At 66.2% G+C, this 224,172-nt stretch carries 214 protein-coding genes, 1 tRNA gene and 4 pseudogenes (2 of these 219 cut by a window edge); 93 read left to right on the top strand and 126 right to left on the bottom strand.

From position 1 onward, the window contains the following. Positions 1-420 carry the 5' portion of a YhjD/YihY/BrkB family envelope integrity protein gene (locus NDI86_RS01705; protein WP_310898663.1) on the bottom strand. 351 nt of this gene lie to the left of the window's left edge, so the window shows 420 of its 771 coding nt (coding positions 1-420); the start codon lies at positions 418-420; its stop codon lies beyond the left edge, outside the window. 114 nt (positions 421-534) lie between these two features. Here NDI86_RS01705 and NDI86_RS01700 point away from each other — a divergent pair, with 114 nt between their 5' ends. Next, positions 535-723 (top strand): hypothetical protein, encoded by a 189-nt coding sequence (locus NDI86_RS01700; RefSeq protein ID WP_310898662.1) that lies wholly within the window; start codon positions 535-537, stop codon positions 721-723. Here NDI86_RS01700 and ygfZ read toward each other — a convergent pair. The 4 genes and pseudogenes from ygfZ to NDI86_RS01680 all read right to left on the bottom strand — a co-directional run. Beyond that, positions 714-1,799, bottom strand: a complete 1,086-nt coding sequence (gene ygfZ / locus NDI86_RS01695) for a CAF17-like 4Fe-4S cluster assembly/insertion protein YgfZ (protein ID WP_310898661.1) — start codon at positions 1,797-1,799, stop codon at positions 714-716. The two genes, NDI86_RS01700 and ygfZ, sit on opposite strands and share 10 nt — an antisense overlap. Before the next feature lie 52 nt (positions 1,800-1,851). Then, complete coding sequence (locus tag NDI86_RS01690; RefSeq protein ID WP_310898660.1) at positions 1,852-3,093, bottom strand: PGF-CTERM sorting domain-containing protein; 1,242 nt, start codon at positions 3,091-3,093, stop codon at positions 1,852-1,854. A gap of 54 nt (positions 3,094-3,147) precedes the next feature. Continuing rightward, entirely contained in the window at positions 3,148-4,083 is a 936-nt protein-coding gene (locus NDI86_RS01685; protein ID WP_310898659.1) for a carbohydrate kinase family protein, read from the bottom strand. Positions 4,084-4,335: 252 nt separating this feature from the next. After that, positions 4,336-4,737, bottom strand: a pseudogene (locus NDI86_RS01680) (DNA mismatch repair endonuclease MutL); the annotation flags it as partial. 81 nt (positions 4,738-4,818) lie between these two features. Here NDI86_RS01680 and NDI86_RS01675 point away from each other — a divergent pair. The 4 genes from NDI86_RS01675 to NDI86_RS01660 all read left to right on the top strand — a co-directional run bounded on the left by NDI86_RS01675 (position 4,819) and on the right by NDI86_RS01660 (position 7,204). After that, positions 4,819-5,055 carry a transcriptional regulator gene (locus NDI86_RS01675; protein ID WP_310898658.1) on the top strand — a complete coding sequence of 79 codons (237 nt, stop codon included), beginning with the start codon at positions 4,819-4,821 and terminating at the stop codon, positions 5,053-5,055. 82 nt (positions 5,056-5,137) lie between these two features. Continuing rightward, a complete protein-coding gene (locus NDI86_RS01670; RefSeq protein WP_310898657.1) occupies positions 5,138-5,506 on the top strand; it encodes a hypothetical protein in 369 nt (122 codons plus the stop codon). After that, positions 5,506-6,093: a hypothetical protein gene (locus tag NDI86_RS01665; RefSeq protein WP_310898656.1), complete on the top strand. Its 588-nt coding sequence runs from the start codon at positions 5,506-5,508 to the stop codon at positions 6,091-6,093. Before NDI86_RS01670 ends, NDI86_RS01665 begins: the two co-directional genes overlap by 1 nt. Then, positions 6,086-7,204: a tyrosine-type recombinase/integrase gene (locus NDI86_RS01660; RefSeq protein ID WP_310898655.1), complete on the top strand. Its 1,119-nt coding sequence runs from the start codon at positions 6,086-6,088 to the stop codon at positions 7,202-7,204. The genes NDI86_RS01665 and NDI86_RS01660 overlap by 8 nt, the downstream gene beginning before the upstream one ends. A 14-nt stretch (positions 7,205-7,218) precedes the next feature. Here the strand turns inward: NDI86_RS01660 and mutL are convergent, their stop codons facing one another. Further along, positions 7,219-9,276: a DNA mismatch repair endonuclease MutL gene (mutL, locus tag NDI86_RS01655; RefSeq protein ID WP_310898654.1), complete on the bottom strand. Its 2,058-nt coding sequence runs from the start codon at positions 9,274-9,276 to the stop codon at positions 7,219-7,221. 107 nt (positions 9,277-9,383) lie between these two features. Between mutL and NDI86_RS01650 the strand changes: the two genes are divergently transcribed. After that, positions 9,384-9,521, top strand: a complete 138-nt coding sequence (locus tag NDI86_RS01650; protein WP_310898653.1) for a hypothetical protein — start codon at positions 9,384-9,386, stop codon at positions 9,519-9,521. Positions 9,522-9,699: 178 nt separating this feature from the next. Beyond that, positions 9,700-10,344: a rod-determining factor RdfA gene (gene rdfA / locus NDI86_RS01645; protein WP_310898652.1), complete on the top strand. Its 645-nt coding sequence runs from the start codon at positions 9,700-9,702 to the stop codon at positions 10,342-10,344. Here the strand turns inward: rdfA (NDI86_RS01645) and NDI86_RS01640 are convergent. Together NDI86_RS01640 and NDI86_RS01635 are read right to left on the bottom strand one after the other, a co-directional pair. After that, complete coding sequence (locus tag NDI86_RS01640) at positions 10,341-12,311, bottom strand: archaea-specific SMC-related protein (RefSeq protein WP_310898651.1); 1,971 nt, start codon at positions 12,309-12,311, stop codon at positions 10,341-10,343. The genes rdfA (NDI86_RS01645) and NDI86_RS01640 overlap by 4 nt on opposite strands. A 413-nt stretch (positions 12,312-12,724) precedes the next feature. Then, the gene (locus NDI86_RS01635) at positions 12,725-14,641 is read right to left on the bottom strand and encodes a vWA domain-containing protein (RefSeq protein WP_310898650.1); all 1,917 of its coding nucleotides are present in this window, start codon (positions 14,639-14,641) and stop codon (positions 12,725-12,727) included. A 200-nt stretch (positions 14,642-14,841) separates the two neighbouring features. Here NDI86_RS01635 and NDI86_RS01630 point away from each other — a divergent pair, with 200 nt between their 5' ends. The 3 genes from NDI86_RS01630 to NDI86_RS01620 are packed head-to-tail and all read left to right on the top strand — an operon-like array spanning position 14,842 to position 17,166. Continuing rightward, complete coding sequence (locus NDI86_RS01630) at positions 14,842-15,117, top strand: DUF8044 family membrane protein (RefSeq protein ID WP_310898649.1); 276 nt, start codon at positions 14,842-14,844, stop codon at positions 15,115-15,117. Further along, the gene (locus tag NDI86_RS01625; RefSeq protein ID WP_310898648.1) at positions 15,117-16,175 is read left to right on the top strand and encodes a DUF4350 domain-containing protein; all 1,059 of its coding nucleotides are present in this window, start codon (positions 15,117-15,119) and stop codon (positions 16,173-16,175) included. Before NDI86_RS01630 ends, NDI86_RS01625 begins: the two co-directional genes overlap by 1 nt. After that, the gene (locus NDI86_RS01620) at positions 16,168-17,166 is read left to right on the top strand and encodes an AAA family ATPase (protein ID WP_310898647.1); all 999 of its coding nucleotides are present in this window, start codon (positions 16,168-16,170) and stop codon (positions 17,164-17,166) included. Before NDI86_RS01625 ends, NDI86_RS01620 begins: the two co-directional genes overlap by 8 nt. 6 nt (positions 17,167-17,172) lie before the next feature. Here the strand turns inward: NDI86_RS01620 and NDI86_RS01615 are convergent, their stop codons facing one another. The 4 genes from NDI86_RS01615 to NDI86_RS01600 form a co-directional block, all read right to left on the bottom strand. Continuing rightward, positions 17,173-17,340 carry a hypothetical protein gene (locus tag NDI86_RS01615; RefSeq protein ID WP_310898646.1) on the bottom strand — a complete coding sequence of 56 codons (168 nt, stop codon included), beginning with the start codon at positions 17,338-17,340 and terminating at the stop codon, positions 17,173-17,175. Positions 17,341-17,446: 106 nt separating this feature from the next. Further along, the gene (locus NDI86_RS01610) at positions 17,447-18,319 is read right to left on the bottom strand and encodes a DUF7982 domain-containing protein (protein ID WP_310898645.1); all 873 of its coding nucleotides are present in this window, start codon (positions 18,317-18,319) and stop codon (positions 17,447-17,449) included. A 52-nt stretch (positions 18,320-18,371) separates the two neighbouring features. Then, positions 18,372-18,899: a DUF8163 family membrane protein gene (locus tag NDI86_RS01605; protein WP_310898644.1), complete on the bottom strand. Its 528-nt coding sequence runs from the start codon at positions 18,897-18,899 to the stop codon at positions 18,372-18,374. Beyond that, positions 18,896-20,323, bottom strand: coding sequence for a DUF58 domain-containing protein (locus NDI86_RS01600; RefSeq protein WP_310898643.1), 1,428 nt, complete (start codon positions 20,321-20,323; stop codon positions 18,896-18,898). Before NDI86_RS01600 ends, NDI86_RS01605 begins: the two co-directional genes overlap by 4 nt. 657 nt (positions 20,324-20,980) lie before the next feature. Between NDI86_RS01600 and NDI86_RS01595 the strand changes: the two genes are divergently transcribed. From NDI86_RS01595 to NDI86_RS01540, 12 genes are all read left to right on the top strand, one after another. Next, the gene (locus NDI86_RS01595; RefSeq protein WP_310898642.1) at positions 20,981-21,724 is read left to right on the top strand and encodes an ABC transporter ATP-binding protein; all 744 of its coding nucleotides are present in this window, start codon (positions 20,981-20,983) and stop codon (positions 21,722-21,724) included. Then, the gene (locus NDI86_RS01590; protein WP_310898640.1) at positions 21,724-22,941 is read left to right on the top strand and encodes an FtsX-like permease family protein; all 1,218 of its coding nucleotides are present in this window, start codon (positions 21,724-21,726) and stop codon (positions 22,939-22,941) included. Before NDI86_RS01595 ends, NDI86_RS01590 begins: the two co-directional genes overlap by 1 nt. Beyond that, positions 22,941-24,170, top strand: coding sequence for an ABC transporter permease (locus NDI86_RS01585; protein WP_310898638.1), 1,230 nt, complete (start codon positions 22,941-22,943; stop codon positions 24,168-24,170). The genes NDI86_RS01590 and NDI86_RS01585 overlap by 1 nt, the downstream gene beginning before the upstream one ends. Positions 24,171-24,431: 261 nt before the next feature. Next, positions 24,432-25,421 (top strand): glycosyltransferase family 2 protein, encoded by a 990-nt coding sequence (locus NDI86_RS01580; RefSeq protein ID WP_310898637.1) that lies wholly within the window; start codon positions 24,432-24,434, stop codon positions 25,419-25,421. Between the two features lie 160 nt (positions 25,422-25,581). After that, positions 25,582-26,595 carry a glycosyltransferase family 2 protein gene (locus tag NDI86_RS01575; protein WP_310898636.1) on the top strand — a complete coding sequence of 338 codons (1,014 nt, stop codon included), beginning with the start codon at positions 25,582-25,584 and terminating at the stop codon, positions 26,593-26,595. Positions 26,596-26,603: 8 nt separating this feature from the next. Then, positions 26,604-27,035 (top strand): PssD/Cps14F family polysaccharide biosynthesis glycosyltransferase, encoded by a 432-nt coding sequence (gene pssD / locus NDI86_RS01570; protein ID WP_310898635.1) that lies wholly within the window; start codon positions 26,604-26,606, stop codon positions 27,033-27,035. Beyond that, entirely contained in the window at positions 27,032-27,505 is a 474-nt protein-coding gene (locus NDI86_RS01565; protein WP_310898633.1) for a glycosyltransferase, read from the top strand. Before pssD ends, NDI86_RS01565 begins: the two co-directional genes overlap by 4 nt. A gap of 3 nt (positions 27,506-27,508) precedes the next feature. Further along, positions 27,509-28,618 (top strand): glycosyltransferase family 4 protein, encoded by a 1,110-nt coding sequence (locus NDI86_RS01560; RefSeq protein ID WP_310898632.1) that lies wholly within the window; start codon positions 27,509-27,511, stop codon positions 28,616-28,618. After that, positions 28,615-29,781: a glycosyltransferase family 4 protein gene (locus NDI86_RS01555; protein WP_310898631.1), complete on the top strand. Its 1,167-nt coding sequence runs from the start codon at positions 28,615-28,617 to the stop codon at positions 29,779-29,781. The genes NDI86_RS01560 and NDI86_RS01555 overlap by 4 nt, the downstream gene beginning before the upstream one ends. Next, positions 29,778-30,431 carry a nucleoside/nucleotide kinase family protein gene (locus NDI86_RS01550; protein WP_310898630.1) on the top strand — a complete coding sequence of 218 codons (654 nt, stop codon included), beginning with the start codon at positions 29,778-29,780 and terminating at the stop codon, positions 30,429-30,431. Before NDI86_RS01555 ends, NDI86_RS01550 begins: the two co-directional genes overlap by 4 nt. Positions 30,432-30,440: 9 nt before the next feature. Next, positions 30,441-31,895 (top strand): flippase, encoded by a 1,455-nt coding sequence (locus tag NDI86_RS01545; RefSeq protein ID WP_310898628.1) that lies wholly within the window; start codon positions 30,441-30,443, stop codon positions 31,893-31,895. Positions 31,896-31,962: 67 nt separating this feature from the next. Then, a complete protein-coding gene (locus NDI86_RS01540; RefSeq protein WP_310898627.1) occupies positions 31,963-33,438 on the top strand; it encodes a sulfatase in 1,476 nt (491 codons plus the stop codon). Between the two features lie 77 nt (positions 33,439-33,515). On the opposite strand, the gene NDI86_RS01535 is transcribed toward NDI86_RS01540, so the two are convergent. Continuing rightward, entirely contained in the window at positions 33,516-34,142 is a 627-nt protein-coding gene (locus tag NDI86_RS01535; RefSeq protein WP_310898626.1) for a nucleotidyltransferase domain-containing protein, read from the bottom strand. Positions 34,143-34,346: 204 nt separating this feature from the next. Between NDI86_RS01535 and NDI86_RS01530 the strand changes: the two genes are divergently transcribed. The 4 genes from NDI86_RS01530 to NDI86_RS01515 all read left to right on the top strand — a co-directional run bounded on the left by NDI86_RS01530 (position 34,347) and on the right by NDI86_RS01515 (position 38,119). Further along, positions 34,347-36,239: an ArnT family glycosyltransferase gene (locus NDI86_RS01530; protein WP_310898625.1), complete on the top strand. Its 1,893-nt coding sequence runs from the start codon at positions 34,347-34,349 to the stop codon at positions 36,237-36,239. A 156-nt stretch (positions 36,240-36,395) separates the two neighbouring features. Then, entirely contained in the window at positions 36,396-36,860 is a 465-nt protein-coding gene (locus NDI86_RS01525; RefSeq protein ID WP_310898624.1) for a dTDP-4-dehydrorhamnose 3,5-epimerase family protein, read from the top strand. A gap of 3 nt (positions 36,861-36,863) precedes the next feature. Then, positions 36,864-37,937, top strand: coding sequence for a glucose-1-phosphate thymidylyltransferase (locus tag NDI86_RS01520; protein WP_310898623.1), 1,074 nt, complete (start codon positions 36,864-36,866; stop codon positions 37,935-37,937). Positions 37,938-37,939: 2 nt separating this feature from the next. Beyond that, a complete protein-coding gene (locus NDI86_RS01515) occupies positions 37,940-38,119 on the top strand; it encodes a hypothetical protein (protein ID WP_310898622.1) in 180 nt (59 codons plus the stop codon). Here NDI86_RS01515 and NDI86_RS01510 read toward each other — a convergent pair. Further along, positions 38,110-39,006 carry an SDR family oxidoreductase gene (locus NDI86_RS01510; protein ID WP_310898621.1) on the bottom strand — a complete coding sequence of 299 codons (897 nt, stop codon included), beginning with the start codon at positions 39,004-39,006 and terminating at the stop codon, positions 38,110-38,112. The genes NDI86_RS01515 and NDI86_RS01510 overlap by 10 nt on opposite strands. Positions 39,007-39,058: 52 nt before the next feature. On the opposite strand from NDI86_RS01510, the gene rfbB reads away from it, so the two are divergent. The 4 genes and pseudogenes from rfbB to NDI86_RS01490 all read left to right on the top strand — a co-directional run bounded on the left by rfbB (position 39,059) and on the right by NDI86_RS01490 (position 41,227). Further along, positions 39,059-39,985 carry a dTDP-glucose 4,6-dehydratase gene (gene rfbB, locus NDI86_RS01505; RefSeq protein ID WP_310898620.1) on the top strand — a complete coding sequence of 309 codons (927 nt, stop codon included), beginning with the start codon at positions 39,059-39,061 and terminating at the stop codon, positions 39,983-39,985. A gap of 346 nt (positions 39,986-40,331) precedes the next feature. After that, positions 40,332-40,544: a hypothetical protein gene (locus NDI86_RS01500; RefSeq protein ID WP_310898619.1), complete on the top strand. Its 213-nt coding sequence runs from the start codon at positions 40,332-40,334 to the stop codon at positions 40,542-40,544. 80 nt (positions 40,545-40,624) lie between these two features. After that, positions 40,625-40,861, top strand: a pseudogene (locus tag NDI86_RS01495) (hypothetical protein); the annotation flags it as partial. A gap of 54 nt (positions 40,862-40,915) precedes the next feature. Beyond that, on the top strand, positions 40,916-41,227 hold the full coding sequence (locus tag NDI86_RS01490; RefSeq protein WP_310899635.1) for an outer membrane protein assembly factor BamB family protein: 312 nt from the start codon (positions 40,916-40,918) through the stop codon (positions 41,225-41,227). Between the two features lie 45 nt (positions 41,228-41,272). On the opposite strand, the pseudogene NDI86_RS01485 reads toward NDI86_RS01490, so the two are convergent. The 3 genes and pseudogenes from NDI86_RS01485 to NDI86_RS01480 form a co-directional block, all read right to left on the bottom strand. Further along, positions 41,273-41,719: pseudogene (locus NDI86_RS01485) on the bottom strand (halocyanin domain-containing protein); the annotation flags it as partial. Then, a pseudogene (locus NDI86_RS22205) lies at positions 41,699-42,463 on the bottom strand (DUF7537 family lipoprotein); the annotation flags it as partial. The pseudogenes NDI86_RS01485 and NDI86_RS22205, both read right to left, overlap by 21 nt. Before the next feature lie 106 nt (positions 42,464-42,569). After that, entirely contained in the window at positions 42,570-43,040 is a 471-nt protein-coding gene (locus tag NDI86_RS01480) for a metal-dependent hydrolase (protein ID WP_417936235.1), read from the bottom strand. 201 nt (positions 43,041-43,241) lie between these two features. Here NDI86_RS01480 and NDI86_RS01475 point away from each other — a divergent pair, with 201 nt between their 5' ends. Further along, positions 43,242-43,451, top strand: coding sequence for a hypothetical protein (locus NDI86_RS01475; RefSeq protein WP_310898617.1), 210 nt, complete (start codon positions 43,242-43,244; stop codon positions 43,449-43,451). Positions 43,452-43,527: 76 nt separating this feature from the next. On the opposite strand, the gene NDI86_RS01470 is transcribed toward NDI86_RS01475, so the two are convergent. The 3 genes from NDI86_RS01470 to NDI86_RS01460 form a co-directional block, all read right to left on the bottom strand. After that, complete coding sequence (locus tag NDI86_RS01470) at positions 43,528-44,622, bottom strand: DUF1616 domain-containing protein (RefSeq protein ID WP_310898616.1); 1,095 nt, start codon at positions 44,620-44,622, stop codon at positions 43,528-43,530. 67 nt (positions 44,623-44,689) lie between these two features. Further along, positions 44,690-45,730, bottom strand: a complete 1,041-nt coding sequence (locus NDI86_RS01465) for a winged helix-turn-helix domain-containing protein (RefSeq protein ID WP_310898615.1) — start codon at positions 45,728-45,730, stop codon at positions 44,690-44,692. 121 nt (positions 45,731-45,851) lie between these two features. Then, the gene (locus NDI86_RS01460; protein ID WP_310898614.1) at positions 45,852-47,888 is read right to left on the bottom strand and encodes a hypothetical protein; all 2,037 of its coding nucleotides are present in this window, start codon (positions 47,886-47,888) and stop codon (positions 45,852-45,854) included. A 322-nt stretch (positions 47,889-48,210) separates the two neighbouring features. Between NDI86_RS01460 and NDI86_RS01455 the strand changes: the two genes are divergently transcribed. Together NDI86_RS01455 and NDI86_RS01450 are read left to right on the top strand one after the other, a co-directional pair. Continuing rightward, entirely contained in the window at positions 48,211-50,559 is a 2,349-nt protein-coding gene (locus NDI86_RS01455; protein ID WP_310898613.1) for a PGF-pre-PGF domain-containing protein, read from the top strand. A gap of 103 nt (positions 50,560-50,662) precedes the next feature. Then, positions 50,663-51,754 carry a PGF-CTERM sorting domain-containing protein gene (locus NDI86_RS01450; RefSeq protein ID WP_310898612.1) on the top strand — a complete coding sequence of 364 codons (1,092 nt, stop codon included), beginning with the start codon at positions 50,663-50,665 and terminating at the stop codon, positions 51,752-51,754. Between the two features lie 530 nt (positions 51,755-52,284). Here NDI86_RS01450 and NDI86_RS01445 read toward each other — a convergent pair. Both NDI86_RS01445 and NDI86_RS01440 read right to left on the bottom strand, forming a co-directional pair. Next, a complete protein-coding gene (locus NDI86_RS01445) occupies positions 52,285-53,247 on the bottom strand; it encodes an alkaline phosphatase family protein (protein ID WP_310898611.1) in 963 nt (320 codons plus the stop codon). Positions 53,248-53,419: 172 nt separating this feature from the next. Continuing rightward, entirely contained in the window at positions 53,420-54,550 is a 1,131-nt protein-coding gene (locus NDI86_RS01440; protein ID WP_310898610.1) for a hypothetical protein, read from the bottom strand. A gap of 494 nt (positions 54,551-55,044) precedes the next feature. On the opposite strand from NDI86_RS01440, the gene NDI86_RS01435 reads away from it, so the two are divergent. From NDI86_RS01435 to NDI86_RS01420, 4 genes are all read left to right on the top strand, one after another. Continuing rightward, a complete protein-coding gene (locus NDI86_RS01435; RefSeq protein ID WP_310898609.1) occupies positions 55,045-56,508 on the top strand; it encodes an oligosaccharide flippase family protein in 1,464 nt (487 codons plus the stop codon). Between the two features lie 248 nt (positions 56,509-56,756). Continuing rightward, positions 56,757-57,263: a hypothetical protein gene (locus NDI86_RS01430; protein WP_310898608.1), complete on the top strand. Its 507-nt coding sequence runs from the start codon at positions 56,757-56,759 to the stop codon at positions 57,261-57,263. 142 nt (positions 57,264-57,405) lie between these two features. After that, positions 57,406-58,002 (top strand): class I SAM-dependent methyltransferase, encoded by a 597-nt coding sequence (locus NDI86_RS01425; RefSeq protein WP_310898607.1) that lies wholly within the window; start codon positions 57,406-57,408, stop codon positions 58,000-58,002. 60 nt (positions 58,003-58,062) lie between these two features. Then, positions 58,063-58,470, top strand: coding sequence for a DUF7992 family protein (locus tag NDI86_RS01420; protein ID WP_310898606.1), 408 nt, complete (start codon positions 58,063-58,065; stop codon positions 58,468-58,470). A gap of 44 nt (positions 58,471-58,514) precedes the next feature. On the opposite strand, the gene NDI86_RS01415 is transcribed toward NDI86_RS01420, so the two are convergent. From NDI86_RS01415 to glpA, 11 genes are all read right to left on the bottom strand, one after another. Then, positions 58,515-59,570, bottom strand: coding sequence for a TrmB family transcriptional regulator sugar-binding domain-containing protein (locus NDI86_RS01415; RefSeq protein ID WP_310898605.1), 1,056 nt, complete (start codon positions 59,568-59,570; stop codon positions 58,515-58,517). A gap of 84 nt (positions 59,571-59,654) precedes the next feature. Further along, positions 59,655-60,803 carry an ABC transporter ATP-binding protein gene (locus NDI86_RS01410; RefSeq protein ID WP_310898604.1) on the bottom strand — a complete coding sequence of 383 codons (1,149 nt, stop codon included), beginning with the start codon at positions 60,801-60,803 and terminating at the stop codon, positions 59,655-59,657. A 16-nt stretch (positions 60,804-60,819) separates the two neighbouring features. Further along, positions 60,820-61,746, bottom strand: coding sequence for a carbohydrate ABC transporter permease (locus NDI86_RS01405; protein ID WP_310898603.1), 927 nt, complete (start codon positions 61,744-61,746; stop codon positions 60,820-60,822). Then, positions 61,743-62,852 (bottom strand): carbohydrate ABC transporter permease, encoded by a 1,110-nt coding sequence (locus tag NDI86_RS01400; protein WP_310898602.1) that lies wholly within the window; start codon positions 62,850-62,852, stop codon positions 61,743-61,745. Before NDI86_RS01400 ends, NDI86_RS01405 begins: the two co-directional genes overlap by 4 nt. An 18-nt stretch (positions 62,853-62,870) precedes the next feature. After that, entirely contained in the window at positions 62,871-64,139 is a 1,269-nt protein-coding gene (locus NDI86_RS01395; RefSeq protein WP_310898601.1) for an ABC transporter substrate-binding protein, read from the bottom strand. A 557-nt stretch (positions 64,140-64,696) separates the two neighbouring features. Then, on the bottom strand, positions 64,697-65,977 hold the full coding sequence (locus tag NDI86_RS01390; RefSeq protein ID WP_310898600.1) for an ABC transporter substrate-binding protein: 1,281 nt from the start codon (positions 65,975-65,977) through the stop codon (positions 64,697-64,699). A gap of 943 nt (positions 65,978-66,920) precedes the next feature. Continuing rightward, positions 66,921-67,634 carry a ThuA domain-containing protein gene (locus NDI86_RS01385; RefSeq protein ID WP_310898599.1) on the bottom strand — a complete coding sequence of 238 codons (714 nt, stop codon included), beginning with the start codon at positions 67,632-67,634 and terminating at the stop codon, positions 66,921-66,923. 107 nt (positions 67,635-67,741) lie between these two features. Further along, positions 67,742-68,161, bottom strand: coding sequence for a GlcG/HbpS family heme-binding protein (locus NDI86_RS01380; protein WP_310898598.1), 420 nt, complete (start codon positions 68,159-68,161; stop codon positions 67,742-67,744). Positions 68,162-68,207: 46 nt separating this feature from the next. Beyond that, positions 68,208-69,554, bottom strand: coding sequence for an anaerobic glycerol-3-phosphate dehydrogenase subunit C (locus NDI86_RS01375; protein ID WP_310898597.1), 1,347 nt, complete (start codon positions 69,552-69,554; stop codon positions 68,208-68,210). After that, entirely contained in the window at positions 69,551-70,927 is a 1,377-nt protein-coding gene (gene glpB / locus NDI86_RS01370) for a glycerol-3-phosphate dehydrogenase subunit GlpB (protein WP_310898596.1), read from the bottom strand. Before glpB ends, NDI86_RS01375 begins: the two co-directional genes overlap by 4 nt. Beyond that, positions 70,917-72,635 (bottom strand): anaerobic glycerol-3-phosphate dehydrogenase subunit GlpA, encoded by a 1,719-nt coding sequence (gene glpA / locus NDI86_RS01365; protein WP_310898595.1) that lies wholly within the window; start codon positions 72,633-72,635, stop codon positions 70,917-70,919. The genes glpB and glpA overlap by 11 nt, the downstream gene beginning before the upstream one ends. A 169-nt stretch (positions 72,636-72,804) precedes the next feature. On the opposite strand from glpA, the gene glpK reads away from it, so the two are divergent. Then, a complete protein-coding gene (gene glpK, locus NDI86_RS01360) occupies positions 72,805-74,289 on the top strand; it encodes a glycerol kinase GlpK (protein WP_310898594.1) in 1,485 nt (494 codons plus the stop codon). A 38-nt stretch (positions 74,290-74,327) separates the two neighbouring features. On the opposite strand, the gene NDI86_RS01355 is transcribed toward glpK, so the two are convergent. Further along, the gene (locus NDI86_RS01355; protein ID WP_310898593.1) at positions 74,328-75,128 is read right to left on the bottom strand and encodes an inositol monophosphatase family protein; all 801 of its coding nucleotides are present in this window, start codon (positions 75,126-75,128) and stop codon (positions 74,328-74,330) included. Then, positions 75,128-76,468: a class II aldolase/adducin family protein gene (locus NDI86_RS01350; protein WP_310898592.1), complete on the bottom strand. Its 1,341-nt coding sequence runs from the start codon at positions 76,466-76,468 to the stop codon at positions 75,128-75,130. The genes NDI86_RS01355 and NDI86_RS01350 overlap by 1 nt, the downstream gene beginning before the upstream one ends. 147 nt (positions 76,469-76,615) lie before the next feature. On the opposite strand from NDI86_RS01350, the gene NDI86_RS01345 reads away from it, so the two are divergent. Genes NDI86_RS01345 through NDI86_RS01335 form a run of 3 tightly spaced genes read left to right on the top strand, consistent with a single transcriptional unit; the run spans position 76,616 to position 80,164 of the window. Then, a complete protein-coding gene (locus tag NDI86_RS01345; protein WP_310898591.1) occupies positions 76,616-78,148 on the top strand; it encodes an FGGY-family carbohydrate kinase in 1,533 nt (510 codons plus the stop codon). 46 nt (positions 78,149-78,194) lie between these two features. Continuing rightward, the gene (gene dgoD, locus NDI86_RS01340; protein WP_310898590.1) at positions 78,195-79,346 is read left to right on the top strand and encodes a galactonate dehydratase; all 1,152 of its coding nucleotides are present in this window, start codon (positions 78,195-78,197) and stop codon (positions 79,344-79,346) included. Positions 79,347-79,405: 59 nt separating this feature from the next. Further along, positions 79,406-80,164 carry an IclR family transcriptional regulator gene (locus NDI86_RS01335; RefSeq protein ID WP_310898589.1) on the top strand — a complete coding sequence of 253 codons (759 nt, stop codon included), beginning with the start codon at positions 79,406-79,408 and terminating at the stop codon, positions 80,162-80,164. Positions 80,165-80,510: 346 nt separating this feature from the next. Here NDI86_RS01335 and NDI86_RS01330 read toward each other — a convergent pair whose 3' ends face one another. Continuing rightward, positions 80,511-82,361, bottom strand: a complete 1,851-nt coding sequence (locus NDI86_RS01330) for an archaea-specific SMC-related protein (protein ID WP_310898588.1) — start codon at positions 82,359-82,361, stop codon at positions 80,511-80,513. A gap of 52 nt (positions 82,362-82,413) precedes the next feature. Continuing rightward, positions 82,414-83,067: a rod-determining factor RdfA gene (rdfA, locus tag NDI86_RS01325; protein ID WP_310898587.1), complete on the bottom strand. Its 654-nt coding sequence runs from the start codon at positions 83,065-83,067 to the stop codon at positions 82,414-82,416. A 645-nt stretch (positions 83,068-83,712) separates the two neighbouring features. Here rdfA (NDI86_RS01325) and rdfA (NDI86_RS01320) point away from each other — a divergent pair. Further along, complete coding sequence (gene rdfA / locus NDI86_RS01320) at positions 83,713-84,309, top strand: rod-determining factor RdfA (RefSeq protein WP_310898586.1); 597 nt, start codon at positions 83,713-83,715, stop codon at positions 84,307-84,309. A gap of 1 nt (position 84,310) precedes the next feature. Here rdfA (NDI86_RS01320) and NDI86_RS01315 read toward each other — a convergent pair whose 3' ends face one another. Then, entirely contained in the window at positions 84,311-86,227 is a 1,917-nt protein-coding gene (locus NDI86_RS01315; protein ID WP_310898585.1) for an archaea-specific SMC-related protein, read from the bottom strand. Positions 86,228-86,617: 390 nt separating this feature from the next. On the opposite strand from NDI86_RS01315, the gene NDI86_RS01310 reads away from it, so the two are divergent. After that, the gene (locus NDI86_RS01310; protein WP_310898584.1) at positions 86,618-86,770 is read left to right on the top strand and encodes a hypothetical protein; all 153 of its coding nucleotides are present in this window, start codon (positions 86,618-86,620) and stop codon (positions 86,768-86,770) included. Between the two features lie 157 nt (positions 86,771-86,927). On the opposite strand, the gene NDI86_RS01305 is transcribed toward NDI86_RS01310, so the two are convergent. From NDI86_RS01305 to ppsA, 7 genes are all read right to left on the bottom strand, one after another. Continuing rightward, the gene (locus tag NDI86_RS01305; RefSeq protein WP_310898583.1) at positions 86,928-88,862 is read right to left on the bottom strand and encodes a molybdopterin oxidoreductase family protein; all 1,935 of its coding nucleotides are present in this window, start codon (positions 88,860-88,862) and stop codon (positions 86,928-86,930) included. An 11-nt stretch (positions 88,863-88,873) separates the two neighbouring features. Continuing rightward, a complete protein-coding gene (locus tag NDI86_RS01300; RefSeq protein ID WP_310898582.1) occupies positions 88,874-89,611 on the bottom strand; it encodes a helical membrane plugin domain-containing protein in 738 nt (245 codons plus the stop codon). Between the two features lies 1 nt (position 89,612). Further along, positions 89,613-91,847, bottom strand: a complete 2,235-nt coding sequence (gene fdhF / locus NDI86_RS01295) for a formate dehydrogenase subunit alpha (RefSeq protein WP_417936243.1) — start codon at positions 91,845-91,847, stop codon at positions 89,613-89,615. A 29-nt stretch (positions 91,848-91,876) separates the two neighbouring features. Beyond that, positions 91,877-92,869, bottom strand: coding sequence for a 2Fe-2S iron-sulfur cluster-binding protein (locus tag NDI86_RS22080; protein WP_417936234.1), 993 nt, complete (start codon positions 92,867-92,869; stop codon positions 91,877-91,879). A gap of 1 nt (position 92,870) precedes the next feature. After that, positions 92,871-94,361, bottom strand: a complete 1,491-nt coding sequence (locus NDI86_RS01290; protein WP_310898581.1) for an NADH-ubiquinone oxidoreductase-F iron-sulfur binding region domain-containing protein — start codon at positions 94,359-94,361, stop codon at positions 92,871-92,873. 240 nt (positions 94,362-94,601) lie between these two features. Continuing rightward, positions 94,602-94,976: a CBS domain-containing protein gene (locus NDI86_RS01285; RefSeq protein WP_310898580.1), complete on the bottom strand. Its 375-nt coding sequence runs from the start codon at positions 94,974-94,976 to the stop codon at positions 94,602-94,604. A gap of 100 nt (positions 94,977-95,076) precedes the next feature. Further along, positions 95,077-97,344 (bottom strand): phosphoenolpyruvate synthase, encoded by a 2,268-nt coding sequence (ppsA, locus tag NDI86_RS01280; RefSeq protein ID WP_310898579.1) that lies wholly within the window; start codon positions 97,342-97,344, stop codon positions 95,077-95,079. A gap of 148 nt (positions 97,345-97,492) precedes the next feature. On the opposite strand from ppsA, the gene NDI86_RS01275 reads away from it, so the two are divergent. From NDI86_RS01275 to NDI86_RS01265, 3 genes are all read left to right on the top strand, one after another. After that, a complete protein-coding gene (locus NDI86_RS01275) occupies positions 97,493-97,630 on the top strand; it encodes a hypothetical protein (protein ID WP_310898578.1) in 138 nt (45 codons plus the stop codon). Then, entirely contained in the window at positions 97,624-98,637 is a 1,014-nt protein-coding gene (locus NDI86_RS01270; RefSeq protein WP_310898577.1) for a type II glyceraldehyde-3-phosphate dehydrogenase, read from the top strand. Before NDI86_RS01275 ends, NDI86_RS01270 begins: the two co-directional genes overlap by 7 nt. A gap of 323 nt (positions 98,638-98,960) precedes the next feature. Beyond that, the gene (locus tag NDI86_RS01265) at positions 98,961-99,113 is read left to right on the top strand and encodes a hypothetical protein (RefSeq protein WP_310898576.1); all 153 of its coding nucleotides are present in this window, start codon (positions 98,961-98,963) and stop codon (positions 99,111-99,113) included. 5 nt (positions 99,114-99,118) lie between these two features. Here NDI86_RS01265 and epsC read toward each other — a convergent pair whose 3' ends face one another. Then, positions 99,119-99,982, bottom strand: coding sequence for a serine O-acetyltransferase EpsC (gene epsC / locus NDI86_RS01260; RefSeq protein WP_310898575.1), 864 nt, complete (start codon positions 99,980-99,982; stop codon positions 99,119-99,121). A gap of 111 nt (positions 99,983-100,093) precedes the next feature. Here epsC and NDI86_RS01255 point away from each other — a divergent pair, with 111 nt between their 5' ends. Continuing rightward, positions 100,094-100,306 (top strand): hypothetical protein, encoded by a 213-nt coding sequence (locus tag NDI86_RS01255; RefSeq protein WP_310898574.1) that lies wholly within the window; start codon positions 100,094-100,096, stop codon positions 100,304-100,306. Here the strand turns inward: NDI86_RS01255 and NDI86_RS01250 are convergent. Continuing rightward, entirely contained in the window at positions 100,299-101,192 is an 894-nt protein-coding gene (locus NDI86_RS01250) for a bifunctional methylenetetrahydrofolate dehydrogenase/methenyltetrahydrofolate cyclohydrolase (protein ID WP_310898573.1), read from the bottom strand. The two genes, NDI86_RS01255 and NDI86_RS01250, sit on opposite strands and share 8 nt — an antisense overlap. A 307-nt stretch (positions 101,193-101,499) precedes the next feature. Between NDI86_RS01250 and NDI86_RS01245 the strand changes: the two genes are divergently transcribed. Both NDI86_RS01245 and NDI86_RS01240 read left to right on the top strand, forming a co-directional pair. Next, positions 101,500-102,999 (top strand): anthranilate synthase component I family protein, encoded by a 1,500-nt coding sequence (locus tag NDI86_RS01245; RefSeq protein WP_310898572.1) that lies wholly within the window; start codon positions 101,500-101,502, stop codon positions 102,997-102,999. After that, complete coding sequence (locus NDI86_RS01240; RefSeq protein WP_310898571.1) at positions 102,996-103,592, top strand: anthranilate synthase component II; 597 nt, start codon at positions 102,996-102,998, stop codon at positions 103,590-103,592. The genes NDI86_RS01245 and NDI86_RS01240 overlap by 4 nt, the downstream gene beginning before the upstream one ends. A gap of 285 nt (positions 103,593-103,877) precedes the next feature. On the opposite strand, the gene NDI86_RS01235 is transcribed toward NDI86_RS01240, so the two are convergent. Continuing rightward, positions 103,878-105,734 (bottom strand): BCCT family transporter, encoded by a 1,857-nt coding sequence (locus tag NDI86_RS01235; protein WP_310898570.1) that lies wholly within the window; start codon positions 105,732-105,734, stop codon positions 103,878-103,880. Positions 105,735-105,778: 44 nt separating this feature from the next. Continuing rightward, positions 105,779-107,014, bottom strand: coding sequence for an NAD-binding protein (locus tag NDI86_RS01230; RefSeq protein WP_310898569.1), 1,236 nt, complete (start codon positions 107,012-107,014; stop codon positions 105,779-105,781). A 171-nt stretch (positions 107,015-107,185) separates the two neighbouring features. Here NDI86_RS01230 and NDI86_RS01225 point away from each other — a divergent pair, with 171 nt between their 5' ends. Together NDI86_RS01225 and NDI86_RS01220 are read left to right on the top strand one after the other, a co-directional pair. After that, a complete protein-coding gene (locus tag NDI86_RS01225; protein WP_310898568.1) occupies positions 107,186-107,599 on the top strand; it encodes an EamA family transporter in 414 nt (137 codons plus the stop codon). Between the two features lie 95 nt (positions 107,600-107,694). Continuing rightward, a complete protein-coding gene (locus NDI86_RS01220; protein ID WP_310898567.1) occupies positions 107,695-108,075 on the top strand; it encodes a Rid family detoxifying hydrolase in 381 nt (126 codons plus the stop codon). A 206-nt stretch (positions 108,076-108,281) separates the two neighbouring features. On the opposite strand, the gene NDI86_RS01215 is transcribed toward NDI86_RS01220, so the two are convergent. Together NDI86_RS01215 and NDI86_RS01210 are read right to left on the bottom strand one after the other, a co-directional pair. Further along, on the bottom strand, positions 108,282-110,009 hold the full coding sequence (locus NDI86_RS01215) for a formate--tetrahydrofolate ligase (RefSeq protein ID WP_310898566.1): 1,728 nt from the start codon (positions 110,007-110,009) through the stop codon (positions 108,282-108,284). Between the two features lie 133 nt (positions 110,010-110,142). Then, on the bottom strand, positions 110,143-111,339 hold the full coding sequence (locus NDI86_RS01210; RefSeq protein WP_310898565.1) for an alanyl-tRNA editing protein: 1,197 nt from the start codon (positions 111,337-111,339) through the stop codon (positions 110,143-110,145). 87 nt (positions 111,340-111,426) lie between these two features. On the opposite strand from NDI86_RS01210, the gene folP reads away from it, so the two are divergent. After that, the gene (folP, locus tag NDI86_RS01205; protein WP_310898564.1) at positions 111,427-113,808 is read left to right on the top strand and encodes a dihydropteroate synthase; all 2,382 of its coding nucleotides are present in this window, start codon (positions 111,427-111,429) and stop codon (positions 113,806-113,808) included. A 44-nt stretch (positions 113,809-113,852) separates the two neighbouring features. Further along, on the top strand, positions 113,853-114,068 hold the full coding sequence (locus NDI86_RS01200) for a hypothetical protein (RefSeq protein ID WP_310898563.1): 216 nt from the start codon (positions 113,853-113,855) through the stop codon (positions 114,066-114,068). Here the strand turns inward: NDI86_RS01200 and NDI86_RS01195 are convergent. The 3 genes from NDI86_RS01195 to NDI86_RS01185 all read right to left on the bottom strand — a co-directional run bounded on the left by NDI86_RS01195 (position 114,062) and on the right by NDI86_RS01185 (position 115,396). Next, the gene (locus NDI86_RS01195; RefSeq protein WP_310898562.1) at positions 114,062-114,634 is read right to left on the bottom strand and encodes a cyclodeaminase/cyclohydrolase family protein; all 573 of its coding nucleotides are present in this window, start codon (positions 114,632-114,634) and stop codon (positions 114,062-114,064) included. The two genes, NDI86_RS01200 and NDI86_RS01195, sit on opposite strands and share 7 nt — an antisense overlap. 121 nt (positions 114,635-114,755) lie before the next feature. After that, a complete protein-coding gene (locus tag NDI86_RS01190; protein WP_310898561.1) occupies positions 114,756-114,968 on the bottom strand; it encodes a hypothetical protein in 213 nt (70 codons plus the stop codon). Positions 114,969-114,973: 5 nt separating this feature from the next. After that, complete coding sequence (locus NDI86_RS01185) at positions 114,974-115,396, bottom strand: TFIIB-type zinc ribbon-containing protein (RefSeq protein ID WP_310898560.1); 423 nt, start codon at positions 115,394-115,396, stop codon at positions 114,974-114,976. A gap of 105 nt (positions 115,397-115,501) precedes the next feature. Here NDI86_RS01185 and NDI86_RS01180 point away from each other — a divergent pair, with 105 nt between their 5' ends. Beyond that, positions 115,502-116,095, top strand: a complete 594-nt coding sequence (locus tag NDI86_RS01180; protein ID WP_310898559.1) for a hypothetical protein — start codon at positions 115,502-115,504, stop codon at positions 116,093-116,095. 51 nt (positions 116,096-116,146) lie between these two features. Here NDI86_RS01180 and NDI86_RS01175 read toward each other — a convergent pair whose 3' ends face one another. The 5 genes from NDI86_RS01175 to NDI86_RS01155 form a co-directional block, all read right to left on the bottom strand. Then, complete coding sequence (locus NDI86_RS01175) at positions 116,147-117,916, bottom strand: BCCT family transporter (protein WP_310898558.1); 1,770 nt, start codon at positions 117,914-117,916, stop codon at positions 116,147-116,149. Positions 117,917-118,263: 347 nt separating this feature from the next. Then, on the bottom strand, positions 118,264-118,707 hold the full coding sequence (locus NDI86_RS01170) for a universal stress protein (protein ID WP_310898557.1): 444 nt from the start codon (positions 118,705-118,707) through the stop codon (positions 118,264-118,266). A gap of 74 nt (positions 118,708-118,781) precedes the next feature. Continuing rightward, complete coding sequence (ilvA, locus tag NDI86_RS01165) at positions 118,782-120,026, bottom strand: threonine ammonia-lyase (protein ID WP_310898556.1); 1,245 nt, start codon at positions 120,024-120,026, stop codon at positions 118,782-118,784. Positions 120,027-120,077: 51 nt separating this feature from the next. Continuing rightward, positions 120,078-122,630, bottom strand: a complete 2,553-nt coding sequence (locus NDI86_RS01160; RefSeq protein ID WP_310898555.1) for a GcvT family protein — start codon at positions 122,628-122,630, stop codon at positions 120,078-120,080. 186 nt (positions 122,631-122,816) lie between these two features. Then, positions 122,817-125,432: a GcvT family protein gene (locus NDI86_RS01155; protein ID WP_310898554.1), complete on the bottom strand. Its 2,616-nt coding sequence runs from the start codon at positions 125,430-125,432 to the stop codon at positions 122,817-122,819. Between the two features lie 222 nt (positions 125,433-125,654). Between NDI86_RS01155 and NDI86_RS01150 the strand changes: the two genes are divergently transcribed. Next, positions 125,655-127,031: an MFS transporter gene (locus NDI86_RS01150; protein WP_310898553.1), complete on the top strand. Its 1,377-nt coding sequence runs from the start codon at positions 125,655-125,657 to the stop codon at positions 127,029-127,031. Between the two features lies 1 nt (position 127,032). Here NDI86_RS01150 and NDI86_RS01145 read toward each other — a convergent pair whose 3' ends face one another. Continuing rightward, positions 127,033-127,764 carry a creatininase family protein gene (locus tag NDI86_RS01145; protein ID WP_310898552.1) on the bottom strand — a complete coding sequence of 244 codons (732 nt, stop codon included), beginning with the start codon at positions 127,762-127,764 and terminating at the stop codon, positions 127,033-127,035. Positions 127,765-127,836: 72 nt separating this feature from the next. Between NDI86_RS01145 and NDI86_RS01140 the strand changes: the two genes are divergently transcribed. From NDI86_RS01140 to NDI86_RS01130, 3 genes are all read left to right on the top strand, one after another. After that, entirely contained in the window at positions 127,837-128,784 is a 948-nt protein-coding gene (locus NDI86_RS01140; RefSeq protein WP_310898551.1) for a succinylglutamate desuccinylase/aspartoacylase family protein, read from the top strand. A 93-nt stretch (positions 128,785-128,877) separates the two neighbouring features. Continuing rightward, entirely contained in the window at positions 128,878-129,915 is a 1,038-nt protein-coding gene (locus tag NDI86_RS01135) for a DUF8073 domain-containing protein (protein WP_310898550.1), read from the top strand. Between the two features lie 145 nt (positions 129,916-130,060). Next, positions 130,061-130,921, top strand: a complete 861-nt coding sequence (locus NDI86_RS01130) for a methylenetetrahydrofolate reductase (protein ID WP_310898549.1) — start codon at positions 130,061-130,063, stop codon at positions 130,919-130,921. 150 nt (positions 130,922-131,071) lie between these two features. On the opposite strand, the gene NDI86_RS01125 is transcribed toward NDI86_RS01130, so the two are convergent. Next, a complete protein-coding gene (locus NDI86_RS01125) occupies positions 131,072-132,454 on the bottom strand; it encodes a response regulator (protein ID WP_310898548.1) in 1,383 nt (460 codons plus the stop codon). Positions 132,455-132,811: 357 nt separating this feature from the next. Between NDI86_RS01125 and glyA the strand changes: the two genes are divergently transcribed. Further along, positions 132,812-134,059, top strand: coding sequence for a serine hydroxymethyltransferase (gene glyA / locus NDI86_RS01120; protein ID WP_310898547.1), 1,248 nt, complete (start codon positions 132,812-132,814; stop codon positions 134,057-134,059). A 179-nt stretch (positions 134,060-134,238) separates the two neighbouring features. Here the strand turns inward: glyA and NDI86_RS01115 are convergent, their stop codons facing one another. Beyond that, complete coding sequence (locus NDI86_RS01115) at positions 134,239-135,621, bottom strand: aminomethyltransferase family protein (RefSeq protein WP_310898546.1); 1,383 nt, start codon at positions 135,619-135,621, stop codon at positions 134,239-134,241. 117 nt (positions 135,622-135,738) lie between these two features. Beyond that, a complete protein-coding gene (locus tag NDI86_RS01110; protein ID WP_310898545.1) occupies positions 135,739-136,227 on the bottom strand; it encodes a dihydrofolate reductase in 489 nt (162 codons plus the stop codon). A gap of 301 nt (positions 136,228-136,528) precedes the next feature. Between NDI86_RS01110 and NDI86_RS01105 the strand changes: the two genes are divergently transcribed. Next, positions 136,529-136,783: a hypothetical protein gene (locus NDI86_RS01105; protein ID WP_310898544.1), complete on the top strand. Its 255-nt coding sequence runs from the start codon at positions 136,529-136,531 to the stop codon at positions 136,781-136,783. A 49-nt stretch (positions 136,784-136,832) separates the two neighbouring features. Here NDI86_RS01105 and NDI86_RS01100 read toward each other — a convergent pair whose 3' ends face one another. After that, the gene (locus NDI86_RS01100) at positions 136,833-137,489 is read right to left on the bottom strand and encodes a helix-turn-helix domain-containing protein (RefSeq protein ID WP_310898543.1); all 657 of its coding nucleotides are present in this window, start codon (positions 137,487-137,489) and stop codon (positions 136,833-136,835) included. Positions 137,490-138,168: 679 nt separating this feature from the next. Here NDI86_RS01100 and NDI86_RS01095 point away from each other — a divergent pair. Then, the gene (locus NDI86_RS01095; RefSeq protein WP_310898542.1) at positions 138,169-138,663 is read left to right on the top strand and encodes a hypothetical protein; all 495 of its coding nucleotides are present in this window, start codon (positions 138,169-138,171) and stop codon (positions 138,661-138,663) included. Between the two features lie 63 nt (positions 138,664-138,726). Here the strand turns inward: NDI86_RS01095 and NDI86_RS01090 are convergent, their stop codons facing one another. Further along, positions 138,727-144,228 carry a beta strand repeat-containing protein gene (locus NDI86_RS01090; protein WP_310898541.1) on the bottom strand — a complete coding sequence of 1,834 codons (5,502 nt, stop codon included), beginning with the start codon at positions 144,226-144,228 and terminating at the stop codon, positions 138,727-138,729. A 569-nt stretch (positions 144,229-144,797) separates the two neighbouring features. On the opposite strand from NDI86_RS01090, the gene NDI86_RS01085 reads away from it, so the two are divergent. Further along, positions 144,798-146,891, top strand: coding sequence for a response regulator (locus tag NDI86_RS01085; protein ID WP_310898540.1), 2,094 nt, complete (start codon positions 144,798-144,800; stop codon positions 146,889-146,891). Between the two features lie 6 nt (positions 146,892-146,897). On the opposite strand, the gene NDI86_RS01080 is transcribed toward NDI86_RS01085, so the two are convergent. Continuing rightward, positions 146,898-147,938 carry a sensor histidine kinase gene (locus tag NDI86_RS01080; RefSeq protein WP_310898539.1) on the bottom strand — a complete coding sequence of 347 codons (1,041 nt, stop codon included), beginning with the start codon at positions 147,936-147,938 and terminating at the stop codon, positions 146,898-146,900. 142 nt (positions 147,939-148,080) lie between these two features. Here NDI86_RS01080 and NDI86_RS01075 point away from each other — a divergent pair, with 142 nt between their 5' ends. Continuing rightward, the gene (locus NDI86_RS01075; protein ID WP_310898538.1) at positions 148,081-148,809 is read left to right on the top strand and encodes an AzlC family ABC transporter permease; all 729 of its coding nucleotides are present in this window, start codon (positions 148,081-148,083) and stop codon (positions 148,807-148,809) included. Continuing rightward, positions 148,802-149,107, top strand: a complete 306-nt coding sequence (locus NDI86_RS01070) for an AzlD family protein (protein WP_310898537.1) — start codon at positions 148,802-148,804, stop codon at positions 149,105-149,107. The genes NDI86_RS01075 and NDI86_RS01070 overlap by 8 nt, the downstream gene beginning before the upstream one ends. A gap of 26 nt (positions 149,108-149,133) precedes the next feature. Here NDI86_RS01070 and NDI86_RS01065 read toward each other — a convergent pair whose 3' ends face one another. Together NDI86_RS01065 and NDI86_RS01060 are read right to left on the bottom strand one after the other, a co-directional pair. Beyond that, positions 149,134-150,030, bottom strand: coding sequence for an ROK family protein (locus tag NDI86_RS01065; protein ID WP_310898536.1), 897 nt, complete (start codon positions 150,028-150,030; stop codon positions 149,134-149,136). A gap of 1,059 nt (positions 150,031-151,089) precedes the next feature. Further along, positions 151,090-151,848 carry an IclR family transcriptional regulator gene (locus NDI86_RS01060; RefSeq protein WP_310898535.1) on the bottom strand — a complete coding sequence of 253 codons (759 nt, stop codon included), beginning with the start codon at positions 151,846-151,848 and terminating at the stop codon, positions 151,090-151,092. Positions 151,849-152,061: 213 nt separating this feature from the next. Between NDI86_RS01060 and dgoD (NDI86_RS01055) the strand changes: the two genes are divergently transcribed. Then, the gene (gene dgoD / locus NDI86_RS01055; RefSeq protein WP_310898534.1) at positions 152,062-153,252 is read left to right on the top strand and encodes a galactonate dehydratase; all 1,191 of its coding nucleotides are present in this window, start codon (positions 152,062-152,064) and stop codon (positions 153,250-153,252) included. A 10-nt stretch (positions 153,253-153,262) separates the two neighbouring features. Here dgoD (NDI86_RS01055) and NDI86_RS01050 read toward each other — a convergent pair whose 3' ends face one another. Together NDI86_RS01050 and NDI86_RS01045 are read right to left on the bottom strand one after the other, a co-directional pair. Further along, entirely contained in the window at positions 153,263-154,357 is a 1,095-nt protein-coding gene (locus NDI86_RS01050) for a M24 family metallopeptidase (RefSeq protein WP_310898533.1), read from the bottom strand. Between the two features lie 308 nt (positions 154,358-154,665). After that, positions 154,666-155,793, bottom strand: coding sequence for an ABC transporter ATP-binding protein (locus NDI86_RS01045; protein ID WP_310898532.1), 1,128 nt, complete (start codon positions 155,791-155,793; stop codon positions 154,666-154,668). A 170-nt stretch (positions 155,794-155,963) separates the two neighbouring features. On the opposite strand from NDI86_RS01045, the gene NDI86_RS01040 reads away from it, so the two are divergent. From NDI86_RS01040 to NDI86_RS01005, 8 genes are all read left to right on the top strand, one after another. Further along, a complete protein-coding gene (locus tag NDI86_RS01040; RefSeq protein ID WP_417936233.1) occupies positions 155,964-157,250 on the top strand; it encodes an ABC transporter substrate-binding protein in 1,287 nt (428 codons plus the stop codon). Between the two features lie 72 nt (positions 157,251-157,322). Continuing rightward, positions 157,323-158,189, top strand: a complete 867-nt coding sequence (locus NDI86_RS01035; RefSeq protein ID WP_417936242.1) for a carbohydrate ABC transporter permease — start codon at positions 157,323-157,325, stop codon at positions 158,187-158,189. After that, complete coding sequence (locus NDI86_RS01030; protein ID WP_310898529.1) at positions 158,186-159,028, top strand: carbohydrate ABC transporter permease; 843 nt, start codon at positions 158,186-158,188, stop codon at positions 159,026-159,028. Before NDI86_RS01035 ends, NDI86_RS01030 begins: the two co-directional genes overlap by 4 nt. Continuing rightward, a complete protein-coding gene (locus NDI86_RS01025; protein ID WP_310898528.1) occupies positions 159,028-159,681 on the top strand; it encodes a hypothetical protein in 654 nt (217 codons plus the stop codon). The genes NDI86_RS01030 and NDI86_RS01025 overlap by 1 nt, the downstream gene beginning before the upstream one ends. Before the next feature lie 156 nt (positions 159,682-159,837). Then, positions 159,838-162,615: a glycoside hydrolase family 2 protein gene (locus NDI86_RS01020; protein ID WP_310898527.1), complete on the top strand. Its 2,778-nt coding sequence runs from the start codon at positions 159,838-159,840 to the stop codon at positions 162,613-162,615. Between the two features lie 19 nt (positions 162,616-162,634). After that, entirely contained in the window at positions 162,635-163,789 is a 1,155-nt protein-coding gene (dgoD, locus tag NDI86_RS01015; protein WP_310898526.1) for a galactonate dehydratase, read from the top strand. Between the two features lie 62 nt (positions 163,790-163,851). Beyond that, positions 163,852-164,910 carry a cellulase family glycosylhydrolase gene (locus NDI86_RS01010; protein WP_310898525.1) on the top strand — a complete coding sequence of 353 codons (1,059 nt, stop codon included), beginning with the start codon at positions 163,852-163,854 and terminating at the stop codon, positions 164,908-164,910. Further along, complete coding sequence (locus NDI86_RS01005; RefSeq protein WP_310898524.1) at positions 164,903-165,700, top strand: SDR family NAD(P)-dependent oxidoreductase; 798 nt, start codon at positions 164,903-164,905, stop codon at positions 165,698-165,700. Before NDI86_RS01010 ends, NDI86_RS01005 begins: the two co-directional genes overlap by 8 nt. An 18-nt stretch (positions 165,701-165,718) precedes the next feature. Here the strand turns inward: NDI86_RS01005 and kdgK1 are convergent, their stop codons facing one another. The 3 genes from kdgK1 to mutS (NDI86_RS00990) form a co-directional block, all read right to left on the bottom strand. Beyond that, positions 165,719-166,675 carry a bifunctional 2-dehydro-3-deoxygluconokinase/2-dehydro-3-deoxygalactonokinase gene (gene kdgK1, locus NDI86_RS01000; protein ID WP_310898523.1) on the bottom strand — a complete coding sequence of 319 codons (957 nt, stop codon included), beginning with the start codon at positions 166,673-166,675 and terminating at the stop codon, positions 165,719-165,721. Then, the gene (locus NDI86_RS00995) at positions 166,672-167,310 is read right to left on the bottom strand and encodes a bifunctional 4-hydroxy-2-oxoglutarate aldolase/2-dehydro-3-deoxy-phosphogluconate aldolase (RefSeq protein WP_310898522.1); all 639 of its coding nucleotides are present in this window, start codon (positions 167,308-167,310) and stop codon (positions 166,672-166,674) included. Before NDI86_RS00995 ends, kdgK1 begins: the two co-directional genes overlap by 4 nt. A gap of 489 nt (positions 167,311-167,799) precedes the next feature. Next, on the bottom strand, positions 167,800-170,487 hold the full coding sequence (mutS, locus tag NDI86_RS00990) for a DNA mismatch repair protein MutS (RefSeq protein WP_310898521.1): 2,688 nt from the start codon (positions 170,485-170,487) through the stop codon (positions 167,800-167,802). 182 nt (positions 170,488-170,669) lie between these two features. Between mutS (NDI86_RS00990) and NDI86_RS00985 the strand changes: the two genes are divergently transcribed. Next, on the top strand, positions 170,670-171,098 hold the full coding sequence (locus tag NDI86_RS00985) for an arsenate-mycothiol transferase ArsC (RefSeq protein ID WP_310898520.1): 429 nt from the start codon (positions 170,670-170,672) through the stop codon (positions 171,096-171,098). A gap of 73 nt (positions 171,099-171,171) precedes the next feature. After that, entirely contained in the window at positions 171,172-173,226 is a 2,055-nt protein-coding gene (locus NDI86_RS00980) for a hypothetical protein (RefSeq protein WP_310898519.1), read from the top strand. Between the two features lie 211 nt (positions 173,227-173,437). Here NDI86_RS00980 and NDI86_RS00975 read toward each other — a convergent pair whose 3' ends face one another. Next, the gene (locus NDI86_RS00975) at positions 173,438-173,887 is read right to left on the bottom strand and encodes a DUF6789 family protein (protein WP_310898518.1); all 450 of its coding nucleotides are present in this window, start codon (positions 173,885-173,887) and stop codon (positions 173,438-173,440) included. Positions 173,888-173,981: 94 nt separating this feature from the next. Here NDI86_RS00975 and NDI86_RS00970 point away from each other — a divergent pair, with 94 nt between their 5' ends. Further along, a complete protein-coding gene (locus NDI86_RS00970; protein ID WP_310898517.1) occupies positions 173,982-175,001 on the top strand; it encodes an AIR synthase family protein in 1,020 nt (339 codons plus the stop codon). Positions 175,002-175,076: 75 nt separating this feature from the next. On the opposite strand, the gene NDI86_RS00965 is transcribed toward NDI86_RS00970, so the two are convergent. Beyond that, a complete protein-coding gene (locus NDI86_RS00965) occupies positions 175,077-175,241 on the bottom strand; it encodes a DUF7331 family protein (RefSeq protein WP_310898516.1) in 165 nt (54 codons plus the stop codon). A 208-nt stretch (positions 175,242-175,449) separates the two neighbouring features. Here NDI86_RS00965 and thiD point away from each other — a divergent pair, with 208 nt between their 5' ends. Then, on the top strand, positions 175,450-176,790 hold the full coding sequence (gene thiD, locus NDI86_RS00960; protein WP_310898515.1) for a bifunctional hydroxymethylpyrimidine kinase/phosphomethylpyrimidine kinase: 1,341 nt from the start codon (positions 175,450-175,452) through the stop codon (positions 176,788-176,790). On the opposite strand, the gene NDI86_RS00955 is transcribed toward thiD, so the two are convergent. Beyond that, positions 176,787-178,706, bottom strand: coding sequence for an ABC transporter ATP-binding protein (locus NDI86_RS00955; RefSeq protein ID WP_310898514.1), 1,920 nt, complete (start codon positions 178,704-178,706; stop codon positions 176,787-176,789). The genes thiD and NDI86_RS00955 overlap by 4 nt on opposite strands. A 220-nt stretch (positions 178,707-178,926) precedes the next feature. Then, positions 178,927-179,382, bottom strand: coding sequence for a DUF892 family protein (locus tag NDI86_RS00950; RefSeq protein ID WP_310898513.1), 456 nt, complete (start codon positions 179,380-179,382; stop codon positions 178,927-178,929). 85 nt (positions 179,383-179,467) lie between these two features. Here NDI86_RS00950 and NDI86_RS00945 point away from each other — a divergent pair, with 85 nt between their 5' ends. Next, entirely contained in the window at positions 179,468-180,259 is a 792-nt protein-coding gene (locus tag NDI86_RS00945) for a hypothetical protein (protein WP_310898512.1), read from the top strand. A 75-nt stretch (positions 180,260-180,334) separates the two neighbouring features. Next, entirely contained in the window at positions 180,335-180,970 is a 636-nt protein-coding gene (locus NDI86_RS00940) for a DsbA family oxidoreductase (protein WP_310898511.1), read from the top strand. A 13-nt stretch (positions 180,971-180,983) separates the two neighbouring features. Here the strand turns inward: NDI86_RS00940 and NDI86_RS00935 are convergent, their stop codons facing one another. Continuing rightward, complete coding sequence (locus NDI86_RS00935; RefSeq protein ID WP_310898510.1) at positions 180,984-181,169, bottom strand: hypothetical protein; 186 nt, start codon at positions 181,167-181,169, stop codon at positions 180,984-180,986. 182 nt (positions 181,170-181,351) lie between these two features. Between NDI86_RS00935 and NDI86_RS00930 the strand changes: the two genes are divergently transcribed. Together NDI86_RS00930 and NDI86_RS00925 are read left to right on the top strand one after the other, a co-directional pair. Next, complete coding sequence (locus NDI86_RS00930; protein ID WP_310898509.1) at positions 181,352-182,491, top strand: sulfite exporter TauE/SafE family protein; 1,140 nt, start codon at positions 181,352-181,354, stop codon at positions 182,489-182,491. A 24-nt stretch (positions 182,492-182,515) separates the two neighbouring features. Beyond that, positions 182,516-182,953, top strand: coding sequence for a universal stress protein (locus NDI86_RS00925; RefSeq protein ID WP_310898508.1), 438 nt, complete (start codon positions 182,516-182,518; stop codon positions 182,951-182,953). Here the strand turns inward: NDI86_RS00925 and NDI86_RS00920 are convergent. Both NDI86_RS00920 and NDI86_RS00915 read right to left on the bottom strand, forming a co-directional pair. Further along, positions 182,950-183,711 (bottom strand): DUF7847 domain-containing protein, encoded by a 762-nt coding sequence (locus tag NDI86_RS00920; RefSeq protein WP_310898507.1) that lies wholly within the window; start codon positions 183,709-183,711, stop codon positions 182,950-182,952. The genes NDI86_RS00925 and NDI86_RS00920 overlap by 4 nt on opposite strands. Positions 183,712-183,780: 69 nt before the next feature. Continuing rightward, positions 183,781-184,098, bottom strand: a complete 318-nt coding sequence (locus NDI86_RS00915; RefSeq protein ID WP_310898506.1) for a thioredoxin family protein — start codon at positions 184,096-184,098, stop codon at positions 183,781-183,783. Between the two features lie 181 nt (positions 184,099-184,279). Here NDI86_RS00915 and NDI86_RS00910 point away from each other — a divergent pair, with 181 nt between their 5' ends. From NDI86_RS00910 to NDI86_RS00900, 3 genes are all read left to right on the top strand, one after another. Beyond that, positions 184,280-185,197 carry a hypothetical protein gene (locus tag NDI86_RS00910; protein ID WP_310898505.1) on the top strand — a complete coding sequence of 306 codons (918 nt, stop codon included), beginning with the start codon at positions 184,280-184,282 and terminating at the stop codon, positions 185,195-185,197. 113 nt (positions 185,198-185,310) lie between these two features. Continuing rightward, positions 185,311-188,016, top strand: coding sequence for a DNA mismatch repair protein MutS (gene mutS, locus NDI86_RS00905; RefSeq protein WP_310898504.1), 2,706 nt, complete (start codon positions 185,311-185,313; stop codon positions 188,014-188,016). Between the two features lie 57 nt (positions 188,017-188,073). Beyond that, the gene (locus tag NDI86_RS00900; protein ID WP_310898503.1) at positions 188,074-188,331 is read left to right on the top strand and encodes a HalOD1 output domain-containing protein; all 258 of its coding nucleotides are present in this window, start codon (positions 188,074-188,076) and stop codon (positions 188,329-188,331) included. On the opposite strand, the gene nucS is transcribed toward NDI86_RS00900, so the two are convergent. Beyond that, complete coding sequence (gene nucS, locus NDI86_RS00895; protein ID WP_310898502.1) at positions 188,325-189,062, bottom strand: endonuclease NucS; 738 nt, start codon at positions 189,060-189,062, stop codon at positions 188,325-188,327. The genes NDI86_RS00900 and nucS overlap by 7 nt on opposite strands. A 3-nt stretch (positions 189,063-189,065) precedes the next feature. After that, complete coding sequence (locus NDI86_RS00890) at positions 189,066-189,500, bottom strand: hypothetical protein (RefSeq protein WP_310898501.1); 435 nt, start codon at positions 189,498-189,500, stop codon at positions 189,066-189,068. A gap of 126 nt (positions 189,501-189,626) precedes the next feature. Between NDI86_RS00890 and NDI86_RS00885 the strand changes: the two genes are divergently transcribed. Continuing rightward, the gene (locus NDI86_RS00885) at positions 189,627-189,914 is read left to right on the top strand and encodes a DUF7577 domain-containing protein (RefSeq protein WP_310898500.1); all 288 of its coding nucleotides are present in this window, start codon (positions 189,627-189,629) and stop codon (positions 189,912-189,914) included. 208 nt (positions 189,915-190,122) lie between these two features. After that, the gene (locus NDI86_RS00880; protein WP_220589607.1) at positions 190,123-190,260 is read left to right on the top strand and encodes a hypothetical protein; all 138 of its coding nucleotides are present in this window, start codon (positions 190,123-190,125) and stop codon (positions 190,258-190,260) included. 35 nt (positions 190,261-190,295) lie between these two features. On the opposite strand, the gene NDI86_RS00875 is transcribed toward NDI86_RS00880, so the two are convergent. From NDI86_RS00875 to NDI86_RS00835, 9 genes are all read right to left on the bottom strand, one after another. Further along, positions 190,296-191,081, bottom strand: a complete 786-nt coding sequence (locus NDI86_RS00875; RefSeq protein WP_310898499.1) for an HpcH/HpaI aldolase family protein — start codon at positions 191,079-191,081, stop codon at positions 190,296-190,298. After that, positions 191,078-192,052 (bottom strand): hydroxyacid dehydrogenase, encoded by a 975-nt coding sequence (locus tag NDI86_RS00870; RefSeq protein WP_310898498.1) that lies wholly within the window; start codon positions 192,050-192,052, stop codon positions 191,078-191,080. The genes NDI86_RS00875 and NDI86_RS00870 overlap by 4 nt, the downstream gene beginning before the upstream one ends. Positions 192,053-192,118: 66 nt before the next feature. Continuing rightward, positions 192,119-193,777 (bottom strand): sensor histidine kinase, encoded by a 1,659-nt coding sequence (locus NDI86_RS00865; RefSeq protein WP_310898497.1) that lies wholly within the window; start codon positions 193,775-193,777, stop codon positions 192,119-192,121. A gap of 265 nt (positions 193,778-194,042) precedes the next feature. Continuing rightward, complete coding sequence (locus NDI86_RS00860; RefSeq protein ID WP_310898496.1) at positions 194,043-195,059, bottom strand: tyrosine-type recombinase/integrase; 1,017 nt, start codon at positions 195,057-195,059, stop codon at positions 194,043-194,045. Continuing rightward, positions 195,059-195,289, bottom strand: coding sequence for a hypothetical protein (locus tag NDI86_RS00855; RefSeq protein ID WP_310898495.1), 231 nt, complete (start codon positions 195,287-195,289; stop codon positions 195,059-195,061). The genes NDI86_RS00860 and NDI86_RS00855 overlap by 1 nt, the downstream gene beginning before the upstream one ends. Then, complete coding sequence (locus tag NDI86_RS00850; RefSeq protein ID WP_310898494.1) at positions 195,286-195,504, bottom strand: hypothetical protein; 219 nt, start codon at positions 195,502-195,504, stop codon at positions 195,286-195,288. The genes NDI86_RS00855 and NDI86_RS00850 overlap by 4 nt, the downstream gene beginning before the upstream one ends. Then, positions 195,497-195,838, bottom strand: coding sequence for a hypothetical protein (locus tag NDI86_RS00845; protein WP_310898493.1), 342 nt, complete (start codon positions 195,836-195,838; stop codon positions 195,497-195,499). The genes NDI86_RS00850 and NDI86_RS00845 overlap by 8 nt, the downstream gene beginning before the upstream one ends. Next, complete coding sequence (locus NDI86_RS00840) at positions 195,835-196,305, bottom strand: hypothetical protein (RefSeq protein WP_310898492.1); 471 nt, start codon at positions 196,303-196,305, stop codon at positions 195,835-195,837. The genes NDI86_RS00845 and NDI86_RS00840 overlap by 4 nt, the downstream gene beginning before the upstream one ends. A gap of 226 nt (positions 196,306-196,531) precedes the next feature. Beyond that, the gene (locus NDI86_RS00835) at positions 196,532-196,702 is read right to left on the bottom strand and encodes a CopG family transcriptional regulator (protein ID WP_310898491.1); all 171 of its coding nucleotides are present in this window, start codon (positions 196,700-196,702) and stop codon (positions 196,532-196,534) included. 162 nt (positions 196,703-196,864) lie between these two features. On the opposite strand from NDI86_RS00835, the gene NDI86_RS00830 reads away from it, so the two are divergent. Genes NDI86_RS00830 through NDI86_RS00820 form a run of 3 tightly spaced genes read left to right on the top strand, consistent with a single transcriptional unit; the run spans position 196,865 to position 197,738 of the window. Continuing rightward, on the top strand, positions 196,865-197,188 hold the full coding sequence (locus NDI86_RS00830; protein WP_310898490.1) for a MarR family transcriptional regulator: 324 nt from the start codon (positions 196,865-196,867) through the stop codon (positions 197,186-197,188). A gap of 3 nt (positions 197,189-197,191) precedes the next feature. Then, the gene (locus tag NDI86_RS00825) at positions 197,192-197,482 is read left to right on the top strand and encodes a hypothetical protein (RefSeq protein ID WP_310898489.1); all 291 of its coding nucleotides are present in this window, start codon (positions 197,192-197,194) and stop codon (positions 197,480-197,482) included. 58 nt (positions 197,483-197,540) lie between these two features. After that, the gene (locus tag NDI86_RS00820) at positions 197,541-197,738 is read left to right on the top strand and encodes a hypothetical protein (RefSeq protein WP_310898488.1); all 198 of its coding nucleotides are present in this window, start codon (positions 197,541-197,543) and stop codon (positions 197,736-197,738) included. A 5-nt stretch (positions 197,739-197,743) separates the two neighbouring features. On the opposite strand, the gene NDI86_RS00815 is transcribed toward NDI86_RS00820, so the two are convergent. From NDI86_RS00815 to NDI86_RS00675, 29 genes are all read right to left on the bottom strand, one after another. Next, positions 197,744-198,331: a tyrosine-type recombinase/integrase gene (locus NDI86_RS00815; RefSeq protein ID WP_310898487.1), complete on the bottom strand. Its 588-nt coding sequence runs from the start codon at positions 198,329-198,331 to the stop codon at positions 197,744-197,746. A 225-nt stretch (positions 198,332-198,556) separates the two neighbouring features. Then, positions 198,557-198,982 carry a hypothetical protein gene (locus NDI86_RS00810; RefSeq protein WP_310898486.1) on the bottom strand — a complete coding sequence of 142 codons (426 nt, stop codon included), beginning with the start codon at positions 198,980-198,982 and terminating at the stop codon, positions 198,557-198,559. Continuing rightward, complete coding sequence (locus NDI86_RS00805; RefSeq protein ID WP_310898485.1) at positions 198,979-199,341, bottom strand: hypothetical protein; 363 nt, start codon at positions 199,339-199,341, stop codon at positions 198,979-198,981. Before NDI86_RS00805 ends, NDI86_RS00810 begins: the two co-directional genes overlap by 4 nt. After that, the gene (locus NDI86_RS00800) at positions 199,331-199,600 is read right to left on the bottom strand and encodes a hypothetical protein (RefSeq protein ID WP_310898484.1); all 270 of its coding nucleotides are present in this window, start codon (positions 199,598-199,600) and stop codon (positions 199,331-199,333) included. Before NDI86_RS00800 ends, NDI86_RS00805 begins: the two co-directional genes overlap by 11 nt. Further along, positions 199,597-200,028, bottom strand: a complete 432-nt coding sequence (locus NDI86_RS00795; RefSeq protein WP_310898483.1) for a hypothetical protein — start codon at positions 200,026-200,028, stop codon at positions 199,597-199,599. Before NDI86_RS00795 ends, NDI86_RS00800 begins: the two co-directional genes overlap by 4 nt. A gap of 73 nt (positions 200,029-200,101) precedes the next feature. Continuing rightward, positions 200,102-200,860 (bottom strand): hypothetical protein, encoded by a 759-nt coding sequence (locus tag NDI86_RS00790; protein ID WP_310898482.1) that lies wholly within the window; start codon positions 200,858-200,860, stop codon positions 200,102-200,104. Beyond that, complete coding sequence (locus tag NDI86_RS00785) at positions 200,853-201,239, bottom strand: hypothetical protein (protein ID WP_310898481.1); 387 nt, start codon at positions 201,237-201,239, stop codon at positions 200,853-200,855. Before NDI86_RS00785 ends, NDI86_RS00790 begins: the two co-directional genes overlap by 8 nt. Further along, on the bottom strand, positions 201,236-201,598 hold the full coding sequence (locus NDI86_RS00780; RefSeq protein WP_310898480.1) for a hypothetical protein: 363 nt from the start codon (positions 201,596-201,598) through the stop codon (positions 201,236-201,238). Before NDI86_RS00780 ends, NDI86_RS00785 begins: the two co-directional genes overlap by 4 nt. A gap of 72 nt (positions 201,599-201,670) precedes the next feature. Beyond that, entirely contained in the window at positions 201,671-201,871 is a 201-nt protein-coding gene (locus NDI86_RS00775) for a hypothetical protein (RefSeq protein WP_310898479.1), read from the bottom strand. Beyond that, positions 201,868-202,311 carry a hypothetical protein gene (locus NDI86_RS00770; protein ID WP_310898478.1) on the bottom strand — a complete coding sequence of 148 codons (444 nt, stop codon included), beginning with the start codon at positions 202,309-202,311 and terminating at the stop codon, positions 201,868-201,870. Before NDI86_RS00770 ends, NDI86_RS00775 begins: the two co-directional genes overlap by 4 nt. After that, a complete protein-coding gene (locus NDI86_RS00765; RefSeq protein WP_310898477.1) occupies positions 202,311-202,730 on the bottom strand; it encodes a hypothetical protein in 420 nt (139 codons plus the stop codon). Before NDI86_RS00765 ends, NDI86_RS00770 begins: the two co-directional genes overlap by 1 nt. Then, the gene (locus tag NDI86_RS00760; protein WP_310898476.1) at positions 202,730-202,975 is read right to left on the bottom strand and encodes a hypothetical protein; all 246 of its coding nucleotides are present in this window, start codon (positions 202,973-202,975) and stop codon (positions 202,730-202,732) included. Before NDI86_RS00760 ends, NDI86_RS00765 begins: the two co-directional genes overlap by 1 nt. A 12-nt stretch (positions 202,976-202,987) precedes the next feature. Then, positions 202,988-203,713 (bottom strand): hypothetical protein, encoded by a 726-nt coding sequence (locus NDI86_RS00755; RefSeq protein WP_310898475.1) that lies wholly within the window; start codon positions 203,711-203,713, stop codon positions 202,988-202,990. A 6-nt stretch (positions 203,714-203,719) separates the two neighbouring features. Beyond that, positions 203,720-204,244 carry a hypothetical protein gene (locus NDI86_RS00750; protein ID WP_310898474.1) on the bottom strand — a complete coding sequence of 175 codons (525 nt, stop codon included), beginning with the start codon at positions 204,242-204,244 and terminating at the stop codon, positions 203,720-203,722. A gap of 2 nt (positions 204,245-204,246) precedes the next feature. Continuing rightward, entirely contained in the window at positions 204,247-204,513 is a 267-nt protein-coding gene (locus NDI86_RS00745; RefSeq protein ID WP_310898473.1) for a hypothetical protein, read from the bottom strand. Between the two features lie 80 nt (positions 204,514-204,593). After that, on the bottom strand, positions 204,594-204,734 hold the full coding sequence (locus NDI86_RS00740; protein WP_310898472.1) for a hypothetical protein: 141 nt from the start codon (positions 204,732-204,734) through the stop codon (positions 204,594-204,596). Beyond that, positions 204,731-205,639, bottom strand: coding sequence for a DEAD/DEAH box helicase family protein (locus NDI86_RS00735; RefSeq protein WP_310898471.1), 909 nt, complete (start codon positions 205,637-205,639; stop codon positions 204,731-204,733). The genes NDI86_RS00740 and NDI86_RS00735 overlap by 4 nt, the downstream gene beginning before the upstream one ends. Before the next feature lie 332 nt (positions 205,640-205,971). After that, a complete protein-coding gene (locus NDI86_RS00730) occupies positions 205,972-206,229 on the bottom strand; it encodes a hypothetical protein (protein ID WP_310898470.1) in 258 nt (85 codons plus the stop codon). After that, complete coding sequence (locus tag NDI86_RS00725) at positions 206,226-206,807, bottom strand: hypothetical protein (RefSeq protein WP_310898469.1); 582 nt, start codon at positions 206,805-206,807, stop codon at positions 206,226-206,228. Before NDI86_RS00725 ends, NDI86_RS00730 begins: the two co-directional genes overlap by 4 nt. After that, positions 206,804-207,364: a hypothetical protein gene (locus NDI86_RS00720; protein ID WP_310898468.1), complete on the bottom strand. Its 561-nt coding sequence runs from the start codon at positions 207,362-207,364 to the stop codon at positions 206,804-206,806. Before NDI86_RS00720 ends, NDI86_RS00725 begins: the two co-directional genes overlap by 4 nt. Beyond that, positions 207,361-207,882 (bottom strand): hypothetical protein, encoded by a 522-nt coding sequence (locus NDI86_RS00715; protein ID WP_310898467.1) that lies wholly within the window; start codon positions 207,880-207,882, stop codon positions 207,361-207,363. The genes NDI86_RS00720 and NDI86_RS00715 overlap by 4 nt, the downstream gene beginning before the upstream one ends. Positions 207,883-207,955: 73 nt before the next feature. Next, on the bottom strand, positions 207,956-209,314 hold the full coding sequence (locus NDI86_RS00710) for a hypothetical protein (protein ID WP_310898466.1): 1,359 nt from the start codon (positions 209,312-209,314) through the stop codon (positions 207,956-207,958). A gap of 273 nt (positions 209,315-209,587) precedes the next feature. Continuing rightward, positions 209,588-210,043 carry a hypothetical protein gene (locus NDI86_RS00705; RefSeq protein WP_310898465.1) on the bottom strand — a complete coding sequence of 152 codons (456 nt, stop codon included), beginning with the start codon at positions 210,041-210,043 and terminating at the stop codon, positions 209,588-209,590. A 139-nt stretch (positions 210,044-210,182) separates the two neighbouring features. Continuing rightward, entirely contained in the window at positions 210,183-210,737 is a 555-nt protein-coding gene (locus NDI86_RS00700; protein ID WP_310898464.1) for an RNA polymerase sigma factor, read from the bottom strand. A gap of 176 nt (positions 210,738-210,913) precedes the next feature. Then, a tRNA-Ala gene (locus NDI86_RS00695) sits at positions 210,914-210,985 on the bottom strand. A 191-nt stretch (positions 210,986-211,176) separates the two neighbouring features. Further along, on the bottom strand, positions 211,177-211,488 hold the full coding sequence (rpsJ, locus tag NDI86_RS00690; protein ID WP_262174971.1) for a 30S ribosomal protein S10: 312 nt from the start codon (positions 211,486-211,488) through the stop codon (positions 211,177-211,179). Between the two features lie 3 nt (positions 211,489-211,491). Next, the gene (gene tuf / locus NDI86_RS00685) at positions 211,492-212,757 is read right to left on the bottom strand and encodes a translation elongation factor EF-1 subunit alpha (RefSeq protein ID WP_310898463.1); all 1,266 of its coding nucleotides are present in this window, start codon (positions 212,755-212,757) and stop codon (positions 211,492-211,494) included. A 150-nt stretch (positions 212,758-212,907) separates the two neighbouring features. After that, complete coding sequence (locus tag NDI86_RS00680; protein ID WP_310898462.1) at positions 212,908-213,861, bottom strand: homoserine dehydrogenase; 954 nt, start codon at positions 213,859-213,861, stop codon at positions 212,908-212,910. Next, entirely contained in the window at positions 213,858-214,391 is a 534-nt protein-coding gene (locus NDI86_RS00675; RefSeq protein ID WP_310898461.1) for an amino acid-binding protein, read from the bottom strand. Before NDI86_RS00675 ends, NDI86_RS00680 begins: the two co-directional genes overlap by 4 nt. A 148-nt stretch (positions 214,392-214,539) precedes the next feature. On the opposite strand from NDI86_RS00675, the gene NDI86_RS00670 reads away from it, so the two are divergent. From NDI86_RS00670 to NDI86_RS00660, 3 genes are read left to right on the top strand one after another with little or no spacing between them, the layout of a single operon-like run. Beyond that, the gene (locus NDI86_RS00670) at positions 214,540-215,514 is read left to right on the top strand and encodes a hypothetical protein (protein ID WP_310898460.1); all 975 of its coding nucleotides are present in this window, start codon (positions 214,540-214,542) and stop codon (positions 215,512-215,514) included. Then, on the top strand, positions 215,515-216,597 hold the full coding sequence (locus NDI86_RS00665) for an ABC transporter permease (protein WP_310898459.1): 1,083 nt from the start codon (positions 215,515-215,517) through the stop codon (positions 216,595-216,597). Continuing rightward, positions 216,590-217,261, top strand: coding sequence for an ABC transporter ATP-binding protein (locus NDI86_RS00660; RefSeq protein ID WP_310898458.1), 672 nt, complete (start codon positions 216,590-216,592; stop codon positions 217,259-217,261). Before NDI86_RS00665 ends, NDI86_RS00660 begins: the two co-directional genes overlap by 8 nt. On the opposite strand, the gene NDI86_RS00655 is transcribed toward NDI86_RS00660, so the two are convergent. Together NDI86_RS00655 and NDI86_RS00650 are read right to left on the bottom strand one after the other, a co-directional pair. After that, positions 217,258-217,479 (bottom strand): hypothetical protein, encoded by a 222-nt coding sequence (locus NDI86_RS00655; protein WP_310898457.1) that lies wholly within the window; start codon positions 217,477-217,479, stop codon positions 217,258-217,260. The two genes, NDI86_RS00660 and NDI86_RS00655, sit on opposite strands and share 4 nt — an antisense overlap. A 167-nt stretch (positions 217,480-217,646) precedes the next feature. After that, positions 217,647-219,833, bottom strand: a complete 2,187-nt coding sequence (locus NDI86_RS00650; RefSeq protein ID WP_310898456.1) for an elongation factor EF-2 — start codon at positions 219,831-219,833, stop codon at positions 217,647-217,649. Positions 219,834-220,161: 328 nt separating this feature from the next. Between NDI86_RS00650 and NDI86_RS00645 the strand changes: the two genes are divergently transcribed. Continuing rightward, positions 220,162-220,911 (top strand): DUF5781 family protein, encoded by a 750-nt coding sequence (locus tag NDI86_RS00645; protein ID WP_310898455.1) that lies wholly within the window; start codon positions 220,162-220,164, stop codon positions 220,909-220,911. Positions 220,912-220,916: 5 nt separating this feature from the next. Here the strand turns inward: NDI86_RS00645 and NDI86_RS00640 are convergent, their stop codons facing one another. The 4 genes from NDI86_RS00640 to NDI86_RS00625 all read right to left on the bottom strand — a co-directional run. Further along, positions 220,917-222,464, bottom strand: a complete 1,548-nt coding sequence (locus NDI86_RS00640) for a receiver/sensor box histidine kinase (RefSeq protein WP_310898454.1) — start codon at positions 222,462-222,464, stop codon at positions 220,917-220,919. Positions 222,465-222,529: 65 nt separating this feature from the next. Further along, positions 222,530-223,246, bottom strand: coding sequence for an energy-coupling factor transporter transmembrane component T family protein (locus NDI86_RS00635; RefSeq protein WP_310898453.1), 717 nt, complete (start codon positions 223,244-223,246; stop codon positions 222,530-222,532). Further along, a complete protein-coding gene (locus NDI86_RS00630; protein ID WP_310898452.1) occupies positions 223,240-223,938 on the bottom strand; it encodes an energy-coupling factor ABC transporter ATP-binding protein in 699 nt (232 codons plus the stop codon). Before NDI86_RS00630 ends, NDI86_RS00635 begins: the two co-directional genes overlap by 7 nt. Next, positions 223,935-224,172: the 3' end of a biotin transporter BioY gene (locus tag NDI86_RS00625; RefSeq protein WP_310898451.1), read on the bottom strand. It continues 359 nt past the right edge of the window; the window shows 238 of its 597 coding nt (coding positions 360-597); the start codon falls outside the window, past its right edge; the stop codon is at positions 223,935-223,937. The genes NDI86_RS00630 and NDI86_RS00625 overlap by 4 nt, the downstream gene beginning before the upstream one ends.

Raw genomic sequence — 224,172 nt, 5'->3', positions numbered from 1 at the left:
GGCGAGGATGGAGCCACTGCCGAGGGTGAGCGAGCCCAGCACGGCGCCCCCGTCCCGGAGGTGGGCGGCGAGCGAGCGGTCGATGTCCCCCTCGACGTCCTCGACGACCGTCTGGAAGCCGGCGGTGATGTTCGCCCCGCTCCAGCCGAGGACGCCGACCGCGAACAGCGTCGCCCCGACCCGTCCCCGCGAATCGGTGAGCGCCTCGGCGACCAGGTCCCGCGCCGCGGGCGTCAGGTACTGGAGGGTCGTGGTCCGGACCGCCCGTGCGGCCGGTTCGCCAAGCACCGCCAGCAGGATGACGAGCAGCGGCAGGAGCGAGACGAAACTGTAGTACGCGAGCGCGGCCGCCGGATACTGGAGGTCCCGCTGGACGGCCGTCCTGACGATGGCCGCTGCGGTCGTCGTCCATCGGGCCATAGCGGACGTACACGGGTCGGCCTTGAAAACGCTCGGCTCGCCGGTATCGGGTACGAGCGTCGCCGGGGGCGGGCGTTCGAACGGCTTCATCTCTGGAAACCGTCAAACAGGTGCATGGAGGCTAGCCGTTTCACCGTCGCCTCGGGCGTCGTTGCACTGCTGGGTTGTCTGGTCGCCGTCGAGGGGTTCTTGGGGGCGAGCGAGGCCGACCACGGGGCGGCCTCGGACGGAGAGCGGCGACCGAAGGGAACCACGAGCAACGGCGGCGGCGAGGACGATGGTGACAGTGTCGGTTACTCGTAGCGTGGGAGGCGGGCCGACACCGCAGACCCCTCGACGAAGGGCAGTTCGTGGCGCTGGGCGGCCATAGACGCGCCGTCGACCTGGACGGTCAGCCCCTCGTCTGGGGCGTCCCAGTCGACGCCGGCCATGGCGAGAGGGGCCCCGCGAGTGGGGCTGTCGACGGCGCGGGTCACCTCGCCGACGTGTTCGTCGCCGGCAAAGACCGCGGCGCCGGGGTCGGGGACGGCGTCGACGGTGAGTCCGACCAGTCGGCTGCGGGGGTAGCCCTGGTTCTCGACGCGGGAGACCACTTCCTGGCCGACGTAACACCCCTTCTCGAAGTCCAGGGCGTTCCGAAGCCCGAGGTCGTTGGCCAGTGCCCCCTCGATTTCGGTGTCGAACAGCGGCGAACCGGCTTCGAGGGTGAGCGTCTCCCACGTGCGATAGCCGAAGGGGACGGCGTTGAGCCCGCGGTTGACGAGCGTGTCGAAGACGCGCTGGCCGTCGCCGGCGCCACAGACCACGTCGTAGCTCTCCTCGCCGGCGAGGTTGTCCGTGCGGATAACCGAGACGCCGGCGTCGCCGAGTTCGCCGCGGTCGAAGGAGAGGGCGCCGTCGGGGGCGGCGGCCTGGTGGAGGACGCTCGCTATCTTCTCGGTCGCCTTCGGCCCGTGGACGCCGAAGGTGGCGAAGTCGTCGGTCGCGACCCGGATGTCGACGTCCTGGATGAACGTCTTGCCCTGCCACTCCTCGGCCAGGGGCTCGGCCCGCTGTGGCGGGGTGAAGACGAGCAGCCGTTCGCCGGCGTTGTAGACGTACAGCTCCGTCTCGACGCGGCCCTGGGGGTCGAGCAACAGCGCGTAGGTGCCCTCGCCGTCGGCCTGGGGCACGCGGTTCGAGACGGCGTTGTCGACGTAGTCGACGCGGTCCTCGCCGGTGACGACGAGGACGCCGTAGCCGAACTCGCAGACGCCGACGACGTTGCGAACGGCTCGGTGGGTCCGCTCGGGCCGGCCGTAGTTGTCGACGACGCGACGGCCGCCGACCTCGCGGAAGGTCGCGCCGTGGTCGGCGTGGACGCCCTCGATGACAGTCATGGAAACGAGTGGGTGCCTCGCGGCAAAAAACGTCCCGCTATCGCGGACGGCGTTACCGGTGCCGGTACGCGACCAGCGAGAGCAGGGCGAGCGCGGCGACGACCGTCACGGGCGTAAAGCCCGGCCCGCCCCCGCCGGAGGTCTCGGTCCCGGCCGGCGGGCTGTCGGTCGCCGTGGGCGTCGGTGACGGGGTGGCACTCGGTGCCGACGCCGTCGGCGTCGCGTCGGGGTCGAACACCTCGATGGAGACCGTCTCGCTGGTGTCGCCGTCGTCGATGGTGTAGGTCACCGTCCCGGCCGACTCCGGCCTGACCCTGACGACGCCGTCCTCGTTGGTCGTGCCGACCTCCTGACCGTCCTGTGTCACCGTCGCCCCGACGACGGGGTCGTCGTACTCGTCGGTCGCCGTTATCGGCACCCGCTGTCCGATGACGACCTGGTCCTGGGCGGTGAGGTTTATCTCGTCGGTCCGGTCGAGCGAGACGGTCCTGGTGATGTCGTCCTCGCCCACGCTGACGGTCTGCTGGGCTCGGTCGTAGCCGTCGGCCGTCACGGTGATGTCATAGCGCGTGTTGACCGCCACCGTGGTGCTCGCATCGCCGTCCGACCCGGTCTGGAGGGTCCCGAAGCCGGGAATCTCGACGGCGGCGTCGAGCGACTCCGGCGGCTCGAAGTAGTCGTCCTCGACGGCGACCGTGAGCAACACCTCACCTTGCTCGATGGTCTGGTTGATGGTGGTCTGGCTGCCGACCTCGATTCGGGTCCGGTCGTCGAAGTAGCCGGCTTTCAGGATTGTCAAGCGGTAGGCGCCCTGTTCGACTCGCGGCGTCGTGACGGTCCCGTCGGCGCCGGTCCGCTGGTCGGTGACGTACTGCCCGCTCTGGTACAGCAACACGCGGGCGTTCTCGACCGTGTCGTTTTCGGTGTTCCGGACCGTTATCGTCGCCGTCCCCGAGTCGGCGACCGGCACGTCGACCGACTCGCTGGTCGCGTCCTCGATGGTGTACGGGATGTTCCGGACGTACCGGTCGTCGTCTATCTGAATCGAGACGTTCTCGCCGCGGGGGACGTCGAGCAGCACCTGCCCGTTCGAGGCCGTCGTCCCGTTGACCGAACCGCCGTCCCAGCTAGCCATCACGTCGATGCCGCCATCGACCGGGCGGCCGTCCTCGTCGACGATGGTCATGGTAACGGTGACCTGGTCCTGCTGTGCGGTGACGGCCGCCGGGAGTGCACCGACTACCCCGACGAGCATCACGATGCAGAGACCGACTGAAACTCGTGTCGAACCCATATCCGAGTGGTAACAACGAACACCCTTAAGGGTATGGCTCCGCTAACACCGGGCTTATCGGCCGGTAGACGCCGTGGCCACGAGCCGCTCGACGTCGGCCGGCTCGACGGGTGGGAGCGGACCGCTCATCGTCCGTGCCAGCGACGCCGCGGCCGCTCCGTGGGCCAGCGCCGTGTCGGTGGCCGCGCCGGCGGTGAGCTGCTGGAGGACGGCCCCGACGAGGGCGGCGTGCTGGCCGGCGCCGTCGGTCGCCGGCGTCTCGAAGGCGTCCTGCTCGTGGAGGACGCCGTCGTGGTAGCCGACGACGCCGTGCTCGCTGCGCGTGAGGACGACGTGGGAAAAGTCGTAGTCGCTGGCGATGGTGTGTACCAGTTCGCGGGGCGACCCCGTCCGGTCGAAGACGGCCGTGGCCTGGGACTCGTTGGCGAACAGCAACTCGACCGGGTCAAAGAGGTCCGTGAGGGTGTCGTGGGCCGCCTCGGCGCTCCAGATGCCGGGATGGAAGTCGAGGTCCATCGCCCGAAGCCCGGGGGCCGAACGCAGCAGTGCTCCGGCCGTCTCGGCCGCCTCGTCGGACAGCGCCGCCATCGACCCCGTGGTGAACACCGCGTCGGCCTCCTGGATGCGACCCACCGGGAAGTCGCCCGGCGACACCGTCGCCATCGCCGTATCGGCTCGGTCCTGGAGGAGCCGCGACTCGCGGGGCGGAGTGGCGCTCTCGTGGAACTTCAGCCCGTGCCGGCCGCCGTCGGCCCAGGTCACCTCGGTCTCTAGCCCGTGTTCGTGGAGCTCGGCGACGGCACGCCGTCCCAGCGGCGTGTCGGCGAGCTTCGAGAGCCAGACGGCGTCGGCGCCCAGACGGCTGGCGATGGCCGCCGCGTTGCTCGACATCCCGTCGACGTGCAACCCGACCTCGCGGGCGGTCTCGAACCGTTCGCCCTCGCGTGTCGCGAATCGAAGGGCCGTATCACCGAACGAAACGATAGACATGTCCCACTCATAGACAGACAGGGGTTTAGTTCAACCGGCCGTGTGACTAGTGTTAGCCCACCTCCTCGGTGACGCGGCACTCGGTCGGCGGCGCTCACTTCCGGGAGACGCTGTGCGTCTCCCGACCTTCGCGGAGCCTGCGGCTCCGCTCAGTCCCGTCGGCCGGCGTGCACGGCCCCGGCGCTACTGCCGGCGACCGGCGTGCACGGCCCCGGCGCTACTGCCGGCGACCGGCGTGCATGGCGACGCCGCTCACTGCCGTCGGCCAGCGTGCCCCGGATAATCCCGCTCGAACCGGTCCGCAAGTTCGTCGAAGTCGACCTCGATAACCGTGGGTCGGCCGTGGGGGCAGGCGTAGGGGTTCTCGCAGTCGTCCAGTGCCGACAGCAGGTCCCGGACCGACCCCTCGGTCAGCGAGGTGTTGCCGGTGACTGACGGGTAGCAAGCCAGATCGCCCAGCAGTTCGTCGGCGGCGGCTTCGACGGTGGTCGCGGCCTCGCTCTCACCGCCCACGAAGGCACTCAGAACGTCACGGACGATATCCGGACCGGCGGCGTCGGCGATGACACCCGGCAACGTCCGAACCTCGACGGTTCGCTCGCCGGTGCGGGCCGTATGGAAGCCAAGGCTCGCCAGCGCGTCGCTGCGCTCGTCGTCTTCTCCATTACAAGTAGCTGTAAAGGTTAAGTACGAGGTCCATGAAAACCTAATGTAATGGCTTTAGAACACTGCCCCATGCCAGGAGCCAACCGGGACGACGACTCGGGGAAATATACGGAGAAGTACCCACCTGACGCTTTTATTGCTGCACTGGAAGCAGAAGGTGGATCAGCCGGGACACAGCCCATAGCTGAGCGTGTTGGCTGTTCCTACGAAACGGCCTATAAGAAGCTGTGTTCTCTGGCAGACGACGGCGAGATAGACCGGCAGAAGGTCGGGAACGCGAATCTATGGGTGATTGGCGATGAGTAGCGGCAGTCACTCGACTTCGGCGTATCCCACGGAGGAACAATACAAACGTTGGGAGCAAGAGGCAGAGGAACTGGGGATGTCCATGTCGGAGTTCGTCGAGTGCATGGTTGAGGCGGGAATGAAAAAGTTCGAGACGAACGTCACGCCCGATGAAACGAACCAAGAACTACGGAAGCAGCGTAATGACCTGAAGGAGGAACTAGAACGTGCTCGGGATCGAATTGGCTGGCTAGAAAATGAACTTCACCACGGCGAACGGGGAGCAATCGGCGACTTCGTTAAAAGAAATCCCGGTGCTACCTACGACGAAATCGTACAGCACGTCATCGATACTGCTGCCGGGCGCGTCACATCTCATTTAGAGGATTTAGAAGGTAACGCTCTACAGGTCAAAACAGACGAGAACGGTAGAGAATTGTACTATCCATCAAAGGATGGAGGGAGTGAGTAATGGTCCGGGGCGACCATGATACCCCCGGTCGGCCTTCTGGGGAGGACATGCGGGCAAACCAGGACCCGGAGGCTCGAATGGGCGTTTTCAAGGCCGTCGAAGACCTGCCAGACAGATACCGCCTGTCGAACTACGCAGAGGAATTTCGGGGTAACGATACGTGGTCGTGGTATCTCATGCTCCGCTTCGACGGTACCCTGAGTCAGGCACAGGGAGAGTTAGGGAAGTCCCGGGCGGGCGAAGTTGAACGGTGCGGTCGTTATTTCAAGGCGTTCATGCACCGGGAGCGGGACAGACATCACGCCTTAGCAGCGCCTGACGACATCGAAGCCTTCCTTTCAGAGATTAAAAACGGGTATAAGAATCCGACCAAACAACCACGGGCGACTTCGACAGTCTACGATACGTACTTCGCTCCAGTCAACCAGTTCTACGACTGGCTTCAATCGTGGGTTGATTTTCCCCACCGCCACCAGCCGGTTCTAATGGCGTGTGCTAATGCCGGTGTCGCCCGTGAGTGCTGGGACTATCGGATGGGATTGGCTGACAAGCAATTTGCCAGAAAGCATGGTGATACAGATGAGTAGCGACAATCACGATAAGCACGAACAGATTGCTGACCGCTTCGGTCGCACTACGGACCCATTAGCCGAATACAATGAGGACTTCTGGGCCATGGAACGGGAAGATGGCGTTGACCCGTTCCAGCTATTTCTCGATGAGCAAGTGAGAAACCGAAACCACTCCGACGATTACATCAAAAACCGGGAGCGGCACGTCCGGCAATTCCGGAACTTCATCACGGAACATTACGACCGGCATCCCGCGTGCGCGTCGTCTCGACACACAATGGAGTGGGCGCGAGCATTTCTCAACGACGGCCTTACCAATGGGACCGTTGCGAAGAAGCTGTCCACGCTACAGCTTGCCTATACCTACTTCGGGAACGAACCGAACTTCCCACACAAGACGGACTTCAATCCCTTCGGGTCAGCTAAATGTAAAATCGATCTCAGCAAAGAGTCGCCAAAAGACCCGCGTCCCATCCCACTCCCGGAACTTCGAGACGTGATTCAGGATGATATTCGGCATATCCGGGACCGAGCACTCATCGTTACCGGGTTCAAGACACTCCTTCGTGCGTCAGAAGTCTGTAACATCAAGCTCAACGAGGTTCACATCGCCAACTCTGAGCTACAGAACCACTATCCAGAATTGGGTACACACCCGGCGCTCGACGGTCGTCCAAACGCGGTCTACGTCCCTCACGACCGCGAACGGAACAAACGGGAACGACCGACAATCATCCCATTAGATGACGAACTACGCCGCATCCTTCTTCAATACTTGCTGGTACGGCCTGACAACGGCGAACCGTGGCTATTCCTGAGTAAGACAAAGGGACGGAAGCTGGATCACACGAACGTTAACGACCGTTGGAAAGAGTACTTTCGCCCGCGATACGGCCCAACTGACCGGTTCCGGGGAGTGTCCTCTCACTACGGCCGCCACTTCGGAACGACCTGGTTCAAAGTCGAACAAAACTGGCCCCGCGACCTCGTCAAATACCTGCGCGGCGACAAGCAAAGCAGCGGGAAAATCCGTTCAACGCGTAATGCTATCGACTCTTATATTCACACTTATTACGAGGACATCGAAGACCGCTATCGGGGAGAGATTTTCAAGTTTAGAATTTGAGTTCTAACATATAGTTAGTGCCCTGGATAATCTCGTTCGAACCGGTCACCAATCTCGTCAGAGTCGATGTGAATGAGCACCGGCCGACCATGCGGGCATGCCCACGGATTTTCACACTCGTCGAGAGTCGACAGAAGGTCCACCACGGACCCATCTGTAAGGGATGTGTTCCCTGTAATAGACGGGTAACAAGCCATATCTGATAACAATTCATCGGCGACCGCTTCGACAGTCTGTTCGGCTGCGTCTTCCCCAGTAACGAAGTCCAACAACACGTCCCGAATAATCTCGGGGCCAGCGGCGTCGGCGACGATACCCGGAAGCGTCCGAACTTCCACGGCCTCCTCACCCGTCCGCGCGGTGTGGAAACCAAGGCTTGCCAGTGCATCAGTCCGGGCCTCAAACACAGACATTTCGCGGGCAGTGAGTTCGATTTCGACCGGGTCCGCTAAGGCCTGGGTAGTCGTTTCGCCCTCGAATCGTTGCTTTAGCCGTTCGTAGTTGATTCGTTCGTCGGCGGCATGTTGGTCAATGAGGATTAATCCATCATCAGATTCGGCGACAATGTACGTGTCGTGTAGTTGCCCCAAGACTCGAAGGTCTGGGAACGTATCGAACTCCGTTGTTTCGTGAGCAGCTTCACCGCTCAGCGTCTTCTGAGTGTTCGGTTCGGTCGTAGTAAAAGACTGTTTCCGTCGTTTCTGTGGCGTCGATGACGTTGTAGAGTCCGAGGTAGATGACTTCGAGCGGGAAGGTGATGACGACTCGACGGTCGAATCCGACGACGGCTGAGATGGTGTACTCGGCGTGTCTGAGGTATCCGTAGTTGATGTTGGTGAAGGATCAATTCGAGAGGTCTCTGTAGAGTCAGACTGCCCCGTACCTCCGCTCTGTGTCGCCTCATCTGTTCTATTCACCGTTCCTGTTGTATCGTCAGGCCCCCCTGTATCGGCTGTCTCAGCGGCGGAATCAGCAGTGTTTTCGGAGACAGGCGATGGGTCAATCTCCGTCTGTTCAGGGGCACTCCGACCGCGTGGAGCGGACGAGCGAAGAAGGCCCTCTTCTTGAAGTGCGTCTTCGACGGCGGTACGAACTTGTCGCCCGACGGCATCCGATTTAACCCATCTTACTTCCATTTTGCGCGGGTGTACGTTGACGTCCACGTCGCCGGCGGGCACGTCGAGAAAGAGGACGGCGAAGGGGTAGCGGTCCGGCGCTATCTGGGTGCCGTAGGCGTCGACGACGGCGTCGTGTGCGGTCTTCGCCCGGACGTAGCGGCCGTTGACGTACGTCGAGAGGTACTCTCTGCCCGCGCGGGTGGTCTCGGGATGGGAAACCAGCCCGGAGACCGCCGAAAGCGGGCCGTCGGGCAGGTCCTGACCGTCGACGGCTATCATAGACTCCGCCACCTCACGCCCGTAGACCGACATCACCGTCTCCCGCAGGTCTCCCTGGCCGGTCGTGGCGAAGGTCTCCCGGCCGTCGTGGGAAAGGGAGACGGCCACGTCGGGGTTGGCGAGCGCGTAGCCCGTGACGATGGTGTTGACGTGAGCGAACTCCGTCGACGCCTGCTTGAGATACTTCCGGCGAGCGGGGACGTTGTAGAAGAGGTCCTCGATTTCGATGCTCGTCCCCTCCGGACAGCCGGCCGGACCGACGGCCGTGACCTCGCCGCCCTCGACGACGAGTTCGGTACCGACCTCCCCGCCCCGCGGGCGTGTCGTGATAGTCACTCTCGACACCGCGCCGATGGCGTGCAAGGCCTCCCCCCGGAACCCGAGCGTTCCCACACCGCCCTCCAGGTCCTCGATGTCCCGAATCTTCGAGGTGGTGTGTTGCTCGACGGCACGCTCTACGGCCTCGCGGTCCATCCCCACGCCGTCGTCGGTGACACGTATCCCGCCGCGACCGCCGTCCTCGACGGCCACCGTGACCCGGTCGGCGTCGGCGTCGATGGCGTTCTCGACCAGTTCCTTGACGACCGAGGCCGGCCGCTCGACGACCTCGCCGGCGGCGATGCGCTCGACGGTCCGCTCGTCGAGTTGCTGAATCGTTCCTGGCGTCTCACCCATGCTCTTGTGTCGGGTAGCGGACCGGCCGACTTGAGACTGTCCCAGGCTGATGTATCAGCGTTAACAATTAACACGACGGGAGGCGTAGGGGGAGTCGGTGAACCAGAATGTGTCACCACAGAGGTGAGATTCCCGAATGGACGACCGAGCAGACGGAGCCCACAGACGAGGAGGCTGAGGAACTGCCCGAGTTCCTCAACGAGGACGGCGAGGAGGTTTCGGTGTTGACCGACGGTGGAGAATAGCGAGGGCGGAGCGAAGCGGCGCCCCAGAACCCGCTCGGCGAGCACGACGGTCGGCGTCGACCAGCACTGAGTGGTCCCGCTTCCCGGCGGTAGCGACCGCCGTTCCCAGGGATACCACGGGGGCCACACGGCTGCGTGACCAAACGACTCAAATGCCGGTGGCGTCCTACTCGATGTAATGCCTTCCGACGACGAGTCGCCGCGAAACAAGGTCCAGAGCGTCATCGAGCGCCGCGGGCTCGACGGGCTCGAAGCGGAGCTAGAGCGACGTTGGGAGGGGGATGGGTTCGAGGAACACAGCACGCGGGACCTGGCCGACGCCTTCAACCGGACGGTGTTGCGGGACGCGCTCAACACGGTCGGGGAGATTCCCCTCGACGGCGAGGTCGAGAACCTCCATCGGCTCCTGACCGACGACGAGGTCCGCTCGGGCAACGAGATGCAGGCCCGCGACCGGCTGGCACAGCACGGGCTCGACGCCGACGCGGTGACGAGCGATTTCGTCTCCCACCAGACGATGTACCGCTATCTCAGAGACCACCGCGGCGTCGACACCGCGCCCGAGGCGACGTCGACGGCCGAGCTTATCGAGCGCACGCGTCAGTCGCTCCTCCGGCTGAACAGCCGGACGCAGTCGGTCGTGACACAGAACGTCGAGCGCCTCGGCGGGCGCGAGGGGTTCACCGTCGGTGACTTCGACATCTACGTCTCCGTCCAGCTGTCCTGTCCCGACTGCGGGACGACCCGGGAAGTGACGCAGTTGCTCGACCAGGGCGGCTGTGGCTGTCAAGACGACAGTACGGCTACCAGGGACGCGTCTTAATCCGCTTGTGCGAGCTGGGTGATGCGGTGGTACTCACCGTCGAGCGCCGCGGCGTCCTCCTCGAGTAAGGCGACGACGAGATTGTCGGCGTGTGTCTGGAGGTAGTCGACGAGCAGGGCGATACGGTCGCTGTCGATGGCCTCCAGCGAATCCAGGAGCATGAACGGTACCGACTCGGCGACGTCGTGGACGAGATAGCCCGCGAGCGCGAATATCAGCCCGGTCACCTCGCGCTCGCTCTCGCTGAGGTGAGCGACGGTGTCCTCGTAGGTCGACCCGTCTTCGCCCACACGGATCACGTGGAGGTCGAACCGGTTGCGCTGTACCGTCCGGCGCCCCTCCCGCTCGCTCACCTGCCGCCGCTCGACCCAGACGCGGTCCACGTTCCGGTACTCGAGGATGTCGAGGATGGCGTCCATGTGTTCGTTGAACGCGTCGACGGCCTGGCGCTCGATGCGGTCGACCCGCTGGCGCAGCTCCTCGATCTGTGCCGTCAGCTGCTCTATCTCCGCCTCGTGGTCGTCGATTCGCTCGACCTCGGCCTCGACGTCTGCGATTTCCTCGCGGACGGACTCGTGTTCCTCGACCGCCTCCGCCAAGTCCCGTTCGAGGGCGTTCCGCGTCCGGTGACGGTCCAGCAGTTCGTCCTCGCGGCGCTGTCGGAGGCCCTGGATTTCGTTTTCGAGCTCGTCTATCTCGTCTTGCAGTTCGGTTTCCTCGGCTTGCAGACGCGACAGCGTCTCGCGGTTGCGCTCTATCTGTGCCGAGAGCTCCTCGACCGTCCCTTCGAGCCGCTCGCGGGCGTCCCGCGTCGACTCGAGTTCGGACTTCCGGTCCTTGTACGTCTCGATGCGGTCCTTGAGCTGTTCCCGCTCGCCGTAGAGGTCCTCGTGGACGGCCTGGAGCCGGTCGAGCGTCTCTGAAATCTGTGACCGAGTGGTGTCCGCTCCGCACGTCCAGCAGACGATACCGTCGCCGTCGTCGACGAGCGACTCCGTGGTGGCACCGGCCGGCTCCGCGTCCTCGGCGGTCGAGAGCATGGCGACCGACGCCTCGCTCTCGGCGACGAAGTCCTTGTTGAACTGGATGACGTTCTGGAGCTCGTTCATCATCGACTCCTTGTCGGCGAGTTGCTCGTGGAGCCGAGAGAGTTCGGCCTCGACGTCGGCCAGTTCGGACTCGTCGACGGCCGCCAGTTCGTCGAGTTCGTCCCTGGCCTCCGAGCGGTCGGTTTCGAGGTGGTCGAGCGTCCCTTCGGTCGTCTCGATCTTCGAGCGGACGGTGTCGAGTTCCGACTCCGCCGTTCGAAGAGCCGAGACCGCCGCGTCCAGTGCCTCCGTCTCCTCGGCCTGTTCGTCGACGGTCGATTCGGCGGCCTCGATTTCGGCTTTCGCCTCGGCCAGTTCTCCTTCGAGACGGGCGATTCGGTCGGCGAGTGCGTCTCGCCGGTCCCGGAGCGACGGGAGGGTCTGCTGGAGCGACCGACATTCCTCCAGTTCGCGCTCCGTCTGCGAGCGGCGCTGTTTGAGTGTGGCGATCTCGTCCTCGATGGCCGCCGTGTCGACGGGGTCCATCACGACGCTGTGGAGGTCCGAGCCCTGCCGAATCGCCTCCCGTGCGCGGTTCCGCTCGAAGAGGAACGCGAACAGTTCGGCCACCTCGCGGTCCCCCTCGGGAACGGGACAGGACCCCTCGAAGACCAGCGACCCGTCGACGTCGTGAATCTCCCGCCGGTACTGTTCGCCGTCGATAGTGAGTTCGACCGAGCCCGACTGGGTGTCGCCTTTCAGCGAGACCGCCTCGCTACCCTGGGCCGCGGCGAGCGCCTTGAGAAAGGAGGTCCGATTCGTCGCGTTGTTGCCAGCGAGAACGTTAACCCCGCGAGCGAGGTCCACCTGCTGTTCGGCGATACCGCCGATGTTCCGGATAGAAACCGTTCCGGCGACCCCACTGGACTGACGATCCATAGCTCCGGATTAAAGGCTGGCATACATATCACTACCGCCTAAATACCCAGGTATCTATCACTGAATTTACCCAAATTGGAAGAGAGGGCACAGATTCACAGACATAGTTACGGAATATGACGGCAAAAATAGACCTAATAGTGCTATTTCGTTCTAAATTCAGCAATCGTGTGCTGGATTTTCCGTAGCTTGTCCGATGTCCCCTCCTTACGAAGATTTGCGGTAGTCGTATCCAGATATGTCGCCTGCGACGTTCGATTCCGTTCGTGTTGTCCGTATTCTGTACGCGGAATTTCGTTCAGCCCACCATCTGGTCGGGGATTCGAACCAGCAACCGTAACGGCCCCCAATCTGTCGATGGGACGGCGGAGCGAGGGCGAACGGTGAGCCGCTGGGCGGTACCGCCGCCCCGACTAGCTGTCGCCGCTAATCGCCCGCAGGACCTCGATATCGGTGTCGAACTGGTCGACGCCGGTCGCCGCCCGTTCCTCGACGAGGTACCGTCTGAGACGGGCCAGCCGTGTCGACTGTGGCTCGGGAGCGGCGGACGCCCGAGCCCCGTCGGTGGCGTCCCCGCGACACCACGCCTGTAGCCCGCGGAGGTACCGGTGGAGTGCGACGTCGGTACGGACACTGTCGGTGTCGAACCACTCTCCCGGCCCCCGGTCGTACGCCACCGAGAGCGACCGTTCGTGGCTGTCACCGTACCGGTCGGTCCACGTGACCCGAACGTCGGCGCTGTCGCTGGCGGCAGACAGCCCCAACAGCACCCTGTCGAGCGACTGGGCGGTCGGTCCCGCCGGGAACACCGTCTCGCGGTGGACGGCGCTGTCGTCGGCCGACGGGTCCGACGCCGCCGCCACGTCCGTGAGTTCGGCGCCCGGGCCCACGTCGATATCGAGGTCGAGAGCGACGGGAAACAGGACCGAGTCGAGGTGGCGCCGACACAGGGCGGCGAGCGCCGCCGGGTCCGGGGCGACAGCCACGTTCGTCCCCGCCTCGCCACACAGCGCCCGTGTCGCGCCGACATCGTGAAACCCGAGGCCAACGAAGGATATGCCGACGCCCCGCCGCCGATACGCGCCACAGTAGTCGCGGTACTGCCCGGCCGAGGCGCCGTCCGTAGTCGGGACGGTGTCGCTCACGAGGACGACCCGGCGTTCGGTGTCGGCTCGTCCGGTCGCGTCGTCGAAGAGGGCACCGGCCCGTCGGAGACCGGCCATCGGATTCGTGTTGCCCGCGGGGACGACCCCGGCGAGGTGGCACCGGAGGCTCTCGTCTGTCGTCTCGGTGAGCGGCTGGAGGGGCTTGAGGACGCTGGCGTTCGTATCGAACAGCACGACGCCCACCCGGTCCGTGCTGTCGAGGCGCTCCACCACCCCGGCCAACGCGTCCCGAACGGCGTCGAGCTTCGAGGGCGCCGACGCGGCAGTCCCGTCGGCCGGTTCGAACGGGGCCGCCATCGACCCGGAGATGTCGACGGCGACGACGAGGTCCAGCGACGGGCGCTGGCGCGCCCAGTCGAACGCGCGAGGGTTGAGAGTGACCGCACAGAACCGCTCGGGCCCCCCGGTCAGGGGGTTCGTCGACACCGCGCCGGCGACGGTCGGCGAGAGCGACGAGAGAGTCGTCGGGTCCGGGACCGTCGTCTCGAACTCGTACGGCGAGCGGACGGCCGCGAGCGTGACGTCCTCGGCGTCCGGTCGCGCCCCGCGGCGAATCCGTGTCCGAAGCGACTCGGCGGCCGCCAGGCGGTCGGCGTCGCCGGACGGCGACGCGGCGGCCCCCGCCAGCGCCGCGTGGACGCGTCCAGACAGCGTCTCCGAGTCGACGGCGTCCGCGTCGTCTGACCCGCACTCATGGGCGGTCTCGAGGACGCGCCCACACGACCGACACCCCCAGCGGATGGGCTCGACATCGCCACCGTCGGGAGGCGTGAGCCACTCGGTCGGGCCGAGTCGGGTGGCCTCGAACGTCGCCGTGCCGACGAACTGCGGGCCCGACTCGCGGTCCCGAGCGAGCCCGACGGCCTCCTGAACAGCGTCGTCGGTCGCCGTGAGCGCCGCCCCGCAGTCGGGACAGTGCCGCCTGTGCCTCGGCGCGTGGACGAGGTTGCGAAGCTCGTACCAGGCGCCGGGCTCCCAGGCGACGTCGCGGCCGGGCGACGACGACGTGAACAGCACGCGAAGCGGCCGACCCGACTGTGTCTCACCACGGAGCGGTGCCACTCGCGACCCGCTGTCGACGGCGTCGGCGACGCGAAACCAGAGCGGCGCGACCGTACCCACCGGCGGCCCGGAACCGCCGGTCGCCGTGGTACCGGCAGCCATCTAGCGACTCCAGCGGGTGTCGGTAGCGCGCGCGATACTGCGACAGGTCCCACCCATATCACGTCGTATATCGTATAGTCACATAGTTGTTACGTGTGTGAACAGTTCGACGGCGCACAGCAGACGTTACCATGGCGAGACCACCTGTGGCCAGTTCCTGTCCCGACAGGTACAACTTTACTCACGATAACAGTACGGCTATGCCGACACGGCAGCGCAACCGGTTTATCATCGGCCAGATGGCGTGGACGGTGGGCGCCGTACTGGCGCTGTCGCTACTCGGGGCGCTGTCGCTGGAGCTGTTTTTCGTCGTCTCGCTGATCGGCTTCCTGGTCGTCGTCGAACTCACCGCGCCCTTCGCGGTGACGCCGACCTGGCGCCGTCGGTTGCGCTGGGTCATCGCCGTCGGGCTGCTCGTGTTCGGGTACATCGTCGTGCGGCGCATCCTCGCTATCCTGCCGCCGGGGGTCGTCTGATGGGTGGCGACTGGTCCCTCCCACGGCTCCTGCTCGGCGCGCTCGCCGTCGCTGTGGGGCTCACCCTCGTCGTCGCGGCGGGCACCTCCTCGGCCTCGCTGGGGGCGTACAACACGGACTGGGACGGGACCTCCCAGGTCAGAGCGGCCGCCGAGTCGGCCGACACGCCCACGACAGTCGCCCGGAACGTCAGCGCCTACGCGACGGTGCCGGCCAACCGGACGCTCGCAGTCGTCCTCTCGCCGGACGAGCCGTACGGCCCCGAGGCCGAGGCGATTCGGTCGTACGTCCGCGCCGGCGGGACGCTGCTGGTCGCCGAGGACTACGGGCGCGGGGGCAACGAACTCCTCGAGGCGGTGGGCGCGACGGCGCGTATCGACGGGCGCCCGCTCCGCGACGAGCAGCGGGCCGGCCCGAGCCCGGCGTTCCCGAAAGCCAGCGCGAACGCCAGTCGCCCCACCACCGCCGGTGTCGACACGCTCGTGCTCAACCACGGGAGCGTCGTCGACCCCGGGAACGCGACGACGCTCGCGAACTCGTCGTCCTTTAGCTACCTCGACGGGGACCGCGACGGGGAACTCGACGACGCGGAGGAACTCGCCGCCCGCCCCGTCCTGACCACCGAACGCGTCGGTAGGGGGACCGTCGTCACCGTCAGCGACCCGAGCGTCTTCCTCAATTCGATGCTGGAGCGAGGGAACAACGGGGCCTTCTTAGCTGGACTCGTCGGGCAACACGACCACGTCCTGCTCGACGTCTCACATACGACCGCCGTTCCGCCGCTAGTGGCGTTGCGGCTGTCCCTGCAGAACTCGCCGCTGGGAATCGTCTTCGCCGGCGCGCTCTCCATCGCGGTGGTCCTGACCCTCGCAGACTCGCGGGCCAGTCCGGGGTGGCTCCGCGACCGGAACGAACCGGCGGTCGACCGCGGGACGCTCTCGCGGGACGACGTGCGCGCGGCCGTCCGGGCTCGCCACCCCGACTGGGACGACGAGCGCATCCAGCGCGTGACGAACAGTTTGATACAATCCGACACCAATGAGCGAACAGATGACTGACCCCGCCGCGCTCGCAGACGCGATTCACGAGGAGATGTCGACGGTCCTCATCGGGCTCGACGACCACGTGGAGTCGCTGACTATCGCTTTGCTCACCCGCGGGCACGTCCTGCTCGAAGGGGTACCAGGGGTCGCGAAGACGACGCTGGCCCACTCGTTCGCACAGGCCAGCGGCCTGCTGTACAACCGCGTCCAGATGACGCCGGACATCCTCCCGGCCGACATCACCGGGACGAGCGTCTACCGGGAACCGACGGGGGACTTCGAGCTCCGGAAGGGCCCGGTGTTCTCGAACCTGGTCGTCGCCGACGAGATAAACCGCGCGACGCCCAAGACCCAGTCGGCGCTGCTGGAGGCGATGGCAGAGGGCCACGTCTCCATCGAGGGCGACACCATCACGCTCCCCGACCCGTTCTTAGTCATCGCGACCCAGAACCCAATCGAGATGGAGGGGACCTTCGACCTGCCGGAGGCCCAGCGCGACCGCTTCCAGTTGAAGCTGACCGTCGACCTGCCGTCGAGGGCGAACGAGCGGGCGCTGCTCGACCGGGTCGGTGACGACCCGACGTTCGGGCCGGCCGACGTCGAGAGCGTCGTCGACCTCGACGACATCTTCGCGGCCCGCGAGGCCGTCGCGGACGTGAACGTCGAGGCCCCGGTCCGGGAGTACATCCTCGAACTCGTCCGGGCGACCCGCGACCACCCCGACACGCGCCACGGCGCGTCTCCACGGGGGTCACAGGCGCTCTTACAGACGGCGAAAGCCAGAGCTGCGATTCGCGGCCGGGAGTACGTGCTCGGCGACGACGTGAAAGCGATGCTAGAACCCGTGCTCCGCCACCGGCTCGTGCTGACGACGGACGCCGAACTGAGCGAGGTGACGCCGGCCGAGGTGCTCTCGGATATCGCGTCGTCCGTGACGCCCCCGTCCGGGAAGGCCAGCGAGCAGGCGGCCGTCGACGGGGGGGAACCGGAAGAGCGCGTCGAGTGACGCCACTCACCGCCCATCTTCGAACCACTGGACGTACTCACCGCAGACGTCACACTCCGCCTGCGTACACCACTGCTCCCCACGGTCGTGCTCGCCCGGCGGCACCTCCCGGATGGCGATGGAAATCCGGCGACACTCCGGACACTGTGATGGTATCTCCACTGCCCCAACCATGATGACACACCGTCTTCGTAAATAAGTCCCTAAAACGCCAATAATTGCATCTTCTTCCGGGCGTATTAATATCGCGCAGTCGTGGAAACAACGGACAGCAGAGGGTTCAGTCGTCGTCGGTTGACGAGGCCCACCGGAGCGTCACCACCGACGCTCCGTCGGTGTCGGTACGCACCTCGGTCGTGACGGGGACCGACAGCCCCACCGCAAAGCCGGTCGCGAGCAGCGAGACGACCGGGTGGTCGAACCGGTCTAGCGGACCGTACACCGAGTCGCTGACCGCGACGCGACAGGCGGTGCCGTCGGCGTCCGTCTCGGGGTCGGCCGAGTCGACGAGTTCGAACTGTTCGACGAGGGCGTCACAGAGCTGGACGGCGAGGTCGCCCGGCGCGTCCGCGAGCGAGCCCCGCAGGGCCGTTTCGAGGTCGCCGAGCAGCCGGGCGCCGCTCGGTGCGAGGGCGACACCCCTGGTCGCGGGGTCGTCGGCGAGCACCGTCTGTCCGGTCAGCGCGTCCGCGTCCGGCAGATCGTAGTCGGACTGCTGGGGCACGAACAGTCGGACCGGCACCTCGTTCCCCGAAAGGGGAACGTAGACCCGCTCGCTAGTGAGCCCGAGTTCGCCGACGAGCGCCGCCTCATTGTCGGCTAGCGTGGCGTACACGTCGCGGCCCACGTCGGCGGCGATGAACCGCTCGGGCGTGAGGTAGTACGTGAGAATCCCCCCGAACAGACCCGTGCCGGCGAGGGCGAACAGGACCGCACTCGCCGTCGGGACGAGCAGGCCAGCAGCCGCGGCGACGGCCCCGACGGCCGCCAGCCCGAACGCGGTCCGGCGATACTCCGTCCGTTTCGCCCGCGTGTACGACTCGCGCAGGCGCTCGTTCTCCTCGGCGAGCAGTTCGACCTGCGTGCGAAGCTCCGCGAGTCGCTGGGGGGGCTCCTCGGCGGTGTCGTCGGTGCGTCGTCCGTTCGTGCTCATCTCGTTCGGTGTCGCTCGTACCTGCTCGGCGCCGTCGGATTACTGTGTCGCTTCAGCCGGTCGTGACGGGCCGGAGCCCGTAGCCGATAGCCGCGACGACGGCGAGACAGAGCCCGCCGGCGACCAGCGGGCCGGCCAGCTCCCAGGCGTACACCACGCCCGCCGAGAGCGCGACGGCGACACCGGCGTACGCCAGCGCGTCGACGAGGTTCGGTCGAAGCCCGACGACATCGGTGGCGTTCCCCGGGTTCCAGGCCCCGCTATCGAGAAACGAGGCGGCGAGGAGCGCGAGGAGTGCCCCCTCGGCCGGCAACAGCGCCACCAGTCCGGCGTCGGCCGGCGTCAGCGCCACGAGCGCGAACTGTCCCAGCGCGACCGGGACGACGGGCGGCGCGAGGAGCCAGCAGGCGGTAATCGCTAGCCACGCCAGAGCCCCGACGGCCCCGCCGAGAGCCCAGAGCGCGACTAGCGCGGCTAGCAACGCCACGGCGCCCGCGGGCCTGTCGAGCGTCGTCCACCGCGTGTCACCCGTCCAGGCGAGCGGTTCGGCCGGGGCGTCGTCGGGCGACCCGGCGCTCACTGGCCGACCCTCCGTCGGTCCCGTCCCGCGGCGAGGACGCGTTCCAGCCGGTCGGCCGGGCCGACCTCGAACGCGCTGACGCGCCCGAGGGCGGCGAGTTGCCGGCGGAACCGCTCGAACTCGGCGTAGCGTTCGTACGCCGTCTCCAGCGTCTCCAGCCCGCCCTCGTCGTACAGCGCGGTCGGCGTCAGATAGACCACGACGCGGTCGCTCTCGGCCCGGGCGAGTTTCACCGCCTCTAAGAGTTCGGTCCGGCGCTCGTCGTCGGTGACGATGATCGTCCGGGCGGTCCCGGCCCGCCGGGCCGTCCACTCGCGGGTGCCCGCGAACAGCGGTCGGTCGGTGACCCGCTCGACGTACCGCGACGTGGTCTCGAAGAACGGGCGCAACCGCCGGTCGAAGGGGCTGTCACCGTCGAGTCGGGTCGCGGTCGCCTCGGCGCGGGCCGGGGAGACGGTCGACGGGCCGTTCCCGTCCGTGCCCGCCGGCGTGGGGTCGAGCGCGCGGAGGCGGGCCGCGACAGCGCGGTGGTGGTCGGCGCCGGTCCCGAGACCGTAGCGCCCGGTCAGGCCCTCGTCGCCGACGGTGAGACAGGCCAGCGGGTCCCCGCTCCGGCGCGTACTCTCGGCGAGCGCCAGTGCCACCTGCCGGGCGAAGTCGAGTTTGCGCTCGCCCGCCCGGCCCGCGCCCATCGTCTCCCGGTGGTCGACGAGCAGGCCGGTCTCGACGTCCGTCTCGCCCTCGAACTCGCGGACGTGTGGCTCGGCGAGACGGGCCGTCGCTTTCCAGTCCATCTGTCGGACGCTGTCCCCGGGGAGATACCGGCGGACCTCCGCCGGGGTGAAGCCGGTGTCCGTGGCGTCGGTCGCGTGGTCGCCAAAGCCCGAAAGGAGCTGTCGGCCGCTCTCGCCGACGTGGATATCGCTCGGAGCGCGCGGCTCGACGGTCACCGTCGGCGCCGGCCCTACCGTCGCCGTCTCGCCGAACAGCCCCAGCGGGTCACTCGCCGAGAGCGTCGGCCGGTCGAACTCGAAGGCCCCGGCGACGGGCCACGCAACCTCGAATCCCGCGTCTGCCTCCCGCGCCCCGGGCGGGAGGTGACAGGTGGCTCCCCGGGAGTCAGCCCCCACGGGCGCGTCGGCCGACACCCGGATCGAGAGTTCGGTCGACCGGTCACTCCGAACCGACAGGTGCCCCGCGGTCCGCTCCTCGGCGCTGACCCGCGACCGGTCGACCGTCAGGTCGACGTCGAGGGCCGCGACAGACTCGCCGACGGCCCGCAGAAACCGGTACTGGTAGACGACGAGCCAGGCCGCGACACCGGCGGCGCCGACGAGCGCGAGCGGCCGTTCCAGGAGGGCGGCCCAGCCCGCGAGGACCGCCACCAGCGCCACCGTTACCCAGTATCGCCGCGTGAACTGCATCTACTCCCCGATGTGTCGGCCTCGTAGTTAACCTGTTGGTCGATGGCACTGTCTACACGACCACAGCTGTCGGTTGTACATACATGTCTACTTTCGAATGAGTTTGGAACTGTGTAACTCCCGAACAGCGAGCGCGTCGCGACCCCACGACAGGACAACTCGATACTGTGGTCGATGTGACGGCGACCCCGAAAAACGGGGGTGAGCGGCCGGCTGCACTGCAGGAATCGGCGCAACCGAACGCCATCGGAGGGGCGTGTCGCAATTCACCACCGTAGGGGCGGAGAGAAGCGGTACAAACGCAGGACTGCAATGGGACTGAACCGTATCGAGACGACCAGCCGCACGCTCGTCCGGACCGTCTGAGTACAACGGGAGCGACGAAGCGCCAGACGTTCGCGAAAGCTATCAGAAAAGTGTATTTTAACGCAACTGTCGGTTGGCTAGTAAAAGACGGCGTAGCGCCAGGACGCGTCGACTCCGGCGCGGCAACAGACTAGCGAGAGCGGTTCGTGACCGGAACCACTCCTGTTACGGCGATAAGATTGTAACATAGTTCGGCCGCAACCGTCGCCGGCTGGGAGCCGCCACGAGACGGCCGTGGGGCCCCACCTCGTGACGAAACGATTATTCCCCTGACTGTTCCAGTAGTTGGCAATGTCACGAACGGACGGCGCGACGACGGCCGGCGCTGCCGTCGACGCCATCGTCGCGGGCGAGACGCTCGTCCGGGAGTACAGTCGCGGCGGTGGTGGGGGCTTCTTTGGCTCGGCCGACGCGCCGACCGTCCGGGCCATCGACGGGGTCTCGGTGGCTATCGAACGGAACGAAGTCGTCGGTATCGCCGGACCCAGCGGGAGCGGCAAATCGACGCTGTTGCATTTGCTCGCCGGGCTGGACGTGCCGACGAGCGGCCGGCTCACTATCGACGGGACGGATATTTCGACACTCTCGACACGCCAGCGGGCGAAGCTCCGCTTAGAGACGGTCGGCATCGTCTTCCAGCGCTTTCACCTCCTTGATGCGCTCTCTGCCCGGGCGAACGTCGCGGTTCCGCTGCTGGAGGCCGGCCACGGGAAAGGCGCCCGCCGCGAGCGCGCCGAGGACCTGCTGGAGGCCGTCGGACTGGGCGACCGGGTGACGCACAAACCCGGCCAGCTCTCCGGCGGGGAACAACAACGGGTCGCGATTGCCCGTGCGCTGGCGACTGACCCGGCGCTGGTGGTCGCCGACGAACCCACGGGCGAACTGGACTCCGAGGCTGGCGAGCGTGTCCTCGACCTGCTCGGCACCGCGGCCGACGACCGGGCCGTGATACTCGCCTCGCACGACCAGCAGGCACTGGACGTGTGTGACCGCGTCGTCCGCCTTCGGGACGGGCAGGTCGTCGGGAGGCAGTGATGTTCGGGCGGGCACGGGCGCTGGTCGGGCTGGCCGTCGCCCGCGTGGCCGGACGGCTGCGCATCGCGCCCCAGCGCGTGTTGTTGAGTCTGCTCGGAGTGGCCCTGGCAATCGGGCTGATGGTCGCCGTCTCCGGCGTCTCGCTCGGGCTGGCCTCCGAGTCGGTCATCGAGAGCGAGGGCGTCGACTACTGGGTCGTCCCCGAGCAGTCGAACGTCGAGTCCATCGCGGTGTCGGCGGGCGGGTTGCAACTGGGCGACGTGCACGCGACAAGTGCAGAGATAGCGCGTGACGACCGCGTCGACTACGCGACGCCGGTGCTGTTAGAGCTGGTGCCCGTTCGAGACAGGGGAACGGGCGAGCGGACGTACGTCCTCGCGGCCGGTATCGTCCCCGAGGCCGGCGCGGAAGTACTCGGGTTGTCGGCCTCGTCGCTGGAACCCGGCGACCCGTACTACGCCAACGGCAGCTACGGCGGGCGCTTTACCGGTGAGGTGGTCCTGAACGACGCGGCGGCCTCGGTGACCAACGCCTCGGCGGGCGAGTCGCTGTCGCTCGCTCGCGAGCGCAACCGGACGCTCTCGGTCACGAACGTCTCGACCGGCGGCGGGCAGACGGCCGGCGGGACCGTCCCCGTGATGGTGATGCACCTCTCGGAACTCCAGTCGCTGACCGGCGCGACCGGAGGCGACTCGGCCGACCAGTTGCTGGTCAGTACGAACGACCGCTCGGTCCGGGCCTCGCTTGCGGGGCGCTATCCCGGGACGACGGTGGTGACCCGCTCGGGGATTTCCGCCCAGCAGGTCTCCTCGTCGAATCTCCCGCTCGCCGTCGCCGTCGCCGCCTTCGTCTCGGCCGTCGTGGTCGGCGTGCTGTTCGTGACGACGCTGATGGGCCTGGAGGTGAGCGCGGACCGCAGACAGCTGGGCGCGCTGGCCGCGATTGGTTACTCGAATCGGTCGCGTTCGCTCCTGGTCGCCTCGGAAACGGTTCTCATCACGATGATCGGGGGCGTCGTCGGCATCGGTGTCGGACTACTCGGCATCGCTGGTGTGAACAGGCTCGGCCTCGCCGTCTTCGGCGTCGACGCCGTGGCTGTCTTCGAACCGTTCCTCGCGGGATACGCGCTCTTGGTCACGCTCCTTATCGGACTCGTCGGCGCGGCCTATCCCGTGCTGTTGAGCCGCCGGACCGACGTACTGGAGGTGCTCTCGTGATGGGGCTCGTTGCGCGGGTTCGAGGGCTCGTTGGTATCGCTCTCTCCCAACTGCGTCACGAGCGACTCAGGAGCGTGCTCGCGGTACTGGGCGTGGCGATGGCAGTGCTGGCCTCGGTCATGCTCGTCTCGGTGGGCGTCGGCGTCCTCGAAACCGGGCAACAGAAGTTCGACCAGTCCGGCCGCGACCTCTGGGTTACTGGCGGTCCCGTGGAATTACAGCCGGGCTCCGTCGGCGGCTTCCGAAACTCGCTGATCGATGCCCACACCATCGAGCGGCGACTCGAAGCGCGGGACGATATCGCGTACGCGAATCCGCTCATCTTCCAGACGCTGTACGTCAGCACGAACCAGAGCGAGTTCGAGACCATCATCGGCGTCGGAGCGGCCTCGAAAGGGCCGAGCATCAACTTCGCCGAGGGCGGGGGTATCGAAGGCGGTGACACGCACTACGCGAACGGGACCTACGACGGGCCGATGCAGTACGAGGTTATCATCGACCAGCGGACCGCCCGACAGTACAATCTCTCTGTGGGCGATTCGGTGTATCTGGGCGGGACACTCGCTTCGGCGAGCGAAAACGAGTTCACCGTCGTGGGCATCTCCTCGACGTACTCGCAGTTCGTCGGCGCACCGACGGTCGTGATGCCGCCGAGTGAGATACAGGAGATCACCGGAACGACGGCGAGCGACAGAGCGACGATGATGTCGGTAGTGGTGTCCGACGGCTCCGATGTCCAAGCGACTGCTGACCGACTGCAGCGGGACTATCCCGACTACACGATTCGGACCAACCGTGAGCAGTTGCAGGCGACGTTACAGGGGAAAGCCGTCGTGTTGGCGAGCGGCACCGGCCTCGTTGTGATGGCCGTCGTTGCTGGTATATTGCTGCTGCTCAACCTCCAGCTCTCCTTCGTCTATCGCCACCGCGAGACGTTCGGGGCGCTGCGTGCTATCGGGACCACCTCCCGGTCGCTCGCTGTTGTCGTACTAGTAAACACACTAGCAATCGGTATCGTCGGTGGCATCGTCGGCATCGGACTAGCCGTCCCTAGCATCTGGGTGACGAACGAGATCGCGTCCGCAGTGAGCGGGTTCGACGGCGTGGTGTCGGTCTCGTGGCGACTACTGCTGAGCGGCTTCGTCGTCTCGTTCGCCGTGAGCCTCCTCGGTGGAGTGGCTGCGACGCTGTATCTTGGGCGTGTCGAACCGCTTCGGTATCTCCGGTGAGTTTCGAGTAGACGGCACAGAAGAGCTCTCACAGGCGTGACGACACAGTCTCACACCGACAACGACTGGTCGAGGTCCTGATTCGCCTTAGATACACCCTGGCAGGCGTATATACTATTATACTATATTAACCAGATATCGAGACGCGGATCACGTCGGTACACAAGTTATAAGTCAGATAAATGTCATCGTCAACTTGTGCGCAAACTGATAGCAGGGGAGAGTCTCTCCGCATAGCGTTAGTTAGCATAACCAACTTACATGACACGGGTAGGGCAAGAAGCTGCCGGGGGGCAACTGGAGCGCGAGCCGATAGCCAACGGTACTAGCCGCGGAGAAGAAGAACACGCTAAGACAAAGCTATCGGGGGCGCTCGTCGCTATTCCGGCCTACAACGAATCGACGGCGATCGGCAGTACCGTGCTGTCGACGAAACAGTTTGTCGAAGACGTACTCGTTGTCGACGACGGGAGCTCGGACGCCACTGCTCAAATCGCGAGCGAAGCGGGTGCGAACGTTATCGAACACGAAGAGAACAGGGGAAAAGGAGCCGCCATTCAAACGATTTTCGAGTATGCAGAGGAGACTGGACACGAGGCCGTCGTTCTGATTGACGGTGACGGACAGCACCTTCCGACCGATATCCCGGACGTAGTTGATCCAGTCCTCGCCGACGAGTCAGAAGTCGTTATCGGCAGTCGGTACCTCGATGCTGGCGAGACTGAGACGCCGTTCTACCGGCGTCTCGGACAGAAGACCCTCGATACGATTACCACTGGGTCCTCGGGGACGTCGTTGACGGATACCCAGAGTGGGTTCCGTGCGTTCTCGTCCGAAGCTATCGAAGAGCTCTCGATTACGACCGACGGTATCGGCGTGGAGAGTGAAATGATCGACGACGCCAGCCAGAAAGAGATGGATATCACGGAGGTGCCGATAGACGTCCGCTACGAGGGCATCGACGGGCAGACGTACAATCCACTTCGCCACGGGCTGGCAGTCGTGGTGTTCATGTTGCAACTGGTGCGAGACAAGCACCCGTTGCTGTTCTTTGGCTTGCCGGGACTAGCGCTGCTGCTGTTCGGCGGCTTCTACGGAATGAACGGAATGCTGGTCTATCAGAACACCGGCGTGTTCTATCCGGCGAAAGCGCTCGTAGCCGGATTCTCGACTATCCTCGGGGTACTCGGGGTGTTCGCGGGCTTGATACTGAATCAGATTGCAAACATGATGAGCAAGACAGATGGGTAGATACAGGGAAGATCTGCCTCCACTATCGTGGATACGAGATAGACGGTGGGTACACCACTTCGGCTGTTCAGTGACCGGATACAGTTGGGTATGAAAGGCGAGCGCCCAGATGTTTGAACGAGAGGGACGGCAAAATGTCACACGGGAAAGACAACAGCCGATGAGCACAGATGACACAGTGACGGCCCAGGCCTCAATAGTCATAGTCAGCTATAACCACGCAGATTTTATCGAAGACTGTCTGCGAACAGCCATAGCGGAAGAGCCTGCAAAGATTATCGTCGTCGATGCCGGTTCGACTGACGGGACGATAGATATCGTCACCAATGGGTTTCCAGAGGTAACGTTACTCACACCGGCCGAAAACGGGGGGTACGGTGCTAGCAATAACACAGGTGTCAGCCAAATAGACACAGAATACACAGTTATCCTCAACCCGGATACAAAGATAGAACCGGACAGCCTCGAAGCGCTGTTAGCACCCCTCACGGACGACAACCAGCTTATCACGACACCGAAGATTCTCACCTACGAAGGAGACCGCATTAACACGTGTGGTAACGTCGACCACTTCACCGGACTTGGGTTTACCAGGGGCCTCCATCGGCCACCGACGGAGCTCTCAGAGGGACAGTATATTAGCGGGATATCCGGTGCATGCTTTGCCCTCCGGACTGAACTGTACAGGGAACTAAGTGGGTTCGATGAAGCAATCTTCCTCTACATGGAAGATGTCGAGTTATCGTGGCGAGCGGCGCTCAACGGAATTGATATCCTGTACGTTCCGGATGCGGTCATATATCACGACTTCGAAGACGTCGCAGTGCCGGCCGAGAAGATCTACCACGTCGAGCGAGGGCGGTATTACATACTCCGAAAACACCTCGACACGAAGACGGTGGCAGCACTGTTACCGTCGCTGTTACTGACCGAACTCTTGACAAGCGGGTACGCAGTACTCAGCGGAATCGACGGTGTACGGAACAAGCTACGTGCGATACGAGACGGACTCACGATGGAGATTAACAAAGTACAAAAAAACCCGGAGACGGTACTATCACGGCTTGCAGCCGAGATTCCCGAAAATCAACTCACCTACAGCAGGCTCGACCAATTCGGAAAGAAATTTGCGAACGCAGTGTATCGGCTCAATTATCGACTGCTCAACGTATGAAAATAGCTATGGTCTCGTCTCACGGGGGACATCTCACGGAACTCCGCATGCTGGCAGACGCGTTCGCCGGGCACGACCTCTTTTATGTGACATACGAGAGCGAGCGGACAAGTCAACTCGATATCGACCCCTACACTGTGGAGAACATCGGGACCAGCCCCGTGTCGATGGCGACGGCGTTCGGGAAGATACTCCGGTGGTTCTGGGCGCAGCGGCCAGATGTCGTCGTGAGTACCGGATCCGAGATCGCGATTCCGGCGTTCGTCGTCGGCCAGCTATTCGGGGCGACGACCATCTTCGTCGAAAGCTGGTGTCGCGTCACCAACCGATCGGCGACTGGCAAGCTAGTCTATCCGTTCGTCGATCACCTCTTCGTCCAGTGGCCGGAACTGCTCGACGAGTACGGCGAGAAAGCGGAGTTTCAGGGGAGCGTCGTATGATATTCGGGACCGTCGGCACGCACGACCAACCGTTCGACCGGTTGCTCTCGGGGCTGGACGAGCTCGCACACCAGTACGACGGCGTGGTGGCACAGGTCGGGCACTCGACGTACCGGCCGGAGAACATGGAGTGGTTCGACTTCGTCTCCGAATCGGAGATCAACGATTACTACCGGAACGCGTCGGTCGTCGTCGGGCACGCCGGGGCAGGAACCATTTTGACGGCCCTCTCGTACGGCAAGCCGCTCGTGTTGATGCCGCGACGGAAGCAGTACGACGAACACCTCGATGACCACCAGCTCGAACTGACGGACGCACTCAGGGATAGAGATGGCGTCTTCGTCGCAGAGACGACCGACGAGCTCGACGCTGCGATCGACGACGCGCTGGCACACACGCAGACGACGACCGCGTCGTCCGGGGAACTGGCGACGTATCTGTCGGCGAACATCGACCGGATGGTGGACTGACCGATGCACGTCGCGATGGTCACGTCGACGCCGATGCCGCCCGAGGAGGGAATCGGTTACTACACGTACAATCTCTCGAAGGAACTTCAAAATCGGGGCCACCGGGTGACTATCGTTACGAGGGGGGGACTCAGAGGGACGGCAACGACCCACGACGGGCTTCAGATCAGACGGGTACCGTACGTGCCGGCGTACCCGTTCCACGTGGACGTGCACGGGGTCTTCCTGCAGCGGCGGCTTCGTCGGCTCGACCCCGACATCGTACACACCCACACGCCACTGACACCGGCTGTAGACATCGAGACGCCGGTGGTGTCGACGATTCACACATCGGTCGTCGAAGACGCGAAGCAGACCGATTCGCTCGACCCTGGTGCGCTCGCACACCGGTTCGTCACGCGGGTCACCAGCAAACGGACGATTGCCGCGCAGGCCGAATCGGCGACCAAACTGGCCACGGTCGCCCACTCGGTGAAAGACGAGCTCGCCGATCACTTCGGGCTCACGGACGTGCACGTAGTCGGGAACGGGGTGAACCTCTCGGAGTTCGAGGACGTGGACGACAGCGAGGAGCGATTCGGCCTGTTCGTCGGCCGATTGAGCTACCGGAAGGGGATCGCGGACCTGCTGGACGCGTGGGAACGGCTACCGGAGGACCGGCGAATCCCGCTGAAAATCGTCGGCAAGGGTCCGCTCCGCGACCAGCTGGAAGACCGGCTCGACGGGACCAGTCTGGCCGACGAAATTTCGTTTCTCGGCCATCTGCCGCGGGCGGACCTGCTTCGGCTCTACCAACAGGCGACGCTGTTCGTCGTTCCCTCGCACTACGAGGGGCTGCCGACCGTCCTGCTGGAAGCGATGGCGGCGGAGACGCCCGTCGTTTCGACGGCCGTCAGCGGGGCACTGGACGTCATCGACGACGGGGAGAACGGCGTGCTTGTGCCACCGCGGGCGCCCGAGGAGATGCAGGATGCGATACTCGCGCTGCTCCGCGACCCCGAATCTCGGGACCGACTCGCGGCGCACGGTCGGACGACAGTCGAGCGGGAGTACACCTGGGACGCGGTGGCCAACCGCTATCTGGGGCTCTACGAGGCGAGTCTGAACGTATGAAACTGGTATTCGTCTGCTTCGAGTTCGAGTCGAACAAGCTCCGCAAACAGCCCTGGCGGTACGTGGCGGAACTCACGCGCGGGCTCGGTGGGGATGTAGAGCCCGTCGTCGTCACCGACACTGAGGCCGATGTCGACGGGGTAGCTGTCCGCACCGTCGACACACTCGGCTCGGTGACCGGCCCCTCGACGACGCTCGTCGAGGCCGTGCGTCGGGAAGCCCCCGACGTGGTCGCGACGGTGCTCGGACCGTCGAGCCTGTTCCGACCGAACACGCTGTCGGCGGCCGTCGACGCACCGACGGTCGGTGTGATGACCAGTCCGCTGTACCGGCTCCGGGACGTGGCGAAGGTCGGTACTCGGGAACTCCTCGGGCACTCGTCGTATCTGCTGGGCCACCTCGTCGGTGCTCTGACACCGGACGCCGTGGCTCGCCGTCATCTGGACCAGTACGACCGCCTCGTCACGCTGACCCGGAGCACCGGCGACGCACTCGCCGAGACCGGGACGACGACGCCGATAGACGTCGTCAGGGCCGGGTTGGACCCGTTCGACCGCGAACTCCCGCCCGAGAGCGCCGTCGAGGAGGTGCGAGCGGAGCTAGCCCCGGACGGCGACCCCATCGTCCTCTACTTCACCTCGCCACTGACGCTGCGCGGGACGGACACGCTGGTGAAGGCCTTCGCGAAGGTCGTCGCGTCGACCGACGCGACACTGGTCGTCCTCGCCCGCCAGGACGGCGGCGGGCTGAGCGAGGAAGAGCAGTACCTGACGGAACTCGCGTCGGACCTCGGCGTGCGTGACTCGTTCGTGCTCCTGCCGAAGAACCTCACCCCGGAGGGCGTGAAAGCGCACCTCCGGGCGAGCGACGTGGTGGCGCTGCCCTACAAAATCGTCATCTCGGGCATACCGATCAGCATCCTCGAGACGATGGCCGTCGGGCGGCCAGTCGTGACGACTCGGACCGACGGGCTGCCGGAGCTCGTCGGCGACCGGTCCCAGATCGTCGAGCCCAACGACGTCGACTCGCTGGCGGCGACGCTGGAGGCGCGACTGGCGGACGCAGACGAGGTTGGCCGGCGGAATCGAGAACGAATAAGTGACCATCCGACCTGGGACGAGGCACGGGACGATTTCGTGTCGATACTGGAGGCGGTAGTATGAGCGAGAGTCGACTGATCTGTATCGTGGGGCCGGACGGGGCCGGGAAATCGACGCAGGCAGAGCTGTTACAGGAGGAGTTGGAGTCGCGGGGACACGACTGCAAGTACCAGTGGCTTCGCTTCAACCACATGCTTTCGTTGCCGCTGTTGGGTATCGCCCGTCTGCTGGGACTCAGCGAGATGGAAGAGTTGGAGAGCGGTCGGAAAGTCGGCTATCACTACTTCTGGCAGTCACGAGTTCTGTCGTATATTTATCCAATCACACTTTTTTTAGATACCCTGATTATGTATGTCAGTAAGATCCTCTGGCCGCTGGAATCATCAGATCAAGTACTTATCTGTGATCGGTTTATTCACGACACACTCGTTGGGCTAATGATTTCAACAGGAAGGAAGTCACTTCATACGTCTTTTACTGGACGTTTGTTCCTCAAACTTATCCCATCGAAGACAACAACCATCGTTCTCAATGCCGACGCTGAAGTATTGCGAAACCGGCGTGACGATGTCCGTGCAGACAAAACTATTCAAGAGAAAATTGACCGGTATAATGAATTAGCGAACTATCTGGAGTTGCCGGTTCTCGACGCAGCGAACTCACCTGAGGATATCCAGAAAAAAATACAGAAACTGGCCAAGCCAGATTATTAGAATTTGAGAATGAATCTCGAAAAGAACCTCTTTGGGTTGATTTCCATCAGCTTTGTCGGTGGTATTTTAGGACGAGGGTTTGAGTACCTAGTTTATATTGGTATTGCCAGGACGCTCGGCCCGGCAGCTCTTGGTTTGTTCAGCTTTGGGCTTGTCGTGATGAGTCTCTCAACGACGATGTCCAAAGTCGGCCTAGATAAGGCAGCTCGCAAATTTGTCCCGGTGTATTCAGACGATAAGCAGATGCTGGCGGGGGTCTTAGTCATCTGTCTCGGCGGTAGCTTTATTATTGGTACTCTCGCCAGTGTCTCAATTTATTTTGGGTCAGGGTTTATTACTCAGTATACATCAAAAGCGTTCACGGGTGCGATGTTACTGTTTCTCATCGGAATTCCGCTAAAGACACTGATGACGGTAAGTCGAGCAGCAACCACAGGATTTCTCACGACGAAGTACTCGGTTTATATCAAAGACTTTGGCCAGAGTGGATCGGCTATTACGTTAGTATTCCTCGCTGCCGTATTTATCGGAACAATTGAAAGCGTCATAATAGCATATGTTGCGTCCATGGCGATATCGGCCGTATTGGGGGTTTATTTTATAACTCGGCAGGGCGGCTTCGACGGTATATGGAAACCACAACTTCCAGTAAAGAAGGTGTTCACTTACTCGCTCCCCCTAACCCTTGCGGCTGTAGCTCAGTACCTAATTACGTGGACAGATATCCTGATGCTCAGCGTATTTGAGTCAGCAAATATTGTCGGTGTTTATCAGGCAGCCTACCAAACTGCAACAATTCTTGGGTTTCTCATGGTGGCAGTTGGAAGTATATTTCCATCAGTTGCGTCAAATCTATATGATAGTGGTGAAAAAGAGCAGCTTCAGACAGTATTTTCTGCTCTTACGAAATGGGTGTCATATCTTTCGCTGCTAGCCTTTCTGTTCGTTATTTTCTACACAGATACGATCCTCGGTATCTTTGGGAACGAATTTAGCTCGGGGTCATCGATCCTCTTGCTTATCGGTGGGGCTTTCGTGCTCTCATCTGCTGTGGGGCCGTCTAGCTTTCTGCTAATGATGACTGGCCACGAAAGAGTCGAAATGTGGAATACGTCTGCCGCTTGTGTGATGAATATCGTACTGAATTTCGTGCTAATCCAATCGTACGGGTCACTGGGAGCGGCAGTTGCTACAGGCGTCTCACTTGTCACTCTGAACCTACTTCGTTTGGTAGAAGTCCGAATCCTCCTCGAAATATTCCCGCAGTTTAAAAATTACTGGAAGGGAACAGTCGCTATTATGACTTCTGGAGTCATTATGTATGCCACAACCTTAGTCAGTGTCTCAAAAATGGTCCTATTCCTTCCCGCAGGCTTAGTTGGCCTTGTTGTGTTCATATTGATGATGCACCAGTTCGGATTAGATTCCGAAGACAAATCGCTGATAGAGTCAGTTGGGGCTTAAAAGTGCTAATAATTACACGAGTGGGAGTGAACATGTGCAAAGCGCTTGGCTCAAAGGTGATGATGTTATGAAACAGAAGATTTCAGACAAGAGCATGGAGAGACCCAATGTCTTATTACTTATAATGGATACGGCTCGGTTGGATGTTGTCCAGTCCGGGATTCGTGCTGGCCAGTTTCCGTCTCTTAGGCGGATCGCTGACGAAGGAGTGCTTTTCGAGAAGGCAATCTCGAACGCCCCCTGGACACTCCCCTCCCACAGTTCAATATTCTCAGGCGAGCAGCCATCCTCCCATCTGACCTATATCAAGAACAAGGAATTTTCGCCCTCAGGGAGGCCTCTAGCGAAAGTATTGCAGGATTCAGGGTACGAGACAGTCGGCTATTCTAACAATTTCTGGATAACCCCAGAGCTAGGGTTTGACGATGGATTCGACGAATTCTACCTTCCATGGACACTGTCTCCGCGGGGATACAATTTGACGGAAATACTCGATGGGGGGTCCGTTCGAGATAAATTTCGGACGCTTTTCGAGAAACTAGATAGTAACGCTCCATTCACCCTCGGAAATCTCCTCTACGGAATATATCTATCCCAGACTAGTCGCTATGATGATGGCGCAAAACGCACGACGAAGATACTGAAACAGAAGATACAGAACTCGGGTTCCGCACCGTTCTTTATTTTTGCCAACTATATGGAGCCCCACCTCCCGTATCATCCGCCGGATGAGTATTATACTGAGGAGCTCCAAAAATACGAAGAATCTGAGGTCCTTTCAGTAAACCAAGACCCCTGGGAATACGTAGCCGAAGCGGTCCAGATGGATGACCAAGATTTCGACATCCTCCGAGAGCTCTACCGCTCTGAGATACGATATCTGGACGCGAAAATCGGAGAGGTACTCGACACACTAGAGAACGAATCCAGCTTGGACGAAACGATGGTGATTATCGCCGGCGATCACGGTGAACATATCGGCGAAAACGAATTCATGGATCATCAATACTCTCTCTCAGAGTATCTCATCCAGGTGCCACTGCTAGTTCGTTATCCCGAGCGGTTTCCGGAGAATGAAACTGTGTCGTCACTCGTTGAACTGCGGGATATCTATCCTACAATCCTCAATGCCAGTGTCGGAAAGAAATGGCAGAGCCAAGAACCAGATTCGGTGTCTAGGAAGGGCCTCAGTACAGCGCTTGAGGCCGGTCGGGAGTACGCTGTCAGCGAATACTTGGAACCACAACCACAGATCGAGGATTTGCGAGCGCGTGTCAGTGATGTTCAGACGGACATGTCGAGATTCGACAGAGCATTACGGAGCATACGCACCCCTGAATCAAAATTCATCGAGTCCAGTGATGACGACGAGTGGTTTTTTGAATTTTCTGGAGGAAGGAAACCATTGGAGGACGAATCGGCGCGTCAAGAGCTTCGCTCTTTAATGGAGAATTTGCCACCGCTGGTCCGCTCACCGGACACAGCAGATGCCGACTTGAGTGAATCCACCGAAGATAGACTCTCGGACTTGGGATACATTTGATTGGCCTCTGGACTCAACTCAGTGTCCGCATCGACAGTTTAGCTAACAGTCTCATTGGTGTGTCACCCTAATTCGAACTACTCAGAATTGAGCCAGTTTTCTTTATCAACGAGCACCTGCGGGTCTTCATCTTCTCTCAATCGGTCCAAGGAATCGGTGTCATCCAACACATAGATATCCAGCGGGAACATGGACAGAGCCGCCCTCGCACGTAACGAAGCTACTACTATCGACGCAGCTAATCCATTTTTGAATCCTGGATAGCTGATTACTCGAACGTCTAGATCAGACGTCGGACTCCGCTCTCCGCGGACCTGACTCCCGTAGATAGCTACGGCTGCGATTGAGGAGTGCTTTTGACCTGTCTTTTTTAACTTTCTTCCCCAGTAATCAAAAGTTTCATTTGAAGTCTCTATGAGGTCGAATTTTTTTAATAGGGCCCAAGGTTGTCCGTTGAATAGAAAGTTTAATAAGTGAGATAAAACAGCGAATTTAACAATTCCATCGTTATTTTTGGAGAAGATTCGGGATAGAGCAAATGTCCCTCCAATCGTAAAAGTGAGTTTCAGGATCCGTTCAGAATTATCCATATATATGAGACCCTGAAATATAACTGCTGTAGAAAATAAGACGGGGAACCTAATCCAAGTAGATATATCATCATTCTTGTTAATGTGGTCAAAAAAGTTGTGTATGGTACTCATCAGTTGTCTATAATCAGTGACGAAGAAAGATATATTTTACCAAACGAAGATTTTAAGAGTAATCCGGATACGAATCGCTTATATCACTCCTGTTCAATATATCACATGAGAGCTCACTGACGGAACTGAGAAGCCATTTAGTCTTAAAACTGGAGAATCAAGCAACAACGAAAACCATCGTGATTATAATTTGAAAGCTTTCACATGGAAATTGCCAACAATAGTTTGCGAGAGAAAGCTCAAAAATTAATTTCCAGTCCTTGGATCCTGCTAGCGCTTTTTTTGATATCCGGACTTGTTGGAATCGGAGTTGCTACAACATATACTAATTCATATACTCTAGTGGTACCACCTGCGCTAATTGTTGGAGTGGTTATATTCCGTTTTTCTTCTGGCGACCGGGTTATTAATACAAATTCGTATATTCAGACACGCCTATTACTTTCGGTGATCATCATTGGATTTGGTCTCGTAATATTTCTTTTTATAAATTCCCAATATCAGAGGACATCTGAAGTCCATATTCTCATAGCAGGATTGTACGGTGCAGCCGCTCTATTAGCAAGTATGCGTCCCTATATCGCACTATATTCAGGCTTATCTATCGGAGTTCTCCAGAGAGCAATGATATACTACTCAAGTGCGACTCAGTTTGGTTTAGATACGTTGTTCCATCAGCAGATGGCCTCTAGAATAGCAGAAGTAGGCTCAACACAACCACTCCAAATGGCAGAATCAAAATATTTTGCAACTCCATTTTATCACCTTTTGGGTTCAATAAGTGTTCAAATTGGAGGCACAACAATACGGAATGCTGGGTTTGTAATCGCCACAATAGTAGCAGTAATAATTCCAGTAGCCATTATTTTCACCATTTGTCAAAATTGCTGGAATTTGAGGGCAGGTGCCCTAGCCGCTATCTTGTTCCTGCTGTCAGATTATGCTATTTATTTCGCAATGCGACCCAGGCCACTGTCTCTATCTTTTGGATTCTTTTCAATTCTCCTGATCGGCTTGTATAGGTACATAACAACCAGAGACATACGTCATTATTGCGTTTTTGTAGCAGCTATGCTCGGGTCAGTATTAACAGGCCATTTTGTACCTTTCCTGTTGCTTTTAGCAACAATTCTAATTTGTGGGACATATTATATTATATCTCCTCAGAAGTTACGAAGCGTACTTTTGTACCCACTCATCGCGACTGTTGCAGTTATGTCAAGTTGGATACTGACAGTGTACCAATCTGGGAACGAGGGACAAACGAGTTTTTTTCAATCTATTATACAAATTTCGATATTCAAGCTTCAATCAACCGGTAATAGGAATACTGTGCTCCCTGAGTCGGAGCATTATATCGTTCCGGGTGCAAATGCACTTGACCCAATCCAAATTGCTCCGACTGGCATCCTGATTGCAATGGCAGTAGCGGGCTTAATTTCGATTAGATTTCGAGAAGATGGAAATAAATCAATCACACTGTCGTTAGCTGGAATCTTTGGTATTTTTTCTGTATTTGCATTCGCGGGCCCACTGGTTGGCTTCTCTTTGCTCCAACCTCACCGTTGGTTTGCGTTTATATATGTACCAGTTACAATTCTCGCCGGAGTGTATCTTTCAAGTCTAAATCTTGATTTCTTTAGAGACTCTCAGATAATCTCTGGTATCATTATCTTGGTTCTGGTGTCGTCAACTGCGATGCTTGCAGGGGGTAACTATCGAGGTGGACAAGATGGGCCAATAATTGACTCACCAGGAGCCGAGCGACTAACGGTAAAAGATGATGAACACGCGGGGATGCAGTTCGTGGCAAAACATCAAGGGCCACATGTTCTGGCAGATTTCAACACTTGGCAGTTGCTCGATCGTCATTATAATGCAAAGTCAAAAGTATATAGATACTCGGAATATGGAGGCTCTAGCTCACATAAGACACCATATTTAGCTGTTTATCGACCATACTCAAACACATTTAAAGCTAAATACCGAATAGATGCAGAAGTGGGTTATTGGACTGTTAAGGGCCCCATCCCTAAGCCCAATGGACACAAAATATACGCCAATAAAGGTGTCAGAATCATTTATGTGTCACAATAACAAACTTGCGAATGATTCTACTGTTTCACAAGCCTGTAATCAGTCTTTCTACTGAATGTCAGAGTTATTGCGCAACTTTCTCCAATAGGCGTCAGTAGATCGGTTTTCCAGTATTATTGCAGTAGAATTATGACATTTCAGCTAACACGTCGAGTTATGATACAGGGCGTCGAAGTCCGCGAACTCCAGGTAAACGCGGACGAGCGCGGCCATCTGGTCGAGATGTTCCGAGAGGACTGGGACACCTACGACCCGGAACCGTCGATGTCGTACTACTCGATGACGTACCCGGGCGTCGTCCGGGCGTGGCACAAACACAACCGCGGTCAGGTCGACCACTTCGTCTGTCCATCGGGGCGCATCAAGGTCGGGGTCTACGACGAGCGCGAGGACTCGCCGACGGAAGGCGAGCTGGACACGTTCGTCATCGGCGAGCACAGCCAGCAGGTCGTCCGGATTCCGGGCGACTGCTGGCACGGGTTCAAGGCCATCGGCGACGAACCGGCCTTCCTCGTGAACTTCCCGACCAATCTCTACGACTACGAGGACCCGGACGAGGAACGACTGCCCCCACACACCGACCGCATTCCACTGGACTGGAACGAGAGCGTCGACGGGTGAATCATGAAAGGAGTACTTCTCTCCGGCGGCACCGGCTCGCGGCTGCGGCCGATAACCCACACCGGTCCGAAGCAGCTCGTCCCGGTCGCGAACAAGCCCGTCCTCGAGTACGCGATCGAGGACCTGAAAGCGGCCGGCATCACTGAAATCGGTGTCGTCCTCGGGAACAAGGGCCGCGAAGCGATACAGGAACTGCTCGGCGACGGCTCCGAGTACGGCGTCGACATCACGTACATCGTACAGGGCAATCCGCTAGGACTAGCACACGCCGCCGGGTGTGCGAGGGACTTCGTCGGCGACGACGACTTCGTGATGTATCTCGGCGACAACATCCTCAAGTCAGGCGTCACCAACCTCGTCGAGAGCTTCGAGGCGGGCGACTACGGGGCCGGCATCGCACTGCAGGAGGTCGACGACCCGCAGGCGTTCGGTATCGTGGACGTCGACGACGCTGGCAACGTCACCGAACTCATCGAGAAGCCCGACGACCCGCCGACGGACCTCGCCCTCATCGGGATGTACGTCTTCTCGCCGGCGGTGTTCGACGCCATCGACGACCTCGAGCCGTCCTGGCGAGGGGAACTCGAAATTACCGACGCGATTCAGCACCTGCTCGAAGGCGGCCGCGAAATCGACTCCCACGTCGTCACGGGCTGGTGGAAAGACACCGGGAAACCGGAGGACATTCTCCACGCGAACCGACTCGTCCTCGAAGACCGCGACCTCGAGACGGCGGGGTCCGTCGAGGACGGCGCGGAGATTAACGGCCGCGTCGAACTGGCAGCCTCCTCGACGATCGAAGACGGTGCCGTCGTTCGGGGGCCGGTCTCTATCGGGGAGGAGACGACGATCAAGAGTGGCACGTACGTCGGGCCGTACACCTCTATCGGAGCCCACTCCACGCTGGAGAACGTCCACATCGAGAACAGTGTCGTCATCGGGGACTCTACCATCACCGCCTCGGGACGAATCGTCGATAGTCTGCTCGGACGGAGCGCGAACGTCGAGAGTGCAGACGAGCTCCTGCCGGAGGGTCGCCGACTTGTCGTCGGAGAGAACTCCCAACTCAAGCTCTAACAATGCGCATCATCACGCACACCTGTCCGGCCTGTGGGACCGTCGTCGCCGCGAACGAACTCGAATCGAACCGGGTGATGAAGTGTCCGGGGTTAGCGTGTCAGGAAGTCCTGCGGTTCAAGGACCTCTCCGCGGACGCGCGTGAGCATTTCCTGGACCACCGAGAGCGCTATCAGATGTAACGGAACGCGTCCACGACGGCAGCGACGTCGTCACGCACCGTCGGCTGTGGGCGACCGAGCGCCGACTCGACTTTTTCCACGGCGAGGCAACTGTACGTGGGACGCGTCGCTTCCCGCTCGACATCATCTGTCGACCCTTCGACGAGCCGAGTCTGGCTCTCGTCGATGGCATCAGCGAGGACTGCGCCGAACTCGAAGGGCATCACACACGACGGGGCGGCGATGTGGAAGGTCCCGCTCGCCTCCTGCTCGACCAGGTCGAGTAGCGTGACGGCGGCCTGCCCGGCTCGCGTCGGCGTCACCCACTGATCGGTGAACAGCGGCACGTCGTCGCCAGACTGGAGCTGTCCGCGTACCCACGCCGGGAAGCCGGTGAGGTCGCCGCTGCTCCGGTGGATGCCCCAGACGAACGAGAGGCGAGCGACCAGTGGGTCCGTCACGTTGGCGCGGACAGCCCGTTCGCCCGCCAGTTTCGACTCGCCGTAGGTCTGAACGGGATTTGGGTCAGCGGACTCCACGTAGGGTTCGTCCGCACTCCCGTCGAAGACGTAGTCTGTAGAAATATGGACGAACTCGACGCCTGCGGATTCACAGTGAAAGGCCAGCTTCCCGGGGGCGTCTCCGTTGAGCAGGTGCGCCCGATCAGGGTTCCGCTCACAATCGTCGACGTCCGTCATCGCGGCGCAGTTAATCACCACGTCCGGCTCGTGTTCGGCGAGGATGTCGTCGAAGGCACCGGCCGCCTCGAGGTCGAACTGCGCGAGTGGGACGTCGAACGCAGGCCGTGTCGAGTGGTAGGTGCCGCTGACGTCCCACCCGCGCTCGTGGCCCGCCTGCAGGACGTTACTCCCGAGGATACCGTTCGCACCAACGACGAGGAGGTTCATATGCAGTTGTTCTAACAGTAAGGTAAATAGGTGCCGCAAACGAGCCTAGCGCATGCGTATTCTCGTCACGGGCGGTGCGGGTTTCATCGGATCGAACTTTATTCATTACGTCCTCGACGCGTACGAAGATTGCGAAGTCGTGACACTCGATGCGTTGACTTACGCAGGTTCGAGGGATAATCTGAAAGGCGTACTCGACGACCCGCGTCACGAGTTCGTCGAAGGCGATATCCGCGACCAGGAACTCGTCACCAATCTCGTCGCTGATGTCGACGCAATCGTCAACTTTGCCGCGGAGTCACACGTCGACCGGTCGATTGAAGGGGCGAAGCCGTTCGTCTCGACCAACGTGCAGGGGACACAGACGCTGCTCGACGCTGCCATAGATGCGGATATCGAGCGGTTCCTCCAGATATCGACCGACGAGGTCTACGGCCAGGTTCTCGACGGAAAGTTTGGCGAAGACGATTTGCTCAACCCACGTAACCCGTACTCGGCGACGAAAGCCGGGGCAGACCATCTCGCCCAGAGCTACTACACGACCCACGGCCTGCCCGTCCTGATTACGCGCACCTGCAACAACTTCGGCCCCAGACAGCACCCCGAGAAGCTCATCCCGAAGTTCATCCGGAACGCCGCTGCTGGCGAGGCCTTGCCGGTGTACGGGGATGGGTCGAACGTCCGTGAGTGGATCTACGTCGAGGACAACTGTCGGGCGCTCGACCTCGTGCTTCGGGAGGGAGAGGTCGGCGAAGTCTACAATATCGGCAGCCACGCGGAGAAGACGAATCTCGAAGTAACGGAGGCGATTCTCGACGCTGTCGGCGCGTCAGAGGACCTCGTCGAATTCGTGGACGATCGAGCGGGGCACGATCAGCGCTACGCCCTCGAAGTCGAAAAGATAGTTGAGCTCGGTTGGGAACCCGAGTATTCGTTCGAAGAGGGGCTTGAGCAGACTGTCGAGTATTATCTTAACTGATGAGGTTCGGATGCCATCTGACTCCGAACCCGCGTCTCAGACTGATGTCGAATAGTGAGTCGTTCGCTCTCGACATCCTGAAAGTTACGAAGTATCGAGACACTACGGCGATACGAAACACAAGATGGAGCAGTTTGTTCAAACCAGAGCCGTGCCGGTGACAAGGTTTCCTCCCTCTTAGGCCGGTAGGCAACTATAGTTTGAATAAACCGTTAGTCTGAGCCGATATCTCTGGGAATGGATCGCCACAGAATGACTCTGTGACGAGAGCGTCTCGACCCATCTAAGAATCATATGTGATAACTGGGCCCCCAGCTATACTAATCCCGCAGCATGATGTGTCAGTATGGCAGTCGAGAGTCACGATAGATATGCCGACAGATCAGCCCTCTCAGCGGGTCTGAGCCGTCTTAGTAATCGGTACCTGGCCGTCGAGATGCCGGGCGAGGAGGGGCCAGACGGCAAGCAACACTATCCAGCGTACGCCAGTGGCTGTTACTACGACCGCCCGGAGAGTTGCTGTACCTTCTGTTATCTGCGGAAAGCGTTTGATAGCTGAACTGGCATTGTGTTATCGACCACTTCAGACGTGCAGTAGAGCTACTGGACTCAAGCAACGAGGCTCTGACATAGGATATCGTCAACACCGTCGACCGGGGTCGACAGGACAGTTGCGCCACCGTCGTCTACGCGACGACTTCCTCTATCTACGGCAGCCGAACCGAGCCCCCATCCGAGAATATGCCCGTCGAGACTACCACTGGAGACGTACAGTGGACCTTCGACACACAGGGAGATGCAGTGCTCTCGCCAGCAGTTGAGGAGGGAGTCGTCTACACTGAGAACGCTGGCTCACAACTCATTGCCGTGGATACACAGCGTGGCGAATCAACAGTGCGTTCCGAGGTGGACTTAGCAGCGTTCCCGCCGATGGTTATGGATGGCTATGTCTATATCGCGGGAGACGGTGGGGGAGTCTACAAGCTTGGCTCAGGCGCTGCGGAAAAGTGGGCAGTCGAATCGTCAGCGAATGTCACAGCACCACTTGCCGGGATGGTAACGCGCGGGACAGTCTACGCAGCGACGGCGGACGAGCAGGTACGGTCACTCGGTATCGAGGACGGCGAGAAACGGTGGACGTTCGAGACAGCCGGTGGCGTGCAGTCCCGACCAGCCGTCGACGACGGGACGGTCTGTGCCGGGACAGAAACCGGGACGGTGCATGCACTCATAGAGAAGTGAACGACGGCGCCAGCGCCGACGTGAGTCCTCCCCGAACCGGCCTCACTTCGTCGGATAGTCGTCCCCGACGACGATGGCACCTTTCATCGCAAGCGCCTCGTGTGGTTCACAGACGTATTTGTAAATGCCGTCCTCCTCGAACGTGTACTGATAGTTGACTCCGCCACTGTCCACTACACTCCCGGAGTCGAGCGGCCCTGACTCGGCCGAGACGATGTTATGAGCCCCACCGTCGCCGGTCCACTCGAACTGGACCGTCGCGCCGTTGTCGACGTGGACAGCGGGGGGAGCGAAACCATAGGGACCTCCGTTGGCCTCTGCCCCGACTGTCACAGTCACCTCGGTCTGCCCGGTACGCCGTTCGACGCCGTCGAAGTTCTCGACCCCTGCGAACCAGTCGCCGAAGTCGGGCGATGGACGATTGCCACCACCGCTACTGGCCGTCCCCGATTCTGGCACGTCAGCAACCCAGGACGGGGCTTGGACCGTCACGTCACCGAGTTCCTCGATGGTGAACGCCTTTTCCAGGGTGAACGACCCACCCTCTCTTTCAGCAGTCAGCGATAGCGTCGCGTCGAAGACGATGCTGTCCATCGAGACGAACAGTTCGCCGCTGGCCGCGGTCACCGCCGACGAACTCCCCTCCCCGAGTGATGCCGACTCCAGTGCGAAGCGAACGAGCGAGCGCCCGTCGCGAGTGACTGTTTCGACGGGGCTGTAAGAGCCAAACTCGAAGAAACCACCGAGGCTTTCCGGCCCTGTGAGTCCCAGTTCTGGCGCGTGGAGTTCGGCGAACGACCTACGGGTCTCGGTGGACCCGTAGGTCGTTTCACCGCCGCTAGTGGACCTCATATAGCGAACGCCGTCGGCGACGTACACCCGGTTCGTCTCCGCACTCGCATCGAAGACGAACAACTGTCGCTCGTCGTCGAGACTGCTTCGCGTCCGCTGTGTCACGTCTATACCCCCCGACCCGGTCGAAGCCTGGCGCTGGACGAGGTGGTAGTCGTTTTCTGTCAGTGCTGTGTCGGTCGCCGTTAGTAGCGCGTCGGCGTCGTCGATGCCGTCGGCACTCGTGCCTGCGGGCAGATTCATCGCAGCGGTCGCCGTCGGCGAGACCGCCTCGGTTGTCGTCTCGTCTTCGGGGGCCGCACCATCATCGGCAATACATCCAGCAAGCGTACCGGCACCGACGACTCCACAGAGCGAGAGGAACCGTCGTCGAACGGAGTCCATTATACTCGCATTTGCAAGACAGGTAACAAAGCTAGGGGAGAGAGCAGAAGTTGAGACGAACCAACCTGCGTTGCCTGCTTGTTAGCTGACTAACAGCGTGTGCCGATTACTCGACCGTGGGGGGTCGTCGAACGATATCCAGCGCGATGTACCCGACGATGACCAGAAAGACACTAAACGGGAGCAGCAACGAGGAGAAGTCACCGGAGAAGTGCGCACTGAACGACGGCCGAAGGTCCGGATTCGCTGGCAACAGCGGCCAGAACAGGTTCGGGAAGAAGTAATACTCTGTCCCGAGCCAGAGCATGGGATAGAAATCCCCCGCGATGTGCGAGAGATAGGCCAGCGTGAACACCACAGCCGGTCGCCCCCATCCACGGCGAACAGCCAGCACACAGCCCACCGACAGCACGGGTACCGAAATTACCAGCGAGTGGGCGAACATGCGCCCGCTCGGGAGCACACCGAACGTCCAGGCCAGGGGCTTATCAACGAGGTCGGGAAGTTGCGTCGCCACCAGGACGAGCAGGAGTGTGTGCCCCCGTGGAAGCCGCCGGAAGCGAACGAACGTGTACACAGAGAGGGGAACAGCAGCGAAGAGAAAGTGCTCAAGCGGTCGCATCTACACGAATGCACGTGATGCGGCGGTGAAAAGACACCTGCTCTCGACCGAGCAGTCCGCAGACAGGTCGACCATCGTCAAAGATACGCCGTGAATCTACCAAAAACCGACCATGGTACCGAATATATTATTATCGGTGAGATGAAGAGAAAAGACATGGGTGAGAGGGCGTTCGAGACCATCGACGAGATACTCGAAGGGGTGGTCGCCGAGACTGACGACGAACAGCTCCACTATCAGCTAAACAGCGCACGCCAGCTCGTGGAGGTGGCGCGGGACCGGCACGAGGACCTCGCCGAGGCAGTCGACGACGTAGATGAGGCGGAACTCCGTGACAGGCTCGCGGCGATGGGGTATCTGGACTAGCGTCGGGTCGTCGCCAGTTGAACGAGTACGCAGCCGTGCTAGTGCCGAGTCTAGCGCCTAGCACCGGGCCGAGCAGTTAGCCGAGAGACGAATTGTCAGCCGCCCCGTCGGTGACGGTAACCCACAGATGGACTTCCCGGTAGGCCGCCGAGCGGTTCAGCGGCGTCGCGGGCTCGCCGCGATACAGCAGATACTGCAGCCGCAGGCGCTCGCCTGTCATCCGCGGCGTCAGCGTGTGCTGGCGGTGCCAGGTCTCGTTGTGGGCGAGCGTCGGCCGGAACCGACGGAGTTCGGTGGCCTCGCGCACCCGCGTCTCGTTGTCGACCACGTCGACGCGCTGGAGTTCGACGACGACGGTGTAGTTCGCTCGTTCGTGTTCCTGATTGCCGATACCGACCGTGAGCTGGCGGCTCTCGCCGGGCTGGAACTCCGTGGGGTAGTCGTCGGCGACGAGGTCACCGCTCTCGTTCTCGGTCAGGAGGTAGAACTCCGAGAACGACTCGCCCTGTTTGGGGACGGCGACGGCGTAGGCGACGCTGCCGGTGGCAAGCAGGATACTGCAGACGAGCACGACGTTCAAGATTGCATCGGCGCGTGTGTCGGGTTCGAGCAGTTCCGCCCGCCCGGTGTCGAGCCACTGCCGATAGGGCACCGAAAATCGCTCTTCGGCTGGCAGTTCCCGGCGGCGCTGGGCGGCCAGTACCACCATCGAGACGGTGAAGCCGCTGACGGCGACCATGATGGGGACGAGTCGGATGCCCCAGGGAGTGAAGTTCAACACCAGCCCGATGAGGGGGACGACGGCGATACTCAGCCCGAAGGAGAGGGCGACGCGTTCGATACCGTCGATGCCCCGGTCCGAGAGAGCAGCCATCGTGCCGTCCTCGCCGTCCGTCGCCGTCCCAGCAGCGTCGGCCGTCGGGGGAGGGTCCGTTGTCTCGTCGGTCGGTGACTCGCCGGCCTCCGGGAACAGCGCCGCGACGAGGGCATAGCCCGGGAGAAAGAGCGTCAGCGGGAGTCCAAAGGCGATGCGAAGCGGCGTCTCGCGGACGACCGGGAGGAAGACGACGAGGTTCGTCAGGACGACCAGTCCGAGCACCGCCGCGAGGTCCGCCGGCAACTCCCGGAGGACCACGGGCACGCGCACACGGACCGGCCGTCGAGAAGCCATGTAGCGGTGGCAAGGCAGCAGTCACGCAAAAAAGCCTCGGTCGGCGAGTGAACGGCCGACGGCGCTATCACGTCACGAGAGTGCTGATGATTTCGAGCTCCTCGTCCGCGGAGATGGCCTCGGCGTCGAGACAGGCTCGGACGACCTTGGCCACGAGTTCGGGGTCCTCGAAGGCCGGCTGTGTCGTCCGTTGCTCGGCGAGGGCCTCGACCTGCGCTTCGAGCCCACGCAGCCGCTCGGCGACGGCCCCGTCGGTCGTCGCTCTCCCGGACCCGTCGGTCGTCTCCGTGCCCGGTTCGCCCGCCCTGGTTGTGCCCGACTCGTCGGTCGTCGCCGGCGTCGAGCCGTCAGTCGCTGCTGTACCTAATTCCTCGGCCGGCGCCACGCTCGACTCGCTGGCCGCCTCCGTACCTGATTCGCCGGTCGTCTCGGGAGTGTCCCCACCCGACGGCCGTGACGGCGGCGAGACGGCGTCGGTGTCGAACAGGCCCGCGACGAACGCGGCTCGCTCGCTCCACTCGAACCCCTCGATGCCGTTGACGCGCTGGCTGACCGTGGCGGCGGAGACGCCGAGGTCCTCGGCGAGCGTCCGCTGGGTGGCCTCGGGATTCGCCTGAATCGCACGGAGCGTCTCCCGTTCGGTGGGCGTGAGAGCGTCGGGGTCGACGCCGTCGCCGGTCGTCCCGGACGCGTCGGCGGCACCGCCAGTCGCGTTCGCCCCTGTGGTCGGTTCGTCGATGTCCGAATCCCCCTCCGTCGGTTCGTCAGCTGTATTCATTGGCTCCCCCTCGATAGCTGTCGTCTCGTCTGCGCCCGCACCCGGCGGCCCGTCCGACTGAGTCTCCCCGTCGCTCGGAACCGAAGTGGTCGTCGCGGTGCCCTCGCCGTCACTCGACGCCGAATCGTCCCCCGCGTGCCCCTCGGCATCGCCCTCCTCGGCGGGGTCGCCGTACTCCTCGAGGACCCGCTCGACGAGGTCCGGCGTCGCACTCGGCACCAGGCGGGCCAGGTCCTCGATCGACGCGCTGGGGTCCTCGGCGGCCGCGTCGAGAATCCGCTTGTGGCGCATCGACTTCGGGCGCGGTGTGCGCTCTTTCGCTTCGCTCATTTTACAATAGCTACGTACGTATCTGTAACGTCATGTACCATATATTTTAGCGATTCTGACACCAGACGGGCGGGGAATCGAGAGGGAAAGTCAGTGAAGGAGCCGTCGAGACCTGGGGAGGTCACGACGCGAGCAACGCGGCCGCGGCGTCGACGGCCGCGGCCGCGTCGGCGCTGTCGGGCTCGCCGAGGAACGTCGTCCGCTCGTAGGCTGTGGCGACCGTCGAGAGCGCCTCGTCGTCGGCGAGTTCGCCTTCGGCGGCGGCGACGAACTCGCGGTGTGTCAGCGTGGGCGCCAGGCCGGCGTCCCGGTCGAGGTGCCGGCGGACGGCGCCGTAGGCAGTCACGATAGCGCGTTCGTCGTCGCCCGCGGCCAGCGCCGACCGCGCGCGGTCGAGCCACGTCTCGGACGGGGCACTGGTCTCCGCGCCCGTGGGCGTCGGCTCCGGGGCCGTCGTCCCTGGCTCGGAACTCACACGGCCGCGCTGGCGTCGGGACCAGCCGACCACGCCCGCGACGACGAGGACGCCGACGACCACGCCGCCGAGGACGAGCGGCGGGCTCGAGTCTGCTTCACCGCCTGCCCCCGAGGCGAGTGCCACACTCGTCTCGGCGCGGCTGTCCCCGAGATTCGTCCCGTCGCCGTCGAAGCGCGCCTGGACGGCGAGCGTCCCGTTGCTCGCCCCGTCGAGGGTCGAGGCGTTCGCCACGGTCAGTCGGTACCAGCCGGTCGCGTTCGTCGTGACCGAGCGGTTCGTTCCGTCGAGTGAGAGTCTGAGTTGCCGGCCCCCGATACCGTCGCCGTCGGTCGTCTGAAGCCGGCCCCGAACGCGGAGCCGCCCCTCGTTCGTCGCGGCGACGGTCAGGTCGGTCTCGCTCTCGGTGACCGTCACCGTCGTCGCCGTGGCGTTCGGGCCGACCGCGACGGCCGAGCGGGCGTGAGCCACCCGAAGCGAGCGCTCGCCCGGCGGGAGCGCGGCCGGCACCCGCGGCGAGAGCGTCACGCGACCCGAGGTGTCGGTGCGCCCCGAGACGACGGTGTCGCCGAGTCGGGCCCGAATCGGCAGCGAGGGGACCGGCCGACCGTCGACCGTCGCGACCGCGGTCGCCGTGAGCGGGTCCCCGAACCCGCCGCCGGTCGGCGTGGCCGTGAGTTCGAGGCGCGGGGTGACCTGCCTGACGGCGACCGAGACGGCGCTCGCCGAACCGAGATAGACGGATGTCGTGGCCGGCAGGAACCGGACGCGGGCGCTGGTCGCGTTCACCGGGAGCGAGACCGGGCGATAGGAGACGGCGAAACGCCCCTCGCTATCGGTGGTGACCGGGTAGGTCCGGTCGGCCACGGCGAGGCGGCCGGTGGCGTTCGCGAGCGCCGTACCGTTGGCCAACCGGAGTCGACCCGCGACCGTGACGGGGCTGTCGAACGCCACGGTCGAGGCGTTCGTCCGCGCGGTCAGGGTCGTCTCCACGAAGGTCGCTGCCCGCACGGCGTCCTGCTGGGCGGCGATACCCGTCGTCGTGTTCGCCAGCGCGGTCCGGGATTCGTCGGTCTCTACGTCCGTCCGGTTCGTCAGCGTCGCGTACTCGCGCTGGAGCGACGAGTTGAGTCCCTCGACGCGTTCGGAGAGGCGCTCCAGTTCCCGGGCGGCCCGTCGGGCCGCGGTGGTGTTCCCGTTGCGCCGCGCTCGCTCGTATTCCTCGTAGGTCTCGCGGTACGCCTGGGTGGCGTTGGCGTACGCCCGCTGGTCCTGCTGGGCCTCGCGGTACGTCTCGGTGGCCCGGTCGTCGGCGTCGCTCTCCGTCTCGCCGGCGACGGAGACGTACTGGTCGAGGCGGGACTCGTAGCCCTCGCTCAGAGCGCCGCGGGCCCGCTCGTACTGCCCCTGTGAGATGTTGATGGCGCTCCCGCCCAGCCGGCTCGCGAGTCGGCGTTCGAGCCACTGGCTCACCCGTCCCGCGTCGCCGCTCTCGGCGGCCTCGCTCGGGCGCTCGTGCTGGACGGTGGTGTTGTTGGCGGGCGTCTGCTGGGCGGCCGCCTCGGACTGAGCGTCGGCGTGGGCCACATCGACCCCTGCCGTAGTCGCTAGCACGAGCAGCGCCACCGCGGCCGTGGCCGCAGCCAGAACGGCAGGCAAGCGGTGGGACCCGGTCGGTTGCACAGGAACGCGAAGGGAAGGAGCAGTGAAAAAGCCACGTATTGTGTGGCAAAAGCCTGCACGTAAGACACACGCGAAATAGATAAGCAGATGACTATCAACGATGTATAACTAGCAACGTCTGTAACGCAAGCAGTCGTCTATCGGAGACAGATTCTGTTACAGCACTATATCCGTTCTAGTTTGACCGCCAGTCGGAGATAAACACGTGATACGAGCGCTGAAATCAGCGAATGGGCAAGCTTCATTACCCTCTGTCCATATATCAAACTAAGTTCAGATGAGCTCAGTTAGTCGCTCTATTGTCATTATTTTAACTATCGGAGTGGTCGTCGGAACGGTCGCGCCCGGCGCCACAGTGGCGGCCCAGCAGAGCGGCGGTTCGACCGACGACTCGCCCTCTAACGTCCCCGAGTCACAGGTGTTCGAGGTGACCGGCGACGGTCAGGTCAACGCCTGGGAACGAGCGGCTTACACGCTTCGGACGGTCGATACGGACGCGGCGACCGCGATTCCGGCTCCCCAGACGGTGCTGGGACAGACCCTGGGCGAGGGCAGTTTCACCGACGGTAACGACGGCACCGAATCGAAGTCGCTGATACACGAGTACGACAACGAGTTGAACCCCATCGGCGTCCACGAGAGCGGCGAGCCAGTCACGGTGTCGTTCCGGGCGGGGCAGGCGACGGCCGGCCCGACGTTCGACCCGCTGAGCGGCCAGGAGAACGTCCAGATAGTCGCCGCGCGGCTCACGCCCCAGGCGGGTAAATCCGTCCCGTCGACGAGCGAGGCGTTCGCCCTGCTCTCCGATGTCGAGAAGGCGAACGCGAACGCGTCGTTCAGAGTCCTCGAAGACGATGGGACGCTCGATAGCAGCGGACAGATTAGCGAGACGACGACGTTCGGCCCCGGCCAGTACGTCGTCTTCGCGGCCGTCCACGAAGACGGCCGTGACGGCTTCGAGACCGACGCGGGCAACGTCAGCGTCGACGGCGAGGTGATCGTCATCGGGATGGACAAACTAGACGTTCAGGCGGGCCGGACCAGCGTGACTACGCCCGAAAACGCGGAGCCGGGCGATAACCTGACCTTCGATATCGACACGACCGACGCGTTCGCACCGGATCGCGAGGGGGAGATAACCCACGCCGTGGCGGTGTACAACGCGAGCACGTTCGAGGACGCTCGCTTCGACCTCGTGGTCGACGAGTCCGAACTCGGCTCCGACTTCGACCTCACGGAGAGTGCGGAGCTTGAACACTCCATCGGGAGCGTCAACGGCGTCGCCGACGTCGAGGACGGGTTGACGCTCAACGGGAACGACCTGACAGACGGGCTGGTCCGTCGGCCGGTGGCGGCCAGCGCGGTCGTCGACTTCTTCGCCGACGAGGCCGGCCTCGACGACCCGAACGTCAATCCGATTACGAACGGCGGCGCGTCGCCCAGCGAGTACGAGCGAATCGACGCCTCGGTGACGGCCCGGGCCGGCGCGGACCGAGTCACCGACGTCAGCGTCGACACCTTCGGAAACTTCTCCGAGGGGACCTACCGCTACGTCGTCGTCTCCACGCTCGATTCCAACGAGTCCCGGATGAGCACGACCACCGGAACCGTCGAACTCGCGGCCCGTAGCGGTGGTGGCGGCAACAGCGGCAACAACGGTGGGAGTGGCAATACCGGCGGCGGTGGCGGTGGCGGCGGCGGTGGCGGCGGCGCCCCACCGGTCGACGCCGGACCGATAGTCACGACGCCGAGCCAGTCCTTCGACGGGAGCCTGGTCGCCACGGTCCCGAACGTGGGCGTCAACCAGCGCATCGTCCTCCCCCTCCCCGAGACGGCCGACTCCAGCGCGGTGACGAGCCTGGAGCGGGTGAACGTGACCAGCGCCGGCAGCGCCAGCAACGTCCGCATCAGCGTCGCGTCGGCGGCACAGCCGACAGACGGGACCCCGGTCAACGAGCGGGCCTCGTCGACGCTTGGCTACGTGAACGTCGGCCTCGACAACCTGCCGCGGCCGGACGCGACCGAGGGCTCGTTCACCTTCACCGTCTCCCAGCAGCGCCTGTCGGAACTGGGCGCGACACCCGAGAACGTGGTCATGTACCGGTACCACGACGGCTCGTGGAACCCCATCGAGACGACCCATCTGGGCGGGGACGACTACCGCGCGGACACGCCGGGCTTCTCGTGGTTCGCAATCGGCACCGCGGAGCCGTCCGTCTCGGTGCGCGAGGCGAGCCTCTCGTCGGGGTCGGCCGCCCCCGGTGAGGCGGTGACGGTGACGGCGACGGTCGCGAACACCGGCGACGTGGCTGGAACCGTCACCCTCGACCTCACTGCCAACGGCGAACAAGTCGACAGCCGGACGGTCAGCGTGGCCGCCGGGAACGCGACGACCGAGACCTTCTCGCTCACACGTGACCAGCCGGGGAACTACACGGTCGGCGTCGGCGGCGTCGCCGCCGGGTCGCTAACCGTCTCCCAGACCCCGTCCCAGCCGGCCACCGCGACACCGTCACCGACGCCGACCGGCGGGCCCACACAGGACGGGGGACAGGCGGCCGGCGGCGTCGAGCCCGGCGGGATACAGCCGCTCACCATCCTCATGGTCGTCGCGGTGTTGGCCCTCCTCGGCGCGGCCGCCTACAGCCTCAGGGAGCAACAGCAGGAGTGAGTCGCGCTGGTCTCCCGATTCGCGGTCGACGAGTCGGCGACTGCACGACCTGGCGAATATGTGCAACCAAAGACATGAGTGCCCCGCCAGCGAACGAGGCTACATGGCCGTGAACCGAACCCGGACCGTCGGGCTCTGTGTCCTCGCTATCGCGGCGTTCGTCGCGGTCGGGAGCGGCGCCGACGGCTACGCGCTCTCCGGGTCCGACGCCATCGAGACGCCGACCCAGACGGTGAACTACGAGGGACAGGAGTACACCATCGACGCGGTGAGTCGCATCACCGCTGGGGGGAGCGTCACAGTGACGACCACGGTGCCCGCGGGCGCCGCCTACAACGTCAATCTCCGGGGCCCCGACAACCAGCTCATCAGCAGCGAGCGAAAGACCAACAGCACGGACCACACGTTCTCGTATTTCGGCCCCGAGGAGGCTGGGACGTACGTCGCGACCATCGAGGACAACGGCAACGTCGTCGCGGTGTACCCAATCGTCGTCGCGGGCTACGACGTCTCCGTCCCGTCGTCCAACGAGGTCACGGCGGGCGAAACGGCGACGATTCGCGCGACGGTCACCGAGCGCTCGGTCGAGAGACACTCCGCGCTCGACCGCGTCGAGGTCGTCGTCGGCAACGACGACGTGGCGGTCCAGCAGTCGATGACGCGGGTCGACGACGGCACCTACGAGACGACGGTGTCGACCGACGGGCTGGCGGCCGGGAGCTACAACGTCTACGTGCTCGTCCGGGGCAACGAGACGGTGCGCCAGCGGGCCGAGATACTCGGTGTCAGCGACACGGCCACGTTGACGGTCACCGACGGCACCCCGACAGCCGAACAGTCGAGCGACGGGGACGGCGACACCACCGGGGGCGGAGCCGCCGGCGGCGGCGGTGACGACAGCGAGTCGGACGACGAGCCGACCACTCCGGCCGACGAACCGACGCCCACGCCAGCGTCCACCGAGACGGCGACGGACCCCGGCGAGACCTCCACGGCAGAACCCCCGGCCACGGCGACGGGCGAGGAGGGCAGCGGCGAATCGCCGGCAAGCGAGACGGTTACCGACGGCGGGAACGTCATCGCACCGGTGACGCAGGGGACGACACCGACCACGGACGGGTCCGGGCCCGGCTTCACCGTCGGACTGGCGCTGCTCGCGTTGCTGGCCGCGGTTGCGATAGGGCGTCGTCGGTGACTGGCCCCTATCTCGACCGATATCGCCACAAACGGGCCAGCGGAGAGACGGTACAGCGCGAACTGGCTCGTAGCGGCCGATTCACGTCTAGTTTCCGGACTCAAGAGCAGGTATCTCGCCGGGACAGCAACTCTATCTACAGAGTACCGGTTCGAGAGTGTATGAATAGATAAGTAGAGCGAATATGAGTTCATATTCTACAAAGACGAGAGCGTATCTCTTCAGTGAGCGATAGATACGACCTATGTAAGTGAGTGGGCTCTGGTTTGTCCACAACAGAGTCCGAGAGGGGCACTATCGAATCAGAGTGCATCGATACGTGGCCCACAGAGCGCGAGTGCGTATCGACGGCGTCGGAGTCGACCCGTTCGAAGCCGGCGACGGTTGCAATCGGCGGTCAACGTCGGCGTCAGGCGTCTCAATTCGGGTTCCGTGTCCGGGAACGGCGGGTCGAACCTCCCCGGCCTGCGGTGAGGAGCGGACGCCGCGCCCTCGCTTCGGACCAGGACAGTGGCGCGAACAGGCCGTCGTCAGCGGTAGCCGAGCATCTCGAGTTGCTCCTCGACAGCGTCTTCTACGTCAGTATCCGCAGTAGACGGCTCGACCCAGGGGGAGTATTCACCGCGACCCTGTCCGGTTGTCTCTATCCACGGGACTTCCCGGAGCGCGGGGATTGGAATCATCGGATGTGCGTACAGACCGAACTCACCGAAGGCCTCGCCGTGGTCGGCGGTGATGACGATGTCGTCGGCCTCGATGTCCTCGATCAGGGTCGCCACGCTATCGAGTCCGGACCGGAGCTCCTCGAGATACAGGTCCCAGACGTCTTCCTTCGGAGTCCCGTTTTTCAGGGCCTGCCACGGCGACTTCTCGATGTCTTTCAGCGGACGGTTCTCGCGGAGTGCGCTGTGACCGTAGGGCTGGTGTGGCGGGAGATAGTGTACGATCATCCTGTCCGCTGCGGTCGACCGCCACGTCGAAATCGCACGGTCCGTGACCGCAGCGGGCACGACAGTCCCGCTGTACGGGTTCGTCGGCCCGTATCGCCACACCTCGTCGAGTTCCTCGAAGTCGGTCGGTTCGACGGTGTCCCAGCCCGTGAGCCGCTTTGCGAATTCCGGCCACTCCGGTTCCGCCTCGTGTCCCAGCCCCCACCTGCTGGTGGGGTTCGCCGTGACGAGCGCGGTGTCTCTGACCTCGTCCAGGTTCGACGCCGTGAACGTGTGGGGAACCCACTCGCGCGTCGCACTTCCGCGGGACCACACCGACGTACCGGACGTGACGAAGTCGTACTCCGACGCCACGTGCGCTATCGCATCGGCTCTGCAGGTGTCGAGAATCACCAGCACGTCCCAATCGCGTTCGAAGATATCGGTTCCGTGGGGAAGCCAGGACGAAACGACCTTCAAGAACGCGTCGGCCGTCTGTTCCAGCCGTTGGGTCCCCGGAAGCCGAGAAGAGACCGCGTCCGGGACATAACTCGAGTTCGACATCGACCGTCTGTTACAATCTCGCCTATAAATTTATCCGCTCTATAACCGATGCCAGTCGGACGAGGGCACGGAAAGAACAGGAGAGCGGTACCGTGCCGATTCGTGCTGTGGCCGACTGCGAACACGCTGGACGGACGGGTGGGAACTCGCCTACCTTGGACGCGAGGGGCGTCTATTCGAGGTTCTTCAACCGTTCGTCGAGCGCCTTGATGTCCGCCTCGATGTCACTGAAGTTCTCGTTCAGCGGCACGTGCCAGTCCACCGTCCCCGGGGACGGTTGCTGGTAGCCGCCGAGAGTGTTGGTATCGGAACCGCCGGTCGTGTCGTCGGTCGTGTTGTCGGTCGTCTCACCGAGGTCGACCAGCACTTCCGTTTTGAACGCCTGCCCGGCGGCATCGAGGGTCGTGTCTTCCTCGGGCCACAGCCGGTGGGTGCCACCACCCGCCGATTCGGCGTTCCAGTAGGCCTGGTACTCGACACCGTTGTTTCGCATGTAGTCGAACACCCTGTGGATGAACTCGGCGTTGTCACCGCCGGCCGGGTTGTAGTACGCGTCGTCGCCGACGCCCCATTCACGGAAGCCAAGCGAGGCGTTGCGCGACGTGGCGAAGTCGTTCCACATGTCCAGAACGGGCTTGTGTTTCTCGCGCCATATCTGGTCGCGGAGTTGCTCCAGTTCCTCGTCGCTGAGCGTAGAGAGGTCGTCGGGATACGTCTGTCCCGCGTCGTAGAACGTCGGCATGACGACCGGCGGCTCCTCGCCGCTTGGCCAGTATTCGGACTGGACTGGCCACGCCTCGGGAGCGACGCCGAGTCTGTTGCGAGCCGGAGCGTAACAGAAGGTGAAGTCGGCGCCGTCGACCGATTGCATCTCCCGTACACAGCGGGCGTACCCGTCTCGGTAGTTCTCGGGTTCGTCCATCGCCGACTTTGCGCCCCAGTTCAGGTTGAACTCGTGGTTCGGGGCGATGAGGGAGTCGCCCATTCCCAGGCTGACGAGGTCGCGGGCGAACTGCCGGTACTCGCTGTCGAACTCGCCGTTGGCCGGCGGGCCGTACGCGCCGCGGTTTTCCCCGGCGAACTCGTAAGCGATAATCATCCGACGGTCGGTCTCACCGAACGTCCGCTGAAGCGACCGTCGCTTCTCCGAGGCGCCGGCACCGGGTTCCCACGTGATACCGATCGCGTCGTGGAATCCCTCCGTATAGGTGGTGGTTACCAGGTCGATAGTCGACCCGTTGAACCACTCGTCCTCTATCCCGCTGACCTCGGATTCGGTAATGAGATACGCACCGTGTTTCATTGTGTACCACCGAGGGGCTGTCTCGGAATCGCGGTGCGCCAGCGAAGGCTTGCAACGGCTTCAGGCCGGTAGGTCTGATACATCCACCCGATGGTATAGGATGTCCTTAATTAAGCGTAGTTGCACTCTACCACCGCAGAAGAAGCTCCTTACCGTTTATTACACGTCTGTTGAATAAGTTTGTGTACCAGTTACTCCTTATATCGTGACGACTTGTGGATTGTTTCACCGTCTGTCCAGCTGGTATGAACGCGTCGCTGGCCGTCCGATTCGGAGTAAGTACGCCGAAACCGAGCGGGGTTCAGTCGCTCATAGTCTCGATTCGCGACGGCGGCCGTCGCGAGCGGTGCCCCTGTCGGGCACCGTCCCAGTTCGCGGCGAGCCCGCCAACCGTATCGCGGACGCCCCGATTCGGATAGGGGTTCGGGACCGAGCCGGTATGTATTACAGTATAGAGTGGGTAATTATACCCTCGTGGCTGCCGGGTAAGAGTAGTGGAAAGTAACGTCGAACAGATAAGTGGCCGAGTGCAACAGTTCCTCCACGACCTGAGTTTATACTCTGTCGCCCACATCGTTCCTGCGATACTCTCTCTCGGGGCGCTGATGTTGTTCACGCGAACGTTCAACCCGAGCATGTTTGGACGGTATTCGCTGTCGCTGGCAGTTGCCGGCATCATCAGCACGCTCCTGTACGGGTGGCTCAACTATTCGGTACTGCGGTACGCGCCACAGCTGGACGAGGAGGTCGTCATCAGGAACACGTTCTCACTGTATATCGGTATTACGCTGGTGTTACTGGTGGTGGCCGGCGGGGGCTACCTCCTGTTCAGTGACCGCCTCGGCCCGTACGCGGTCTTTTATTTCGCGGCACTGGCGCTGGCACTCGCTCGGGGCGGCCTCCAGGTGTTGCTCTCTTTCTTCCGGTCAGTGCTTGACTCACAGCGTGTCACGCTGTTTCGACTGGTACGGGCGGTCGTCGAGGTCGGCCTCGCTATCGTGCTGGCCGTCTTCGTCCTCGACCACATCGTCGGCTGGGTCTGGGCGGCAGCGATCGGCATGACCGTCGCCTGCGCGCTCGCGTTCGCCACCTCGAAACAGCTCCGGGCGGCGCCGCTGTTCGACCGCGAGACGGTCGGCCGGCTGTTTAGCTACGGCGTCCCGATGGTCGGCTTTATCATCGGCGACGCGTTTCTCGTCCAGGCGGACCGTGTGTTACTCGAAGTGCTGGCCGGCAGTGCCGCAGTCGGTATCTACTCGTCGAACTACATGCTGGTCGACCGAGGGCTCAGACTCGTCTACACCCCGTTGACAAACGCGATATCACCCATCATCATCGACTCCTGGGAGGAGGACAACGAACGCGAGATCGCGGACTTGCTCAACACGTTCACGAGATACTTCGCCCTGCTTGGAATCCCCGCGCTGGTCGGGGTCGCCGTTCTCAGCCAGACCGTGAGTACGCTCCTCATCGGAGACGATTTCACGGCCGGCTACGTCGTCATCCCGCTCGTCGCCGTCGGTCTGTTCCTCTGGTCGCTCGGGAATCTCGTACAGGTCGTCGTCGAGATAAAGGAGAAGACGGGGCTCCTGTCCTACGGGATTATCACTATTATCGGGCTGAACATAGCCCTCAACGTCCCGCTTATCACCGCCTTCGGATATCCGGGCGCCGCGGTGGCGACGATGGTGAGCTACGGTCTCTACTGCGCCTTCGCTCTCGTACTGTCGAAGCGGTACATCTCGTGGCGATTTCCGCGGGTCTCGTTGCGAAATGCAGTTCTGAGCGGGATGCTCATGGCACTGCCGACCGTCGCGCTCTATGCGACAGGCAGCTACAGCGTCCCGGCTTCGTTCGTCACGGCGGCGGCTGGGAGCGCGCTCTATTTCGCCGTGCTCTACGTCATCGGCGAGATCGACCAGACGGAAGTGGTGAAGCTCCGACAGTTCGTCGCGTAACTCCGCTGTCTCCGCCGGTGACGGTCACCTGGCCGGACGGCGACTGGCCGGGCGTCGAGACAGCCCAGGGTGCGCGTCAGGAAGTCGGTTGAAGACGAGAGGGGCGTCCGCGGGGCAGCGGCCAGCGGGCGCTCGACGACGGGCGGCCCCTCATCTCCGTCCCGGAACTGGACGCGACGTCGGCCGAAGAGGGAAGCTGACCCCGGCGAAGCCCCAACAGTTAGACCGTCCGCCGTCATAGACCCGCTATGAGTCTCGACAGCGTCTTCGGGCAGGTGCCCGACCCCAGCTCCTTCTCATTTCCGGACTACGGACTGCCACAGGGCGAGCCGGTGCGGCCGGTCGCCGTGACCGAGGCCGAACTGACCGCGCTGCTCTCCCTCTACGAGACGTTCGCCGCCGTCGACCCGACCGGTATCGACTCGAACCCGTTCATGCGGGCGACCAGCGAGTTTCTGGAGCAGACCTTCGGCACGACGCTGGAGCGCCCCGACGAGCGGCTGCACGACGACATCGCGACGATGCTCTCGGATTTCTCCGGGGACCTGGACGGCGACCGACTGGGCGTCGTCGACGTGACGCCGGCCCACTTCCGGACGCTGTACTTCTTCCTGACCGGCGCCAAGTCCTACCACGTCGCGCCCCACATCCAGTTCGCGCCCGACGAGGGCGCCGTCGAGACGCTGTTCGAACTCTACCAGCGGGCGATGGACCAGGAGTTCTACCTGAAACGGCCCCGGTCGGTGCTGGAGTAGCGACCGGCGCTTTATCCGCGCCGACGGCGCGGGCCCGGTGATCGCTGCCCATACCGTTCCACGGGGGCGTGCGAGCAGGGCGTTCCGTCTGGGAACGGTGACTCGCCAAACGACTCATGCCAGACGCGTCCCTAGCCCGGACATGGACAGAAACGAGGTGCGGCGGGCCTGGGACGAGGTGGCCGAAACGTACGCGGCCCGTCGGGACCCCGGCGGTTCGGACGCCGACCTCATCGAGGAGCTGCTGGCGGAACTGCCGGCGAATCCCACGGTGCTCGACGTCGGCTGTGGCGACGGCGCCCGGACGCTGGCGAACCTCCCCGCGGACGCCGTGGGGCTCGACTTCTCCCGGCGAGGGCTGGAACTGGCGGCCGGGACGGTGCCCGACGCGGGACTCGTACAGGGCGACATGACCGCCCTGCCCGTCGCCGAGGACAGCGTCGACGGCGTCACCGCCTACCACGCCGTCTTTCACGTCCCCAGACAGCGCCACCCCGAGGTGTACCGGGAGTTCGCCCGCGTCCTGCGGCCCGGCGGCGTCGCCCTCCTGACGCTGCCCGGTGGAGCCTTCGAGACCGTCCGCCGGGGGTGGATGGGCGGGTCGATGTTCTTCTCGGCGCCCGGTCGGCGGGCCACGCTCGACCAGCTAGATGCGGCCGGCTTCGCCGAAGTGTGGACGGAGACGGCCGACGACCCGCTGGGCAGCGCCACGGAGTTCGCGTTCGCTCGCTTGGGGTGAGCTAGCGCGGCCCGAAGCGGTGCCCCAGCGCATTTACAGTTGGGAAGCCAACATTTCTGCATGTCGCTCGATGTGTCAGTCCCCGACCCGCCGCCCCAGTCCCAGGGAGCGCCCGGGAGAGGGTACGACAACGTATCACCGCCCGAATCGGACGACGACGACTACCGGCGCGACGAACTGGAGTCGATACTGGAGGCCGGCGCGTGGGCCGACGGGTTCGAGGCGTGGGCAGCGGAGACGAGCCTCGGCGAGAGCGAGTTCGAGTTACTCGTCCGCCACGGCCTCCTCGAACAGCTCGACTTCTACTGGGACCCGGCCACCGAGGCGGTCGAGTATCACCTCCCGCAGTTCTCAGACGACATGCGGGAGGCGCTCGCCACCGACGCCGACGTCGACGAGGTCAAGGGCGGACTCGACTCGCTGGGACGGACCGTCTCGGAGCGCCTGGAGCGCGAATATCGAACCTAGGCGCCCGCGCGTGGCGAGGGCCCCCGGAACCGGCAGCGAACCGACTACTCGGCCCGTTCGAGCCGGACGTCGAGCGCCTCGTAGTCCTCGATGACGGCGTTGGCGCCGCCGATAGCGACCACCCGGCCCTCGTGCTCGACGCGGATGCTGTTCTCGACGGGGAACTCGTTGGTGAAGGGGTCGATGAGTCCCTGTCGAAGTTCGACGATAGGGACCGACGACAGCTCGACGATGTCCCCGGTAGCCGTCGACTCCCCGGTGATGGTCGCGGTGAGGTCGACCCCCGCGCGGTCGTGGAGCGTCGCCTGAAGCAGCGCGTTGCGAAGCGTCGGGTAGGTCCGCGGGAGCGGCTCGCGCTCACAGCAGTACGCCTCCGTGGCGATCTGCCAGAAGTTGCTGAGATACGTGCTGAAGAGGTTGGCGGCGACGGCCGACCGCGTGAGCATGATGGCGCTACCCTCGGTGGCACCGACGAGTAGCTTCGGCTCGTCGAGCACCAGTCGCTCCCGGTCGACGGTCAACAGCGGGCGCGGTTCGTGGGGCCAGGTGCGCCCCAGCGTCACCCGGCCGGCGAGTTCGTCGGCGTCGAACCCGTCGAGTCCCGGGTCGGTGACGAGCGCGTAGACGGCGACGCCGCGGTCGACGGCGTCGGCCAGCGCGTCCGCGAAGCGGTCGAAGACGGCGGCGGGCAGGCAGAAGAACACTTCCTCCTCGGCCGAGTCGACGTCCCGTCGGCAGCGTTTGGCGAGGGTCTGACCGGCCTTGATGAGTTCGACCTCCAGGTCCGCGACCTCCCGGTCGGCGAGTTCGCTCTCGATGTCGGCTGCGAGGTCGTCGAGCCGACTCTCGATGCTGCCGACGGCGCTGTTTGCTCGCTGGGCCCGAACCACGGAGGGCCTGACGTGGTCGTTGAGGACGACCAGACCGCGCTCGTCGAGTTGTTCGCACATCTGGTAGACGTGCCGTTGGGAGACGTCGGACTCGTCGACGACGCGGCTGACCGTCACCGTCCCGTGGTCGAGGATAGTGAGATACACCGCGATCTCCTTCGCGGAGAGGCCGAGCAGCCGCAGGTTCTCCCGCAGGCGCTCCCGTGTCATGGCGTGGCCTCCCGGCTGGAGACGGTAGTATGCAGCGAACGCGGCGAGCGAGCGCAGGCGGCAAGTAGCGGTGTCACGGCAGGGTCAGGTGAGCTGTCCGGTGACTTCGGTGGTCTCCAGCGACCGGTTGTGCAGAGCAACCCCGGTCTCGGCGTCGAACAGGTGAATCGCCTCGGGCGGGAGCGTCGCGACCACGGGTTCGCCGGCCTGGATGTGGCGCAGGCCGCTGATGGTCGCGGTGAAGGTCTCGGGCTCGTCGACCCCGCGGTCGAAGGTGAGGTGGGTGGTGTTCTCGTCGCCGCGGGGTTCGACTACGTCGACGAACACGTCGTAGGCGTGGCTCCCGCCGCCCTCGACGTCGACCTCGACGTCCTCCGGGCGGACGCCCAGGGTGACGCGGTCGGCGTCGCCGACGGCCTCGCGCTGGGCGGGCGTGAGTTCGTACTCGAAGTGGTCGGCGACGAGGCGCCCGTCCCGGACGGCCACGTCGAAGAAGTTCATCGACGGCTCGCCGATGAAGCCGGCGACGAACTGGTTGTTCGGGGCGTGATAACACTCCAGCGGCGTGCCGACCTGCTGGAGGACGCCGTCGTCCAAGATGGCGATGCGGTCGCCCATCGTCATCGCCTCGGTCTGGTCGTGGGTGACGTAGACGGTCGTGACGCCGAGTTCGGCCTGCAGGCGCTGGAGTTCGGTCCGCATCGTCGCCCGGAGCTTCGCGTCCAGGTTCGACAGTGGCTCGTCCATGAGGAACGCTTCCGGGTCCCGGACGATGGCCCGCCCCAGCGCGACGCGCTGTTGCTGGCCGCCCGAGAGGTCCGCGGGCTTGCGGTCGAGCAGGTCGCCGATACCCATCATCTCGGCCGTCTCCGAGACGTGGCTGTCGATTTCGTCGTCCGGCATGTCGGTCGACTCCTCCAGACCGAAGCTCATGTTCTCCCGGACGGTCATGTGCGGGTAGAGCGCGTAGGACTGGAACACCATCGCGATGTCCCGTTCCGCGGGCGGTTTCTCGTTGATGCGGCGGCCGTCGAGGGAAATCTCGCCGGACGTGACCGTTTCGAGACCGGCTATCATCCGCAGGGTCGTGGACTTCCCACAGCCCGACGGGCCGACCAGCACGAGGAACTCGCCGTCGTCGATATCGATGTTCACGTCGTCGACCGCGACGATCTCGTTGCCGTCGTCCTCGGTGAAGACCTTCGTTACGTCGTCGAGTGTTAGTTCTGCCATTGTTGGATTCCTGTTGTCATGCCGCAACACCCTTCGCGAACTTCTCGCCGAAGAGGACGTAGACCAAAAGCGTCGGGAGCGCGGCGACGAGGGCCCCGGCCATCCGGAGCGGGAAGTTCGTCCCCGACTGCGAGACGCCGAGGCCGACCAGTTCCTGCGTGACGACGGACGCGTCGCCGAACTGGATGATGGTCAGCGCGAACAGCAAGTCGTTCCATATCTGGGTGAACTGGTAGATGAAGACCACGGCGAACATCGGCACCGACAGCGGGAGGATGATTCGCCGGTAGATACGGTAGATTGAGGCGCCGTCGAGCCTGGCGGCCTCTATCATCTCGTCGGAGAGCTTCTTGTAGTGGGCCCGAAAGAGCAGGGTACAGATAGGCAACCCGTAGGCCGTGTGGGTGACGATGAGCGCGACCAGTTTCCAGTGGTATCCCTGGACGAACGGCAACACGGTCAGGGGCTGGAACGCCGTCCGCAGCGGGACGACGTTGTACCAGAACTGCGTCAGGGGCACCAGCACCGCCTGATAGGGGATGAAGATGCCCGCGACGAAGGTGATGTAGATGGCAATCTGGCCGCGCCAGTCCACCGTCGTCAGCCCGTAGGCCGCCATGCTCCCGAGCAGGCCCGAGAGAATCGTCGCCGGGACGACGAGGATGACACTGTTGACCAGCCCCTGACCGAGGAAGGCCACGGCGTTTTGCCACGGCTGGGTCGAGAACGACCCGGTGTCGGAGAGCAGCGGCTCCAGCGGCGGGAGGTAGGGGAACTGTCCGGAGTACGTCGCCGGGTCGGTCAGCGAGGTCATGATGCCCGTCTCGATGGGGACGAGGTAGAACACCGCCATCGCGACCAGCGTGACGTACAGAGCGATGCGCCGCAGCGGGTAGCCGGTCTCGATACCCGTCTCCTCGTCCGTCGAGGTGCCAAAGCTCACAGCGCACCCCGCCTGTACTGCGAGTAGATGTACGGCGCGACGATGGCCAGGGCCATCAGGAAGAGGACGACTGCGATGGCCGAGCCGTACGCCCAGTTGCCGTTGCTGTAGGCCTCACGCACCATCCGCGTCGCCAAAATGTCGGCGGAGGGGCCGGGCTGGTAGCCGTACATCGAGTAGAGGAAGTCGAAGGCCTTCAGCGCGAACACCGTCAGCACGACGAGCGCGCTGACGGTCGCCGTCCGCAACTGCGGGATGATGACCCGCCAGTACATCCGCACCGTCGAGGCCCCGTCGACCCGGGCCGCCTCGAAGTGGCTGTCCGGAATCGCACGCAACCCGGCCAGGTAGACGACCATGGCGTAGCCGCTGAACTGCCAGACCAGCGCGAAGGCGACCGCCGCCAGCTTCAGGTCCGGGTTCTGGATTATCTTGATCGGCCCGACACCGACGGCGCCCAGCGCGATGTTGATGAGCCCCGTCTGTGGGTTGTACATGTACAGCCAGAACTTCGCCGTCACGACAAAGGAGAGGCTCATCGGCAGCAGATAGATGGTCCGGAACGTGTTCTCGAAGCGTATCTCCTGGTCGACCAGGATGGCGAGCAGGAGGCCAAGCGCCAGACAGACCACCGCGAAGCCGACCAGAAGTACGACCGTGTTCCCCAGGGAGTTCCAGATGGGGTCGACGGTCAGCTCGGACCACGACGGCGTCCCGCCCGAGAAGGCGACGACGTAGTTCTCGAGGTCGAGTGAGCTGTAATCGGGCGTCCCCAGCCCGGTGAAGTCTGTCAGCGACAGGAGGACGTTCCAGCCGATGGCGCCGTAGACGAACACCGCGATGAGCAGCGCCGGGGGGAGCCAGAACGGGGCCGAGCGCACCGAGTCCCGCGAGAGGAACGACTGTCGCTCGTCGGTGGTCGGGGCGTTCGCCGTACCGCCGTCAGAGCGGAGCTCTGCCGAACCTCGGCTCGCGTCGCTCGCCTCACCACCGTCGGAGCGAAGCTCCGGCGAGGTTCGCGGTCCGTCGGACCGCTCACCACCGTCCGTGCGAGCGTCCCGCCCGCGGGACAGGCGCCGTCGAAGTATCGTAAGTGGGTTGCGCATAAATTTGGAAGTGGCCGCTTAGTTGAACGCGTCGAGGAGGGCGTCGGCGGTGGCGCCGGCGTCGTAGTTCTCCAGGAAGCCGCTGAAGGCCGAGCCGATGTTCGTCGCGATAGCCGGCGAGACGGCCAGGCCGTGCTGAATGGACGGGGGCTGGCTGTCGGCGTTGTTGAAGTCCTCGTACTGGTCCTGCTGGAACTGGTTGAGCTGGGAGACGTCGGCGTCTTTCCGCGGCGGAATCGACCCCTTCTCGGCGTTGAACAGCACCTGTCCCTCGGCGCTGCCACAGTAGCTGAGGAACGTCTTGGTCGCCTCCGGCGAGGGGTTGTTCGCCAGGTACGGGAACGAGTCCATGTTCAGGAGGTAGCTCCCGCTCGTCCCGGGGTAGGTGACCTGTCCCCACTGCTCGCCGTAGTTGAAGCCGTCGGCGCCGCTGTAGGCGCCGGCGGCCCAGTCGCCCTGGTGGATGAACGCCGCGTTGCCGTCCATCACCAGGGTGTTGGCCTCGGTGAAGCTGAGAGAGGACGCGTCACTAGGGTAGTACTCCGAGAGTTCGACGACGGAGTCGAGCGCCGCCTTGACATCGGAGCGGTTGCCGTTGCCGTTGATGAACGACTCGTAGCCGTCGATACCGCCCTCGGCGAGCAGGATAGTCTCCCAGAGCTGGGTCGTCGACCAGGCGCCGCTGGTCTGCTGGGCGAACGGGACGGCGTCGGTGTTCTGTGCGACCTGTTCGCAGGCGTCCACGACGTCGCTCGGGCTGGAGAGGGACGCGGGGTCGACGTTGGCCGAGTCCAGCACGTCCTGGTTGTAGAACAGGTTGTTGATGCGGTGGATGTTCAGCGGGACCGTGACGTAGGTGCCGTCGAGTTGCGCCTGTGTCTTTGGCCCCTCGAGGTAGTTGTTCTTGAGGTCGTCGTTCCAGACGTCGCCCTCGATGTCCTCGTACGCGTCGCCGAACTTACTCAGGGTCTCGCCCGGCCACGTCTGGAACGTGCTCGGCGGGTCGCTGGCCTGGAGTCGGTTCTGGACGACCTGGTCGAGGTTCGAGCGGGCGGCCCCGTTGACCGGCTCCTCGGCGAACTCGACGTCGGGGTGGGCCTCCTGGAACCCCTTGATGAGCGCACCGATGGCCGCGTTGCCGTCGCCCTCCGACCAGGCGTGGAGCAGTTCGATACTGTTAGTGCCCGACTCCCCACCGCCGCCGCCACAGCCGGCCAGTCCGGCGACCGCAGCGACACCGGCGCCCTGCAGGACCCGACGGCGGGAGACGCCCTCGCGGTCCGTCATCGTGTCAGCTCCGGTGGCTTCGTGTCTGGAATCAGCGCTTCAGTCGAACGGATAGATTTGTGACTGGATATCATACAGTCGTACAATATTGAACATGTGCATTAAAAATTGGGATAGTAGAATTGCTAGTCCGCTAAGAGTGGTATGTTAGAGACAAAACTGCCTGTTTGGCCATTAGAGACCGGATTATATCATTATTTTCGTTTACAACACACCTAATTGAAACATATTAATCATTGGGGATGGCTCCAGTTGCGGCAACAAACACGAGTTTCGTTTCCAGACGATGTTGCGATTTTAGTATAACTTGATTTTGCGAGTGGGCTTCCGACAGCGACAGTTCAGGAGGTCTATTCTGAGCGACACCCGCCGACAGCCCCACTGTCCCTACTGACGGGAGAGTGATGCGACCGCGAGCCGTCACGACCAGGATTGTAATTAGAGCACACTGACCCTGACGCGGCGTCTTGGCCGTCTGCACTCGAAGCAGCGGCCGTTACAGTGCAGGTGCGGACCGCCTGCAGTCAGTGAGTTCGCATACGTTCGGACGTGTCGACTCAGTTGAACGCGTCGAGGAGTGCGTCGGCGGTCGCGCCGACATCGTAGTCCTCCAGGAAGCCGCTGAACGCCGAACTGATGTTCGTCTTGACCGGGGGAGTGACGCCCAGCCCGTGCTCGATGGACGGCGGCGTGCTATCGGCGTTGGTGAAGTCCTCGTACTGGTCCTGCTGGAACTGGTTGAGCTGGGAGACGTCGGCGTCTTTCCGCGGCGGAATCGACCCCTTCTTCTCGTTGAACAGTATCTGTGCTTCCGCAGTCCCACAGTAGCTGAGGAACGTCTTGGTCGCCTCCGGCGAGGGGTTGTTCGCCATGTAGGGGAACGAGTCCATGTTGAGGTGGTAGTGGCCTTCCGTCCCGGGATAAGTCACCTGTCCCCACTGCTCGCCGTAGTTGAACTCGTCGTTGTTACTGTAGGCCCCACCGACCCAGTCACCCTGGGTGATGAACGCGGCGTTGCCGTCCATCACCATCGTGTTGGCCTCCGTGAAGCTGATAGAGGAGGAGTCGCTGGGGTAGTACTCCGTCAGGTCGACGATGGTTTCGAGCGCGGCCGTGACATCCGATCGGTTGCCATTGCCGTTGATGAACGCCTCGTAGCCCTCGACACCACCCTCGGCCAACAGGTTGGTCTCCCAGAGCTGGGTCGTCGACCAGACGCCGCTGGTCTGCTGGGCGAACGGAACGGCGTCGGTTTCCTCGGCGATGGTAGCACAGGCGTCGACCACGTCGCTCGGTTGGGAGAACGATTCGGGGTCGACGCCGGCCTCGTCGACGACTGCTTGATTGTAGAACAGGTTGTTGATGCGGTGGATGTTGATCGGCACCGTGACGTAGGTGCCGTCGAGTTGCGCCTCCGCCTGGGGACCCTCCAGGTAGTTGTTCTTCAGGTCGTCGTTCCAGACATCGCCCTCGATGTCCGCGTAGGAGTCGCCGAACTTCTCCAGAGTCTTGCCCGGCCAGGTCTGGAACGTGCTCGGCGGGTCGCTGGCCTGAAGTCGGTTCTGGATGACCTGGTCGAGGTTCGAGCGGGCGGCCCCGTTGACCGGCTCCTCGGCGAACTCGATGTCCGGATGGGCCTCCTGGAACCCCCCGATGAGCGCCTCGATAGCGGCGTTGCCGTCGCCGGAAGACCAGGCGTGGAGTAGTTCGATTTCGTTGGTCCCAGAGTCCCCACCGTCGCCGCCGCCACAGCCGGCCAGCCCGGCGACCGCGGCGGCCCCGGCCCCCTGCAGGACCCGGCGGCGGGAGAGCGCCGACTCGGCGTCCTTGCCCGTCATCGCGCCATAACCTCTCGAGTCGCGTCTGTGGTTAGCGAGCCGTCCGAGCGGCTTTGTTTGCGACTGATAGACATACGCACACATACTAGCGAATTATGTACATTAAAAACTGTGGTAGTAGAACAGGGAGATACCGAGAAGCAATAGCTCAGAGGCACATTCGTTCGCTCCGTTACGAGGTTTGTCTACGGTACGTTATTTTTACGCGAACAGTACCTAGTTACGTCCGTTAGTCATAGACGATACCCACATTCGCGGCAATAAATGCAGGAGTCGTCCGCACGTGCTGTCGTGATTTCAGTATGAGCCTATCTCGTTGCTGAACGCGGACTGTCCGGTGCACGCCGGCTCGCTCTCACAGTCAGCCTGGTGACGCTTGGGTGCCGACCCAACGGGCCACGCGTCGGCCGCATCAGTTCGTTCGGTATCATGTCAGTAATCATTATTTTCGAGTTTCTATAATTTTTCAGATACTTCGATTCAGTGTCGCCTATGTGAATATCGCAACCGATGTACACCGACGGTGCGTCCGGGAAAGACAGCCGATTACAGGTGATAGAGAGGTCCTCTGAAGTTTCTCGAGTCCCAGTCGCTCGGAGAAGGTTCGTCTCCCACGCCTCGGCGCCGTATCACTGCTTCCTCGACCTGACGGCTCTGCGACGGTCTGTGCCCCCTTTCGTCGAACGGCGCTGCGGGCGCGGTCACTGTCGGCCAGTCAGCCAGGTTGGCAACAGACATGTCTAGCTTTCATATAGTATCTAAATATTATATATTTGTAGAGTGTGCCCGTATGTGGGTGGGCACGGCGATGTCGCTCCACGGGCACAAATCAGGCTCTCCCGGGCGTGGGAGTGCCGGTGCCCTCGTCACTGTGGTGAGTCGCCACCGAGAGGGGACTCCGTCGTGAAACCGGCGACCGGCACCGGGCACGCGACGCGAGGCGCTACTCGGCCGGTTCGACGGCGCTGTTGTCGCGGGCGACGGGCGCGTCGGTCCGCGGCGCGGCCCACCGGACGGCGTTGTCGAGCACCTCGTGGACGACCGGTTCCTCGTAGACGGGGTATGTCTCGTGGCCCGGCCGGAAGTAGAAGATACGGCCGTTACCGCGCCGGTAACAGCAGCCCGAACGGAACACTTCGCCGCCCTCGAACCACGAGACGAAGACCAGCCTGTCGGGTTCCGGCACCGCGAATGGCTCGCTGTACATCTCCGTCTCCGGGAGGACGAACGACTCGTCCAGCCCGTCGGCGATGGGGTGGCCGGTGTCGACGGTCCAGAGCCGCTCTCGCTCGGCCGACTCCCGGTAGTCCAGCGAACAGGGCGTCCCCATGAGCCGCTTGAACGGCTTCGAGAAGTGCGCCGAGTGCAGCGGAATAAAGCCCATCCCGTCGTAGACGCGCTCGCAGATGCGGTCGACGACCGCGTCGTCGACGTGGTCGTGCGCGCGGTGTTCCCAGTAGACGAGCACCTCCGTCTCGTCGAGGACGTCGGGCGTCAGGCCGTGGTCGGGTTCGGCGTAGGTCGCGACGCGGACCTCGTGACCCGCCGCCGCCAGTGCGTCGCGGATGGGGGCGTGGATACCGTCGGGGTAGACGGCGTCGACGTCGTCTTCGGCGCGCTCCTGAATGTACTCGTTCCAGATGGTAACCGACACCATACCCTGGCTTTCGCAGGCACCACGCTAAAAGTATCGCCGGAACCAGCGCTCTCGGCCTCACAGCCGTCGCTGACGGCCCCGGCTGTCGTACGCTCGCTTCGCTCGCGTTACTCGTTCAGTTCGTCCCAGCGTGCGACGCCGGCCTCGGCCACGTCGCGGTCCTGGGACACCTCGCCGCCGGAGACGCCGATAGCGCCGACGACCTCGCCGTCCCGTTCCAGCGGGTAGCCACCGCCGAAGACGACCATCCGGCCCTCGTCGCGGGTGTCGAGCCCGTACAGCGAGTTGCCGGGCTCGGACGGTTCGGCGAGCGCGTGGGTCGGCATGTCCAGCGCGGCCGACGTGTAGGCCTTGTTCTTCGAGATGTTCACCGAGGCCAGCCACGCGCCGTCCATGCGGTGCTGGGCGATGAGGTTCCCCTCGCTGTTAGCCACGCAGACGACCATCGGGTTGTCTATCTCCTCGGCGCGCTCCTCTGCCGCTTCGATGAGAGACACCGCTGTCTCCAGGGGGATGGATTCGACCATGCACCTAAACCGTCTCAGCCACCCCAGATAAAGCCCCCGTCTCGGGCTACCGGACGAGCGCGTCGTCCAGCAGTTCGAGGGGGTGGCGAATCTCGTAGCCGGTGCCGTGTTCCATCTGCATCGCACAGGTGGGACACTCGGTCATTCCCACGTCGCCCTCGGCGTGGTCCATATGCTCGAACATCTCCTCGCCGATGGTCATCGACTTCTCGTACTTCTCTTCCTTCCAGCCGTAGGTGCCAGAGATGCCCGAGCAGGAGTCGCCCACGTCCTCGACGAGGACGCCGTCCACGTCGTCGAACAACTCGACCGCCTGGCGGTGCAGCCCCTGATTGCGGGCGTGACAGGGGCCGTGGTAAGCAAAGGCTTCGCCGCCGAGTTCGGCGTCGGCTAACTCGCCCTCGATATCCTCGTAGATGCGCAGGTACTCCATGGCCTCGAAGGTGTTCTCGGCCACGTCCTCGATACGGTCGATATCGAACAGTTCGGGGTACTCCTGGCGAAGCGAGAGCGAACACGACGTACAGGAGGCGACGATGTCGGCGCCGTCGTCGATGGCCGCGGCCAGCTCCGCGACGTTGGTCTCGGCGTGGCGCCGGGCGTCGTCGAGCATCCCGTTGGCGAACATCGGTGTACCCGAACAGCCCTGGGGCGGGACCATGACCTCGTAGCCGAACTGTTCGAACACCCGGACCATCGACTTCGCCACCTCCGGCGTGTTGTAGTTGGAGTAACAGCCGTGGAAGTACGCCACCCGCTTGTCGGGGTTCTCGACGGCGGCGCCGCCCCGCTCCGTCCACCACTCGCGGAACGTCTCCGTGGCGAAATCTGGGAACTCCCGCTCTTTCGTGACGCCCAGCGTCCGCTCCATGAGCCAGCGGGCCGGACCGAAGTTCATCGCCCAGTTGGCGAGGCGGGGCACCTTGCTGGCGATAGCGGCGGACGTACGGTAGTTCGAGAGGATGCGGTTGCGCCAGTACTCCGTCGACAGCGTCGACATCTGTTCGTCGACGTACTCCCCGCGGGCCTCGTTGTGCATCTGGGAGAGCGGCACGCCCGAGGGACAGGCCGAGTCACAGCGCATACAGTTCGAACAGGACATGATGGAGTCGTCGATGTCCTCGTCTTCCTTGCGTTTCAGGCGCCACTGCTCGGGGCCCTGGAACTTCGGCCCGGGGAACTCCTCGTCGACCTCCGCGACCGGGCAGGACATGTCGCAAGTCGTACACTTGTAGCAGTTGTCGGCGCCGGCCCGCAGGTCGAGGTCGCCCTCCTCGAAGACGTCCACGAACTCCGTCTCGGACGAGGGGCGCTCGTCGACCGCGCCCGCGCTCACCCCGCCGTCCGTCGCGCGCTCAACGTCTGGGTCTGATATGTCGTCGTCTGGTGTCATCTGTGTGTCTCCGTCGACATCGCAGGTCGCTCGGCGGCTTCCCGGCCGGCGACCACGCCGGTCGCCAGCGAGACGCCGCTCGCCGATTTCTCGCGGGCTACGTCGGCCCCGCCGACCACCGCCCCGGCCGCGTGGAGGTTCTCGAACTCGGCGCTTCCGTCGGCGTCGAGGGGGCGCATCGACTCGTCGGGCCGCACGCCGAAGCGGGCGTAGGGCTGGTCGCCGAAGACGTCGTCGACGAACCAGTCGTAGCGGTCATCGGGCTGGGGGACGTGACAGTCGAAGACCGGCTCGCGGACCCGCTCTCGGTCGGACGCGATACCCTTCCCGACGAGGCCGCCCGTCGCGAGGACGAACGACTCGGCGGCGTAGGGCACGTCCCGCCCCTTCCGCTCGACCAGCACCGACGCCACGCGGTCGCCGCTCCGGTCGGTCTCGTACCCCACGACCGGGTTCCCGGTCTCGAAGCGGACGCCGGCGTCGTCGAGGGCGGCGTAGAGCCGGTCTTCGAGCCGGAGGCCGGGGAGGCTGGGCGGTCCCATCGGGAGTTCGAACACGTCGGCCCCGAGTCGGTCGGCGAGGTCGGCCCGCACCTCGTCGGCGTGGTCGTCGCCCAACACGGCGGGGAAGCCGACCCGTTCGGCGCCGTCGAGGTGCAGGGCGACCGCGTCGGCGAGGGCCGCTCGCGCCGATTTCCGACCGATGACCTCGTCGTGGTCGAGCGCCTTCGCCAGCCGTGTCACTTTCGCGTCGGCCGGGAACGACTCGGCGAAGGGGACCTCGGCGCCCTCGACCGGGAAGGGGACGCCGGCCGCCGCGAGGGCCTCCGCGACCAGCCCCGCGTCGAAATCCGTCAGCGACCGGAAGCCGACGACCAGCATCGGGCGGTCGTCGCTCGCCAGTCCCGCCGCCGCGGCCCGCGGGTACCGCGCCGTGGGCTTGAGCGAACCGCCGAAGGTCGGGACCAGCGCGTTGCGGTCGGTGTGGCCGCCGAGGTACGCCTCGCCGGTGAGGTCGTCGAACAGCGCCAGTCCCTCCCGGAGCGCGTCCGCGCCGACCAGCGAGTAGGGGTGGGTGTCGGGCAGGTCGTCGATTCCCTCGTAGGGGGTCTCCAGCGGCCCCCGGTACTCGCCCCGGTTCGCCCTGACCTCGCGGAAGTCCTTGCGCGCCTGTGAGATGTAGTCGGCCTGGTCGTCGATGTCGGTTGCCGGCGGGACGTAGCCCAGCGCGTCGACGAGTCCCGAGGCCTGCCTGAGCGACGATTTCTTGTGCGAGACCAGCCGGACGTCCGCCCCGTCGCGAGCGGCCGATATCGCGGCCGTGATTCCCGCCAGTCCGCCCCCGACCACCAGTACCTCGCACTCAATCGCCATGTCGCCCTCCGTCGGCGGCCACGTCGGCCGCTCCGGAGTCGCCGCCGACTTCGACCCCGCCGTCGAAGGCGGCGAAGTCCACCTCGTCGCCGGTGACGGCGAGGTCGGCGTCGTGGTTCATCGTCGTCGCGTGGAGCATGTGATTCAGCATGGCCTGGGAGAGCTGTTCGCCCCAGAGGGTGTGCCGTTGGCCCTTCCAGCGCTCCTGGTAGAGCTCGTCGATGGCGTCTCTCGCGGTCGGCTGCCCGAACTCGTCGAACAGCTCGGCGCCCATCCGGTGGGTACAGAACCCCCCCTGGCAGTTGCCCATCGACGCCCGCGTTCGCAGGCGGACGCCGTTTAGGTCCGCGCCACACCCCTCGATGGCGTCCCGTATCTCCGCGCGGGTGACGCCCTCGCACTCACACACCGTCGGGTTGGGGCCGTCGACGTCGAGTACCTCGGGGGCGCGGTCGCCCAGTCGCTGGCCGCTGCGCCGGGCGATGGGCGAGCGCAGGTCGAACTCGTCCATGTGGGCGTCCAGCGCGGCCGGGTCCGAGCTGCCCGGCAGCGGTTCCTCGGCCGTGCGACACACCGCGTCGACGCCCAGTTGCTCACAGACGTGGTCGGTCACCGACTCGGCCATCTCCCGGTACGTCGTGAGCTTTCCGCCGACGATAGAGGTGAAGCCGTCGACGCCGTCCTCGCTGTGGTCCAGTACGAAGTAGTTCCGCGTCACCTCGCCCGGGTCTTTGTCCGCCTCGGGGTTCGGGTCGTACAGCGGGCGGACCCCCCAGTAGGCGCGAATCATCCTGGCGTCCTCGACCGCGGGAACCATCTCAGAGGCGATATCTATCATCATGTCGACCTCCCACTGCTCCTCGGGGTAGTCGTCCGGGTCGTCGACCGGGTCGTCGTTCGCGCCGAGCAGGACCGTCGTCTCGTGGGGGATGATGGTGTCGCCCTCGCCCTTGGGGAGACAGCGGTTGATGACCGTGTCGAGTTGCCGGACGTTCGTGACCACCATCGCGCCCTTCGAGATGGCCATCTCCAGTTCGATGTCGGCCATCGCCGCCAGCTGGCCCGCCCAGGCGCCGGTGGCGCTGACGACGTAGTCGCTCTCGACGAGTTCGCGGTCGCCCTCGTTGCCCTCGCCCAGGTAGTTCGGCCCCTGTCGCTCGAACTCGACGCCGGTCACGCGGCCGTCCTCGACGCGCAGGTCGGCCACCTCGGCGTGGGTCTCGATGCGCGCGCCGTGGGAGACGGCGTCGGCGGCGTTGGCGACGGCCAGACGGAAGGGGTCGATGGCGCCGTCGGGAACCCAGATGGCCCGCTCGACGTCCTCCGTGAGATAGGGCTCCCGGCGGCGGGCCTCCTCGCCGGAGATGACCTCCGTCGGGATATCACACTCCGCACACCCCTCCAGCTTCTTCTGGAAGTACTCGTCCGAGTCGCCCTCCAACTGGACGAACAACCCCCCGGTGTCCTCGATGCAGTGGCCGGCGATGTCGTGGAGGATGCGGTTCTCCTGCATACAGTCGATGGCGCTCTCCTGGTCGGAGACGGCGTACCGGCCGCCGCTGTGGAGGTGCCCGTGGGTCCGGCCCGTGGTCCCCTCCGTGAGGTTGCCCCGCTCGACGAGCGTCACGTCGAATCCCCGCATGGCGAGGTCACGGGCGGTGCCCGTACCGGTGGCTCCGCCGCCGATAACGACGACTGACTGGCTCATATGCTATCACGGTTAGGAGGCCGGTACTATAATTATTGTTGTGTGGGAACGCTCGGTAACGAGCGAATCGGCGGACGAGTGTGGAGCGCCCCCGGGCGCCTGACGGCGGGCCGCCCACCCGAATAATTATATCTCGCTGATAAGAAACTGCGGATGGTGTTTCCGAGTCATGCTAATCGGTGCCATCGACCAGGGGACCGCGGCGACGAAGTGTTACCTGTTCGACGAGGGGGGCCAGCAGGTCGCCAGCGCGTCCCGAGACCACGAACAGTACTACCCGGAACCGGGCCACGTCGAGCACGACCCGACGGAAATCTGGGAGAACACCCAGGCGGTGTTACGGGAGGTGCTGGAATCGACCGGCACCGACGCGGCCGACATCGAGGCCCTGGGTATCACGAACCAGCGCGAGACGACGATAGTCTGGGACCGCGAGACGGGCGACCCCGTCTACAACGCCATCGTCTGGCAGGACAAACGCCCCACGGAACGCATCGAACGACTCGTCGCTGACGGCTGGGAAGGCCAGATACGGGAGACCACCGGGCTGGAACCGGACCCCTTCTTCTCCGCCGGTGAACTGGAGTGGATTCTGGACACCGTCGAGGACGCCCGCGAGCGGGCGAGAGCGGGCGAACTGCTGTTCGGGACCATCGACACGTGGCTCGTCTGGAACCTCACCGGCGAGCACGTCACCGACGTGACCAACGCCTCCCGAACGATGCTGTTCGACATCGCCGAGCTCACGTGGGACGACGCCTTGCTCGAGGAGTTCGGCGTCCCCCGCGAGATGCTGCCCGAAGTTCGGCCGTCCATCGACGAGGACTACCACGGCACGACCGACGCCGACGGGTTCCTCGACGCCGAGATTCCCGTCGCCGGCGTCTTGGGCGACCAGCAGGCGGCGCTGTTCGGCCAGGCGCGCTACGAGCCCGGCGAGGTGAAACACACGGTCGGAACGTCCTGCGTGATGCAGATGAACGTCGGCCAGGAGATGCTCGTCAGCGAACACGGGGCGAACACGACCGTCGGCTACCAGCGGACGGGCGAAGCGCCCTGCTACGCGCTGGAGGGCGAGATATTCACCGGCGGCCAGGCGCTGGCGTGGCTCGAAGAACTCGGCGTCGTCGACGACATCGCCGACACCGCGGCGATGGCCCGGGACGCCGACGAGCCGGGCGACGTGTTCTTCGTCCCGACGTTCCAGGGGCTGGCGACGCCGTACTGGGACCCCGCCTCCCGGGGCACTATCTTCGGGCTCGAACGCGGGACCAGCCGTGAGACGCTGGTGCGAGCCGCGCTGGACGGCATCGCCTACCGAACGCGGGACGCCATCGACGCCTTGCGGGCCGACAGCGGCCTCGACATCGACGCCATCCGCGTCGACGGCGGGATGGCCGAGAACGACTACCTCTGTCAGCGGATGGCCGACGTGCTCTCTGTCGACGTGGACCGCGGCGAAGTGCTCGAGACGACGGCGCTGGGCGTGGCCTACGCGGCCGGGCTGGCGACGGGCGTCTGGCCGGACCAGGCGACGATTCGGGACCGCTGGCGGCTCGAACGGCGGTTCGAACCGGCGGCCGACCCCGAGGAGATGGACGCCCAGTACGAGCGGTGGCGGGAGGCGGTCGAACTCTCGCGGCAGTGGCACTGAGCGCCGGGGGCCGCGTGTCGCGGTGACTTGAGGCGGGCTCAGTCCGATTCGGCGTCCGTCCCGTCGACGGCCAGTCGGCCCAGCACGGCGTCGTGGGCGGCGCCGTTGGTCGCGACCAGCCCCTCGCTGTCGTGTCGCCAGGGCTCGCCGGACACGTCGGTGACGGTCCCGCCGGCCTGTCGAATCAACTGGACGCCCGCCACGGTGTCCCACGGGTTCGCCTCGCCCAGCCCGACGACCACGTCGAGGCTACCACGCGCCAGCAGCGCGAGCGTGAACTGCGTCGAGCCGACACGCTGGAACTGGTCGAACGACTCGATAATCGACCCCACGAGCGCGGCGTACGCCTCGCGCAGTCCGTTCGTGTACCGCAGCGTCACGGCGACGACGAACGCGTCCGGGTCCGAGCGGTCGCTGACGCCGATTGGCTCGCCGTTCAGCCACACGCCGTCGGCGTCGGCGACGTACTGCTCGTCCAGTGCGGGGACGGTGACGACGCTCGTCACCGGCTCGCCGTCTTCGACGCAGGCCACGGCGGTACCCCAGCGGCCCACGCCGTGGACGAAGTTGTTCGTCCCGTCGATAGGGTCGATTATCCACGCGGGCCCCGACTCGGGCACCGTCTTTCGCTGGTCGCCCTCCTCGCCGACGATAGGCTCGTCGGGATAGGACTCCCGAATCGCCTCGATGACCGCGTCCTGAGCGGCCTCGTCGGCCTCGGTGACGACGTCGACCTTGCCGCTTTTCTCCCGCGTGGCCACGTCCGTCTCGAAGGCGTCCATGGCCACGTTCGCCCCGCGCTCGGCGGCCGCTTTCGCGACCTCCCGTCGGTCGGTCATCAGTGTTGCTGGCCGTAGTGCGCGAAGCGGTCGAGCAGGGTGTCTATCTCGGCGTCGGCCAGCAGCGACGGCTCGCCGATGTTGAGCGCCTGGTAGTGGATGCGGGCACAGTACTCCACCATCAGCGCCACCTCGAACGCCTCGGCGACGGTCTCGCCGGTGGCGACGACGCCGTGGTTCTGCAGCAGACAGGCGTTGTACTCCTCGCCGAGCGTCTCTAGAGCGAGGTCCGCGAGCGCCTGCGTGCCGTAGGTCGCGTAGCCGGCGACCGGAATCTGGTCGCCCGCGAAGGCGATGAGATAGTGGGAGGCGTCGACCGGCCGGCCGAGGCTGGCGAAGGTGCTGGCGTAGGGCGAGTGGTTGTGGACCACGGCGCCCACGTCGTCGCGCTCGCGGAGGATGCCGGTGTGCATCCGGACCTCGCTGGACGGTTTCTTCTCGCCGGCGACGTGGTCGCCCGCCAGGTCGACGACGGCCACGTCCTCGGGGTCGATGTCGTCGTAGGGCATCCCCGAGGGGCTGATGGCGACGAGGTCGCCGTCCTGCGTGCTGATGTTGCCGCCGGTGCCCTCGGTCAGCCCCTGGTGGAGCATCTTCCGGCCGTGGTCGGCGACGGCCTCGCGCTGGGGCCGGATGGCCTGCAGACGGTCCTCGGAGACGTCGCCGGAGGCCGACACACTCGCGCGCTCGTCGCCCTCCTCGACCTGGCCGTAGTTCGCGAACCGCTCTAACAGAGTGTCTATCTCCCCGTCGGAGAGGAGTTCGGGCTCGCCGATGGAGCGAGCTTGGTAGTGGATGCGGGCACAGTACTCCACCATCAGCGCCACCTCGTAGGCCTTCTCGGCGGTCGCGCCCGTCGCGAGGACGCCGTGGTTCTCCAGCAGACAGGCGTTGTACTCCTCGCCCAGCGTCTCGAGGGCGACCTCGGCCAGTTCGGCGGTGCCGTATGTCTCGTATGACGCCACCGGAATCTCGTCGCCGATGAAGGCGATGAGGTAGTGGGAGGCCTCCACCGGTTCGTCGATGCTGGCGAAGGTGCTGGCGTAGGGCGAGTGGTTGTGGACGATAGCGCCCACGTCGTCGCGCTCGCGCAACACGTCCGTGTGCATCCGGAACTCGCTGGAGGGCTTCTTCTCGCCCGCTACCTGTTCGCCGTCGATGTCGACGACGGGGACGTCATCGACGCCGATGTCGTCGTAGGCCATCCCCGAGGGGCTGATAGCGACGGTACCGTCCTCGGTCTTGACACTGATGTTACCGCCCGTTCCCTTCGTGAGGCCGTCGTCGAGCATCCGGCGGCCCAGCTCACTGACTGCTGCTTTGGCTTCTTCGGTCCGCATACACCCCATATCGTAGTGGGGGTACTAGTGTTTATGGGATGGGCCAAGCGCTGTGACGCCGCGCTGGCGACCGAGCGGTCGCCCTATTGAAAGGCGTATGATAAATGCATACAATTATATATCGGCGCTTAGTGATTTGTGAGTTGTATGAGTCGCGTGCTCATAGGCGTAGATGCGGGTACGAGTAACCTCAAAGCCGCAGCCTACGACCTGGACGGCGACGAAGTAGAGATTTCGACCATCGAGAACCCCGTCGAGAACCCCGAGTCAGGGTGGCAAGAGCAGAACATGACCACCAACTGGAAGAAGACGGCGACGGTCATCAGCGGGGTCGTCGACGACCTCGACGACGAGGACGAGGTGCTGGGCATCGGCATCACCGGCCAGGGCGACGGCTGCTGGCTCATCGACGAGGAGGGCGACCCGGTCCGGGACGCCATCCTCTGGTCTGACGGCCGCGCCTCCGACATCGTCGACGAGTGGGTCGAAGACGGCCGCGCCGACACCATCCGGGAGGTGACAGGGACCGACGTCTTCCCGGGCGTCACCCTTCCCATCATCCAGTGGCTCCACGAGAACGAGCCCGAGGTGCTCGACGAGGCTGACACCGTCTTCTACTGCAAGGACTGGCTGAAGTACAAGCTGACCGGCGAGCGGACGATGGACTACAGCGACGCGACGCTGCCCTTCCTCGACGTCGAGGCCATGGAGTACTCCGACGAGGTGCTGGAACTGACCGACGCCGAGGGAATCGAGGAGATGCTCCCGCGGCTCGAAGCGCCGACAAACGTCATCGGCGAGGTCACGGCCGAGGCGGCCGTCGAGACGGGCCTGCCCGAGGGGACGCCGGTCATCTCCGGCACCTTCGACATCCCGGCCTGTGCGGTCGGGAGCGGCGCGGTCCGCCCCGGCGAGAGCTCCTCTATCGTCGGCACCACCTCGCTCAACCAGACCGTCCTGACCGAGGCGCCCGACGAACTCCACGGCCGCGGGTTCACCCTCGCCGTCGACGAGGGCTTTTATCTGCGCTCGATGGCGTCGATGGCCGGCACGCCCAACATCGACTGGTCGTACGACAACATCGCCAACCACCGGGAGTACGCCGACGTGGAGGAGGAGATAAAGGACGTCCCCGTCGGCTCCGACGGACTGTTGTACCACCCGTATCTCAGCACGTCGGGGGAACGCCACCCGTTCCTCAAGACCAGCGCCCGGGCGCAGTTCATCGGGCTCTCGCCCGAGCACTCCCAGAAGCACCTGATGCGGGCCATCTACGAGGGGGTCGCGCTGGCGATGAAAGACTCCTTCGAGCACATCGACGTGGAATCCGACCGCGTGATGATAAGCGGCGGCGGCTCCCGCTCTGAGTTCTGGTGTCAGATGTTCGCCGACTGTCTGGACGCCCCCATCGTCCTGCCCGGCGGCGACGAACTGGGCGCGAAAGGCGTCGCGCTGATGGTCGGCGTCGCGCTGGGCGAGTACGACGACCTCGAGGACGCCGTCGACCAGACAGTTACCTACGGGGACCGCTTCGAACCCAACGCGGAGAACGTCCCCAAGTACGACGAGTGGTACTCGTTCTACCGCGAGTCCTACGAGATGATGTTCGACGTCTGGGACGAGCGCATGGACACCCTGAAACGGCTCCGCGAGAAGCAGGCGACGGCGCCGACGCCCTGACGCCCGCCCACACAGCTTTATTGTCGCCCCAGCCGGTGGTTGGGGCATGCAAATAACTGGCTACGAACTGTTCGAGGTCCCGCCGCGGTGGGTGTTTCTGAAACTCGAGACGGACGCGGGCATCGCCGGGTGGGGCGAGCCAATCATCGAGGGCCACGCCAGGACGACGCGAGCGGCGGTGACCGAGATGCTGGAGAAGTACCTCCTCGGGAAGGACCCGCTCGAAATCGAGCGCCACTGGCAGGGGATGTACCGGGGCCGGCACTTCAGGGGCGGGCCGATTCTGATGAGCGCCATCGGCGGCATCGACCAGGCGCTGTGGGACATCAAGGGGAAACACTACGGCGCGCCGGTGTACGACCTGCTCGGCGGTCGCGCCCGGGACAAGGTCCGCGTCTACCAGTGGGTCGGCGGGGAGACGCCGGCCGCCGTCGCCGACGCCGCGGCGGAAGCCGTCGAGGGCGGCTATCGGACGGTGAAGCTCGCGGCCGTCTCCCAGCTCCGCCCGCTGGACACGCCGGCGGCGGTCAGACAGGCGGCCGACCGCGTGGGGGCGGTCCGCGAGGCCGTCGGGGACGACGTGGACGTTATCGTCGACCTGCGGGGCCGGGTCAACAGCGGCATGGCCAGGCGGGTCGCCGCGGAACTGGAGCCGTTCGACCCGATGTACTTCGAGGAGCCCGTCCTCTCGGAGAACGTCGACCGGCTCCCGCGTCTCCAGGGACAGACCAGCGTCCCCCTCGCGATGGGCGAGCGGATGTACTCGCGCTGGGAGTTCAATCGAGCGGCGGTAGTCGACGGGGTCGACGTCGTCCAGCCCTCGCCGTCCCACGCCGGCGGTATCTCCGAGGTACAGAAAATCGCGACCGCGGCCGAAGGCCGCGACGTCCTCGTCTCGCTGCACTGTCCGCTGGGACCGGTATCACTGGCCTCCTGTCTCCACCTCGACATCACCCTGCCCAACGCCATCGTCCAGGCACAGAACCTCAACATCCACGCGCCGTCGGAGAACGAACTGTTGAAGTATCTGAGCGAACCAGACGCGTTCAGCTTTGACGACGGCTACGCGACACCCCCTGACAGGCCCGGACTCGGTATCGACATCGACGAGGCGTATCTGCGGGAGAAGTCCGGCGCCAGTATCGAGTGGCAGAACCCGACGTGGTACCACGACGACGGCAGCATCGCCGAGTGGTGACGCGCGGCCGTTCAGTAATAGTGAACAAACTTATGTGCCGAGAACGGAGTGTATTAATCATGAACGATAGGCCGGACACGCGCGTCAAAGCCACCGCGACCAGCGTCCGCGTTCTGGAGCGAGTGCTGGAGCTGGGGACGGCACCGCTGACCGAAATCGCGAGGGAGTTCGACCTCTCGAAGAGCTCGGTCCACAACCATCTGCAGACGCTCGAACGGTTGGGCCTCGTCGTCAAAGAAGACAGAACGTACCGCGTCAGCCTCCGATTTCTGGAGATAGGTACGAGCGTGCGGGCGAGCGTCCCCTTCTACCGGACGGGGAGAGCGGAAGTCGACCGGCTCTCGAACGGCTCCGGGCTGGCCGCCGGGCTCGCGGTCCTCGAACGCGACGAGGTCATCTGCCTGTACGGCACCGGCGGACAGCGGACGGGGACGCTGTCAGTCGAGAGCGGCCAGCGGCTCCCGCTCCACGCCAGCGCGCCGGGCAAGGCGATACTCGCCGAACTGTCCGAGTCCCGGCTCGACGACGTCCTCGACACCGTCGAGTACGAGCAGTTCACGCCGGAGACGCTCGCGGACGAGTCCGCGCTGCGCGACCAGCTAGACCAAGTCCGCACGCGCGGCGTGGCCGCCGACCGCAAGGAGTGGCAGACCGAGGCGAGCGGACTGGCGGCGGGGTTCTCCGATAGCTCGCTCGTGGGCAGCATCTTCGTCGCCAGCGACGACGGCAGTCTGTCCGGGAAACAGTTCCAGCAGGACATCCCCGGGCTGCTCGTGAGCGCGGCGAACAAAGTCCGACAGGAGATGCGCCGACAGTGACCCCGCATTCAGTAATAGTGAACGATAGCGCGGCCCGAAACGGGGTTTCGGCCTGAAGACGCGCAGGTCCGGAGCCCATCGTGTCTGGCAGGTGTTAACACAAATTACGGAGCAGCGCGTCACATGGCCCTCGTGACGACCGGTGTCGGCCGACCCGTTCGGTGTGCGATGGTCGCCTATCGTTCAGTATTGGTAAACACAGTTCGACGGGCGGCCGTCGTGTCGGCAGGGCAGAACGAGCGGGGAGAGTACCGGCGCCGGGCGTGTTGAAACAGGCTTAAGCCGTTTCAAATGGGGTCGTCGTCCCGCCGTTTCTGAAACAGCGTTATGCTGTTTCATCTACCGGCTACGCGGTCGACGGCTCGCCGTCGGAGATGGTCCGCCAGCTGTCGGGCGATATCCGGTGGCCGCCGAACTCCCCGGCCTCGGGGTAGGCGGTCGTGACGAGAATCGGGCTCGTGTCCGCCAGATACTCCGTCAGGAGTCGGAGGTTCTCCGCCGACAGCTGACTGATGCCGTCGAGCAACACCACGGGGACCCGCTCGCCCACGTCGAAGGTCCGGTGGCCGGCCAGCGCGACGAGGATGCCCACGAGTTCCTGCTCGCCCTCGCTCAGATTGCCGATCTCCGTCTCCCGCCCGTCACGCGCGATGACGAGTTCGAACGCCTCGATCTCGTTTCGCTGGTCGGTCTTGACGTTCAGCCTGGCGCCGTCGAAACCGGGCGCGAACCGCTCGATGGCGTCGGTCATCGCCGTGTCGAACTGGTCTTTCAGTTCCCACTGTTTCTCGGTCTTCCGGTCGCGCAGCTCCCTGATCTCCGTATCGAGTTCCTCCTTCCGCTCCGCTAAGTCGTCGGCGGCGTCGCGCTGGTCCTCCAGGGCGTCAAGCCGGGAGCGCTGTTCGGCGAGCTCGTCTTCCCGGGTCCGTATCTCCGCTTTCACGTCGGTCAGCTCCTCGTTCACTTCGGTCTCCGCCTCCGCGGCGGCTTCCCTGAGCGCGTCCAGTTCGTCGGTCAGTCGCTCCTTGCGGTCCAGGGCTTGCTGGTGGTCGCTCCTGAGTTCGTCGAGGTCCGCTCTGAGGCCGCCGATGGTGTCCTCCAGTTCTGTCTCGCGGCGTCGCTTGCGCTCTATCTCCTCTTTTCTGGCCTCGATAGTGGCGATTTCGTCCTGGAGCGCCGTTCGCTCCTCCCGTAGCGAGTCGAGCTGGTCCGCCATCGACGCCAGTTTCGCCTCGATGTCGTCGCTCGCCGTCGAGGCCCCACAGACCCAGCAACCGATTTCGTCCGCCACGAGACCGCGCTCGACCGACGACACCAGTTCCACTTCGTCCTCTTCGAGAACGCGCTGGTTCGCCCGGTGGAGCCCTTCCAGCAGGTCTATCCGGAGGTCGAGCGTCTCTATCTTGGCTTCTTTCTCCTCGATGTCTGCCGTCACCGACGGCTCGTCGGGGATATCGAGCGCCGCCAGCTCGTCCCGCTTCGACTGGAGCTGTGTTTCGGTCCGTTCGATCTGCTTGTCCAGCCGCGAAATCGTCCGTTCGGTCGCCTGCAACTGGCTCCGGTGGTCCGCGATATCGTCGCTCGCGGCGGTATCGGCCGACGACTCCGCGGCGGCGCGCTCGGCGAGGTCGTCCCGTCGCTCGCGGAGCTCCTCGAGTTCGCTTTCGAGCGTGGTGATAGCCTCCGTCACCGAGGGGATGTTCGACGCCGCCTGTTCGGCCTCCTCTAGCTGTCGTTCCGTCGCCGCTCGCTGCTGTCTGAGCGTCGCTATCTGCTCGTCGATGTTCTCGATGTCGAGAGGCGCCTGCAACAGCGACGTGATGTCCTCGCCGTTTCGGACGCGGGCGCGAATCGGGTTGTTCTCGCCCAGAAAGGCGAACAGCCGGGCACAGGTCCGGTCGGTCTCGTCGGACAGGACGGGGGTCCCCTCGCGCGCAATCGCGCCCGACTCCGTCCGCCGCAGTCGCACCTCGTAGTCGTCGTCGGCCGTCTCCAGAGTCACCTGTCCCTCCGTAGCGCCCTCGGTGAGCGGGTGCGAGTCGCCGTACAGCCCGGTCGTCCCCATGACCGTCTGGAGGGCGCTCATGAAACTCGATTTGCCCATGAAGTTCGACGCCTGCACGACGTTGAGCCCGTCCGCCAGCGTGGCGTCGGCCGCCTGAATGCCCGCGATATTCGAAACGGTGATATCCCACATCGTATGCTAACCAGTGGAACCAAGCATATCAAACCACTGTAAACGGCGCCCGCTACGCGTTCTCCTCGACGGTCGACGATTCGGGCTCCGGCCCCATGTGCTCGTCGCAGACGTACCCCCGTTCGAGCGCCCGTTCGAGGCCGACCTGCGTCGAACAGTCCGGACAGCCCAGGACGATGTCGGTCTTGATTTCCGCGTCCGAACCCCTGGGGAGCCGGCGTTTGTTCTCCAGCGAGCGGAGGCTCTCCTCGACGTTCGTCCGGACGATGTCCTTCGCGTACGCTATCTTGTCGACCTCCCAGTCGGACGTCGACGGTTCCGCGGTGTCGTCGGATTTGGACTCGTCCAGACACTCCGTGAAGTGCCGGTAGAGCGTCGCCGTCGAGACGAAGTCCGAGCGGAGCGCTTCGCCGTCGATGCCGTCCGCCGCCAGGTCGTCGAGCAACGGGAGCGCCGTCGTGTCGTCTGTCAGCGCCTCGTAGTCCGACTCGACGCGCGTGTCCAGCGCGTTCCGGCCGTGTTCGGTGTACACCTGTTTGAGCAGCCGGTGGTTGAACCAGTCTTTGAGCGGACGGAGCCCCGTCGCCGAGTAGTCGCCCCGGCCCGACCACCGCGCGACCAGATACTCGTCGATGCTCTGCTCGCCGATGGCGCGATGAAGCTGGTATTTCTCGACCGCTCTGCCGACCTTGCAGCACGCATCCATACGGGGAGTCAACGCGCCGATGCGAATAAAGATTGTTCGTGCCGCCGGTCGGACGTCGACACCGGCCGGGCTGTCACCGCCAGCAGTAAGTGTCGTATCTTAGTATATCACATCAATTCGATATATGTTCCTTCGAGTGAGACACCGTGACTGTCCGCTGGCGGAACGGAGTCCGGCCCAGCAGCGACGGACTGACGGAACGAGAGCATCTCGATACCGCGAAAATCCCACACGAAAAGCGGCCAGAACGCCGAATTCTCGGACCGAAGAAGAGACCGACCTGTAGCGATAGCGGTAGCTCTCACGCTGGGACGAGGACATCGGTGAGAGCGGCGGTGAAGCCGACCGTCCCCGGCCGGTAAGCCGCCAGTGACCGTTTCAGCCGACGGACGCGCCGTATCTCTCTCAGTGAACGGGCGACCGCGTATTAATATATAACGTTTCTAGTATTCAGTAGTAGTTGTAGTGTTCCAATCATATCTACCGAGCCCGTCGAGCGATGCCGGAGCCGTCGACAGGCCCGGAACTCGATTCCGTCGAGGGTATCGAGCCGCCCCGAGGCCGGAAAAGACAGCGTGGGGAGAGCCGCCGACGCGGGCAGTCGGTCCGGCCGTATATATAGGATGCTCACGTAGCTGTCCAGCGATGGCAGGACAGGTCGGCGATGGGTGCAAGATAGACAGTGTCGCACAGCGGCGGGGACTGACCACGATAGACGAGCGCCTCGAGGACCGGTGGGCCGACGGCGAGAGCCTGCGGGACCTCGAGACGTTTTTCAACCGAGCGGTCCTGCGGGCGGCGATGGCGGCGTCGGGGATGGAGACCATCGACGGCGAGCCCGCGAACCTGTACCGGCTCCTGACCGACGACGAGGTCACCGCGGGGAAACGGGTCGACGCGGCGTCGAAGCTGCGTCGGAACGGCGTGGACCCGGACGCCCTGCGCGACGACTTCGTGAGCTACCAGACCGTCCGGACCCACCTCAACGACTGTCTCGACGTGGGGACCGCCCGCGAGAGCAGCCTCACCGTCACGGACGCGCGCAACACTGTCCACAAGCTCGTCTCGCGCACCGAGTCGGTCGCCCTGCGGACCATCGAACGGCTCGCCGGTCAGGGGGCGCTCTCGATTGGAGCCCCCGCTGTGACGGTGAGCGTCCGGGTGGCCTGTGCGGAGTGCAACGACGAGTACACGTTCTCCGTGCTCCTCGACGAGGGCGGCTGTTCCTGTACGGACGGCTGATTCAGGGTTTCCCGGCGAAAGTCTCCGTCGAGACGGTCTCGTAGGCCTCGGCGAGTTCGTCGGCCTCCTCCGGGAGGACGGCCGCGACGACGTACTCGGCGTGCTCGCCGAACAGGTCCATCAGCCCGTCGATGCGGTCGGCGTCGAACATCTCGACGGCGTCGACGACGAGGAACGGGACCTGTTCGCCCACGTCGTGGACGAGGTAGCCGGCCAGCGCGACGACGAGCCCGATGACCTCCCGCTCGCTCTTGCTCAGGCTGTCGACGGTGTCGTCGTAGACGCTCCCCTCGCCGGTGGCTCTGACGACGTGGAGTTCGAAGGCGGTGTCCGAGGCGTGGTCCGCCGACTGTCGTTCCAGCCAGATGCGCTCGACGGCGTCGTAGGAGAGCGCGTCGAGCACCGCCTGCATCATCTCGTTGAACGTGCTCACGAGGTCCGCTTCGACGGTCTCGATGTGCTCGCGGCGCTCCCGCAGGTCGGCCGCGACCGACTCGCGCTCGGCCTCGATGTCGCCGCGAGCGACCAGTTCGGACTCTATCTCCTCGATCTCCGCCTCGACGGTTTCGAGGTCGGTGACGACACGCCCGCGCTCGTACTCCAGGTCGCTGATGTCGTCGTAGAGCTCGCTCAGCCGCGCCTCACGCTCCGGGTCGTCCGTGGCCGCTCGCTGGAGTTCCTCGATGTCCGCTTCCAGTTCCCGCAGCTCCGATTCGAGGGCGTCGAGCGTCTCGCGGCGCTCGTCGAGTTCGGCCTCGATGTCGTCGCGACGCTCCCGGAGCCGTTCGATGCGGTCGGCGCGGCTCTCGAGTTCCCGCCGTCGGTCCGTCAGCGTCTGGATGCGCTCGGCGACCTCGTCGCGCTCCGCTCGCTTCTCGCCGACGAGCGCCTCGATGGTCTCGACCTGGTCGGTTATCTGTGCCTCGTCGACCGTGCTCCCACAGGTCCAGCAGTCGACGCTCCGGGAGTCGGGGTCGAGTTTCGTGACCACGTCGCCCGACGTCATCGCGTCGGGGAGGTCGCCGTCGAGCAGCTTGGCGTTCATCTCGACGATGGGACTGAGAGTGTTGATGGTCGAGGTCAGTCCCTGTTTGCGCCGGTGGAGCCGGTCGAGTTCCGCGGAGAGGTCCTCGACCGACGCGTCGGTCTCCGCCGACTCCGCTGTCGACAGCTCCGCGGTGACGTCGTCGAGTTCCGCCTCGAGGGATTCGATGGCGTCTTCCTGTGTCCGGCGGCGGTTTCGGACCGCGTTGCGCTCCTCGCGCCTGTCCCGGAGTTCGCTGTCGATGTCGCCGGTGTCGTCCTCTAAGGCCTCGAGTTCGTCCCGCTTCGCCCGGAGCGTCGATTCGAGTTCCGTCTGCCGCTCGGCGAGGGTGTCCCGGCGCGTCCGGAGGCCGGGGAGTCGGTCTGCCATCGCGTCCAGTTCGTCGAGCCGGGCGTCGATGTCGTCCTTTCGCTCACGCAGGCGACGGATGTCGGCCCGTATCGCGGCCGTGTCGACCGGTCGCATCAGGAGGTCATAGAGGTCGTCGCCGGCGAGGATGGCCTGCCGAATCGGGTTCGACTCCGTGAGCGCGACGAACAGCTCACAGAGTTCGTCACAGGAGGCGTAGACGTCCGAGCGAGCGACGACCGTCCGGCCGTCTCGGCGTTCGAGGCCGAGGTCGTACTCGGCGTCGCCGACGCGCAGGTGTGTGCCCCCTGTCTCGGCGTCGTTCTTCAGCGGCGGTGTCGGGCCGCCCAGCACGCCGGCCAGCGCGCGCAACAGCGAGGACTTGTTCGACGCGTTGCGTCCCGACAGCAGCGTCACTCCGTCCGAGACGGCGACCTCGGCGCTGGTGATACCGCCGACGTTGTCGACTCGCAACTGGACCTGGCTATGCGTCTCTCCGTCCCGTCGTTTCGTTTCGTGCTCCATGTCTCGTAGTTCGTCCGCTCGCTCGCGCGGCGACGGCTGTCTGCCTGCACGACCACCCGACCCCGTCACGTCCGAACGACCCCGATACGCACCCGTCCGGGCGACCGGCCGCCACGTGCCCGCTACGGGTTCTGTGGGGGTGTATTCGGCACATGTCTCGGGTCTGGTCTCAGCTAAAGGAGTTGCTCTATAAAAACATGTTGCATATTCCCATGGCATGATAATAAGGTGACTACATCGGCCCCCGTGGCGGCGCCGGTCGGCCAGTAGCCGCTCGAGAAAGAGTATGACGAACGTTCATGCATATCTTACCCATATAAATACGCGGAATTATCATCCCGTCTCCCTATGATGATGGGGGCACAACACAGAAACGAGATGAACGAAAGCATGCCAACGAACGAGACGCCCGACGAGCCGACCGAGAAGTTCTACCTCCCTGCGGTCACGCTGCCGCCGAACCTCGACCGCATCGAGGCGGTCGTCGAGGACCTCCTCGACTTCCACGGCGTCGTGCCGATTCCGACCAGCTACAACAAGTAACGACCGTCGTCGGTGAGCGGTCCGACGAAGTCCGGCGCGGGACGAGACGCCTGCGGCGACGTGTACCCGTTTTCCGTACTCGACCAGTAGCGAGAACCCTATCGCCGGACAGCGAGAGTGACGACTGCCGGCGCAACCGCCCGAGAGCGACGAGAGCCTATCGCGGCGTGTCAGACGGCCTCGTGGCCGGTCGCACCTGGACCGCTCTGCTACCCGACCGGAGCAACGGGTCCGCGACCGCTGCGGGGAGATACACCGTCCCCGAGCGGGTCCCCTCGTCGACCCGCGCCGTCGCCTGCAGTTCCGTCTCGCCGTCGCTGACGACCACCTCGTCGCCGGACTCGACGTCCCGCCGGGCCGCGTCGCCGGGCGCCAGTCTGAGCACCGCGGCCGCCCCGTCGTCGGCGAACTCGCTCGCGCGGCCACCGGTGACGAGGTGGAGGCCGTCCTCCGGGTCGCGCTCCGCCAGCGACCGCGCCGTGCCGAAGGGGGCGAGCCCGTCGGCCGTCCCGAACGACTGCCTGTAGAGGACGCCGTCGGCGTCGGCGGGCCACTGCTGGCCGTCGGCGTCGAGGGCGGCGTAGCTAAGTCCCGCGTGCGTCGGCGCGACCCGCGTCAGTTCGTCGAACACAGCCGCCGGGTCGTCATCGAACGCCGCCGGCTCCCCGGTCAGTCGCGCCCCCAGGGCCGAGATGATTGCGAGGTCCGGCCGGGCCTCGCCCGGCGGCGTGACCGCGGCCGGGAACCGCTGGACGCGCCGTTCGAGGTTCGTCAGCGTCCCCGACTTCTCGACGCCCGCCGCCGCGGGCAGGACCACGTCGGCGTGGTCGGTGGTGCTCGTCGGCATGATATCGACGACGACGAGCGCGTCCAGCGCGGCCAGTCGCTCCCGGAGCCACCCCTCCTCGCGCTTCGAGACGGCGGGGTTCTCACCGACCACGAGCGCGCCCCGAACCCCGTCGCCGAAGGCCGCGAGCGACTCTCGCGCGTTCTTGCCGGGCGTCGACGGGGGCGTCACGCCCCACTCCGCGGCGACCCGGTCGCGGGCCGCGGAATCGGTCACCGGCTGATAGCCGGGGAGGCGGTCGGGTACACAGCCCGCGTCGGCCGCCCCCTGCTCGTTCGCGAGGCCCCTGAGGACGAACAGCCCGGTGCCGGGCCGACCGACGTCGCCCGAAAGCATGAGGAGGTCGAGCAGCGCCGCCGGGGTGTCGGCCGCGCCGCCCTCGACGCCGGTGCCGACCATCGCGGCCACGCGGTCGGCGGCCGCGAGTTCGTCGGCCACGCGGGCCAGCACGTCGGCTTCGACGCCGGCGGCGGCTTCGGCCCGCCGCTGGTCCAGTGTTGCTATCGACTCCCTGAACCGCTCGAACCCCCGCGTCCGGTCGGCGACGAACGCCCGGTCGACGGCGTCGCGGGCGAGTAGCCGGGCGGACAGGAGGTCGAACACCGTCGCGTCCCGACCGGGCCGCGGGGCGACGTGGTGGGCGGCCAGCCTGGTCGTCTCGTTGCCGACCGGGTCGACGTGGACAAGCGTCGTCCCGTCGGCGACGGCGGGCCTGACGAAGCTGTTGAACGCGACGGGCTGGCGCTCGGCGGGGTTCGCGCCCGCGACGATAATCACGTCCGCCTCACCGACGTCGGCGAGGCCGTTGGTCGTCGCCGGCCAGCCGAGTCGCTCGGCGAGGGTCCGGGCGGTCCCCTCGTGGCAGAGCCGCGACCGGTTGTCCACGTTGTTGGTGCCGAGGACGCGTGCGACTTTCTGGAGGAGGTAGTTCTCCTCGGTCGTGCAGTGGGGGGCGCCGAGGAAGGCCAACGCGTCCGGTCCCCCGGCCTCGCGGACGCCGCCTAGGACCTCGGCGGCGCGGTCCAGCGCCCGCTCCCACGAGGCGGGTTCGAGTTCCCCGTCGCGGCGCACCAGCGGCTCGGTCAGGCGCTCCTCGCCCACGTCGAAGGCGCCGACGCCCTTCGCACAGAGGCGCCCCTCTGGGTTGGCGGGACCGGGGACCCCTCTGGCCCGCGACCCGTCGCCCGCCCGCAGGCGACAGCCGACCCCACAGAGCGGACAGACCGTCGCCGGCCGCTCGCTCACTGACCCACCACCTACCGACGCCGGACGCGCCGTCCCAGCGTCCGCAGGACGGTGACGAGGTAGCCAAGGCCCGCCCGGGCGTCCGCCGACCGGAGCGCCGAGACGGCCCCGAGCAGCCCCATCGGTTCGCTCTCCCGCTGGGCGTCACCGACGGCGCCCACCAGGGAATTTATTCCGTCGACGGCTTCGGGGTCGAGGTCGAGCGCCGAGAGGGTCTGTGCGGTGTCGACCAGCGCTTCCAGGTCGCCCTCGCGCTGGAGGTCGAGCACCAGGTCCAGCGCGTCGACCAGGTCGGCGCCGCTCTCTTCGAGCAACGCCGACAGCTCGTCGATTTCCTCCGGGGAGAGCGACTCCGTGAGCGCCGTTGCGACCGTCGCGAGGTCGTCGACGTGGCCCTCGCGCTGGAGGGCAACGAGCGTCGAAAGTGACTCCCCGAGTTCGTCCGCGTTCTCGCCCAGTTCGGTCGCCAGCGACGCCGCGCCCTCGGTCGAGAGCCCCTCTGCGGCCTCGACGAGGTTCGCCGCCGAGTCCGTGACGTACTGGACCTCGTCCTCGTCGGCGCTGGCGGCGACGAGGATTGCCGTGGTGAGTACGTCGTCGAGTTCGTCGCTGCTGCCGACGAGGGCCGCGAGTTCGTCGCCGTGTTCGGAAAGTGCCTGCTCCAGTGCGGCCCGGCCCTCGCGGTCGGTCGCGTCCTCGTGGTCCCCCAGCGTCGCCGTCGTGGGGTAGGACTGCTGTGGTTTCGCCATCTCAGTCGTCCCCCATGGTGGTCTCGGCGGTAGTTACGGTCGGTTCGGCCTCAGGACCGGCGGCCCGCAGACTGACGGCCGAGACCTTGAACTCCGGCGTCGCGGCGGCCGGGTCGAGGTGTTCCTCGTCGGTGAGCCGGTTGACCGCGCTCTCGGCGAAGTGGATGGGGACGAAGACGTTGTCGGGGCCGACGCGGTCGGTCACCTGCGCCGGGACGACGATTTCGCCCCGCCGGGATTCCAGCGTCACCAGGTCGCCGCTCTCGACGCCCAGCGACTCGGCGGTCTCGGGATGTATCTCCACGAAGTCACTCGGCGTGTACTTCATGATGCCCTCCTCGCGGTGGGTCATCGTGCCGGTGTGGTACTGGTAGAGGACCCGCCCGGTGGTGAGCGTGTACGGGTAGTCGTCGTCGGGCGTCTCGGCCGGTTCGCTGTAGCCGACGGCCTGGAGGTTGGCCTTGCCGTTCTCGGTGTTGAACTCCTCGGCGTAGAGGCGTTCGGTCCCGGGATGGTCCTCGTCGGGACAGGGCCACTGGAGCCCGCCGTTCGCTTCGACGCGCTCGTGGGAAATACCGCCGTACAGCGGCGTCAGGGAGTTTACCTCCCGCATGATTTCGGCCGTGTCGTCGTAGTCCCACGCCCGTCCCATCCGGTTGGCGAGGTCCTGCAGAATCTCCCAGTCCGGCCGGGAGTCGCCCTTGGGTTCCATCACCTGCTTGACCATCTGGACGGTCCGGTCGGTGTTGGTGAACGTGCCGGTCTTCTCGACGAACGACGAGGCGGGCAGTACCACGTCGGCGTACTGGGCCGTCTCGTTGAGGAAGAGGTCCTGCACGACGAGGAAGTCGAGTTCTTCGAGCACGTCCTCGGCGTGGTTGACGCCGGGTTCGGAGAGGGCGGCGTTCTCGCCGATGATGTACATCCCCTTGATGTCGTCGTCGTCGGCCGCGAGGAACATCTGGGTGGTGTAGTAGCCGTACTCGCCCGAGATGTCGCAGTCCCAGGCCTCCTCGAACTTCGCGCGAATCTCGTCGTCCGCGATGTCCTGATACCCCGGGAAGTTGTCCGGCAGCGGCCCCATGTCGCCGCCGCCGCCCTGGACGTTGTTCTGGCCGCGAAACGGCGAGACGCCGGTGCCGGGCTTGCCGAGGTTCCCCGTCACGGCGGCGAGGTTCGCCATCGCCATGACGTTCTCGGTCCCGTGGGAGTGCTCTGTCAGCCCGAGCGTCCAGCCGAAGACACAGCTGTCGGCCTCGGCGATGGTCTCGGCCGCCGAGACGATTTCCTCGTGGGGGACGCCCGTGACCTCCTCGACGCGTTCGGGCGTGAACTCCTGGACCGACTCTTTGACGTCCTCGAAGCCGGTCGTGCGCTCCTCGACGAACGCCTCGTCGTGGAGGTCGTTGTTGACGATGTAGCGGGTGATACCGTTTATCCACACCGCGTCGTAGCCGGGCGCGACCTGGCTGTACTGGTCTGCGTACTCTGCGATCTGTATCTCGCGGGGGTCAAAGACGAGCAGGTCCGCGCCGTCGCGGACGTTCTGTTTGATGCGGGTCGCCAGCACGGGGTGGGCCTCCGTGGTGTTCGAACCGGTCAGGAGGATGCAGTCGGCGATTTCGAGGTCCTCGGTGCTGATGGAGGCCGCACCGTAGCCGTAGGTCTTCGCCAGTCCCGCGACCGTCGAGGAGTGACAGAGCCGGTTGCAGTTGTCGACGCTGTTCGTGCCCAGCACCTGCCGGGCGAACTTGCCCATCAGGTAGTTCTCCTCGTTTGTCGCCTTCGAGGAGGCGATGAGCGACAGGGCCTCACCGCCGTGCTGGTCCCTGATATCGCCCAGCCCCTCGGCCACCCGGGTCAGCGCCTCGTCCCACGACGCCTCGCGGAACTCGCCGTTCTCGTCGCGAACCAGCGGCGTCGTCAGCCGGTCGTCGGAGTTGATGAAGTCGTAGCCGAACTTCCCTTTCACGCAGGTGGAGATGCCGTTGACCGGGGCGTCCTCCTCCTCGGTCGGGCGGGCGGCGAGTATCTCCTCGCCGTCGGAGTAGAGGTCGAACCGACAGCCGACGGCGCAGTAGCCACAGGTCGTGTCCGCGACGTTGAGGTCTTCGAGGCGCTTGTCGCCGATGGACTGGGCGACCTCGAACAGTTTGCCCTCCGACAGCGTGTCGGCGGCGACCCCTTCGGCGACGTGCTCGACGTTCTCCAGGGCCTGCTGTTTGGCCTGCTGCATGTAGCCGGCGACGCCGTCCAAGTCCTCGCTCACGGCCACTCACCCCCGTCGAACGCGGCCGGGCCGTCCGTCTTCGCGTCCTCGCCGGCCGCCGCGTCGGTAGCCCCGTCGGCGAGAGTCGGCGTCTCGTCGGCGGCCCCGTTCGCACTCGCGTCGCCGTTGCGCTCCGTGTCGCGCTTCTTCGGCGTCATCGGCCCCTTCGTCTCCCCGCTGCTCTCGATGACCTTGCCGACGCTGTTCTTCTGGGTGAAGCCCGGAATCGGGATGGTCGTCGCGTCCTCGATGCCCTTCTCGACGAGCGAGCCGGTCGGACAGACCGTCGCGCAGTGCCCACAGGAGACACACGTCGAGTCCTCCATCGTCTCGGCGTCGCTCTGGAAACCGATGCGGGTGTCCTGGCCCGACCCCTCCATTCGCAGGACGCCCTCGACCTGCACGTCGTTGCAGGCCTCGACACAGCGGTTACAGAGGATACACTTGTTGCGGTCTATCTGGATGAACGAGGAGGTGTCGTCGATGGGTTCGTACTCGTCGCGGTCGTCTAACACGCCGTATCGGGGCTCCTCGACCTCCTGTTCGATGGCGGCGTCCTGTAGCTCACAGCGACCGTTCTTCCCGCAGGTCGTACACCGGAGGTTGTGGTTCGACAGCACCAGGTCGAGGTTCACGTCCCGGGCCTCGGCGGCCGCCTCGGCGTCGGTACTGACGGTCATGCCGTCCTCGGCCGGGTGGCTGCAGGCCGGGACGATGCCGTCGGCGTCGGTCTCGACCATGCAGGTGCGACACTCGCTGCGCGGGCCGATCTCCTGTCTGTCGTAGCTACACAGCGCGGGGACGGACGACTCGACCTCGACGGCCTCGACGGCGTCGAGCAGGGTCGCCCCCGGTTCGACCGTGACGGGTATCCCGTCGACGGTCACGGTCGCCCGGTCGGCGCCGCCGACCGCGGGGTCGGCTGCGGTTCCCGGTGCGATTTGCTCGGTCAACGGCGGCGCGTCCTCGTGTGTGTGGTCTGAACTCATGTTATCTCACCTCTGCTGCCATCCGGCAGCTGTTCGCTGGACAGCGCCCGTCGGCGTGGGCCTGTAGCTCTGACTCGAACGTCTCGATAGCCGTCCGGGCGGGTCGACCGGCCTCGACGCCGAACGCGCAGATGCTCGACGTCTCCATCACCCGGACCAGTTCCTCGATGTCCCCCGGCGCGTACCCGCCGTCGTAGACGTCCCGGAGGAGGTCGGCAAGCTGTGTCGTCCCCTCGCGACAGGGGACACACCGCCCGCAGTTCTCGTCGGCGGCGAACTGGGTGCGCTTCCCGACGAACTCCAGCACGCAGCGGTCGTCGGCGAGCACCTGCACCGTCCCCTCGGTGCCCAGTCCCGCCGCCGACAGCGCCGCCGGGTCGACCCCGACGTCTACGTCCGCCGTGAGCCCGCCAAAGCGGCCGCCGACACAGGCGGCCTTGAACTCGCCGTCGACGGAGACGGGGTCTATGGCCTCGCCCAGCGTCGCCGACTCGGGCAGTTCGACCGTGGCGGGCGCGGCCACGTCGCCCTCGACTCGAACCAGGCGGGTGTCGGGCGCCTCGCCGTCGCGGAGCGCGACCGCGAGGTGGGCCAGCGTCCGGGGCGTGTGGACCAGCGTTGGCTGGCCGTGCAGGCCGACCGACTCCGGGCCGGGCGGCCGGATGCGGGCCTCGAGCCGGTGGTTCCCCTCGATAGCTTCGAGCGCCATCGTCGGTTCGCCGGCGCGGTGCTCGGCGGGGCCGGTGACAACGTCGATGGCGACCGTCGGGTCCGGATAGTTCCCCGCCGCCTCCCGCACCGTCTCGGCGGCGCGCTCGTCCGCGGCCGAGACGTAGACGATGACGCTGTCGGCGCCGACGGCCCGCGCGGCGGCGGTCGCGCCCTCGATGACCTCGAAGGGGACGCTCGAGAGCAACAGCGCGTCCGTCGGGTTCCCGTGGCCGTTCACGACGACCACGGGGTCGCCGTCGGCGTCCCGTGTCGTCTCCCAGGTCGGGGCGAGCGGGTCGTCCTGGCAGATGTCGCCCCACCCCCGGCCCTGGATGTCCGCCGCGGCCGAAAGCACCGCCGTCGCGTCGGCGGCGTCGAAGCCGCCCGCGGCCTCGTGGTCCGCGGGGTCCGTGGGACGGTGCCACCCGGCGCCACGCAGGACGTGTCGGTGGCCCGCGTCGAGTCCCGGCAGGTCCGCCGCCGGCAGTCGCGCCGTCCCCGGGTCGTGGTCGGCGACGGCGTCCGGGTCCGTGGCCCCGACGCCCGCTCCGCCGGCGACGCGCTCGGCGATTGTCTCTAGCTCCGCCGTCGAACAGTTCGCGTGGAACGCCGTCTCGCCGCCCGCCGTCACCGTGACGAGCGGTTCGAGCGCCGGCACGCCGGTCGACCCGACCTCGACGACCCGCGCGTCCGAGTCGTCGGCGACAGACAGGAGGTCAGAAGCCGCGCGCGCGCCGGAGATACGTATCGTCGTCTCCTCCGCTGAGATAGTGGGTGTCATTTGCTACCGTATGCTTAACTGACGAACTGACAGCGGCTTAAAACATCGGGTCGGCAGCGTCGATACGGCACGCCGCCGTCTCGTCGACTCGCCGAATCGCCGAGGTCGCCCGGTATGGCGGCGACACCTGCGAGCACTGCACGGTAGGTGCCAACCGGCCGTAACGATGTGTCAGGCTGACGGGCCGTACCACAGAGTGTCAGAGCGCGAACCGGTCGTGGGCCGCCGGGCCGCGCGGCGTTACGACAGGTGCGCCGTGATGTCCGACGAGGAGACCATGCCGATGTAGTCGTCCTCGACGACCGGGAGGTGGTCGATGCGGAAGTTCTCCATCATCGCCGCCGTCTCGTTCAGGCTGAGTTCGGGCGGCACCGTCTCGACCGACTCGGTCATCACGTCGGCGACGTCGAGGTCGGCGGTGTCTTTCCCCTGTGCGACGGCGTCGAGGACGTCGGTACTCGTCACGATGGAGGGGGGCGCGGTCGTGACGAGCAGGGCCCCTATCTCTTTTTCCCGCATCGTCCCCGCGGCCTCCACGAGGGGGACGTCCGGTGCGACCGTCTCCAGCGGCGTCGTCATGATGTCGGCGACGACAGCGCGTTCGTTCTGTGCCATACTGCGTGGATGACGGGGGGCCTCGTGATGAAAGTTCGCCCCGGAACGGCGGTCGCGTCTCGGCGCGCAACGGGGGACGGACAGCCGACCCGAAACCGCCCTACTCCCGGACCGAGTCGAGGATGAGACGCTGCTCGACGCGCTTGGCCTCCCGCTGGGCGTCGTGGACCGCGTCGACGTTGACGCTGATAGAGGAGATGCCCGCCTCGACGAGTTCGCGTATCATCGCCGGCTTCGACGCGGCCTGCCCGCAGATGCTCGTCGCCACGTCGTACTCGCGGCAGGTCTCGATGGTGTCGGTCATGAGCCCGAGCACCGTCGGGTGGAGTTCGTCGTACCGGCCCGCGACGGCCTCGTTGTTCCGGTCGACGGCCAGCGTGTACTGCGTGAGGTCGTTGGTCCCGAACGAGACGAAGTCGGGGTCGGTCTCACAGATGGGGGCGGCGGAGAGCGCGCTCGCGGGCGTCTCTATCATCACGCCCCACGGGCGCTTGTCGGGGTCGATACCGGCCCGCTCCATCGCCGCCTTCGCCGCCAGGACGTCCTCTGCGTCGGCCACGAGCGGGAACATCAGTTCGAGGTTGTCGTACCCCATCCCGTAGAGCTGTGCCAGCGCCCGGAGCTGGAGGTCGAACGCGTCGGTGTCGTCGAGCGACCGCCGGATGCCGCGATACCCCAGCATGGGGTTGTGTTCGGCGGGTTCGTCCTCGCCGCCCTGGAGCTGTCGGAACTCGTCGCTCGGGGCGTCGAGCGTGCGCACGCGGACCGGGCGGGGGTAGAACTCGTCGGCGACGCTCCGAATCGCGTCCGAGAGCGTGTTGACGAACGCGTCCTCGCCGTGCTGGTCGACGTAGTGGGCGGGCGTCTCGCCGGTCGAGAGCACCATGTGCTCCATCCGGAGCAACCCGACGCCGTCGGCGCCGGTGGCGGCGGCCCGCTCGGCCGCTTCGGGGATGGAGACGTTGACCTTCACGTCCGTCGCCGTCATCCGGTTGGGTGCCGGCCGGTTGGTCGAGGTCGCCGCCTCGCTCGCGGTCGCCTCGCCGTCGGCGTCGGGCGTGTGGGTCCCGTCGGTGACGACGCCGCGGTCCCCGTCGACGGTGACGCGCTGGTCGTCGGTCAGCGTCCCCGTCGCGGTCTCACAGCCGATGACGGCCGGGACGCCCAGTTCGCGCGAGACGATGGCCGCGTGGCTCGTCATCCCGCCCTCGTCGGTCACCAGCGCGTCGGCGCGCTTCATCGCCGGCACCATGTCGGGCGTGGTCATCTCGGCGACGATGACGTCCCCGTCGGTCACCTTGTCGAGTTGGTCCAGCGAGCCGACCACCCGGACGGCCCCGGTCCCAGTGCCGGGGCTCGCACCCAGCCCGTCGACGAGCGTCCCGTCGCTCCCGGCGTCCGACGTTTCGTCGGTGCCGTCGTCGTCCTCGTCGATGGTCGTGATGGGGCGGGACTGGAGCAGGTAGACGTCGCCGTCGTCGATGGCCCACTCGACGTCCTGGGGCTGACCGTAGTGGTCCTCGACGAGTTCGCCCAGCGTCCGGAGGTCGGACAGCTCCTCGTCTGAGAGCACCCGTTCGTCGCGCTTGCCCTCCGGGACCGGTCGCTCGACGGTCTCGCCGGTCTCCTCGTCGCGGACGCACATCGTCTTCTTCGTCGAGACGGTGACGTCGTCGACGGCGTCGGCGTCCCGGTCGTAGGTGTAGTGGTCCGGCGAGACGGCTCCGGAGACGACGGCCTCGCCCAGCCCCCAGGCGGCCTCGACGGTCATCTCGGCCGCACCGGTCGACGGATGGCTGGTAAAGAGGACGCCGGACTTCTCGGCGTCGACCATCTCCTGGACGACCACGGCGATGTCGACCGCTTCGTGGTCGAAGCCCTGCTCGTCGCGGTAGTAGATAGCCCGCTGGGTGAACAGCGACGCCCAGCACCGCTTGATGCGGTCGAGGACGTCCTCCCGGGTGACGTTGAGGAACGTCTCCTGCTGGCCGGCGAAGGAGGCGTCGGGGAGGTCTTCGGCCGTCGCCGAGGAGCGGACCGCGACGGTTGGGTCCTCGCCGAGGTCGTCGAACGCCGCGAGGATGGACTCGCGCGTGTCCTCGGGCCACTCGGCGTCCATGACGAGTTCGCTCGCCCGCTGTTCGGCGGTCGCCAGCGCCCGGGAGTCCTCCGGGTCGACGTCGACGGCCTCGAACAGTTCCGCTGCGATGCCCGCCCCGGTGATGAACTGTCGGTACGTGTCCGCGGTGACGGTGAAGCCGGACGGGATGGGCAGTCCGTGCGACGAGAGTTCGCCCAGTGACGCGGCCTTGCCACCGACGGTGTCGACGTCCGTGGCGCTCACCGAACTGAGCCATGCGACGGTCATGGGCGACGGTTCGCCGATGCCGATAATGAATATTTGGCCTGTGTTTCGTCGATAGCGGGGCTGTGCCGACCACTTCAAAACATACCCCATCTGATATGTCGAGAGATACACCAGTCGTTTAATACCGTGACCTCGCTACCACCGCACGATGACACAGCCACAGTCAGCCGTCAGGCTCCCGGTTCGGACGCGACAGCGGGCCGACTCGCGGTCGCCGGCCGCCGGCGGAGAGCGCACCGACCGACCGAGCGACCGGTTCGCCGGTGGTGAGCGAGCGATATGCTAGGCGTCAGCGTCAACGGCTTCGGTACCATCGGGAAGCGCGTGGCCGACGCCGTCTCGGCCCAGCCCGACATGACGGTCGTCGGCGTCAGCAAGCGGTCGCCGAACCACGAGGCCCGCTCCGCGGCCGAGGCCGGCTACGACCTGTACGCCGCCGACCCGGACCGCGTCGGGGAGTTCGGCGAGAGAGATATCCCGGTCGCCGGTTCGGTCGGCCACATGCTCGCGGCGAGCGACGTCGTCGTCGACGCGACGCCGGCCGGGGTCGGAGAGAGCTACCGCGAACAGTACGCGGACCACGACGTCGCCGTCGTCTATCAGGGCGGCGAGGACGCGTCGGTGGCCCCGAACAGCTTCTGCGCACGGGCGAACTACGACCTGTCGGTCGACGAGACGGCCACGCGCGTCGTCTCCTGTAACACGACCGGCCTCGCCCGCGCGGTGACGCCCCTCGACGAGGCCTACGGCGTCGAGTCGGTGGACGCGACGCTCATCCGGCGGGGCGGCGACCCGACACAGACGGACCGCGGGCCCATCAACGACATCGTCCCCGACCCCGTCGAGGTACCCTCACACCACGCGCCCGACCTCCGGACTATCCTGCCGGGGATAGACGTGACGACGACGGGCGTGACGGTGCCGGCGACGCTGATGCACCTCCACAGCGTCACGGTCTCGCTCGACGCCGACCCGGCCGCGAGCGAGGTCCGGGAGCGGTTCGAGGCCGAGCCCCGACTCCAGCTTATCACGACGGCCTCCGGGTGTGACAGCTGTGCCGACATCCAGGAGTACGCACGCGACATCGGCCGACCGCGGGGCGACGTCTGGGAGAACTGCATCTGGGCCGACTCGCTCGACGTCAGCGACGGGCGCCTGACCTTCTTCCAGGCGATTCACCAGCAGGCCGACGTGGTCCCGGAGAGCGTCGACGCCGTCCGCGCGCTCGCCGGTACCGCGGCCGCCGGCGAGAGCCGGGACCGGACGGACGAGGCCCTCGGCGTCGGGATGTGAGCGGACCGGTCGGCGGGCGGTAGCCGTCGCCGTCCGTCTGCCACGGCGACCGGCAGAACGCGAGAGAGTGCGTGGTGGGCCAGAGGACCACGGCATGGCAGACAGGACCCGACAGCAGTACACACGAACACGTACCTGGAACGCGGGTCCGGACAGAGCTACACCGGAATGACGGATAAAATCACGTCCGGAGAACCGAGTCCATTTAAGTCAAACGTCTGATGGGAGTGGTCGTCGCGGTCGCCGGGCGGCGGCCACGCCTTAAACCCGCGGACAGTTCGACGCGACCTTTTAACCGAATCGAGGCACGAGTTGTTAGCAGAATGGAACATTCTGCACACTCGTCGAGCGGTCGAGCGGCCCCGAGCACCTCGCAGTCCTCGGAGTGTCCGATGTGTGGTGCTGGGGTGAAAGAACAGTCCGGCATCAGCGTCTGTGACGACTGTGACTGGTACCAGCGATTCCCGGCCGACTGACGGGGTCAATCAGTGCGCTTTCGCTCCTGTGTCGGGTGGTCGGTGACGTAGACTTGCGTGTTGTCCGGGACGTTCTCGGTGACCCAGGAGTTGGCGCCGATGCTGACGTGGTCGCCGACGGTGATGGCGCCCAGCACCTTCGTCCCGGCGCCGATGACGACGTGGTCGCCGATGTCCGGGTGTCGCTTGTACCCCTTCTTGAGCGCGTGTTCGTCGCCCTCGTCCTCCTCGAAGTGTAAGGCACCGAGCGTCACGTCCTGGTAGATGCGGACCCAGTCGCCGACGGTCGCCGTCTCGCCGACGACGACGCCGGTCCCGTGGTCGACGAAGAAGTGCTCGCCGATTTCGGCCCCGGGGTGGATGTCGATGCCGGTCTGGGTCTTGGCGTACTCCGTCAACTCACGCGCGTACTCGCCCGCGTCGGCCTCGTAGAGCGCGTGGGCGACCCGCTGGACCATCACCGCCAGGAAGCCGGGGTACGAGCGGATTATCTCCATGTAGGTCCTGGCGGCCGGGTCGCCCTTGTAGGCCGCCTCGGCGTCCTTTTTCAACATGTCCCGAATCGCCGGCAACTGGTCGATGATGTCGGCGACCGTCTCCGAGGGAGCGCCGTCGGCGTATGGTCGCATCCCCGCGTAGAACAGCCCGCCGAGGTCGTCGAGCCGGTCGAGCACCGCGAGTTCGTCCCGGACCAGTTCGGTGGCGTTCCAGCAGGTCGGAAAGAACAGCCGTTTGAGGATATCGACCTCCTCGCGTCTGTGCTCCCGGCGCGGGAACTCCATCGAGGCCTGTGTCGGAAACGGCGCCTCGTCGGCCCCGTACGAGTCGAACAGCCGCCGATGTGCGTCGCCCGTGTAGTTGTACTCCATACCGGACCTACCGGCCGAACGCTCTTATTTTGGCCGCCCGAACCGACGCCAGCGCCCCTGTCGGTCCGTTCGGGGAGTAACTATTTCACCGTGCGAGACCTTCGCATAGACATGCACGGAGAGTGTTACTTCTGTCACGGAGTCGTCGTCGACGGCGAGGCGGGCGACATCGTCCTCGACAGACACGCGGACCACGACGTCTTCATGCACCAGCAGTGCGCGGAGGGACACAACGTCTTCGAGGAGTCATCTGGACCGTCGAGTGAAGCGGCGATTCTCTGTCCGCGGTGTGGCGAGGTGGAGGTGTTGGCCCCGACTAGATAAGCTCCACGGGGACGCCCGACTGCCGGCTCGCCGCCTCGACGGTGTTGTACATGAGCATCGCGATAGTGAGCGGGCCGACGCCGCCGGGCACGGGGGTTATGGCGCTCGCCCGCTCCTTCGCGCTCTCGAAGTCCACGTCGCCGACGAGTTCGTACCCCTTCTCCGTGTCCGCGTCCACGCGGTTGACGCCCACGTCGATGACGGTTGCGCCCTCGGCTATCATGTCGCCGTCTATCATCTCGGGGACGCCCGCGGCGGCGACGAGGATGTCCGCACTACGGGTCTTCTCGGCGAGGTCGTCGGTGCGGGAGTGACAGACCGTCGTCGTCGCGTTCCCGCCCGGCGCCTTCTGGATGAGCAGGTTCGCCATCGGCTTGCCGACGATGTCCGACCGGCCGACGATGACCGCGTCTTTCCCCTCCGTCTCGATGCCCTCGGCGGCCAGAATCTTCTGGACGCCGTGGGGCGTACAGGGTTTGTAGCGGGCGTTCCCGGCGACGAGACGGCCGACGTTCTCCGGGTGGAAGCCGTCGACGTCCTTCTCGGGGGCGATGCGTTCGAGGACGGTCCGTTTGTCCACGTGGTCCGGGACCGGCATCTGGACGAGGATGCCGTGGACCGACGGGTCGTCGTTCAACTCGTCGATGCGGTCGTAGAGCGTCTCGGCCGGTTCCTCGGGGTCGATTTCGATGTGGGACCCCTCGATACCGAGTTCCTCGCAGGCCCGCTGTTTCATCGAGACGTACGTCTCGCTGGCGCCGTCCTCGCTCATCAGCACCGTCGCCAGCCCCGGCTGTACACCCTCCTCGGTCAGCGTCTCGACCGAGTCCTTCACGTCCGCTCTGATGTCGTCCGCTATCTCGTTGCCGTCGATTATCCGTGTCATTGGTTACGTTCGCTCCCAGTGGCGCAGCGACCCGCCGGCGGCGTGACTACCGCCGGCGGGCCCCGCTGGCCGCGCCGCGGGACGCGTTCGTCTGCATCTCAGGTGGGCGCGTGTTAGGTACCGGCGCGGAATAACCAACCCCTTGAAGTCACGGTCGGCGTTCGTTTCGGTCACGCGAGTGTTTGTGTGCAAACCGACACCGTCCGGCGGCGTGTGGTACGGCTACGCAAGATTTTTACCGACCTCAGTGGTCTATTCACACAATCACTGCGGGGACCGCTCGGTCCCCGCGGAGGACCAACTACGAATGAGCGAGCCAGCAGTCGTCACCGAGCGAGCAGCGTTCGTCGAGACCGCGCGGTCGGCCCCCAGCGGCGCCCGCGTCCCGGTCGAAGTCCGCGTCACCGTCTCGGACCCGTTCGAGGCGTACCGTCGCGCCCGCGACGGGGCCGACGACGGGGTCTACCTCGAGACCACCGGCGGCCAGTCCGGCTGGGGCTACTTCGCCGTCGACCCGGTCGAACGCGTCCAGGTGGGGCCGGAAGCGACAGCACGGGGAGCCGGCAGTCCGAGCATCGACGCCATCGACGGCCTCCTGGAGCGCGAACGACTCGTCCGGGGCGACTGTGAGGTGCCCTATCCCTGTGGCGCGTTCGGCTGGCTCTCCTACGACATCGCACGCGAACTCGAAGCCCTCCCCGAGACGACCCGCTCGGACGGGCTGCCTCGGCTCCAACTGGGCGTCTTCGACCGCGTGGCCGCCTGGGAGGAGCCCCACGACGGCACGGTCGAACTGCGCGTCACGGCCTGTCCGGTCGTCGAGGGGGCGCCGTCGGCCGCCTACGACGAGGGGCTCGACCGGGCGACCGACCTCGCGGAGGCGGCGCTGCGGGGCGACCCCGGCGTCCGGTCCGGGCCCACCGCGAACGCGCAGGCGACCTTCGAGAGCGAGTGCGGCGAAGCGGAGTACGCCGACCGCGTCCAGCAGATAAAGCGGTACGTCCGCGACGGCGACACGTTCCAGGCGAACGTCTCCCACCGCCTGGTCGCGCCCGCCTCGGTCCACCCCGTCGAGGCGTTCGCCGCGCTCCGGCGGGTCAACCCCGCACCGTACTCGGCGCTCGTAGAGTTCCCCGGCGTCGACCTCGTCAGCGCCAGCCCCGAACTCCTGCTCGACGTCGACGGCGACCGCCTGGTGACCGAACCCATCGCCGGCACGCGCCCGCGGGGCGAGACGGTCGAGACAGACCGGGAACTGGAACGGGACCTCACCACCGACGAGAAAGAGCGGGCCGAACACGCGATGCTCGTCGACCTCGAACGCAACGACCTCGGGAAGGTAAGCGAGTACGGGACTGTCGAGGTCAGCGAGTACCGCCGCGTCGACCGCTACTCGGAGGTGATGCATCTGGTCTCGCTGGTCGAGGGTCGGCGCCGCGAGGGGACGAGCGTCGCCGACGCCGTCGCGGCCGTCTTCCCCGGCGGCACCGTCACGGGCGCGCCAAAGCCCCGGACGATGGAGATTATCGACGAGGTCGAACAGACGCGTCGTGGCCCCTACACCGGCTCTATCGGCGTCTTCGGCTTCGACGAGCGCGCGACGCTGAACATGACCATCCGGACGCTGGTCCGCCACGAGGGCGAGTACCGGCTCCGGGTCGGCGGCGGCGTCGTCCACGACTCCGAGCCGGCCCCCGAGTACCAGGAGACGCTGGACAAGGCCCGGGCGCTCGTCACGGCCGTCGACGAGGCGCTGGGCGAGCAGGGCTCGCTCGCCGTCGAGCGCGCCGAGGAGGGGATCCGATGATACTCATCGTCGACAACTACGACTCCTTTGCCTACAACCTCGTCCAGTACGTCGGCGAGGTCCTCACGCGCCATGGGGCTGCCGAGGACGACGTGGTCGTCCGGCGCAACGACGCCGTCGACGTCGCCGGTATCCGCGAGCTGGACCCGGACGGCATCGTCGTCTCGCCCGGTCCCGGGACGCCCGCCGATGCGGGCGTCTCCATCGACGTCTTCGCCGAGACCGACTACCCCGCGCTGGGGGTCTGTCTCGGCCACCAGGCGCTCTGTGCCGCCAACGGCTCGCCGGTCGGCCACGCGCCCGACGTGGTCCACGGGAAGCCCTCGGCGGTCCGTCACGCGGGGACAGCGCTGTACGACGGCGTCGACGACCCCTTCGAGGTGGGCCGCTACCACTCCCTGGCCGTCGAGCGCGCCGACCTGCCGGCCGAACTGGAGGAGACGGCCCACACCACCGACGAGCAGGGCGTCGTCATGGGCGTCCGCCACGTCGACCGCCCCCACTTCGGCGTGCAGTTTCACCCCGAGAGTATCCTCACCGATGCCGGAATGCGTATCGTCGAGAACTTCTGTACCGAAGTCGCGGGTGCGTGACGACACAGCGTCGTTTGGTTTCAGCTAGTGCTTGTGACGTTGTACATCGGAAACGAGGGACGGGGTTCGGGTAGCAGTGACCGTTACGTAGAGCCAGAAAGCCCCGGCCGGCTACGGGTGGGACTGAAAGGGGCCGACCGCTCGGGGAAGCACGACGACGCAAGCACCGCAGGCCGAAGGCCGAGGAGCACAGCGAGGCGCGCGACCCGAGCGGTCGGGGGCTTTCTGGCTGTTCACAGTCCAAGTATGTGCGCTCCGTTATCCGAGTTCAAACACCATTTCTTCTCATTCCTCTTCAGGCGGGTCGATGTCGTGGTGGGCCTGCACCGTCGGCAGGCGCTCTCCAACCCGGGCGAGCAGCGACGTGTGGCCCCGCTCCTCGCGCAGCCACGAGCGGGTCAGCCCGGCGATGCCGACGAGGAAGATGACCGCGAATGGGCCGCCGGTCAGCACCGCGAGCGCCTGGAGCGTCTCCGCGCCGCCGACGAGCAACACGGCCACGGCGACGGTCCCCTGGAAGCCGCCCCAGAAGACGACGCTGCCGGTCGTGGGGGCCAGCCCGCGTTTCGTCGCGAGGATGGCGACGACGAGCGTCGAGGTGTCCGCCGAGGTGGTCATGAACACGACGATGAGCGCGAGAAAGAGGAAGACGAGCAACTGGCTCAGCGGGAGCGCGGCGAGCAGGGGAAAGCCGGCGACGGCTTCGGACCCGCCGCGGGCGGCGATAGCGCCCAGCACGTCCGCCGTCCCCTGTTGCTGGACGAACAGCGTGGTGCCGCCCAGCAGGAGGAACCAGACGGCCGTGGCCGCCGCCGTGGCGACGACGGTGGTAAAGACGACGGTCCGGACCCGCCGACCACGGGAGAGCGCGGCGACGAACAGCCCGGCGAAGGGGGCCCACGAGAACCACCACGACCAGTTCCACACGGTCCACGAAGCGACCCACTCTCCGCCGGTGTAGAGGCTCAGCGGGAGGAAGTGGACGACGTATCGGCCAAGCGCCGTCGCCCCCTGGTCGGCGACGTACGAGCGAGGGCCCAGCGCGACCAGCAGGAGAGCGAACAGGCCAAAGAGGACGACGTTCAGCCCGGCGATACGGCGGATGCCGCGGTGGATGCCAGTCGCGCTGGAGAGGACGAAGATACAGGTCAGGCCGCCGACGAACACGGCCGGGCCCGCGGCGCCGACCGCCACGTCCCACTTGAATCCGACGCCGGCGAGGAACTGCTCGCTGACGAGCGCGACGGAGGTGGCGATACCGCCGATGGTGGCGAAGACGGCGAGCGTGTCGACCAGTCGCCCCCACACCGACTCCAGACCCTCGACGCCCAGGAACGGCGTCAGGAGCGTGGACACGCGAAGCGGTGCCCCGCGTCGGTGGACGAAGTACGCGATGGGGACGCCGATGGCGGCGTAGGCGCTCCAGGCGGAGACGCCCCAGTGGAACAGCGAGTAGACGAGCGCGTCGGCGGCGGCCGCGGCCGAGCGCGGTTCGGCGCCGAAGTAGGGCGGCGGCGTCCGGTAGTGAAACAGCGCCTCGGCCGGGCCCCAGAACACCAGCCCCGCGGCGATGCCCGCGGTGAACACGAGCGTGAAGTACGTCGGATAGGTGTAGGTCGGCTCCGACTCCGGGCCGCCGAGTTTGATGTCGCCCCAGGGGCCGACGAGCAGGACGACACAGAACCCCACGGCGACGAGCATCGCGACGAGGAAGAAGGGGCCGCCGACCCGGAGGATGGTCCCCGAGACGGCGGTGACGGCGTCCGACGTCGCCGCCGGGAACGCGGCCTGTAACATGACGAACCCGGCGAACACCGTCACCGGGGCGCCCATCGTCAGCGGGTCCTGGTTGCGCGCGAACTCGCGGAGCGTCGTCGTCACGCTCGCCCGTCTGACCCGGAGGAGATAGCCCGCGGAGCCGCCCCCCTCCTCGCCGTCCCGGTAGGGCAACACCGCGAGATACCCCAGCCCGGAGCCGAAAAACACCAGCGAGACGGCGACCCACCCCTGGCCGGTCACCGCCTCGCCGACGAAATCCCGGAAGAAAAAGCCCACGAAGACGATAGCGCCCGACGCGGCGGCGACCGGGACCAGCAGCTTCGCCACCAGCGCTTCGATGCCACTTCCCTTCGACGTGGGCATACTGTGTGATACGGTAGCGTGTACGTATAGTAGTGTCGCGGCGGCTACTCCTCGCTGCCCGCGTCGTCGAGGTCCGACAGCGTCGCGTCGGGCGCGGCGCCGTCGAGCACCGACCGGCCAAGCAGGGTGCCGCCGATGCTGCGGGGGTTGACCACCTCGTCGGCGCCCACGGCGTGGAACTTATCGACGTGTTTGGCCTCGGTGGCCGCGGCGGCGACCCGCACGTCGGGGTCGATGGCCCTGACCGCGAGGACGGCCAGCACGTCGCGGGCGTCGTCGTCGCTCCCGACGACGACCCCCTGTGCGGTCCCGACGCGGGCGTCTCGCAGGACCGCCTCGTCCGTCGGGTCGCCCGTCAGGACGTTCAGGCCCGCGTCGTCGAGCGCCGAGGCGGCCTCGGCGTCGTCGGTCACGACGATGAGTTCCGTCTCGTCGTCCAGTTCCTCCAGCAGCGAGTCGGTCGTGTCTCCGTGGCCGAGGACCACGACGTGGTCCTCTAAGAGCGTGAGGTCTGATGCAGTCATGATTCCGAAGGCAGTCGCCATCCGCGATTCGATGACCGGCCCGACCAGCGCCCCGACGGCGACGGTGAACGCGCCGGTTCCAAAGAGTATGATGGAGAGGGCGAACCAGCGGGCCCGCGCCGTCGTCGGCGTGAAATCGCCGTAGCCGACGGTGGCGATGGTGACGATGACGAAGTACACCGCGTCGCTCCAACTCAGCGGGTCGCCCGTGAACTCGCTGCGGAGCGCGTACGCGCCGACGGTCCCGTAGAGCCCGACGCCGCCGATGGCCGACAGCGAGGCGATTTGCAGCGGCGAGAGGTCCACCGACTGGTCGAACTGCGCCCGGTTGCGGACCAGCAGGGGGTAGGTGACGAGGAGTCCGAACAACAGCGGGGCGTCGGTCGTCTGGAGCGTCGTCAGCGGGAGCACCGCGAGCGCGGGCAACAACAGGAGCGCCGCCCGATAGGCTATCTCCTTGCGCTGCTGGAGCCCGACGGTCACGAGCCCCAGGGCAAAGGCGAACAGGACGCCGCCGAACTGGACGGCGCCGGGGGGCAGGGACAGGAACGCGGCCAGCGGACCGTCCATCGGAGGCGCCGACTGGCTCAGGTGCGACAGGCCGGTCAGAAAGGAGAGGATGGTCACCGCGCCGACGAGCAGCACCGTCGACTTCCCGCCGGTGAAGGCCGACCACTCCACGAACGGGATGCGGTCGGCCGGGTAGAAGACCTCCTCCAGGGCCGGTTCCGTCGGTTCGTCCGATGCGTCAACCACTACCACGGACTTGGCCGACCGGGGTGAAAAAAGCTCGCAGCATTCGGCGCTGTCGTGAGACTCAACAGGGAGTCCGTCGTAGGGAGCGACGATGCACCAACTCAGCGCAGTACCGCCACGTGAACCACGGGCCGGACCGACGCGGAACCGCTCGCCGACGGGGGGTCGACGGTGAACAACGAGGCCGTCCTCTTCGGCCTGGGGACGATGATAGCCTGGGGGTTCTGGATAGTCCTGGGCGACGTGGCCTCGAACAGCATGGACCCGAAGACGGCGGCCTTCGTCTCCTACGCCACCGCGGCCGTCGTGGCGGGCGTGTTCGTGCTCCTCACGGACGCGTCGCTCGCGGTCAACAGCCGCGGGATAGCCTTCGCGGCCGTCGCCGGCGTCGCCGCCGCTATCGGCGTCATCTCCACCTTCGTCGGCGTCACCGTCGGCAAGACGGCCGTCGTCTCGACCATCGGCGGGATGTACTTCGTGACGGCCACGGTCATAAGCACCGTCGCCTACGGCCAGTCGCTCTCGATGAACAAGGTGGCCGGCATCGGACTGGCCGTCGCCGCTATCGTCGTCATCAACCAGTAGCGCGACGGTCCCACGTCATATCAGATTTCTAATTGTTTGTGCGTGATGGGCGCGCCGGACCGGGATTTATCCCGGCGCCCGGAGAACGCCCGACCGTGAAACGCACCATCAGCACCGACGAGGCGCCGGCGGCGGTCGGGGCGTACAGTCAGGCGACGACGAACGGGAGCCTCCTCATCACGGCCGGCCAGTTGCCGCTGACCACCGACGGTGACCTGCTCGACGACGAATCGGTCGCGGACCAGACCCGCCAGTGTATGCGCAACGTCGAGGCCATCCTCGAAGCCGAGGGCTGCTCGCTCGACGACCTGCTCAAGACCACAGTCTTCCTCGACGACATCGACGACTTCGACGAGTTCAACGAGGCCTACAGTGAGTTCTTCGACGAGGACCCGCCGGCCCGCAGCGCCGTCGGTGCCGGCGCCGTCCCGAAGGGCGCGGCCGTCGAGATAGAGGCCATCGCGACGACGGAGTGACGGCGTCGACGGCGTGAGGCTTCGACGGCAATAGCTGGCACAGCACGCCGGTTTTCACGGCGCTACGGCTGTTACCTCTTGACAGCGGGACAGAACGACCGCTAGCCACAGTCGGAGTGGCGCCGCGGACGCCCCGGAAAGTCAGGGGCCCACTGGCGGTCACAGCGCGGTACCGAACGGCCGCTCGGCGGGAAACACCGCGCCGGTCAGAACAGGCCGGTGATGTCGCCCTCGCCGTCGATGTCCATGTCGGCTGCCGCCGGGCGGGCGGGCAGGCCGGGCATGGTCAGCGCGTCCGCGGTCAGCGCGACGATGAAGCCGGCGCCGGCAGAGGGGTACACCTCGCTTATCTCCAGTTCCCAACCCTCCGGCGCGCCCTTCTTGCTCGCGTCGTCGCTGAACGAGTGGAAGGTCTTGGACATACAGACCGGCACGTCACCGAAGCCGAGGTCCTCCATGCGCTCGATGTCGTCCAAGGCGCCGCCGGTGAACTTGACGCCGTCGGCGCCGTATATCTCGGTCGCGACGGTCTCGATTTTGTCCGTGATGGGCGCCTCCTCGTCGTAGAGGTACTGGAACTCGTCCTCGTCGCTCTCGTCGACGGCGTCGATGACGTGTTCGCCCAGCGCCTCGCCGCCCTCGCTGCCGTCCTCGAACACCTCGGACTCGGCGACCCGCACGCCGAGGTCCTCCTGACAGTGGTCGAGCACCGCCTGGACCTCCGCCTCGGTGTCGTCCGGGAAGCGGTTCAGCGCGACTACGACCGGGACCCCGAACTGCTGGAGGTTCCGGACGTGGCGGTCGAGATTCTCGAAGCCGGCCTCGACCGCGTCGACGCCGGACTCGTCTATCTCGTCGAAGTCGACCGGCCACTGGTCCAGCCCGTGGTACTGCAGCGCCCGGACCGAGGAGACCAGCACGACGGCGTTGGGCGTCATGTCGCCCAGCCGGCAGACGATGTTCATGAACTTCTCGGCCCCGAGGTCCGAGCCGAACCCGGCCTCGGTGACGAGGTAGTCGCCCATGCCGAAGGCGGCCTTGTCGGCGATGAGCGAGTTCGTGCCGTGGGCGATGTTCGCGAACGGGCCGCCGTGGACGAAGGCGGGCGTCCCCTCGATGGTCTGGACGATGTTGGGCTTCAGCGCGTCACGGAGCAGCATCGTCGCGGGCCCCGTGGCCTCGATGTCGTCGACGGTGATGGGCTCGCCGTCGGTGTTGTAGGCCACGATGATGCGGCCGACCCGCTCCTTGAGGTCGGCGAGGTCCTCGGCGAGACAGAGGACGGCCATCAGTTCGGAGGCGGCGGTGAGCTTGAACCCGCCCTCTCGCGGCGTCCCGCCGGACTCCCCGCCGAGACCGACGACCGTCTGTCGGAGCGCGCGGTCGTTCATGTCCATCGCGCGCTTCCAGGCGACGTCGTTGACGTTGATGTCGAGGTCGTTGCCCTGCGAGAGGCGCGCGTCGAGCATCGCCGCGATGAGGTTGTGCGCCGACGTGAGCGCGTGGATGTCGCCCGTGAAGTGGAGGTTGATGTCCTCCATCGGGAGGACCTGCGAGCGGCCGCCGCCGGCCGCGCCGCCCTTGACGCCGAACACCGGCCCCAGCGACGGCTCGCGGATGGCTATCATCGCGTCCTCGCCGAGGTGGTTGAGCGTCTGACCCAGCCCCACCGTCGTCACGGTCTTGCCCTCGCCCTTCGGCGTCGGCGTCATCCCGGTCACCAGGACGAGGTTCCCCTCCTTGTCCTCGGCCTTGTCCCGCATACGCTCGATGGCGTGGTGTTTTACCTTCGCGGTGTACTCCCCGTGGTACTGGAGGTCGTCGAGCCCCAGCCCCCACGGCTCGACCAGCTCCCATATCGGTTCCATGTCGGTCGACTGCGCGATATCGTAGTCCGTCGGAATCGGCTCTTGGTTCTCGTCAGATGAGGCCATCTCGTCCGGACGTTTCCGAGGGCTCCCAAAGAAAGTTCGTGAAGGTGACACCTATCGGATACGATAAGTTCTGGTTGCCACCGTCGCCGTGCCTTCGCTCGTCCTGACAGTTCGACAGAACGTCGTGGGACCCTCACTCCGACCGGAGGTAGTCGACGACGGCTCCGGGCTCGGCGTCGAGGCCACCGCCCTGTGCGAGGGTCGGCTGGCCGCCGCCACCGCCACCGAACTCGTCGGTGACGTCACCGATAACGTCGTTCGCGTCGGTCTCGCCGTCGGTCGCGACGACGACGAACGTCGCCCCGTCGCGGCCGGCCAGCACGACCACGTCGGCGTCCGTCTCGCGGTCGGCGAGGCGGTCCGAGACGGTGTTGGGCCCGACGCCGTCGACGGTGCCGACCACCCACTCCTCGCCGTTCCGGGCGACGGCGTCCGCCGCGAGACTGTCGACACGGGCGTCCAGCAACTCCTCCCGGCACTCGGTCAGCGCCGCCTTCAGTTCCGCGTTCTCCGACACCACGCCCGCGGCCCGCTCCGGCAGCCCCTCGACGCTCGTATCGAGGGTCTCGGCCGCGCGAGTCGCGGCGCGGGTCTTCGCGACCTGTCGCTCGATGGCCGTCGGCCCGACGGCGTACTCGACCCGGACCAGGTCCGCGCCGGGGTTCGAGACGTCGAGCACCTCGATGGGCCCGATTTCGCTGGTACGGGCGACGTGCGTGCCCCCGCAGGCCGAGATGTCCCAGCCGTCTATCTCGACGATGCGGACCGTCTCCGTCGGGTGAGCGTCGTCCCGGAGGTTGAACACGATATCGGCGTCGGCCCGGGCCTCGTCGGCGTCCGACTCCGTCCACTCGACGGCGCGGTCGTCCCAGACGGCCTCGTTGGCGAGGCGCTGGACGTCGAGCGCGTCGACGTCGTCCGCGTCGCCCTCGACCACGAAGTCGAGGCGGACGCTGTCCTCGCCGATGTCGAACCCCCCGTAGCCGTCCGGGTCGAACAGCCGCCGGCCCGCGCCGTAGACGACGTGACTGGCCGTATGCGCTCGCATGCTGTACGTGCGGAACGCGTCGTCGACCTCGCCCGCGACGGTCTCGCCCGCCTCGAAACCGGGCGCCTCGGCGAGCGTGTGGACGGTCACGCCGTCGCGTTTCTGGACGTCGACCACCTCGTGGCCGCCGACGGTCCCGCGGTCGGCGGGCTGCCCGCCACCCTCGGCGTAGAAGTACGTCTCCGCGAGCGTCACGTCCCGGCCGTCGACGGCGCGGACCGTCGCCTCGAAGCTTCTCACGTACGGTTCCCCGGCAGCGTGGTTCGTCGGCGCGTCGGGCATGTCCCCGGGGTGGCGTCGGACTCCAATAAACCCCGCGCCGGCGGCGGTGGCGATAGCTTAATCAGGCGCGCGCCGGGGATATGTGGTATGCAGTACCACGAAGCCGCCGACTACCTGGAGTCCCTACAGCGGCGCCGGCCCAAACTGGGGACCGAGACGACGGCGCGGATGCTGTCCCACCTCGGGGACCCGCAGGCGGGCGTCGACTGCGTCCAGGTGGCGGGGTCGAACGGGAAAGGCAGCACGTCCCGGCTGCTGGCACAGGTCCTCCGTGCCGCCGGCCTCGACGTGGGCGTGTTCACCTCGCCGGGGCTCAACGGGTTTCGGGAACAGGTGCAGGTCAACGGCGTCTCCGTCCCGAAAGCCCGGGTAATCGACTTCGTCGAGCGCATCGACCCCTGTCTCGACCGCCTCGCGGCCGAGGACGACATGCCGACCCACTTCGAGGTCGTGACGGCCATGGCCGTCGACCACTTCGGGCGCGAGGACGTCGACGTCGCCGTCCTGGAGGTCGGTATCGGCGGCCGATACGACGCGACCAGCGCCGTCTCCCCCGTGGCGAGCGCCGTCACCAGCGTCTCGCTGGAACACACCGAACTGCTTGGCGACACCGTCGCGGAGATAGCCCGCGACAAGGCCCAGGTCGCACCGGAAGACGCCCCGCTGGTCACCGCCGCCACCGGCGACGCTCTGGACGCCATCCGGACGGAGACGGACGTAGTGACCGTCGGCCCGGCCGACGCCGACGTGGTCGCCGTCGAGAACGGGATGCGCTGTGCCATCGAGAGCGAGGTGTCGCTCACCGGCCCCGACTGGGCCCTGGAGACGAACCTCCAGTTGCTGGGCCAGCACCAGGCCGAGAACGCCGGCGTCGCCGCGACGCTGGCCCGACAGGTCGCCGGCGTCGACACGCGGGATATCGCGGCGGGGCTCCGGCAGGCGACGCTCCCGGGCCGGTTCGAGATACTCGACAGCGACCCGACGGCGGTGCTGGACGGCTCGCACAACCCCGGCGCGATGGCGACGCTGGCCGACGTGCTCGACCGCTTCGACTACGGCGACCTCCGTGTGGTGTTCGGCGCGATGGCCGATAAGGACCACGCGGCGATGGCCGAGGCGCTGCCGCCGGTCGACACCGCCTATCTCGCCAGACCGGGGCTCGACCGCGCGGCGGACCTCGACACGCTCGCGGCCGCCTTCGAGGGGAACGCGGCCGAGGTGAGCCGCGTCCCCTCGGTCCCCGAAGCGACGGAGCGCGCGCTCGCGGACGCCGACGCGGACGACTTCGTACTCGTCACCGGGTCGCTGTACGCCGTCGCCGAGGCCCGCGACCGCTGGACGCGGCTGGTCGTGCCCAAAGCCGGCGGCCACGCCGCGAGCGAGCGGGACGCGCTCGACGTGGAGTCGTTCCCCGACGCGGCCGGCGCCGACATCGACCACCACGTCCTGCAGGCGTTCCTCCGCCCGGACCAGGCCGAGCGGGTCGCCCGACGGTTCGAGGCCGCGGGTGGCGACTGTCACCGCTCGGCGGCCGACGCGCCCGGGAAGTTCGTCGCGACGGTGCTCTCCGGGACCGCACACCAGCTCGCCGCGCTGGCCGACGCCCTCGAAGCGGACGGCCACGGGCTCTCACACGTCGCCGGCCGGATTCGGCGAACCATCGACGGCCCGCCCGACCCCCTCGACACCGACGGTCCGGCCGTGATGGGGATTCTGAACGTCACGCCCGACAGTTTCCACGACGGCGGCGAGCACGACGACTTCGCGGCCGCCGTCGCCCGCGCCGAAGAGATGGTCGCGGCGGGCGCGGACGTCATCGACGTGGGCGGCGAGAGCACGCGACCGGGCGCCGACCCCGTCTCCGTCGCCGAGGAAATCGACCGCGTCGTCCCCGTCGTCGAGGCGCTCGCGGACCTCGACGTGCCCGTCTCCGTCGACACGCGCAAGGCCGCCGTCGCCGACGCGGCGCTGTCGGCGGGCGCCGACATCGTCAACGACGTCTCGGGCCTGTCGGACCCCGAGATGCGCTTCGTCGTCGCCGACCACGACGCCGCGCTCGTGCTCATGCACAGCCTCTCGGCCCCGGTCGACCCGGACCGCACGCGGACGTACGACGACGTGGTCGACGACGTGCTCCGGGAGCTCTCCGAGCAGGTGTTGCTCGCCCAGCGGGCCGGTATCGAGCGCGAGCAGATACTCGTCGACCCGGGCTGTGGCTTCGGGAAAGACGCCGACGAGTCGTTCGAACTGGTCGACCGCCTCCCCGAGTTCGAGGCGCTGGGCTGTGGGACGATGGTCGGGCACTCCCGGAAGTCGATGTTCGCGGACGTGACCGGGCCGAGCGGCGACCGCCTCCCGCCGACGCTTGCGGTCACGGCCATGGCGGCCGAACGGGGCGCCGACGTGGTCCGGGTCCACGACGTCGCCGAGAACGACGCGGTCGTACAGAGCGTCGACGCGACCCGGTGACCGTCGGCGCACACTACTTTCACGCTGGCGGCGCAACTGCCCGTATGTACGCGTTCCAGTGGCTCCAGTTCGGCGGACTCACGGAGGCGTTCTCACAGGTCGTCGTCGGCGCCGGAGCGGTCGTCCTGTTGCTCATGCTCGTCGCGCTCGGCAGCTTCGCCTACAAGAGCTACAACGGCGGCGTCGAGTGGCCCGACGAGCGACCGGAGGAGGACGGCGTCAGCGAGGGCGAGGACGACGACGAGTGGAAGTTCTACTGACGGACCGCAGCGACCGCCTCGTCGGCCGTCGTCTCGGCGGCCTCGGTGCGGGCCCGCACGTTGCGCTCGAACGATTCGTCGTCTAACAGGTCGAGGTTGGCCCGGACGATGGACGCCGCCGACGTGACCGCGGCCCGCGCGAGCATCGCGCCCACGACCGCGTCGGCCTGCGCGTTCGCCGTCCCGTCCTCGGCGACGACGACGGCCCGATGGGCCACGACCTGTGCCGCCTCGGCGATTCGCAGCGGTATCTCCGTCGCCGTCCGGAGGGCGGCCTGCTCGTGGCCGTCGTAGCGCCGCTCTTCGAAGGCGGTCTGGACCTCGTCTACCGCCGCCCCGTCCTCGTCGGCCAGCGCCAGCAGCAGGTCGCGGCGGTCCCTGATAGCCGCTTGTGCGTCGGCGAGGCGCTCCGTCCGCTCCGACTCGCTCGTGTGGAGACAGACCATCTCACAGAGCGACGCGGCCATCGCGCCGGTGACGGCGGTGACGGCGCCGGCGCTCGGGGCGACCTGTGCGGAGGCTACCCCGGAGAGGAACCCGTCGACGGACCGCTCGGCGTACGTCACGGTCGGTCCCCCGCGGCCGCTCGGTTCCGGTCTGGACGGCTCGTCGGCCGGCGGTCGGCACTGAACCCTGTCATGGGCGACCGTACCGGGCGGTCGGAGTTAAGCGATTCCCCTCGCACCGCTACGCCGCCCGGGCCCCGTAGCGCGTCTCGCGGAAGTAGATGACGAGGCTCGCACCCAGGAAGCAGAAGCCGGCGGCCTGGAGGTTCCCGACGGTCATCGCCACGAGCGCGGTGCCGATGAGCGCGACCGCCAGGACGGCCAGCGCCGTCGGAAGCAGTTCGACCATCCGTTCGTCCCCACAATCGCTCCCCTCCCCCAATAGTCTGTGCATCGGGCCTACCCGTCGTAGGAGTGCTCGTACTCCCAGTGGTACCGGCACTGCTCGCAGGTGGCCCACTGCGGGATATCGAACTGCTCGGGGTGGCGCCGGCCCTGCGCCATGGGACTCCGGCAGACCGGACAGGTCATCGACAGCAGTTCGAGGTCGCCGAAGGCCTCGGGGTCGTACTCGGCGACACAGCGCGGACAGTCGATGTCGTCGTGGGCGTTGTGCTGGAATATCTCGCTCCCACAGCGGTCACACGCCACCGTCGCCGGCGGTCGCCTGGCCCACCCGGTGTCGCCCTCGTAGGTCGTCGTCGCCGTGTCCACGCTCGACAGGCGGAACTTGTTGGGGCCCTCGCCCCGCCGGAGCGGCGCCACGACCTTCTCGCCGACCCACTTGAGTTTCGCGACGAGACGTCCGAGCCGGCCAGTCACGTCCCGTAGTACGTGCCATATCTGTATAAATTGCCCGCGGACGACCCCGGTAGCGGGGCGCTGGACCGGCGATACCTTTTCCACGCGTCCGGCGGAAAGCCAGCCATGACAGTCACTGTCGTCCGCCAGGCGGCCACGGCGCTCGCGGGCCCCGGCGGGACAGCGGCACAGCAAATCGACGTGACGACCCTCGGTTCCCTCCCCGGTCCGGTGAAAGCCGTCGGGTCGTTCCTGCTCGTGGTTCTCTTTGGCGGGCTGGCGCTTCGCCGCGCTGAGCCGCGGGTGCACCGCTCGCTGGACGACCTCGTCGACCGACCGTACAGCGCCGTCCCCTACGGCCTGCTCGCGTACGTCCTCGCGCTCGTCGTGGGGCTGTACGGCCTCAATCAGCTGGCCCGACTCGGCGTGGCGAACACGCTGCTTGGCCGGCTCGTGACGCTCTTGCTCGTCGGGGTCGTCGTCTCGCTGACCGCCTTCGGCTTCCTCGTCGTCGGGACGCTGCTGACTGGCGTGCAGGGTCAGCGGCGCCCGAGCTACGGGCTGGTCGTCGGCGCCGTGCTCAGCGCCGTCGGGTGGCTGGTGCTGCCGACCGCCGGCGGGCTGGCCGTCTGGGTACTCGTCGCGGCATTCGGCCTCGGCGGGGCGGTCCGGCGCTGGTTCCACGCCGAACGCACGGTCGAGACCGAGCGGGCCGGCTAGTCGGTGCGAGAAATCGGAGAACACTGACGGGACGCTGTCCGCAGAGTCCGGTCAGTCGGTGCTGCTCGCGGAGTCGTCGCGCTCGCTGACGTCGGTCACCATCTCGCCGCTCCCTGTGACCACGTCGACGTCGTCCCGCTCCGAGAGGTCCGCGATGGTCTCGGCGAACTCCTCGGACTCCAGTATCTGGTACTCGTTGTTGAGCCCCAGATAGACGGTGTAACACATCAGTGTGAGGATGACCGCGAACGGCAACCCGGTCGTGATGGCCGCCGTCTGCAGGGCCGTCAGGCCGCCACCGATGAGGAGGATGGAGGCGACGGCGCCCTCGGTGAGCGCCCAGAAGATGCGCTGGGTCTTGGGCACGTCGTGCTTGCCGCCCGAGGTCAGGTGGTCGACGACCAGCGACCCCGAGTCCGAGGACGTGACGAAGAAGGTGATGACCAGCAGCGTCGCCAGCAGCCCCGAGACGACGCCCAGCGGGTACTGGTTCAGCGTGATGAACATCCCCAGCGTCTCGAAGGCGCCGTAGCCGAGTTCGGTGTACTGCTGCTGGACCGCGCCCCCGCCCAGTGCGCTGTTCAGCGCGCTGCCGCCGAAGGTCGACAGCCAGAGCGTCGAGAACAGCGCCGGGAGGAAGAGGACGCCCATGACGAACTCCCGGACGGACCGCCCCTTCGAGATGCGTGCGATGAACATCCCGACGAACGGCGACCACGCGATCCACCAGCCCCAGTAGAACACCGTCCACGCTGTCGGCGTGCCGTTCTCGGCCGCGCCGAGCGTGCCGGTGAAGAAGCTGAGGCCGAGCATGTTCTGGAAGTACGCGCCGATGCCCTCGACCCACGCGCTCAGGATGAACACGGTCGGGCCCACGACGAGGAGGAACCCGAGCAGCGCGAACATCAGGTAGAGGTTGACGGTGCTCAGGCGCTTGACGCCGCCGTCGAGCCCCGCCGCGACCGACGCGGTCGCGATGAGGGTGATGCCGACGATGAGCAGCACCTGTGGCCCCGTTCCAGTCGGGATGTTCGCGATGCCCAGCATCCCCTCACCGAAGACGTAGCTGAGCCCGCTGTTGACCTGTGCGACGCCCAGTCCGAGCGAGGTCGACAGCCCGAACAGGGTCGCAAACACCGTCACGAGGTCGATAATGTGGCCCGGCCAGCCGTAGATGCGCTCGCCCAGCAGGGGCCAGAATATCGACCGGAACGTGAGCGGGAGCCCGCGGTTGAACGAGAAGAAGGCCAGGCCGAGGCCGACGAGGCCGTAGACGGCCCACGGGTGGAAACCCCAGTGGAAGAACGTCTGTGCCATGGCGGCCGCCGCCGCGCCCCCGGTGCCGGCCTCGGCACCGAAGAAACTCGGCGGGGTGTTGAAGTAGAACATCGGCTCAGTGACGCTGAAGAACATGAGCCCGATACCCATGCCGGCGCTGAACAGCATCGCCATCCAGGAGAAGTCACTGAACTCCTTCTCGGCCTCGACGCCACCTATCTTTATCTTCCCGTATTTGCTGAACGCGAAGAACAGCAAGACGACGATGAAGACGTTCACCGCCAGCAGGTAGAACCAGCCGAAGGTGCTGCCGATGGTGTTGAACAGCCACGTGTACGCCTCCGACGCCGTGTCGCCGAGCAGGATGGTGACTGCGATGAACAGTGCGATAATCGCCAGTGCGACCGGGAACACGACGGGGTGGACGTCGAACCCGTACTTCTGCCAGTTCGTGTCCCCCGGCTCTCTGTCGGACTCCGGATGGAACAGCTCCACCTGGAGCCCGTCCGACATCTCGCCGGCGGTATCATCACTTCCTGACATACGTTACTCCTAGTCGGTAGCGCGCTGTGTGTCCGCGTCGTATCATTGTCGTTCTCTGCTCCGCGAGCGGTTCGTCCCCCGCCGACACGGCGAGTGTGAGCGAACCCGTTTTCGTTCGTCGCGCTGTACCCCCGCGTGACGAGCCTCCCCGTCAGTGCGCCTGGTCAGTGGTACGCCTCTCCTGCGTGCTATACAACCTCACACGCAGTTTCTGATTAGACTACAATAAAGTTTACTCGGAATCCGAGGCTGTTGCGGGACAACTCGCAGCCCTCGCCCGATTTCGCCGAACCAATCATTCTATTGATAGTTCGTGTTTCGGTGGTTGCCCCGTCTCTCGGCCGGGTTCACACGTCCTCTAGCTCCATTCGCTTCGTGATGACCGGGACCTTCGAGGAGCGGACGACCCGGTCGGTCGTCCCGCCGAGTAAGTTCCCCAGTTTGCCGCGATAGGCCGACCCCATCACGACGACGTCCATCCCCTCCTCGTCGGCGAAGTCGACGATTTCGTCGCTCGGTGACCCGGTTCGCATGTGGTGTTCGAACTCGACGCCGTGGTCGGCCGCGAGCTCGGCCAGCGCGGCCAGCTCCCGTTCGCCGTGCTCCCGGTACTCCGCACGGAGGTCTTCTTCGTCGTCCCGCAGCGCCATCGCCCGTGGTGCACCGGGGAGGTCGATGACGTAGAGCCCGTGGACCGTCGAGCCCAGTTCGGCCGCGAGTTCGAGTCCGTGCGTTGCTCCTTTCGTCGACTCTTTGCTCCCGTCGTAGGGAATCAGCATATGCTCGTACATTGTGAGCGATACACACAGATTTCCACGACTGACGGCATATAATTTTCCCACACGAGGGCGAACGGGCCACGGCGCTACCCCGGGTCGATGTCGTCGACGGGGTAGTCGGCCGCACGAACGGCGTCGATGATAGCCTGTGCGTGCTCGGCGCCGCTGGTCTCGACGTCGAAGACGAGGTACGCCTCGCCGATGTCGAGGTCGTGGACCGAGCGCTCGTGGCGCACGTCGTGGATGTTCGCGCCCTGGTCGGCGATGATGCCCGATATCTCCTCCATCACGCCGGGGTGGTCGTCGATGCGGACCCGCAGGCTCAGCAGTTGCTGGCGCCGCGTCATCGCGTGGATGAGCACCTCCCGGAGCTGTGTCATATCGAGGTTCCCGCCACAGAGCAGCGGCATCACCGTCTCGTCGGTGACGTCCAGGTCCGCAGAGAGGATAGCGGCCACCGAGGCCGCACCGGCCCCCTCGACGACCTGCTTGGCCCGCTCCATCAGCAGGAGGATGGCCCGCGCGATTTCCGTGTCCGTGACCGTGACCACCTCGTCGACGTTTTGCTCCATGATTCGCAGCGTCGTCTCGGAGATGCCGCCCGTCGCGATGCCGTCGGCGATGGTGTTGACCTCGTCTAAGGTCACCGGCATCCCCTTGTCGAGGCTCTCGTGGACCGTCTCGGCGCCGGTGGCCTGGACGCCGACGACGCGGGTCTCCGGCGAGAGGTGCTTGATGGCCGTCGAGACGCCGCTCATCAGCCCGCCGCCGCCGATGGGGACGACCACGGTGTCCACGTCCGGCAGGTCGTGGTACATCTCCGTGCCCAGCGTCCCCTGCCCGGCGATGATGTCGAGGTCGTCGTAGGCGTGGACGAACTCGGCGTCGGTGTCCTCGACGGCCTCCTTGGCCCGCCCCATCGTCTCCTGGAAGTCCTTCCCGACGAGTTCGACCGTCGCGCCGTAGCCGCGGGTGGCGTCGACTTTCGCCTGCGGGGCGTCTTTCGGCATGAAGATGGTCGAGTCGGCCCCACAGGTCGTCGCCGCGAGCGCGACGCCCTGGGCGTGGTTGCCGGCGCTGGCGGCGACGAAGTTCTCGACGCCCCGGTCGACGTCCTGTCGTATCTTGTTGTAGGCCCCTCTGGTCTTGAACGACCCCGTCCACTGGAGGTGTTCCATCTTCAGGTACACCTCGCCGCCGACGAACTCGTCGAGCGACGAACTCCGCTCGATGGGGGTCTGCTTGACGACGCTGTCGTCGTCCAGTCGTTCGCGGGCGCGTTCGATGTCGGCGTACGTGACGGGTAGTTCCTGGGATTCGCTCGTAGTCATGTGTCTGTGTCGCGGTTCAACCGCGTTCGATAGGCTGGCTGTGCCGACGGCTCATCGGAGTATCTTGTCCCGACCGGGGTCGAACAGCGGCTCGTCCCGGATGGTCGCGTCGTACGTCTCGCCCTCACACTGGACTTGCACCGACGTGCCCGCCTCGGCGTACTCGTCCGGGACGTACGTGTAGGCGATGGACTCGCCGATGGAGTAGCCGAAGTCGCCGGCCTGGACGTAACCGATGGCCTCCCCATCTTTGAGGACGGGACGGCCCGAGAGCATGATATCTGTCGAGTCGTCCAGGGTCAGCGGCGTGATGCGGTTGTCGATGCCAGCATCCTTGGCCGCTTGGAGCGCCTCCTTCCCGATGAAATCGGTGTCCATGTCGACGGCGAAGGGCAGCCCGGCCTCCAGCGGGTTCGAGTCCGTGTCGATGTCGGTCCCCCAGAGCCGGTACCCCTTCTCTAGGCGCATCGAACTCAGCGCGCCGCCGCCCATCGGCCGCACGTCTAAGTCTTGGCCCTCCTCCCAGAGGGTCTCCCAGAGCTTCTGGCCGTACTCGGTGGGGGCCCACAGCTCCCAGCCGAGTTCGCCGACGTAGGACACGCGCAGGGCGATGACCGGCACTTCGCCGACGTAGATTTGCTTGGCCCGGAAGTACGGGAAGCCGCTGTTGGAGACGTCGGCGTCGGTACAGCGCTGGAGCAAGAGTCGCGACTTGGGCCCCCAGAGCCCGATTGTCGTCTTGCCGCCCTCCTCGACGGTCACCGAGACCGTCTCGGGAGCGTGTTCTTTGAGCCAGTTGCCGTGAATCTGCGGGGAGTTGCCCCCGCCGGTGGTGACCATGTACTCGTCGTCGTCCAGTCGGACGACCGTAATATCCGCGAGAATGCCGCCGCCCTCGTTCAGCAGCAGCGAGTACCGCACCTGGCCCACGTCTATCTCCACGTCGTTGCTACAGACCCGCTGGAGGAACGCCTCGGCGTCGCTGCCCTCCACCATGATGGAGCTGAACGTGGTCATGTCGAACATCGACACGTTCTCGCGGGTGTGCAGATGTTCGGCCGCCTCGATGGGCGAGCGGTTGATGCCCTGCCAGCCGTCCTGTTCGGGTATCCGGTCCGCGTAGCGCTCGACGAGGTCGGCGTTTTCCTCGTAGTACTGCGGGGACTCCCAGCCGCCGCTCTGGTAGAACTCGGCGCCCAGTTCCTGCTGCTGGTGGTAGAACGGACTCGTCCGGAGGGTGCGGTGGTCGTCGGGCTGCCAGCGCGGTTCGACGATGCTATAGACCTGCTCGTAGCGTTTCGCGCCGCGGTCGACGAAGAAGTCCTTCTCGCCGGCGTGGGGCTCGAACCGCTGGACGTGGATGCCGCCGGTGTCGACCGGTCCCGAGGGCAGGCGCGGGACGCCGTTCTCCATCCACTCGGCGAGGATGCGGCCGTAGCCGCCGGAGTGAGTCCACCAGATGGCGAGGCCGCTCCAGAGGCCGTCGACGGCCGCCGTCGGCCCGACGGCGGGCATCCCGTCGGGCGTGAACACGAAGATGCCGTTCTCGGTGACGGCGTACTCCTGGTCCTCGGTGGCCGGCAGCAGTTCGTCGAAGGCCTGCTTGGCCGACTTCTCGCGGTTGCGATGGGTGGGCTTCGTCCAGTGTTCCTCGGTGAACCCTCGCACGGAGGCCTGGCGCTCCTCGCTGTTTTCCCCCATGTCGTCGGGGTCGACCGACAGCGTCTCGTGGTTGTACGACCCCATCCCCAGCGCGTCGCCGTGGTTCCGGAAGTACAGCGAGTTGTCCTGGTCGCGCCCGACCGGCCTGGTCGGCCCCTCGCTCATGTACTCCGCGATGTCGCGGTCGCCGGGCACGTCCAGCCCGGTGGTGTTGTCGCCGACGGCCGTCTCCTCGTCGGACAGCTCTTCCATCGGCTCGGTGACGACGTACTGGTGCTCGACGGGCGCGATTGGGAGGTCGAGGCCGGCCAGTTGACCGGTCTGGTACCCCCAGTTGTTCGTCGCCATCACGCAGCGGTCACAGTCGATGCGCCCGCGGTCGGTGACGACGGCGTTGACCTCGCCGCCCTCGACGTCCAGGTCGGTCACCTGCGTGTCGCCGTAGAAGTCGGCCGACGACTCCTGCATGTACCACTGCAGGGCGGCGATGCCGTCGACGCGGCCGTCGGTCGGCGAGTAGTAGCCGCCCAGAATCTCGTCTTCGTTCACCATCGGCAGGTGTTCGGTCACCTCCTCGGGCGAGAGCAGTTCCGGTTCGGGCAGCCCGTAGGACGTGGCCCACTCGACCCGCCGGCGCAGGAAGTCCATGCGCTCCTCGCTGCGAGCGAGTTCGATGCCGCCCACCTCGTCGTAGACCCCCGCGTCGGAGAGGAGGCGGCTGGTGTAGTGGGCGGCCTTGGTCTGTATCTTCGATGGCGACGTCTGGAACATGATGCCCGGCGCGTGGACCGACGACCCCCCGGTGACGGGCAGCGGGCCCTGGTCGATAACGGTCACGTCCTCGGCGCCCAGTTCCGTCAAGTGGTAGGCGACGCTGCACCCGACGGCCCCGGCACCGATGACGACCGTCTCCGTCCGTTCTGGTGGGTCACTCGTACTCATATCTCACACTTCGGAGTGCTTCTGTCTCTCTCATAAAAACTCCGGTGGGGGAACCGACCGCAGCCGAGAGCGGGCCGGAGACGGCCGCTCCGGCCACTTCAGCTGGCGGGCCGGTCGCGCCCGACCGACGTCGACCAGCGAAGTCGCGAACCACAGACTGACAGGAAACCTACACGAACTGCCGGCTCAGAGGAGCGGTTCCTCGCGCACGGTCGCGGCGTAGCGGTCGCCCTCGAAGAGGACCTCCACGTCGGTGCCGGGCTCGGCGTACGCCGAGGGCAGGTAGGTGTAGGCGACACAGGCGCCCACGGAGTACCCGTACTCCGCGCTGTGGACGTAGCCCAGCGTCTCGTCCTCGCCCGGGGCGAAGACGGGCCGGTCGTCGAGGATGGTCGCCTCGGGGTCGTCCAGGGTGAGGCAGGCGACCTGCTGGTCGGTGAAGACGCTGTCGGTTTGCGCGCCGCCGTCGGCTGCCGCGGCCGGTTCCTCCCGGGCCGATTCGAGGGCCTCCTTCCCGATGAAGTCGGTGTCCATGTCGACCGCCCAGCCGAGGCCGGCCTCGAACGGCGTGTGCTCGGTGTGGAGGTCCTCGCCCCACAGCCGGAACCCCTTCTCGATTCGCAGCGAGTCCAGCGCGCCGTTGCCGTAGGGCCGGATGTCGTACTCGTCGCCCGCTTCCATGATGTGTTCCCAGAGCCGTTCGCCGTACTCGGAGGGCGTGTACAGCTCCCAGCCCAGTTCGCCGGCGTAGGACACCCGCAGCGCCGTGACGGGGACGTTCTTCACGAAGAACTGCTGGCTCGTGAAGAATGGGAAGGCGTCGTCAGAGAGGTCCACGTCGGTCACCTTCGAGAGGACCTTGCGCGCGTCGGGCCCGGTACAGACCATCGCCGCGAGGCTGGAGGTCACGTCGTTGACCACGACGCCGTCGGGCGACTGGTGGCGGACCCACGCGACGTGGTTGTTCCCCACCTCGCGCCCGGTCGTCAACAGGAGATAGCGGTCCTCGTCGGTCCGCGTGACGGTGATGTCCGCGCGAACGCCGCCGCCCTCGTTGCACATCAGCGTGTAGCGCACGTCGCCCACGTCCAGGTCCATGTCGTTCGTACAGAGCCGCTGGACGAACGCGCCGGCGTCCTCGCCGACGACCTCCATCTTGTTGAACGAGGTCATGTCGTGGAGCCCGACCTTGTTCCGGACGTGCAGCGCCTCCGCGCCCTCCAGGGGCGACCAGTAGACGCCCTCCCAGCCGTCGCGGTCGGGAATCTGGTCGCCGTACTCTTCGAGCAGGTCGGCGTTGGACTCGAACCACTGGGGCTCCTCCCAGCCGGCCTCGGCCCACAGCTCGGCGTCGTACTCCTTGTGGGTGTGGTACATCGGCGTCCGCCGGATGTCCCGCTGCTTGTCCTCCCAGACCCACTTGGGGTGCATGATGTTGTAGACGATGCGGTACTCCTCGCCGCCGATGTCGCGGGCGAAGTCCCACGAGCCCTCGTGTTCGTCGAACCGGTTGACGTTACACTGGGAGACGTCGATGGGACCGTCGTCCAGCCGCGGGATGCCGTTCTCCATCCACTCGGCCATCGCCTTCATCGCGCCGCCGGCGTGGGTCACCCAGATGGCCGCCGCCGTCCAGAGCCCCTCACAGTCGCGGACGGGACCCATCACGGGCAGGCCGTTGGGCGACTCGGCGAACATGCCGTTGTACTTGTGTTCGAGTTCGGCGCCGTCGGTGGCGGGGATGAGCTCGTCGCTGGCCTGTCGCGGGGCCTTGTGCGGGCGGTCCGGGTGGGTCGCCGTGTCCATGTGGACGTCGGTGAACTCGTGGACCGACCCCTGCTCGCCGTCCGGGTCGTTGCCCCCGAGTTCCTGCGGGTCGGGGACGATGGGCTCGTGGTTGTACGAGCCGATGCCGTATGCGTCCCCGTGGGTCCGGTAGTACATCGCGTTGTCCTGGTCCCGGAGGATGGGGCGGTCGGGCCCGACGAGCAGCCGCTTTGCCTTCTCCCCGGAGACGTTCTCGTAGTTCTCGAACAGCGGGTGGTCGGTGATGTCGACGGCGCTGTCGTCCAGCTCGGAGAGCGACTCGGTCATCGTGTACTGGTGTTCCACCGGCGTCACCGGGAGGTGGACGTCCAGTTTCTCGCCGAGCTGGCGGGCCCAGATGTTCGTCGCGACGACGACCTCGTTACAGTCGATGGTGCCGTTCTCGGTGACGACGGCCTGGACCGAGTCGCCCTCGACTTCCACGTCCTCGGTGCGCGTGTGGGGCACGAACTGCGCGCCCCGGTCCATCGCTTCGCGGGCCAGCGCGTCGCAGGCGACGACGCCGGAGACCTGCCCGTCGGTCGGCGAGTAGTAGCCGCCCAGAATCCGGCTCTCGTCGACGAGCGGGAGGTGGTCGGTCACCTCCTCGGGCGAGAGCAGTTGCGGGTCCTCGATACCCCACGCCTTCGCGGCCTCGACGCGGCGCTGCAGGAACGCCATGCGCTCCTCGCTGCGAGCCACCTCGATACCCCCGGTCTCGTTGTACGCCTGCTGGCCGTCGGCTCCCTCCAGCTGGGAGTAGAGCTTCCGGCTGTAGTCCGCGAACTGGCTGAGCTCCTTCGGTTCGGCCGTCTGGAACATGATACCCGGCGCGTGGGTCGAGGACCCACCCGTCGTCGGCATCGGGCCCTGGTCGACGACCACCACGTCCTCGCGGCCCAGCTGCGTGAGCTGGTACGCGAGGTTGCAGCCGACGATGCCAGCGCCGACGATGACCGTATCGGCCTCCGTCGGCACGCTATCGGTTGTCTCCATAAGTCTACGTTGAACTGCCTGTGGCGGTCAGATATAACTATCCCCTGTTCCGGCACCGGCCCACAACAAGTTGGTGTGCTGTCAGGAAGTGGAATGGAATAACACTGCTAGTACTGTGAAAGTTGGGCGGGCCCGCCCGTGCTCGCCCGCCGCGAGGGACTTCCGTCCGGCCGAGGAATCGTTCGTCCGGATTTAAGTCTCCCACGAGCAACCATCGGGGATGTGGACGAACAGGAACAACGCATCGGTGACGTCATCGAGGGGATCGCTGTCGGGCGCTTTCACTGGCTGCTGGTCGCGACCGTGGGCGGCACCTGGGCCGCGATGTCCATCTCCATCCTCGCTATCTCCTTTACCCTCCCGACGTTCATCGATATCTGGAATCTGTCCGGGCTCACCGCCGGCGTGCTCGGGAGCGCGAGCCTGCTCGGGATGCTGGTGGGGAACACCGTCGGCGGGTGGTACGCCGACCGCGTCGGGCGCAAGCGGACACTGGTTATCGCCATCGTGACGTTCTCCGTGTTCACCGCACTGACCGGGTTCGCGGTCGGCCTCTACTCGGCCATCGGACTGCGGTTCCTGACCGGAATCGGCCTGGGCGGAGCGCTGGTCTCGGGCACGTCGTACCTCGCCGAGCACCTCCCGTCGCACGTCCGCGGCCGGTACATCACGTATCTGGAGGCGTCGTACTCCGTCGGCGCCATCGCGGTGGTGGCGCTCGCGTGGGCGGTGCTGTCGGTACTCGGTGGTCCCGACGGGACGGTCGGTGGCGTGGCCGCGTGGCGAGTGTTCTTCGGCGCCGGAATCGTGCCGCTCGGACTCGCGGTCGTCGCGGTCCGGGTGCTCCCGCCGTCGCCGTACTTCCTCGCCCGACAGGGTCGGACGGCGGCCGCGACGGCGGCGCTCGAAGCTATCGCCGTTCGAAACCGTGTCGAGCCGCCGTCGGTCTCCGGCCCGTGGCGCGTGGTCGAGCCCGACGAGATGGGCTACAGGCGGCTGTTGACCCCGGAGTTGCGCGGGACGACGGTCCTGCTCGCGAGCCTGTGGGTCGTCGTCAACGTCGCGTTCTACGGCATCTTCACCTGGCTCCCCGATACCGTGGCGGCCGCGGGGTACACCGACGACCTGTATCGCTTCCTGTTCGTGGTCACACTCTTCCAGTTGCTCGGCCAGCTCGGGGCGGCCTACCTCATCGAACTGGTCGGACGCAAGTGGACCCTCGGCGGGTTCACTATCCTCGGTGGCGCCGGCACCCTCCTGTTCGCGGCGGCGATTCCCGGCGCCGGAGTCGACATCGGCGCGGCCCGGACGACGGTGTTCCTGCTCGGGCTGTTCGTGATGGGGTTTGCGGTGCTGGGCGCCTGGGCGGTGCTGTACGCCTACACGTCGGAGGTGTTCCCCACGGAGGTCCGGTCGACGGGACTGGGGCTCACCGGCTCGGTCGGGAAAGTCGCGGCGGTCGCCGGCCCGGTGCTGTTCGGGGCGCTCTCGCAGTTTGGCTATCTCGTCACACTCGCGCCCGTCGCGGTGTCGCTGTTCCTCGCCGGGCTCGCGCTGTTGCTCCGGGGAGCCGAAACGAAAGGCGAGACGCTCCTGTGAGTCACTCGGCGGTCGGCCGTGGGTCGCGCTCGGCGACGGCGTCGAGCAGCGCCACCAGCGCGTCGGCCGCCTCGTCGAGCAGTTCTTCGCCGAGCGCGGCGCTGCCCTCGCGCGGGTCGCCGACGACACCGTTCTCGGTGAACTCGTGGGAGTCGACGGCGAGGTTCACCCGCCCCTGCCAGTCGCCCCAGCGGTCGCTGGCGCCCGCTGCGGCCTCGTCGAGCCTGTCCTCGCGGACCGTCTCGGGGTTGGCGTGTTCGAGCAGCGACGTCTCCAGCGGGCCGCCGTGGCCCATGTTCACCTCGGCGTCGACCTCGTCGAACCACGTGAAGGGGGCGGCGTAGGCGTCGTCGTGGCGGACGATACGAGCGGCGACCTCCCCGAGGGCGGCGACGTTGCCGCCGTGGCCGTTGACCAGCACCACCCGGTCCCAGCCGTGGGCGGCGAGGCTGTTGACGACGTCCCTGACGTAGGCCCGGAACGTCGACTCGTCGGTCCAGAGGGTCCCGGTGAACCGCCGGTGTTCCTCGGCGACCGCGACCGGTATCGCGGGGGCCACCACGACCGGGTCCGCGTGGCGCTCGGCGGCCGCCTCGGCGACGGCCTCGGCGTTGAGCGTGTCCGTCCCCAGCGGCGCGTGGGGGCCGTGTTGCTCCGTACTCCCCACGGGGAGCACGGCGAGGTCCGTCTCCACCTCGGCCAGTTCCGTCCAGGTCGACGATGTCAGTTCCATACCCGCCAGGTCGGCCCCGGCCCGGATAAATCCCGCCCGCGCCTTTTTCCCGTCCCGGGCCGGGAACCGTGTATGGAATACGAGCCGGTCACGCACACGGCGACTGACCGACCCCTCGCCAGTCTGCCGTCGGGCTCCGAAGTCACCGTCACGGTCCACCGGTACGCAGGCGGGCCCGGCCCGACGGTGTACGTCCAGGCGGCCCAGCACGGCATCGAACTGAACGGCCCCGCGGCGCTCCGGCGCCTCCACGGTCGGCTGGTCGACGCGGCGGTCGCGGGGACCGTCGTGGTCGTCCCGGTGGTGAACCCTATGGCCTTCGACCACCGCTCGTACATGACGCCGCCGGAGTACGACGTCATGAACCCGAACCTGAACCGGGTCTGGCCCGGCGACGACGAGGGGAGCTTACAGGAGCGACTGGCGGCGCGGCTCTGGGACCTCGTGGTCGAGGCCGACGCTGTCGTCGACCTCCACACCGGCACGGCGGACATGCTCGAACACGTCCGGTTCGGTACCGAGCGGCCGGCGGCCCGGCGGCTGGGCGAGGCCTTCGGCACCGAGTACCTCCTGACCGACGACGCCGACGCGGACGGACGGCGCGGGACCTTCCGTGCCGCGGCGGCCCGGGAGAGTATCCCGGCCATCACGGCGGAGCTAGCGAACAGCCGGCAGGTCGCCCCGGCGGCCGTCGAGACCGGCGTCGAGGGAGTCCTGGACGTCCTCCGCGAGGTCGACGCCCTCGAGGCCCGCCCGACGCCCTCGCCGGACCAGACGCTGCTTCGGGACGACCCGGACTCGACCACGGCGGGGGCGTCCGGCCTGTTCGAGCCCCGGCCCGGTATCGGGGTCGGCGACTACATCGAGGCCGGAGAAGAACTGGGCGCGGTGTACTCTCCGTCCTCGTTCGAGCGCCGCGAGACCGTCACCGCGGTCAGCGCCGGCGTCGCGTACTCGCTGACCCGCGAGTCCGTCGTGGTCGCCGGCGAGCGCCTCGCCAGCGTCGCCCGCCCCGTCTGAACCTCGTCGTTCGCGCTGACCGTCACCCTTTAATGGGTTGCGTATTCCTCACACACCGCTATGCGCGATAGTGTATCATAGATAATCATTACCATGGGACTGCAAGACTCGTTCGATGTCCTGGGGGACATCGTCGAACAGTTCGACGCCCGGGACCGGTCCGTCCGGGACGTCGAGGTCACGACCGACCAGGACCGCGCCGGCGGTCTCGGCGTCACGATGACGGTGCCGGTCTCGCTCTGTGCGGCGTCGAGCGACGGGGCCGGCGCGTCGCTCACACCGGAGCGGGCCGCTATCTCCGAGAACGGCGGGCTCACGGTCACCGTGTCGGCCGCGGACCTGCTGCCCGACCTGGCGGCGACCGAGACGGTCGTCGGCGTCGACGAGGAGGCGGTCCACGTCGAGGACGGGGACCTCGTCATGACAGTCTCCTTTCGTGTCGTGCCGACGGCCTCGGCCGAGACTGCGGCCTCGGACGGCGACCGGCCGCGTGACTCGGGCGCCGAGACGGCCGCTGTGTCGACCGAGGGGGACGACTCGCTGGCCGCCCGCCTCGCCGCGGCCCGGTCGGACGACGTGCCGCCCTACGAGGACACGGCGTACCTCCAGCGTCTCTACGACTCCTGCGGGACGTTCACCGAGATGAGCGAGCACATCGAGATGGACGTCGCGGCGGAGACGGTCCGGCGCTACATGATAGAGGCCGACATCCACGATCCGACGTCGTACGACACCCGCGAGTCCGACGACGACACCGACGGGCCCGCGTCGATGACCGACGGCGCGGCGACCGCCGCCGAGGACGGTGCCCCGGACTCGGCGCCGGCGGAGGCCGACCGGGAGCCGTCGCCGGCCGCGCCCGAACCGGTCCCGGACGAGCAGTTCGTCACGGACGGTATCGGCCTGCCCGACGGCGTCCACGTCGAGGACATCGTCGACGCCGTCGTCGACGCCACGGCCGTCTACGAGGTCGAACGCGCCCTCGACCTCGGCCGCGAGCAGACCCGCGACCTGCTCAGACAGCTCAACCTCCTCGACTTCGTCCTGCACCGCATCGACGGTCCACAGCGGGACGCCTCGAAGAACGACGTCGTCCAGCGCATCCGGCAGTGTGCCACCGGCGACGCGTGATACCGTCGGCCGGCCGCGACTGGAGACCCACCGCGACGGCGCCAGTCGCCCCGGCACAGCCGGGTGCCTGACACACCCACACAAAAACGGGTGAGCAGTCCCACCCACAAACAAAAGTGACTCCGCCGCCACGTTCCGTACATAAATGGCTCTGAAATCACGCCTCTCCGGGGAGACGGAGGGCGTCGAAACGCTCCTCAGGAACGCGCGGTTCGAACTGATGCCGTTCGACAGCTTCGACGAGGAAATCGAACACCTCCCGGCGGGGGCGACCATCGCGATAACGACCTCCCCCCAGCTGGGCATCGACAGGACAGTCGAGAAGACCGAACTGGCCACCGGCGAGGGATTCGAGGTCGTCCCCCACGTCGCCGCCCGGTACGTCGAGGACCGCGAGCACCTGGATGAAATCGCTCGTCGGCTCACCGAGGCCGGCGTCACCGACATCTTCGTGCCGGGCGGTGACCGCGAGGAACCGGCCGGCGAGTTCGAGTCGGCCTACGACCTCCTCACGGCGCTCGAGGAGATGGAATACGAGTTCGCGGAGGTCGGCATCACCGGCTACCCCGAGGGCCACGAGTTCCTCGACGAGGAGACGCTCGCGGCGGCGATGGACAAGAAAGCGCCCTACGCGACCTACATCGTCACGCAGCTGTGTTACGACCCCGACGCCGTCCTCGAGTGGATAGAGGACATCCGGGCCCGCGGCGTCGACCTCCCGGTCGAAATCGGCATCCCCGGCGTGATGAAGTACCAGCGCCTGATGCAGATATCAAAGAAGGTCGGCGTCGGCGACTCCGTGAAGTTCCTGAAGAAGACGACCGGCATCCTCGGGTTCGTCAAGCAGCTCGTCGGCTCCCGTGGCACGTACGAGCCCGACGACCTCGTCGACGGGCTCGGCCCCCACGTCGACGACGACGACTACGGCATCCGCGGCATCCACATCTACACGTTCAACCAGACGCCCGACACCGAGAGCTGGCGGCGCGGCCGTCTGCCGTCCTGAGACGGTCGCTCCGGACGTCCACACGGCGATAGCGTTCGGCGAGCGTACCGAGGACGGGGCGCGAACTGGTCGTCGGTTCTCGCCGATACGTCCCGTGGCGACTCTGCCGACGTGTGCGGATTTCCAGTAGCGTACGAGAAGCTGTGACGTTCACACTACAATCTCGAACCGCGCCCCGCCATCGGACGAGTCGGTCACACTGACAGCCCATTCGTGCAACTCGACGATTCCGCCGACGATTGAGAGCCCGTAGCCGGAGCCGGTGTCTGCGGTCGTGTATCCCGACTCGAATACCCGCTCTCGGTCCTCGACCGGGATTCCCACGCCGTCGTCCTCGATATAGAAGCCACGACCGTCGACTGGTCCGACGCGGATGGTGCTCGCCTCGCCGTGGTCGATTGCGTTCCAGAACAGGTTCTCGAACAGTCGCTGCAGTTGGCCGGTGTCGGCCTCGACAGTCATGTCGCCGTCTAGAATCAGCTCCACGTCGTCCGACGTCACCGTCTTCCAGGCGTTCTGAGCGGCCGAGCTGACCGACACTGACTCGACGTTCAACTCCCCACCCCGAGACAGCCGGAGAAGTTCGTCGATGAGGTTCCGCATCCGATTGTGCGCCTGTGCGACTTCCTCCAGATGCTCGAAATCTCCAGTCTCCTGCGCCAGACGGAGGTTCCCCTCGGCGATAGTCAACGGGTTCCGTAGGTCGTGAGAAACCGTATGAGCGAACGACTGGAGGATTTTGTTCCGCCGTTCGAGCTCCGTCTGGTTGTCTTTCTCTTCGGTGATGTCTCGCGAATGGACGAACAGCCCCGGTTCGACGGGGTACACCCGGACTTCGGCCCAGTAGTCGTGTGGCTCGTACTTGATATCGAACTCGACAGGAGTTCGCTCGTTCATCGCCCGTGTGAAGTGTCCGTACACCGCGGTGTCTCTGGCCTCGGGGAACACGTCCCAGAAGTGTCGGCCCAGCACGTCGGCGCGAGCGAGGCCGACACGCTCGCTGATTCGGTTGTTCCAGTACCGGATGGCAAACTCCTCGTCGAGAATGTAGAACCCGTCGGTCTGTTCGTACAGCGAGAGCAACCGCTCGTGGGTGACCTGTGCGAGCCGTTCCGATTCCAGCCGCTCCATCGCGGACGTGATGCGGTTTACCAGCTGTTCGTAGACCTCGTTGCCGCCCTTCTGAACATACGACGTGACACCGGCGTCGACCGCCTCGGAGGCCACGTCCTCGCTACCCTTCCCAGTGAACAGGAAAAACGGGAGGTTCGGGTAGTGGTCTCGGACGGACCGAAGCACTTCAATCCCGTCCATCTCCGGCATCTGGTAGTCACAGACGATGCAGTCGACACGGTCTCTCTCTACGCGCTCCAGGACAGTGGTCGGGTCTGTGGTCGTCGTCACTGAGATTTCCTCGGCCAGCTTCTCTAAATACGTCGACAGGAGGTCACATTGGGCTTCACGGTCGTCAACATGGAGCACCGAAATATCTTGTTTCTGCTGCGTATCGGCTTCCATATGGAAGGTAGTCATTATCATAGCGAATCAAACGCGCAAAAGTAAAACTGTCCGTTCAATATCTATATTCGATAATAGACCGGGGCTGTTCTTTGAGCCGTCTCCGGGACGTGGTAGACTGACCGAGCAGAAGTTCCGCCAAAAGGAAAGGCAGACACGACGGTCGCTGACCGACCCGTCTGGAAAGTGCCCCGTGATACTCGACGTATATCGTCAGCGACGGGGACTGTGGCCTGAGAGCACTGCAGTCCTGTACACGCACAGCCGACTGCGTACCGTCCGGTCGCGACGCTCGGACCGACACAAAATGTCGGTTTCTCTATGACTCATGTCGGCGGCTAAATTATTCCGTCCCCGCTCTGTCTAGCCGGTATGACGTACGACCGCGTCCGTGAGGTCGACCAGGCGATAGCCGACGCACTCGTTGGCGAACGAGCCCGCCAGAACGACACGCTGGCGATGATAGCGAGCGAGAACCACGTCTCGGAGGCCGTCATGGAGGCCCAGTCCTCCGAGTTGACGAACAAGTACGCCGAGGGCTACCCCGGCGAGCGCTACTACGGCGGCTGTGAGTTCGCCGACGAGGTCGAGCAACTCGCCATCGACCGCGCCAGGGAGCTGTGGGGCGCCGACCACGTCAACGTCCAGCCCCACTCGGGCTCGCAGGCCAACATGGGCGTCTATCTCGGTGTTCTGGAGCCCGGCGACAAGATTCTCTCCTTGGACCTGACCCACGGCGGCCACCTCTCGCATGGCCACCCGGCGAACTTCGCCGGCCAGGTCTACGAGGTCGAGCAGTACGAGGTCGACGCCGAAACGGGCTACGTCGACTACGAGGGCCTGGCCGAGCAGGCTGAAGCGTACGACCCGGACATCATCGTCTCGGGCTACTCCGCCTACCCTCGCGAGGTGGACTTCGAGCGCATCCAGGAGACCGCAGACGCCGTCGGCGCCTACCACCTCGCCGACATCGCACACATCACCGGCCTCGTCGCCGCGGGCGTCCACGAGTCGCCCGTCGGCGTCGCCGACTTCGTCACCGGGTCGACCCACAAGACCATCCGCGCGGGTCGCGGTGGCATCATCATGTGCGACGAGGAGTACGCCGACGACATCGACAACGCAGTCTTCCCCGGCTCGCAGGGCGGGCCCCTCATGCACAACGTCGCCGGCAAGGCCGTCGGCTTCGGCGAGGCCCTCGAACCCGAGTTCGAAGAGTACGCCGCCCAGACCGTCGCCAACGCCAAGGCGCTGGGCGAGCGACTCAAAGAGCACGGCCTGGACCTCGTCTCGGACGGGACGGACAACCACCTCGTCCTCGTCGACCTCCGACCGTCCCACCCCGATACGACCGGCAAGGCCGTCGAGGAGGGACTGGAAGCGGCGGGCGTCGTGCTGAACGCCAACACGGTCCCCGGCGAGACCCGTTCGGCCTTCAACCCCTCGGGCATCCGCGCCGGCACGCCCGCGCTCACGACGCGTGGGTTCGACGAGGACGACTGCCGCGAGGTCGCGGACCTCATCTATCAGGTCGTCGAGGCGCCGGGCGACGACGACGTGGTCGCCGAGGTCAGCGAGCGCGTCGACGAACTCGCCGACGAGTACCCGCTGTACGAGTAACGGCCGCCGCCGGCGGTCGGCGTTCCCGGTTCTCCCTGACGTGTGTGCCCTCGCCGTCCGTGTACACAGCGACTGGTGAGGGCTGTGACTGTCGGTGTGCGAGCGACGCGGCGCCGGACGACCCGTCCGCGACGGGAAAATAAACGGCGAAAAGCTGGAACGAGTGACCGAGTGCGGTATCAGTCGTCGCTGCTGCTCTCGGCTTCCTGGCGGGCGTTGAGCTTCGCCTGCTCGCGGGCGCTCGGGTTGACCGACTCCTTGAAGGGGACCTTCGCGACCGTCGCGAACACCGGCTCACCCTCCTCTTCGGCGTACTCGTCGGGGAGGTGGACCTCGAACTCCACGTCGAGGTCTTCGTCGTAGATGTCGTCGTTCAGCGGCGTGTCGGTGACTTCCTCGAGTTTCTCGGCCGGGACGTGGCCCATGGCGATGTTGGTTTCGAGGTCCGGGTTCCACCACGGCGAGGTGATGTAGCCACACTCCTCACCCGTGTCGGGGTCGGAGATAATCCAGAAGTCCGGCGCGTAGTCCCGAATCGGCTCGCCGGCCATCTTCAGGCCGATGAGTTTGCGCTCGAACGGATAGTTGCCGTTCTCTATCTGCTCGGCCTGCTCTTCGAGTGCCTCTCTGCCGATGTAGTCGGCGTCCTTGTCGTCGGGCACCTGGTAGCCGAGGTTGACCTGGAACGGCGAGGTCTCGTGGTCCATGTCCTGGCCCCAGGACATGATGCCGGCGGCGATGCGGCGGTGGTGACCCGGCGCAATCTGTCGGCCGCCGTGGTCCTTGACGGACTCCATGACGGGGTCCCAGACGCGTTCGGCGTACTTGCTCGCCTCTTTCACGTAGACCTCGAAGCCCTCCTCGCCGGAGAAGCCGGTCTGGCTGATGAGCACGTCGACGCCGTCGATCTGGGCCTCCATCAGGCCGTAGTAGGGGATGTCTTTGACCTCGTCGCCGACGACGTCGACCATCACGTCCAGCGCCTTCGGGCCCTGAATCTGCATCGGCGCGACGTCGATTTCGTCGATTTCGACGTCGAACTCGTTGTCGACGTTGACGCCCTGGAGCCACTGCATCAGCGTCGAGTCGGAGATAGAGAACCAGAACTCGTCCTCCTCGGGGCGCAGTAGCACGGGGTCGTTGAGGATGCCGCCGTCCTCGTTACAGAGGATGACGTACTTCCCGTCCATCGCGTCCATGCCGGTCACGTCACGAGTGACGACGTAGTTGGTCAGCGCCTCCGCGTCGGGCCCCTTCACGCGAATCTGGCGCTCGACGGCGACGTCCCAGAGTGTGACGTCGTTGGTCAAGGCGTCGTACTCCTTCATCACGCCGCCGTCCTCCTCCTCGATGAGACCGCGGGGGTGATACAGTCGGTTGTAGACGGTGGCGCGCCACGCGCCCTCCTCGTTGAACGACTTGTGGAAGAACGGCGACTTTCGGACGCGGGTCGAGACCAGCATCTCGATGCCCGGGTCGCCGGTCTGACGGAGGTTCCGTGGGACCGTCCGGTCGGACTGGTCGATACTCGGATGGTTGGGGTGTTCCTGGTTCCCTGACATGCCTGTAAACCAAATCAACAGTCGTTAATAAAAGATAGCCGGGATAACGACGGCCCTTTTTTACGGGGCCCGAACGGCGATTTGCCGGCCTCGCTGCCACCGCAAACGGGCGTGTTCTCACTCCCGGTCACGGACGTAGGTGACGATATCGAACGCGTCGCGGCGGTCACGCTCGACCGCCCGCCAGCGGTCCCAGTCGACGGTCGGAAACGTGGTGTCGCCCTCGTAGGCGTCGTCCAGTTCCGTCAGGACCAACTCGTCGGCCTCGGGGAGGAACTGTCGGTAGACCGACCCGCCGCCGACGACGTAGGCGGTCCCCGCACCGTGGGCCCGAATCGCCGCCCGCGCGGCCGACAGGGAGGTGACGCCGGTCACGCTGTCGGGCAGGGTCCGTGGTCGACTGGTCAGCACCACGTTCTCCCGGTCCGGGAGCGGGCCGCCGACGTCCGCCGCGATGGCCTCGAAAGTGCGCCGTCCCATGACGACCGGGTGGCCGACGGTCGTCTCCCGGAAGTGCGCGAGGTCCTCGGGGAGACGCCACGGCATCTCCCCGTCGACACCGATGACACCGTTGGCCGCGACGGCGGCCACGAGCGAGAGTCGCATCCAGTCGTCCTGGGCGCTCTCCCGGTGTGACTCTTTCGACCCGTTCCGGTCGCACGCGCGACGAACGGCGCCGAGGTCCGACGGCCGGGCCGCGAACTGTGGCCAACCGACCGGCGCCCGAGGGCGGATACCGGCGTGTCTGGAACCATATCGCCCTGAGAGCCGCCAGAGCGTCTGTTTCGAACGACGGAGTGTGGAAAGGCAGCTGTAAAGTTCCGTATTTATCGGTAACGTTGGCTGAGATTCGTGAACACAGCCACCGATTCCGGCGACTTATTTATACACGGGGCGTATTCTAGGTATGGAAATTCCACTCACGTCACCCGGCCCCGACGCGGCCCACGCGTTCCGCCTGGGCCTCCGTGCGGGCGCAGTCGTCGGTATCGCCGGTATCATGGCACTGTACTACTTCGGCGTCATCGAACTGCTCTTTGCCGGCTACGCGCTACTGGTCCTGTTCCCGGTGTATCTCGTCTTCGTCGCCGTGGTCCTCAGCGTCTGGCTCGGATACGACAAAGACGCGACCGCACTCCGACCGGTCTACAGGCGGAACTGAGCCGTCCCCGCCGTAGACGCCGCTCCCCCGCGTCGTTCGCGCCGGCCGTTCACTCCTCGTCGACCTCGGCGATGGTCGCCCCGACGAGGTTGCGCATCCCACGACGGAGCCGCCCGCTCATCGCCGTCGAGGAGAGGCCCATCACCGAGGCGACCTCGTCGAGTGAGACCTCGCGTGGCTCCCCGAAGTACCCCTCCTCGTAGGCCGTCTGCAGGGCCGCGGTCTGCTCGTCGGTCAGACCGTAGCTTTCCCCGGCCCCCGCGTCGCCTTTCCCGTAGACTTCGATTATCTCGAGGGAGATGTCGTGTTCCGTGGCGAACTCCCAGACGGCGCTGAGGGCCTCCCGGTTCGGGAGGAGCAGGCGGGCGAGCCAGCCGTTGCCCTTCGTCTCCGTGTGGACCAGCAGGCCGTTGACGTCCGTGACGACGGTGCTGATGAGCAGCGTCTCCGGCGTGTGTGCGATGTAGTAGATTCCGGTGTCGTCCGTCCAGTCGACGAGTTCGTACCGCTCGACGGTCGGGTCCTCGTCGAACCGCGCTTCGAGTTCCGCCCGGTCGTCGTAGGTGACGAGAAACGGGAAGTTAGTCGCACCGGGCGCGGTCGTTCCCTGCGTGATGACCTGTATCTCGATGTCGTGCAGCGCCCGCAGGGTCGGGACGAGGGCGAGGCGTTCGTGCTGGATGTGTATTTTCGCTGTGACGGACATGGAAAGGGGCGTGACGACGTGATTGTTCGGCGCCTGTCGTGTGCTTACACATGGTAGACTCCCACCCCACTATAGTGTTTGTCTCTCGCCAACGGCGGGGCGATATCGCCCGCTGGCCGGCGGTCGTGGCCGGGGACTCGCGCCGAACATCGCTCGCCGCCACCACCGTGACGAGTGAACGGCGTGCGTTCGACGCCACCTCCGAGCGCCGTGGTCGGACGGAGCCGGGTTCGTGGCTACTGTCAGCCATACATATATAGTTCACATTTGAGTGTTCGTTGTCGACACTCACCGGAATCGGCCCCGAACGAGTGCGGGCGTCCGTCGACGAGCGGATTCGGACATGGCAGTCGTACGTCCTCGCCCCCGGCACAGCGTCCAGAACGGTCACAGTCGGGTCTGTCTGTCGGTGTCGCAGTCGGCTTCGAACCACGCTGTTGCGGGCGGGTCGGCCGGGGAAGATGGGCGACGGCGGCATCGAACCGTCCGCAAGTAGTCCAGTACTTTATATACCGAGCGTAGTGGTCACTATCTGATGTTTCCCAAAAGCAGGGCCGACCGGATATCCGGGGTACTGTGGCAGACGGTCCCATCCAGTGTGACGGTGACGGCCACTTCGAAATCCTTAGGTTCGCTGCTCACCCGGTAGCGATACGGAACCGCGGGTCGCAACGTATCCATGACAGACAACACACCAACTTCCAACCAGCGGATTCTCCTCGACGTAATCGGAAACATCCCGGCCGACTGGGACCTCGATGTCACGTATCCCACGCTGCCCGACGTCACCCATCGATTCCCCTCGCTGCCGGAGCTAGAGCTCACGACCGTCACCGGCGCGGAGAGCCACGAAGTCGCGGTCAGGGCCGTCATCACGGAGAACCAGGTCTTCCACGGCTACGTGGTCACGACCACGTATCCGGAACCGGGCGTCCTCACGGCGACGTGCCGCGAGCGTCGTCTCACCTCGCTCTCACACCAGGAACTGCGCTCCAAGGGTGTCGGTGTCACGCACCACCCCGACGTGGCACCGGGGAGCGACACGGCCGTCTCCCAATCGCTCTCCCTGTCGGCCGCGGCCAGCCTCGCCGGCTACTTCGTGGACACGCTCTCGATTGAGGACGTGCCCGGCGACGAACACGCTCCGAAGACGGTGTCGTCGGCCGACGACTAGTCGGGACACCAGACGTCGGTTCGGGCCGCCCCGTCCGAGCGGAGACGCGTTCGAGTCGCCGCCTCAACGGAAGCGACGCCACAGCAGGACGCCGACCCCGCTCGCCGCGACGAGGCAGACCAGCAGGACGCCGAGAGCGGACACACCCGCCGCGTCGCCGTCCGTCGCCGCCGTCGTGGCGGTGCCCACCTGACGGCCCGTCTCGGTTGCCGCGGGCGTCGGCGGTTCGGGCGTCGGCGGCGCCACGACGGCGAGCGAGGGGCCACGGACCCCGTCCGCGGCGATAGCGTACTCGCCAGCCGTCGGTCGGAACGTCAGAGACACGTCGGCCGTCTCGCCCGCGTCGAGAGCGAGCGTCTCCGTCGCCACCGTCGTCCCGTTCGCGGTCAGATTCAGGGTCCGTTCGGCGGCGATCGCACCGCGGTTATCGACGGTCGCGGTGACGGTCGCAGTCTCACCCACGAAGAGTTCCGGGTCGGCGACTGTCACGGCCGTCACCGCGGTGAGCGGTTCACCCGTGCCGATGGCGAACGAGGAGAATCCCGGCGAGGTCGCTTCGAACCGCGCCTCGGTGCCGTTCGTGCCGAGATAGTCGGTCGGCAGCGCGGTCCATCCGTCGGACTGTCGGTAGAGCGCGACGGCGCCGGGAGAGACGCCGAACTCGGCGAGGCGGTCCTCCCGGACGGAGAACTCGAACGTGACGTTCTCGATGTCCTCGGGGTCGAGGTCGTGGGTGACGGTCACGTACCCGGCCGACAGGGACCGCGTCTCGGCCTCGAAGGCGGCCGAGACGTTCGAGCGCGATTCGGTCGCCGGAACGTCGACCCCCCGACCGTCCGCGTCGCCCTCGGCTCCGTTCAGGAACGTCTCGACGGCGAGCCGGAAGTCGCGGTCGGTCGCCAGTTCGACCGAGAGCGCGTCGATGCGGACCGTCTCGCCGCCGCCGAGCACCCCGGCGGTGCCGGTGGTCTCGTCAGAGATGCGGACGACGCTGTCGGCGCGAGCGTCGGTCACTTCGACCGTCTCGTCGTCGGTCACGCGGAGTTCGAGCGACGGCCCCGACGACCCGCCGCCCGAACTGGGTCGTTTCGGCGCCGCCACGACCGACAGCGCCGCGCTGTCGGTCACGCCCGCCCGTTCGGCGGTCAGCAGTGCCGCCCCCGCTCCGGTCGCCCACACCGTGGCGTTGTCGGCAGTCGCGACGCCCGTGTCGTTGCTGCTGTACTCGCTCGTCGTCGCCGCGCCGACCGTCGCGTCGTCGACGAGCGTCAGTGTGACCGCCGCGTTCGTCGACTCACCGGCGGTCAGGTTGTCGGTCGCGAGCGTGAACGCGAGCGCGTCGACCGACCACGACAGGCGGGGGTAGCCGTCGACGGCGGTCCACGTCGCCGTGAAATCGAGGGTCGACACGTTGTCGAGCGCCGGTCGCCCCCGCATCTCGGACGCGGGACCGTCGCCGACGGCGCCGAAGCCGACGAGGCCGGTGACGGTCCCGCCGGTGGGACTGACACCGACCGACTGGTTCGTCGCCCCGGCGTCCCAGTAGCTGTCTTCGATGGTGCCGTCCGCAGAACTGTAGCCGACGAGGCCGCCGACGGTGGCCGAAGTCGCGTTGACCTGCCCGGTCGCGTACGATAGCCGTACCGCGCCGCCCTGGTTCCACCCGACGAGTCCCCCGACGTTCGTGCCGTCCGCGGCGCCTGTGGCGTACGTGTTCACGACGGTCCCGCCGCCGTTGTAGCCGACCAGTCCGCCGACGTCTACCCCGTCGACGACCGCGCCGGTGGCGTACGACTGCGTGACGTCGCCGCCGTCGAGGTTCCTGCCGACGAGGCCGCCGACGTTTCCGTCACCGTCGACGGTCCCCGTCGCGGCAACCCGCCGCACCGTCCCGTTGTTCCGGCCGACGGCACCACCGATTTGGGAGACAGTCCCGGTCGCGTTCCCCGCGGCGTAGGACTCGCTGACGGTCGCCCCGCCGTGGCTCCACCCGACCAGTCCGCCGACGTAGTCAGTCCCGTCGACCCGCCCGTCGGCAGACGAGTTGCGCACGTCACCGTAGTTGTGTCCGATGAGGCCACCAACACCGCTGTCGCTGGCATTTACCATGCCGCTCGCGGACGAATTACCCACTGTTCCGCTGCTGTTACCGACCAGCCCGCCGACGCTCCGATTCCCGTCGACCCGCCCGGAGACGGACGAGTTACGCACGTCGCCGCTGTTGTTTCCCACGAGTCCGCCGACGCCGCGGTTCCCGGTGACGGTCACCGATTCGACGCCGACGTCCGAGACGGCCCCGGTCGAGTCGACGGCGCCGAAGAGCCCGGTCCCGTTGTCCCGCGAGCGGTTGACGACCAGGTCCGTGACGACGTGGCCGCCCCCGTCGAACGTCCCGTCGAAGCCGGTCGTCGCGTTCCCGAGCGGCTCGAAGCCCTGTGGCCCGCGCCCCTCGTCGAACCAGTCGGCCGTCACCGAAGCGTCGATGTCGGTGGCCAGTTCGAAGGACTCACCCCTGCCGAGGCGCACGCTGGCGAGCTGGAGTTCGTAGACGGTCGTAATCAGGTACGGCGCGGCCGCCGAGCCGTTACCGGCGACCAGCCCGTCGTAGGCGTCGGCGCTGCCTGCGAAGTCGGAGTCCGAGTCGAGAACCGGGTAGCCGCCGGGCGTCGGCGCGGGCAGCCAGGTCTCTTCGAAGTCGAACTCGAACAGCCCGACCGTCGCGTTCAGTCCGGTCATCCGCTCGGTCGGGAGTCCGTAGCGAGCGGCGCTGCCGTTCGACGCCGACTGGCCGGTCGCCTCGGCGTCCCAGTAGACAGACTCGACAGTGCCGCTGTCGTTTCCGACTGCCCCGCCGACGTCGGTGCCGCTGACACGGCCGGTCGCGTACGACTCGTTCACCGTGGCGTCGTTGCGCCCGACCAGTCCGCCGACAGCGGTGCCACCGGCGACGCTTCCGGTAGCGTACGTCACGTTCACCGTGCTGCCGCCCGTGTTTTCGCCCACGAGGCCGCCAACGGAGTCACCGTTCCCGGTGACCGCGCCGGTCGCATACGACCCCGTCACGACAGCGCCGTCGTTGCTCCGCCCGACGAGCCCGCCGACGTTATCGGTTCCATTGACGCCGCCCGTTGCGTGTGTCTGCTGCAACGTTCCACGGACGTTGGACCCGATGAGCCCGCCGACCCGCTTGTCGCCGTCGACGCTCCCGGTCGCGTACGACCCGTGCAGAGTCCCGGAACTGAATCTGTTTCCGATGAGTCCGCCGATGTTGATACTGCCAGTGACGTTCGCCGCCGCGTACGACTCGTTCACCTCGCCACCGGGCCCGGTGAGTATCTCGTATTGACCGACAAGGCCGCCGACGGAACTCGTGCCGTTGACGGTCCCCGTCACGTACGAGTCTCGAACGGTGCCACCGAGGTTCTCCCCGACGAGTCCGCCGACGCGTACGTCGCCGGAGACGTTCGCGGACTCGACGCCGACCCGTTCGATGGTCGACCCGTCGGTGACGACGCTGAACAGCCCGATATCGCTCGCCGCACGGTCGATGGAGAGGTTCGAAATCACGTGGCCGTCACCGTCGAGCGACCCCGAGAACTCGCTGCCGTAGCCGATGGGCAGGAATCCCGTCCCGCTGTTCCACTCGTCGGCCCCCGAGGCGTCGATATCGACGCCGAGCCGGTAGTCGTCGGACCGCGCCGCGCTGTCTCTATGTATCGCCTGCAGCGCCCGGTCGCTCATGACGATGGTGTCGCCGCCCTCGGTCGCCATATCGGCGAGGATAGTGTCCATCTCCGACCCGGAAGGGGCATCGAAATGAGGCGTCGACACCGTTCGCGGATTTGCCACGAGGTCGGGGTAGTCCCCGGCGACGCTCGTCCACGCGCCGCTGTCAAAGAGGTCACTCATCTGCGTTTCAGACTCGCTGCCCTCCATCTCTGTGGTCGTCAGGCTGGTCACGCCACCGCCGCCACCAGTATCGACGTCGGTCGCCTCGCCACTGCGGTCGCGGTCCCAGTAACTCGTGGTGATACTGGAGTCGTTTTGACCCGCGAACCCGCCGAGACTGAAGAGGGTTCCCGTGGCAGCGACACGGCCGGCCGAATACGATTCGTTCACTGCCGCGCCGACCGCGTTCTCTCCCACAAAGCCGCCGACATCGGCGCCGTAAGCGCCGCTAACGCTGCCGGTCGCGTACGACGTGTTCACTGTGGCACCGAAATCGTTGTGCCCCACGAAGCCACCGGCATCGGTGAACTCACCCCCAGTAACGTCTCCGGTCGCGTAGGACGTGTTTACGATGCCGTCGTTGTACCCCACGAAGCCACCGAACGCTGACGAATCACCCACGACACCGCCGTCGCCAGTGACGCTCCCGACCGCGGACGACGTGGTCACGGTGCCACCGTTGGCCCCGATAAATCCACCAACGGTGGCGGATTCACCGCCCGTTACGTCTCCAGTTGCCGAAGCGTTGCTCACTGTTCCGTCACGGTTATCTCCCACGAAGCCGCCGACATCGTCGGCTCCGTTGACGCTTCCAACCGCCGTCGACGCACTCAGCGTTCCACCCCGGTTGAGTCCCACGAAGCCGCCGACGTTCCGCGTCCCGTCGACGTCACCGGTTGCCGATGAGTTGTGGACATCGCCCCGGCCCGGAAAGACGTCAGTGTTGTCGCCGATGAGCCCGCCGACGCGCTCCGAACCGGTGACGTGCCCGACTGCCGAGGAGTCGTTGACGTCGCCCCGGTTGAGTCCGACGAGCCCGCCGACGACATCGGTGCCGTCGACGCTGCCGGTCGCCGAGGCGTTGCGCACCTCGGCCTCACTCTGTCCGACCAGCCCGCCGACATCATCCGTACCAGTGACGCTACCGGTCGACGAGGAGTCGTTCACCGCCCCGCCACTGACGTATCCGACGAGCCCGCCGACGCGGTACGACCCGTCGACGCTCGCTGTCGACGAGGAGTTACGTACGTCGCCACTACTCGAACCCGCGAGCCCGCCGACGTTCGCCTCAGTAACTTCAGTGCCAGTTCCGGTGACACTTCCCGACACGGACGAGTCGCTCACTGTCCCCTGATTGGTTCCCACGAGCCCGCCGACGCTCTCTGAGCCGGTGATGTCGACCGATTCAAGATGGAGCCGTTCGAGACTGACGTTGTCGCGAGCGCGGTCGGAAAAAAACCCGACGAGTCCGACGTACCGTTCGTCGGGGCGGTCGATAGAGAGGTTCGAAATCACGAAGCCGTTGCCGTCGATGGTCCCGCTGAATGAGGAGCCGCCACTGAGCGGCTCGAATCCCGCACCGTCGTTCCACGTTGCGGTCTCGCTCGCGTCGATGTCGTTCTGGAGTTCGTAGTAGTCGCCGTCGGAGGAACCTACGCCCGGCGTCTGTCCGATACACTGCAACTGGTCGAGCGTCTCGACCCGGAACGGGTCCGCCGCCGTCCCGCTTCCCTCGAAGGAGACGGTACTGCAGTCGGGTGCCGCGGCCTGAGCCGACCCCACGACCCCGCTCCCGGCCAGCAGCGAGAGCCCGACGACGAGACCCACGAGAACCACTGGGAGACGGGCCAGCGGCCGCCGGGTCGTGACAGCGCTATCGCCGCCGGTCACGGCGACCACCCCCGACTCGGCGCGGTCGGGTGGCCGACGGCGGTGTGTGTCTCACGTCCGCACGCGCAGTCGGTCGCGATTCGACAGGTGTGGCTACATGGACTGGCATCATAGTGGTAAAAAGATGGTATGAATACGGACAGGGCAGACGCGTGGATAAGCGACCGCGCTTCATCTGAAGCCCCGGCGCCCGCGCCGGGCCCCGGGAAGCGGTCCCAGCGTCGTCACCGGGCCGCCGCTCGCGCCGTCGCCAGGCCCGACTGCACGGGCTTCGTGCCGCCGATACCTTCACCTGTGGGTAACGTATTTATCGGCGGCTGCTGTACGCTCTCCGATGGGACCGTGTCGTTGCACTCCCGGACTGTCGGCAGCTGGCGTGACACCAGTCGCAGGCGAACCACCGCTCACTGCTCCGGTGGGCGCCCCAGCGGGAGTCCGCGCGTGACCGGACACCGCGCTCGGACCCCGCGCCACGCCCGCGTCCTCCCGACTCGTCGCTACGGGAGTCCGCTCGCGTGACGACGGCCGAAGAACCGGTCGCCGTCCTGGTGGTCGACGACGACGAGCAGTGGGCCGACTACCTCGCCAGCGAACTCGAAGACGCGGCCCCCGAGTTCTCGGTGACGGTCGCCCTGAGCGTCAACGAGGCGGTCGTCGCGCTCGCCGACGGCGCCTTCGACTGTGTCGTCGCCGATTTCCGCATGCCGGAAATCGACGGCATCCAGCTGCTCGAACGCCTGCAGACCTCCCGGCCGCACCTGCCGTTCATCCTCGTCACCGGCGACGGCAGCGAGGACGTCGCGGCCCGGGCCATCAACGCGGGCGTCACCGACTACATCCGGAAAGACCCCCGAGTCGACCAGGCGCCGGTATTCGTCACCCGCATCCGGCAGGCCGTCGAACACGCTCGGCTGCGGACGGCGATACGCGAGAGCGAACACCGATACCGCACCGTCACCGAGCAGGCCCGCGACGCCATCGTCGTGCTTCGGGACGACGATGTCGTCTTCTCGAACGACCGGTTCCGGGAGCTGTGTGGCGGCGCCGACAGCCCGGCCGCGCTGTTCGCGCACGTCCACAGGGACGACCACGACCGGGTCCGGGATGTCGTCGACGAGACGCTTACCGACGGGGACCCCGGACTGCGCGAGGTTCGGCTCGTCAGACCGACCGGCGAGGTGCGCCACTGCGAGCTCCTGGGGGGCGCGATTACCTACGAGAACGACGCCGCGACGCTGCTCTCGCTTCGTGACGTCACCCGCCGTCGGTCGCGCGAGCGGACGCGCAAGCGAGTGCGGGAGTTCAACCAGGCGGTACAGCAGCGCCTCGTCGGCGTCCAGCGCCGGGCACGACTCGAAGTCGAAATCGCGGCGCTGCTCGGGTCGCACGGCTACGACCTCGTCTGGCTCGGCAGCGTCGACGACGGCGGCGTCCGGACGCGGGCGACGGCGGGCAACGGCGAGTACGTCGCCCGGCTGGAAGCCGACGCTCCCCGCGAGGACCACGGCGGTGACCCGATACTGTGGAGCGCGCGAACCGGCGTGGCGCAGTTCGTCCCGGACTTCGAGGCGCTCATGCCGACCAGCCGTCGAAACGACGCCCTCGACAGCGGGCTGCGGACCGGATACGCGCTCCCCCTTCGCCACGAAGATGTCGCCTACGGTCACCTCGCCGTCTACGACTCGGAGCCCGCCCGGCTGGACGACGCCGAGCGCTCGCTCCTGACAGAGGCCGCAGCGACCGTGAGCTTCGCCCTCCACCACGTCGAGACCCAGCAGACCCTGACCAGCGCGGGGCGGGCCGTCGTCGAGGTGGATATCGAGTCCGACGACTACTACCTGCCGGCCGTCCTCGCCGAACGGGTCCACCAGCCGGCCCCCGACGTGACCGTCGAGGGCACACACGTCGCCGAAGAAACGACGGACGACGGCCAGCACGTCGCCGAAGAAACGACGGACGACGGTGTACACGCCGCCGAAGAAACGACGGACGACGGTGTACACGCCGCCGAAGAAACGACGGACGACGGTGTACACGCCGCCGACGGGACCACCCACGTCCAGTACCTGTCGTGTTCGACCGACGACCCCGACGGCCTCGCCGACGCGCTCGGTGCCCACCCGTCGGTCCGGGCCGGACAGGTTGTCGACCGGGGCGACCCGGTCGGTTATCGGGTCACCGTCGCGGGCGAGACGCCCGAGTCCCACCTCGGCGCCGTCGGCGCGCTCGTTCGGTCGACGACCGTCGGCCCCGGTCGAGCGACCGTCACATTCGAGCTCTCCAGTCGGACCGCCCTGCAACCCGCGATAGACCGATTGAACGAGCAGTACGGTCCCGTCACCGTCCGGTCGGTCGTCGAACGGCCCACGAATCCGACACCCGAGCGGTACGTGCGGGTCGACCTCGACTCGCTGACCGAGAAGCAGTCGGCCGCGCTCGAAGCGGCCTACCACCAGGGCTACTTCGACCGGCCGCGACGGCGTTCGGCGGTCGACGTCGCCGAGACGCTCGGTATCACACACACGACGTACCTCCAGCACCTCCGCGTGGCCCAGGAGAAGCTGTTCGGACAACTGTACGGCGGGCCGAACGAGGCCGACGGCTCGTAGCGCCGCTCACTCGACGGCTATCTCGAACCGCGCTCCGCCGTCCTCGGCGTCGGTAACCGCCAGCGTCCAGCCCTGCGCCTCGACGAACTCGCTGACGATGGTGAGGCCCACACCGGTTCCCGCCCCGGCCGTCGAGTAGCCGTACTCCAGAACGGCGTCGGCGCGTTCGGACGGAATCCCGGTCCCGTCGTCGGCGACGTAAAAGCCCCTGCGGTCCGCGAGCGGGCCGACCGTGACGGTCACTGGGCCTGGGTTGTGGACGACGGCGTTGCGAAACAGGTTCTCGAAGACGTGGTCGAGCAGGCCGAAGTCGGCCTCGTACTCCGTCTCCCGGTCGAGCAGGACGCGGAGGTCGCTGTCGCCCGTCTCGGTCGTGTCCCAGGCGGCTTCGGCGCGGGACGCGACCGGCACTGGGGCCGTTTCGACGGCGCGGCGCCGCCTCGCCGTGAGCGTCCGAAGCTCGTCTATCATCCTCGCCATCCGGTCGAGCGGTTCGACCATCGCGTCGAGGTCCTCGTCGTCGGACGCTTGCCGGACCCGCCTGAGTCGCCCGCGGGCGACGCCGAGCGGGTTCTGCAGGTCGTGAGAGACGGTGTTCGCGAACTCCTTGAGCCGCTCGTTCGCGCGTTCGAGTTCCTTTCGCTGCCGTTTCCGGACGGAGATGTCCCGCGTGTTGATGACGTAGTAGCCGTTCGACGTCGGGTTCGACGAGGTGACGGACTCGACCCAGGCGTAGGACCCGTCCCCAGTCAGATGGCGGTACTCGATGGCCTCGACGACGAACTCGTCGCTCGCGACGACGTTCTCGAAGGCAGCGTACACCGCCTCGCGGTCGTCCGGGTGGAAGCAGTCGGTACACGGGACACCGACCAGTTCGTCCTGGTCGAACCCGAGGAGCCGCTCGATAGAGGGGCTCTGATAGCGGATGACGCCGCGCTCGTCGAGCAGCGAGAGGAGGTTCGTCGAGTGAAGCGGGATGTCTTCGAGCGAGATTGTCCCGTCGGACTCCTCGGCTGAGTGTGGTTTCTCCCCCCGGCTATCACGCATACGGCCCCTACGGCCCGACGCGCTATTATCTCTTTAGGAGCCGGCCGCTCACGTGGTCCAGACCGACGGCAGAGAGGAACCGATAAGCGTCTGTGTAGTCGACTGTGCAACCGCTCCCGAACGGGGACATCGTCGCGACACAATGAGTGATACACCACCACACGAATCGGAGACCGAAGCGGAACCGACTGTCGAGTTTTCCCTCGCTGGCCTCCGCAACGGCTTCACCGAGGGGACCCCCATCGCGCTGGGCGTCGCCGGCTACGGGGTCGTGTTCGGGGTCCTCGCGCGCCAGGCTGGACTGAGCGTCGCCGAGGCGGCGCTGATGAGCGCGACGGTGCTGGCCGGCGCGGCGCAGGTCATCACCATCGAACTGTGGGACGCGCCGATTCCCGTCCTCGCGGTCATCGGGACGACGTTCGTCGTCAATCTCCGCTACGTGCTGATGGGCGCGGCGCTTCGCCCCTGGTTCAGTCAGCTCGCCCCGCTGAAGGCGTACGGGAGCATCTTCTTCACCGCGGACGAGAACTGGGCGCTGACCATGGGGGAGTTACGGGCCGGGAGCCGACAGGGCGCGTATCTCCTCGGGAGCGGGCTCGCTATCTGGGTGTTCTGGGTGCTCTCGACGGTGCTTGGCGCCGTCGCCGGGAGCGTCGTCGGTGACCCCTCGACGTACGGGCTCGATTTCGTCCTCACGGCGGTGTTCGTCGCGATCGCCGTCGGCCTCTGGGACGGCCAGTCGGACCGCTGGCCGTGGCTAACCGCCGCCGCCGTCGCCGTGTTCGGTGCCCAGTACCTCCCCGGTCGCTGGTACATCCTGCTCGGCGGCCTCGCCGGCTGTCTCGTGGAGGTGGCCCGCTTCGATGGGTAGCCTCGCTCCGTCCGTCGTCGCGGTCATCGCCGGGATGAGCCTCGTGACGTACGCCACGAAGGCGGGCGGCTTCTGGGTCCTCAACCGAATCACGATATCCGAGCGGGTCGAGGCCGGACTCGAAGTGCTGCCCGGGGCGATTATCGTCGCCATTCTGGCGCCCGAACTGGTGGCCGCGGGGCCGGCGGAGTGGGCCGCGTCGGCCGTCGTCCTCGTCGTCATGGTGCGGACCGAGAACGTCCTGCTCGCGCTGCTGGGTGGTCTCGCGGCTGTCCTCGCGTTCAGGACGGTCGTGTAGCCGTCTCGGAGCCGCGAGCCCGGTCTCTACGACAGAGACTCGATTGCCGCCGCGGCGGCACCGTAGAGTTCGAGGTCCACGCCGAAGGAGGTCAGTTCGATATCCGGCGTCGAGGTCATACAGTAACTGTCGAGGTCGACCGGTTCGAGCGTGTGCGGGTCGTCGTCGTAGTCGACGAGCGTCGGATGGTTGAGTGCCACGCCGCCACCGACCTTGAACACGTCAGTCGAAAACAGGTCCGAGATACTCCCGATTCCGGCGGCGTTGATGCGCTTGAACCGGGTGTAGTAGTCACGGGCGACGTGGTCACCCTCGTACACCGCCTCGAAGAACGCCTTCGCGTCCTCGGTGCCGGTGAGCATCGTCTCCCGGTCGTCGTCGGCGAGCCACTCCCGGACGCGCTTGGGGAACTGCGCGCCGGCCGCGTACCCCTCCCACGGGTCGTTGACGCCGGAGTGCTGGATTTCGCCGTCCCAGTTCACGTTCACGAAGCCGGCTTCGGCACCGGGGATGAGCTCCCCGTTCCGGAGGATGCCGGCGCCGATACCGGTACTGATGGTCAGGTACGCGAGGTTGACGTCCGGAGCCACGTCGCCGTAGGTCTTCAGCCCGAGCGCGCTCGCGTCGGCGTCGTTCTCGACGGCGAGTGGCACGGAGAACGTCTCCGCGAGCGGCGTCAGGTCCCACCCGGACCAGTTCGCGACGTTCAACAGTTCGTTGGTCTCGCGGTCGACGACGGCGGCGGCGGCGACGCCGATAGCGTCGATATCGTCGTACACCCCGTCGAGCCGGTCGACGAGCGCGTCCGCGGAGTCGATGGTCTCCGTGGTATAGGTCCACGGCTCCCCCTGAAGGCCGGACTCGTTCGCTCTGACACCTCTAATCGTCGAGCCGCCGATATCGATCGCGAGGACAGACGCCATGCATGCGATTGAATGGCACTGGTGATAAATATCAGCGTACCTGTACAGCCACTGAGCAACTCACCGGGGCGAACTGGGAGGGAACGCCACACCGCGTCGGGCGGAACCCGCGCGCTGTTCTGTGAGCTATCGCAGACGGTTCGGACGTGTAGCGGTAGGTCCCGAATCGGGAGCTATCGACGCGTGGTCGGGTGCGACATACGGGCTCCTCGTCCCGCTCCGTTTGCCAGTTCGTGATGGGCGAACCGGTTCCGCAAACAGATGATATAACTTTGATATATTTATACAACCATACTAAAGATAGAACGTTTTTCGGCCGAGAACGACATCGCCCGACGGCGGATATCGAGAGCGATGCGCTCGGCGAGCGAGATTCGAGTGGAGACAGGACGGAGGCATCGGGAAGAGACAGCACAATCGACCGCGCGGCCAGTAAGAGCCACAGACCGCACTATCCCCGCGTATCAGACGGCGTGTGACTCGACCGACGCGGGGCTGGCGACACCCCGAAGCCCGGAGCGTACCAACCGGTCCCGAACGAGCGTTCTGTAGAGCCGAGAGACGCCCGTTCCCTTGCTGCGAAGGGACTGCGGACGGGGAGAGAGCGCAGAGCGTCGCCACAGGTTGCCTCCGACTCGACCGTCGATACCCGCTCGCCGGAAGCCTTCCGAAAAGCCCGTTCGGCATTTCTATAAGGAAAGCATAATATATGCGGAGTTGGTAGTTCTGACGAGTGTAGCCAGATGTAGGAGCCCGGCGCTGACACATTCACGTCTCACACGAGGGACACTCGACGGCGCCAGTGCTCCGGTGGCGTTCCGCCGCTGGTCGGACAGTTCGGTGGCCCGGAAGTCGTGTTCGCGGCGAGCGACCACGGACGACTCTGGGACAGACATAGTGCTGTCCCACACTGTACGAGGGCGGCCGGCGGTGCTGTGAGACACATATAGTGCTGTCCCAAAGAGGAGGGAGAACGAGCACGTGACGCGTTCCGGCGCGAGAGAGAACGGCGACAACGGTCTCGGAGAGGACTCGGACTGTTCGTGATATGAGAACGGCTCACTGCGAGAGGAGTTCGGTCTCGATGGATTTCGCGGCGCTGGTGACCAGCCCGGTCACGTCCTCTTCGAGGCGTTTCCCGGACATATGCTGGACGTTGCCGGTGACGCTGACGGCGGCGATGGGCATACCGTCTTGATTGACGACGGGCGAGGCGACGCACTGATGTCCCGCGAGGAACTCCTCGCGGTCGAACGCGATGTGTTGGTCACGGATGGAGCGCAGGTTCCGCTCTAGCTCCTGGCGGTCGGTAATCGTCTTCTCCGTGTGCGCGGAGAGACCGACGCTATCGAGTATCTCGGTGCGCTTCTCCTTCGGGAAGAACGCGAGAATCGCCTTCCCGCCGGCGGTCGCGTGCAGGGGCGCGACATCCCCCTCGGTGAACGAGTCGCCGAGGTCGGCGCCCTCGGGTTCGACCCGGAGTACGTAGACCCCGCGGCCGTTCTCGTAGGCCATGAGGTTCGTCACGTGGCCGGTCGTCTCCGCGAGGTCGTTGACGACGTTCCTGGCCGGTTCCAGCGGCAGTCGCTCACGGGCGCGGTTCCCGAGGTTGAGAAACCGGTTGCTCAGGTAGTAGGCGTCGTCCTCACGGACGAGATAGCCGATGTCGAGCAGTGTCTGGACGTGCTTGTGGACGGTGGACTTCGAGAGGTCGACCGTCCGGGCGAGTTCGCTCACCCCAGCGCCGCGGTTGTCCCGCACCGCCTCGATGATACGAAAGCTCGTCTGGGTCGTCTTGACCCGTGGGCCATCGTTCATGAATCATAATCAAAGTCTGGACATAAAAGTCGTTCGCATATCGTGAACGTCGGCGGTCGACGCCGGTGGCCGGCGGTGACACAACCATTAAATCGGCCGTTCACAAACGGTGGACTGTGAAAACGACAACGTCACTGGCACGTCACAGGTCCGGCCGGCGTCGGTCCGTCGACGGCGGTGGCGTCACGCGGGGGGCCGCCCGCACCGACCACTATGAGTTCGAACACTACCCACTCCGGCAGCGCCACGAGGAACCGAATCGTCGACTACGAACTGTTCGAGGTGCCGCCCCGATGGCTCCTCCTCCGAATCGAGACGGCTGACGGCACCGTCGGCTGGGGCGAGCCCATCGTCGAAGGCCGTGCACACACCGTGCGCGCCGCCGTGGAGGAACTGCTCGAGAACTACCTGCTCGGGGAGAGCCCGGAGGACATCGAGGACCACTGGCAGACGATGTACCGCGGCGGCTTCTACCGCGGCGGCCCCGTGTTGATGTCGGCCATCGCCGGCATCGACCAGGCGCTCTGGGACATCAAGGGCAAGCAACTGGGCGCGCCGGTCCACCAGCTGCTGGGCGGGGCCGCACGCAACCGCATCCGCGTCTACCAGTGGATCGGCGGCGACCGACCCTCGGAGGTGGCCGAGCAGGCCAAACAGAAGGTCGACGCCGGGTTCTCGGCACTGAAGATGAACGCCACCGCCGAGATAGAGCGCGTCGACAACCCGGCGGCGGTCGAGGCGGCCGAGAACCGCCTGCGCGAGGTGCGCGAGGCCGTCGGTGGCGAGGTCGATATCGGCGTGGACTTCCACGGCAGGGTCACGAAACCGATGGCGAAACGGCTGGCGAAGGCTCTAGAGCCCCACGAACCGATGTTCATCGAGGAACCGGTCCTCCCCGAGCACAACGAGGCGCTGCCGGACATCGCCGCTCACACCAGCATCCCGATAGCGACGGGCGAGCGGATGTTCTCCCGCTGGGACTACAAGGACGTCTTCGCAGACGGCGCCGTCGACATCATCCAGCCGGACCTCTCACACGCCGGCGGCATCACCGAGGTGAAGAAGATAGCGGCGATGGCCGAAGCCTACGACGTGGCGCTCGCGCCGCACTGTCCGCTCGGCCCGGTGGCGCTGGCCTCCTGCGTGCAGGTCGACGCCTGTTCGCCGAACGCGCTCATCCAGGAGCAGAGCCTGAACATCCACTACAACGAGACGACGGACGTGCTCGACTACCTCGCCGACCCGCTGGTCTTCGACTACGACGACGGCTACGTCCAGATTCCGGACGGGCCGGGACTGGGCATCGAGATCAACGAGTCGTACGTCCGCGAGCAATCGAAGAAGACCGTCGACTGGCACAACCCGGTCTGGCGCCACAAGGACGGCAGCGTCGCCGAGTGGTGAGCGGGTCCGTCTAGTCCCGATACATCGGAACCGGCAGTTCGACCGGGTCGCCGTCGCCGAACGGGTCGACGGCCGTCGTGGGCCACTCGCCGGTCAGCGTCAGCGACTCGACGCCGTCGTCGGTGACCAGCGCCGTGTCCTCGACCTTGGTCCCCTGAATCGTCGGATTCCACGCGTAGGCCGACCCGGGCGTCACGCGCTCCGCGCTGTCGGGCCTGGCGAACCACTCGCGGCCGCCGTACCCCGTCATCCCGCCCTGGTGGTGTTCGTGCCACTCGTCGGGGTAGCCGGCGGCGGCGTACGCCTCCTGAATCTCGGCGAAGACGTCGCCCGCGGTCCCGCCGTCGCGGCCGACGCGCTGGGTCGCCCGGAGCGCCGTCGCCGCGACGCGCTGAGTCGACGCGAAGCGCTCGGGCAGCCACGACGGCGTCTCGAAGGCCACCGTTCGGGTCAGGCAGGCGTGCAGGCCGGCGCGTCGTCCGACGACCGTCAGCGTGGCGTACTCGTCCAGCGTCGCGTCGCCGGGCGTGAAGTGGCGGTACCGCTGGCTCCGGTCCGCGCCGCCGACCAGGACCACCAGGGGGTCTATCTTCCGCTGGCGCAGGCCGTGCGCGAGGTCGGCGGCCGCCCCGCGTTCGGTCATCACCGGCGTCACGTCGCGGGCGACGCGCTCGACCACCTCGGCCGCGTCGGTGGACAGGTCGCGGTAGCGGTCGCGCTCCGGGTCGGTGAGCGGAAACGTCCGGGTCGGGGTCCGTATCGTCTCCGCGTCGGGGAGGTCGAAATCCGCGACGGCGTGCCCGGTTATCAGTTCGGCTACGGCCGATTCCAGCGGCTCCTCGTACCAGTCGAACTCGTAGACGGCCGCGTCCACGGACAGTTCTTCCTCGCGGAGTCGCTCGGCTTCGATGTGGTCGGCGACGAGGACGATGTTCTCGCCGTCGTATCCGACCGCGGCGACCCCAGTATCGCCCGCCAGCGAGACGACGTTGGTCCCGCCGCCGGTCAGCCACGCGAACGCCGGCGGCGTGGCGAACCACGCGCTGTCGGCGTCGTACTCTGCAAGTACCGCATCTAGTTGTGTGTACTTTCTCGTCGTGAGCATTGTCGGTCCACGGGCTCTGGCCCGTCTGTACTCATACACTCTCTAACGCGCGGTTAAACGTTCCCCCGGGCCGGCGTTTCCAATACGAGAACGGTTTGGGCCGCGGCCGACACCGCCGGACTCCGGGTCGCGCCCGCACCGTGCCATGCAGTCACATGACCGTTGTTCTCAGATGGGACGAGTGTGGATGGGAGTAACTGCCGTGGGATTCGTTCGCATATCGGAAACGCCCCCGGCCAGCCGGCTGGTCGCTCGTCACACTGACCGTACTCGAGAGATGTCGGATGACGCTATCGGTGAGAAGTCGGCTACGACGTCTGTTCGGCTGCCTTGCCCGTCGCGCGTTCCGCCTGTGCGAACACGTTCTGTTCCGTCTCCGTGTCGAACAGGTGGATGTCGTCCTCGTCGAACTGGACCGAGACGGCGTCGCCGACCTCCGGCTTCGTGTCGGCCGAGACGCGGATAGTCAGCTCCTGGCCGGCGACGTCCGCGTAGATGTAGTTGTCGCTGCCGACCGGTTCGACGACGTCGACGGTCGCCTGAATCGTCTGGCCGCTCGGCGAGTCCACGATGTCGAGGTCCTCCGGCCGGATACCGAGTGTAAGCTCGGCCGTCGTCGTCGACTCCCGGACGGTCTCGGCGGTCGCGTTCGAGAGCTGATACTCGAAGCCCTCGCCCGCGAGCAAGCTACCGTTCAGTCGGACGTCGAAGAAGTTCATCGCCGGACTGCCGATGAAGTCCGCGACGAACAGGTTAGCGGGGTGATTGTAGATTTCGTCGGGCGTCCCGACCTGCTGGAGCACGCCCTCGGCGAGGATGACGATGCGGTCGGACATCGTCATCGCCTCCTCCTGGTCGTGGGTGACGTAGACGGTCGTGGTCCCGAGTTCGTCGTGGATTCGCTGCAGTTCGGTCCGCATGTGCATCTTCAGTTTCGCGTCGAGGTTCGACAGCGGCTCGTCCATCAGGAACACCTCCGGTTCCCGGACGATGGCACGACCCGTGGCGACGCGTTGCTGTTGTCCGCCGGAGAGCCCCGCCGGCTTCTTGTCCAGGTGGTCCTCGATACCCAGCATCTCGGCGGCGTCTTCGACCCGCTCGTCGATGGTGCTCTTTGGCAGGTCCGAGGTCAACTTGAGCCCGTACGAGAGGTTGTCCCGGACGGACATGTGCGGGTAGAGGGCGTAGTTCTGAAACACCATAGCGATACCGCGGTTGCGCGGGTGGATGTCGTTGATGACCCGGTCACCGATGCTGATTTCGCCACTGGTGATATCCTCGAGGCCGGCTATCATCCGGAGCACGGTGGACTTGCCGGACCCCGACGGGCCGAGCAAGGAGACGAACTCGCCGTCCTCGATATCGAGGTCCACTCGTTCGACGGCACGGACCGTTCCGTACATCTTCTCGACGTCGCTGAAGCTTACTCTGCTCATGTGAGGGTGTGCTAACAATTTACCAAGCACCACTTATACTTTCCCATTGTTCGTGATAGTTTCGGACGCGTTCGTGGCCAACGCCAACCCCGACCACAAGCGGCGGCGATAGCCCACGTCCGCCGGGATAACTACAACAAAAACAATTAAGTATATGCTGGTCACTGGTTATGGTGATGTCCCACAAGTGGCAAGCAGCGACTTCGCCGAGTAGACGCCAGTTTATGAAAGTAGCAGGAGCGGCCGGTATCGCCGGCCTCGCGGGCTGTTCCGGTGGGAGTGGCGGGAGCTCCGACGGGACGGTCACGTTCTGGACCCTGTTCTCCGGCGGGGACGGCGAGGCGATGAAGGCCCTCGTCGACAAGTTCAACGAGGAACACGACGACGTGCAGATAGAACGGGAGCGACAGCCGTTCGACCAGTACTACGACAAGCTGTTCACGTCGATGACCGGCGGCGACGCCCCCGACCTCGCGGTGTTTCACACCACCGAGATTCAGCGCTTTACCGACGCACTCACGCCGCTCGGTGGCATGCTCAGTGACGGAAGCGCCGACGCGTACGTCGACTCCATCCTGCAGGAGACGAAGTTCGACGGCGACCGGCTCGCACTCCCGCTGGACACGCACCCCAACGGGCTGTACTACAACAAGGACATCTTCAGGGATGCGGGCCTCGACCCCGAGAGTCCACCGACCACCTTCGAGGAACTGAAGACGGTCGCCGACACCATCACTGCCGAGACCGACAAACAGGCGTTCAGCCCCGACCCGTACAACCGGTTTTTCGTCCGGCAGTTCATCGCGTGGCAGAACGGCCGAGGCGGCGATTTCCTCAACGAGGACAACACTGAGGCCAAATTCGGCGGGTCGGACGGCGTCGCCCTCGCCGAGTTCTACCACGACATCACGAACGAGTGGAACTGGGACCAGGCCGACTCGACCGCCGACCGCGGGACGAAGGCGTTCCGCTCCGGCGACCTCGCGATGACGGTCAACGGAACGTGGTTCTTCGGCGTCCTCCAGGAGCAAGACTACGACTGGGGGATGACAAAGCCGTTCGTCGCGCCCGGGCAGTCCCAGTCGATGACGTGGGCGAACAGCCACACCCTCGGTGTCCCGAACAGCAGTTCGAACCAGCAGGCGGCGGTCAAAGCCGCCGAGTGGCTCACCCAGAACAGCACTATCTGGGGGACCGACGCGGGCCACCTGCCGGCCGCACAGGGGATTCTCGAGGGCGACGAACTCCAGAGCGCGACCGTCTGGGACAAGACGCTCTCGACGTTCTCGGAGATGGCCCAGGACGGACAGCTGGCGTACATGCCAAGCACCGAGAACAACGAGGCGTACAAGCGTCCGGTGAACCAGGCGATTTCACAGATTTACTCGGGACAGCTCGACCCCGAGGAAGGAATCAAACAGGCCGCCAGCGACGTCACGAAGAACCTCCAGGGATGACGACCGACAGGGAAACTCATGGCAAGTGAAAATACGGAGTCAGTCCTGCAGCGACTGACCCGGCTCGACTCCATGGATTCGGAGACGCGCGACGGCATCCTGTTCGCGCTGCCCTACTTGCTGGTGTTCTCCGTGTTCCTGCTCTATCCGCTGTTGAAGGGGTTCTACATGAGCCTCTTCGACTGGAACGCGTTCAACCCCTCGCAGTCGGAGTTCATCCTGTTCGAGAACTACGTCCGGATGCTCCAAGACCCGGCGTTCTACAAGGCGGTCCGCGCGACAGTCGTCTTCGTCGTGTTGACCGTGCCGACGCTGGTCGGTCTCGGACTGTTGCTCGCACTCGGCGTGAATCAGGACATCAAGGGCAAGCGCTTCCTGCGGACTGTGTTTTTCAGTCCCTACGTGCTGACCGTCTCGGTCGTCTCACTCATCTGGGCCGGACTGTACGCCCCCGAGTACGGACCGCTCAACTACTACGTGGGGTTCCTGATGAGCAATCCCCCCTCGTGGCTGAACAGCTTCACGTTCGCGATGCCAGCGGTGGCACTCGCCACCATCTGGTGGACCGTGGGATTCAACTTCGTCATACTACTGGCCGCCAGACAGGGGGTTCCCGAGCGACTGTACGAGGCGGCACGCATCGACGGGGCCAGCACGTGGCAGGCGTTCAAGGACATCACGCTCCCCCAGATGCGGTCGGCGATTATGTTCGTGACCACCGTCCAGCTCATCGCCTCGTTCCAGGTGTTCGGACAGGTGTTCATCATGACCAACGGCGGCCCGGGCAACTCGACCCAGACACTCGTGATGTATCTGTACCGGATGGCGTTCCGTCAACAGGAGTTTGGCTACGCGGCCGCAATCGGCTACTTCCTGTTCTTCGTGCTCGTGAGCGTCTCGATAATCAACTACAAGTTCATCGGCGGTGACGACGAATGAGTACCGAAACACGACTGAATATCCCACGTCCGAAGACGATTGGCCTGTACGTCTCCCTGTACGGAGCAGCGTTGCTGTTCATCACTCCGTACCTGTACATGCTGTCGACGTCGCTGAAAACCGAAGCGTTCGCGTTCTCCCAGAAACCGTACTGGATACCGCCCGAGATATCGTTCCGGTGGTACGAGGCGATCCTGAACGGGACGCCGATACTGCAGTGGCTGATCAACACGCTCGTCATCGCCGGCGCGACGACGATACTCGTCGTCATCCTCGACTCGATGATCGCGTTCTCGCTCACCAAACTCGACTGGCCGGGCAAGCGCATCGTCTTCGGCGTCATCATCGCGAGCTTCATGGTGCCCATCTACGCGAACATGGTGCCGCTGTACACCATCATCTCGGACTTCGGGCTCCTCAACAGCCCGCTGGCGGTCATCCTGCCGTTCAGCGCGATTCCGATCGGCGTGTTCCTGTTCACGCAGTTCTTCAAGGACCTCCCCGACTCGGTGGTCGAAGCGGCGAAGATAGACGGGTTCAGCACGTTCCAGATATACCTGCGAATCGTGCTGCCGCTGATGAAGCCGGCTATCGCCGCGCTGTCGCTGTACACCTTCGTCTACACGTGGAACCAGTTCCTCTGGCCGCTCATCGTGCTCCAGGGGTCCTCGTCGTTCACGCTGCCGGTCGGCATCGTGACGATGCAACCGACGCAGGTGTTCCAGCCCGGTGCCGAGATGGCCGGAACGCTCATCGCGGCCGCACCGCTGTTCATCGTGTTCCTCATCCTGCAGGAACAGCTCGTGAACGCGGTCCAGATGCAGGGGACGACGGGATAATGTCGGGTTCGGGCGAGGGTGACACCGGACGCGCCCCCGCACACAAGCGGACCTTGCGGTTCGTCTACGAGCACAGCGTGACCCTCGTCGCGGTGAGTGTCGCGTGGTTCGTCGCGTCGCTCCCGCTTGTCACCGTCGGCCCGGCGACCCTCGGCGCGTACGCCGCGGTTCGGTCGCTCCGGGAGGCCGGGGCGCTCGACAGGCGCCGCGTCGCCGGCGTGCTTCGACGGAACGGCGTCCACGCGGCGCTGTTGAGTTTCCTGCCGGTGACGTTCTTCGCCGCCGCAGGGCTCTATCTCCGCGGGGGCACACCCAACAGCGGGTTCGAGATAGTCATCGCCGTCGTCGGCGTCTACGTCGGGGCCTACCTCGTCGTCGCACTGGTTCCGACGTTCGTCGCGATGGCGGCCGGCGACCCACCGGCGGCGGCGCTCAAGCGGGCCTACGTGTGGACGGCGAGCAAGCCGACGGCGGCGCTGTCGCTGGCGCTCGTCACCGCCGTCATCTTCGCGGTCACGGCGCTGTTGACCATCGGGTTCGTCCTGCTGTTCCCGGCGGTGGCGTTCTCGTACCACGTCGAATACCTGGCCGACGATTTCGACGTGACCACGGCTGTAGACCCGTCGAGGACCGCGTCAGCGCCATTTGCCTAGGTCCACTTCCCTTATTACCACCAAACAAGAACGACACGTGAAGGAAATGAATCAGACCCAACCAATGACAATGCGTCACAGACCGGTAGGCACTATCGCTGCGAAGACGTCGGGGAGACAGCCCCCACCCGCGGCGGTCTCTTCGGAGGCGTACAGATGAAACTCGACAACGCAGTCCAGAGCGTCGCGGGACGGTCGAGTCGCTCGTTGAACGGACAGTGGCAGTTGCGGCCCGACAGCGGCGACGTCGGGACCGACGAGGAGTGGGGCGCCCGCGAGGCGTGGCCCGACGGCGAGGGCTACTCGATTGCGGTCCCCTCAGCGTGGCAGGAGATAGACGACCTGGCCGATTACACCGGTGTCGCGTGGTACCGGCGGAGCGTCGAACTCGAGTCGGTCCCCGACGGAAAGCAGTTCGTCCTCGGGTTCGGCGCGGTCGACTACCACGCGACGGTCTACGTCAACGGCGTCGAGTGTGGCGACCACCGCGGCGGCTACCTCCCGTTCGAGGTCGACGTGACCGAGGCGCTCGAACCCGGAGAGAACGTCGTCACCGTTCGCGTCGCCGACCCCGAGGACATCAGCGAGATACCCCACGGGAAGCAGGGCGAGCCGTGGTACACGCGCGTCAGCGGCATCTGGCAGGACGTCACCCTCGAAACCAGGCCCGTACTCCACGTTTCGGAGCTGAAACTGACCCCGGACCTCGACGACGACGCGGTCCACGTGGAGTTCACGACCAGCGGGACTGGAGCGACGGACCTCTCCGCGACCGTACAGGTACGCGAGGAGGACGACGTCGTGGCCGAGACGACCTGTCAGGTCGACTCCGAGGGCGCGACCACGGTCTCGATATCGATTCCGGACGCGACCTACTGGACGCCCGACCGACCCGCGCTCTACGACGTCGACGTGGCGCTCTCGGCCGACGGTGCCACCGTCGACAGCTACACGGACTACTTCGGGATGCGCGAGATTAGCACCGAGGACGGACGGCTCTACCTCAACGGTGAGCCGCTGTACGTCCGCGGCGCGCTCGACCAGGGGTACTACCCGGAGACGCTGTACCGGCCCTTCGACTCGGACCTCTTCGAACACGAGATTCGGACGGCCAAGGAACTCGGGTTCAACATGCTCCGGAAACACATCAAGCCGGCCCACCCGGAGTTCCTCGAACTCGCGGACCGACTGGGCATCCTCGTCTGGGAGGAGCCCGCAAACCCCGCGCGATACACGGAGCGGTCCAAGCGGGAGGTCCGCGAGCAGTTCCGCGGGCTCGTCGACCGCGACTTCAACCGGCCGAGCGTCGTCGTCTGGAGCCTCTACAACGAGGAGTGGGGCATCGGTCACGCCGAGGACGAGCCGTTCATCTGGGAGGACGAGGAGAAACAGGCGTATCTGGCCGAGTTCTACGAGACGGCGAAACGCTGGGACCCGACGCGGCTCGTCTGTGACAACTCCGGGTGGGCCCACGTCGCGACCGACATCAACGACTACCACCGCTACTTCGCCAGTCCGGACCGCTCGGCCGGGTGGGGCGAGGACCTCGACGCGATGGAGTCGACCCCCGAGGACAACTACGCCGCGACCCACACCGACCCCGAGTCGGCCCCCGTCATCGTCTCGGAGTTCGGGATGTGGGGGCTGTCGGACACCGAGGCGCTCGAAGCGTTCTACGGCGGCGAACCGGACTGGTACAACCACCCGTTCCTGACCGGGTCCGACGGCTCGGTGAGCGAACGACAGGCCAACTTCGAGTCGAACCTGCGGTCGCCCGCCGGGTTCGAGAAACGCTTCGAGGAGACGCACCTCTCGGAGACGTTCGACGGCCTCTCGGAACTCGCCGAGGTCTGGCAGTGGCGAGAGCAGTACTCCAACAAGGACGTCGTCGAACAGATGCGCGTCCACGGCGGCATCTCGGGGTACGTCATCACCGAGTTCAGCGACATCGAGTGGGAGTTCAACGGCATCCTCGACTACCGCCGCGAGGAGAAGGCGTTCCACGACGAGTTCGCCAACATAAATAGCGAGTTGCTCGTCACCGCCGACCCAGACAGTCACGTCGTCTGGGGCGGCCACGAGGTCGCCGCCTCGGTGACCGTCGTCAACGACGGCCGCGACGTCCACCGCGGGACCGTCGACTGGTCGCTCACCGCCGACGAGAGCGGCGAGACGGTCGACGAGGGCAGCTTCGAGGTCGCGGTCGACGCCCACGCGCGGTCGCGACCGCGGACGGTCGAGGCGCTGACGCCCCGGGCCGGGGAGACCGGCACCTACACGCTCGAGGTGGCGTTCACGAGCGACCCGGCGGGCGAGGGCGACCCGGCGACGGCGAGCAACGAGGAGACGGTGACGGTCGTCGAACCGGCGCGGACGCCGAACCACGACGTGACGGTGTTCGTCCAGGAGAACTACGTCGCCGACCGCCTCATCGGGTCCCGCCACGACGTGACCCGCGAACTGACCGACGAGGCCGACCTCGCGGTCGCCTCCACGTTAGACGAGGGGATTCGCGGCTACGCCGAAGCGGGCGGCACGGTCCTGTTGATGCCGCGACTCCACGAGGTGACGCCCGCGGACGACCTCTTCGAGTATCGGGAGCTCCCGAGAGGCGAAGACTGGAACCTCTGTTCGGCGCTGTACACGCACGACAGCCCCCTCATCGCGGACCTGACCGGGAGCAAGCGGCTCGACTGGGCCTTCGAAGACATCTATCCGAACGCGCTGGTCGAGGACCTCGACGCCGAGCGCGACGACGTCCACGTCGAGTACGTCCAGGGCTGGATCGCCAACTGGGGGAGCCCGCTGGTCACCCGCTCGGTCGGCGACGGGCAGGTGTGCGTGACGACCTTCCCGCTCGGGCAAGCACACGGCGAACACCCCGTAGGGACGGTGCTCCTCGAACGGCTCATCGCCGACCGGTCGGAGACATGACTACGCCGAGAGAGACAACATGACGACGATTACCAACTACGAGCTGTTCGAAGTGCCGCCGCGGTGGCTGTTCCTCCGGCTGGAGACCAGCGACGGCGTCGTCGGCTGGGGCGAACCGGTCGTCGAGGGGCGAGCCCACACGGTCCGGGGCGCGGTCGAAGAGCTCATCGAGACGTACCTGCTCGGCGAGGACCCGACCCGAATCGAGGACCACTGGCAGGCGATGTACCGCGGCGGCTTCTACCGCGGCGGCCCCGTGTTGATGTCGGCCATCGCCGGCATCGACCAGGCGCTGTGGGACATCAAGGGCAAGCAGTTCGGCGCCCCCGTCTACGAGCTCCTGGGCGGCCCGGTTCGGGACCGGGTTCGCATCTACCAGTGGGTCGGCGGCGACCGGCCCGCCGACGTCGGCGAGGCGGCGGCGGCGAAAGTCGACGCCGGGTTCACCGCGCTCAAGATGAACGCGACGGCGGAGTTGCGCCGGGTCGACACCCCGGAGGCCGTCGCCGAGGCGGTCGAACGGCTCGGCGAAGTCCGCGAGCGGGTCGGTCCCGCCGTCGACATCGGGGTCGACTTCCACGGCCGCGTCAGCAAGCCGATGGCAAAGCGCCTCGCGAGCGCGCTGGAACCCCACGAGCCGTTCTTCATCGAGGAGCCGGTGTTGCCGGGGCACAACGACGCGCTCCCGGAGATAGCGGCCCGGACCTCGACGCCCATCGCGACCGGCGAGCGGATGTACTCGCGGTGGGACTTCAAACAGATATTCGAGAACGGCGCGGTCGACGTCATCCAGCCGGACCTCTCACACGCCGGCGGCATCACCGAGGTGAAGAAGATAGCGGCGATGGCCGAAGCCTACGACGTGGCGATGGCACCACACTGCCCGCTGGGCCCCATCGCGCTGGCGTCGTGCCTGCAGGTCGACGCCGTCGCCCCGAACGCGCTCATCCAGGAGCAGAGCCTCGACATCCACTACAACGAGGGCAACGACGTGCTGGACTACCTCGTCGACCCCTCCGTGTTCGACTACGACGAGGGGTTCGTCGAACTGCCCGACGGGCCGGGCCTCGGCGTCGAAATCGACGCCGACTACGTCCGCGAGCGCGCCGAGCAGGCGGTCGACTGGCACAATCCCGTCTGGCGACACGACGACGGCAGCGTCGCCGAGTGGTGACCGGCATCTCATAGTACCGTTTACGACCAACCGACACCGACGAAACAACCGACACAGGACACATGACAACCGAACAATGGAGCGCCGACGAAGCGTGGAACTGGTACGACAAGCAGGACTGGCTCGTGGGGTGTAACTACCTCCCGAGTACGGCGGTCAACCCGACCGAGATGTGGCTCGAAGCGTCGTTCGACCCCGAAACCATCGACCGCGAACTCGCGTGGGCGAGCGCGGTCGGGATGAACACCCTCCGGGTGTTCCTGCAGTACGTCGTCTGGGAGGACGACCCCGAGGGACTCAAAGAACGGATGGACGAGTTCCTCGCTATCGCCGACCGACACGGGCTGACGACGATGTTCGTCTTCTTCGACGACGTCGCCTTCTCCGGGGACGAGCCCTATCTCGGGCCCCAGAAAGACCCGATTCCGAACACCCACAACAGCCAGTGGACGCCCAGTCCCGGTCACGAGCGAGCCGTCGACAAGTCGACGTGGCCACAGCTGGCCGACTACGTCCGCGACATCGTCGGCGAGTTCCGCGAGGACGACCGGGTCGTCATCTGGGACGTCTACAACGAGCCCGGCAACAGCGAGATGGGCCAGCAGACGCTGCCGTTGCTCCGCGAGTCGTTCGACTGGGTCCGGGAAGCGGACCCGACACAGCCGGTCACCGCGGGCGTCAACTGGGACCCGAACCGGACCGAACAGAATCGGATAGGCAGCGAACACGCCGACGTCATCTCCTTTCACGACTACAGCGAACTCGAGTTCACGGAGGAACGGCTGGAGGACATCGACTCGTACGACCGGCCGGTCCTCTGTACGGAGTGGCTGGCCCGGACGCGGGACAACCACGTCCGGACGCACCTGCCGTACTACAAAGAGCGCGGTATCGGCTGTTACACGTGGGGCTTCGTCAACGGGAAGATTCAGACGAACCTCCCGTGGAGCACCGCCCAGACCTCTATCGCCGAGGCGATAGAGGACGAGGACACCGACACCTGGTTCCACGACCTGCTCCACGGGGACGGGACGCCGTACCGCCGAGAGGAGGTCGAACTGCTGGTAGAGCACACCGGCCGCGGGGACCTGAGCCGGCTGCCAGAGACGGGCGATGAGTGAGTCCGACGCGGGGCGACACGCCGACGACGTCGCCATCGTGACCGGGTCGACCAGAGGTATCGGCGCGGGCGTCGCGAAGCGACTCGCGGCAGAGGGCGCAGCCGTCGTCGTCAACGGCCGGTCGGAAGCGGAGGGCGAGGCGGTCGTCGAATCTATCCGCGACGACGGCGGCGAGGCGGTGTTCATCGAGGCCGACATGCGCGACCCGGCGGCGATAGCGGCGCTCATCGAGGAGGCCGCCGAGCGTTACGGTCGCGTCGACGTGCTCGTCAACAACGCCGGGGTCCAGACCGAGACGACGGCGACCGAAGCGACCATCGAGGACTGGGAGTTCGTCGTCGAGACCGACTTCCGCTCGTTCTGGCTGTGTGCCAAACACGCCGTCGAAGTGATGCCGGAGGGCGGGACCATCGTCAACATGTCCTCGAACCACGCGTTCCTGACGATGCCCGGCCTGTTCCCGTACAACGCGGTGAAGGCCGGCATCAACGGGATGACCCGCGCGCTCGCGCTCGAACTCGGCCCGCTGGGGATTCGCGTGAACACCATCAACCCCGGCTGGATAGAAATCGAGCGCACCAGGGAGGAACTCAGTGCGGACGACCGCGAGCGGGTCGAATCGATGCACCCGCTCGGTCGCATCGGGACGCCCGACGACGTCGCCGCGACGGTGTCGTTCCTGACGAGCGACGAGGCGTCGTTCATCACCGGGGCGAGCCTGCTGGTCGACGGCGGCCGCTCCGCCGTCATGCAAGACCACAGCTTTCTGGAGTACAGCGACAGCCGCTAAGCGGCCCCTGTATCGCAGCTATCGGGCGATATCTCGCCCGTCGCGTTCGAGAATTCGCTCGACTTCCGCCGGCGTGACGACCGCGAGGTCGCCCTCCATCGTCCGCTTGAGCGCGGCGGTCGCCGCCGCGTACGAGAGCGCGTCGTCGACGCCGTCGCCGGCGATGCGCCGGGCGAGGTAGCCGCCGACGAACGCGTCGCCGGTGCCGATGGCGTCGACGGTGTCGGTCTCGAAGGCTGGCTGGTCGACCACCGCCCCGTCGGCCAGCCCGAGCGCGCCCTCGTCCCCGCGAGTGACGATGACCGTCTCGAAGTCGAAGTCGGCCGCCAGTCCGCGGGCGAGGTCCTCGGCCGTGCCCTCCCGGTCGAGCACCTGGTGTACGTCGCGCTCGGCCGCGACGAGGACGTCGACGTCCGCGAACAGCGACTCGTAGGCCCGTCGCGCCTCGCTCGGCGACCACAGCTTCGAGCGGTAGTTGAGGTCGAACGCCGTCGTCGTGCCCGCCGCCCGCGCCGTCGCCAGGAGGTCGGCCGTCGTCTCGGCGAGCGTCGGGGAGAGCGCGGGGGTGATGCCGCTCGTGTAGAAGACGGCGGCGTCACGAATCGCGTCGCGGTCGAGTTCGGCCGGGCGGGCAGTGGTAATCGCCGCGTCGGCGCGGTCGTAGATGACCGTCGTCGGCCGCGGGTCCGCCCCCCGCTCGATGTAGTACGCGCCCTGTCGCGCGTCGTCGTCCCACGCGATTCGCGGCTCGACGCCGTGTTCTCTGACCTCGTTTGTCACCCGGCGACCGAGCGGCGAGTCGGGGAGCTTCGAGAGCCACACCGACGACGCGCCCAGGCGCGCGGCCGCGATGGCGACGTTGCTCTCGGCGCCCGCCGTGCGAAATTCGAGCGTCGTCGCCGTCTCAAGTCGCGTCCCCGCCGGCGGATTCAGGCGGAGCATCGTCTCGCCGAAGGTCACGAGGTCGGCCGTCATCGGTGCGCCTCGGCCAGTCTGGCGAACTCGCTCGCGGTCTCTGTCAGGGCGTCGAACTCGCCGGCGTCGATGGCGTCGGCGTCGACGATGGCGCTCCCGACGCCGAGGGCGACGGCGCCCGCCTCGAAGAAGGCCGCCGCGTTGTCCAGCGTGACGCCGCCGGTCGGAACGAGCGGGACCTGTGAGAGTGGGCCGTTGATGGCGCCGACGTGCCCGGGACCGACGGTCGAGGCGGGGAACAGCTTACAGAAGTCCGCGCCCGCCTCCGTCGCGGTCTGTGCCTCCGTCGGCGTCATCACGCCGGTCGCGACGGGCGTCCCGTACCGGTTGGCCATCTCGATGACGCCGGTGTCGACCGTCGGCGTGACGATGAACTCCGCGCCGGCCAACTGGACGGCCCGAGCGGTTTCGGCGTCGAGGACCGTGCCTGCGCCGACGACGACGTCGTCGACCTCGTCGGAGACCCGGCGAATCATCTCGACTGCCCCGGGCGTATCGACGGTGATCTCTATCGTGTCGATACCCCCCGCCGCGATGGCGCGGACGACATCCGTCGCGGACTCCGACGGGATACCTCGAAGAATCGCGATAACCCCGGAATCGACGACACGCTGGTGGACCTCGGCTTTGCTCATGCTTCGTGTGATGCTCCGAGCGAAAATATATAACGTTGATGATAGTGGATATCGTCTGCAGCGGCGTCGAGTCCGTGAGACACACGCCCGTCCGAGCCGTTCGTCCGGTGTATCCGAATCGTCGACGGAGTGATAATCGGAATCGCGCCCCGTAGTTCGGGTTCGATTCGGGCCAAATTCCGTTCTATAAGCACATATGCCACATTTATAAGTTCGAATTGTCGATATTGGTACAGTAGATAGGGACTTTTCGAGCCGTATTCTTATTCTTGGAACCGAATAGTGTCTAAGCTCCGCTTTTTAGCACTATAAACGAGTCAACCACACCTATCGAGTCCACGCGATGGCAGGCGCTACGGGGTGGATGAACGGCCAGACTCCAGAGTGGAGACACACTCGGACAGTGTATCGACGAGCGACCGGCGCCGGATTCGCTACCGCGTGGGGGTCCCGGGGAGTCCACAAAGGAGTACCGCGACTACGGAGCCGTCACGCCTCGTCCAGTTCGTCCTGCCAGCTTTGGACTTTCGCCATCAGTTCGACGGGCGGCGTCTCGTTGACATCGAGGTCCCGTAGCTCGTCGAGGACCGCCGCCGCCTCCGCGTCCAGCGCCTCGCCGGCGTCCGCCGCGTCGCCGGCCGCTCCCGGGCTCCCGTCCGTCTCGACGCGCTCGCCGCCGGTCGCGAACTCGCCCGACGAGAGGTCGAAGACGGCCTGCGTGGTCCCGCCACCGGACCCGCCCTGGACCTCGATGGCCTTGTCGTCGCGCAGTCGGTCCAGCACCGCCCGGGACCGCGAGACGACGGGGTCGGGCACGCCGGCCAGGTCGGCCACGTGAACGCCGTACGAGCGGTTCGTCGGGCCGTCTCTGACCGTGCGCAGGAAGGTCACGTCGCCGTCACTCTCGTCAGCAGCGACGTGGACGTTCTCGACGGTCGGCAGGGAGTCTCCCAGCGCCGTCAGTTCGTGGTAGTGAGTCGCAAAGAGGGTGAAGGCCCCCACCTCGTTGGCGATGTACTCCGTGGCCGCCCACGCGATGGAGATGCCGTCGAACGTCGCCGTCCCGCGGCCCACCTCGTCGAGGATGACGAGCGACTCGTCGGTCGCCGAGTGGAGGATGTTGGATAGCTCCTGCATCTCGACCATGAACGTCGAGCGGCCCTGCGCGAGTTCGTCGAGCGCCCCGACGCGCGTGTAGATACCGTCCACGAGGCCCACCGTCGCCGCCCGCGCGGGGACGAAACTCCCGGTCTGGGCCAGCAGCGTAATCAGGGCGGCCTGTCGCATGTAGGTGGACTTGCCGCTCATGTTCGGGCCGGTGACGATGAGAAAGCGCCGGTCGCGGTCCATGAACAGGTCGTTGGGGACGAAGTCGGTGGCCTGCTCGACGACCGGGTGCCGGCCGGCCTCGATGGCGAGTTCGTCGCCGTCGGTGAGTTCGGGGCGGGTCCAGTCGTTCTCGACGGCGTGGCGGGCGAGCGACGCCAGCGTGTCCACCTCCGCGAGCGCCCGCCCCACGTCCTGGAGCAGCGTCGCGTGGTCGGCCACCCGCTCGCGCAACTGCTCGAACAGTTCGTACTCCATGTCGTGGCGCCGTTCCTCCAGTCGGAGCACGGCCCGCTCTTTCTCGTCGAGTTCCGGGATGGTGTAGCGTCTGGAGTTCTTGAGGGTCTTTATCTCCTCGTAGGCCTCGGGGACCTTCTCGGTCTCCGATTTCCCGACCTGGATGTAGTAGCCGTCCGTCTTGTTGCGGTCCACGGAGAGGTGGGTGATACCCGTCTGTTGCTTCTCGCGGTCTGGCAGCGTCTCCAGCCACTCCAGGGCGCCCTCGTGCTCGTCGATGAGGTCGTCGAGAGCGTCGTCGTACCCGCGGCGAAAGAGCCCGCCCTGGGTGACGGTCCCCGGTGGCTCCTCGACGAGCGCGTCGTCCAGTTCCGCGGCGAGGCCGGCGGCCGCGTCGCGGTCGACGGTCGCCAGCACGTCCGAGAGCGGCGAGTCGGCCAGCCGCTCGGTCTCGGAAACGGCGTCGGCCACCGCGTCGAGCAGGACGAGCGTCTCCCGGACCGCCCGGAGGTCCCGGGCGTCGGCGCTGCCCGAGGTCGCGCGGGCCGCGAGCCGTTCGAGGTCGTAGCCGTCGGCGAGCGTCTCCCGAATCGCCTCGCGGGCCATCGCCTCGCGAGTCAGCGCCGCCACGGCGGTCTGCCGGCGGACGAGTTCACCCCGGTCGCGTCGGGGGCGCTGGAGCCAGCGTTTCAGCAGTCGGCCGCCCGCGGCGGTGACGGTGTGGTCGACCGTGGCAAAGAGCGACCCCGAACTGTCGCCCTGCATCGTCTCGGTGAGTTCGAGGTTGCGCTGCGTGGTCGCGTCCAGCGAGACGTGCTCGCGGGCGCCGTAGGCCCGCAGTCGCGTCACCGCCGCCAGCGTCCCGACGCCGGTCGACTCGACGTACGAGAGCACCGCGCCTGCGGCGGCGATAGCGGCGTCGTCGTCCGCGATGCCCACACTCGACAGCGTCTCGGGGCCGAACTGCTCGCGGACCCGATGACGGGCCCGCCCCGGCGCGAACGACTCCGCCGCGTGCAGCGACACCGCGGCGTCGGAGCGGTCGTCGAGTGCCGCCAGGAACTCGTCGTCGTTCCTGAGTTCGGGCCCCGGCAACACCTCGGCGGGCGAGAAGGTGTACAGTTCTGTCAGGACCGCTGCGGCGTCGGCGTCGTCCAGTTGCGTGACTTGGAACCGACCCGTCGTCACGTCGGCGACGGCGAGCCCGTAGGTGTCGCCGTCAGCGCCGCGCCCGCCGTCGTGGCGGACGACGGCGGCGAGGTGCTGGGCGCTGGCGTCGCCCGTCGCCAGATGCGTCCCCGGCGTCACGACTCTGGTTATCTCCCGGGCGTGACCGTCCGCGGTCTCGTGCTGGTCTGCCACGGCGACCCGGTAGCCCCGCTCGACCAGCGCGGAGACGTAGGGGGTCAGGTCGTCGACCGGAACACCGGCCATCGGGTACTTCGAGCCGTGGGAGGACTTCTGGCTCACCTTCAGGTCCAGTTCCGCGGCCACCAGTTCGGCGTCGTCCGCGAAGAACTCGTAGAAGTCGCCACACTGCATCGCGAGAATGTCGGCGTCGGTCTCCTCCTTGAGCGCGAGGAACTCCCCGACGATACCCGTCGCCTCTGTCATACCCGTCCGTGTGGCCGTCCCCGGCGTAAGGATTGCGGGTGCGGGGCGGAACTGGTCGGGCCGAGTCGGCAGGGCGAACGCGGGTCGACACGCAGACAACATATCGCTACATAGCGGTATAGAGACGCGAACGTACCGAAACCGCCAATTACGTGCTCACTCCACGTCGACCAGAGCCATCAATGACAGCCCAGTTCCGCGTCGCTTTCGTCTGTGTGCAAAACGCCGGCCGCTCCCAGATGTCGACCGCCTTCGCCGAGCGCGAGGTCGGAGAGCGCGGCCTCGAGGCCCACGTCGACGTCGTCACCGGCGGGACCCACCCGGCCGACAACGTCCACGAGGAGGTCGTCGAAATCATGCGCGAGTTAGATATCGACCTCGCCGAGCGCACCCCGCGGGAGGTGAGCACCGCGGAACTCGAAGCCTGTGACCTCGTGGTGACGATGGGCTGTTCGACGCTCGACCTCGACGCCGACGTGGAAGTCCGGGACTGGGCGCTGGAGGACCCGGACGGGCAGGACCTCGACGCGGTCCGGGCGATTCGCGACGACATCCGCGAGCGCATCGCCGACGTGTTCGACGACATCGAGGCGCGCCTGGAGACCCCCTGAGCCCGAAGGCGGCGGTCCGGTGGCGGCCTTTCGGCGGTCAGGTATATACCGCCCGGTGGATAAGCGGCCTGCAATGGATAGGTTGGACCGCGGCTGGGTCGCCGGAGCGTTCACACTACTTCTCGTCGCGTCGCTGGCCGGGAGCGGTGTCGCCGGAGGGGCCGACGCCACGTCCGGGCCAGCGGCCGTCGAATCGGTCGGCCCGTCGACCGCCGGGTCCCTGTCGGCCGCCGCGACACAGACGGACGACGCCATCGTCCGGACGAACCGCTACGCGCTGACGCCGGACCGGCCGGGGTCGGTGCGGGTGACGATAACGTACGAGATGCCCGACCGGGTACGGTCGCTGGAGACGTATCTCGCCGACGACGGCACCGTCACCGACACGGACGGGTTCGCCCGCGTCAACGCGACGACCTACGAGTGGGACGAGTCGACGGCGACGCCGAGTATCACGCTGACGTTCGACCCGAACGAGACGACCACCCGGACGGGACCGGAGGCGGCGTCGGGCCGGTATCTGTTCGCCGACGCGGGCGAGTGGGCGCTGTTCAGGGGGTTCCGGACGACCAGCCGGTTCAGCTACTCCGGGTCCGAGCCGGGGTTCACTCGCCGCGCGCGGACGGTCGGGCCGGGCGCGACCGGCGAACGCGTGGTGTATCTCGGCGACGTGTCGACGATGGAACGGCGGGCGAACGGCCAGCGGTTCCGGCTGGTAGTCCCCGAAGCGGCGGAGCTGTCGGAGTCGCCCGACGCCGTCCTCGACTCGCTGACCAACGCCTCGGGGTCCCTGCGAATCGGTGACCGCGACGAGCGCGTGGTCGTCTTCGCGGCCCCGACCGACGGGGTCGAGTGGGCCGTCCGTGGACTGGCCACCGGCGATTCGGACGTCTGGGTCCGGGACTTCGAGCGGCTCGACGAGCCGGCCAACGTCTGGGTCCACGAGTACGTCCACACGCGACAGGCCTTCGAGACGACGGCCGAGACGCGGTGGCTCACCGAGGCGACCGCACAGTACTACGCCGCCCAGCTGACGCTCGAACAGGAGCGCATCGACTTCGAGGCGTTCCGGCGCGAACTCGCCCGCGGCGAGCGGTCGACGTACGACGACGTCGTGCTCGCCGCCCCGTCGACGTGGACGGGAAACGCCAACTACGTGAAGGGCGCGCTGGCGGCGGGCCGACTCGACGTGGTCATCCGACGGGCGACGGACCAGTCCGGGACGCTCGAAGGGGTGCTGCGGGAGTTGAACGAGCGGGAGACGCGCGTGACACAGGCCGAGTTCCTCGCCGCCGTCGAGGCGACCGGCGGGGCCGAACCCAGGGCGACGGCCGTCGCGGTGACGGAGACCAGCGAGGCCCTCTCGATGTGGGACCAGCGGACCCAGACGCGGCTGTTCGGGGCGGTCCCGGCTCGGATTAGCTACGCGCTCCCGACCGGGACCGACGGCTACCGGGCGGGCGGACCGTATCGGAACGACACCGTCTCGGCGACGCCGGTGCGGCTGGCGACCGGCGAGTCGCTGACGGTCGAGACGGTCGTCAGCAACCGCGGCGGCGAGGCGGGCGCCTACAACGCCACGCTGACCGTCGACGGGCGCGCGGTCACGTCGGCGGCCGGCACCGTCGAGGCGGAGAGCGAGCGGACGGTCCCGCTGTCACACACCTTCGAGCGGGCCGGCGAGTACACGCTGGGCGTGGGCGAGGAGACGGTCACGGTCGTCGTCGAGGCGCCCGCACAGCCGACCGTCGGCGAGGTCGGCGTGGACAGCGAACGGGTCCGGGCGGGCGAGACGGTGGTCGTCACGGCGGCGGTGCGCAACGACGCGGCCGTCCCCGCCAACGGCAGCGTCGTGTTCACGCGGGACGGCGAGACGGTCACACGGCGGGTGGTGACGCTGGCACCGGGGAGACACACCGAGCTATCGGTCGATATCGAGTTGCCGACGGCCGGGACGGTGCGGCTGGGCGCCGGTTCGGCGACCCCGGTCGCAGTCACCGTCGTCGCGCCGACCGAGACCGCGACCACCGACGGGACGGCGGGGCCGAGCGGCGCCAGCGGACCGGGCTTTACCGCGACGACGGCCGTGCTGGCGGTCCTGGCGGCGCTGCTGGCACGCCGGCAGTGAGGTTGAAAAAAAACGGGACGGCCGTGGGGCGTCACCGCGCGAGTCGGCCGTTGATTATCCGGTCGATGATACGCTCCCGCGCGGGGGCGCGCTCGCGGTCGTCGTCCTCCTCGGGGAAGTCGTGTGTGGGCATTCGTGACCTCCGGGCCCGCTAGTGGGTAGCCACGGAAAAATTGTTAGCCTGAATGAACGTCCGGGCGGGCAGTGTCGGTCACTGGAGGTCGCCGACGGCGTCGTCGGACGGCGACGGGCGGGCGGCGAGTTCCGCGTAGACGGCGCCCATCGAGAACCCGTAGACCAGATGCGCCACGAGCGTGGTCGCGAGATAGACCAGCAGAACGACCCCATCGAGGGCGCCCCGGCCGATGATGGCGAAGCCGAGCCAGAGGACGGTGCCAAGCAGCGTCCCGGCGACTGCGGGGTCGAGCGTGAGGGGGACGTACCGTTCGAGACTGCAAAAGAGCAGCGGCCAGCCGAACGTGCCGACGAAGACGTAGATGGCAAAGCCGAGCACCGGGTCGCCCGGGACGCGGACGAACCGAGCGATGGCGTCGAAGACGCCGAGCCCGTACCGGACCTCGACCTCCAGAATCGTCAGGACGACCGACATCGCCGCCGTCCCGACGAAGCCGCCGACGATAGCGCTGAACGGTCTGTTCATCGTCCGACATTTCGTCGATAGCGCGGAAAAATCTATGGCCGGACTGAGAAGGCAGACAGTCACGGCTTTGTATCACCCCCGAATACCACCGGGTATGTCTGAACTCGGCAAGGTCGACCGCGACTTCTTCGACGAGTACATCTACCCGAACCTGGGCGCCGACCGCGAGGACGTGACCCTCGGCCCACAACACGGCGTCGACTTTGGCGTACTGGACGTGGGCGAGCGGGCCGTGGCGATGGCCAGCGACCCCGTCTTCGTGATGCCGTCGCTGGGCTTCGAGCGGGCCGCCTGGTTCGCGTTCCACATCCTCATGAGCGACGTGGCGGTGTCCGGACTCGCGCCGACGCATCTGTCCATCGACTTCAACCTCCCGCCCGAGATAACGAACGAGGAGTTCCGGACCGTCTGGGAGACGTTCGACGAAGAGGCCCGCGACCTGGGCGTGTCGGTCGTCACGGGCCATACCGGCCGGTACGCCGGCTGTAACTACCCGATGGTCGGCGGCGCGACGGCCGTCTCCGTGGGCGACTTTGCCGACCTCGTACGGCCCGACGGCGCCAGTGTCGGCGACCGTATCGTCGTCACGAAGGGGCCGGCTATCGAGGCGACGGGACTGCTTTCCATCCAGTTCGAGTCGCTCATGGCCGACGAACTCGACGCGGCGACAGTCGGCGACGCGACCGACCGGTTCTACGACATGAGCCCCGTCAGGGACGCCCTGACGGCGGCCGCCGCGGGGCCGGTCACCGCGATGCACGACGCCACCGAGTGCGGTATCTACGGCGGGCTCTACGAGATGGCCCGCGCCGCTGGCGTCGGCGTCGAACTGGAGACCGACCGCGTCCCGGTCCAGCCCGGCGTCCGCGAGGCCTGTGAGTTCTTCAGCATCGACCCGTGGATATCCATCAGCGAGGGGACCCTGCTGGCGGCGGTCGAGCCAGGCGGCGTCGACGACGTGCTCGCCGCGCTCGAAGCGGAGGGGATTCCGGCGGCCGACGCCGGCGAGGTCGTCGAGGGCTCGGGACTGGTGGTCGACGGCGAGCCGACTGACCACCCCGGTGTGGACCCCTTCTGGGGAACCTTCGAGGAGTACCTCGCCAAGCTGGAGTGAGACCCGCGGGCGCGACCGGCACTGTTCGTGGTCGAACGGGCACGCGGGCGCGACCTGAACTGTTCGGAGGAAGAACTAGGCGCTTGTCCGCTTTGAGGCCGGACCTACCTCGACGGCGTAGTCGGACTGGAGCCACGCGTCGGGGTTGTCCGTGTCGTAGACGACGACGTCCCCGTCGCCCGTCGTGAAAGCGCCGTACCGCTCGTCTGCGTTACTGGTGTTACTGGGGGCCGATGCCATTGTGCAGGTGTGGTTGGGTGGCTCTACCGTAAAAGCGTTTCCCGACCCTCGTATGAAGTATTATTAGCATATAAGGACGGTGCGCATATTGCCGGTTCGTGGCCGGTTGTCACGAGCTACGATGCGCGATTGTTGTGGAGTACGTCTCCGTTACCGAGAGCGTCGGGCAGTCGGCACCCCTTTGGGGCCGCCGACCGATTCCTCGGCTATGCAACGACGGGAGTCGCCGGTGCGGCCGCCGGTCGTGCTCACCATCGCGGGGAGCGACTCGGGCGGCGGAGCCGGCATCCAGGCCGACATAAAGACCATCGAGGCGGGCGGTGGCTTCGGCACCAGCGCCGTCACGAGCGTCACCGCACAGAACACCACGGGGGTACAGGGGAGCCACCGCCTGCCGACCGACGACATCGCGGCCCAGATACGCGCCGTGTGCGAGGACTTCGACGTCGCCGCGGTCAAGACCGGGATGCTCGCCGCCCGCGACGTCGTCGACCTGGTCGCAGAGCGGGCCGAGGGCCTGCCGAACCTCGTCGTCGACCCGGTGATGGTCGCCACCTCCGGCGACCGCCTGCTCGCTCCGGAAGCCGAGGACGCCTACGAGGACCTCATCGCCGAGGCGGCGCTGGTCACGCCCAACGCCGACGAGGCCGAAGTGCTCACCGGCCGGGACATCGACGATCCCGACGACGCGGCCGCGGCGGGTCGGGACATCGTCGAGATGGGCGCCGACGCCGCCCTCGTCAAGGGCGGCCACGTCGCCGGCGACGACGTGGTCGACGTGCTCGTCACCGACGAGACGGTGACGACGTATCGCCACGACCGGGTCGACACCGGCGCCACCCACGGTTCGGGCTGTACGCTCTCGGCCGCAATCGCGACCCGCCTGGCCCACGGCGACGCCCTCGCCGGGGCGGTCGCGAGCGGCATCGACCTGCTCGCCCGCGCGGTGCGGTACAACCTCGACGTGGGCGAGGGGCCGGGCGCGGTGCATCACACGGTCGAACTCCGCGACACCGCGGCCCGCGAGGCGACGAGCGAGGCCGTCGAGAGCGTCGTCGCGGCCCTGACCGAGACCAACCTGGCCGCGCTGGTGCCCGAGTCGGGAATGGCCGTCGCGGGCGCGACCCCCTACGCGGAACGGCCCGACGAGGTCGCCGCGGTCGACGGGCGCATCACGCTGACGATGGCCGGCCCGCGGCCCGCCCACGGCGTGCGCTTCGGCGCCGAACCCGACCTGGCCCGGTTCCTGCTGGCGGTGCGGGAACACGAGCCCTCGCGCCGCTTTGCGGTCACGTGCCGGCTCCCCGACGACGTCGAGGCCGCACTCGAATCGCTCGACGGCCCCGTCACGTCGGTGGCCGACGGCGAGCGCGAGGCGGACGCCACGCCCGAGGCCCTGGTCGAGCGCGCAGTCGCCGAGGGTGACGACGCGCCGGTCGCAATCGTCGACCCCGGTGCGGTCGGCGTTGAGGGCGCTGTCGTCGTGCTCGCCGACGGCGCGGCCACGGCCGTCGAACGGGTCGAAGCAGTGCTTGACGCGGTCAGTTAATCTGACTCGCCGCCGCCCTCGATGGCCGCCCGTCGGGCGATAGCCGCGTCGAAGAAGCTCTCCGGGAGCGCCTCGAAGTCGCCGGCCTGGACCCGCCAGAGGTTCGCGTAGAGGCCGTCCTCGGCCAGGAGGTCCTCGTGCGTGCCCCGTTCGACGACGCGGCCCCCTTCGAGGACGAGGATGGTGTCGGCGTCCCTGACGGTGGAGAGGCGGTGGGCGATGGCGACGGTCGTCCGGTCGCTGGCCATCTCGCGGAGGCTGCGCTGGATGATGGCCTCGGTCTCGGTGTCGACGTGGCTGGTCGCCTCGTCGAGCACCAGCACGTCCGGCTCCTTGAGGAAGGTCCGGGCGAGCGCGACGCGCTGGCGCTGGCCGCCCGAGAGTTTGACGCCGCGCTCGCCGACCATCGTGTCGTAGCCGTCGGGCAGGTTTGTGATGAACTCGTGGGCGGCCGCGCGGCGGGCGGCGGCCTCGATAGCGTCGTCGTCGGCGTCGAAGGTGCCGTAGGCGATGTTCTCGCGGACGGTGCCGTAGAAGAGAAAGGGCTCCTGGGCGACGTAGCCGACGGCGTCGCGGAGGTCCGCGAGCGAAACCTCGCGCACGTCGTGGCCGTCGACGCGCACGGCGCCGCCATCGGGGTCGTAGAGCCGGACGAGCAGTTTCACGAGCGTGGACTTGCCGCTGCCGGTCGGGCCGACGATACCGACGGTGTCGCCCGGCGCTGCGTCGAAGGAGACGCCCCGGAGCACCGGCGTGTCGTCGCCGTCGGGGTCGTAACTGAACGTCACGTCGTCGTACTCGACGCGGCCCGCGACCGACAGGAGCGAGACGGGGTCGTTCGCCTCGGCGACCGACGGCTCGGCCTCCAAGACGGCGTAGACGCGGTCCGTCGAGGCGCGGGCGCGCTGGTAGTTGTTCACTATCTGGCCGAACTGTGCCAGCGGCCAGACGAACTGCTGGGTGTAGAGCATGAACGTGACGAAGGCGCCCGCGGAGACGGCCCCGGAGAAGGGCGTCGGCGGACCGTTCAACACCCAGAACGCGCCGACGGCGAACGTGAGCGCGAAGCTCAGCCCGGAGACCAGCGAGAGCCCGGGGAAGAAGGCGATGCGCGTGCGGATGGCGTCCCAGTTGGTGTCGTAGTAGGCCCGCGAGGCCTCCCGCACCCGGTCGGTCTCGTAGGCCTCGGCGCCCTCGGTCTTGATGACCTCGATGCCGCCGACGTTGTTCTCCAGGCGGGCGTTCAGGTCGCCGACGCTCGCCCGCATCGCGGCGTACTTGGGCTGAATCGCCCGGACGAACAGGCCGGTGAAGACGACGAGGACGGGCACCGCGGTCAGCGAGACCAGCGCGAGCCAGGGGTTCAGGGCGAACATTACGAGCCCGACGCCGACTACCAGCGCGACGATGCGCAGGCCGGAGTTGACGCCGTCGGTCAGAAACGACTCCAGCTGGTTCACGTCGTTGTTCAGCACGGAGAGCAGTTCGCCGGTCCGCGACGCGTCGAAGAAGGCCCTATCCTGAGCCTGCAGGTGGTCGTAGGCGTCGGTCCGCAAATCGTGCTGGATGGTCTGGGCGAAGCGGTTCCAGCCGTAGCTCCCGAGATACGAGGCGACGGCGCCAAGCAGCGTCGCGCCGACCAGGATGCCGACGGTGAGCCACAGTTGGCCGGCGGCCGCCGCGGGCACCCACGCGTCGGGCACGAGCGGGAGGGAGAACGGCCGCGTCCCGAGCAGGACGGCGTCGATAGCCAGCCCCAGCAACAGCGCGGGAACGAGCCCACTGGCGCGGGCGACCAGTGCCATCGCGGTGCCGAGGACGGCGTGACCGGCGTTCTCTCGGCCGTAGGCGGCGTACAGCCGCCACATCGACCCGCCCTCACTCGGCGTGAGCCCCCTCGGTTCCGCGTCGGTCATCGGGCGCCACCGGGCGCCCCGTCCGGTCGACACCTCGGCGTCCCCTCACGTCGTCGCGCACCCCCGGCGCGGGTCGGGCTCGGGCCGACCGGACGCCGCCGGGTCGCGGTAATCCGTTGCATGCGGCTGGTAAGGGGTCAGAACGAAAGACGGTGCCGGTGCCGAGAGCGCGGCGTGGTGGTGGTTGCTATCGAGTCACTCGGCGGGCGCACTCGCCGGCTCAGTCGCTGCGGTACTCCTTTCGGAACCCGCGGAACTCCGTCCGGTGTGCCTCCTCGTCGGCGAGGATGGTCACGGCGATGTCCTCGGTGACGGGGTCGTCGTTCTCCTCGGCGGCGTTGACCAGGTCCCGGTACGTCGCGATGGCGTCCTCCTCCGCGTCGAGGACACCCTCGATGACGCCGATGACGTCCGTCGAGTCCTCCGGGGGCTGGAGCGTGTCCTGGCGGGCGACGAACTCCCCCGACCCGGGCGGCTGGGCGTCGAGTTGCTTCAGGCGCTGGCCCAGCATCTCCGCGTGGCCCAGTTCCTCCTGGATGTCCGTCTGGAGGCTCTCCTTTATCTCCTCGGCGCGGACGCCGTCTAAGACGATGGCGTTCGTCTGGTAGTTCATCACGGTCTCTATCTCGTCGCTGTACGCCTTCCGCAGCAGTTCGATGACGCGGTCACTCGCCATACGACCTGTTTGTTCGCTCACACGTAAACATGCACGGGTATCGACAGTTCGGTAAGGCGGTCGTACCCTGGGCTGACCGCCGACGGTGGACCAGGAATGTCAGGTAGGCACCACTATCCGAAAGGGTAATGCGAGCCATCACCCTGGCTCCGGTATCACCTCCGACCCGTGGCCCGAGCAGGCGGCGGCCGACCCCCGACTCGACGAGTCGACCGTCGAGCGCGTCGGCGGGGTCGTCCTCGTCGGCGTCCTCCACGACCACCCGGCGAGCGTCTACCGCGCGCGAACGGTGGCCGAGGCGGTCGCGCCGGACGTCCTCGCGCTCGAACTGCCGCCGCTTGCGGTACCACTGGCCACCTACCACGCCGCCGACGAGCGCTCGCCGCCGGCGCTGGGCGGGGAGATGAGCGCCGCCGTCCAGGCCGCCGACACGGACCGCGTCGTCGGTATCGACGGTCCCTCGGTGGGCTTCCTGCGCTATCTCGTCGCCGAACTGTGCGCCGAGCGGGCCACCCCGGCCACTGTCCGGCGGACGGGCGCGGGGCTCCGGTCGGTCACGTCGCGGGCGCTCACCCGGCGGCTCACGGCCGCCGTCGCGGCGCTGACGGCGGTCCAGGTCGCCGTCGACCCGCCCACCACCTACGACACCGGGCGGGCGGACGACCCGGAGACGCAGGCCGCCGAGGAACGCCGACGGGTCGCCACCGCCCGGTCGATGCTGCGGGCGTTCGCTCCGCCGCCCGCGGCCGCCGTCCGCCGGGCCGCCCGCGAGCGCTACATGGCCGACCGACTGGCGGGGCTGCCCGGCGACGTGGTCGCCGTCGTCGGACTGGCCCACCTGTCGGCCGTCGCCGGCCACCTCCGCGACGCCGCGTGACCGGCGCGTGGCGGTCGTGCGCGACTCGCACACGACCGACGCCCGTTCTTGCCCGTCGACAGGGTACAGGGATATATGAGCGAGCAAGCGACGAGCGAGCGGCTAACGGTCTACTCGGACTACGTCTGTCCGTTCTGCTATCTCGGCCGGGCGTCCCTGGAGCAGTACCAGGCGACCCGCGAGACACCCCTCGAAATCGACTGGCACCCCTTCGACCTCCGGAGCGGGCAGCGCCGCGACGACGGCAGTATCGACCACAGCGTCGACACGGGGAAAGACGAGGAGTACTTCGAGGAGGCCAAACAGGGGGTCCGTCGGCTTCAGGAGAAGTACGATGTCGAGATGGACCTCGACATCGCGACTGACGTCGACTCCCTGCCCGCGCAGGTCGTCTCCTACGCGCTCGAAGAGCGCGAGGAGTACGAGACGTGGCTGGCCTTCGACGAGGCCGTCCTCGACGCGCTCTGGCAGGACGGGCGCGACATCGGGGACGCCGACGTGCTGGCCGACGTCGCCGAGTCGGTCGGTATCGACGCCGACCGCGTCCACGAACTGCTCGCCGACGAGGCGCGCCACGCGGCGGTCCACGAGCAGTTCCGCCGGGCCCAGCAACGGGGGGTTACCGGGGTGCCGACGTTCGCCTACGACGGCCACGCCGCTCGCGGCGCTGTGGGGCCCGAGCAACTGGCACGACTGGTCGAGGGCGTCTGAAAACCGGGAGTCGTTACTGGCCGCGACGGCCGGTTCGCGCGTCGACTCGCATCTCCACGTACCGGCGCGCCCACGTGTCGGCGTGGCGCCGGAGCGTGTCCGTCAGGGTCGCGACGATGCCGTCCGTCGGGGCCGGGTCGACCGCGTCTGTCTCGTCGTGGGACTGCTCCGCCTCGACTGGCCCTTCGGGAAAACTCATTACGGTAATCACTTCCATACCCGTGCCAATAAACATTAGGGATTTATCACCGCGCACGCGCGTCGTGTACGAAACTGCCGATTCTGACCCTCAGCGACCCGGATTTTACACGAATCATCCACACAGATGACGGAGAGAACAACCGTTTTATAGCACAGTTCCCAACACAGGAGTCACCGTTCATGACCACGTCGTCATCGACAGACAGCATCCAGAAGACCTTTCTCAAGTACCAGCACGTGTTCGTGTTCCTCGCGCCGCTGCTGTTCGTGGCGGCCGTGTACTTCGCGGCACCGACGCCGGCCGACACCGGCACCGGCTACTGGCTGGACTACTGGTGGCTCTTTCTGTTCTTCCTGCTGGGGGCGACCATCGTCAACACCGTGGGCATCAGCGGCTCCGCGCTGTTTGTCCCCTTCCTCATCTTCGTCTTCCCGCTGCTTGCCGGCGAGACGCTCAGCCCGGAGACGCTCGTGAAGATCGGCCTCATCAGCGAGTCGTTCGGGCTCTCCAGTTCCGCGCTGGCGTTCGTCCAGTACGGACTCGTCGACCGCAAACTCGCGCTCAGCCTGGTGCTTGGCGCGATTCCGTTCGTCGTCGCCGGCGCCCTGCTGTCCTTTATCATCCCCGCGCCGGTGTTCCACGCGCTGCTGGGCGTGGCGCTCATCGCCGCCTCCGTCCTGCTGTTCAGGGCCGACCTGGGCCACGAGGAGCCAAGCACCAGCGGTGACGACGCCGACGTGTCGGCCGACGGCGGTGAGCAGACCGATGGTCTGCGAGCCTCGTCGGACCCACAGTCCGACGGCGGCCCCGACCTGCCCGACGACGAGGACAAACTCGGCCCCGCGGGCGTCGAGACGGCCGCGGACGGGACGGTCACCCGTGTCGACCGCGACGGAAACGACTACAGCTACTCGCGGGGCGGCTGGCTCGAACGCTTTGGCAACTACAGCGTCGGCGGCGTCTTCCAGGGGCTGGCCGGCTTCGGCGTCGGCGAGCTCGGCATCATCTCGATGCTGCGGACGAACGTCCCCGTCCGCATCGCCATCGGGACCAACCACATCGTCGTCGCGCTGACGGCGGTACTGGCGTCGCTGGTCCACGTCTTCGGCGGTCAGTTCGTCCCCGGCGCACACAACATCAGCCTCGCCTCGACGCCGTGGAACATGGTCGTCTGGACGGTGCCCGCGACGGTCACGGGGGGCCAGATTGCCCCCTACGTCTCGGCGGCCATCGACACGGCACTCATCAAGAAGGGCGTCGGCGTCATCTTCGCCGTCATCGCCGTCGCGCTGTTCCTGATGGCCTCCGGTGCTTTCTAGTCCGTTCGCGTTCTCCTTTCTCGCATGTACGACGATATCCTGCTCCCGACCGACGGCAGCGACGGTATCGAGACGGCCGCGACACACGCGCAAGCGCTCGCAGAGCGGTTCGACGCCACCGTCCACGTGCTCTCGGTGGTCGACACGCGCAACCGCTTCGAGAGCCCGACCAGCGGCCTCTCCGCCGAGGCCTGGAAAGAAGCCGAGCGCGAGCGCGCGGACCACGCCGTCGAGACGACGGTCGCGTCGCTGTCGTCGGACCTGCCCGTCGAGACGGCCGTCGTCGAGGGCATCCCGAAGACGGCCATCCTCGACTACATCGACGAGTCGGGCACGGACATGGTCGTGATGGGCACGCACGGCCGGACGGGGCTCGACCACTACCTCATCGGCAGCGTCGCGGAGAAGGTCGTCCGCCGGTCGCCGGTGCCGGTCGTCACCGTCCGGCTGACCGAGGACTAGACCGGCGTCGAGGGCGTCTGAGCGGTCGGCGCCGACCCGCCGGCGTCGTCGTCGCGCAACTGCTCGAACGCCGCGGCGATGACCGCGAGCGAGAACAGCGAGATTGGCGACTGGACGAACGCGAGCGACAACTGGCCGGCCGCCGGGGGCAGGAGGAGCGCGGAGACGAAACCGCCGACGCCACCGAGGACGCCGGCGACGGCGACCACGATAACGAGGAGCACGAACAGCAGGAGCCAGTTGCCCTTGCTCAGCCGGTAGCTCGCCCGCAGCGCGTCGACGAAGTTCCGGTCCTCGACGGCGATGTACGGCAGCACGAACAGGAAGGCGACGTAGGCGACGAGGCCGGGAATCACCAGCGCTATCGTCCCCAGTGTGACCAGCAGACCGTAGACCAGTCCGCCGACCACGACGTTCACCATGGCGAGCGGGACGTTCCGGGTGAACGCGCCGGCCGGGAACTGCGCCCCGTCGCCCGTGACGAACGTCCGGGTGGCGACGAGCGAGAGGTACGTGCCGGCGAGCGCGCCGACCAGGTAGCCGACGGCGGCCACCGACAGCGACACGTCGAGCACCAGGGGAATCGCCTCGGTGACCTCGGTCAGCCCGGCCGTCTCGTAGATGCGGACCAGCATCGTGTTACTCAGCGGCAGGAGCGCAGCCATCAGGGCGAGATAGGCCACGAGCAGTACCGCGCCGGTACGGCTAAACAGCTTCTCCCCGCCCGAGCGGAGGACGGGACCAATCTGGAGGGACATCGACCGTTACCTACGACGAACCGGACAAAAAGGATTTTCCACCCGTGAGACGCGGTTTCACGGGGCATATCAGGCGTCGGCGACGAACGCTTCCAGCTCCGCCGTCGGGACGAAGCCGTCGGCCCGACGGGCGACCAACTCGCCGTCGACGAACAGCAGGAACGTGGGGACGCTGCGGACGGCGAAGTCGGCCACCGCGTCGAGGTCTTCGCGGGGGTTGAACTCGACGACGGTCGCCTGGGTCGCCCGGGCGACGCCGTCGAGAATCGGTTCCATCGACCGGCAGATGGCACAGCCGGCGGTTCGGACCATCACCAGCACCCGCTCGCGGTCGGCGAGCAGGGCGTCCAGTTCCTCGCGCGTACGGACGGTCTCGACCGGGCTCATACCGGCCCTCGGGCGCCGACGGGCAAACCGCTGTCGTCCACGGCCGGGTGGCGGGTCGCCGGACGCCCCGGTGGCGAGCGACGACACCTCGTGTCCACTGCTCGCGGCGCTGGCCGGCTCCCGGGAGTTCGCGGAGGCGTCGGAACTGTCATGACGCCGGGGGACCGTCGCTACCGTACGGATGGACCGCGTCGGAGAGACGGAATCGGAGGGGGCGTTCGAGTCGCTTCGCACGCCGGCGACGGCGGCGGACCTGCTACTGGTGGCGGCTGTCCCGGCGGTCCTGCTGGCGGTGGCGACGCTGCCCCAGTCGGTTCGCCAGTCGCTCGTGTTCGAGTACGGCGACCCGACGCTTCGCACCGCGGTGCTGTCGTCGTTCGTCCACGTCGGACCCCGGCATCTGGCGGTGAACCTGGTGGGCTACGCACTCGTGGTCCCCGTCGCGTACCTGCTGAGCGCGGTCAACGGGGAGCGATGGCGGTTCCGCGTCGCGTTCGTCTCCCTGCTGCTGGTCTGTCCGGTCGTGTTACCGTATCTGAACCTGGCCATCGTCCGCAGCAGCGCCAGCGCCGGCTTCTCGGGCGTCCTGCTGGCGCTGTACGGCTATCTGCCGCTGGCACTGGCGACGCACGCCGAGGGGCAGTTCGGTATCGGGAACCGTCGGACGACCGCGCCGCTGCTCTTTTTCACCGGGCTGGCGCTGATAGCGCTGCTGACGCTGGGGGCGGTGCTTTCCTACGGCGTGACAGTGCCGTACCGGGGGCGGACGGTCGCGGTGGGCCACGTCCTGACGGCGACGCTGGTCGGGCTGCTGGTCGTCCTCGCGCTCGTGGTGGTGCTGTACGGACTGTCACTGGCCGAGGCGGGGACGAACTGGCGCGAGCGCCTCCGGGCGGCCGCGACCGAGGCCGGGCACTTCGAACTGGCCGTCGTCGGGACCGGGCTCTTCGTGGCGCTCCCGTTCGCGACCTTTCCCGTCGACCCCGTGGTCGGCGGACGGGTGTTGAACCTCTACGCCCACCTGCTGGGTTACGCGCTCGGGTTCATCGCGACGTACGTGCTGGTCGTCCTGGAGTCGGCGCGGTTCGGGCCCTCGTAGCCCGCGGAGTCGTCTGCCCCCGACAGTCGAGCACGTCGAGGCCGGTGACCGGGGGCGGCGGTCGAACGCGGGCGACCGTGGGGTATTTTGCCGGCGACCCCGCCAGGTCGGGTATGGACGCGGCGCTCGGGCCACCGGCGAAGATGGCCGGGCTGGACGACGAGCTGACGCCGATGATGGCCCAGTACTTCGAACTGTGTGAGCGCTACGACGAGGCGCTCGTACTCTTTCAGGTCGGGGACTTCTACGAGGCCTTCTGTGACGCGGCGGAGCGAGTCGCCCGGCTCTGTGAGATTACGCTGACCCAGCGGACCGACTCGACGGGGGAGTACGCGATGGCGGGTATCCCAATCGACAACGCCGAGTCGTACGTCGAGACGCTGCTGGACGCGGGCTACCGGGTCGCTATCGCCGACCAGGTCGAGGACCCCGACGAGGTAAGCGGCGTCGTCGAGCGGGCCGTGACGCGGGTCGTGACGCCGGGGACGCTGACGGAGGCCGAACTGCTGGACGGGGCCGACAGCAACTACGTCGCGGCGCTGGCCGACGGGGGGGAGTACGGCCTCGCGCTCGTCGACATCTCGACCGGGGCGTGTTACGCTACGAGCGTGGACTCCGAGACGGCCGTCGCCGACGAGTTGCGCCGGTTCGACCCCGCGGAGGCAATCGTCGGGCCGGACGTAGACGTAGACGAGGCGTCGGTGTTCGGGGGGGCGTGTCTGGTCACCGAGTACGACGCCGACGCCTTCGACCGCGAGCGGGCCGAGAGCCGCATCGAGCGGTACTTCGGCCCGCCAGAGCGGCTGCTGGCGGGCGACGCCGAGGTTCGGGCCACGGGCGCGCTGCTTTCCTACGCCGAGTACACGCGCGGGAAGTCCGGGGCGGTCGGCCCGGACGGCGAGCCGGTCGACCCCGACGTGGACCCGGAGGGGACGCTGGACTACCTGAACCACCTGACGCGGTACGACCCCCGCGAGTACATGCTGCTGGACGCCGTCGCCGTCGAGAGCCTGGAGCTGTTCGACCGGCGCTCGGTGCGGGGCCACGGGAACCTGACGCTCGTGGACACGCTCGACGAGACGGCCTGCGCGCTGGGCCGGCGCAAGCTCACTGACTGGCTGTGTCGCCCGCTGCTGGATACGGACCGCATCGAAGCGCGCCACGAGGCCGTCGGCGAACTGAAGCGGCGTCCGGGGACCCGGGAGCGACTCGGCGACCTGCTCTCGCAGGTGTACGACATCGAGCGGCTCGTCTCGCGGGTCTCGCGGGGTCGGGCCAACGCCCGTGACCTGCGGTCGCTCGCGGCGACGCTCGCCGTGGTGCCCGATATCCGCGAGGCGCTGGCCGGCGCGGAGTCGCGGCTGCTCGCAGACCTGCACGCGACGCTCGACCCGCTGACCGAGACCCGCGAGGAGGTCGAGGCGGCGATTCGACCCGACCCACCACAGCAGGTCACCGAGGGCGGCGTGATTCGAGAAGGCTACGACGAGGAACTGGACGACCTGCGCTCGACGGAGCGGTCGGGCAAGCAGTGGATAGACGACCTCGAAGCGAGCGAGCGCGAGCGCACCGGCATCGACTCGCTGAAGGTCGGCCACACCGCTGTCCACGGTTACTACATCGAGGTGACCAACGCCAACCTCGATTCGGTGCCAGAGGACTACCAGCGCCGCCAGACGCTCAAGAACAGCGAGCGCTACTACACCCCCGAACTGAAAGGGCGCGAAGAGGAGATACTCAGAGCCGAGGCGGCGGCCGACGACCTGGAGTACGACCTGTTCTGTCGGGTCCGTGACGCCGTCGCCGAGGAGGCAAAGCGCGTGCAGGCACTGGCCGAGAAGCTCGCGCGACTGGACGCGCTGGTCGCCTTCGGCGAGGTCGCCGCGACGCGGGGCTACTGCCGGCCGAGCGTCGGCGCCGACCGCATCGACATCGAGGCCGGGCGCCACCCCGTCGTCGAGCGCACGGAGGAGTCGTTCGTCCCGAACGACACACGGCTTGGGGGAACGCCGCGGGAGAACGGCGAGACAGCTACGCCCCGCTTTGTCGTCCTGACCGGCCCGAACATGAGCGGGAAGTCCACCTACATGCGCCAGGTCGCGCTCTGTTGCGTGCTCGCCCAGACCGGCGCGTTCGTCCCGGCGGCGTCGGCCGACCTGCCGATACTCGACCGCGTGTTCACCCGCGTCGGCGCCAGCGACGACATCGCCGGCGGCCGCTCGACGTTCATGATAGAGATGACCGAGCTATCGACCATCCTGACGGAGGCGACCGAGGCGTCGCTGGTCCTGCTGGACGAGGTCGGGCGGGGAACCTCGACGGCGGACGGCCTGGCCATCGCCCGCGCGGTCACCGAGTACCTCCACGACGAGGTGGGCGCCTACACCCTCTTTGCGACCCACCACCACGACCTCACGGCGGCGGCCGACGACCTCGCTGGCGTGGCCAACCGCCACTTCGAGACCTCCCGGGAGGGCGGGTCGGTCGTCTTCGACCACGAACTGGCCGACGGACCGGCCGCCGCCTCGTACGGCGTCGAGGTGGCGTCGATGGCCGGCGTCCCCGACTCCGTCGTCGACCACGCCCGCGAGTTGCTGGCGGCGGACGGAGCGTCGGCGCCGACTGCGGGAAGCGACGGCGCGGACGGCCGGGACGGCACACCGGGCCGGAGCGCCGCTCCCGACGCAGGCTCGGGTGTCGACTGCAGGGCTGGCGCGGACGACGACATCGAGGCGCTGTTGCGTGAGGTCGACGTGGCGACGATGACACCGCTGGAGGCGCTCAACACGCTGGCCGACCTCGCCGACCGGGTCGAGTAGGGCTTACTAACGAGTGAGGGACCACAGTTTTTATACTAAAATGAATAGATGAAATATATGAATCGTAGCGGCGGCGATGCGGACGGGAGACCGCTCGTGACGACGACGCTGCGTGGTGAGTCGCCCACGCTGGCGGTCGTCCGGGCCATCGCGGCAGTAGAGAACGAGGAGCCGATGTCGCTCAGACCGCTGGGCGACGTCATCGATTCCGAGGCCCTCGACGCGGTCGTCGACGGCGAGGGGGCGACAGACGTCGAGTTCACCTACGCCGGCCACCGCGTGGTCGTCTGTGACGAGACGGTCGAGATTTACTGAGTCGGTTCGAGCGAGACGAACTCCAGACCTTTCTTGGCGAGCAACTGCCGCGCCCGGTCGGTCACCGACGGCGCGACCAGGATGCCCCGGACCTCCGTCCCCGCGTGGAGGTCACGCTCCAGGGCGTCGACGTACCGGTCGAGTTGCCCGACCGCGTCCGGTCCGACGCGGCGGCGTTTCAGTTCCACGACGACGGTCCGCCCGCGTTCGTCCTCGCCGTAGATGTCGACGGCGCCGGCGGGGGTCGCCCGCTCGGTCGCCAGCGGTGTGAAGCCGGGCTCGACGAGGGCCGGGTCGTCGAGGATACGCTCTTTGAGGTCCGCCTCGGTCCCGGTGACGGCCAGTTCCTCGGGGTCGCGCACGTCGAAGGCGGCCGCGTGGGCCACCGTCTCGAAGACGACGTCGAGGGTCTCCTCTGGATTGGTGCGCTCGGAGTGGACTTCGAGGGCGCCGTCGGTGACGGTAACCGAGTGGTCACAGCCCGGCGGCTGCCAGTTGACCGGCTGCTGGCCCTCGTCGGTGTGGACCAGCGCCGCCCCGTCGGGTTTCAGCGTGACGTGGCGGTCGCCGGGCCCGAGCGAACTCGCCGCGCGACCGTCGTACTCGACCGTACACCGGCCAAACAGCGTCACCATCGCGCCCCGGTCGATGGCGCGGGCGACGAGGTCCCTGGCGGTGGCGACCTCGGGGTACGAGAGCGTCTCGACGGCGCTGTCGGCGGTCACGTCCATCGGTTAGCCGTCGTCGCGTAAAAAGGACGCGTCGTCCGCGCGGTGGCAGGCGTCGGCCCGCCGTGCCAGTCCGAGCAGGAGCGCCGCCCGGGCGGCGTCGGGGGCCGTCCCGCGGGCGACCGCGTCGACGGCGCGGCTCTTCGCCTCGGTCCAGCGCTCGCGCAGTCGGTCGGGGTCGTCCGTCCGGGCCAGCACGACGTCGTCGGGGTCGGTCAGCGTCGGGTCGAGCCAGCAGACGCAGTACCAGCGCGGGCGCGCGGCGGCGACGAGCAGGCGGTCGTAGCCGGCGTCGAGTTCGGCACAGACGGCTGTGCCGGACCAGTCGCGCCCGAGGGGTCGTGACCCCGAAAACGGGTCGGTCGTCACCCCCCAGTGGGCGTACCGACAGTCGAAGCCGCCGTCGGGCCGCGGAACGACCACGAGCGTGCGCTGACCCATACGGCCGGGTGGTCACGCCACCCCACTTGAACGCTCGGCCGCGGCGGTGGACGGAGCGGCGTGCCGGCGGGCAACCCATGTGAACTATGCACAACCCTCAAGTATCGCGTCACCGTATCGTCATGTATGCTCGGGAGTGAATGGCTGTACGGCGCCATCGCCCTGCTGGTGGGTGTGCACATCCTGACGATGCTGTACGCCTATCGCCGCCACGGCGAACCGGCCAACGGCGCCGCGCAGCCGGAGCCCGGGGCGACGCAACCGGCCACCAGCGACGAGGAGACGGGTGCCGTCACCTGTGCCAACTGCGGGACGAGAAACGAGCAGGGGTACCAGTTCTGTCGGGAGTGTATCGCCGATATGTCGAGTGGCGCGCCGCAACGTCCCTCGCGGGAGCGGCCCAACGCCCACTGAGACGGTCGGTCGTAACGACGTCCCCGTGATTTGCCGCGACGGGTCCGGCAAATCTCGGAAATGGCTTCCATCGACCGTCTGACGAGCCACCGCGCGACACCGACAGTGACGACACCCCCCAGTGTGCGCACTAATCGCCCGACGTGAAGCATTTACTCGATTCCGTGTCAGATAGATTTTATGTACGCCCGGTCGGTAGACACAGGTGATGCCTCGAATCGAAGTCTCGGAGAACCTGTACCGACAGCTCGAAGACGAAGCAAACGGTGAGCGGCTCGACGACACGCTCTGGAAGATGGTCGGTACCTACCGCCGCAAGCACAACCCCGAATCAGACCGTCGATAACACCGGCTGCCGGATTTCTCGTGGGACGGCCCGACTCAGTCCCGTAGCTCGTCGAGGCGCGCGCCCAGCACCTCGCGTATCGACGCCGTGTCGCCGCCGATGCGGACGATTTGGTAGCCCGCGTCGATAGCCGCCCGCGCCGCCGTCGCGTCGTTGCGGATGCGCCCGACGGGAACGCCGGCGTCGAGACACGCCGCGAGCGTGCGGTCGATAGCCGCGGAGACGGCCTCGGTGTTCTTTTCGAGCGGGTCACCGCCCGACAGCGACATCGAGAGGTCCGCCGGACCGACGAAGGCAAAGCCCAGTTGTGGCACCGCGAGGATGTCCTCGATGTTGTCGACGGCGCGCTGGTTCTCTATCATCGTCCCGACCAGCACCTCCCCGTCCTCGCCGCCGACGTAGCTGTCGACGTAGCCGGCCCACTCGCCCGAGCGGCCGACGCCGACGCCGCGGTCGCCCACGGCCCCGTCGTAGGCGAAGTGTGCCGCCCGAACGCCGGCCCGGAGCTGTTCGGCAGTCTCGATTCGGGGCAGTAGAATGGTCCGGACACCGGCGTCCAGTACCTTCCGGACGAGCGCCGGTTCGGGTTTCGGCAGTCGGACCAGCAGCTCGATGTCGGCGGTCTCCGCGGCCCGCGTCAGCTCCTCTAAGGCCGTGCTGTCGTAAGGACTTGGGCCGCCGTGTTCGAAGTCTAGCCAGACGTAGTCCAGGCCGACGGCGCCCAGCGTCTCGACGACCGTCGGCGAGAACGTCTCCGCGCTCGCGCCGAAGACCGTCTCGCCCGATTCGAGCGCCCGCCGGAGCCCGTTCTCGGTCCTCACTCGTCCGCCCCCGACAATCCCTCGGCGTTCCGCGTCGAGTCCGGGGTCCCGCCCTCGTAGACGGTCCGGACGTTCGCCGCGGCCTGGCGGCTCATGCGGGCCAGCGCCTGCGTCGTCACCCCGCCGATGTGGGGCGTCAGCAACACGTCGTCGCGGCCAAAGAGGGGGTGGTCCTCGCCCGGCGGTTCGGACTCGAACGTGTCCAGCGCCGCGCCGCCGACGGTGCCGGCGTCGAGGGCCTCGACCAGCGCCGACTCGTCGATGACCGCCCCGCGCGCGGTGTTGACGAGGACGCCGTGCTCGCCCAGCGCCCGCAGTTCGGCCGTCGAGATGGAGTGGTGGGTCTGTTCGGTCAGCGGGACGTGGATACTCACCGCGTCGGCCCGCTCGAACAGGCCCTCGAACCGCTCGGCGCGCTGGACCTCTTCCGGGAAGTACTCGTCGGGCTTTCGCGGGTCGTAGGCGACGACGCGCATCCCCATCCCCGTGGCCATCGCGGCCGTCTTCTGGGCGATGTCGCCAAAGCCGTACAGCCCGAGCGTGTCCGTGCTGAGTTCGCGCCCGGTGAAGGCCGCCCGGTCCCACTCGCCCGCCCGGACGTGTCTGTCGGCAGTGTGGAGGTGTCGGCGCAGTCCGAACAGCGAGGCGATGGCGTGCTCCGCGACGGACTGGGCGTTGGCCCCCGGCGTGTTGCAGACGACGATGTCCCGCTCTGTGGCCGCCGCGACGTCGACGTTGTCCAGCCCCGCGCCGTGTTTCGAGATGACTTTCAGGTCGTCCGCCCGGTCGATGACGTCGGCCGAGAGCGGCGCGACGCGGACGATGACGGCGTCGTACCGCGCGATGTCGGCCAGCGCGTCGTCGTAGCTGTCGTACTCGTCCATCCCGGTACAGTTCGCGAAATCAGATATCGAATCCGGCCCCGACGGGTCGATTTCTTTCGGCAGCAGGACCTCCCACGTCTCGGACATGGACCGCTGTTGGCGGGACGTGGTGAAAAGTGTACAGCCCTGTCGTCCCCCCGCTGGCACGCCGTCTCACTCCCCGGACGGGGCAAACGTGACACCGGAGAAGTCGAACCTCGCCCCGCCGGCCTCGCTCGCCGAGACATCGACGCGCCAGCCGTGTGCCGAGGCTATCTCGGCGACGATAGCGAGCCCGTAGCCGGTCCCGTCGGTCGTCGACGTCTCCCCGAACCCGAAGACCTCGTCGCGCTCGTCGGGCGGAACGCCCGGCCCGTCGTCGGCGACGTAGAACCCGTCGGCTGACAGGCCGACCCGGACCGCCACGCCCGGCCCACCGTGCTCGACGCAGTTCCGAAAGAGGTTCTCGAACACCCGCTCGACACGGACCGAATCGGCGAGCAAACGGTCGTCGTCCACCACCGTGAGCGTCGCGTCGCGGGTGTCGACACGTCGCCAGCTGCGCTCGCAGACGGCCGCCAGGGAGACGGTGTCGGTCTCGTCGACGATACGGCCCTGCCGGGCCAGCGACAGCGTCTCGTCGACGAGCGTGTTCATGCGGGCCAGCGCGCGCTCGAGCGGTTCGAGGTGCGGGCTGTCCGTCCCCGCCGACAGCAGTTCGACCCGGCCGCGGGCGACGCTCAGCGGGTTCCGGAGGTCGTGACTGACAGTGCTCGTGAACTTCTCTAGGCGCTCGTTCTGGCGCTCCAGGCGCTGTTCGCGTTCCCGCCGCTCGGTCACGTCGCTCAGTACCACGAGACGCCCCTCGGCGCCGAGTCCGTACTCGACGGTGGCGAGGCGGGCGTCGAAGTACCGCTCGCCGAGCGAAATCGTCCCCGACCACTCGTCGGTCCCGCGAGCCAGCGCGTCGACGAGGCCGTCGGCGTCGGAGAGCACGTCGGTGACGTTCCGGCCGGCGACCGACGACACGCCGAACAGGTCCCGAAGGCGCTGGTTCGCGTCGACGACGACGCCGCGGTCGGTGACGATGAGGATGGCCTCGTCGAGGACGTCGAAGGCGCTGTCGCGCCGCGGACCGAGTTCCAACTGCTCGCCGGCGTCGACCCTGAGCGCGCGGAGGAGCAAGCCGCCGGCCACGAACAGCGCCACGGGCGTCGCGTCGACGTACTCGGGGACGAGCCCCGTCGTGTGCAACACCGCCGGCGCCGCGATAATCAGCGTCCCGGTCACCATCAGCGTCGACGTTTCGACGTGTTTTCGCCGCCCGGTCAGCGCCCGCCCGGTCCAGATGGCGACGGCCGAAAGCGCCAGCCCGAAACCAAAGAGGTAGAGGTCGACGGCGAGCCACGGACCGACGGTGTTCTGGAACACGCCGCGGTCGTCGACGTAGCTGTCGGCGGTGTACAGCAGCGTCGGTCGGACGAGGCCGAGCAGTTGCGTCGCGACCGGGACGGCGAGCAACACGGCGAAGACGTACTCCGACACCGGCCGGCGAAACACCGACTCGACCGCAAGCAGGAACCAGCAGATGGCGAGCAACGAGACCGCGAAGACGAGCACCCGGTCGAAGAGTATCGTCACGGTCGGGCTGTTCGCGAACAGAGATATGGCCCGCGCCACCGTCCAGACGCCGGCCGAGAGCATCGCGATGAACAGCCACCGGAAGGCCGGCTGGTGTCGGTGACGCCAGCTAGCGCGGACGACGAGCCCGACCGGAACGACCGCAAGCAGCGTCAGAAGTGCCAGGATGTCGACAGTCGTCAACCCGCCCATGACAGATAAAGTGTCATTGGCGGAGTGACATGATAAGTGTTTATCAACGAGCCGACATCGGGGCCTCGCCAGCGGCGGCTACGGATGCACGCCCGACACCGGTCTCGCACACGCGCTGACACGACGGCGGACGGACGCGCCGGGGTTGAGCGAACGCGAAGCGGTCGCGATGTTCGGCGAGTCCGTGAGTGAGCGAAGAGTGGACTCGCCGGGCAGGTTTTATCCGGTGCCGTCGTGGGGTTTTGTGGTTGAACAGTCATCCTTCTTACTCGTCTGGTAGGTGGTTGGTTCGCACGTCCATCTTCTCGCGCTCGGTTCGGGCGTCGTAGTGCTGGTACAGGACATCGAGCGACACGTCCATCCGCTCGCTCACCGTCTCCGGGGGCGTGTCCTCGGTCAGGTGGTGTGTGATAGCTCCTCGACGAACAGCGTGGGGCGACCGCGACGACGGGCAGTCAGCGACGTTAGCCGACCGGCCGCGAGCGTCGCACGTCTCCGGTGTCCGGTCGTGGGGGCAACTCGCGTAGCTGCACGGGTGCAGCGCCCGCATGAGCCACTTGTAAATGGTCTGCGGGGACGGACGGCCGCCGTCCTGCGTCGTGAACAGCGGCTTCCGGCCGTACTCGTCGGTCCCCTGGACGCGGTCGGGGTTGTCGACGTAGTCGGCGAGAATCTGGAACCACTTCGGCCCGAGATAGACCCACCGCTCGCCAGCCTCGCCGTTCTTGAGCTTCGTCCCCTCGTCGATACGGTGCTCCAGACGCACTGCGTGGCCGTCCGGTTCGAGGTCGTCACGGTCGAGCGACTGGACCGCACCGCGCCGCATCCCGGTTCGCCAGATGAGCGCGATGAGCGCATGGTCTCGACTCGCGTACCGATGACGGCCGTAGTACTCCAGGGCCGCCTTCGCTCGGTCGGGGTCGAGATGCACATCTCGGCTTTCGGCGCCGTCCGGCAGCTCGGGCGCGTGGACCTTCTCGGCCAGTCCCTCGTCGACCGCCTCGATGTCGGCCCACCAGCGTAGCGCCTGGCGGATGGTCGAAAGCTGCTTCTGTAGCGTGATGGGCGCGATGTCGCCGCGTCGCCACGCCACGAAGTCCGACATGTCCCGGCCCGAAAGGCTGTTCAGGTTCTCGACATCGCGCTCGTCGCACCAGTCGAGGAAGTACCGAAGCCGGGTCTTTGCGTTGTTCAGCGTCGACTCCCGAACGGACGGCTCCCGATGGGTCAGGAACCGGTCTACGCCTTCCTCGGGACTGAGCGGTTCGAGGTCGTCCGGCATCACGACACCTCCTTCAGCTTCCCGCAGACGTTACACGCGACGAGGGCACCGTCGGCGCGGTCGTGGCGCTCCCGCAGTTCCTCCTCGTCTAGATCGGCGGCCAGCCGGTCCTCGGTCACGAAGTACTCGGCGTTTGCCTTCGAGACCTGCGAGTGCATCCGCTTACCGTCGACCTTCTCCGCTGCACACGGGCAGGAGACACGCCACTGGCGGGCCCCGCTGTGGCTCACGCCTGAACCTCCCCCAGTTCGCTCTGGTCGTCAGCGAGCCGGGATTCATCGTCGGGCTGTATCTCCCGGTAGTCGCCGGCCCAGTCGCCCAGCTTCTCGCGGACGGCGTCGACGCGTTCGGTCAGCGTCCCGATGTCCGGCGCCGTGACCTTGCACTTCTGAGTGTCGTCACCGCGCTTCAGCTTGACCGTGTAGGTGAACGCGTCGTCAGTCATCACCCAACACCGGCTCGGCGGCCTCGGCGTCGGCGGCGGTCTCGTCGGCCGTCCAGTCCTTCGCTCGCTCTCGCCAGTTCTCGTGGGCTACGCGCTTACTCTTGAACCCGCTGCTGTCGGGCTCACCGTAGGTTTCCGTCTCCAAGTACTGCACCGCTCGAACTCGGCGGGGCGGAATCTTCGCCTGTCCACCACCCCAGTACTTCAGCCACAGCCAGCCGGAGTCTTGGACCTTCGCGGTAGCGACGTAGACCTGCCCCTGCTCGGTCACGTCGACGACGGCTGGCCGCTCTTGCTGGCGCAGGTCCTCGGGGTCTGGGGGCCGGACAGTCATTCCGACTCACCCCAAGCCTGCTCTACCGGGACGTGCATCAGCCGGCCACGCGGGAAGTCGTAGGTGTCGCCGGGCTTGTGCGCTCGTTCGGCGTCTCGCGTGATGAAAACACACTCGTAGACCGTATCGTCCGGTCGCACCGGTAGGTACGGGTGAGTCTTGTACCCCAGCAGGTCGAACCCCTCGCGTTCGTAGTACTCGACGACAGTGGGGGCCACGACTTGCCGAACGAACAGCGGTTGCCGGGTTACGAGGTCAAAAGCGATGCCGCCCGCTATCGGGTCAGTCTGCACGCCGTCGAGACCGATGCGCTCGCTCGGCGGCAGCTCGCTCTCGTCATAGTCGTGGTCGACCGCGCCGCCGTCGGCCAGCACCCGCTCGCCGCTGTCGGCCAGCTCGGTCACTGGGCCGCCGATTTCGACCGCCGCGACGGCGTCGGGCCACCGGTCGGAGATGTCCCGGCTCATGCTGATTCACCCCTACACCCGTCGCAGTAGGACTTGACCGCCCGACCGTCGTCACCAAACCCGTGCGTGGAGTTCGTGCAGCCGGGGCGGTCGCACGTCGGATGGTACGCGCCGGACCCCTCGCAGTAGAAGCACGTCATGGGCCCTCACCTGCCTCACTGTCGCCACCCTCTTGGTCTCCCGACTCATCTCCGGACGTGGGGGCTGCGCTGCTACTGGACATAGTTTAGGCGGCCCCTTCGACGTTCTCGCTCACTTCGCCGTTCTCGTCGCGACAGACCACTGGGTCAGAAACCCTATCGAAAGGCGTCTGGTGGTGGTCGCGGATGATTTCGCGGACGTACTCAGAGTAGTTCACTCCGTGCTTATCGGCCTGTTCAGCTATCTTCTCGTCCATCCAGCGTGGGAACGAGATGGATACCGAGAGACTCTTTCGAACCATTGCGTTAGTTATCAATTAATGCCTTCGTGATATAGTTAACGGCTCGTGAGATACCACGCGCTATAGTGGATATTCAATGGTATAATCACCTCCCTCGTTGATTATCAATTTAGCAAGATGGTCAAACGGTACTCTGGTGATTGGATGGTCCTGGCTGACGACCGTATCTTAGAATACCTCTACGAGGAAGAAAGAGGGGCGCCCACCGATATGGTAAAAAGTGGGTTCGTCAGATATTCAAACTCATACGTCTCTCAGAGACTGAAAAAGTTGGAATCACACGGTCTGGTTCAGAACCTCGGGAGAGGTCTGTATACAATCACTGACCGAGGTAAGAAATACCTAAACGGTGAACTGAATACATCGGAAGATGCACCAGATGAAGTAAATACGCAAATGGATAGCGGCCCCAGCGCTGGAGAGAACCACGAGCAGGCTTGATAAATGGACGGAAGAAAGTCGGCATACTGGATGAAACAGTTGGATGAGCGGGTGCTTGAAGAACTCTACTGGGAAGGGTGGTCGTCGCCGTCGATACTCGCTAAGAAGGAAGGCTTCACCGCCTCCGAGGGGCACATCCGAGAGCGTTGCCAGATGCTCCGGTACGTGGGATTCGTCGATACGCTCGCCAGCGATATGTACGAGCTGACGACAGACGGGATTCTATACCTGCACGGGCAGGTGGATGCACGTCACCGACCGACCCCGACCGTAGACCGGGCGCTTAGGGGATAAGTCGCATTAGACTGCCAGAATCCACAGATTCAAGAATCGCGTACACAAGGGTTAGTGCATGGGAATTGGTAAGAAAATCGTAACGTGGTGGCCATCAGCGATACTCCTGCTTCTGCTCACACTGACTCTCTTTGGACCGGGTTCCTTAGAGAGTGTAGTAATTCTCATACTGCTTGCACTGCAAGGAGTGATGCTGTTATTCCGGGCCGCTGGCTGGTTCAAGAACGTGGTCGAGTCGGCCGCCGGTATGGATTAAACCGGCTACAGCCACCCCACTTTTTCGCGCTCTCGCAGCTGGGCCTCGGGCGTGTGAGTGCCGCGGTAGTGGTCGAGGAACGTCTGTAGATCGTCCCACCCGCCCCAGTCGCAGACCACCATCGCGTCAACGTCGGCCGACCGGAGCGACGTAGCCCAGGTGCGCCGAAGGTCGTGCATCCCGACGAACTGCCAGCCGTCGTCGCCGGTCTCGTCAAGCAGGTCGCCCGTCGCTCGCTCCATCCAGCGCCGGAGCGTCCGAGTCGATGCGTCCACCACAGGCGCGTCTGTCGGCTCCTCACGCACGTCCCCGACCGTCCGGATGGTTGTAGCGAGGTTCGGCGGAATCGGCGTCTCGCGGTACTTGTCGGTCTTCGCTGACGACCACACGCGGAGCATAGTGCCCGCGTCGGTGTCGACGACATGGTCCGGGGCAATATCGAGCACCTCGGCCGACCGCAGGCCACAGCGCACGGCCAGCGAGACCGCGATGCGCTTCTCGGTGTCGTCGAACCGAGTGAGTAGCTGCTGTACCTCTTGTTCGGAGAGCCATGCTTTCATCCCGTCTTGGTCGTCGTAGTTCTCTAAGTTCATGTGTCCGTAAACTCTGCTTTGCGGTCAAAATCCTAGAATCTTGGGGTCGAATCGGGGTGTATCTGGCGAGAATCGGGCTGAATGTGTCCGACTCTGAACGGAGAAGCGGACACTACCGCTCCGGCTCGACCACCGCCGCCGGGTCGCACCGCAGTAGCACCGAGTGGTTCACCGTCGCGACAGCTTCGCCGTCCATCTCCTCGATGCGCAGCTCCGGCCGGTCAGTCATGCCAGCGCCCCGAAGATGTCGACGACTGCCGCCCGGCCGCCGTGCTTCCAGACGTGGTCTATCGGTGTCACCCAGCCGAGCGCGTGCTGTACCGAGTCGTCGGCCGCCAGTAGCGCCAGGAACACGACGGCCAGCCGGTGCTTGCGCGGCCAGTACTCGCCCCACGCGGGCCGCAGTGGGGCCAGCAGCACCACCGCGTTGAACACCAGCGTCAGGGTCGCGCCGATGACCGGGTAGCGCGGCCACACCAGCCCGAACGACGCCAGCCCGCCGAGGATGCCCACCAGGACGAGCCACGGTTCGCGGTCGCGGTGGTCGTCCCACACGATGAGCAGCGGGACCAGCGCCACCAGCAGCGCCGTCATGTAGTGATGCGGCAGCGCCGCGTTCCCGTCGGGGACGGTGTGATAAGGCCACATCATCGGAGCAGGACCCAGGCGGCCAGAGCGAGCAGGACACCGCTAGCCATCAGGACCCTGGTATCTACTCCGTCACCGCCCGTGTTGCCGCCGTTAGGGACGGAGAAGCCACCTTGTGACTGGGAGCTGACCTGCTCCCCGTCGACGGTGACTCTCGCCGGCCCCGGCACGTTCATGCTGACGATGTCGCCCGTGATGCTGTAGGTGTCTGTCCAGCTCCCGATTTGCCCGCTGATGACGCCCTGCGGGCTACCGCTGTCCTGTTGCCCGGACTCCTGGGAGACGGCCGCCCCGGACACCTTGATGCTGTACGGCTCGGCATTGAGCGAGGAGTCCCCGTGAACAACCAGCTTACTCGGCATGGTCGCCCTCCGTGGTCTCGGCGGTCTCCTGGGCGGCCTCAACGCCGACGGCCTCCTGCATCGCCGTCTCCTCGTCACGGCCCGGTGGGGCCTGATATGGAAGCTTCCCGGCGATGAGCCGGCCGAAGCCTTCGAGGCGCTCGATGCCGTACCGCGTCGGAACGGTCATGCCGCCGATGAAGCAGACCAGCGCCAGCGCAAGCGTCTGCGGGTCCGGAATCGGCGGGACAGGGACCGTCTGTAGTGCTGTGAGCGTCATTGTTGAGTGCTGATGTAGACGGCAGCCAGGAGACCCAACCCACTGAGGGCCAGCAGCATGGTGTCGCTGTTGAGGACGCCCAAGTCCATCTGATTGGCGCCCACCGGGTCAGCAGCTTGCTCCCAGAGATTGCCGGGCGCGTTGTTCAGAGAAGTCGCGCCGCTGGCGTTGTCCGTGTTGGGAGAGCTTCCTTGGGCCTGTTCCTCCTCGGTGAGTTGGTCCCAACCGTCCGCATCCTCGTGGGCATCCATCGCGTTGTTGGAGTCGTACAGCCGCTCCGCTTCGGTCCACGCGGTTCCGTCGCCGTCAGGGCCACCAGTCACTTCGCCGGTTTCTTCGTCCTCGACGTAGCCGCCGCCGCTCTTGACAGCGTCGTAGAGTGGATTACTTGGGTCGACGGCCGTAGTGCCCGCGCTACCGATGCCCATCAGGCCACCTCCAGGGCCGCGAGTCGGTCACTGCTCGGTGCCTCACGGTCGATGTGAGTTGTTTGTCTCATGATTAGATACTGTGGCTGTGTCCGCCCCCGTCGACCAGTTCTGCTGACGCAGTGAACGACTCGGGGCCGACAGAGTCCCGATTGTTCCACCGAACTTCAGAGACGAAGCCGGTAAGGCTGGTGCTAGAATTACCCTCGTTAATCGTCGCGAGTACCGAACCGGTCACGTCTATAAACTCGGCGTCCCACTCGTTCGCGCTCGAACTGCCAGCGACTGTCCCGGTGACGACGCAATTGACGATGTGGTTTTGCCAGCCGTCGTCCATACGAAGTCCCGACCCATACGCAATATCGTAGGTAGAGGTACCGATACCTGCGTTCTGGGTCTGGCTGGGTTTGCTGTGGTGCGCGTCACCGTCGCTCGCGTGGTTCGACAGCTCGCTCGCGGTCACGTAGTCAGCCGGGATGTAGACGCGACCATTGCCGTCGATGGCGAGGCCGCTACCGAGGTCGACGGCCAGCTGGTCGCTGCCGTCCAGCGTGAGTCCGTCGCTGTAGGCCAGTGCCAGCAGTTGCGCGTTCCGGGTGATGGGGGCGTTGACCGTCACCGGGTCATGGTGGCTCGCCGGGTCGACGTTGGTCAGTTGCGTGTGATCGGATATTTTCATGTCCTCCCACTCGCCCGACCCCTCGTTGTACGTCTTCGCGTCGTTCTCGTCGGGTTGATACCACTCGTCGCCTTCCGTTGGGTTCGGCGGCGGGCTGGTCGAATCCCGAACAAAGTCATAGCCGCCGCCACTGGGGCCGCTCGCGTCAGCCATCTTCGTAGAGCACCCCCACAGTCTCGCCAGCGGCGGCTCCCTTCACCCAGATGTGAGACGTGTCGGTCACGTCGAGGGCGACCGTGCCCGCTGGCTGCATCTCGATGGGCTGGGCCGTGTCGTTGCCCACGTAGACCTTCTGGCCGTTGGCGTCACGGGCCTGCAGCAGCACGGTCACGCCGTCAGGCACCGCGTTGGCCGGTAGCTGCTCGGCGGTACTCCCGCCGGTCGTGAACTCGAAGGCGGTGAGTCCGTCCTGATTCGCGAGCGAGTCGCGTATCGTCTGCTGGAGCTGCTCGGTGGCCGGTGCAACGACCGCACCAGCCGAGTCGATGACGCGCTTGATTTGCTCGACCTTCGCGTTCGTATCGAGCGTCACGCGCTGCTCACCTCCCAGCCGACCGGCTGCACCGAGTAGCTCCGTGGGGTGTTGTCCGACAGATTCCGAACGATGACGCGCATCGAAGTCTGGAACCGCTTTGCCGGGAGGAACGTCACCGTGAGGTCGTCGATGTCGGTGGGTGGAATCGGGGCCGGTCCGTACACCTGCTGGTCGTCCAGCCACACCTCGTAACTGCTCTGTGGGTGCTTCGACATCGCCAGCACCGGCAGCACGAACTCGGTGACGCGCTGGGTCGGGCTGAACTCGACGATGAGCTTCTCGCCGCCCTCGAGGTGGCGGCTGATGGGGTCGTTGTACGGGATGTCGTCAGCCGCCGGTTCGGGGACGACGTTCACGAGTCACCACCCAGCCGCTCCTTCTCCCGCTCCCGCTCGGCCTCATCCATCTCGTCGACGTCGACCGACACCTCAGGCATCGGTCTCACCTCGCAGACGTCGCTGTAGGTCCGCGAACCGCTGGACGAGTCCCTTCCTGTACTCCGTGCCGTGTAGCGTCCGAGTGTTCCGCTCGACGGCCTTCCGGGTCCGGTAGGCTTCGACCGCGCCCCCGACGAACCCAGACGCACCGACGATGGCGGACGCCTGATAGATGATTTGGTCTGGAATCACGAACTTCCTCCAGTGAAGTCGGCCGCCATCCGTAGCAACGGGCGACCGAAGTACAGCGCCACCAGGGCAGCCCCGGCATAGAGCCAGAGCTGGGCCTTGCGCTCCTCGGCGCTGGTCTCTTCTCCCTTGACATCGACGGCCGCGTCTGCGACGCCACCGACCGACGGGCCGAACACGTCAGCCGTGTCTTCTTCCCCGTTCAGGGTGCCCTCGTAGTCGAAAACCGTATCGTAGGCCGTCCTGACAGCGTCACCCTGTAAGTACCGGTTGTGGTACTCCGCGTCTTCGCCACCACCGGCTAGGCCGTCGTCGTTGCTCTCACCGGTCTCTGTGATGTCTGCGAACCCACCGCCGGGTTCGTCGTCGAACTGGCGCCCGATAGACTCGTCGACAGAGCCAGCAGCGTGGTCGAGAGCGCCAGTCACGGCACCCCAGACCATTAGGCCTCACCTCCCGATAGCAGCAGTGCCAGGACGAGCAGAGCGCCCGCCCCGCCGAGGGCCTGTGTCGACGATAGGCCCATGACCGTCGACTCCCCGAAGGGGTCGCCGAATGAGCCGCTGAGGGCCTGAGACAGCAAGATGTCCGTCGGGTCGATGTCGAGAGAAGTCCCGCCTGCGTCGGGCGTCTCTTGGCCGGTATCGCTGGAGTCAGAATCGTCTTGAGGCGGGTAGAGCAGGTCGTTCCCGCGGTCGTCCTCGTCGACAGCGGTGTCACTGACGTTCGGGTTGGTGTCGGCTTCTGCTTCCTCGGAACTGCTGCCCGTCGTGGGGACTGTGTAGTCATCACCGAAGTCCCACGGGTTGGTGTCGGCTTCTGCTTCCTCGGCAGTGCTGTCTGCTGTTGGAATGGAGTACATCAGAGGCCCTCCCCGTCTGCGAAGACAGCGTACAGCGTCAGCAGTAGCAGGACACCGTTCAGTACCTCTACGGCAAGCTCGATGTCTGCGCGGGTCCACTGGGTGCCCTCGATGGCCGTGGTCAGCGGACCGGCCTGCTGGGGTCCGTCCACCTCGGTGACGGTGCGGCTACTCCCCACGTCGTCGGCCGCGCCCGGTTCGGCCTCGGCTGTCCAGATTTGGGTGTAGTCGCTCGAAAAATCCATGTGCTGAACCCTCTACGCCTCGCCCATCTCTGCCTTGATGGCCGACTTGAGGCCCGACACCTCGCTGCGGCCTTCCATGATAGGCAGGTTGAGCATCGCGTTCGTCGGCTCGGTACCGTCGCCGTCCGGGTCGGTCCACCGGACGGTGTACGGGGCCGTGATGTAGGCGTCCACAGTCATGTCCGCCGCCACGAACCCGTGCAGCGGACTCCCGCCCACAGACAGGTACTCGGGCTGCTCGGTCTGCTGGGTGCCGTGAACCAGCCCGGTGTTGGCCTGATACACCCGCTGGCTGCTCGATGTCGTCGAGTCGGGCACGGCCTTCCGAATCTCCAGAGTAGCGGGCGCGTCGGAGATGTAGTAGACGTGCAGGTTGCTGTTCGTGTTGGGGTCGGTCACGTCGATGGTGTCGGCGTCGTAGTCCACCGAGTCCGGCGCACCGTAGTACTCACCGTCCAGCCAGACGACGACCGACTGCGTGGCCGGGGTGTCGACGATGCTGTGGGGAAGGTTGAACGTCTCCGAGTCCCCGGCGCTGCCGTCCGTGGTGTCTCCGTAGTACGCCGGGACAGCGATGCGGCAGGGCTTGTCCCCCCGGAGCATCACCGCCGTATCGGCCCGGTAGCGGCCCAGACGGGACCGCTGGCCCTGGCTGGTCACGTCGATGTCCATGTCGTCGGGGACGATGTGAGACGGCCGCCGGTCGGTCTCCCGAAGGCGCTGCATGAGGTCACTCATGGAGAGTCACCGCCCGAGCTTCTGCACGTAGTCGCTGTCGAAGTACGCTTCCGACTGCGACCAGTCCACCTGAACGGCGCTCTCGATGGTGACGTAGAACGCGTCGATGTCGCGCACGTCCACCTTCGGCGCGGGGCCACTCTCGGGGGCCGCGTCCGGGTACTGCAGCGTGAACTTCGTGCTGTCGATGTTGTCGGTGTTGCGCTGCTCGGAGAGCGAGAGCGTCTGGTACTGGTCGATGGACTTCATGGTCTCGGAGACGACCATCTCCTTGTCCATCCCCGCCACCTGCAGCTCCAGCTTGATTTCTGTGTTGACGGGAAGCGGGTCGCCGTTGCTGTCGCGGAGCTTGAGGTAGAGCGGGATGCCCTGGACAGTACCCTTGATGACCGCGTTCAGGAACCGCAGGAAGGTCCCCCGCTCGGGAGACACTTCGAGGATGGGGGACGGGCGCGGGCTGGTCGGCTCGTTCTGGTAGGTCGTGACCGCCTCGGCGCTGTTGCCCTTCGCGGCGTAGATGTCTTCACCCATCCTCAGTTACCTCCCGCGACTCGCTCGCGGAGCTGCTCGACGATGTTCACCCCGCCGCCGATGGCGACCTTCTTCCCGGCGTCGCCGCCGTAGAGAGCGCCACCCACGACGACCGCACCGCCGTACACCTCGTTGGGGAGGTCTCGGCCCGCGATGTCTTCGACTCCGTACTTGACTGCTTCTGGCGCGACGTACCCGCCCATCACCAGGGCCACGTCCAACACGTAGTCCTCGGATGCGAGGGTGTCGATTGCATTACCAAAGTCCATGCAATCCACCAGTATAGCCCGTCTACCCATCAAAAACCGACTAACTCACGGGTCGGGTGTGCCTGCAACGTGCAGCGGTCTCAGTACGGCCCGCAGTCCATCAGCACCCGCACGACTTCGGCGTTTGACGGCTCGCTACCGGGCCGCTGTTCTGAGATTCGCTGACGGGTCCGCTCAAACTCCTCGCTGTCGGTGCCTCGAAGGGTGATTTGGGTCTTCATGCGGTGTACTCCGGTGGTTTGAGGTCGTTCCCCTGGCTGCCGTAGTGGGTGCTGTGCATCGTTACGTGCTGGGTGTTGATACGCCGGATTTCGCCGTCGTCGTCGCTGTATATCCACTCGCTTCCGATGACGTGCCCCTCGTCGTTCTTGTGTTTCTGTAGAGACGTAGGGGTCTCCCGGCCAGGGGGTAGCAGTTCGTCCGACAGCCCGGTGGGTGACTTTACCGGGTCGTGCAGGTCCTCAGTGTACTCGACACTCACGGAGCCGAGGTCGCCGCCCTTGAACCCGCCGAGCATCCGACTCTGGCACTGGGTGGTGATGGTCTTGTCAATCTCCGCGAGGCGCTGTGTAATCCACATCGAGGAGGTCCCCGCACCCCGGCCAGTCGTCGCTATCTCCTTGAGCGGTTGGGGCAGTTTCCCCTCCTGAGGGACCACAAAGTGCGCTTCATCGACGATGACCATCTGGTCCCGACGGATACGCCGGGCGGCTTCCGCTACCCGAGTGCAGACCGCTCGCCAGTCGTCCGAGGTCAGCCTGACGTGCTTCTCTAATACGAGCTGGGGGTTCGCTTCGAGCACGTCGACCCACCCGCTGACGGACAACTGCTGCTCTCGCGGGCCGACTATCCAGTGCTGGGCCAGCCCGTGCTTGACGAGTCCTCGATACTCCCGGCAGTAGTCGAGTACGACCATGCCCTCGTAGGCGTCGGCGTTGCTCTCCATCCAGGCCTGAGCGTGGTACGATTTTCCCCACCCGCTCTGGGCCGCGAACAGCAGGGCGGAGGCACAGGCAGGTCCGGGGCCAGCGAGCTTAACCGCCTCGTAAACTGCTACCGAACCGGCGATAAAGGCCAGTAGTATACCTACGAGGACGGTCTCCGCTACCCATTTGTCGCTACTCACGCTTTCCCACCCGTACAGACCCTTGCTCGGGGAGTGTCGCCCTTCCGATATGGACCCCGCACCCGCTTGATGAGTCGGCACAGCGCCGACGGACAGCGATACTCCCATACAGTCGCGTGAGGGTCGGCAGGGACTCGCTCGAAGCACCGCCCACACCGCCGGCAGATGGGGCGCTCGCACCCCTCACATCGATGCCGGGACCGCGTACACTCGTCGCTCATTCGTACCTGTGACTCTCGACTTCTCCGGTGCCGTCACACCGGTTACACTCTTGCATGCCGAACATCCCACCGCACACCTCCATCGTGCCGCAACCGAGGCACTTCTGGCACTCAGGCATCAGTCTCGTCGCCCTCCTCGACGGCGGCCAGCCGGACGAGTTCGCCCCGACGGGTCTGGACGGTCTGCGTGTCCCCGTCGGCCAGTGCTTGCAGGTCGCAGTCGTCGAGTATCGCCCCATCGGGCCTCTCGTCGGGGTCGGCGGTCTCGTCGTAGCCGCGTGATTCGAGGGCCGCAATCACGAGGGCAGCCGCTATCCAGCCCAGCAGGAACCAGTCGGTGCTGTCCCGTGGATACAGCGAGAGCCTCATGCCAGCGCCTCCGTGTTGGCGTAGATGGCCGCCTCGGTCGCCTCGGACGGGCCAGCGAGCAGGTCACGGAGCGCCCGGCCCTGGTCCCAGTTGACTACCAGAGCCTCGAATCGGTCCAGCGACACACCCCACTTCGAGGAGACGTGTAGCTCTGCGAGGTCGCGGTCGGTGGCCTCGGCCGCCTGTCCGTCGGCCGCCCGGTAGCTGTTGGCCCACGTCTGCTGCTGGTGCTCCCACTCCTCGGACGATAGCCCGGCGTAGTTCGCCAAGGCCGCCGGGTCGTCGACGTCGAGGTCTTCGGGGGCGGCACGAGCCAGCCATGTCTCGGCCAGCGATGGGCCGCCCGGCGTGTAGGCGTCTACGAGGTCCAGCACCTCGGTACTGCGTACGTCGGGGTCCACCTCGGTCACGTCGTCGTCGGGGTCGATGTCGAGCTGGTCGCGCTGGTCGAGGACGGCCGCCCGCTGCGCCCGCTGTATCTCGGTGAGTATCTCCGCGATAGCACGGATACGCTCGCTCTCGTGAGGGTTCTCTATCTCGCTTTTCGCCTCTCGAAGCCGCTGTAGTTGGTCCATCATAGTAGGTCGCTCTCCTGTAGGTTGCTCGTTAGACTATCCATCAGGTCGCTCGCCAAGTCGGTCTCCGTGAGGATGACCACCAGCACGATACCGGCCGTACCGACGGCCAGCGCCTTGCCCGGTGGTACGTCCTGGCCCATGCCGGACTGCGCCAGCCACTCGTCCACCTGTTCGTCCAGGGCGAGCGGCGGCCCACGGGCCAACTGCTCGATGTCCTCGGCGGTCTTGCCCGGCTCGCCGTCGGTCTGCTCGGCTATCTCACCGAGTAGGAGGGCCAGCATCTCCACGTACTGGTCTCCCCAGGTCGCGCCGTCCGGTACCTGCGGGGCCTGCTGGGCGCTCTCGTCGCCTCCGTCGTCGTCCGGGTCCTCCTCGTCGTCCGTCTCCTCCTCGGCCCCAGCACCGGCCTTGTCCTCCACGGCGTCGGGGTCCACGTCGAGGTCATCGAGGTCGATGCTCGCCCGCTCGTCGCTCTCGATGTCGGGCATGTCCTCGCCGTCGTCCTCTTCCTCCGGTTCTGGGTCTGGTTGCTCCTCGACGGTCTCGGCCTCGCTCACTCGCCGGCCCCCCAAACGGTCGGGTCGTCATCGTCGGTGGTCTCGGCTGTCTCCTCGACCACCTCACTGTCCACCTGCTGGGGCTGCTCGGTGCTGTTGGAGCTGGCGGCGAGCGCGAGAGCGACCAGCAGAACCAGTCCGGTAGCGACCACCAGGGGACCGCCGGGTACCCCTCGACCACCGCTCTCGACGGTGGTAGTTGTACCCCGGTCATCGTCCTGCGGTCCCTCGGTCTGTGTACCCTCGTCGTGGCTCTCCTCGCCCGTGCTGTCCGCTACCTGCTGCTCGTACTCCTCAGATTGGTCCATTTCTGGTGGGTCGTTCTGCTCGGTTTCGGTACTCTCGGAGTCCTCTACGTCCTCGTTTGGTGGGTCGCCGTCCCCGGTGTCGTCCGTCAGGGGTCCATCTGTGGTGGTTTCCCCCTCCGATTCCGGTGGGTCTGCTGGGTCGTCAGCCTGGGTCTCGACGGTCTCCTTCAGCTCGTCCCAGTCGTGTTCTGGGTCGGTCGATGCGCTCACGTGCGACCGGATACTGCGCAGTGAGCCGGTCTTGTCGCACCCCTCTACGGGGCAGTGGTGTTGGTCGGTCATGTCAGTAGTCGGCCAGCCCTCCAGAGTTCGGGAGTGCTGCTTTCTTCGCGGCTGCTGCCGCGTTCTGTACCGCTCCGTCCGCGTTGTGGCCGCTCACTTCGTTGGGCTGGACCCTGCTGGTGAACTCCTCGGCCACCTCCTCGGCAGTGTTCGGGTCGGGGAGCCGAGTAGCCACGTCGACGGGACCGGCCGGGCCGGTCAGTTTGACCACCCAGTCACCGCGCCCCTGGCTGTCGAGTTGCACCGTGTGTGGGCCGCCCGCCCAGTTGGTGCCCCGTCGTCGCCACGCTGTCGGCGAGGTCTCGTTGCCCGCCTCGTCGCTGCCGGTGAGCGTCACCTGTTTTTCTTCGGCGGCTTCTTCGGCCTCGACCCCGGACGAAAGCGTGCCCTGCTGCTCGCTCGCAAACTGCTGGCCGCTCTCGTCGGTGGTCTCGTCGTCGACCGGGCCAGCGCCGGGGTCCGCGAAGTGGGCCAGCGTCCGCACCTCGGGGATGGTCGCTGGCATCGAGTCGAGCGCGTCGAGCATTGTATGCAGCCGGTTGGGGTGCATCTCTGGCTGTCCGTTGGCTTCTCGAATCCGGTTGATTGCTCGCCACGCTTGCCGGGCGTTGATGACCGCCTCTCGGGCCGCAGAGAGGGCTTCATCGAGGTCTCCGATACCGCCCTTGTACCCTTGCCACGACTGCCTGAGTGCCCCGGCGACTTCGGGCGTCACCTCCATCTCGGGATACTCATCACCGCCGACAGTCACGAGTTCGCGCTGCTCGGTGCTGTCCTCGGAGTCGCCGGTGTCGTCGAGCCACTGAGATACCTGCTCGTCGTCGTAGCCGCAGGTTTCGGTCAGGAACTCGCAGGCCTCCGGGTCGCCGTTCTGACAGTGGCCGTGGGCGTGTTCGCACTGGTTCGACTGTGCCGACCGCGCTGCCCGACCGGCCTTCTCGTCGGCGCTCTCGGTGTCGTCGGTGCGCTTGCCGCTCTCGGTGGCGGCGTCGGCCATCACCTCGCGGTGTTCGTCGACGGTCAGGGTGCCGTCGTAGTACGCTACCCAGTCCTCGACTCCTTCGGCCTGTGCGATGCCCTTCACGCTCTTGGCGTGGGGCACGTTGGCCCGCTGGTTCGAGAAGTCGATGCGCTCCTTCTCGCCGTCCGACAGGGCCACCTGTCCGGGGCCGTCCGACCGCTCGCCGCGCCCGTCGGCGGCTTCGAGACGCTCGGTGTCGAGCACGCTCTGGGGCGTGTCGCTGGTATAGGCGACGGTCTTCAGTCGCCGGTCGTCGTCGACCGGACACAGGTGCTCGCTGTGTCTGTCTCTCGCGGCGTCTGCGGCCGCTTTCGTTCCGTACTTGATTCGCTCTGTCACTCGTTTAGAATCCTCCAGAAGTACTCACGGACAAGCTAGAAATAAAACCTGTTGCTAAGCTGATAAATTAATAACTAAGCAAAACGGAGAAAGACCGCTTAGTCAGACCGGTCAGTAGCCGCTCGCAGTGGCCAAGTGTTCACACCCTCACCAGGATGGAACAAACTACAGTCGTAGCAGAACCATCCGATTCTACCACCGCCGGAGAGTGAGACTGGTTCAGTGTCTCCGTAGCACCGTTTACACTTATAGTCAGTACTGCTCACAGGCTGCTCAGACATCGGCTCGCGCACCTCCTCGACCAGCGGCTTGTCGGGAGAACGGTCGGACATAGACCGCAGTGTAGTCGCTCGGCGGAATCTCGGTCTGCATGTGGACGTAACCGCGCTTCTCCAGCAGGCGGAGCAGCCTGTGGGCGTCTTGCTGGTCGGTGTTGTCGACAGCCTGGGCGAGCGCCCGCTTCGCGGTCTTGCCGCGGACGATGCCGTTCTCTGTACACTTCTTGCACAGCGTCCGGTAGGCGATAGCGAGGTCTCGGTTGTCGGGGTCGTCGTAGGGTTCGACCGTGGCGTCCGTCGTCGGTTCAGCAACTTGCTGACGAACGTAGTCCTCCAGGTCGGCGCTCATGTTGTCGACCTGCTCCTTGTACTGCTCCTTCAGGTGGGTGGGTAGTCGGAACGTGATTTTGTCGCTGCCGCTCTCCTCGTGGAGCTGCGAACCACCGGTCATGTCTGACTAGCCACCTCCTCGTAAGACGCGGCCGAATCCCCACACGGCGTGGTGACGGCCGCCGAAGTTGGTACTTGTAGGACAGGGGGGTGGGGGGCTGCCAGAAGGTCTCGCGCTAGGGCGGGGGCGTGCGTGTGCGTCATGGGCGGCCCTCCGTCTTCGCTCGGGCGTCGGCCAGCAGGTTCCCGACGGTGCCGGGCGACCGGCCAGAGACTCGGGCGTACTCCCGAACGCCGAGGCTCCCGAGGTCGCAGGTCAGGAGGGCGTCGAGTTCGGCAGGAGTGAGTTGTTCGTAGGCGGTCGGGTCGTCGTCGAGCTGGAGCCACGCTGGTGGCGCTGGGTACTCCCGCCCGGTCTCGACGTGGTTCACCGAGATGCGACCGGTTATCCACTGCCACCAGAGCGACGCGACGTGAGGGCACCAGCCGTCCCGGTAGCGGTGGGCCTCACAGTCGCAGTCAGCGACCAGCGTACGGCCCTGTAGCGCCCACAGACAGCGGTGTGGGTAGTCGCTGCCGGAGAGGTAGACCATCCGCTCGGCGTCGTTGACGGGGCCGCCCTCGTCGTCTTCGAGGTAGGCGCGTTCCCACGACGTGTTACCGGTCAGGTCGTCGGGCATCGAGAACGTCGGCGGACCGCCTATCTGGGTCGGCAGGTCCTCGCTGGGCTGCCAGACGCGACTAGCGCGGCTCACGCCGGAACACCCCGGTTTTCCCTCGGGAGAGTCGGAGACAGCGGCGGGGCGAATCCCGCGGCGTAAGTAATTCGCTCAGAACGGCCGGTAGTTTTCAGCCTAACGTGGCTGAAAGACGTATCTGGTGGGTGTGAGCGTGGTGAAAACGGAACCTTCGAGAGAGTCCGAAACTGCCATGGACTCGCCGGGATTTGAACCCGGGGCCTCTTCCTTGCGAAGGAAGCGATCTGCCACTGATCTACGAGCCCGCACGTGCCTCTCGAACGCGGGGTGATAAAAACCCTGCGCGTGAGGACGATTTTCGATAGCGATTCACACGGAGTGTGGAGTGTGTCCCGGCCAGCGATTCGGGGTGAGGGTCGCGAAACCGGTGGTTTCGCTCAGTTCCGAGTCGCGCCCTGCGGGCGCGCCTCGACCTTCGCAGAATCGGAGATTCTGCTCAGTCCTCGAGGACGATCTCGATGGAGACGTCGTTGGGCACCTGGATGCGCATCAGCTGGCGCAGGGCCCGTTCGTCGGCATCGATATCGATGAGGCGCTTGTGGACGCGCATCTCCCAGTGTTCCCACGTCGCGGTCCCCTCACCGTCGGGGGACTTGCGGGTGGGGACTTCCAGCGTCTTCGTGGGGAGCGGGACGGGGCCCGACAGCTCGACCCCCGTCTTCTCGGCAATCTCCCGCACGTCGGCGCAGATGTTGTCCAGGTCCTCGGGACTCGTGCCCGCGAGCCGAACGCGTGCCTGCTGGGACATGTGTTATCGCTCGTTGACGCTGAGGACCTTCCCAGCGGCGATGGTCTGGCCCATGTCCCGAATCGCGAACGAACCGAGCTCCGGAATCTCGCCCGACGGCTCGATGCTGAGGGGCTTCTGCGGTCGGATGGTGACGACAGCGGCGTCCCCGTTCTGGATGAAGTCGGGGTTCTCCTCGGCGACTTCGCCGGAGGAGGGGTCGATCTTCTTGTCGATGGACTCGACGGTACACGCGACCTGTGCGGTGTGGGCGTGGAAGACCGGGGTGTACCCCTCGGTGATGACGCTCGGGTGCTGCATCACGACGATCTGGGCCTGGAACGTCTCGGCGACCGACGGCGGGTCGTCGGCGGGGCCACAGACGTCGCCGCGGCGGATGTCGTCCTTGCCGACGCCACGGACGTTGAACCCGACGTTGTCACCGGGCTCGGCCTTGGGGACTTCCTCGTGGTGCATCTCGACGGTCTTGACCTCGCCGGAGACGTCAGACGGCTGGAAGCTGACGTTGTCGCCGGTGTTGAGGATACCCGTCTCGACGCGGCCGACGGGGACGGTACCGATACCCGAAATCGTGTAGACGTCCTGAATCGGCAGTCGGAGCGGCGCGTCCGTCGGCGGCTCCGGGGCCGGCAGGTTGTTGAGCGCTTCGAGCAGGATGTCGCCGTCGTACCAGCCCGTGTTGTCCGAGGCCTCGGCGATGTTGTCGCCCTCGAATGCCGAGATAGGGATGAAGGAGGCGTCTTCGGTGTCGAAGCGGACCTGGTTCAGCAGCTCCTTGACCTCCTCGACGACCTGCTTGTAGTCGCCCTCGCTGTAGTCGACGAGGTCCATCTTGTTGACGCCGACGATGAGTTCGCCGATGCCAAGCGTTCGGGCCAGGAAGACGTGCTCCTGGGTCTGTGGCTGGACACCGTCGTCTGCGGCGACGACGAGGACGGCGTTGTCGGCCTGGCTCGCGCCCGTGATCATGTTCTTCACGAAGTCGCGGTGGCCGGGACAGTCGACGATGGTGAAGTCGTAGGTGTCCGTGCTGAACTCCTGGTGGGCGATGTCGATGGTGACACCGCGCTCTCGCTCTTCGGCGAGGTTGTCCATGACGTAGGCGAACTCGAAGCCGCCCTTGCCCTTCTCCTCGGCCTCTTCCTTGTGCTGTTCGATGACGTGCTCCGGTACCGACCCTGTCTCGTACAGGAGTCGGCCGACGAGCGTGCTCTTCCCGTGGTCGACGTGGCCGATGATGGCCAGGTTCTGGTGTTGTTCGTCGCTCATGTTGTTTCTCACGCGCAGGGGCGCTGTATCGGAGTCTTTGGCCGGTGGTTCATAAAACGATTTCGAAAGTCCTCGCCGGGGAGAGCGGCGCTGTCTGGCGATTTGAGAGAGCGTGTCGTGTGTGGCGCCACCACAGGGAGAACGGGACGGCTACAGTTCGGGGAGCCGACCGACGTCGGCGAGCACCGCGCTCGCTGTCTCGGGACCACCGGCGCCACGGCCGGAGATGTTGAGCCGGCCGGCGTGTTCGGTCTCCAACTGGACGATGTTGCGGGTTCCCGTCGGGGCCAGCGGCGCGTGTTCGGGGACGAGCCGCGGGCCGACGCGGACCTCACCCTCGACGACTTCGGCGATGAGCCGCACCGTCCGGCCGTCCTCCGCGGCCAGTTCCAGCGCGGAGCCCTCGATGTCCTGGATGCCCTCTACGTCGGCGTCTTCGAGCGTGTACTCGGTCCCGTCCTCGGAGAGGACGTTCGCGACGATGACACCCTTCAAGGCGGCGTCGGTGCCGTCGACGTCGAAGGTGGGGTCGGCCTCGGCGACCCCGAGGTCCTGAGCTTCGGCCAGCACGTGTTCGTAGCCCAGCCCCTCCGCGCCCATCCGCGAGAGGATGAAGTTCGCGGTGCCGTTGAGGACGCCCCGCACCGCGGTGATGTGTTCGGGGTCGAAATCGGCGATGGTCGAGAGCACGGGCATCGCGCCGCCGACGGTGGCCTCGAAGAGGACGGTCCCGGCGCTGTCTTGCTCCAGCGCGCGCACGTCGGCGTAGCGCTCCGCGACCGGGCCTTTGTTCGCCAGCACGACGTGGCGGTCGTTCGCCAGTGCCGTCTCGACGTGGCCAAAGCCGGGCTGGGCGTCGCCCAGCGTCGTCGGTGTCGCCTCGACGAGCACGTCGTAGGGGCCGTCGACCGCGGCCGCGGGGTCGGCGTCGCCGACGACGCCGTCGGTCTGCTTGCGCTCGACGGCGGCGTCGACGTCGATACCGGCGGCGTCGACGGCAGCGCTCTGTGAGTCGGCGTAGGCGGTGACGGTGTGGCCGTAGTCGGCCGCGAGTTCCGCGACCGAGGAGCCGACGGCGCCGGCGCCGATGACGGCGAGTCTCATAGGTCACCTCCGGGGCCGAGCGGCTCGATGACGCGGAGGTCCTTCTCCTCGGCGACCCCGCGGACGGTGTCGAGCACGCCCTGAGCGGCGTCCCGTTCGGTCGCCAACCGGATGCGGGCGCTGGAGGCGTCCTCGGTGCCTTCGGGCGCCGACAGCGAGAGGTCGGTCACCGTCGCGTTGGTCGCCTCCTGGATGCGCGAGACGGTGTCGGAGAGGTCGGTGTTGATGAGGTGACCCGAGAGGACGACCGTCATGGCCTCGCTGTAGCGCTCCGCGCCGGCCTGGATGACGTTGATGCCGGCCCCGCGTAACGCCTCGACGATGCCCTCGAAGCGCTCGGGGGTCGCCTCCAGGTCGACCTCGACCGGGATGTGGCCCCGCGGGGTGAGGTTCCCCCGCTCGTGGAAGATAGAGAGGAGGTTCCCGCCGTTGCTGGCGATGGGTTCGAGCGCGTCAAGCAGCGCCCCGGGCTCGTCGACGAGTTCGAGCCGCACTGTGTACGCCCGCACCTCGTCGGTCGAGTCGCTCATCGCCCGCTCACCTCCTGTACAGTCGTAGCTCTCATTACCGGAGACTCAAAGCGGGTAGCTATAAGAATCCCGCCGTTTCGGACGGCCGCCGGACCCGTCGTTCTACCAACCTGATAAATCAGTACGCATTTACCATCGGCTGGACATTGTGGGGCAGGAACAGATGGTGCCAGGGGACGGGATATCGAGGACGAAGCTACTCCTCGCAGTCGGTATCGGCGTCGTAGTCGTCGCCGGGGCGCTGACGTTGACCGGGGGGGTGGACTCGGCGGGCGCCATCACCCAGGTGCCGGCGGGCGTCGACAGCGTCGTTCGACTCGACCTGACTATCACGAGCGACCGCATCACGCAACTCGCGGCGGTGGCAAACGGCGCGCCGGTGGGCGGGTCGGGCAACGCCACGGCGATATTCGAAAACGAGACGGGTGTCGACCCGGGTCCGGCCCGCGAGGTGGTCGTCTTCAGCGACAACCGCAGCGAGAACGAGTCGGCCTACGGCGGGTTCGTCCTCCACACGGACGCCGAAACCGACACTGCCGTCGGGGGCATCCGGGACACCACGAACAGCACCTATCGGACGACGACGTACAGCGGGGCGACCGTCCACGTGCCGGCGAACGCTTCGAACCGCTACATCGGGGTGCTGGGCGAGGGACAAGTCGTCGTCGGCACCCAGGCCGCGGTGCGTGACACCATCGACGTGAGTGCGGGTGACGCCGACGCCCTCGACGGCCCGCTCCGGGCGGCCTACGAGGGCACGCGCAACGGGACGGTTCGCTTTGCCACGTCGGCCCCTGGGCGGTGGGTGCCCGCCGGCGGCGATTTCGTCAACGTCGAGGTGTACCGGAAGCTCGACACCGCGGCCGGGACCTACTACATCGACGGGGGGACGGCCGGTCTGACGGTCCGGCTCGGAGCGTCGAGCACTGCGAACGCACAGACGGTCGCCCAGGCGACACAGGGGGCGGCGGTCATCGGCCAGCGGACCATCGAGAACGAGAGCGTCGCGAGGTCGCTGGAGGCGGTCAACGTCACACGCGAGGGCAAGACGGTGACGGTACGCTACGAGCAGCCACTGGGCCCGTTCCAGCGGACCGTCCGGTATCTCTACGGGGCCTTCTAGATGTCGCTGCGCTCGCTGCTGTACAAGGAGTTGCGGTGGCTGCGACACAACCTCGCGACGGTCGTGCTCGTCCTCGTCGTCCTGCCCGGCATCGTGGCCGCCGGCACCGTCGCCTTCCAGCAGGTCATCCCGCGTGACACCCCGGTCGCGCTCGTCCCCGCGAGCGAGAACGTCACCGGGGACGATATGACGGCGATGCGGGGCGTGACGACCTTCTTCGCGGAGCCACACAGCTACGACGTCGACGAGCGCGAGCGGGCCATGCGCGCGCTCACCCGCGAGGAGGTCTACGCCGTCTTCGTCGTCCCGCCCGACTTGCTCGAGAGCGACGCCGACGTGACCGTCGAGATGTACGTCGAGGAGGAGATGGTCCCCTACGAGCAGCCCTCGCTGGCCATCGCCAGCATCCTCCGCTTTCAGGCGAATCAGATACTGCCCGCCGACGTGGGGGTCGAGCGAACCGCGGTCGGGGAGGACCGCACCCTTTCGGAGTTCCTGGTCAGCGTCGGCGCGATGCTCGTGACGATGCTCTTTGCCTTCGCGTACGTCCCCTACGTCGTCGCCGAGGAACAGCAGGTGTTCCGGCGCATCCGCGTCGAGTCCTCGCTGTGGCAACTGCTCGCGAGCAAGTTCGTGGTGCTCACGCCGCTGTTGCTCGTTCCCGTGGGTACCTTCCAGGCCATCGCGTGGTATCTGGACTTCTCGGTCGACCTGGTCGTGCCCACGGCTATCGGCGTGACGCTGCTCACGTTCGTCTATCTCACCGCAATCAGCCTCGGCGTGATGTTCCTGACGCGCTTTCGCACCGTCGGCCGGATGGCCAACGTCACCCTCATGTTCGGGAGCCTGGCCTTCTCGAATCTGGTCTATCCGGCGGGCTTTTTCTCGCCGCTGCGCCGGGAAATCGCAAAGAGCAGTCCGTTACACTACTCGATGGTCGTCCAGCGCGGCGCCGCGCTGAAAGGGCAAGGCCTCGCGACCTACGGCGACTACCTGCTGGGGCTGACCGGCTTCACGGTGCTGTGTCTCCTCTTTCTGGCCGGGACCGTCGTCTACTACGACCGGGGAGGCTACCGTGACTGACACCATCCGCTTCGAGGGGGTCAGCAAGTCCTACGGGGACGTGGTGGCCTTAGAGAGCGTGGACCTCGAACTCCGCCCCGGCCAGGTCCACTGTCTGGTCGGGCCCAACGGCAGCGGGAAGACCACCCTGCTTGACCTCCTGCTCGGGCTCACCCGCCCGACCAGCGGCACCGTCACCGTCCCCGACGTGCCCGTCGGCTGTAGCTTCCAGTCCCCCACTTTCTACCCGGGTCTGACGGTGGCCGAGAATCTGGACGTGTTCGCCCGGCTGTCGGGCTGTCCCGGCGAGGACTGGCGCGAGCGGCTGCTCTCGGTGTTCGGGCTCGACCGGGTGGCCGACCAGCTCGCCGGGACCCTCTCGGGCGGGTGGCAGAAGAAACTCGACCTCGCGCTGGGTTTCCTGAAACGGCCCGCCTACCTGCTGCTCGACGAGCCCTTTAGCGAACTGGACGACGCCTCGAAACGCCGCTTGCTCGACTTTCTCGCGGCGTTCTGTACCGACGACCGGACCGTCCTCGTCGTCACCCACCACGTCGGCCGCTTCGAGGACATCGTCGACCGCCTGACCGTCTTCGACGGCGGCAACGTACGGTACGACGGCGCCGTCGGCCCCGACGAGACCGCCCACGACCGGTATCTCGAAGTACTCGGACTCGACAGCTAGGGCAGATACTGGTCGTAGAGGTCGTCTATCCACTCGTTGTACGCCGCGCCCTTCGGCGAGCCCCACGGATTGCGCGAGAAGTAGTACATCGACGCGAACAGCGTCGCAATCCACAGTGCGAACGCCGGCGGGACAAAGAGGCTCCAGAGGAACGTCGTCGTCCCGGCGATGAGCGCCGCGACGAGGAGGTCCACGAACTGGTGGAGACGGTTGACCATACCACACGTTTACCACGGAGCGGCCTAAGCTTGCGGAAAGCGGGAGAAAGCTGAGAGAACGATAGAGAAGCATACCGAACTCGCGCGTCGCGCGAGTTCGGCCTTTTTCGCGAACGTTTTTGCAAGCGGGGGTGGCCATCGGCCACCCCCCGCAGCAAAAAGGTTCTCTAGAAGTAGTCGATAGCGGCGGGCAGTTCCGTCTTCATGCCCTTGCGCTCTCGAATCTCCGTGATCTTCTCCGGCTGGAGGTTGTCGGCCATGACCTGGAAGCCGGCGTTCTCGGTGTTCCAGGAGGCACGGCCCTCGGTGGCGCTCCGGATGTCGCTGGAGAAGCCGATCATCTCGTCGACCGGTGCGACGCCCTCGACGACCATCAGGTCGCCTTCCTGGTACATGTCGTCGACGCGGCCACGGCGGCCCTGAATCTCGCCGCTGGCGGCGCCCATGTGCTCGTTGGGGACGTCGATGCGGACCTGCTGGATGGGCTCCAGCAGCTTGATGTCGGCGTCGATGAGCGCGTTGTGGACGGCCTCCCGGACGGCGGGGATGACCTGTGCCGGACCGCGGTGGATGGCGTCCTCGTGGAGGCGGGCGTCGTGGAGGCGAAGGAGCGAGCCCTGGACGGGTTCGTTGGCCAGCGGGCCGTCGTCCAGCGCTTCCTCGAGCCCCTCGATGACGAGTTCCATCGTCTCGTTGAGGTGCTGGATACCCTTCGTCTCGTCGAGCAGGATGTTCGTCCCGTGGATGTGCTCGATGTTCTGGGAGTCGTCCTTGTCCATGCCGGCCTCCTGCAGCGCTTCACGGCGCTCCAGTTCGGGCATGTCCATCGAGGCCTCGCCGAGCTTGATGGCCTCGACGATGTCCTCGCCCAGCGGTTCGACGGTGATGTAGAACCGGTTGTGGTTGTTCGGCGACCGGCCCTCGACCTCGCGGGACTCGGACTGGACGGCCTCGCGGTAGACGACGATGGGCTCACCGGTGTTGATGGGGATGCCCTGGTTGCGCTCGATACGCTGGCCGATGACTTCGAGGTGGAGTTCACCCTGGCCGGAGATGAGGTGTTCCCCGGTGTCCTCGTTGATCTCGATCTGGATGGTCGGGTCCTCTTTGGCGACCTGCTGGAGCGTCTTGATGAGGTTCGGCAGGTCGTCCATGTTCTGGGCCTCGACGGACTTCGTGATGACCGGCTCCGAGATGTGCTCGATGGACTCGAAGGGGGTCATCTCGACGGAAGACACCGTAGAGCCGGCGATGGCGTCCTTGAGACCGGTGACGGCGGCGATGTTCCCGGCGGGGACGTGGTCCACTTCCTCGCGCTCGCCGCCCATGTAGATACCGACGCTCTGGATGCGGTTCTTGCCCGCGGTCCCGGAGACGTACAGCTCCTGGCCCTTCTCCAGCGTGCCGGAGAAGACACGACCGGCGGCGATTTCGCCGGCGTGGGGGTCGACACCGATGTCGGTGACCATCAGGACGACTTCGCCGTCCTCGTTGACGAGGCGCATGTCCTCGGCGAGGTCGGACTCGTCGTCGCCACGCCAGATGCGCGGGACGCGCATCGGCTGGGCGTCGACGGGGTTCGGGAAGTGCTCACAGACCATGTCGAGGACGACGTTCGACAGCGGCGTGCGCTCGTGGAGCTCCTGGCGCTTGTCGGCGCGTTCGAGTTCCATGATGTCGCCAAAGTCCATGCCGGTGCGCTGCATCGACGGCATCGAGACGCCCCACTTGTACAGCGCGGAGCCAAAGCCGACGGTGCCCTCCTCGACGGAGACCGTCCAGTTCTCGATGTCGTCCATCTCCTCGGTCATCCCGCGGATGAGCTCGTTGACGTCGTCGATGACGTTGAGGAGTCGCTTCTGCATCTCCTCGGGGCCCTCCTGGAGCTCGGAGATGAGGCGGTCGACCTTGTTGATGAACAGCGTCGGCTTGACGCCCTCACGCAGGGCCTGCCGGAGCACCGTCTCGGTCTGGGGCATCGCGCCCTCGACGGCGTCCACGACGACCAGCGCGCCGTCGACGGCCCGCATCGCGCGGGTGACGTCTCCGCCGAAGTCGACGTGGCCGGGCGTGTCGATGAGGTTGATGAGGTGGTTCTGGTCCTCGTACTCGTGGGTCATCGAGACGTTGGCCGCGTCGATGGTGATACCGCGTTCCTGCTCGTCCTCCTCGGTGTCCATCGCGAGCTGCTGGCCCGCGGTGTCGTCGGATATCATGCCTGCCCCAGCGAGCAGGTTGTCCGTCAGCGTCGTCTTGCCGTGGTCGACGTGAGCGGCGATGGCGATGTTCCGGATGTGTTCCGGGTCGCTCATCAGTGTCTCACATTCTTGTACAATCTTTTTGCGTCGGCCCATTATACAGAATCGTATCGTCAGCAGGGTCAAAAGGATAGTGTTTCCCCGTGAGCGTCTCACCGAGACGCGAGCGCGGAAGGGCGGCAGGAAGCGAGCCTGTCGAGCGGACTGGCGGTGTTTTCCCGTGAGCGTGTCAGCGATACGCGAACGGGGACGCTCGGCAGAGAGCGGACCGCCGGTCTGTCTGTGCGGGATGGACGGACTCTCCCGAGCAGTGAGAAGGGCAGTGTCGGGGTGTGTGAGCTGTCGGCCCGTGGCCGATTCCTGGCTGGCAATAGCTAGCAAGCCCGCAAGAACCATACGCCGCCGGCCCGTGTGAACGAGACACATGGACGTACACGTACAGGGCGGACCGGCCGAACCGTTTCTCGGCGCGCGAAACCTCTTCTCGACCGAACACGACCTCGACAGACCGGTGACGGTCCGGGTCCGCGAGGACCCCGACGAGCGGACACGCGTGAGCCACGACGCCGCCGGTCACGAACTCACTATCTCCCGGCAGGCGGCCACGAGCGCGATGGCCCGCGAACTCGCGCTTCACGAGTTCGCCCACATGCACCACAACGAGCGGGGCCACCCCTCCCACACCCAGTCGACCGAGGAGGCCATCTACCTCGCGCTCGCGGGCCACAGCGTCGAGCAGCGCAAGCTCACGCACTGCTACCAGATAGCAAACCACATGAAAGACATCTACGCCGACGACGTCTGGATGGCGCTGGTCTCGGGCGAGAAGCTGGTGGCCTTTCTGGAGGCGAGTCTCGCGGCCGCCGTCTCGGACCGTCCGGGCGGTCAGCCGGGCTGGACCCAGCTCACGCCCGCCGCCGACCCCGACATCACGGCGGTCAACGCGGCCTTCGCGCTGGCGCTGGTCGAGCGCCACGACCTCGTCGGCGAGGGTCACCCGCTGTACGACCTCGCGCACGCGGCCGGGCAGGACGCCGATGGCATCGACGTGACGGAGTTCAAGCGCTACTTCGCCGGCCTCTCGCCCGACCCCGACGAGTCGGAGTTCCGGAAGGCACTGGTCGACATCACGAGAGCGTACGCTACGGCCGGCAGCGGCCAGGCCGCCGACTAGCGCGGTCAGTCGAGCACGTCGAGGCCGGTGACCTCGAACCGCGCACCGCCCGACTCGGCGGCCGTCACCTCGACCGTCCAGCCGTGGGCCTGTGCGACGTCCTCGACGATGCTCAGCCCGAACCCGGTCCCGGTGTCCTGCGTGCTGTACCCCGATTCGAAGACGGTGTCCCGTTCGGACTCGGGGATACCGGTGCCGTCGTCGGCGACGAAGAAACCCGCGTCCGACGACAGCGCGCCGACCCGGACGTTGACCGCGGCGGCCGTCGTATCCGCGTCGTCCGCTGAGCCCTGCCCCGCGGCGTCCTGGCGAGCCTGCGAGTCAGGGGTCGTGGAACCGTGTTCCACGGCGTCGTCGGGACGCTGTGTGTTCCGATTGCCCGTCGAGCTATGCTCGACGGCGTTCCGGAAGAGGTTCTCGAGGAGTTGCCGGACCCGCCCGCGGGCGCCCTCGAACTCCAGGTCCGTCTCCACGTGGAGCGTCGCCCCGTCGGTCGGGACGTCCGCCCAGCACGAGCGGGCCACGGCCGACAGCTGGAGGTGGTCGGTCCGCTGGATGTCGTTCTCGCCGCGCGCCAGCGTCAGCAGGTCGTCGACGAGCGACTCCATCCGGGTGAGCGCGTGCTCTGCGGCCGCCAGGTGGTCGCTGTCGCGCTGGTCTCGTTCGTGTTCGACGCGGCCGCGTGCGACCGTGAGCGGATTCCGCAGGTCGTGTGAGGCGGTCGAGACGAACTGCTCGAGGCGTTCGTTCAGCGCTTCGAGCCGCTCCTGTGCTTTCCGTCGCTCCGTTATCTCCCGGCTGACTCCGATGAGACCGACGATGTTCCCGTCCCCGTCGTAGCGGGGCACCTTCGATGTCAGGTACCACTCGTCGCGTGAGGCGTAGTACTCCTCGCGGTCGACGATGGACTCGCCCGACTCGATGACGTCCAGGTCGTCGGCGAGGCCCTTGCTGGCCTCGCCGGCGGGGACGAGTCGGCTGTAGAGGTCAGAGCGGCCCACGACCGTCGACGGGTCGTCGGTGTGGGCCTGACTGACACGGACGTGTCGTGCGTCGGCGTCCTTGACGTAGAGGTGGACGGGGAGCCGTTCGAACAACTGGTCCAGGATGTCCGCCTTCCACCGCACGTCCCCCGTGTCGTCCGCGGGCTGGGCGCCCGCCGGCAGGTCGGTCCGGGCTCCTTCGAGCGCGCGCTCGACAGTCCCGACGAGTCGGTCCGCCGGCCGCCCGTCCGAGAGCGGGACGAACCCGTGCAGGTCCCGCTCGACCGCCGTCGCCGCGACGGTACCGGTCGGCTCGGCCAGCAGCACGACCGGGACGACGGGGTCGGCCGCCCTGACGAGGTCGTCCGCGTCGAAGCCGGTGCCGTCCGGGAGGTCGTGGTGGACTACCACGCAGTCCGGGTCGGCGTCGAGTCGCGCGTCGAGCGTCGAGAGGTCCGCGGCGACCGTCACCGAGGCCGACGTGAGGCCGCTCCGGAGCCGTGTGACTATCGTCCCGTCCGGGTCGGGCCCGACGTAGAGGAGTTCGGCGGCTGTTCCCCTATCGACCATGGTTGATAATGGTATTAACAACGCCCGTAAATAATAATGGTGGAAGATAGCTGTCAGTATCCGACTCACGGGACGACCGCGACCAGCGGCCAGCACGAAAGCGCGACGCCCAGCGCTGCCACCGGATAGTCCCGGCGGCGAAAGGCCATCTCGGGCGGGGTCGGGTTCCAGGCGAAACAGCGGGCCCGGAGCGCGAGCGAGAGCCGGTCCGAGCGCGAGAGTGCCCGTGCCAGTCCGACGACGGCGATGCGCCGTGCCCGGTCGACGACCGACCGGCGCCCGCCCCCGCGGGCCTGGATGGCCTCCCGCACCGACAGCAGGTCCCGGCGGAGGACGGGGAGAAAGCGGAAGGTCAGCGCCACGCCGACGCCAAGCGCCTGGCCGGTCCGGCCCGGGACGTACCGCTGGATGACCGCTCGGCTCTCTCTGACCGGCGTCGTCCGGACGTAGACGGCGGCCACGGTCAACACGAGGACGACCCGCGTTATCGCCAGTAGCGGCCCGACCGCCCGCGCCGGGTCCAGATACGGCGGCGTCAGCGCCAGTAGCGCCGACAGCGGGCTCAACAGGAGGATGACCAGCGCGAAGCGGTAGCTCCGGGCGACCGAGAGCGGCGAGAGCCGCCCGGCCAGTAGCGCCAGCGCCGCCAGCCCGGTCAGGACCGCCAGCCGCCGCGGCGTCGGCCCCGCGAAGGCGGCGACGGCGAAGCCGAACTGACAGGCTAGCTTCGACCGGGCGTCGAGCCGGTGGGCGACCGTCTCGCCGGGAGCGTAGGTCAGCATCCGCCGTCGACACCGTGGGCTTCCAGGTCGGCGATATCGTCCGGGGGCGCGTCGGCGACGATTTCGCCGTCGGCCAGCGCGACGACACGGTCGGCCCGCTCCCGGAGGTCCCGCAGGTCGTGCGTGACGACGACGACGCTCGTCCCCGCCGCCTGCAGCGAGTCCAGTCGGGCCAGCAGCGACCGGCGCGCGCGCAGGTCCAGCCCGGCGAAGGGCTCGTCCAACACGAGGTGTGTCGGCTCCATGGCCAGCGCGCCGGCGATGGCGACGCGGGCCTGCTCGCCGCCCGAGAGGGTGTCGACGTGGGCGTCCTCGCGGCCGTCGAGTTCGACCGCCGACAGCGCCGAGGTGACGCGGCGGTCGATTTCGTCGCGGTCGAGGCCGAGATTCTCGGGCCCGAAGGCCACGTCGGCGCCGACGGTGGCGGCCACGAGCTGGTCGCGGGGCTGCTGGAACACCATGCCGACGGCCGTCCGGGCCGCGAGCGGGTCCGCGGTCACGTCCGTGCCGTCGACGGTGACGGTGCCCGAGTCGGGCTCCAGCAGGGCGTTGAAGTGACGCACCAGCGTCGTCTTCCCGCTGCCGTTGGGCCCGACCAGCAGGCAGAACTGGCCGTCCGGTATCGACAGCGTCACCTCGTCGAGGGCGACGGCGTCGCCAAAGCGGTGGGTGAGGTCCCTGACCGCTATCATGCGGTCGCGGTCGACTGCTGGCGGGCGAGCACCCCGCCCTTGACCAGCGCCAGCGTCGCGGCTATCTTGATGGCGTCACCGGGGAGGAAGATTAGCGCGCCGACGGTCAGTGCCTCGGCCGGCGGGAGCCCGGCGACGGCGACCAGCCACGGAACGCCGACGGCGTAGATACACACCAGCCCGGCGAGGAGGGCCACGACCTGTCGCGCGAGCGGGACCTCGGAGAGTGGCTTT

Origin of the sequence: Haloarcula onubensis (genome assembly GCF_031624605.1) — an archaeon.
GTDB lineage: Archaea > Halobacteriota > Halobacteria > Halobacteriales > Haloarculaceae > Haloarcula > Haloarcula onubensis.
Note: the sequence above shows the minus strand (reverse complement) of the source record. Positions and strands in the feature narration are given on the sequence as shown.

What these genes read in the sequence shown, in the direction of transcription:
- NDI86_RS01520 (WP_310898623.1), top strand. Translation starts at nt 36,864, where the DNA reads ATGAAAGGAGTACTTCTCTCCGGCGGCACCGGCTCGCGGCTGCGGCCG.
- NDI86_RS00865 (WP_310898497.1), bottom strand. Translation starts at nt 193,777, where the DNA reads ATGGGCGGGTTGACGACTGTCGACATCCTGGCACTTCTGACGCTGCTT.
- NDI86_RS00805 (WP_310898485.1), bottom strand. Translation starts at nt 199,341, where the DNA reads ATGCCGAGTAAGCTGGTTGTTCACGGGGACTCCTCGCTCAATGCCGAG.
- NDI86_RS01700 (WP_310898662.1), top strand. Translation starts at nt 535, where the DNA reads ATGGAGGCTAGCCGTTTCACCGTCGCCTCGGGCGTCGTTGCACTGCTG.
- NDI86_RS00820 (WP_310898488.1), top strand. Translation starts at nt 197,541, where the DNA reads ATGGGAATTGGTAAGAAAATCGTAACGTGGTGGCCATCAGCGATACTC.
- NDI86_RS00970 (WP_310898517.1), top strand. Translation starts at nt 173,982, where the DNA reads ATGTCTGAACTCGGCAAGGTCGACCGCGACTTCTTCGACGAGTACATC.
- NDI86_RS01125 (WP_310898548.1), bottom strand. Translation starts at nt 132,454, where the DNA reads ATGACTACCTTCCATATGGAAGCCGATACGCAGCAGAAACAAGATATT.
- NDI86_RS01610 (WP_310898645.1), bottom strand. Translation starts at nt 18,319, where the DNA reads ATGAGCACGAACGGACGACGCACCGACGACACCGCCGAGGAGCCCCCC.
- NDI86_RS01170 (WP_310898557.1), bottom strand. Translation starts at nt 118,707, where the DNA reads ATGTACGAGCATATGCTGATTCCCTACGACGGGAGCAAAGAGTCGACG.
- NDI86_RS00850 (WP_310898494.1), bottom strand. Translation starts at nt 195,504, where the DNA reads ATGACTGACGACGCGTTCACCTACACGGTCAAGCTGAAGCGCGGTGAC.
- NDI86_RS00980 (WP_310898519.1), top strand. Translation starts at nt 171,172, where the DNA reads ATGGATAGGTTGGACCGCGGCTGGGTCGCCGGAGCGTTCACACTACTT.
- tuf (WP_310898463.1), bottom strand. Translation starts at nt 212,757, where the DNA reads ATGAGCGACGAACAACACCAGAACCTGGCCATCATCGGCCACGTCGAC.
- NDI86_RS01530 (WP_310898625.1), top strand. Translation starts at nt 34,347, where the DNA reads ATGGAAATTGCCAACAATAGTTTGCGAGAGAAAGCTCAAAAATTAATT.
- NDI86_RS01290 (WP_310898581.1), bottom strand. Translation starts at nt 94,361, where the DNA reads ATGACACCCACTATCTCAGCGGAGGAGACGACGATACGTATCTCCGGC.
- NDI86_RS01040 (WP_417936233.1), top strand. Translation starts at nt 155,964, where the DNA reads ATGGTGATGTCCCACAAGTGGCAAGCAGCGACTTCGCCGAGTAGACGC.
- NDI86_RS01535 (WP_310898626.1), bottom strand. Translation starts at nt 34,142, where the DNA reads ATGAGTACCATACACAACTTTTTTGACCACATTAACAAGAATGATGAT.
- NDI86_RS01410 (WP_310898604.1), bottom strand. Translation starts at nt 60,803, where the DNA reads ATGGCAGAACTAACACTCGACGACGTAACGAAGGTCTTCACCGAGGAC.
- NDI86_RS01510 (WP_310898621.1), bottom strand. Translation starts at nt 39,006, where the DNA reads ATGAACCTCCTCGTCGTTGGTGCGAACGGTATCCTCGGGAGTAACGTC.
- NDI86_RS01390 (WP_310898600.1), bottom strand. Translation starts at nt 65,977, where the DNA reads ATGACGGGCAAGGACGCCGAGTCGGCGCTCTCCCGCCGCCGGGTCCTG.
- thiD (WP_310898515.1), top strand. Translation starts at nt 175,450, where the DNA reads ATGCAACGACGGGAGTCGCCGGTGCGGCCGCCGGTCGTGCTCACCATC.
- NDI86_RS01565 (WP_310898633.1), top strand. Translation starts at nt 27,032, where the DNA reads ATGATATTCGGGACCGTCGGCACGCACGACCAACCGTTCGACCGGTTG.
- rdfA (WP_310898586.1), top strand. Translation starts at nt 83,713, where the DNA reads ATGGCAGGACAGGTCGGCGATGGGTGCAAGATAGACAGTGTCGCACAG.
- NDI86_RS01100 (WP_310898543.1), bottom strand. Translation starts at nt 137,489, where the DNA reads ATGTCCGTCACAGCGAAAATACACATCCAGCACGAACGCCTCGCCCTC.
- NDI86_RS01025 (WP_310898528.1), top strand. Translation starts at nt 159,028, where the DNA reads ATGTCGGGTTCGGGCGAGGGTGACACCGGACGCGCCCCCGCACACAAG.
- NDI86_RS01160 (WP_310898555.1), bottom strand. Translation starts at nt 122,630, where the DNA reads ATGAGTACGAGTGACCCACCAGAACGGACGGAGACGGTCGTCATCGGT.
- NDI86_RS00675 (WP_310898461.1), bottom strand. Translation starts at nt 214,391, where the DNA reads ATGAGCGACTCGACCGACGAGGTGCGGGCGTACACAGTGCGGCTCGAA.
- kdgK1 (WP_310898523.1), bottom strand. Translation starts at nt 166,675, where the DNA reads ATGACGGCCGACCTCGTGACCTTCGGCGAGACGATGCTCCGCCTGAAT.
- NDI86_RS01235 (WP_310898570.1), bottom strand. Translation starts at nt 105,734, where the DNA reads ATGCCCACGTCGAAGGGAAGTGGCATCGAAGCGCTGGTGGCGAAGCTG.
- NDI86_RS01180 (WP_310898559.1), top strand. Translation starts at nt 115,502, where the DNA reads ATGACAGTCACTGTCGTCCGCCAGGCGGCCACGGCGCTCGCGGGCCCC.
- NDI86_RS01080 (WP_310898539.1), bottom strand. Translation starts at nt 147,938, where the DNA reads ATGCGTGATAGCCGGGGGGAGAAACCACACTCAGCCGAGGAGTCCGAC.
- NDI86_RS01175 (WP_310898558.1), bottom strand. Translation starts at nt 117,916, where the DNA reads ATGTCAGGAAGTGATGATACCGCCGGCGAGATGTCGGACGGGCTCCAG.
- NDI86_RS00725 (WP_310898469.1), bottom strand. Translation starts at nt 206,807, where the DNA reads ATGATGGACCAACTACAGCGGCTTCGAGAGGCGAAAAGCGAGATAGAG.
- NDI86_RS01105 (WP_310898544.1), top strand. Translation starts at nt 136,529, where the DNA reads ATGGAAATTCCACTCACGTCACCCGGCCCCGACGCGGCCCACGCGTTC.
- NDI86_RS00870 (WP_310898498.1), bottom strand. Translation starts at nt 192,052, where the DNA reads ATGTCCGAGACGTGGGAGGTCCTGCTGCCGAAAGAAATCGACCCGTCG.
- NDI86_RS00730 (WP_310898470.1), bottom strand. Translation starts at nt 206,229, where the DNA reads ATGAGGCTCTCGCTGTATCCACGGGACAGCACCGACTGGTTCCTGCTG.
- folP (WP_310898564.1), top strand. Translation starts at nt 111,427, where the DNA reads ATGCAGTACCACGAAGCCGCCGACTACCTGGAGTCCCTACAGCGGCGC.
- NDI86_RS01355 (WP_310898593.1), bottom strand. Translation starts at nt 75,128, where the DNA reads ATGACCGACCGACGGGAGGTCGCGAAAGCGGCCGCCGAGCGCGGGGCG.
- NDI86_RS01215 (WP_310898566.1), bottom strand. Translation starts at nt 110,009, where the DNA reads ATGGCCTCATCTGACGAGAACCAAGAGCCGATTCCGACGGACTACGAT.
- NDI86_RS00915 (WP_310898506.1), bottom strand. Translation starts at nt 184,098, where the DNA reads ATGAGCCCGGTCGAGACCGTCCGTACGCGCGAGGAACTGGACGCCCTG.
- NDI86_RS00860 (WP_310898496.1), bottom strand. Translation starts at nt 195,059, where the DNA reads ATGCCGGACGACCTCGAACCGCTCAGTCCCGAGGAAGGCGTAGACCGG.
- NDI86_RS01470 (WP_310898616.1), bottom strand. Translation starts at nt 44,622, where the DNA reads ATGGCTTCTCGACGGCCGGTCCGTGTGCGCGTGCCCGTGGTCCTCCGG.
- NDI86_RS01685 (WP_310898659.1), bottom strand. Translation starts at nt 4,083, where the DNA reads ATGTCTATCGTTTCGTTCGGTGATACGGCCCTTCGATTCGCGACACGC.
- NDI86_RS01550 (WP_310898630.1), top strand. Translation starts at nt 29,778, where the DNA reads ATGAGCGAGAGTCGACTGATCTGTATCGTGGGGCCGGACGGGGCCGGG.
- NDI86_RS00630 (WP_310898452.1), bottom strand. Translation starts at nt 223,938, where the DNA reads ATGATAGCGGTCAGGGACCTCACCCACCGCTTTGGCGACGCCGTCGCC.
- NDI86_RS01145 (WP_310898552.1), bottom strand. Translation starts at nt 127,764, where the DNA reads ATGGAACTGACATCGTCGACCTGGACGGAACTGGCCGAGGTGGAGACG.
- NDI86_RS00815 (WP_310898487.1), bottom strand. Translation starts at nt 198,331, where the DNA reads ATGAACTTAGAGAACTACGACGACCAAGACGGGATGAAAGCATGGCTC.
- glpA (WP_310898595.1), bottom strand. Translation starts at nt 72,635, where the DNA reads ATGAGCCAGTCAGTCGTCGTTATCGGCGGCGGAGCCACCGGTACGGGC.
- NDI86_RS01115 (WP_310898546.1), bottom strand. Translation starts at nt 135,621, where the DNA reads ATGTCAGGGAACCAGGAACACCCCAACCATCCGAGTATCGACCAGTCC.
- NDI86_RS01615 (WP_310898646.1), bottom strand. Translation starts at nt 17,340, where the DNA reads ATGGTTGGGGCAGTGGAGATACCATCACAGTGTCCGGAGTGTCGCCGG.
- NDI86_RS00935 (WP_310898510.1), bottom strand. Translation starts at nt 181,169, where the DNA reads ATGAGTTTTCCCGAAGGGCCAGTCGAGGCGGAGCAGTCCCACGACGAG.
- NDI86_RS01310 (WP_310898584.1), top strand. Translation starts at nt 86,618, where the DNA reads ATGCCAACGAACGAGACGCCCGACGAGCCGACCGAGAAGTTCTACCTC.
- NDI86_RS01650 (WP_310898653.1), top strand. Translation starts at nt 9,384, where the DNA reads ATGTGTCACCACAGAGGTGAGATTCCCGAATGGACGACCGAGCAGACG.
- NDI86_RS01445 (WP_310898611.1), bottom strand. Translation starts at nt 53,247, where the DNA reads ATGTCGAACTCGAGTTATGTCCCGGACGCGGTCTCTTCTCGGCTTCCG.
- NDI86_RS00755 (WP_310898475.1), bottom strand. Translation starts at nt 203,713, where the DNA reads ATGAGTGACCTCATGCAGCGCCTTCGGGAGACCGACCGGCGGCCGTCT.
- NDI86_RS01345 (WP_310898591.1), top strand. Translation starts at nt 76,616, where the DNA reads ATGAGTCGCGTGCTCATAGGCGTAGATGCGGGTACGAGTAACCTCAAA.
- NDI86_RS01375 (WP_310898597.1), bottom strand. Translation starts at nt 69,554, where the DNA reads ATGACACCAGACGACGACATATCAGACCCAGACGTTGAGCGCGCGACG.
- ygfZ (WP_310898661.1), bottom strand. Translation starts at nt 1,799, where the DNA reads ATGACTGTCATCGAGGGCGTCCACGCCGACCACGGCGCGACCTTCCGC.
- fdhF (WP_417936243.1), bottom strand. Translation starts at nt 91,847, where the DNA reads ATGCAGCAGGCCAAACAGCAGGCCCTGGAGAACGTCGAGCACGTCGCC.
- rpsJ (WP_262174971.1), bottom strand. Translation starts at nt 211,488, where the DNA reads ATGTCCCAGCAGGCACGCGTTCGGCTCGCGGGCACGAGTCCCGAGGAC.
- NDI86_RS01620 (WP_310898647.1), top strand. Translation starts at nt 16,168, where the DNA reads ATGACTGACCCCGCCGCGCTCGCAGACGCGATTCACGAGGAGATGTCG.
- NDI86_RS01625 (WP_310898648.1), top strand. Translation starts at nt 15,117, where the DNA reads ATGGGTGGCGACTGGTCCCTCCCACGGCTCCTGCTCGGCGCGCTCGCC.
- NDI86_RS00940 (WP_310898511.1), top strand. Translation starts at nt 180,335, where the DNA reads ATGAGCGAGCAAGCGACGAGCGAGCGGCTAACGGTCTACTCGGACTAC.
- NDI86_RS00765 (WP_310898477.1), bottom strand. Translation starts at nt 202,730, where the DNA reads ATGTACTCCATTCCAACAGCAGACAGCACTGCCGAGGAAGCAGAAGCC.
- NDI86_RS01060 (WP_310898535.1), bottom strand. Translation starts at nt 151,848, where the DNA reads ATGAACGATGGCCCACGGGTCAAGACGACCCAGACGAGCTTTCGTATC.
- NDI86_RS01095 (WP_310898542.1), top strand. Translation starts at nt 138,169, where the DNA reads ATGACAGACAACACACCAACTTCCAACCAGCGGATTCTCCTCGACGTA.
- NDI86_RS00930 (WP_310898509.1), top strand. Translation starts at nt 181,352, where the DNA reads ATGACCACGTCGTCATCGACAGACAGCATCCAGAAGACCTTTCTCAAG.
- NDI86_RS01020 (WP_310898527.1), top strand. Translation starts at nt 159,838, where the DNA reads ATGAAACTCGACAACGCAGTCCAGAGCGTCGCGGGACGGTCGAGTCGC.
- NDI86_RS00705 (WP_310898465.1), bottom strand. Translation starts at nt 210,043, where the DNA reads ATGACCGGTGGTTCGCAGCTCCACGAGGAGAGCGGCAGCGACAAAATC.
- NDI86_RS01475 (WP_310898617.1), top strand. Translation starts at nt 43,242, where the DNA reads ATGGGTGAGAGGGCGTTCGAGACCATCGACGAGATACTCGAAGGGGTG.
- NDI86_RS01440 (WP_310898610.1), bottom strand. Translation starts at nt 54,550, where the DNA reads ATGAAACACGGTGCGTATCTCATTACCGAATCCGAGGTCAGCGGGATA.
- NDI86_RS01665 (WP_310898656.1), top strand. Translation starts at nt 5,506, where the DNA reads ATGGTCCGGGGCGACCATGATACCCCCGGTCGGCCTTCTGGGGAGGAC.
- NDI86_RS01315 (WP_310898585.1), bottom strand. Translation starts at nt 86,227, where the DNA reads ATGGAGCACGAAACGAAACGACGGGACGGAGAGACGCATAGCCAGGTC.
- NDI86_RS01590 (WP_310898640.1), top strand. Translation starts at nt 21,724, where the DNA reads ATGTTCGGGCGGGCACGGGCGCTGGTCGGGCTGGCCGTCGCCCGCGTG.
- NDI86_RS01630 (WP_310898649.1), top strand. Translation starts at nt 14,842, where the DNA reads ATGCCGACACGGCAGCGCAACCGGTTTATCATCGGCCAGATGGCGTGG.
- NDI86_RS00920 (WP_310898507.1), bottom strand. Translation starts at nt 183,711, where the DNA reads ATGTCCCTCCAGATTGGTCCCGTCCTCCGCTCGGGCGGGGAGAAGCTG.
- NDI86_RS01490 (WP_310899635.1), top strand. Translation starts at nt 40,916, where the DNA reads ATGGTTATGGATGGCTATGTCTATATCGCGGGAGACGGTGGGGGAGTC.
- NDI86_RS01500 (WP_310898619.1), top strand. Translation starts at nt 40,332, where the DNA reads ATGGCAGTCGAGAGTCACGATAGATATGCCGACAGATCAGCCCTCTCA.
- NDI86_RS00760 (WP_310898476.1), bottom strand. Translation starts at nt 202,975, where the DNA reads ATGGATTTTTCGAGCGACTACACCCAAATCTGGACAGCCGAGGCCGAA.
- NDI86_RS01600 (WP_310898643.1), bottom strand. Translation starts at nt 20,323, where the DNA reads ATGCAGTTCACGCGGCGATACTGGGTAACGGTGGCGCTGGTGGCGGTC.
- NDI86_RS01240 (WP_310898571.1), top strand. Translation starts at nt 102,996, where the DNA reads ATGATACTCATCGTCGACAACTACGACTCCTTTGCCTACAACCTCGTC.
- dgoD (WP_310898534.1), top strand. Translation starts at nt 152,062, where the DNA reads ATGAGTTCGAACACTACCCACTCCGGCAGCGCCACGAGGAACCGAATC.
- NDI86_RS00655 (WP_310898457.1), bottom strand. Translation starts at nt 217,479, where the DNA reads ATGGTCAACCGTCTCCACCAGTTCGTGGACCTCCTCGTCGCGGCGCTC.
- NDI86_RS00985 (WP_310898520.1), top strand. Translation starts at nt 170,670, where the DNA reads ATGACAGCCCAGTTCCGCGTCGCTTTCGTCTGTGTGCAAAACGCCGGC.
- NDI86_RS00955 (WP_310898514.1), bottom strand. Translation starts at nt 178,706, where the DNA reads ATGACCGACGCGGAACCGAGGGGGCTCACGCCGAGTGAGGGCGGGTCG.
- NDI86_RS01065 (WP_310898536.1), bottom strand. Translation starts at nt 150,030, where the DNA reads ATGGCGTCTGTCCTCGCGATCGATATCGGCGGCTCGACGATTAGAGGT.
- NDI86_RS01285 (WP_310898580.1), bottom strand. Translation starts at nt 94,976, where the DNA reads ATGGCACAGAACGAACGCGCTGTCGTCGCCGACATCATGACGACGCCG.
- NDI86_RS01005 (WP_310898524.1), top strand. Translation starts at nt 164,903, where the DNA reads ATGAGTGAGTCCGACGCGGGGCGACACGCCGACGACGTCGCCATCGTG.
- NDI86_RS01515 (WP_310898622.1), top strand. Translation starts at nt 37,940, where the DNA reads ATGCGCATCATCACGCACACCTGTCCGGCCTGTGGGACCGTCGTCGCC.
- NDI86_RS00680 (WP_310898462.1), bottom strand. Translation starts at nt 213,861, where the DNA reads ATGAGACTCGCCGTCATCGGCGCCGGCGCCGTCGGCTCCTCGGTCGCG.
- NDI86_RS00845 (WP_310898493.1), bottom strand. Translation starts at nt 195,838, where the DNA reads ATGACTGTCCGGCCCCCAGACCCCGAGGACCTGCGCCAGCAAGAGCGG.
- NDI86_RS01210 (WP_310898565.1), bottom strand. Translation starts at nt 111,339, where the DNA reads ATGCCCGACGCGCCGACGAACCACGCTGCCGGGGAACCGTACGTGAGA.
- NDI86_RS00885 (WP_310898500.1), top strand. Translation starts at nt 189,627, where the DNA reads ATGCTCGGGAGTGAATGGCTGTACGGCGCCATCGCCCTGCTGGTGGGT.
- NDI86_RS01350 (WP_310898592.1), bottom strand. Translation starts at nt 76,468, where the DNA reads ATGCGGACCGAAGAAGCCAAAGCAGCAGTCAGTGAGCTGGGCCGCCGG.
- NDI86_RS01670 (WP_310898657.1), top strand. Translation starts at nt 5,138, where the DNA reads ATGTCGGAGTTCGTCGAGTGCATGGTTGAGGCGGGAATGAAAAAGTTC.
- NDI86_RS00835 (WP_310898491.1), bottom strand. Translation starts at nt 196,702, where the DNA reads ATGGACGAGAAGATAGCTGAACAGGCCGATAAGCACGGAGTGAACTAC.
- NDI86_RS01580 (WP_310898637.1), top strand. Translation starts at nt 24,432, where the DNA reads ATGACACGGGTAGGGCAAGAAGCTGCCGGGGGGCAACTGGAGCGCGAG.
- mutL (WP_310898654.1), bottom strand. Translation starts at nt 9,276, where the DNA reads ATGGGTGAGACGCCAGGAACGATTCAGCAACTCGACGAGCGGACCGTC.
- ppsA (WP_310898579.1), bottom strand. Translation starts at nt 97,344, where the DNA reads ATGACCGTCGCATGGCTCAGTTCGGTGAGCGCCACGGACGTCGACACC.
- NDI86_RS01075 (WP_310898538.1), top strand. Translation starts at nt 148,081, where the DNA reads ATGAGTGATACACCACCACACGAATCGGAGACCGAAGCGGAACCGACT.
- NDI86_RS01545 (WP_310898628.1), top strand. Translation starts at nt 30,441, where the DNA reads ATGAATCTCGAAAAGAACCTCTTTGGGTTGATTTCCATCAGCTTTGTC.
- NDI86_RS01250 (WP_310898573.1), bottom strand. Translation starts at nt 101,192, where the DNA reads ATGACACGGATAATCGACGGCAACGAGATAGCGGACGACATCAGAGCG.
- NDI86_RS01255 (WP_310898574.1), top strand. Translation starts at nt 100,094, where the DNA reads ATGCACGGAGAGTGTTACTTCTGTCACGGAGTCGTCGTCGACGGCGAG.
- NDI86_RS01595 (WP_310898642.1), top strand. Translation starts at nt 20,981, where the DNA reads ATGTCACGAACGGACGGCGCGACGACGGCCGGCGCTGCCGTCGACGCC.
- NDI86_RS01130 (WP_310898549.1), top strand. Translation starts at nt 130,061, where the DNA reads ATGGCTCTGAAATCACGCCTCTCCGGGGAGACGGAGGGCGTCGAAACG.
- mutS (WP_310898504.1), top strand. Translation starts at nt 185,311, where the DNA reads ATGGACGCGGCGCTCGGGCCACCGGCGAAGATGGCCGGGCTGGACGAC.
- NDI86_RS00965 (WP_310898516.1), bottom strand. Translation starts at nt 175,241, where the DNA reads ATGGCATCGGCCCCCAGTAACACCAGTAACGCAGACGAGCGGTACGGC.
- NDI86_RS01275 (WP_310898578.1), top strand. Translation starts at nt 97,493, where the DNA reads ATGACACAGCCACAGTCAGCCGTCAGGCTCCCGGTTCGGACGCGACAG.
- NDI86_RS00635 (WP_310898453.1), bottom strand. Translation starts at nt 223,246, where the DNA reads ATGCTGACCTACGCTCCCGGCGAGACGGTCGCCCACCGGCTCGACGCC.
- epsC (WP_310898575.1), bottom strand. Translation starts at nt 99,982, where the DNA reads ATGGAGTACAACTACACGGGCGACGCACATCGGCGGCTGTTCGACTCG.
- glpK (WP_310898594.1), top strand. Translation starts at nt 72,805, where the DNA reads ATGCTAATCGGTGCCATCGACCAGGGGACCGCGGCGACGAAGTGTTAC.
- NDI86_RS01265 (WP_310898576.1), top strand. Translation starts at nt 98,961, where the DNA reads ATGGAACATTCTGCACACTCGTCGAGCGGTCGAGCGGCCCCGAGCACC.
- nucS (WP_310898502.1), bottom strand. Translation starts at nt 189,062, where the DNA reads ATGGACGTGACCGCCGACAGCGCCGTCGAGACGCTCTCGTACCCCGAG.
- NDI86_RS01525 (WP_310898624.1), top strand. Translation starts at nt 36,396, where the DNA reads ATGATACAGGGCGTCGAAGTCCGCGAACTCCAGGTAAACGCGGACGAG.
- NDI86_RS01190 (WP_310898561.1), bottom strand. Translation starts at nt 114,968, where the DNA reads ATGCACAGACTATTGGGGGAGGGGAGCGATTGTGGGGACGAACGGATG.
- NDI86_RS01465 (WP_310898615.1), bottom strand. Translation starts at nt 45,730, where the DNA reads ATGAGCGAAGCGAAAGAGCGCACACCGCGCCCGAAGTCGATGCGCCAC.
- NDI86_RS00950 (WP_310898513.1), bottom strand. Translation starts at nt 179,382, where the DNA reads ATGGCGAGTGACCGCGTCATCGAACTGCTGCGGAAGGCGTACAGCGAC.
- NDI86_RS01635 (WP_310898650.1), bottom strand. Translation starts at nt 14,641, where the DNA reads ATGGCTGCCGGTACCACGGCGACCGGCGGTTCCGGGCCGCCGGTGGGT.
- NDI86_RS00900 (WP_310898503.1), top strand. Translation starts at nt 188,074, where the DNA reads ATGAATCGTAGCGGCGGCGATGCGGACGGGAGACCGCTCGTGACGACG.
- NDI86_RS00840 (WP_310898492.1), bottom strand. Translation starts at nt 196,305, where the DNA reads ATGAGCCGGGACATCTCCGACCGGTGGCCCGACGCCGTCGCGGCGGTC.
- NDI86_RS01155 (WP_310898554.1), bottom strand. Translation starts at nt 125,432, where the DNA reads ATGGAGACAACCGATAGCGTGCCGACGGAGGCCGATACGGTCATCGTC.
- NDI86_RS00790 (WP_310898482.1), bottom strand. Translation starts at nt 200,860, where the DNA reads ATGGCTGACGCGAGCGGCCCCAGTGGCGGCGGCTATGACTTTGTTCGG.
- rfbB (WP_310898620.1), top strand. Translation starts at nt 39,059, where the DNA reads ATGCGTATTCTCGTCACGGGCGGTGCGGGTTTCATCGGATCGAACTTT.
- NDI86_RS01335 (WP_310898589.1), top strand. Translation starts at nt 79,406, where the DNA reads ATGAACGATAGGCCGGACACGCGCGTCAAAGCCACCGCGACCAGCGTC.
- NDI86_RS01575 (WP_310898636.1), top strand. Translation starts at nt 25,582, where the DNA reads ATGAGCACAGATGACACAGTGACGGCCCAGGCCTCAATAGTCATAGTC.
- glpB (WP_310898596.1), bottom strand. Translation starts at nt 70,927, where the DNA reads ATGGCGATTGAGTGCGAGGTACTGGTGGTCGGGGGCGGACTGGCGGGA.
- ilvA (WP_310898556.1), bottom strand. Translation starts at nt 120,026, where the DNA reads ATGACTACGAGCGAATCCCAGGAACTACCCGTCACGTACGCCGACATC.
- NDI86_RS00640 (WP_310898454.1), bottom strand. Translation starts at nt 222,464, where the DNA reads ATGGTCGATAGGGGAACAGCCGCCGAACTCCTCTACGTCGGGCCCGAC.
- NDI86_RS01070 (WP_310898537.1), top strand. Translation starts at nt 148,802, where the DNA reads ATGGGTAGCCTCGCTCCGTCCGTCGTCGCGGTCATCGCCGGGATGAGC.
- mutS (WP_310898521.1), bottom strand. Translation starts at nt 170,487, where the DNA reads ATGACAGAGGCGACGGGTATCGTCGGGGAGTTCCTCGCGCTCAAGGAG.
- NDI86_RS01330 (WP_310898588.1), bottom strand. Translation starts at nt 82,361, where the DNA reads ATGTGGGATATCACCGTTTCGAATATCGCGGGCATTCAGGCGGCCGAC.
- rdfA (WP_310898652.1), top strand. Translation starts at nt 9,700, where the DNA reads ATGCCTTCCGACGACGAGTCGCCGCGAAACAAGGTCCAGAGCGTCATC.
- NDI86_RS00740 (WP_310898472.1), bottom strand. Translation starts at nt 204,734, where the DNA reads ATGAAGACCCAAATCACCCTTCGAGGCACCGACAGCGAGGAGTTTGAG.
- rdfA (WP_310898587.1), bottom strand. Translation starts at nt 83,067, where the DNA reads ATGGATGCGTGCTGCAAGGTCGGCAGAGCGGTCGAGAAATACCAGCTT.
- NDI86_RS00925 (WP_310898508.1), top strand. Translation starts at nt 182,516, where the DNA reads ATGTACGACGATATCCTGCTCCCGACCGACGGCAGCGACGGTATCGAG.
- NDI86_RS01560 (WP_310898632.1), top strand. Translation starts at nt 27,509, where the DNA reads ATGCACGTCGCGATGGTCACGTCGACGCCGATGCCGCCCGAGGAGGGA.
- NDI86_RS01110 (WP_310898545.1), bottom strand. Translation starts at nt 136,227, where the DNA reads ATGCGACTCTCGCTCGTGGCCGCCGTCGCGGCCAACGGTGTCATCGGT.
- NDI86_RS00975 (WP_310898518.1), bottom strand. Translation starts at nt 173,887, where the DNA reads ATGAACAGACCGTTCAGCGCTATCGTCGGCGGCTTCGTCGGGACGGCG.
- NDI86_RS01640 (WP_310898651.1), bottom strand. Translation starts at nt 12,311, where the DNA reads ATGGATCGTCAGTCCAGTGGGGTCGCCGGAACGGTTTCTATCCGGAAC.
- NDI86_RS01540 (WP_310898627.1), top strand. Translation starts at nt 31,963, where the DNA reads ATGAAACAGAAGATTTCAGACAAGAGCATGGAGAGACCCAATGTCTTA.
- NDI86_RS01045 (WP_310898532.1), bottom strand. Translation starts at nt 155,793, where the DNA reads ATGAGCAGAGTAAGCTTCAGCGACGTCGAGAAGATGTACGGAACGGTC.
- NDI86_RS01030 (WP_310898529.1), top strand. Translation starts at nt 158,186, where the DNA reads ATGAGTACCGAAACACGACTGAATATCCCACGTCCGAAGACGATTGGC.
- NDI86_RS00770 (WP_310898478.1), bottom strand. Translation starts at nt 202,311, where the DNA reads ATGGTCTGGGGTGCCGTGACTGGCGCTCTCGACCACGCTGCTGGCTCT.
- NDI86_RS00880 (WP_220589607.1), top strand. Translation starts at nt 190,123, where the DNA reads ATGCCTCGAATCGAAGTCTCGGAGAACCTGTACCGACAGCTCGAAGAC.
- NDI86_RS01385 (WP_310898599.1), bottom strand. Translation starts at nt 67,634, where the DNA reads ATGGTGTCGGTTACCATCTGGAACGAGTACATTCAGGAGCGCGCCGAA.
- NDI86_RS00910 (WP_310898505.1), top strand. Translation starts at nt 184,280, where the DNA reads ATGGACCGCGTCGGAGAGACGGAATCGGAGGGGGCGTTCGAGTCGCTT.
- NDI86_RS00995 (WP_310898522.1), bottom strand. Translation starts at nt 167,310, where the DNA reads ATGAGCAAAGCCGAGGTCCACCAGCGTGTCGTCGATTCCGGGGTTATC.
- NDI86_RS01270 (WP_310898577.1), top strand. Translation starts at nt 97,624, where the DNA reads ATGCTAGGCGTCAGCGTCAACGGCTTCGGTACCATCGGGAAGCGCGTG.
- dgoD (WP_310898590.1), top strand. Translation starts at nt 78,195, where the DNA reads ATGCAAATAACTGGCTACGAACTGTTCGAGGTCCCGCCGCGGTGGGTG.
- NDI86_RS00825 (WP_310898489.1), top strand. Translation starts at nt 197,192, where the DNA reads ATGGACGGAAGAAAGTCGGCATACTGGATGAAACAGTTGGATGAGCGG.
- NDI86_RS01395 (WP_310898601.1), bottom strand. Translation starts at nt 64,139, where the DNA reads ATGACGGACCGCGAGGGCGTCTCCCGCCGTCGGGTCCTGCAGGGCGCC.
- NDI86_RS01420 (WP_310898606.1), top strand. Translation starts at nt 58,063, where the DNA reads ATGTCGCTCGATGTGTCAGTCCCCGACCCGCCGCCCCAGTCCCAGGGA.
- NDI86_RS00650 (WP_310898456.1), bottom strand. Translation starts at nt 219,833, where the DNA reads ATGGGCCGACGCAAAAAGATTGTACAAGAATGTGAGACACTGATGAGC.
- NDI86_RS01140 (WP_310898551.1), top strand. Translation starts at nt 127,837, where the DNA reads ATGGAATACGAGCCGGTCACGCACACGGCGACTGACCGACCCCTCGCC.
- NDI86_RS00745 (WP_310898473.1), bottom strand. Translation starts at nt 204,513, where the DNA reads ATGGACTTTGGTAATGCAATCGACACCCTCGCATCCGAGGACTACGTG.
- NDI86_RS01300 (WP_310898582.1), bottom strand. Translation starts at nt 89,611, where the DNA reads ATGGCGAAACCACAGCAGTCCTACCCCACGACGGCGACGCTGGGGGAC.
- NDI86_RS00890 (WP_310898501.1), bottom strand. Translation starts at nt 189,500, where the DNA reads ATGGGTCAGCGCACGCTCGTGGTCGTTCCGCGGCCCGACGGCGGCTTC.
- NDI86_RS01660 (WP_310898655.1), top strand. Translation starts at nt 6,086, where the DNA reads ATGAGTAGCGACAATCACGATAAGCACGAACAGATTGCTGACCGCTTC.
- NDI86_RS00830 (WP_310898490.1), top strand. Translation starts at nt 196,865, where the DNA reads ATGGTCAAACGGTACTCTGGTGATTGGATGGTCCTGGCTGACGACCGT.
- NDI86_RS22080 (WP_417936234.1), bottom strand. Translation starts at nt 92,869, where the DNA reads ATGAGTTCAGACCACACACACGAGGACGCGCCGCCGTTGACCGAGCAA.
- NDI86_RS01245 (WP_310898572.1), top strand. Translation starts at nt 101,500, where the DNA reads ATGAGCGAGCCAGCAGTCGTCACCGAGCGAGCAGCGTTCGTCGAGACC.
- NDI86_RS01010 (WP_310898525.1), top strand. Translation starts at nt 163,852, where the DNA reads ATGACAACCGAACAATGGAGCGCCGACGAAGCGTGGAACTGGTACGAC.
- NDI86_RS01380 (WP_310898598.1), bottom strand. Translation starts at nt 68,161, where the DNA reads ATGGTCGAATCCATCCCCCTGGAGACAGCGGTGTCTCTCATCGAAGCG.
- NDI86_RS00810 (WP_310898486.1), bottom strand. Translation starts at nt 198,982, where the DNA reads ATGATGTGGCCTTATCACACCGTCCCCGACGGGAACGCGGCGCTGCCG.
- NDI86_RS00750 (WP_310898474.1), bottom strand. Translation starts at nt 204,244, where the DNA reads ATGGGTGAAGACATCTACGCCGCGAAGGGCAACAGCGCCGAGGCGGTC.
- NDI86_RS00795 (WP_310898483.1), bottom strand. Translation starts at nt 200,028, where the DNA reads ATGGGCATCGGTAGCGCGGGCACTACGGCCGTCGACCCAAGTAATCCA.
- NDI86_RS00645 (WP_310898455.1), top strand. Translation starts at nt 220,162, where the DNA reads ATGGACGTACACGTACAGGGCGGACCGGCCGAACCGTTTCTCGGCGCG.
- dgoD (WP_310898526.1), top strand. Translation starts at nt 162,635, where the DNA reads ATGACGACGATTACCAACTACGAGCTGTTCGAAGTGCCGCCGCGGTGG.
- NDI86_RS01585 (WP_310898638.1), top strand. Translation starts at nt 22,941, where the DNA reads ATGGGGCTCGTTGCGCGGGTTCGAGGGCTCGTTGGTATCGCTCTCTCC.
- NDI86_RS01200 (WP_310898563.1), top strand. Translation starts at nt 113,853, where the DNA reads ATGTACGCGTTCCAGTGGCTCCAGTTCGGCGGACTCACGGAGGCGTTC.
- NDI86_RS01450 (WP_310898612.1), top strand. Translation starts at nt 50,663, where the DNA reads ATGGCCGTGAACCGAACCCGGACCGTCGGGCTCTGTGTCCTCGCTATC.
- pssD (WP_310898635.1), top strand. Translation starts at nt 26,604, where the DNA reads ATGGTCTCGTCTCACGGGGGACATCTCACGGAACTCCGCATGCTGGCA.
- NDI86_RS00800 (WP_310898484.1), bottom strand. Translation starts at nt 199,600, where the DNA reads ATGACGCTCACAGCACTACAGACGGTCCCTGTCCCGCCGATTCCGGAC.
- NDI86_RS00665 (WP_310898459.1), top strand. Translation starts at nt 215,515, where the DNA reads ATGTCGCTGCGCTCGCTGCTGTACAAGGAGTTGCGGTGGCTGCGACAC.
- NDI86_RS01415 (WP_310898605.1), bottom strand. Translation starts at nt 59,570, where the DNA reads ATGACACGGGAGCGCCTGCGGGAGAACCTGCGGCTGCTCGGCCTCTCC.
- NDI86_RS01430 (WP_310898608.1), top strand. Translation starts at nt 56,757, where the DNA reads ATGAGTCTCGACAGCGTCTTCGGGCAGGTGCCCGACCCCAGCTCCTTC.
- NDI86_RS01400 (WP_310898602.1), bottom strand. Translation starts at nt 62,852, where the DNA reads ATGCGCAACCCACTTACGATACTTCGACGGCGCCTGTCCCGCGGGCGG.
- NDI86_RS01555 (WP_310898631.1), top strand. Translation starts at nt 28,615, where the DNA reads ATGAAACTGGTATTCGTCTGCTTCGAGTTCGAGTCGAACAAGCTCCGC.
- NDI86_RS01135 (WP_310898550.1), top strand. Translation starts at nt 128,878, where the DNA reads ATGGGACTGCAAGACTCGTTCGATGTCCTGGGGGACATCGTCGAACAG.
- NDI86_RS01675 (WP_310898658.1), top strand. Translation starts at nt 4,819, where the DNA reads ATGCCAGGAGCCAACCGGGACGACGACTCGGGGAAATATACGGAGAAG.
- NDI86_RS01425 (WP_310898607.1), top strand. Translation starts at nt 57,406, where the DNA reads ATGGACAGAAACGAGGTGCGGCGGGCCTGGGACGAGGTGGCCGAAACG.
- NDI86_RS01690 (WP_310898660.1), bottom strand. Translation starts at nt 3,093, where the DNA reads ATGGGTTCGACACGAGTTTCAGTCGGTCTCTGCATCGTGATGCTCGTC.
- NDI86_RS01035 (WP_417936242.1), top strand. Translation starts at nt 157,323, where the DNA reads ATGGATTCGGAGACGCGCGACGGCATCCTGTTCGCGCTGCCCTACTTG.
- glyA (WP_310898547.1), top strand. Translation starts at nt 132,812, where the DNA reads ATGACGTACGACCGCGTCCGTGAGGTCGACCAGGCGATAGCCGACGCA.
- NDI86_RS01050 (WP_310898533.1), bottom strand. Translation starts at nt 154,357, where the DNA reads ATGCTCACGACGAGAAAGTACACACAACTAGATGCGGTACTTGCAGAG.